The organism is Streptomyces sp. CNZ301 (assembly GCF_004217425.1).
Genome location: NZ_SHLG01000002.1, coordinates 570,887 through 801,572 on the forward strand (window position 1 = coordinate 570,887; position 230,686 = coordinate 801,572).

The 230,686-nt window shown below is 71.5% G+C and carries 196 protein-coding genes and 5 pseudogenes (2 of these 201 cut by a window edge); 98 read left to right on the forward strand and 103 right to left on the reverse strand.

Translation table 11 applies throughout. The annotated features are described in order from the left end of the window. The 3 genes from EV375_RS26695 to EV375_RS26705 all read left to right on the forward strand — a co-directional run. Positions 1-1,574 carry the 3' portion of a molybdopterin-dependent oxidoreductase gene (locus EV375_RS26695; protein WP_130302490.1) on the forward strand. 22 nt of this gene lie to the left of the window's left edge, so 1,574 of the gene's 1,596 nt are visible here — the last part of the coding sequence; its start codon lies off the left edge, out of view; it ends in the stop codon at positions 1,572-1,574. A 64-nt stretch (positions 1,575-1,638) separates the two neighbouring features. Continuing rightward, the gene (locus tag EV375_RS26700; protein ID WP_130302491.1) at positions 1,639-2,280 is read left to right on the forward strand and encodes a fasciclin domain-containing protein; all 642 of its coding nucleotides are present in this window, start codon (positions 1,639-1,641) and stop codon (positions 2,278-2,280) included. A 230-nt stretch (positions 2,281-2,510) separates the two neighbouring features. Further along, positions 2,511-3,704: a trypsin-like serine protease gene (locus EV375_RS26705; RefSeq protein ID WP_130302492.1), complete on the forward strand. Its 1,194-nt coding sequence runs from the start codon at positions 2,511-2,513 to the stop codon at positions 3,702-3,704. Between the two features lie 66 nt (positions 3,705-3,770). On the opposite strand, the gene EV375_RS26710 is transcribed toward EV375_RS26705, so the two are convergent. After that, entirely contained in the window at positions 3,771-4,076 is a 306-nt protein-coding gene (locus EV375_RS26710; RefSeq protein WP_130302493.1) for a 4a-hydroxytetrahydrobiopterin dehydratase, read from the reverse strand. Between the two features lie 141 nt (positions 4,077-4,217). On the opposite strand from EV375_RS26710, the gene EV375_RS26715 reads away from it, so the two are divergent. Beyond that, complete coding sequence (locus EV375_RS26715) at positions 4,218-5,012, forward strand: helix-turn-helix transcriptional regulator (RefSeq protein WP_130302494.1); 795 nt, start codon at positions 4,218-4,220, stop codon at positions 5,010-5,012. On the opposite strand, the gene EV375_RS26720 is transcribed toward EV375_RS26715, so the two are convergent. Beyond that, positions 5,002-5,397, reverse strand: coding sequence for a nuclear transport factor 2 family protein (locus tag EV375_RS26720; RefSeq protein ID WP_130302495.1), 396 nt, complete (start codon positions 5,395-5,397; stop codon positions 5,002-5,004). The two genes, EV375_RS26715 and EV375_RS26720, sit on opposite strands and share 11 nt — an antisense overlap. Before the next feature lie 247 nt (positions 5,398-5,644). Between EV375_RS26720 and EV375_RS26725 the strand changes: the two genes are divergently transcribed. The 5 genes from EV375_RS26725 (at position 5,645) to EV375_RS26745 (ending at position 10,673) form a co-directional block, all read left to right on the forward strand. Beyond that, positions 5,645-6,748 carry a LacI family DNA-binding transcriptional regulator gene (locus EV375_RS26725; RefSeq protein WP_130302496.1) on the forward strand — a complete coding sequence of 368 codons (1,104 nt, stop codon included), beginning with the start codon at positions 5,645-5,647 and terminating at the stop codon, positions 6,746-6,748. Between the two features lie 76 nt (positions 6,749-6,824). After that, complete coding sequence (locus EV375_RS26730) at positions 6,825-7,844, forward strand: glycoside hydrolase family 130 protein (RefSeq protein ID WP_130302902.1); 1,020 nt, start codon at positions 6,825-6,827, stop codon at positions 7,842-7,844. 188 nt (positions 7,845-8,032) lie between these two features. Next, complete coding sequence (locus EV375_RS26735) at positions 8,033-9,076, forward strand: PHP domain-containing protein (protein WP_130302497.1); 1,044 nt, start codon at positions 8,033-8,035, stop codon at positions 9,074-9,076. A gap of 96 nt (positions 9,077-9,172) precedes the next feature. Beyond that, positions 9,173-9,415, forward strand: a complete 243-nt coding sequence (locus EV375_RS26740; protein ID WP_486588824.1) for a YrhK family protein — start codon at positions 9,173-9,175, stop codon at positions 9,413-9,415. A 160-nt stretch (positions 9,416-9,575) separates the two neighbouring features. Next, positions 9,576-10,673: an acyl-CoA desaturase gene (locus EV375_RS26745; RefSeq protein ID WP_130302498.1), complete on the forward strand. Its 1,098-nt coding sequence runs from the start codon at positions 9,576-9,578 to the stop codon at positions 10,671-10,673. Positions 10,674-10,711: 38 nt separating this feature from the next. Here EV375_RS26745 and EV375_RS26750 read toward each other — a convergent pair whose 3' ends face one another. Next, a complete protein-coding gene (locus EV375_RS26750) occupies positions 10,712-12,877 on the reverse strand; it encodes a phage holin family protein (protein ID WP_130302904.1) in 2,166 nt (721 codons plus the stop codon). A 178-nt stretch (positions 12,878-13,055) separates the two neighbouring features. Here EV375_RS26750 and EV375_RS26755 point away from each other — a divergent pair, with 178 nt between their 5' ends. After that, positions 13,056-13,829 (forward strand): MBL fold metallo-hydrolase, encoded by a 774-nt coding sequence (locus EV375_RS26755; protein WP_130302499.1) that lies wholly within the window; start codon positions 13,056-13,058, stop codon positions 13,827-13,829. A 104-nt stretch (positions 13,830-13,933) separates the two neighbouring features. Next, positions 13,934-14,470: a DedA family protein gene (locus EV375_RS26760; RefSeq protein ID WP_486588825.1), complete on the forward strand. Its 537-nt coding sequence runs from the start codon at positions 13,934-13,936 to the stop codon at positions 14,468-14,470. A 117-nt stretch (positions 14,471-14,587) separates the two neighbouring features. Here EV375_RS26760 and EV375_RS26765 read toward each other — a convergent pair whose 3' ends face one another. From EV375_RS26765 to EV375_RS26780, 4 genes are all read right to left on the reverse strand, one after another. Then, a complete protein-coding gene (locus EV375_RS26765) occupies positions 14,588-15,679 on the reverse strand; it encodes an MBL fold metallo-hydrolase (protein ID WP_486588875.1) in 1,092 nt (363 codons plus the stop codon). Between the two features lie 20 nt (positions 15,680-15,699). Further along, entirely contained in the window at positions 15,700-16,812 is a 1,113-nt protein-coding gene (locus EV375_RS26770) for an aminotransferase class I/II-fold pyridoxal phosphate-dependent enzyme (protein ID WP_130302500.1), read from the reverse strand. Positions 16,813-16,961: 149 nt separating this feature from the next. Next, a complete protein-coding gene (locus tag EV375_RS26775; protein WP_165434857.1) occupies positions 16,962-17,543 on the reverse strand; it encodes a GAF domain-containing protein in 582 nt (193 codons plus the stop codon). A gap of 283 nt (positions 17,544-17,826) precedes the next feature. Continuing rightward, on the reverse strand, positions 17,827-18,675 hold the full coding sequence (locus EV375_RS26780; protein ID WP_486588826.1) for a sigma-70 family RNA polymerase sigma factor: 849 nt from the start codon (positions 18,673-18,675) through the stop codon (positions 17,827-17,829). Positions 18,676-19,286: 611 nt separating this feature from the next. Between EV375_RS26780 and EV375_RS26785 the strand changes: the two genes are divergently transcribed. Further along, entirely contained in the window at positions 19,287-21,299 is a 2,013-nt protein-coding gene (locus EV375_RS26785; protein ID WP_486588827.1) for a pyruvate oxidase, read from the forward strand. A 143-nt stretch (positions 21,300-21,442) separates the two neighbouring features. Here the strand turns inward: EV375_RS26785 and EV375_RS26790 are convergent, their stop codons facing one another. Then, a complete protein-coding gene (locus tag EV375_RS26790) occupies positions 21,443-21,676 on the reverse strand; it encodes a DUF6158 family protein (protein WP_055487091.1) in 234 nt (77 codons plus the stop codon). Positions 21,677-21,830: 154 nt separating this feature from the next. On the opposite strand from EV375_RS26790, the gene EV375_RS26795 reads away from it, so the two are divergent. The 10 genes from EV375_RS26795 (at position 21,831) to EV375_RS26840 (ending at position 33,824) form a co-directional block, all read left to right on the forward strand. Then, the gene (locus EV375_RS26795; RefSeq protein ID WP_130302502.1) at positions 21,831-23,057 is read left to right on the forward strand and encodes a baeRF2 domain-containing protein; all 1,227 of its coding nucleotides are present in this window, start codon (positions 21,831-21,833) and stop codon (positions 23,055-23,057) included. Further along, positions 23,044-23,445 carry a DUF2795 domain-containing protein gene (locus tag EV375_RS26800; RefSeq protein WP_130302503.1) on the forward strand — a complete coding sequence of 134 codons (402 nt, stop codon included), beginning with the start codon at positions 23,044-23,046 and terminating at the stop codon, positions 23,443-23,445. The genes EV375_RS26795 and EV375_RS26800 overlap by 14 nt, the downstream gene beginning before the upstream one ends. A 328-nt stretch (positions 23,446-23,773) precedes the next feature. Further along, positions 23,774-25,645, forward strand: a complete 1,872-nt coding sequence (locus EV375_RS26805) for a bifunctional phosphatase PAP2/diacylglycerol kinase family protein (protein ID WP_130302504.1) — start codon at positions 23,774-23,776, stop codon at positions 25,643-25,645. Positions 25,646-25,714: 69 nt separating this feature from the next. Next, positions 25,715-26,554 (forward strand): class I SAM-dependent methyltransferase, encoded by an 840-nt coding sequence (locus tag EV375_RS26810; RefSeq protein ID WP_130302505.1) that lies wholly within the window; start codon positions 25,715-25,717, stop codon positions 26,552-26,554. A gap of 33 nt (positions 26,555-26,587) precedes the next feature. After that, positions 26,588-26,944, forward strand: coding sequence for a VOC family protein (locus EV375_RS26815; protein ID WP_130302506.1), 357 nt, complete (start codon positions 26,588-26,590; stop codon positions 26,942-26,944). A 470-nt stretch (positions 26,945-27,414) separates the two neighbouring features. Beyond that, positions 27,415-28,473, forward strand: a complete 1,059-nt coding sequence (locus EV375_RS26820) for a LacI family DNA-binding transcriptional regulator (RefSeq protein WP_130302507.1) — start codon at positions 27,415-27,417, stop codon at positions 28,471-28,473. A gap of 467 nt (positions 28,474-28,940) precedes the next feature. Then, positions 28,941-30,473: a glycoside hydrolase family 32 protein gene (locus EV375_RS26825; RefSeq protein WP_130302508.1), complete on the forward strand. Its 1,533-nt coding sequence runs from the start codon at positions 28,941-28,943 to the stop codon at positions 30,471-30,473. Positions 30,474-30,579: 106 nt separating this feature from the next. Beyond that, on the forward strand, positions 30,580-31,926 hold the full coding sequence (locus EV375_RS26830) for an ABC transporter substrate-binding protein (protein WP_130302509.1): 1,347 nt from the start codon (positions 30,580-30,582) through the stop codon (positions 31,924-31,926). 69 nt (positions 31,927-31,995) lie between these two features. Further along, positions 31,996-32,985, forward strand: coding sequence for a carbohydrate ABC transporter permease (locus tag EV375_RS26835; RefSeq protein WP_130302510.1), 990 nt, complete (start codon positions 31,996-31,998; stop codon positions 32,983-32,985). 2 nt (positions 32,986-32,987) lie between these two features. After that, a complete protein-coding gene (locus EV375_RS26840; protein ID WP_130302511.1) occupies positions 32,988-33,824 on the forward strand; it encodes a carbohydrate ABC transporter permease in 837 nt (278 codons plus the stop codon). Between the two features lie 180 nt (positions 33,825-34,004). Here the strand turns inward: EV375_RS26840 and EV375_RS26845 are convergent, their stop codons facing one another. From EV375_RS26845 to EV375_RS26875, 7 genes are all read right to left on the reverse strand, one after another. Further along, complete coding sequence (locus EV375_RS26845) at positions 34,005-34,994, reverse strand: zinc-dependent alcohol dehydrogenase family protein (RefSeq protein ID WP_130302512.1); 990 nt, start codon at positions 34,992-34,994, stop codon at positions 34,005-34,007. Then, positions 34,991-35,872 (reverse strand): carbohydrate ABC transporter permease, encoded by an 882-nt coding sequence (locus tag EV375_RS26850; RefSeq protein ID WP_130302513.1) that lies wholly within the window; start codon positions 35,870-35,872, stop codon positions 34,991-34,993. The genes EV375_RS26845 and EV375_RS26850 overlap by 4 nt, the downstream gene beginning before the upstream one ends. Then, positions 35,869-36,837 carry a carbohydrate ABC transporter permease gene (locus EV375_RS26855; protein ID WP_130302907.1) on the reverse strand — a complete coding sequence of 323 codons (969 nt, stop codon included), beginning with the start codon at positions 36,835-36,837 and terminating at the stop codon, positions 35,869-35,871. The genes EV375_RS26850 and EV375_RS26855 overlap by 4 nt, the downstream gene beginning before the upstream one ends. 5 nt (positions 36,838-36,842) lie before the next feature. Beyond that, entirely contained in the window at positions 36,843-38,204 is a 1,362-nt protein-coding gene (locus tag EV375_RS26860; RefSeq protein ID WP_130302514.1) for an ABC transporter substrate-binding protein, read from the reverse strand. A gap of 94 nt (positions 38,205-38,298) precedes the next feature. Continuing rightward, positions 38,299-39,060, reverse strand: coding sequence for a DeoR/GlpR family DNA-binding transcription regulator (locus tag EV375_RS26865; protein WP_130302515.1), 762 nt, complete (start codon positions 39,058-39,060; stop codon positions 38,299-38,301). A 232-nt stretch (positions 39,061-39,292) separates the two neighbouring features. Further along, positions 39,293-41,314 (reverse strand): DUF5107 domain-containing protein, encoded by a 2,022-nt coding sequence (locus EV375_RS26870; RefSeq protein ID WP_130302516.1) that lies wholly within the window; start codon positions 41,312-41,314, stop codon positions 39,293-39,295. Between the two features lie 140 nt (positions 41,315-41,454). Next, positions 41,455-42,114 carry a 4'-phosphopantetheinyl transferase superfamily protein gene (locus EV375_RS26875; protein WP_130302517.1) on the reverse strand — a complete coding sequence of 220 codons (660 nt, stop codon included), beginning with the start codon at positions 42,112-42,114 and terminating at the stop codon, positions 41,455-41,457. A 14-nt stretch (positions 42,115-42,128) separates the two neighbouring features. Between EV375_RS26875 and EV375_RS26880 the strand changes: the two genes are divergently transcribed. Further along, positions 42,129-43,136 (forward strand): aminoglycoside phosphotransferase family protein, encoded by a 1,008-nt coding sequence (locus EV375_RS26880; protein ID WP_130302518.1) that lies wholly within the window; start codon positions 42,129-42,131, stop codon positions 43,134-43,136. A 164-nt stretch (positions 43,137-43,300) separates the two neighbouring features. Continuing rightward, the gene (locus tag EV375_RS26885) at positions 43,301-44,218 is read left to right on the forward strand and encodes a haloalkane dehalogenase (RefSeq protein WP_130302519.1); all 918 of its coding nucleotides are present in this window, start codon (positions 43,301-43,303) and stop codon (positions 44,216-44,218) included. A gap of 29 nt (positions 44,219-44,247) precedes the next feature. On the opposite strand, the gene EV375_RS26890 is transcribed toward EV375_RS26885, so the two are convergent. The 7 genes from EV375_RS26890 to EV375_RS26920 form a co-directional block, all read right to left on the reverse strand. Then, on the reverse strand, positions 44,248-44,787 hold the full coding sequence (locus EV375_RS26890) for a DinB family protein (RefSeq protein WP_486588828.1): 540 nt from the start codon (positions 44,785-44,787) through the stop codon (positions 44,248-44,250). Further along, entirely contained in the window at positions 44,784-45,740 is a 957-nt protein-coding gene (locus EV375_RS26895) for an LD-carboxypeptidase (RefSeq protein WP_130302520.1), read from the reverse strand. Before EV375_RS26895 ends, EV375_RS26890 begins: the two co-directional genes overlap by 4 nt. After that, positions 45,737-47,761, reverse strand: coding sequence for a S9 family peptidase (locus EV375_RS26900; protein WP_486588829.1), 2,025 nt, complete (start codon positions 47,759-47,761; stop codon positions 45,737-45,739). Before EV375_RS26900 ends, EV375_RS26895 begins: the two co-directional genes overlap by 4 nt. 28 nt (positions 47,762-47,789) lie before the next feature. Beyond that, a complete protein-coding gene (locus tag EV375_RS26905; RefSeq protein WP_130302521.1) occupies positions 47,790-49,118 on the reverse strand; it encodes a M20/M25/M40 family metallo-hydrolase in 1,329 nt (442 codons plus the stop codon). Beyond that, positions 49,111-49,944 (reverse strand): M55 family metallopeptidase, encoded by an 834-nt coding sequence (locus tag EV375_RS26910; RefSeq protein ID WP_130302522.1) that lies wholly within the window; start codon positions 49,942-49,944, stop codon positions 49,111-49,113. Before EV375_RS26910 ends, EV375_RS26905 begins: the two co-directional genes overlap by 8 nt. A gap of 195 nt (positions 49,945-50,139) precedes the next feature. Beyond that, positions 50,140-52,656 (reverse strand): MFS transporter, encoded by a 2,517-nt coding sequence (locus EV375_RS26915; protein ID WP_130302523.1) that lies wholly within the window; start codon positions 52,654-52,656, stop codon positions 50,140-50,142. Between the two features lie 268 nt (positions 52,657-52,924). Next, positions 52,925-53,371: an SRPBCC family protein gene (locus EV375_RS26920; protein ID WP_130302524.1), complete on the reverse strand. Its 447-nt coding sequence runs from the start codon at positions 53,369-53,371 to the stop codon at positions 52,925-52,927. A 152-nt stretch (positions 53,372-53,523) separates the two neighbouring features. Between EV375_RS26920 and EV375_RS26925 the strand changes: the two genes are divergently transcribed. The 8 genes from EV375_RS26925 (at position 53,524) to EV375_RS26960 (ending at position 61,975) form a co-directional block, all read left to right on the forward strand. After that, positions 53,524-54,564 carry an Rv2578c family radical SAM protein gene (locus tag EV375_RS26925; protein WP_130302525.1) on the forward strand — a complete coding sequence of 347 codons (1,041 nt, stop codon included), beginning with the start codon at positions 53,524-53,526 and terminating at the stop codon, positions 54,562-54,564. 82 nt (positions 54,565-54,646) lie between these two features. After that, a complete protein-coding gene (locus EV375_RS26930) occupies positions 54,647-55,042 on the forward strand; it encodes a RidA family protein (protein ID WP_130302526.1) in 396 nt (131 codons plus the stop codon). Positions 55,043-55,538: 496 nt separating this feature from the next. Next, the gene (locus EV375_RS26935) at positions 55,539-56,621 is read left to right on the forward strand and encodes a LacI family DNA-binding transcriptional regulator (protein ID WP_130302527.1); all 1,083 of its coding nucleotides are present in this window, start codon (positions 55,539-55,541) and stop codon (positions 56,619-56,621) included. After that, the gene (locus EV375_RS26940) at positions 56,618-57,901 is read left to right on the forward strand and encodes an extracellular solute-binding protein (protein WP_130302528.1); all 1,284 of its coding nucleotides are present in this window, start codon (positions 56,618-56,620) and stop codon (positions 57,899-57,901) included. Before EV375_RS26935 ends, EV375_RS26940 begins: the two co-directional genes overlap by 4 nt. 22 nt (positions 57,902-57,923) lie before the next feature. Next, positions 57,924-58,838 (forward strand): carbohydrate ABC transporter permease, encoded by a 915-nt coding sequence (locus tag EV375_RS26945; RefSeq protein WP_130302529.1) that lies wholly within the window; start codon positions 57,924-57,926, stop codon positions 58,836-58,838. A gap of 6 nt (positions 58,839-58,844) precedes the next feature. Continuing rightward, on the forward strand, positions 58,845-59,684 hold the full coding sequence (locus EV375_RS26950) for a carbohydrate ABC transporter permease (protein WP_207228478.1): 840 nt from the start codon (positions 58,845-58,847) through the stop codon (positions 59,682-59,684). A 66-nt stretch (positions 59,685-59,750) separates the two neighbouring features. After that, on the forward strand, positions 59,751-60,767 hold the full coding sequence (locus EV375_RS26955) for a glycoside hydrolase family 130 protein (RefSeq protein WP_130302911.1): 1,017 nt from the start codon (positions 59,751-59,753) through the stop codon (positions 60,765-60,767). Beyond that, on the forward strand, positions 60,764-61,975 hold the full coding sequence (locus tag EV375_RS26960; RefSeq protein WP_130302530.1) for a Gfo/Idh/MocA family protein: 1,212 nt from the start codon (positions 60,764-60,766) through the stop codon (positions 61,973-61,975). The genes EV375_RS26955 and EV375_RS26960 overlap by 4 nt, the downstream gene beginning before the upstream one ends. Here the strand turns inward: EV375_RS26960 and EV375_RS26965 are convergent. Both EV375_RS26965 and EV375_RS26970 read right to left on the reverse strand, forming a co-directional pair. Continuing rightward, on the reverse strand, positions 61,960-62,469 hold the full coding sequence (locus EV375_RS26965; protein ID WP_130302531.1) for a pyridoxamine 5'-phosphate oxidase family protein: 510 nt from the start codon (positions 62,467-62,469) through the stop codon (positions 61,960-61,962). The two genes, EV375_RS26960 and EV375_RS26965, sit on opposite strands and share 16 nt — an antisense overlap. An 86-nt stretch (positions 62,470-62,555) precedes the next feature. Further along, entirely contained in the window at positions 62,556-63,188 is a 633-nt protein-coding gene (locus EV375_RS26970) for a HEAT repeat domain-containing protein (protein ID WP_130302532.1), read from the reverse strand. Positions 63,189-63,555: 367 nt separating this feature from the next. Between EV375_RS26970 and EV375_RS26975 the strand changes: the two genes are divergently transcribed. From EV375_RS26975 to EV375_RS26985, 3 genes are all read left to right on the forward strand, one after another. Continuing rightward, positions 63,556-65,340 carry a 3-hydroxyacyl-CoA dehydrogenase family protein gene (locus EV375_RS26975; protein WP_130302533.1) on the forward strand — a complete coding sequence of 595 codons (1,785 nt, stop codon included), beginning with the start codon at positions 63,556-63,558 and terminating at the stop codon, positions 65,338-65,340. A 97-nt stretch (positions 65,341-65,437) separates the two neighbouring features. Then, the gene (locus EV375_RS26980) at positions 65,438-66,226 is read left to right on the forward strand and encodes a TetR family transcriptional regulator (RefSeq protein WP_207228480.1); all 789 of its coding nucleotides are present in this window, start codon (positions 65,438-65,440) and stop codon (positions 66,224-66,226) included. Positions 66,227-66,278: 52 nt separating this feature from the next. After that, entirely contained in the window at positions 66,279-66,944 is a 666-nt protein-coding gene (locus EV375_RS26985) for a class I SAM-dependent methyltransferase (protein ID WP_130302535.1), read from the forward strand. Positions 66,945-67,023: 79 nt separating this feature from the next. On the opposite strand, the gene EV375_RS26990 is transcribed toward EV375_RS26985, so the two are convergent. Beyond that, complete coding sequence (locus EV375_RS26990) at positions 67,024-67,770, reverse strand: hypothetical protein (RefSeq protein ID WP_130302536.1); 747 nt, start codon at positions 67,768-67,770, stop codon at positions 67,024-67,026. A gap of 254 nt (positions 67,771-68,024) precedes the next feature. Between EV375_RS26990 and EV375_RS26995 the strand changes: the two genes are divergently transcribed. The 8 genes and pseudogenes from EV375_RS26995 (at position 68,025) to pssA (ending at position 78,087) form a co-directional block, all read left to right on the forward strand. After that, positions 68,025-69,515: a class I adenylate-forming enzyme family protein gene (locus tag EV375_RS26995; RefSeq protein WP_130302537.1), complete on the forward strand. Its 1,491-nt coding sequence runs from the start codon at positions 68,025-68,027 to the stop codon at positions 69,513-69,515. Positions 69,516-70,046: 531 nt separating this feature from the next. After that, a pseudogene (ccrA, locus tag EV375_RS27005) lies at positions 70,047-71,378 on the forward strand (crotonyl-CoA carboxylase/reductase); the annotation flags it as partial. Positions 71,379-71,580: 202 nt separating this feature from the next. After that, positions 71,581-73,665: a protein meaA gene (locus EV375_RS27010; RefSeq protein WP_130302538.1), complete on the forward strand. Its 2,085-nt coding sequence runs from the start codon at positions 71,581-71,583 to the stop codon at positions 73,663-73,665. Continuing rightward, positions 73,662-74,648 (forward strand): HpcH/HpaI aldolase/citrate lyase family protein, encoded by a 987-nt coding sequence (locus EV375_RS27015; RefSeq protein WP_130302539.1) that lies wholly within the window; start codon positions 73,662-73,664, stop codon positions 74,646-74,648. Before EV375_RS27010 ends, EV375_RS27015 begins: the two co-directional genes overlap by 4 nt. A 5-nt stretch (positions 74,649-74,653) precedes the next feature. After that, positions 74,654-75,208 carry a MaoC family dehydratase gene (locus EV375_RS27020; RefSeq protein WP_130302540.1) on the forward strand — a complete coding sequence of 185 codons (555 nt, stop codon included), beginning with the start codon at positions 74,654-74,656 and terminating at the stop codon, positions 75,206-75,208. A gap of 1 nt (position 75,209) precedes the next feature. Continuing rightward, the gene (locus EV375_RS27025) at positions 75,210-76,433 is read left to right on the forward strand and encodes an acyl-CoA dehydrogenase family protein (protein WP_130302541.1); all 1,224 of its coding nucleotides are present in this window, start codon (positions 75,210-75,212) and stop codon (positions 76,431-76,433) included. A gap of 168 nt (positions 76,434-76,601) precedes the next feature. Then, positions 76,602-77,249, forward strand: coding sequence for a phosphatidylserine decarboxylase (locus EV375_RS27030; RefSeq protein ID WP_130302542.1), 648 nt, complete (start codon positions 76,602-76,604; stop codon positions 77,247-77,249). Continuing rightward, entirely contained in the window at positions 77,236-78,087 is an 852-nt protein-coding gene (pssA, locus tag EV375_RS27035) for a CDP-diacylglycerol--serine O-phosphatidyltransferase (RefSeq protein WP_055487131.1), read from the forward strand. The genes EV375_RS27030 and pssA overlap by 14 nt, the downstream gene beginning before the upstream one ends. 166 nt (positions 78,088-78,253) lie before the next feature. On the opposite strand, the gene EV375_RS27040 is transcribed toward pssA, so the two are convergent. The 12 genes from EV375_RS27040 to EV375_RS27095 form a co-directional block, all read right to left on the reverse strand. After that, entirely contained in the window at positions 78,254-79,018 is a 765-nt protein-coding gene (locus EV375_RS27040; RefSeq protein ID WP_130302543.1) for an ABC transporter permease, read from the reverse strand. Then, positions 79,015-79,752 carry an ABC transporter ATP-binding protein gene (locus EV375_RS27045; protein ID WP_130302544.1) on the reverse strand — a complete coding sequence of 246 codons (738 nt, stop codon included), beginning with the start codon at positions 79,750-79,752 and terminating at the stop codon, positions 79,015-79,017. Before EV375_RS27045 ends, EV375_RS27040 begins: the two co-directional genes overlap by 4 nt. Beyond that, the gene (locus EV375_RS27050) at positions 79,745-80,299 is read right to left on the reverse strand and encodes a TetR/AcrR family transcriptional regulator (protein ID WP_130302545.1); all 555 of its coding nucleotides are present in this window, start codon (positions 80,297-80,299) and stop codon (positions 79,745-79,747) included. Before EV375_RS27050 ends, EV375_RS27045 begins: the two co-directional genes overlap by 8 nt. A 236-nt stretch (positions 80,300-80,535) precedes the next feature. Further along, on the reverse strand, positions 80,536-81,672 hold the full coding sequence (locus tag EV375_RS27055; protein ID WP_130302546.1) for a glycerate kinase family protein: 1,137 nt from the start codon (positions 81,670-81,672) through the stop codon (positions 80,536-80,538). A gap of 189 nt (positions 81,673-81,861) precedes the next feature. Continuing rightward, entirely contained in the window at positions 81,862-83,289 is a 1,428-nt protein-coding gene (locus EV375_RS27060; protein ID WP_130302547.1) for a phytoene desaturase family protein, read from the reverse strand. A 42-nt stretch (positions 83,290-83,331) separates the two neighbouring features. Then, positions 83,332-84,150 carry an inositol monophosphatase family protein gene (locus EV375_RS27065; protein WP_130302548.1) on the reverse strand — a complete coding sequence of 273 codons (819 nt, stop codon included), beginning with the start codon at positions 84,148-84,150 and terminating at the stop codon, positions 83,332-83,334. A gap of 65 nt (positions 84,151-84,215) precedes the next feature. Next, the gene (locus EV375_RS27070) at positions 84,216-86,066 is read right to left on the reverse strand and encodes a gamma-glutamyltransferase (RefSeq protein WP_165434858.1); all 1,851 of its coding nucleotides are present in this window, start codon (positions 86,064-86,066) and stop codon (positions 84,216-84,218) included. A gap of 174 nt (positions 86,067-86,240) precedes the next feature. After that, the gene (locus tag EV375_RS27075; protein ID WP_130302549.1) at positions 86,241-87,341 is read right to left on the reverse strand and encodes an ABC transporter ATP-binding protein; all 1,101 of its coding nucleotides are present in this window, start codon (positions 87,339-87,341) and stop codon (positions 86,241-86,243) included. After that, complete coding sequence (locus EV375_RS27080; RefSeq protein WP_486588830.1) at positions 87,338-88,486, reverse strand: ABC transporter ATP-binding protein; 1,149 nt, start codon at positions 88,484-88,486, stop codon at positions 87,338-87,340. The genes EV375_RS27075 and EV375_RS27080 overlap by 4 nt, the downstream gene beginning before the upstream one ends. Beyond that, complete coding sequence (locus EV375_RS27085; RefSeq protein ID WP_486588876.1) at positions 88,483-89,307, reverse strand: ABC transporter permease; 825 nt, start codon at positions 89,305-89,307, stop codon at positions 88,483-88,485. The genes EV375_RS27080 and EV375_RS27085 overlap by 4 nt, the downstream gene beginning before the upstream one ends. Before the next feature lie 92 nt (positions 89,308-89,399). Further along, positions 89,400-90,353, reverse strand: coding sequence for an ABC transporter permease (locus EV375_RS27090; protein ID WP_130302551.1), 954 nt, complete (start codon positions 90,351-90,353; stop codon positions 89,400-89,402). Next, positions 90,350-92,068, reverse strand: coding sequence for an ABC transporter substrate-binding protein (locus tag EV375_RS27095; protein ID WP_130302552.1), 1,719 nt, complete (start codon positions 92,066-92,068; stop codon positions 90,350-90,352). Before EV375_RS27095 ends, EV375_RS27090 begins: the two co-directional genes overlap by 4 nt. A 354-nt stretch (positions 92,069-92,422) precedes the next feature. On the opposite strand from EV375_RS27095, the gene EV375_RS27100 reads away from it, so the two are divergent. From EV375_RS27100 to EV375_RS27115, 4 genes are all read left to right on the forward strand, one after another. Then, positions 92,423-93,220: an SIR2 family NAD-dependent protein deacylase gene (locus EV375_RS27100; protein WP_130302553.1), complete on the forward strand. Its 798-nt coding sequence runs from the start codon at positions 92,423-92,425 to the stop codon at positions 93,218-93,220. 201 nt (positions 93,221-93,421) lie between these two features. After that, positions 93,422-94,372 carry a hypothetical protein gene (locus tag EV375_RS27105; protein WP_486588831.1) on the forward strand — a complete coding sequence of 317 codons (951 nt, stop codon included), beginning with the start codon at positions 93,422-93,424 and terminating at the stop codon, positions 94,370-94,372. Positions 94,373-94,385: 13 nt separating this feature from the next. Next, positions 94,386-95,087, forward strand: coding sequence for a hypothetical protein (locus EV375_RS27110; RefSeq protein WP_130302554.1), 702 nt, complete (start codon positions 94,386-94,388; stop codon positions 95,085-95,087). Next, complete coding sequence (locus EV375_RS27115; protein WP_130302555.1) at positions 95,068-95,961, forward strand: inositol monophosphatase family protein; 894 nt, start codon at positions 95,068-95,070, stop codon at positions 95,959-95,961. The genes EV375_RS27110 and EV375_RS27115 overlap by 20 nt, the downstream gene beginning before the upstream one ends. Positions 95,962-96,036: 75 nt before the next feature. Here the strand turns inward: EV375_RS27115 and EV375_RS27120 are convergent, their stop codons facing one another. Next, positions 96,037-97,224, reverse strand: coding sequence for an SLC13 family permease (locus tag EV375_RS27120; RefSeq protein ID WP_130302556.1), 1,188 nt, complete (start codon positions 97,222-97,224; stop codon positions 96,037-96,039). Between the two features lie 93 nt (positions 97,225-97,317). Here EV375_RS27120 and EV375_RS27125 point away from each other — a divergent pair, with 93 nt between their 5' ends. Continuing rightward, complete coding sequence (locus EV375_RS27125) at positions 97,318-103,233, forward strand: WD40 domain-containing protein (protein WP_130302557.1); 5,916 nt, start codon at positions 97,318-97,320, stop codon at positions 103,231-103,233. A 54-nt stretch (positions 103,234-103,287) separates the two neighbouring features. Here EV375_RS27125 and EV375_RS27130 read toward each other — a convergent pair whose 3' ends face one another. Further along, on the reverse strand, positions 103,288-104,043 hold the full coding sequence (locus tag EV375_RS27130) for an AraC family transcriptional regulator (protein WP_130302558.1): 756 nt from the start codon (positions 104,041-104,043) through the stop codon (positions 103,288-103,290). Between the two features lie 54 nt (positions 104,044-104,097). Between EV375_RS27130 and EV375_RS27135 the strand changes: the two genes are divergently transcribed. Then, positions 104,098-105,342, forward strand: coding sequence for an MFS transporter (locus tag EV375_RS27135; RefSeq protein WP_130302559.1), 1,245 nt, complete (start codon positions 104,098-104,100; stop codon positions 105,340-105,342). Between the two features lie 39 nt (positions 105,343-105,381). Here EV375_RS27135 and EV375_RS27140 read toward each other — a convergent pair whose 3' ends face one another. The 7 genes from EV375_RS27140 to ggt all read right to left on the reverse strand — a co-directional run bounded on the left by EV375_RS27140 (position 105,382) and on the right by ggt (position 115,312). Next, a complete protein-coding gene (locus EV375_RS27140) occupies positions 105,382-106,950 on the reverse strand; it encodes an NCS1 family nucleobase:cation symporter-1 (protein WP_130302560.1) in 1,569 nt (522 codons plus the stop codon). Positions 106,951-107,128: 178 nt separating this feature from the next. Further along, entirely contained in the window at positions 107,129-108,130 is a 1,002-nt protein-coding gene (locus tag EV375_RS27145; RefSeq protein ID WP_130302561.1) for a TIGR03842 family LLM class F420-dependent oxidoreductase, read from the reverse strand. Positions 108,131-108,157: 27 nt separating this feature from the next. Next, a complete protein-coding gene (gene hydA / locus EV375_RS27150) occupies positions 108,158-109,564 on the reverse strand; it encodes a dihydropyrimidinase (RefSeq protein ID WP_130302562.1) in 1,407 nt (468 codons plus the stop codon). Beyond that, the gene (locus tag EV375_RS27155) at positions 109,561-110,904 is read right to left on the reverse strand and encodes a class-III pyridoxal-phosphate-dependent aminotransferase (RefSeq protein ID WP_130302563.1); all 1,344 of its coding nucleotides are present in this window, start codon (positions 110,902-110,904) and stop codon (positions 109,561-109,563) included. Before EV375_RS27155 ends, hydA begins: the two co-directional genes overlap by 4 nt. Then, positions 110,904-111,746, reverse strand: coding sequence for a nitrilase-related carbon-nitrogen hydrolase (locus EV375_RS27160; protein ID WP_130302564.1), 843 nt, complete (start codon positions 111,744-111,746; stop codon positions 110,904-110,906). The genes EV375_RS27155 and EV375_RS27160 overlap by 1 nt, the downstream gene beginning before the upstream one ends. A 227-nt stretch (positions 111,747-111,973) precedes the next feature. Beyond that, positions 111,974-113,347 carry a hypothetical protein gene (locus tag EV375_RS27165; RefSeq protein WP_130302565.1) on the reverse strand — a complete coding sequence of 458 codons (1,374 nt, stop codon included), beginning with the start codon at positions 113,345-113,347 and terminating at the stop codon, positions 111,974-111,976. Positions 113,348-113,494: 147 nt separating this feature from the next. Next, positions 113,495-115,312 (reverse strand): gamma-glutamyltransferase, encoded by a 1,818-nt coding sequence (gene ggt, locus EV375_RS27170; protein ID WP_130302915.1) that lies wholly within the window; start codon positions 115,310-115,312, stop codon positions 113,495-113,497. Positions 115,313-115,470: 158 nt separating this feature from the next. Here ggt and EV375_RS27175 point away from each other — a divergent pair, with 158 nt between their 5' ends. Further along, complete coding sequence (locus EV375_RS27175) at positions 115,471-116,253, forward strand: hypothetical protein (protein ID WP_130302566.1); 783 nt, start codon at positions 115,471-115,473, stop codon at positions 116,251-116,253. A gap of 84 nt (positions 116,254-116,337) precedes the next feature. On the opposite strand, the gene EV375_RS27180 is transcribed toward EV375_RS27175, so the two are convergent. Then, complete coding sequence (locus tag EV375_RS27180) at positions 116,338-116,781, reverse strand: DUF6278 family protein (protein ID WP_130302567.1); 444 nt, start codon at positions 116,779-116,781, stop codon at positions 116,338-116,340. Between the two features lie 197 nt (positions 116,782-116,978). On the opposite strand from EV375_RS27180, the gene EV375_RS27185 reads away from it, so the two are divergent. After that, complete coding sequence (locus EV375_RS27185) at positions 116,979-118,790, forward strand: SGNH/GDSL hydrolase family protein (protein ID WP_130302568.1); 1,812 nt, start codon at positions 116,979-116,981, stop codon at positions 118,788-118,790. Positions 118,791-118,886: 96 nt separating this feature from the next. Here the strand turns inward: EV375_RS27185 and EV375_RS27190 are convergent, their stop codons facing one another. From EV375_RS27190 to EV375_RS27235, 10 genes are all read right to left on the reverse strand, one after another. Beyond that, positions 118,887-119,666: an exodeoxyribonuclease III gene (locus EV375_RS27190; RefSeq protein ID WP_130302569.1), complete on the reverse strand. Its 780-nt coding sequence runs from the start codon at positions 119,664-119,666 to the stop codon at positions 118,887-118,889. A gap of 10 nt (positions 119,667-119,676) precedes the next feature. Beyond that, a complete protein-coding gene (locus EV375_RS27195) occupies positions 119,677-120,315 on the reverse strand; it encodes an MBL fold metallo-hydrolase (protein WP_130302570.1) in 639 nt (212 codons plus the stop codon). 75 nt (positions 120,316-120,390) lie between these two features. Continuing rightward, complete coding sequence (pcaDC, locus tag EV375_RS27200) at positions 120,391-121,638, reverse strand: bifunctional 3-oxoadipate enol-lactonase/4-carboxymuconolactone decarboxylase PcaDC (RefSeq protein ID WP_130302916.1); 1,248 nt, start codon at positions 121,636-121,638, stop codon at positions 120,391-120,393. Positions 121,639-121,719: 81 nt separating this feature from the next. Further along, positions 121,720-122,283, reverse strand: a complete 564-nt coding sequence (locus tag EV375_RS27205) for a hypothetical protein (protein ID WP_486588832.1) — start codon at positions 122,281-122,283, stop codon at positions 121,720-121,722. Then, positions 122,280-123,434: an ROK family glucokinase gene (locus EV375_RS27210; RefSeq protein WP_055487159.1), complete on the reverse strand. Its 1,155-nt coding sequence runs from the start codon at positions 123,432-123,434 to the stop codon at positions 122,280-122,282. Before EV375_RS27210 ends, EV375_RS27205 begins: the two co-directional genes overlap by 4 nt. Positions 123,435-123,637: 203 nt before the next feature. Further along, complete coding sequence (locus tag EV375_RS27215) at positions 123,638-124,558, reverse strand: ATP-binding cassette domain-containing protein (protein ID WP_130302918.1); 921 nt, start codon at positions 124,556-124,558, stop codon at positions 123,638-123,640. Positions 124,559-124,578: 20 nt separating this feature from the next. Beyond that, the gene (locus tag EV375_RS27220) at positions 124,579-125,718 is read right to left on the reverse strand and encodes an ABC transporter permease (protein WP_130302571.1); all 1,140 of its coding nucleotides are present in this window, start codon (positions 125,716-125,718) and stop codon (positions 124,579-124,581) included. Then, positions 125,715-126,659 carry a sugar ABC transporter substrate-binding protein gene (locus EV375_RS27225; RefSeq protein WP_486588877.1) on the reverse strand — a complete coding sequence of 315 codons (945 nt, stop codon included), beginning with the start codon at positions 126,657-126,659 and terminating at the stop codon, positions 125,715-125,717. The genes EV375_RS27220 and EV375_RS27225 overlap by 4 nt, the downstream gene beginning before the upstream one ends. Before the next feature lie 217 nt (positions 126,660-126,876). After that, positions 126,877-127,887 (reverse strand): sugar ABC transporter substrate-binding protein, encoded by a 1,011-nt coding sequence (locus EV375_RS27230; RefSeq protein WP_130302572.1) that lies wholly within the window; start codon positions 127,885-127,887, stop codon positions 126,877-126,879. 162 nt (positions 127,888-128,049) lie between these two features. Next, complete coding sequence (locus tag EV375_RS27235; RefSeq protein WP_130302920.1) at positions 128,050-128,772, reverse strand: GntR family transcriptional regulator; 723 nt, start codon at positions 128,770-128,772, stop codon at positions 128,050-128,052. A gap of 190 nt (positions 128,773-128,962) precedes the next feature. On the opposite strand from EV375_RS27235, the gene EV375_RS27240 reads away from it, so the two are divergent. Continuing rightward, positions 128,963-129,961, forward strand: a complete 999-nt coding sequence (locus tag EV375_RS27240) for a Gfo/Idh/MocA family protein (RefSeq protein WP_130302573.1) — start codon at positions 128,963-128,965, stop codon at positions 129,959-129,961. A 63-nt stretch (positions 129,962-130,024) separates the two neighbouring features. Here the strand turns inward: EV375_RS27240 and EV375_RS27245 are convergent, their stop codons facing one another. The 5 genes from EV375_RS27245 to EV375_RS27265 form a co-directional block, all read right to left on the reverse strand. Beyond that, positions 130,025-130,372 (reverse strand): VOC family protein, encoded by a 348-nt coding sequence (locus EV375_RS27245; RefSeq protein ID WP_130302574.1) that lies wholly within the window; start codon positions 130,370-130,372, stop codon positions 130,025-130,027. 272 nt (positions 130,373-130,644) lie between these two features. Further along, positions 130,645-131,211 (reverse strand): GNAT family N-acetyltransferase, encoded by a 567-nt coding sequence (locus tag EV375_RS27250; protein WP_130302575.1) that lies wholly within the window; start codon positions 131,209-131,211, stop codon positions 130,645-130,647. Positions 131,212-131,378: 167 nt separating this feature from the next. After that, positions 131,379-132,029: a bifunctional 4-hydroxy-2-oxoglutarate aldolase/2-dehydro-3-deoxy-phosphogluconate aldolase gene (locus EV375_RS27255; protein ID WP_130302576.1), complete on the reverse strand. Its 651-nt coding sequence runs from the start codon at positions 132,027-132,029 to the stop codon at positions 131,379-131,381. A gap of 168 nt (positions 132,030-132,197) precedes the next feature. Then, positions 132,198-133,127: a sugar kinase gene (locus EV375_RS27260; protein WP_130302921.1), complete on the reverse strand. Its 930-nt coding sequence runs from the start codon at positions 133,125-133,127 to the stop codon at positions 132,198-132,200. A 95-nt stretch (positions 133,128-133,222) separates the two neighbouring features. Continuing rightward, on the reverse strand, positions 133,223-134,497 hold the full coding sequence (locus tag EV375_RS27265; RefSeq protein ID WP_130302577.1) for an ROK family transcriptional regulator: 1,275 nt from the start codon (positions 134,495-134,497) through the stop codon (positions 133,223-133,225). Positions 134,498-134,635: 138 nt separating this feature from the next. Between EV375_RS27265 and EV375_RS27270 the strand changes: the two genes are divergently transcribed. The 5 genes and pseudogenes from EV375_RS27270 to EV375_RS30000 all read left to right on the forward strand — a co-directional run. Further along, a complete protein-coding gene (locus tag EV375_RS27270) occupies positions 134,636-135,955 on the forward strand; it encodes an ABC transporter substrate-binding protein (protein WP_130302578.1) in 1,320 nt (439 codons plus the stop codon). A 9-nt stretch (positions 135,956-135,964) separates the two neighbouring features. Further along, the gene (locus EV375_RS27275; RefSeq protein ID WP_130302579.1) at positions 135,965-136,960 is read left to right on the forward strand and encodes a carbohydrate ABC transporter permease; all 996 of its coding nucleotides are present in this window, start codon (positions 135,965-135,967) and stop codon (positions 136,958-136,960) included. Beyond that, positions 136,953-137,942: a carbohydrate ABC transporter permease gene (locus EV375_RS27280; RefSeq protein WP_130302580.1), complete on the forward strand. Its 990-nt coding sequence runs from the start codon at positions 136,953-136,955 to the stop codon at positions 137,940-137,942. Before EV375_RS27275 ends, EV375_RS27280 begins: the two co-directional genes overlap by 8 nt. A gap of 177 nt (positions 137,943-138,119) precedes the next feature. Further along, complete coding sequence (locus tag EV375_RS27285; RefSeq protein ID WP_486588833.1) at positions 138,120-139,508, forward strand: beta-glucosidase; 1,389 nt, start codon at positions 138,120-138,122, stop codon at positions 139,506-139,508. Between the two features lie 43 nt (positions 139,509-139,551). Then, positions 139,552-139,740, forward strand: a pseudogene (locus EV375_RS30000) (glycoside hydrolase family 30 beta sandwich domain-containing protein); the annotation flags it as partial. Positions 139,741-139,769: 29 nt separating this feature from the next. On the opposite strand, the gene EV375_RS27295 reads toward EV375_RS30000, so the two are convergent. The 3 genes from EV375_RS27295 to allB all read right to left on the reverse strand — a co-directional run bounded on the left by EV375_RS27295 (position 139,770) and on the right by allB (position 142,914). Beyond that, positions 139,770-140,198 carry a ribonuclease domain-containing protein gene (locus EV375_RS27295; protein ID WP_130302582.1) on the reverse strand — a complete coding sequence of 143 codons (429 nt, stop codon included), beginning with the start codon at positions 140,196-140,198 and terminating at the stop codon, positions 139,770-139,772. Between the two features lie 62 nt (positions 140,199-140,260). Beyond that, complete coding sequence (alc, locus tag EV375_RS27300; RefSeq protein WP_130302583.1) at positions 140,261-141,481, reverse strand: allantoicase; 1,221 nt, start codon at positions 141,479-141,481, stop codon at positions 140,261-140,263. Continuing rightward, a complete protein-coding gene (allB, locus tag EV375_RS27305; RefSeq protein WP_486588834.1) occupies positions 141,478-142,914 on the reverse strand; it encodes an allantoinase in 1,437 nt (478 codons plus the stop codon). Before allB ends, alc begins: the two co-directional genes overlap by 4 nt. Before the next feature lie 222 nt (positions 142,915-143,136). Between allB and EV375_RS27310 the strand changes: the two genes are divergently transcribed. Both EV375_RS27310 and EV375_RS27315 read left to right on the forward strand, forming a co-directional pair. Continuing rightward, complete coding sequence (locus EV375_RS27310; RefSeq protein WP_486588835.1) at positions 143,137-143,955, forward strand: IclR family transcriptional regulator; 819 nt, start codon at positions 143,137-143,139, stop codon at positions 143,953-143,955. Positions 143,956-144,509: 554 nt separating this feature from the next. After that, positions 144,510-144,830, forward strand: a complete 321-nt coding sequence (locus tag EV375_RS27315) for a hypothetical protein (protein WP_130302586.1) — start codon at positions 144,510-144,512, stop codon at positions 144,828-144,830. Between the two features lie 77 nt (positions 144,831-144,907). Here EV375_RS27315 and EV375_RS27320 read toward each other — a convergent pair whose 3' ends face one another. Further along, entirely contained in the window at positions 144,908-145,207 is a 300-nt protein-coding gene (locus EV375_RS27320) for a DUF5955 family protein (RefSeq protein WP_207228482.1), read from the reverse strand. Between the two features lie 379 nt (positions 145,208-145,586). Between EV375_RS27320 and EV375_RS27325 the strand changes: the two genes are divergently transcribed. The 3 genes from EV375_RS27325 to EV375_RS27335 all read left to right on the forward strand — a co-directional run bounded on the left by EV375_RS27325 (position 145,587) and on the right by EV375_RS27335 (position 149,812). Then, the gene (locus EV375_RS27325; protein WP_130302588.1) at positions 145,587-146,222 is read left to right on the forward strand and encodes a nucleotidyltransferase family protein; all 636 of its coding nucleotides are present in this window, start codon (positions 145,587-145,589) and stop codon (positions 146,220-146,222) included. A gap of 482 nt (positions 146,223-146,704) precedes the next feature. Further along, the gene (aceB, locus tag EV375_RS27330; protein ID WP_130302589.1) at positions 146,705-148,333 is read left to right on the forward strand and encodes a malate synthase A; all 1,629 of its coding nucleotides are present in this window, start codon (positions 146,705-146,707) and stop codon (positions 148,331-148,333) included. A gap of 234 nt (positions 148,334-148,567) precedes the next feature. After that, positions 148,568-149,812, forward strand: a complete 1,245-nt coding sequence (locus tag EV375_RS27335) for a BtrH N-terminal domain-containing protein (RefSeq protein WP_130302590.1) — start codon at positions 148,568-148,570, stop codon at positions 149,810-149,812. A 72-nt stretch (positions 149,813-149,884) separates the two neighbouring features. On the opposite strand, the gene EV375_RS27340 is transcribed toward EV375_RS27335, so the two are convergent. Continuing rightward, complete coding sequence (locus tag EV375_RS27340) at positions 149,885-150,331, reverse strand: ATP-binding protein (protein WP_130302591.1); 447 nt, start codon at positions 150,329-150,331, stop codon at positions 149,885-149,887. Between the two features lie 155 nt (positions 150,332-150,486). Here EV375_RS27340 and EV375_RS27345 point away from each other — a divergent pair, with 155 nt between their 5' ends. Both EV375_RS27345 and EV375_RS27350 read left to right on the forward strand, forming a co-directional pair. Next, positions 150,487-151,323: a Scr1 family TA system antitoxin-like transcriptional regulator gene (locus EV375_RS27345; protein ID WP_130302592.1), complete on the forward strand. Its 837-nt coding sequence runs from the start codon at positions 150,487-150,489 to the stop codon at positions 151,321-151,323. Next, positions 151,320-151,508, forward strand: a complete 189-nt coding sequence (locus EV375_RS27350) for a DUF397 domain-containing protein (protein WP_130302593.1) — start codon at positions 151,320-151,322, stop codon at positions 151,506-151,508. The genes EV375_RS27345 and EV375_RS27350 overlap by 4 nt, the downstream gene beginning before the upstream one ends. A 100-nt stretch (positions 151,509-151,608) precedes the next feature. On the opposite strand, the gene EV375_RS27355 is transcribed toward EV375_RS27350, so the two are convergent. From EV375_RS27355 to EV375_RS27380, 6 genes are all read right to left on the reverse strand, one after another. Then, positions 151,609-151,893 carry a DUF1540 domain-containing protein gene (locus tag EV375_RS27355; RefSeq protein ID WP_130302594.1) on the reverse strand — a complete coding sequence of 95 codons (285 nt, stop codon included), beginning with the start codon at positions 151,891-151,893 and terminating at the stop codon, positions 151,609-151,611. A gap of 440 nt (positions 151,894-152,333) precedes the next feature. Further along, positions 152,334-153,248, reverse strand: coding sequence for a MerR family transcriptional regulator (locus EV375_RS27360; protein WP_130302595.1), 915 nt, complete (start codon positions 153,246-153,248; stop codon positions 152,334-152,336). 185 nt (positions 153,249-153,433) lie between these two features. Beyond that, the gene (locus EV375_RS27365; protein WP_130302596.1) at positions 153,434-154,015 is read right to left on the reverse strand and encodes a putative glycolipid-binding domain-containing protein; all 582 of its coding nucleotides are present in this window, start codon (positions 154,013-154,015) and stop codon (positions 153,434-153,436) included. A gap of 175 nt (positions 154,016-154,190) precedes the next feature. Further along, the gene (locus EV375_RS27370; RefSeq protein WP_130302597.1) at positions 154,191-155,057 is read right to left on the reverse strand and encodes a hypothetical protein; all 867 of its coding nucleotides are present in this window, start codon (positions 155,055-155,057) and stop codon (positions 154,191-154,193) included. Positions 155,058-155,445: 388 nt separating this feature from the next. Further along, complete coding sequence (locus EV375_RS27375) at positions 155,446-156,096, reverse strand: MOSC domain-containing protein (protein WP_130302598.1); 651 nt, start codon at positions 156,094-156,096, stop codon at positions 155,446-155,448. A gap of 100 nt (positions 156,097-156,196) precedes the next feature. Then, positions 156,197-156,700 (reverse strand): metallophosphoesterase family protein, encoded by a 504-nt coding sequence (locus EV375_RS27380; protein ID WP_130302599.1) that lies wholly within the window; start codon positions 156,698-156,700, stop codon positions 156,197-156,199. Between the two features lie 124 nt (positions 156,701-156,824). On the opposite strand from EV375_RS27380, the gene EV375_RS27385 reads away from it, so the two are divergent. Beyond that, complete coding sequence (locus EV375_RS27385; RefSeq protein ID WP_130302600.1) at positions 156,825-157,268, forward strand: DUF6174 domain-containing protein; 444 nt, start codon at positions 156,825-156,827, stop codon at positions 157,266-157,268. A 122-nt stretch (positions 157,269-157,390) separates the two neighbouring features. Here EV375_RS27385 and EV375_RS27390 read toward each other — a convergent pair whose 3' ends face one another. The 5 genes from EV375_RS27390 to uraD all read right to left on the reverse strand — a co-directional run bounded on the left by EV375_RS27390 (position 157,391) and on the right by uraD (position 162,531). Further along, positions 157,391-158,884 (reverse strand): nucleobase:cation symporter-2 family protein, encoded by a 1,494-nt coding sequence (locus tag EV375_RS27390; protein WP_130302601.1) that lies wholly within the window; start codon positions 158,882-158,884, stop codon positions 157,391-157,393. Positions 158,885-159,079: 195 nt separating this feature from the next. Beyond that, on the reverse strand, positions 159,080-160,474 hold the full coding sequence (locus EV375_RS27395) for an 8-oxoguanine deaminase (RefSeq protein ID WP_130302602.1): 1,395 nt from the start codon (positions 160,472-160,474) through the stop codon (positions 159,080-159,082). Positions 160,475-160,627: 153 nt separating this feature from the next. Further along, positions 160,628-161,548 carry a factor-independent urate hydroxylase gene (gene pucL, locus EV375_RS27400; RefSeq protein ID WP_130302603.1) on the reverse strand — a complete coding sequence of 307 codons (921 nt, stop codon included), beginning with the start codon at positions 161,546-161,548 and terminating at the stop codon, positions 160,628-160,630. Positions 161,549-161,554: 6 nt separating this feature from the next. After that, positions 161,555-161,956, reverse strand: a complete 402-nt coding sequence (gene uraH / locus EV375_RS27405) for a hydroxyisourate hydrolase (protein WP_130302604.1) — start codon at positions 161,954-161,956, stop codon at positions 161,555-161,557. Further along, positions 161,953-162,531 carry a 2-oxo-4-hydroxy-4-carboxy-5-ureidoimidazoline decarboxylase gene (gene uraD / locus EV375_RS27410; RefSeq protein ID WP_130302605.1) on the reverse strand — a complete coding sequence of 193 codons (579 nt, stop codon included), beginning with the start codon at positions 162,529-162,531 and terminating at the stop codon, positions 161,953-161,955. Before uraD ends, uraH begins: the two co-directional genes overlap by 4 nt. A 263-nt stretch (positions 162,532-162,794) precedes the next feature. On the opposite strand from uraD, the gene EV375_RS27415 reads away from it, so the two are divergent. Both EV375_RS27415 and EV375_RS27420 read left to right on the forward strand, forming a co-directional pair. Then, positions 162,795-163,181 carry a hypothetical protein gene (locus EV375_RS27415; RefSeq protein WP_130302606.1) on the forward strand — a complete coding sequence of 129 codons (387 nt, stop codon included), beginning with the start codon at positions 162,795-162,797 and terminating at the stop codon, positions 163,179-163,181. Continuing rightward, complete coding sequence (locus EV375_RS27420) at positions 163,178-163,660, forward strand: MarR family winged helix-turn-helix transcriptional regulator (protein WP_130302607.1); 483 nt, start codon at positions 163,178-163,180, stop codon at positions 163,658-163,660. The genes EV375_RS27415 and EV375_RS27420 overlap by 4 nt, the downstream gene beginning before the upstream one ends. A gap of 9 nt (positions 163,661-163,669) precedes the next feature. On the opposite strand, the gene EV375_RS27425 is transcribed toward EV375_RS27420, so the two are convergent. Continuing rightward, the gene (locus EV375_RS27425) at positions 163,670-164,089 is read right to left on the reverse strand and encodes a helix-turn-helix domain-containing protein (RefSeq protein ID WP_130302608.1); all 420 of its coding nucleotides are present in this window, start codon (positions 164,087-164,089) and stop codon (positions 163,670-163,672) included. Beyond that, positions 164,086-164,376, reverse strand: coding sequence for a thiamine-binding protein (locus tag EV375_RS27430; RefSeq protein ID WP_130302609.1), 291 nt, complete (start codon positions 164,374-164,376; stop codon positions 164,086-164,088). Before EV375_RS27430 ends, EV375_RS27425 begins: the two co-directional genes overlap by 4 nt. 222 nt (positions 164,377-164,598) lie before the next feature. Between EV375_RS27430 and EV375_RS27435 the strand changes: the two genes are divergently transcribed. The 3 genes from EV375_RS27435 to gcl all read left to right on the forward strand — a co-directional run bounded on the left by EV375_RS27435 (position 164,599) and on the right by gcl (position 168,211). Beyond that, positions 164,599-165,435 (forward strand): TIM barrel protein, encoded by an 837-nt coding sequence (locus EV375_RS27435; protein WP_130302923.1) that lies wholly within the window; start codon positions 164,599-164,601, stop codon positions 165,433-165,435. Between the two features lie 148 nt (positions 165,436-165,583). Further along, the gene (locus EV375_RS27440; RefSeq protein WP_130302610.1) at positions 165,584-166,489 is read left to right on the forward strand and encodes a 2-hydroxy-3-oxopropionate reductase; all 906 of its coding nucleotides are present in this window, start codon (positions 165,584-165,586) and stop codon (positions 166,487-166,489) included. Between the two features lie 18 nt (positions 166,490-166,507). After that, positions 166,508-168,211 (forward strand): glyoxylate carboligase, encoded by a 1,704-nt coding sequence (gcl, locus tag EV375_RS27445; protein ID WP_130302924.1) that lies wholly within the window; start codon positions 166,508-166,510, stop codon positions 168,209-168,211. Between the two features lie 193 nt (positions 168,212-168,404). Here the strand turns inward: gcl and EV375_RS27450 are convergent, their stop codons facing one another. Next, positions 168,405-170,612 (reverse strand): NACHT domain-containing protein, encoded by a 2,208-nt coding sequence (locus EV375_RS27450; RefSeq protein WP_130302611.1) that lies wholly within the window; start codon positions 170,610-170,612, stop codon positions 168,405-168,407. Then, positions 170,609-172,402: a BCCT family transporter gene (locus EV375_RS27455; RefSeq protein WP_130302612.1), complete on the reverse strand. Its 1,794-nt coding sequence runs from the start codon at positions 172,400-172,402 to the stop codon at positions 170,609-170,611. Before EV375_RS27455 ends, EV375_RS27450 begins: the two co-directional genes overlap by 4 nt. Before the next feature lie 296 nt (positions 172,403-172,698). Here EV375_RS27455 and EV375_RS27460 point away from each other — a divergent pair, with 296 nt between their 5' ends. Beyond that, complete coding sequence (locus EV375_RS27460) at positions 172,699-173,574, forward strand: hypothetical protein (RefSeq protein WP_130302613.1); 876 nt, start codon at positions 172,699-172,701, stop codon at positions 173,572-173,574. 85 nt (positions 173,575-173,659) lie between these two features. Here EV375_RS27460 and EV375_RS27465 read toward each other — a convergent pair whose 3' ends face one another. Continuing rightward, on the reverse strand, positions 173,660-175,348 hold the full coding sequence (locus tag EV375_RS27465) for an AMP-binding protein (protein WP_130302614.1): 1,689 nt from the start codon (positions 175,346-175,348) through the stop codon (positions 173,660-173,662). Between the two features lie 189 nt (positions 175,349-175,537). On the opposite strand from EV375_RS27465, the gene EV375_RS27470 reads away from it, so the two are divergent. The 3 genes from EV375_RS27470 to EV375_RS27480 all read left to right on the forward strand — a co-directional run bounded on the left by EV375_RS27470 (position 175,538) and on the right by EV375_RS27480 (position 178,917). Next, positions 175,538-176,974 carry an MFS transporter gene (locus EV375_RS27470; protein ID WP_130302615.1) on the forward strand — a complete coding sequence of 479 codons (1,437 nt, stop codon included), beginning with the start codon at positions 175,538-175,540 and terminating at the stop codon, positions 176,972-176,974. Positions 176,975-177,346: 372 nt separating this feature from the next. After that, positions 177,347-178,282 (forward strand): endonuclease/exonuclease/phosphatase family protein, encoded by a 936-nt coding sequence (locus EV375_RS27475; protein WP_130302616.1) that lies wholly within the window; start codon positions 177,347-177,349, stop codon positions 178,280-178,282. A 194-nt stretch (positions 178,283-178,476) separates the two neighbouring features. Then, a complete protein-coding gene (locus tag EV375_RS27480; protein WP_130302617.1) occupies positions 178,477-178,917 on the forward strand; it encodes a nuclear transport factor 2 family protein in 441 nt (146 codons plus the stop codon). Between the two features lie 85 nt (positions 178,918-179,002). Here the strand turns inward: EV375_RS27480 and EV375_RS27485 are convergent, their stop codons facing one another. The 5 genes from EV375_RS27485 to EV375_RS27505 all read right to left on the reverse strand — a co-directional run bounded on the left by EV375_RS27485 (position 179,003) and on the right by EV375_RS27505 (position 185,996). Continuing rightward, positions 179,003-180,223: an XdhC/CoxI family protein gene (locus EV375_RS27485; RefSeq protein WP_130302618.1), complete on the reverse strand. Its 1,221-nt coding sequence runs from the start codon at positions 180,221-180,223 to the stop codon at positions 179,003-179,005. A 131-nt stretch (positions 180,224-180,354) separates the two neighbouring features. After that, positions 180,355-181,845: an NCS2 family permease gene (locus EV375_RS27490; RefSeq protein WP_130302619.1), complete on the reverse strand. Its 1,491-nt coding sequence runs from the start codon at positions 181,843-181,845 to the stop codon at positions 180,355-180,357. Between the two features lie 160 nt (positions 181,846-182,005). After that, positions 182,006-184,420: a xanthine dehydrogenase subunit D gene (pucD, locus tag EV375_RS27495; protein ID WP_130302620.1), complete on the reverse strand. Its 2,415-nt coding sequence runs from the start codon at positions 184,418-184,420 to the stop codon at positions 182,006-182,008. 2 nt (positions 184,421-184,422) lie between these two features. Then, complete coding sequence (locus EV375_RS27500) at positions 184,423-185,094, reverse strand: (2Fe-2S)-binding protein (protein ID WP_130302621.1); 672 nt, start codon at positions 185,092-185,094, stop codon at positions 184,423-184,425. Beyond that, entirely contained in the window at positions 185,085-185,996 is a 912-nt protein-coding gene (locus EV375_RS27505; protein ID WP_130302622.1) for an FAD binding domain-containing protein, read from the reverse strand. The genes EV375_RS27500 and EV375_RS27505 overlap by 10 nt, the downstream gene beginning before the upstream one ends. 353 nt (positions 185,997-186,349) lie before the next feature. Between EV375_RS27505 and EV375_RS27510 the strand changes: the two genes are divergently transcribed. Then, complete coding sequence (locus tag EV375_RS27510; RefSeq protein WP_130302623.1) at positions 186,350-188,128, forward strand: PucR family transcriptional regulator; 1,779 nt, start codon at positions 186,350-186,352, stop codon at positions 188,126-188,128. Positions 188,129-188,324: 196 nt separating this feature from the next. Here the strand turns inward: EV375_RS27510 and EV375_RS27515 are convergent, their stop codons facing one another. Further along, positions 188,325-189,566, reverse strand: coding sequence for a 4-hydroxybenzoate 3-monooxygenase (locus EV375_RS27515; protein WP_130302624.1), 1,242 nt, complete (start codon positions 189,564-189,566; stop codon positions 188,325-188,327). Between the two features lie 144 nt (positions 189,567-189,710). Continuing rightward, positions 189,711-189,890, reverse strand: a complete 180-nt coding sequence (locus EV375_RS29290; protein ID WP_165434860.1) for a hypothetical protein — start codon at positions 189,888-189,890, stop codon at positions 189,711-189,713. Positions 189,891-190,030: 140 nt separating this feature from the next. Here EV375_RS29290 and EV375_RS27520 point away from each other — a divergent pair, with 140 nt between their 5' ends. Both EV375_RS27520 and EV375_RS27525 read left to right on the forward strand, forming a co-directional pair. Then, complete coding sequence (locus EV375_RS27520) at positions 190,031-190,609, forward strand: HhH-GPD-type base excision DNA repair protein (protein ID WP_130302625.1); 579 nt, start codon at positions 190,031-190,033, stop codon at positions 190,607-190,609. A 156-nt stretch (positions 190,610-190,765) separates the two neighbouring features. Next, a complete protein-coding gene (locus EV375_RS27525) occupies positions 190,766-191,641 on the forward strand; it encodes a hypothetical protein (protein WP_486588836.1) in 876 nt (291 codons plus the stop codon). Positions 191,642-191,785: 144 nt separating this feature from the next. On the opposite strand, the gene EV375_RS27530 is transcribed toward EV375_RS27525, so the two are convergent. Then, entirely contained in the window at positions 191,786-192,682 is an 897-nt protein-coding gene (locus EV375_RS27530; RefSeq protein WP_130302626.1) for a GntR family transcriptional regulator, read from the reverse strand. Positions 192,683-192,796: 114 nt separating this feature from the next. On the opposite strand from EV375_RS27530, the gene EV375_RS27535 reads away from it, so the two are divergent. Beyond that, complete coding sequence (locus EV375_RS27535; RefSeq protein ID WP_130302627.1) at positions 192,797-193,657, forward strand: (2Fe-2S)-binding protein; 861 nt, start codon at positions 192,797-192,799, stop codon at positions 193,655-193,657. A gap of 161 nt (positions 193,658-193,818) precedes the next feature. Further along, on the forward strand, positions 193,819-194,847 hold the full coding sequence (locus EV375_RS27540; RefSeq protein WP_130302628.1) for a DUF2637 domain-containing protein: 1,029 nt from the start codon (positions 193,819-193,821) through the stop codon (positions 194,845-194,847). Positions 194,848-194,996: 149 nt separating this feature from the next. Here the strand turns inward: EV375_RS27540 and EV375_RS27545 are convergent, their stop codons facing one another. Further along, positions 194,997-196,700: a protein phosphatase 2C domain-containing protein gene (locus EV375_RS27545; protein ID WP_130302629.1), complete on the reverse strand. Its 1,704-nt coding sequence runs from the start codon at positions 196,698-196,700 to the stop codon at positions 194,997-194,999. A gap of 147 nt (positions 196,701-196,847) precedes the next feature. On the opposite strand from EV375_RS27545, the gene EV375_RS27550 reads away from it, so the two are divergent. Then, the gene (locus EV375_RS27550) at positions 196,848-197,237 is read left to right on the forward strand and encodes a PPOX class F420-dependent oxidoreductase (protein WP_130302630.1); all 390 of its coding nucleotides are present in this window, start codon (positions 196,848-196,850) and stop codon (positions 197,235-197,237) included. 156 nt (positions 197,238-197,393) lie between these two features. Here the strand turns inward: EV375_RS27550 and EV375_RS27555 are convergent, their stop codons facing one another. The 5 genes from EV375_RS27555 to EV375_RS27575 all read right to left on the reverse strand — a co-directional run bounded on the left by EV375_RS27555 (position 197,394) and on the right by EV375_RS27575 (position 204,277). Then, positions 197,394-198,941: an AlkA N-terminal domain-containing protein gene (locus EV375_RS27555; protein WP_130302631.1), complete on the reverse strand. Its 1,548-nt coding sequence runs from the start codon at positions 198,939-198,941 to the stop codon at positions 197,394-197,396. 91 nt (positions 198,942-199,032) lie between these two features. After that, positions 199,033-200,421, reverse strand: a complete 1,389-nt coding sequence (locus EV375_RS27560) for an MFS transporter (RefSeq protein ID WP_130302632.1) — start codon at positions 200,419-200,421, stop codon at positions 199,033-199,035. A gap of 253 nt (positions 200,422-200,674) precedes the next feature. After that, positions 200,675-201,307 carry a hypothetical protein gene (locus EV375_RS27565; protein WP_130302926.1) on the reverse strand — a complete coding sequence of 211 codons (633 nt, stop codon included), beginning with the start codon at positions 201,305-201,307 and terminating at the stop codon, positions 200,675-200,677. 145 nt (positions 201,308-201,452) lie between these two features. Next, positions 201,453-202,565: a ribosome small subunit-dependent GTPase A gene (gene rsgA / locus EV375_RS27570; protein WP_130302927.1), complete on the reverse strand. Its 1,113-nt coding sequence runs from the start codon at positions 202,563-202,565 to the stop codon at positions 201,453-201,455. A 584-nt stretch (positions 202,566-203,149) separates the two neighbouring features. Then, positions 203,150-204,277: a YihY/virulence factor BrkB family protein gene (locus EV375_RS27575; RefSeq protein WP_130302633.1), complete on the reverse strand. Its 1,128-nt coding sequence runs from the start codon at positions 204,275-204,277 to the stop codon at positions 203,150-203,152. A gap of 18 nt (positions 204,278-204,295) precedes the next feature. Between EV375_RS27575 and EV375_RS27580 the strand changes: the two genes are divergently transcribed. Continuing rightward, positions 204,296-205,996: an acyl-CoA dehydrogenase family protein gene (locus EV375_RS27580; protein ID WP_130302634.1), complete on the forward strand. Its 1,701-nt coding sequence runs from the start codon at positions 204,296-204,298 to the stop codon at positions 205,994-205,996. A gap of 81 nt (positions 205,997-206,077) precedes the next feature. Here the strand turns inward: EV375_RS27580 and EV375_RS27585 are convergent, their stop codons facing one another. After that, positions 206,078-206,752, reverse strand: a complete 675-nt coding sequence (locus EV375_RS27585) for a helix-turn-helix domain-containing protein (protein ID WP_486588837.1) — start codon at positions 206,750-206,752, stop codon at positions 206,078-206,080. Between the two features lie 260 nt (positions 206,753-207,012). Between EV375_RS27585 and EV375_RS27590 the strand changes: the two genes are divergently transcribed. The 4 genes from EV375_RS27590 (at position 207,013) to EV375_RS27605 (ending at position 210,080) form a co-directional block, all read left to right on the forward strand. Then, positions 207,013-208,458: an NCS2 family permease gene (locus EV375_RS27590; RefSeq protein ID WP_130302635.1), complete on the forward strand. Its 1,446-nt coding sequence runs from the start codon at positions 207,013-207,015 to the stop codon at positions 208,456-208,458. A gap of 231 nt (positions 208,459-208,689) precedes the next feature. Continuing rightward, entirely contained in the window at positions 208,690-209,280 is a 591-nt protein-coding gene (locus EV375_RS27595; RefSeq protein ID WP_130302636.1) for a Uma2 family endonuclease, read from the forward strand. Positions 209,281-209,463: 183 nt separating this feature from the next. After that, positions 209,464-209,706 carry a type II toxin-antitoxin system Phd/YefM family antitoxin gene (locus EV375_RS27600; RefSeq protein ID WP_130302637.1) on the forward strand — a complete coding sequence of 81 codons (243 nt, stop codon included), beginning with the start codon at positions 209,464-209,466 and terminating at the stop codon, positions 209,704-209,706. Continuing rightward, on the forward strand, positions 209,706-210,080 hold the full coding sequence (locus tag EV375_RS27605) for a type II toxin-antitoxin system VapC family toxin (protein ID WP_130302638.1): 375 nt from the start codon (positions 209,706-209,708) through the stop codon (positions 210,078-210,080). Before EV375_RS27600 ends, EV375_RS27605 begins: the two co-directional genes overlap by 1 nt. Positions 210,081-210,113: 33 nt before the next feature. On the opposite strand, the gene EV375_RS27610 is transcribed toward EV375_RS27605, so the two are convergent. Next, the gene (locus EV375_RS27610; protein WP_130302639.1) at positions 210,114-211,088 is read right to left on the reverse strand and encodes a carbohydrate kinase family protein; all 975 of its coding nucleotides are present in this window, start codon (positions 211,086-211,088) and stop codon (positions 210,114-210,116) included. 347 nt (positions 211,089-211,435) lie between these two features. Here EV375_RS27610 and EV375_RS27620 point away from each other — a divergent pair, with 347 nt between their 5' ends. The 12 genes and pseudogenes from EV375_RS27620 to EV375_RS27675 all read left to right on the forward strand — a co-directional run bounded on the left by EV375_RS27620 (position 211,436) and on the right by EV375_RS27675 (position 224,376). After that, entirely contained in the window at positions 211,436-213,325 is a 1,890-nt protein-coding gene (locus tag EV375_RS27620) for an ABC-ATPase domain-containing protein (protein ID WP_130302640.1), read from the forward strand. 19 nt (positions 213,326-213,344) lie between these two features. Continuing rightward, complete coding sequence (locus tag EV375_RS27625; protein ID WP_130302641.1) at positions 213,345-213,983, forward strand: GNAT family N-acetyltransferase; 639 nt, start codon at positions 213,345-213,347, stop codon at positions 213,981-213,983. A 511-nt stretch (positions 213,984-214,494) separates the two neighbouring features. Further along, entirely contained in the window at positions 214,495-216,192 is a 1,698-nt protein-coding gene (locus tag EV375_RS27630; RefSeq protein WP_130302642.1) for a nitrite/sulfite reductase, read from the forward strand. Positions 216,193-216,444: 252 nt separating this feature from the next. Beyond that, positions 216,445-216,633: pseudogene (locus tag EV375_RS27635) on the forward strand (hypothetical protein); the annotation flags it as partial. 86 nt (positions 216,634-216,719) lie between these two features. After that, positions 216,720-217,430, forward strand: a complete 711-nt coding sequence (locus EV375_RS27640) for a phosphoadenylyl-sulfate reductase (protein ID WP_130302643.1) — start codon at positions 216,720-216,722, stop codon at positions 217,428-217,430. A 28-nt stretch (positions 217,431-217,458) separates the two neighbouring features. Next, entirely contained in the window at positions 217,459-218,016 is a 558-nt protein-coding gene (gene cysC, locus EV375_RS27645) for an adenylyl-sulfate kinase (RefSeq protein ID WP_130302644.1), read from the forward strand. Next, entirely contained in the window at positions 218,013-218,948 is a 936-nt protein-coding gene (gene cysD / locus EV375_RS27650; protein WP_130302645.1) for a sulfate adenylyltransferase subunit CysD, read from the forward strand. The genes cysC and cysD overlap by 4 nt, the downstream gene beginning before the upstream one ends. 2 nt (positions 218,949-218,950) lie before the next feature. Further along, entirely contained in the window at positions 218,951-220,351 is a 1,401-nt protein-coding gene (locus tag EV375_RS27655; RefSeq protein ID WP_130302646.1) for a GTP-binding protein, read from the forward strand. Positions 220,352-220,446: 95 nt separating this feature from the next. Beyond that, positions 220,447-221,559 (forward strand): aliphatic sulfonate ABC transporter substrate-binding protein, encoded by a 1,113-nt coding sequence (locus EV375_RS27660; RefSeq protein WP_130302647.1) that lies wholly within the window; start codon positions 220,447-220,449, stop codon positions 221,557-221,559. A 53-nt stretch (positions 221,560-221,612) separates the two neighbouring features. Next, positions 221,613-222,455: an ABC transporter ATP-binding protein gene (locus tag EV375_RS27665; protein WP_130302648.1), complete on the forward strand. Its 843-nt coding sequence runs from the start codon at positions 221,613-221,615 to the stop codon at positions 222,453-222,455. Continuing rightward, positions 222,442-223,440: an ABC transporter permease gene (locus EV375_RS27670; RefSeq protein ID WP_130302649.1), complete on the forward strand. Its 999-nt coding sequence runs from the start codon at positions 222,442-222,444 to the stop codon at positions 223,438-223,440. The genes EV375_RS27665 and EV375_RS27670 overlap by 14 nt, the downstream gene beginning before the upstream one ends. 171 nt (positions 223,441-223,611) lie before the next feature. After that, on the forward strand, positions 223,612-224,376 hold the full coding sequence (locus EV375_RS27675) for a sirohydrochlorin chelatase (protein ID WP_130302650.1): 765 nt from the start codon (positions 223,612-223,614) through the stop codon (positions 224,374-224,376). Positions 224,377-224,519: 143 nt separating this feature from the next. Here the strand turns inward: EV375_RS27675 and EV375_RS30005 are convergent. The 4 genes and pseudogenes from EV375_RS30005 to EV375_RS27695 form a co-directional block, all read right to left on the reverse strand. Next, positions 224,520-224,796 (reverse strand): annotated as a pseudogene (locus tag EV375_RS30005) (winged helix-turn-helix domain-containing protein); the annotation flags it as partial. Between the two features lie 404 nt (positions 224,797-225,200). Then, complete coding sequence (locus EV375_RS27685; protein WP_130302651.1) at positions 225,201-226,436, reverse strand: S8 family peptidase; 1,236 nt, start codon at positions 226,434-226,436, stop codon at positions 225,201-225,203. 366 nt (positions 226,437-226,802) lie between these two features. Beyond that, positions 226,803-227,330, reverse strand: a complete 528-nt coding sequence (locus EV375_RS27690; RefSeq protein ID WP_130302652.1) for a DUF1697 domain-containing protein — start codon at positions 227,328-227,330, stop codon at positions 226,803-226,805. Between the two features lie 72 nt (positions 227,331-227,402). Then, a pseudogene (locus EV375_RS27695) lies at positions 227,403-228,664 on the reverse strand (SAV2148 family HEPN domain-containing protein). Between the two features lie 211 nt (positions 228,665-228,875). On the opposite strand from EV375_RS27695, the gene glgX reads away from it, so the two are divergent. Continuing rightward, a protein-coding gene (glgX, locus tag EV375_RS27700; RefSeq protein WP_130302653.1) for a glycogen debranching protein GlgX crosses the window boundary here: on the forward strand, positions 228,876-230,686 show its 5' portion. The gene runs 436 nt beyond the window's last position; the window shows 1,811 of its 2,247 coding nt (coding positions 1-1,811); it begins with the start codon at positions 228,876-228,878; the stop codon falls past the right edge of the window.

Below are 230,686 nucleotides of genomic sequence, written 5' to 3' on the forward strand. Positions count from 1 at the left end.
GGGTCGCGGCGCTCGCGCTCGCCGAACCGGTGTCGGTGGCGGTGCGGCCCGAGGCGAGCCCGGTCAAGGCCGTCGGAGGCGCGGTGATCGACCGGACCCCGGCGGAGGTGAAGGATTTCGCCATCCGCGCCTTCGGCAGCCAGGACAAGCTCGCCCTCCAACTGGGCATCGGGGCGCTGCTGGTGCTCTTCGCCCTCGCGCTCGGGCTGCTCGCCCTGCGCCGGCGGCGTACGGGCTCGGCCGGGGTTCTCGCGCTCGGCCTCGTCGGAGCGTCAGCAGCGGTGGAGCGTCCCGGCGGGGGCCCGCTGGACGCGATCCCCTCCGTCGTGGGCGCCCTCGCCGGGGCCGCCGTGCTGTACCTGCTGGCGGGCCGGCTCGCTCAACTGCCGCCGCACGCACGGCGGAACGCGGCAGCGGCCGATGCGGAGACACCCATCGGAGCAGCCGCGCGGCCCGCCGCGCCGGACGGCTTGGGCACGCGCGGCTTCGACCGGCGCGGCTTCACCCTGGCGGCGAGTGCCGTCGCCGTGGGCTCGGCCGGTGCGGGACTGCTCGGCCGCCGGCTGGGCGCCTCACGCGGCGCACGGGCCGCCGCCTCCCGCGCCGCCGTCTCCTTGCCCGCTCCCCGTTCCCGGGCCGCGCCCGTTCCCCGGGGTGCCGACCTCGGGATCGACGGGGTGCCCCCGTTCCTGACGCCCAGCAAGGACTTCTACCGCGTGGACACCGCGCTGACGGTCCCCCGCGTCGACGTGGGCGGCTGGACGCTGCGCATCCACGGCAAGGGCGTACGGCAGCCGTTGACGCTCGGCTTCGCGGACCTGCTGGAGCGCGACCTCATCGAGCGGCACATCACGCTCACCTACGTCTCGAACCAGGTCGGCGGTTCCTACACGGGAAACGCGTCCTGGCTCGGCGTGCCGCTGGCGGCGCTGCTGCGCGAAGCCGGCGTGCGGCCGCCGTCGCAGGGCGGCGCGGCCGACCAGCTCGTGGCCCGTTCCGTGGACGGCATGACGCTGGGCAGCCCGGTGGAGACGGTCATGGACGGGCGGGACGCCATGCTCGCCGTCGGCATGAACGGTGAACCCCTTCCCTTCGCCCACGGCTTCCCGGTCCGCATGGTCGTTCCCGGTCTCTACGGCTACGTGTCGGCGTGCAAGTGGCTGCGGGAGCTGGAGCTGACCACCTTCGACGACTACGACGTCTACTGGGTCCGGCGGGACTGGGCGCGCGAGGCACCGGTCAAGACCCAGTCCCGCATCGACACTCCCCGGCCGCTCTCCTCCGTCAAGGCGGGCACGGTACGCGTCGCCGGGGTGGCCTGGGCTCAGCACCGGGGCATCGGCCGCGTCGAGGTACGGGTCGACGACGGCCCCTGGAAGCGGGCGCGGCTGGCCGAGGAGGACAGCCACGACACCTGGCGCCAGTGGGTGTGGCAGTGGCCCGCCGAACCCGGCAGCCACCGGCTGCAGGTGCGGGCCACCGGCAAGGACCGGCGGACGCAGACCGCCGAGCGCGCCGGGACAGTGCCCGACGGCGCCACGGGACGGCATTCGGTGGTGGTCGACGTGACGTGACGCGATCCCGACTCCCGCACCCCCGGCCGGACTTCAGGCCCCCGAACACAGAAGAGAGACAACGATGAACACCTCACGCATCCGCAGGACCGCCGTCGCCGTCACCGCAGTGGCACTGCTGCCGCTGGGCCTCACCGCCTGCTCCGACGACAGCGGCGGCGGCAGCAGCTCGGACAGCAAGCCCTCCGAGTCCCGGAAGAAGGAGAAGCAGGACAAGGCCGAGGCGGCGAGCGGCGAGTTCGGACCGGCCTGCAAGGCCGTGCCCGAGACCGGCAAGGGCAGCTTCAAGGGCATGGCGCAGGACCCGGTCGCCACGGCAGCCGGCAACAACCCCGAACTGTCCACGCTGGTCGGCGCCGTGAAGAAGGCCGGCCTGGTCGACACCCTCAACAGCTCGAAGGACATTACGGTGTTCGCCCCGACCAACGAGGCGTTCGAGAAGATCCCGAAGGCCGACCTGGAGAAGGTCATGAGCGACAAGAAGATGCTCACCAAGGTCCTCACCTACCACGTGGTGGGCGAGAAGCTGCCGAAGGAGAAGCTGGCCGACGGCACCTACCCGACCCTGGCGAAGGAAGACCTCACCACAGCGGGCTCGGGTGACTCCTACAAGGTCAACGACGAGGCCGCGGTGGGCTGCGGCAACGTCAGGACGTCCAATGCCACGGTGCACATCGTCGACTCGGTCCTGATGCCGCCGAAGTAGGGGCACGGCAGGCGCCGGGCGGCGCCGGAGAGACAGGCCCGTGCCGCGCGGATTCACGGGGTCCGCGCGGTACCGGCCGCCGGGTGACGCATCCGCGGACCCGAGGTGGCGGACCCTGCGGGACAGTACGTCCATCTGGTCGCACCACGGGTGGTGCGCCCCCGGCGGTGGCCGGACGCTGAGGCATGGCCCGAGTACGCCTGTGCACCAGCGACACGAGGAGAGCGCCAATGCCCCGAAAGCTCCCGGTCCTCGCCGCCACGGTCATGGCCGTCGGTGCCCTCGGCATCGCCGTGATGCCCGCGACCGCGGACGAGCCCTCCCCTCCCGGCCGCGCCGGCGCCGGCCCCACTGCCACCGGCGACGCGACGCCCGCCCCGGAGATCGCGCCGGGGATGCTCAAGAGCATCAGCAAGGACCTCGGCATCACCACCGCCGACGCCGTCAAGAGGATCGCGAACGAGCAGCGGGCCGTCGCCGTCGAACAGCAGATGCGCAAGAAGCTGGGGCAGCGCTATGGGGGCACCTGGGTCACGGGAGCGACCTCGAAGCTCGTCGTGGCGACCACGGACCGGGAGGACACCGCCGACATCAAGGCGGCCGGCGCCGAGCCGAAGGTGGTCGAGCACAGCCTCGCCGCCCTGGAGACGGCGAAGACCGCCCTCGACACCTCGGCGCTCAGGCGCGCGCCGCGCGGCACCTCGGTGTGGGCGGTGGACGTCCCGAGCAACAGCGTCGTCGTACGCGCGAACGAACCAGCGGGCGCGAAGGACTTCCTCACCCGCAGCGGTGCATCCGCCTCACTGGTCCGGGTGACGCAGTCCACCGAGAAACCCCGCCCCTACGCGGAGGATCTGCGCGGTGGCGACGCCTACTACACCAACGGCTCCACCCGCTGCTCCATCGGCTTCTCCGTCACCAAGGGCAGCACCGACGGGTTCCTCACCGCCGGGCACTGCGGGAAGGCGGGGGCGAAGACGACGGGCCACAACAGGGCCGCGCAGGGCACCGTCCAGGCCCGGTCCTTCCCGGGTCACGACTACGGCTGGGTCGCGGTGAACAGCGACTGGCGGGCGAAGCCGTACGTGAAGGGCCCCGGCGCGGTGAATCTGTCGGTCGCCGGGGCCAAGCGGGTGCCGTCCGGTTCCTCGGTCTGCCGCTCCGGGTCGACCAGCGGCTGGCGCTGCGGCACCATCGAGCAGCACAACGCCACCGTCGCCTACGAGCAGGGCACGGTGCGGGGGCTGGCCCGCACGTCCGTGTGCGCCGAACCGGGCGACTCGGGCGGGCCGTTCGTCTCCGGCGACCAGGCGCAGGGAACGACGTCGGGCGGCTCCGGCGACTGCTCGACGGGCGGCACGACCTACTACCAGCCGGTCGCCGCACCGCTCTCCGCGTACGGGCTGAAACTGAGCACCAGCTAGGTCACCCGCCCCGCGCTGTCGTGCACTGAAGGAGCCGGAACCCAGGGCCTGTCCGCCGGACAGCCCCTAGCTCGCGCCGTGTCCCGCCGCGATCTCCTCGACGCGGCGGGCCAGTTCGATGTCCTTCGCGGTGACCTGCCCGCCGACGCTGTGGGTGTTCACCGTGACCGACAGCGTGCTGTAGCCCAGCGTCATCTCCGAGTGGTGGTTCAACTCCTCCTGGATGGCGGCGACATGGACCACCATCGCGGCCGCCGGGAGGTGCTTGGCGAAGGAATAGGTGCGAGTGATGCTGTCGCCGTCGGTGCTCCAGCCGGGAAGCGCGGCGAGTGCTTCGTCGGTCTGCTGCCGGGTCAGGGGTTCGGGAGCCATGAGGGGGTCTCTCGCTTTCTGTTGCGGCGTCCTTGACGGCGTCCCACCAGCCTAGGGCGCAGCCCCGCGCCGCGGACGGACCCCCGGCGCCCTCCCCCTGAGGCGGGCTGCCGGTCCCGGCGAGCGGCCTACTCTTGGCCCATGACCACCTCGGCGGCCGGCAACACGGCCGGGCCCATGCTGCGGAGCTGGCGCGAGCGTGCGGGGCTGAGCCAGCTCGATCTCGCCCTGCGGGCCGGCTCCTCGTCACGGCACATCAGCTTCATCGAGACGGGCCGCTCCAGGCCCAGCCGGGAGATGGTACTGAAGCTGGCGGAACAACTGGAGGTGCCCGTGCGGGAGCGCAACGCCCTGCTGGTGTCCGCCGGTTACGCGCCGCACTATCCGGAGACGCCGCTCGACTCCCCCGCCCTGGAGTCCCTGCGCGCGGACCTGGAGCGCATGGTCACCGCGTACGAGCCTTATCCGGCTCTCGTGGTGGACGGCACCTATCAGGTGCTCGCCGCCAACCGCGGCATCGCGATGCTGCTCGACGGTGTCGCGCCCCGGCTGCTGGAGCCGCCACTGAACGCCATGCGCATCACGCTGCACCCGGACGGGCTCGCCCGGCGGATCGTCAACTTCCGCGAGTGGCGCGGCCATCTGCTGCACCAGATGGAGCGGCAGCTGGCGCTGCTGCGGTCCGAGCCGCTGCGTGCCCTGTACGAGGAGGTGTCGGCCTACCCGCTTCCGGCGGGCGGCGAGGAGACGGCCGGCGGGGCCAGCCCGTTCGCGCTTCCGATGGTCATCGAGCACGCGGGGCGCAGGCTCGCCTTCCTCTCGGCCGTCACGACGTTCAACACACCGGTGGACGTGACGGTCTCCGAGCTGGCGGTGGAGACGTTCCTGCCCGCCGGCCCGGAGACGGCAAAGGACCTTCAGCTGCTCATGCCGTAGCCGCGGCCTCGGGCACCCGGTCGAGGAAGCCGAGCACTGTGCGGATGCGGCCGTCCTCGGCGAGCGTGATCACGTCGGACCCGGCGACGGGTGCGGCGGCCTCCTGGCCGGGCTGCGCCTCGTCGGCCCGCAGTTCCCAGCTGAAGCGGGCGGTGTCGTGGTGGCCGTCGACGGTGCCGGTCTGCACGAAGCTGAATCCGGGGAACTGCTCCCGTACGGCGGCGATCACGCCGGCGAGCTCGTCATGTCCCCGTGCGTCGGCGAGGGGGTCGGTGTAGGAGCCGTCGGCGGTCCACGCGGCGGCGACGGCGCTCTTCCGGCTGTCGGCCTCGCCGGCGTTCCAGGCGTCGAAGTAGCGGTTCACGGCGGTCTCGTAGCGGTTCATGCGATGTCCTCCCAGGACGGTTTTCCTCGGTGGGACCACCTTCGGCTGCTGCGGCGCGGCGGTCGATTACCTCCCGGGTAAGGCCGCAGGCCCCGGGCGGGATTCTCCACCGGCGCACTTGTTGACACCCGGCGCCGGGTTCCGGTTGAGTGCTGGCATCGCGCCGTTGTTAAAGCGGTTCAAACGCCCGATGCCGTCGCATTCACCGGCGAAACCCAACACACCGCTCACCGAACAGGGTTGACGCATGGCAGCAGAACGGGAGAGACGTCCCACCATCGCGGACGTGGCGAAGCTCGCCGGGGTCTCCCCCAGCGCCGTCTCCTTCGCACTCAACGGCCGCCCCGGGCTGGCCAAGGCGACCAAGTCGCGCATCCTGGCGGCCGCCGCCGAACTGGGCTGGCGCCCCAGCCGCCCCGCGCAGGCCCTCTCGAAGGGCAGGGCCGGCGCGCTGGGCCTCGTACTGACGCGGGAGACCGACGCGATCGGCGCCGACCCCTTCTTCCCCGCCTTCATCGCGGGAGTCGAGTCGGTGCTCTCACCCCGCGGCGACTCCCTCGTACTGCACGTGACGAGCCCCGGCGACGAGGCAGCCGCGTACCACCGCCTCTCGGCGGACCGCCGCGTCGACGGCGTACTGCTGACGGACATGCGCGTCGACGACACCCGCCCCGCCCTGACCACCGGACTCAACCTTCCCGCCGTGGTGGTGGGCGACCCCGACTGCGCACAGGGGCTGTGCTCGGTGAGCCTCGACGACAGGCCCGCGTTCGCCGCGGCCGTCGAGCGCCTGGCCGAGCTGGGGCACCGCCGCATCGCACACGTGGCGGGCCCGGAGGAGTTCAGGCACGCGCGGCGCCGCCGGGAGTCGTGGGAGCAGGCCGTACGGGCGGCAGGGCTCACCCCGGGGCCCGTCCTGCCCGGCGGGTTCACCGCCGACGGCGGGGCGGCGGCGACCCGCGAACTGATGGCTCTCGGCGAGGGCGAGCGGCCCACGGCGATCGTCTACGCGAACGATCTGTCGGCGACCGCCGGGCTCGCCGTCGCGCACCAACTGGGCCTGGCCGTACCGGAGGACCTCTCCGTCGTCGGCTACGACGACACGCCTCTCGCCGCCTACACCCACCCCCCGCTGGCCTCCGCACGCGCCGACGCTCTGGGCTGGGGCGCCGCGGCGGCCCGCGCGCTCGACGAGGTCATCGCGGCGGGCCGCGCCGACGACGTCGAGCTGGCACCGGCGGAGTTGCTGCCGCGTGCCTCGATGGGGCCGGCCGTCGGTGCGGCCGCGCCTCCGGCCGGGACCGCCGGCCGGCGCGACAGCGCACACATCCACTCCGCGACAAAGGGCTGATCCCACCGTGCTCGACCGCTCGACCGCCGCCCCCTCCTCCCACGTCCCCTACCGCCTCGTGCGCGAAGGCGTTGTGATGTCGCCGTCCCCCGGCGACCCGATGGAGGCCGAGGGTGTGCTCAACCCCGCGTCCGGACGAACCGAGGACGGCACCCTGCATCTGCTCCCCCGGCTCGTCGCCGAGGGCAACGTCTCCCGCGTCGGGCTGGCCGAGGTGACACTGACGGACGGCGTGCCCACCGGTGTCGTCCGCCGCGGCGTCGTGCTGTCCCCCGACGAGGGCTGGGAGCGGGGCAAGAACAACGCGGGCGTGGAGGACCCCCGTGTGACGTGGATAGCGAGCCTCGGGCACTACGTGATGTCGTACGTCGCCTACGGCCCGCTCGGCCCGAGGGCGGCCCTCGCGGTCTCCGCGGACCTGCGGGAATGGCGCCGCATCGGCCCGCTCCGGTTCGAGTACCAGCCCGGCCTCGACACCGACCTCAACCTCTTCCCCAACAAGGACGTCGTCCACTTCCCCGAGCCCGTCCCCGGCCCGGACGGCGAGCCCGCGTACGCGATGCTGCACCGCCCCATGTGGGACCTCGGCTGGTTCCGTCCCGGCGAAGGCACCCACCTCCCCGCCGGCGTCACCGACGAGCGCCCCGGCATCTGGATCTCCTACGTGCCCGCTGCGGAGGCCGAGGCGGACATCACCGCACTGACCAGGCCGCGCGACCACCGGCTCGTCGCCCTGTCCGAACACCCCTGGGAAGCGCTGAAGATCGGCGCCGGCCCCGCCCCGGTCCGCGTCGAAGAGGGCTGGCTGCTCCTCCACCACGGGGTCTCCGGGAAGTTGGACAAGGCCTTCATGGACCAGCAGCAGCACGTCAGTTACGCGGCCGGGGCGATGATCCTCGACCCCGCCGATCCGTCGAAGGTGCTGGCCCGCTCGGCGGAGCCGCTGATGGCGCCGGAGACCGAGGAGGAGCGTTCGGGCACCGTCCCCAACGTCGTCTTCCCCACGGCGGTCGAGGAGATCGAGGGCGTCCGTTACGTCTTCTACGGCATGGCCGACGCGCACATCGGCGTCGCCCGGCTGGAGCGGACACACTGACCCTGCGGCCGGTCCGGGTCCGCTCCCGGGCCCCGGTCCGGCTTCGTCCCCGTCCGGGCGCGCGCCCCTGCCCGCCGAAGTGCGCCACCGTGGAAGATGAGGACGGCGACGCGGGGCCCCGGCCCCGCGAGCACACGCCGACAGCACGGACAGGACCCGGCAAGAGAACACGGGCAGGAGGGCACCCGGTGGACCCGATCACGGCACTGGACCGGATCGCTTTCCTGCTGGAACGCGCACTGGCCCCCACCTACCGGGTGCGGGCCTTCCGCAACGCGTCCGAGGTGCTGGCCGGCCTGGGACCGCAGGAGGTGGAGCGGCGAGCGGCCGCGGGGCAGCTCGAGTCCCTCAAAGGGGTGGGGCCCAAGACCGCGCAGGTCGTCAGGGAGGCGCTGGGCGGCGAGGTCCCGGGCTATCTGGCGAAGCTGGAGAGCGAGGAGGAGGCCCGGCCGGAGGCGACGACCGTGGACGACGCCCCGGTCACCGACGAGGCCCGAACACTGCGTTCGGCTCTGCGGGGCGACTGCCACATGCACTCCGACTGGTCCGACGGCGGCAGCCCCATCGCGACGATGGCCCGTACCGCCGCCGGACTCGGCCACGAATGGGCGGCGCTGACGGACCATTCGCCCCGTCTGACGGTGGCGCGGGGCCTGTCCGCCGACCGGCTCCGGGAGCAGCTGGACGTGGTTGCGGAAGTCAACGAGCAGATCGCCCCGTTCAGGCTGCTGACCGGCATCGAGTGCGACATCCTCCTGGACGGGTCGCTCGACCAGGACGAGGAGCTGCTGGCCCGGCTCGATGTGGTCGTGGCGTCCGTGCATTCGAAACTGCGGATGCCTGCGGCGGAGATGACGCGCCGCATGGTCGCCGCCGTGCGCCATCCGCTCGTGGACGTGCTGGGCCACTGCACGGGACGGCTGCGTTCCAGCCGCCCGGAGTCCCAGTTCGACGCGGAGGCGGTCTTCGCGGCGTGCGCCGAGTCGGGCACCGCCGTCGAGATCAACTGCCGTCCGGAACGGCTCGATCCGCCGCGCCGTCTGCTACGTCATGCCGTCGACGCGGGAGTCCACTTCTCCATCGACACCGACGCCCACGCGCCCGGCCAGCTCGACTGGCAGATCAACGGGTGCGTCCGTGCGGCGGAGTGCGGCGTGCCCGCGGAGCGCGTCATCAACACCTGGACCGCCACAGAACTGCTGAGCTGGACGCACGGTTCCCGGGAAGCGTGACGTGACAGGAGGACCAGGGTGTCCGATCCGAGCCCTCGACGGTCTCATCGCGGCGAGCGCAGAGAGCCACTGACGATCCGCCTGAAAGGCGCGGAAGTGGTTCTGCGGCAGCGGTACGAAGTGGCGAGCATCGTCAACGACATCTTCATCGCGGTGTGGTTCCTCGTCGGCAGCTTCATGTTCTTCTCCGAGCGCTGGGAGAGGACGGGCACCTGGTGTTTCGTATTCGGCAGCGTGGAGCTGCTGGTGAGGCCGGTCATCCGGCTGATCCGCCACTTCCACCTGCGGTGGATTCGCGGCGGGACCTACGCCGCGCACGAGTCCTCCCAGGACTTCTGAGACCGCCGCGGCGTCACGGCCCCCTCCGGCGGCATCACGGGCGCCCGCCCCCGCGCCGGGGGTGCACCTGGCGACACCCCGCTGCTGCGGCGGACACCCCTGGTGAGAGGCGGGCTGCGCGGCTGTCGGCACCCACCCCCGTGCCGGGAGGCTTCAGTGCATGACGACACCGGCAGCATCCACGACGGCGACCACGACGGACACCCCGGCACGCACGACGACGGGGACGGCAGCCCCGCGGCACGGGCACGAGGACGGACCACAGGCGCGCGGCAGTGACTTCGCGCGGCTGTACGCGCGGATCGACGAGGCGGGACTGATGCGGCGCCGCCCCGGCTACTACACGCTCCGGCTGACACTGGTCGGCCTGGCGGCCGCGGGCGGCTGGGCCGCGTTCTTCGCGCTGGGCGAGAGCTGGTGGCAGCTCGCGGTGGCCGGCTTCCTCGGGCTGGTCTTCGGTCAGCTCGCCCTGGCCGCACACGACCTCGCACACCGTCAGGTCTTCAGCCGGCGCAGACCGAGCGAGATCGGCGGCCGCATCGTCGGCAACCTCGGCATCGGCATGTCCTACGGCTGGTGGATGAACAAGCACACGCGCCACCACGCCAACCCCAACCACGAGGAGCTCGACCCGGACGTCCGTCCGGACATCCTCGTGTGGTCCCGGCGCCAGGCACGCACCGCCGAGGGACTGCCCCGCCTCGTCGGGCGCCACCAGGCGTGGCTGTTCTTCCCGCTGCTCACCCTCGAAGGGTTCAACCTGCACGTCGCCGGCGTCCGTGCGCTGCGCGAGAAGCACATGAAGCGGCGCGTGCTGGAGGGCGCGCTGCTCTTCGCGCACTTCGGGGCGTACCTCGCGGCGCTCTTCCTCGTCCTGCCGCCCGGCACGGCGTTCGCCTTCCTCTTCCTCCACCAGGCCGTCTTCGGCGTCTACCTCGGCTCGATATTCGCCCCGAACCACAAGGGCATGCCGATGCTCACCGGGGCGGACCGGCCGGACTTCCTGCGGCGGCAGGTCCTCACCTCGCGCAACGTGCGAGGCGGCCCGCTGACCGACCTGATGCTGGGCGGGCTCAACCACCAGATCGAGCACCACCTCTTCCCGAGCATGCCCTCACCGCATCTGCGCCGTGCCCGCGTCATCGTCCGCGGCCACTGCGCCGAACTGGGCATCGACTACCACGAGACGGGCCTGATCGACTCGTGGCGCGAGGCGTTGAGGCATCTGCACGACGTGGGCACGCCGCTCCGCGGCTGAAGTGCCGCTCCCCTGCCCGGCCGTGGACCTGCTCGCGGTCAGGCGGGGCGGGCCGCCGGCGGGCGGGACGGCGGGAGTTCCCGGTCCGTCTTCTCGATCGCGCCCCCCGCGCGCGTCGCCGGCACCGGGGGGCCCGCGGCCTCGTTCAGCCAGCGGCGCAGGACGAGGTGGACCCGTTCCGCCCCGACCAGCTCCGCTCCGTCCGCCGGGGCGGACAGCTCGCGCGGCCAGAGCAGGAACGCCTCGTTCTGTTCCCCTCCGAGGCCGCCGTGCGAGCCGATCTGCTGCTCGAAGGCGTGGACGGCGCCGGTGCCCGGGTCGACCACCGAATTGATCACGATGTCGGGCACGTTGCGGAACCCTGCGCTGCGCCGCACGGCCTCCACGGCGCCCGGCCCGAACGGAGCCAGCGGGTCCGCGCCGCCGGTGATCTCACCTGTCTCCAGGCGGTGTTCGGCTCCGCCGCCGCCGAGCACGACCGGGCCGTGCCGGTCGCTGTGCACCAGCAGGAAGCCGATACCGGGATGGTCGGCGAGCGTACGCAGCAGCGTCGGGTGCCGCTTGTCCACCTGCTCCCTCGACATCCGTCCGGGCACGTCGGGGAAGGAGACGAGCCCCAGGTTGCCGGAGGCCAGCACCACCGGGCCCTCGCTCCTGGACGGTTTGCGCTCCTCGCTCTGCGGCCCGTCCTCCGGTCTGTGCAGCGCGGCGCGCGCGGCGGCGCGCGCCTCCGCCCCGCTGGGTGTGCGCCCCACGCGGCGGGAGACGGGCAGCCCGCAGCCCGCCCGCACGAGGTCCTCCAGTGTCAGCCCGTAGGACGCGCGGAAGGTCTCCCCGGCGCTCTGCCCGTGGTCGGAGAGCAGCACGATGCGGTACGGGCGCGGCGCGCGCCGCGCCGCCTTGGCGATCAGTGCCACGGACCTGTCCAGCCTGCGCAGCACCTGCCGGGCGTCGCCGCCGCGCGGCCCGGAGTGGTGGGCCACCTCGTCGTAGCCCACCAGATCGGCGAAGACGGCGGTGCGTCCGCTGAAGACGTCACCGAGCACGGCGGCGACCACCACGTCGCGCTGGACGACCGTGGCGAACGCCCGGATGAGCGGGTACAGGCCGCCCCGCGGCACCCGCGGCCGGTCGCCGCGCAGCCGCGACCGCGTCGCCTGGACGAGCTCCCGCACCGCCTCGGCGACGAAGGACACGGCGGTACGGGTGGCGTTGGCCGGGTCGGAGAAGTACGCGAAGTAGCCCGCGCGGGACCGGTTCTCACGGCCGCGGCGAGCGGCCACGGAGACCACCAGGGCGACCTGGCCGGCCCCGCCGCTGAAGAGGTTGCCGCGGCTGGCGCCGTCGAGGGCGAGCAGCCCACGGTCGCCGGTCTCCTCGACGGCGCGGCGCTGGAGTTCGGCGGCGCCGGAGGGGCGGTTGCTGATCAGCACCTCCCCGGACTCCTTCTCGTACCAGCGGAATGCGGGCACGTCCTTGTTGCTGCCGTGGAGGATGCCGAGCTGGCTGGCCCCGGTCTGGGACGGCCAGTCGGTGCGCCAGCGCGTCAGCCGGTGCGTGCTTGCGTACATCTCGGCGACGGCCGGCATCAGCGGGGGCCCGCTCTCCGATCCGCTCACGGCTTCGCGCAGCAAGTCGTGTCCGACGCCGTCGAGTTGCAGGAAGACGGTGCCGGGTGTGCGCGGCGCCGGGCCCAGGCCCTCCCGGCGGCGCCTGCGTCCGGCGAGGCGGGCCAGACGGCGGCGGTAGGCACCGTCGTCGCGCACGGCCAGGGCCGTGCTGGTGGCCGAGGAGGCGGCGGACATCACCGCGGCCACGACCACCGCGGTGCCCGGCTCGGCCGAGCCGCGTCCGTACGGAACGAGGGAGAGCGCGAGCCACAGCAGGGAGCCGTTGAGGAAGAAGACGAGCGTGCCCAGGACGAGGGCCGGCACCAGCAGCAGGGCCCGCACCAGCACCGGCCACACCACCACGGAGAGCAGGCCGAAGACCCCGGCTCCTATGGCGGCGGTCGTGGCGATGAACGTGGCGCTGTCACCGTCAGGTGACTGCAGCCGGAAATCGGGAAGGATGCCGGCGAGCGCCAGCAGCGTGAGAGTGCTCACCATCCACACGGCCAGCACCCGCAGCACGGCGGCCCCGAAGGACCGCCAGCGCCAGGGGGTTCCCCCCAGCAGGGCGGGCGGAAAGATCCGCACCCGCATGCCGCCTCCCAACTCTCCCGGCTCCGCTCGCACACCCTCAGACACGAGAACCCACCCGATGCGCGGGATTTTCTCCGATTCTCCACGTTGCGCCCGGGTCGTGACACAGCGCCCGACCCGTCCCCGTGCGCCGGCGCTTAGGCTCGGAGCACGCGGCCAGCAACGAGGAGGAACACAGGTGCCGGTGGAAGTCACATGGTGGGGGCACGCCACCGCCACGGTGCGGGACTCCGGGGTGACGGTTCTCACCGATCCGCTGCTGGTGCGGCGCATGGCCCACCTGCGCAGACGGCGCGGCAGTCTGCCGCCGCCGTCCGCCGCCCACGCCGACGTGGTGCTCGTCTCACACCTCCACGCAGACCATCTGCACCTCGGCTCACTGGCGCTGCTGGCGCCCGGCACACGCGTCGTCGTGCCCCGCGGAGCCCTTCGCGCCGTACCGCGGCTGCGGCGGCTGGCGTCCGTGCTGCGCCTCGAGGAGGTGGGGCCCGGGGAGAGCGTCGCCGAGCGGGACGTGACGGTGCGCGCGGTCCCGGCGGCACACGACGGGCGCCGCCTGCCGTACGGGCCGCACCGCGCGCCCGCACTCGGATACGTGGTGGAGGGAGCCGCCCGCACGTACTTCGCCGGTGACACCGGCCTCTTCGACGGCATGGCCCGGTCGGTCGGCACCGTCGACGTGGCGCTGCTGCCCGTCGGCGGCTGGGGCCCCTGGCTGGGCCCGGAGCATCTGGACGCCGGACGCGCCGCGGAGGCCCTGGTACGTCTGCGCCCGCGCACAGCGGTGCCGGTGCACTACGGCACGTTCTGGCCGATCGGCATGGACGCGGTGCGGCCGCACGAATTCCACGCGCCCGGCGACGAGTTCGTACGCAAGGCGGGCATGCTGGCACCCGGGGTCACGGTCCACCGGCTCGGGCACGGTGAGAGCCTGACGCTGGAGTCGGCCTGATGTCCTTTCAGCACCTGCTCGCGGGGGCGGGTTCCGGAGCGGGCACCGTCATACCCGGGGAGTCCGCGCAGCAGGCCGTCACCTAACCTGCTCTGTTCCTGCTGGTGCTGCTCGGCTCGCTGGTGCCGGTGGTGCCGACGGGCTCGCTCGTCAGCCTCGCCGCGGTCCTGGCCCTCCATCAGAGCGTGCCGGTTCTCGGCCTCGCCCTGGTGTTCGTGACGGGTGCGGCCGCCGCGTTCCTCGGGGACCTCACCCTCTACTCGCTCGGACGGCGCGGCGTGGACTCGCAGAGCGGATCGCGCCGGCTGGAGCGGCTGCGGCAGCACGCGCCTCCGGAACGGCTCGGCCAGGCCCAGGACAAGCTCCGCGAACACGAGGTACCCGTGCTGATCGTCTCCCGGCTGATACCCGCGGGACGCATACCCGTCATGGTGGCCTGCCTGCTCGCGCGGATGCCCACGCGCGAATTCGTGCACGGCAACTTCCCCGCATGCCTCGCCTGGACCGTGGTCTACCAGCTCATCGGGCTCCTCAGCGGCTCCGTCTTCCCCGAACCGTGGGAGGGGATCGCGGCGGCGGTCGCCCTCACAGCGATCATCAGCGTCGCGCCGACGGTGTGGCGTCGGTTCCGCGCGAGTTGAGCACCGTCCGCGAAGGGCCGGCAGGGCGCACCTGACCGAGGCTCCCGTGACCGGCACGACGATGACCGCCACGACGGCGACGCACGCGGCGGCCGGCCCCGCCTCCGCCGTGGACGTCTACTCCTCCTGCTCCTCCAGGGCGCGCGACGCCCCGACGGGAAGGTCCCACAGATCGCTGCGCGCCCGTCCCGCCGCGGCCCACGCCGCACGCACGCGCTCCAGCGGCTGAAGCGGCGGCTCCGCCGAGAGCAGGAACGCGCCGTAATGCATCGGCGCCATCGCCCGCGCCCCCACGTCCGCGCAGGCCCGCACCGCTTCCTCCGGCGAGGTGTGCACCGGCCGGAGCATCCACCGCGGTTCGTACGCACCGACGGGGAGCAGCGCCAGGTCGATGCCGGGGCAGCGGCGGCCGATCTGCGTGAACCAGCGGCCGTAGCCGGTGTCCCCGGCGAAGTAGACGCGCCTGCCCATGCGCTCCCCCCGCCCGGCGCCGAGACGTGTGAGCACCCAGCCGCCCCAGAGGGAACGGCAGGTGTCCGTCAGCGTCCTGCGTGACCAGTGGTGTGCGGGGACGAACTCGAAGCGGACCCTGCCGCCGTCGCTCGCGGGCAGCTCCGCCGCCTCCCACCAGTCCAGCTCCGTCACGCTGGTGAAGCCCCTTCTGCGGCACCAGCGGCCCAGCCCGGCGGGGACGAACAGGTGGGTGCGGCGCGGGAGCCGGCGGAGTGTGGGGGCGTCGAGGTGGTCGTAGTGGTTGTGCGAGATGACCACGGCGTCGACGTGCGGCAGGTCCGCCCAGCGCAGGCCGGGAGGCGTGACCCTGGCGGGCGTGCCGAGGATGCGGTGGGACCACACCGGGTCGGTCAGCACCGTCAGACCGCCGATGCGGACGACCCAGCTCGCGTGCCCCACCCACGTCACGGCGAGGGTCCTGGGCCGTGCCGCGGGCAGCGGGCCCGGTTCGTACGGAAGCCGCGCGACGTCGCCGAGGGTCTCGGGCGCCGGACGCATCGACCTCTCACGTGCGACGCGGAGCAGCGCCTGCACACCGGGAAGCGGCGCGGTCAGCCGGTGCGCGAAGGTCCGCGGCCAGAGCCTCCTGGCTCCGACGGGAACCAGCGCCGGCGGCTTCGCGGGTGCCGGCGGGGCGGGCGCGGCCGGCGCATGCGGGGGCGCCTTCGTGGCTGTCTCCGTCTCCTGTTCGGTCAGCGTCCGGTCCGCTTCCACAGTCACCCCCGGAGGTCCGTCAGTTCGGTAAGGGCCGATTTCACGGAATCGAGTGCCCGGCCGGACCCGGGCGACGCCGGGGGCCCTGGCAGGTCCGGATCTGCGACGAGTCCGCCGGCCAGCCGCACCCGCAGCGCTTTCGGATCGTCGCCGAAGCGGTGCCCGCCGCACGCGAACGGCCCGAACATCCGCACCAGTTGCGCCTCCAGGCCGGGCGAGTCCCGGACGCCGTGAGCTTCGAGACGGGCCCGCACCGGCTCGAAGTCCGCATAGAGGTGGCGCCCCACGCGCGGCGGGCGGCACAGCGCTCCGGCCCCGGTGACGACGCGGTGCAGTCCGGCGAGGACCGATCCGTAGGCGCGCGCGGTGCTCACCCGGCGGGCCCGGAGCGGCTCGGGTTCGGTGAGGGCGTCGGCGACGGCGGAGTCGTCCGGGCCGGTCAGCCCCGTCAGCAGCGACGTCAGCACCCCTCGTACGGACTCGGCGAGGCCGTGCCCGCTTCCGCTGTCCGGGAAGCGGGCGATGCCGGCGGCCGGGCCGTGGGGCAGCAGCGTCTCCCCCAGTTCCGCGAGCACGACGACCTCGTCGGTCTCCCGGCCGCCCTGGACCATTTCGGCGGGGCTGACGACGACCGTGCTGTGCGGCGCGTGCGCCGTCTCGCGCCACGTCTCGTCGCTGACGACCAGCAGCCGCTCGTCACCCGCGGCTTCGACCACCTCGTGCAGCAGTTCGGGGGGCGCCGCGGTGCCGGTGCAGTCGTCCGCCACGGACAGCACCAGCACGCGGGGCGGTTCGGGTCCCTCGATCCGCACACGGCGGACCGTCTCCCGCAGGGCCACCGGATCGGGCACTCCCCCGCACTCGGCCGGCACGGGCACGGTGCGCACGGGACGGCCCAGCAGCCGGGCGGGCTGCGCGTACCAGTTCTCGCAGGGCCTCGGCGTCAGGACGGTGCCAGGGCCCGTGACGGCCAGCACCGCGAAGAGCAGAAGGTCGGCCCCGGGGGCGGCGACGACCTGGTCGGGACGGGTGTCCATGCCACGGCGGTGCCAGTAGCCGCAGGCGGCGACGGCTGCGGCGGACCGTGTACGCCGGTAGCCGTCGCTGCCCTCCATCGCTCACGCCTCCGCCGTCGCGCCGCCGCTGTCACCCTCAGAGAATCAAATAGGACAAATACACAGTGCGTCCACCTTCGCAGAGTTCCGAGGGCGGCGTGCGACGACACGTAGGCGCTCGATGCAGGGGTGCGGCCGCCCGGCTGTGGCTACGCGCCGTGCCCGCGGCTGCGTACGACCTGTTCGGCCAGGCCGGCGAGCTCCGCCCGCTTCTCCTCGACGACCCCGGTCAGCCCGTCAGGGTGGAAGGCGTAGACGGACACGGTCAGCACGGCGCCCTCGTGACGGAAGGGAAGCGTCGCGCACGCGCGCAGACCCCGCTGCAGCGCCATGGCCCGGTAGCGGGGCCACCGCGTCTCGTGCCGCACGTCGCTGACGAGCACGGGCTGGCCGCTCTCCAGCGCTGCGGGCACCGGTCCCTCCTCGGACTCCCACTGGACGGCGACCAGTTCGGAGACCTCGGGGTGCGTCACGGCGGAGGCCCGCCCCTCGGGGGCCTCGGCCAGAGGGCCGCCCGCGGGGTCGGTCAGCGTGACGGCGGCCGCGCAACTGCCGGAGGTGGAGACGGCGGCGTGCTGCGCGAGTTCGGTGAACCCGCGGCAGAAGGATGCCTCTGCCGCCTCTGCCGTCCCCCGCTCGTCCGGCTGCGTGAGCGGCGTCACGGAGCGGAGGGCCTTGTTCTGGGGGTTCAGGGGGCCGTCGAGAGCGCCGAGCGGTTGCTGGTCTTTCACATGCGGTCGGCTGCCCGGGCGGGCAGAACGAAAACGGCCGCATGTGTGCAGTTCCGGAGGGTTTCGTGAACATCAGGAGGTCTCGGCGGTGGCGGCCCGGAGATCTGGCCGGGCCTCGTGAGGCGCATGCGGGCTGTCGGGGCGTCAGCGACCGCCTCTCCCGATGTACACGACCGCTGCTCCCGATGCACAGGGGCGTTGTCCCGCATGCGTGCGGCCCGCCACATCACGCCGCAACCGGGGACGTGACGGCCGCCGGGGCCCGACTGCGCCGCTGTCGGGGTCAGGCGGCGGTGAGTTCGGCCCGGTGTCCGTCGGGCTCGCCTTCGCGGTCCGTGCCGGCGTCGACCTCCTGCTGGATCCGCTCACACGTCCGGCTGATCAGACGCGAGACATGCATCTGCGAGATACCCAACTGATCGGCGATCTTCGTCTGCGTCATGTCGCAGAAGAACCGCATGTACAGAATGCGGCGCTCCCGCTCCGGCAACCGCTCCAACCGCGGCTTGACCGACTCCCGATAGATCACATGCTCGAACCCCGGCTCACTGCGGCCCAGCGTGTCCGCCAGCGAATACCCGTCATCCGCACCCGACAACTCGGCATCCAGCGACAACGTGCTGAAACTCTCCAGAGCCTCCAGCCCCACCAGCACATCCTCCTGCGACATCCGCGCATGCTCGGCGATCTGCGCCACCGACGGAGCACGCTCCCCCATCGACAAACCCAGCTCCCGACGGCTGGCACGCACCCGGTTACGCAACTCCTGCACCCGGCGCGGCACATGCAGACCCCACATGTGGTCACGGAAATGCCGCTTGACCTCACCCACAATGGTGGGAACAGCGAAACTCTCGAACGCGCTGCCGCGGTCCGGATCGTAGCGGCGCACCGCCTTCACCAGACCCAGCGACGCCACCTGCCGCAAGTCCTCCAGCGACTCCCCACGATTGCGGAACCGCTGCGCCAGACGCTCCGCCATCGGCATCCACGCCCGCACGACCTCCTGCCGAAGCTCTTCCTTCTCCACCCCCTCGGGCAGAGAGACGATCCGGCGGAAATCCGCCGCGGTATCAGGAGCGTCATCATGCGGATGGCGGGCACGCGTCGTACGCATCGGCGCAGAAGTCATGTGCTTGGCCTACTTCCCTGGGTGTACTGCATCTGCGGACACCGCGGGAGACAAGACACAAGCGGGACGGACCGAACCTACGGCCACAAGCAGAGACCGAGCTCTCGAATGAGCCCTACTCCCGCGGATGTGCCTTCTTGCCGAAGCACTCACCTCCGCGTGCCCCCCACCCCAGGCAGCAAACGTCAACGCCGGCTCCGCGGTTGTGGCTTAACCCACCGTCCCGGCACGGCCCGCGCACCCCGAAGCAGGACAGGTGTTTCCTGCCCTTCGGCCCGGTAACCCGGGGCCGCATGCCTTCCGACTGCGATCACGTGCGGACACCTGCCGGCCTGCGGGGCTCGGACGGCGCCGTCGGCGCAGAGGGCTTCGGGACCGGTGCCGTCCACGCCCGCCGGGCCCGTGCCGGACCTCGACGGCGCGGTCCCCGGGAGCTCCGCGTACGCGACCGCATCAGGCGGTCGGCACCACGGGAGAGCTGACACCGGCTGTCGCGCTCCCGGGGCGCCTCCGGACCGGCCGGACGGCCCGACGGGCCCGGAAGGCAATCAGCGGGGGAACGAACCCGAACCTGCCGGCGCCGCCGGTATCGCGGGAGAGGAGCACGACCCATGTCCGAGAAGGTTTCCGACTACATCCTGCGCAGGCTGCGCGAGTGGGACGTCGAGCACGTCTTCGGCTACCCCGGCGACGGCATCAACGGCCTGCTCGCCGCCTGGGAACGGGCCAAGAACGAACCGCGCTTCGTCCAGGCGCGGCACGAGGAGATGGCCGCGTTCGAGGCCGTCGGGTACGCCAAGTTCCGCGGCACGCTCGGCGTTTGCACCGCGACCTCGGGCCCGGGCGCAATCCACCTGCTCAACGGGCTCTATGACGCCAAGCTCGACCACGTGCCCGTCGTGGCCATCGTGGGGCAGACGGCACGCTCCGCGATGGGCGGTTCGTACCAGCAGGAAGTCGACCTGCACTCCCTCTTCAAGGACGTCGCTTCGGACTTCCTGGAGACGGTCACCGTCCCCGAGCAGCTGCCCAACGTCCTCGACCGCGCCATCCGCACCGCCTACGCGCGCCGGGCGCCGACGGCCGTCATCGTCCACTCCGACGTGCAGGAGCTCGAATACCGGCCGCCGGGCCACGAGTTCAAGATGGTGCCCTCCAGCCTCGGCAGCAGCGGCTGGCGCACCGAACCCGCCGAGGCGGCACTCGACCACGCCGCCGAAGTGCTCAACTCCGGCAAGAAGGTGGCCATTCTGGCGGGCCAGGGCGCACGCGGCGCTCAGGCCGAGGTGCAGCAGGTCGCCGGCATGCTGCAGGCAGGCGTGGCGAAGGCGCTGCTCGGGATGGACGTGCTGCCGGACACCCTGCCGTACGTCACGGGCCCCATCGGACTGCTGGGAAGCCGCCCCAGCTACGAGATGATGCGGGACTGCGACACCTTCCTCACCATCGGATCGAGCCTGCCCTACAGCCAGTTCCTGCCACCCTTCGGCAAGGCCCGCGCCGTCCAGATCGACATCGATCCGCACATGGCCGGGATGCGCTACCCGTACGAGGTGAACCTGATCGGCGACGCCAGGTCCACGCTGCGGCGGCTGCTGCCCAAGCTCCGGCAGAAGAAGGAAGGGCGCGAGTGGCAGGAGGAGTTGATGGCCTCCGTCGACCGCTGGAAGGACGTGATGCGGCGCCGCGCCGAGGTGAGCGCGGACCCGGTCAACCCCGAATACGTCGCCCACTGCCTCGATCCGCTGCTTCCCGACGACGCGGTCATCACCGCCGACTCCGGCTCCACGACCAACTGGTACGCCCGGCACCTGACCATGCGTGGCACGATGCGCGGCTCCCTGTCGGGCACGCTGGCGACGATGGGCTGCGCGGTCCCGTACGCGATCGGCGCGAAGTTCGCCCACCCCGACCGTCCCGTCGTCGCGCTCGTGGGGGACGGCGCGATGCAGATGAACGGACTGGCCGAACTCATCACGCTCGCCAAGTACCGCATGTCCTGGACCGATCCGCGGTTCGTGATCGGCGTGTGGAACAACCGCGACCTGAACCAGGTGACGTGGGAGATGCGGGCCATGAGCGGCTCGCCGCAGTTCGTTCCGTCCCAGGCCCTGCCCGATGTCTCCTACGCGGCCTTCGCCCGCACCCTCGGCATGACCGGCATCAGGGCCGAGAAGCCGGAGGACGTGGAGGACGCCTGGCGGCAGGCGCTCGACGCGGACGGCCCGGCCGTCGTCGAGTTCATGACCGACCCCGCGGTCCCGCCGATCCCGCCGCACGCCGACTGGGACCAGATCGAGGCAACGGTGGCATCGATCGTCAAGGGCGACTCCGACCGCAAGGCCATGGTCAAGCAGGGCTTCAAGGCGAAGCTCCAGGAGTTCCTGCCCGGCGGCAGGCCCCATCCGTCGGACGGTGACGAGGAACCGCACCAGGAGCCGGGCACTGCCGCCGGCGCCCACGGGACGGACGGGCGCGGGAGCAGGACCAAGGGCAAGGAAGCCAAGAGCGACCGGGAGTCCGCCGCCGGACAGCACGGCGGGGAGAAGGCCGGCAGGAAGTCGAGGAAACGCAAGGCTGAAGCGGGACGCGAGGGCCGGGCGGCCAAGGGCCCGGACGCATGAAGCCCGCTCGCATCGGCCGGTGGACCGGAGCCCGCTGCGGGCTCCGGTCCGAGCACCGCCCAACGCCCGCGCCGCGGGCGCGGGACGCCGTGCCGCGACGGCCCGGTCATGCCCCCGCTGACGTCTCACGGGCGCGTGGCCGGTCATGCCCCCGCTGACGTCTCACGGGCGCGGGCACCCTCCCTTGTGCGGCCCGGCGTGACCGGACGGTCCGGGTGACGGCGCAGGTACTCGGACTCCAGCTCCGCCATCCGCACGCTGTGCGCGGACAGCGCGTCCTTCGGCGCGTGCAGCAGGGTGTCGTGCCGGGTGCGGTGAATGGTCTCGAGCTCCCTCAGAAGGTCCGCGTCGGACAGCTCGCGGGGATCGATTCCCATGGGGCTCCCTCTCTCGGTTCGGTCTCGTCTCGCTGATTGCTGTGCTGCGTCCGCGCCGGTCGGCCGCCGACCAGCCATTGCGCCCGTGCGAGCACCGCTCGTGTGGTTCGCGGCCGTACGGGTACCCGTGCTCGGCGATCCAAGGAGGAAATCAATGGAACTCGGATTCCTCGGTCCGCTCTTCGAGCGCAAGGGCCCTTGGGCGTCTGTCTACTTCGACACCCGCACGGCCTCCGAGGACGCCGCCACCCGCCACGAGCTCAACGCGAAATCGGCACGTGACCGGCTCAGGGACCAGGGAGCCGACGACGCCACGTGCCGAGCTGTGTACGACAGGCTCCTGGCGCTGTCCCGAGGCCCGGAGCCCCCCGCTCACGCGGTCTTCGCCACCGGGGGCGAGGTCGTCCTGGACACGGAGCTGACGGTGCAGCCCCCCGGCGGCGGCCCGATCGCCGTCTGGCAGGCGCTCCCGCACACGGGGCCGCTCGTCGAACTCGTCGACAGCGATCCCCCGGTGCTCGTGGCCTACATCGACCGCAAGGGCGCCGAATTCGAGCTGACCGGCCCGTTCGGTGCGCAGCCGGCAGGCGGCGTCACCGGCAGTGACTGGCCCGTGCACCGCACGCCCTCGGCCGACTGGTCGGAGCGGCACTTCCAGACCCGGGTCGAGAACACCTGGGAGCACAACGCCGCCGAGATCGCCGACGAGCTGCGCATCCGCTGGGAGAAGAGCGGCGCGGAAGTCCTCGTACTGGCGGGCGACGCGCGCGAACGCAGCTCCGTGCACGACCGTCTGCCGCCCGACCTGCGTGAACGTACGGTTCAGGCGGAGCACGGCGTCCGCGCCGACAGCCACGCCGAAGGGCCCGCCTCGAACACCGCGGGCGGCCGCAGGCTGCTCGCGGACGAGGTCGCCGGAGCGCGGGCGGAGTACGCGCGGCAGCGTGCCGCCGAAGTCATGGAACGCTTCCAGGCCGGGCGCTCGCCGGGCGGCGACGGCCGGATCGACGCCGCAGAGGGCGTGCCGGCGCTGGTCGAGGCCGCACGCGAGCACCGCATCGGCGTGCTGCTCGTACGGCCCGACGGCCCCGACGCGCACCGCGAGGTCTGGGTGGGCGACGAGCCGGGCCAGATCGCGCTGCGCCGCAGCGAGACCCAGTACCTGGGCGCCACGGAACCCTCCCCGGCACGCGCCGACGACGCGTTGCTGCGTTCCGCGGCGGCGACGGGCGCCGATGTGCTGTGCGTACGGGACTCCGACGTACCCGAAGGTGTGCCGCGTGACCTGCCGGACGGCGGTCTCGGGGCCCTGCTGCGCTGGCCGCACGAAGGAGCACCGCAAGGAGGTGGAGCCGGTGGAGGACAACATGCAACGCGGTAGTGACCCTCTGAATGTTCACCGGGACGACGAGGCCAAGCGGGAGATGCAGGGCTGGATCCGGTCCGGGCACCCCACGAGGGCCGAGGAGTGGGACGACCCCGAGCCCGGCGCCGACGACGACCCGGAGATCACGGAGCACCCGGTCCAGCAGGGGCTGCGCGCCCCGGACCGGGAGGAAGCGGAGGACGAGGCTCTGCGGTCCGAACTGGCGCGGCATCTCGGCCGTCGCGCCTTCCCGGCCGACCGCGAGGGCCTCAAGCGCACGCTCCTGGACCAGTACGCGCCGGAACCCCTGGTGGAGACGGTGCGTGAGCTGCCCAAGGACGGCGACACGTACGGGAACGTGCAGGAGGTGATGGCCGCTCTGGGGCGGAAGCCTCAGGCGTGAACGGCCGAACCGGAAGGAAGACCGCGGGCGCGGCCATGGGTGTGCCCGCGCGCGTCGGGCGCGGCGCGGGCCCTGCGGCGCATCGACCCCGAGCGAGTGCCGCGCGGACGCGAGCGGGCTGACTCCGGCTCCCGCCGTGTGAGCAGAGCGGAAGCGGTTCCTGTCCCCGGGACGACGGGAACCGCTTCGCTGCGCCCGTACGCACGGCGGCGGCCCCGCTTCGCGGCGGGACATGACAGGGCGGGACATGACAGGGATGGAGTGGGGGCGGGCGCGGTCACGGGCTGCGAAGGTTTACAGGCGACCAGGTCAGAGAAGGCGCAGCTTCATGGCAGCATTCACCGACCGCGTCGGCCGGAGCCTGCGCGGCTTCCGCCGTCGGCACGTCCAGAACCGGGTCGGGGCGTCGAAGCCGGGCACGGGGACGCTCTCGTCACCGTTCGCCCGCCGGAACACGGACGCGGCGTCGGACGAAAGGTCCGCCTGGCGCAACTGGCCCGCGTCGCGGGCCTGGTCGGCCACCGACCGCCGGCTGTTCGAGCTGGTGGCCAACCGCGACTGGCCCGGCCCGGAGCGAGTGCTGCCCCGGCTGAGCCGGAGCGCCAACAACGGACGGCTGTGGTGCGCGGTGGCCGGTGCGATGGCGCTGGCCGACACTCCGCGCTCCCGCAGGGCCGCGGCGCGGGGCCTGGCCTCCCTGGCCGTGGCGTCGGCGACGGTCAACACCCTGGGCAAGCAGGCGGTGCGGCGGGAGCGTCCGCTGCTGGAGGGCGTGCCGCTGATCCGGCAGTTGCACCGCCAGCCGGTGACCACGTCCTTCCCGTCGGGTCATGCGGCGTCCGCTGCGGCCTTCGTGACGGGAGTGGCCCTGGAGTCTCCCCGCTGGGGCGCCGCGGTCGCCCCCCTCGCGGCGGCCGTGGCCTTCTCCCGCGTCTACACCGGCGTCCACTACCCCAGCGACGTGCTGGTGGGTGCGGCCCTCGGCGTGGGTTCGGCGTTCGCCGTGCGCGGCATCGCCCCCACCCGTTCTCAACTTCCCTCCCCCGGACGCCCGTTGGCCGACGCCCCGGCGATGCCGGAGGGCTCGGGGCTGGTACTGGTCGCCAACTCCACCTCCGGTTCCCGGCTCGAGGAGTCCGACCTCTTCCCCGGGACGGGCCTGCTGGAGGGAAACCGCAGCGAGCAGAGCGCGGCGGCCGAGCAGGAGGAGCCCGCGGAGGCCGTCGAACCCCCGGCGCTGGGCGTCGTGCGGAGCATGCTGCCGAAGGCCGAGATCATCACCTGTGACCCGAGGTCCGGCGACATCGTCGGGCCCCTCGAGGAGGCGGCCCAGCGGGCAGCGGAGCTGGGCGGCGCGCTCGGCGTCTGCGGCGGCGACGGCACGGTGAACGCCGCCGCGGTCTGCGCGAAGCGTGCCGGTGTTCCGCTGGCCGTGCTGCCGGGCGGCACGCACAATCACTTCGCCTTCGACCTCGGAATCGAGGAGTTCGCCGACACCTGCCGGGCCGTGCAGTCGGGCGACGCCGTCGCCGTGGACCTGGGACGCTTCACGCCCCAGCCGGGGGCGGCGCCGGGGGCCGAGGAGGTCGTGCGCGCGGCTGAAGCGGACGACGTGAGCGGCCCGGAGGCCGATGGCGCCCTGCGGTCACCGGTTCCGGCGGAGCCCGGGCCGCGCGCCGCGGCGCCCTTGCTCCGGGCCGGGGAGCCGGGCTACTTCCTCAACACCTTCAGCCTGGGCGCGTATCCGGAGCTGGTCCGCATCCGCGAGCGGTGGGCCCACCGCATCGGCCCGTGGCCCGCCGGGGTGCTCGCCGCGCTGCGCGTTCTGCAGACGAGCGGGCCGGTCGAGGCCGGCCTGGGCGGCAAGGAGCGTGCCCTGTGGCTGCTCTTCGCCGGCAACTGCGCCTACAAGGTGGGGATGGCGCCCGTGCGGCGGCACGACCTCGCCGACGGCATGCTCGACGTCCGCCTCGTCAAGGCGGGGCGCTGGGCCCGTACGCGGCTGTTCATAGCGGCCCTCACCAGCGCCGTCGACCGCTCGCCGCTGCACAGCACGACGCGGCTGCGCCGCCTGATGATCACGGACATCCCGCCGGGCACCCACCTCAGCTATGACGGTGAAGTGGCAAGGGCCCCGGGGCGGTTGCTGCTCGACAAGGAGCACGAGGCCCTGCGCGTCTACCGGCCCCTGAACGTGTGAGCGCGGCCCCCGGTCCGCATGGCGGTCGCCCGTGGCCTCCCCGGCCCGGCGCGCAATAGCCTGCGCACCATGGCGTCGAGGGACAGAGCACAGGCGGCCGGGAACGCGGAGACGGCCGTCTACACACACGGCCACCACGAAGCGGTATTGCGTTCGCACACGTGGCGTACGGCGGTGAACTCGGCGGGGTACCTGCTGGGCGAACTGGAGCCGCACATGCGGGTGCTGGACATCGGGTGCGGGCCCGGCACCATCACCGCGGACCTCGCGGCGCTGGTGCCGGGAGGGCACGTCACCGGACTCGACTCGGCGCCGGGCGTGCTGGAGCGGGCACGCGGGACGGCGGCCGGCCGCGGGCTGGACAACGTGACGTTCGAGGTGGGCGACGTGCACGCGCTGGAGCACTCCGACGGCGCCTTCGACGTGGTGCACGCCCATCAGGTGCTTCAGCACGTGGGCGATCCTGTCCGGGCGCTGCGGGAGATGCGCCGGGTGTGCGCTCCGGGCGGAGTGGTGGCCGCCCGGGACTCCGACTACGGCGCGATGTTCTGGTATCCGCTCGTCGAGGGGCTGACCGGCTGGCAGGACCTGTACCGGCGGGTGGCCCGCGCCAACGGAGGCGAGCCCGACGCGGGGCGGCGGCTGCACGCGTGGGCGCGTGAGGCGGGGTTCCGCAACGTCACGGCCTCGTCGTCCACTTGGTGTTTCGCCACCGGCGAGGAGCGCGCGTGGTGGAGCGAGCTGTGGGCGGAGCGCACGCTGGCCTCGTCCTTCGCGGCATCGGCGGTGGAAGGCGGTCACGCGACGCGGGAGCAGCTGCGGGAGGCCGCGGACGCGTGGCTCGAGTGGGGCGCGCGGGAGGACGGCTGGTTCGCGGTGCCCCACGGGGAGATCCTGTGCGGGGCCTGACGTGCGCCGAGTCGCCCAACTAGGGTGCGGGCCATGGACATTCTGGGGACTTCACTGCGCGTCTGCGTCGACGATCTGGACGCTGCAGTTCCGGCGTACGAGCGGCTTGCGAGCACCGAGGCGGTGCGTTTCACCCAAGGACCGGTCTCGGTCGCGGCGGTGGGGCCCTTCTTCTTGATGAGCGGCCCGTCGGAGCACCTGGAGATCCTCCGGAAGATCGCGGCGACGCTCGCCGTGAAGGACGTCCGCGAGGCCGTCGCGGACCTGGAGGCCGTCGGCGCGCAGATCGTGGCCGGCCCCAAGGAGACGCCCATCGGGCGCAGCGTGATCGCACGCCACCCTGACGGCAGCGTGTTCGAGTACGTCGACCGCCAGGAGGCGGACGGGTAACCGAGCCCGGCGGACACCCCCGCCGTGCGGTCGGCCTCCCCCTGGCTTCGCCGGAGGGGAGGCCGACCCATGCCGGAGGCTCTGGTGGGGGGCGTCCCGGGCCGGCTCTGTACGACGTTCGGCTCTGGCGCACTTTCGGTGGTGTCGATGCCTGATCGGACTCGCTCGGTAGCACATGCGGAGTCTCAACGAGCTTGTGGGCATGGTGTTTTCGGGCTTGCCGCCGCCGGCGGTCGACGAGCGGTCGACGAGGGCGAGCTGATCCGGGTGCGGGCGCGGGCGCCCGCGGGCCGGCCCGGACACTTCGGCGCGTGGGGCGGGCGCCGGTGTCGGAGCAACGACGGAGGACACACGGCGGCAAGGAATTTGAAACGAACCATTGACAGGGGCTCCGGCCATGGGCACTCTCATGTGCACGCGATGGGCTAAACGATTTACCAAGGCGATATCCACTACTTTGGGCAGGGGTAATGACACGCCGGATCGGGATCAAGGATGTGGCTGCGGCGGCAGGTGTGTCGACCGCGACCGTGTCGCACATCCTGAACGGCGTCGAGGGCAAGCGGGCCAGCACGGAGACCCGGCAGCGCGTCCTGCAGGTCGCCGAGGAGCTCGGGTACGCGCCGAACGGCCTCGCCCGGGGGCTGAGGCTGAAGCGGTCGCACACCATCGGCTTCGTCAGCGACGAGATCGCCACCACCCCCCACGCCGGCCGGATGATCCTGGGTGCCCAGGAGGCCGCCGCGGCGGAGGGCCTGGTGCTGCTGCTGGTCAACACGAGCGGCGACGCCGAACTGGAGCGCACGAGCATCGAGATGCTGCTCCAGCGGCAGGTGGACGGCGTGCTGTACGCGGCGATGTACCACAGGATCGTGCGGATGCCGAAGATCATGGGCTCGACGCCCACCGTGCTGCTCGACGCGCGCTCCGACGACCCCGCCGCCCCCTTCGTGGTGCCCGATGAGGTTCAGGGCGGGTACACGGCGGTGCGTGAGCTGACCGACCATGGGCACCGCAGGGTCGGCGTGATCGTGCAGACCCTCGACATCCCCGCCCGGCAGGGCCGCTTGGAGGGATACCACAAGGCGCTCTCCGAGGTCGGTGTGTCCTACGACCCGTCTCTCGTCGCCGCCGAGACCGCAGTGCCCTACGGGTCGACAACCGGCGACGTGGACGCGGGCCACCGGGCCGCACGGCGTCTGCTGACGGCGGAGCAGCGCCCGACCGCGTTGTTCTGCTTCAACGACCGGATGGCCGCCGGTGCTTACCGGGCTGCCGCCGAGTTGGGGCTGTCCATCCCCGGCGACCTGTCGGTCATGGGGTTCGACAACCAGGAGCTGGTCTGCGAGACCGTCCACCCCGCACTGAGCACGGTTCAACTGCCGCACTACGAGATGGGGGCACGGGCCGTGGCCCAGTTGCTCGCGCTCACCGGAACACCGGGCCGGCCACCGGGCCCGGACACCCAGGAGATGCTGCCTTGCCCGCTGGTGGCGCGGGCATCGGTCGCTTCGCCGCCCCGACTCTGACACCGGGACGGCGAAGCATTTCGCACCATGACAGGCGACCGTCGCAACCGGTCGTCATCCCTGTCAGCACTCGAACACCGTGAGGGTACACATATGTCCCCTGAGACTTTCAATGAGCCATCGAACCGGCGCTGCCGTCCGATGTCCGACACCGTCGCCGATCTGTCCGCAGGCGTGGGCGAGTTGGTCTGCGTGACCTCGTCTCATTCCTCCGGCGCCCCGGCCCCTCGGGCGCGAGAGTACTGAGCCTCGCGCTTCTCGCCGACCCGGCGTCAGCGCTTCAGCAAGCTTTCCCGCACCTCGCCGCCGGCACCCCGCCGGACCGGCTTCGGCCGCCATGCGACCAGGGGCTGCCGCGAGTTCCGGTGGAAGCCACCTTCATCGAGTTCCCCAAGGGGATCGAGGCAGACCAGGTCCGGTGACCCTCCCTCCCCGCATGCTCCTTGCACATAACGAAAGGCACGTGCGTGTCTACTGCACCCTCTGATCCGTACCGGCCCGTCGCGCATCTGCGTCCGCCCCGGAACTCGATGAGCGACCCCAACGGGCTGGTCTTCCATGACGGCCAGTACCACGTCTGCTACCAGTACAACCCCTACGGCGCGACCCACGCGAACATGCACTGGGGGCACTTCCGCAGCCCCGACCTGCTGAGTTGGGAGCCTCTGCCGATCGCTCTGGCCCCGACCCCGGACGGTGAGGACGCCGACGGTTGTTTCTCCGGCAACGCCGTCTCCGACGGCGACCGGCTGGTCGCCTTCTACTCCGCGCACCGCGAGAACCGCTCGCCCCAGCATCAGCCGGTCACCAGCGCCACTTCCCGCGACAGCGGCCTGACCTTCAGCCCGCGGGGCGAACTCGTCATCCCCTCATGGCCCGACGGCTGCACCATGTACCGGGACCCGTACGTCTGGCGGGACGGCGACGGCTGGCGGATGCTCGTCGGCTCCGCCCTCGCGGACGGCCGCGGCGCGGCCCTGCTGTACGAGTCGTCCGACCTGGAGGACTGGACCTACCTGGGGCCCTTCGCCGCCCGCGAGCAGGAGCCGGCCGGCTGCACCGGCCTGAACACCGGCGAGGGCTGGGAGTGTCCCCAGTACCTGCCGGCGCAGTCCGGACGGCCCGGTGCCCTCATCTTCAGCGCGTGGAACCATCACGGCGGCGCGCGGTGCGTCACGGCCCTGGTCGGCGAGGAACGCGGCAACGTCTTCGAGGCCGGCCCGCCAGTCCTCGTGGACCACGGACCGGACTGCTACGCACCCGCGTTGCTGCGTGCGCCCGGGGGTGCTCCCCCAAGCGTTGCTGAAGAGACCCACCCCCACGCCGAAGGCAGCGGGGGAGGCCGATGGCTGCTGTGGGGCTGGTCCTGGGAAGCCCGCGAAGAAGGCTGGTCGGTCGCGGGCGGATGGGCCGGCGTGCTGACCGTTCCCCGGGAGATCTCGGTGAGCGACGACGGCACGCTGAGGCAGCAACCCGCTCCCGAGCTGCTCGCCCTGCGCGGCGGGCGCGCTGTCCGTGCCGAGGGCACGGCCCAGGGCACGGAGGCGGTCGAACTCGGCAGTGTGGGGCGCGCGTTCGACCTGACCGCCCGTCTGGAGACGACCGGGGCGGCGGGCCTGCGGCTGCTCACCACCCGGGACGGATCCGAGTACCTCGACATCCGCCTCGATGCCGCTGCGGGTGAACTGGTCGTCGACCGCGACCACGCCTCGCTGGACGCCCGCGCCCACGGTGGTTCCGCCCTGATGCCCTGCCCCACCGGCGAGCCGGTCGATCTGCGCCTGGTCGTCGACCACTCCATCGCCGAAGTCTTCCTGACCACCACCGGCCAGGTGCTCACCATGCGCTTCTACCCCACGGGGGACGACCCGTGGCGCCTGCAGGCCCACACCGCTCCCGACGCTCGCCTGAGCTACGCGGTCGACGCCTGGGAGCTGCTGCCCCTCGTGATCAGGGAGCAGAGCGCCGACACCCAACTGCCGCAAGGGCGGCCCACATGACGGATCCATCGCGCACGTGGCCGTGAGGCCGGTGCCGATCCCGAGTCCCCACAACGCACCCCACACCATCCACCCATACCCGCACCTCACACCGGAGGCACCCACCATGAACGTCGGCAACAGCAGATCCCGCCGGACAGCCTGTACGGCTCTGGCTCTCGTCCTTCCCCTGGCCGCACTCGCCGCCTGCGGCGGAGGCGGCGGCACAGGCAGCACCTCCGCCGAGAAGGGAAGCGGCACGGGCACCATCAAGGTCTGGGCCCACCAGGGTCAGGCCAGCGAGGCCGCCGCCCTGCAGAACGCGGTGAAGACCTTCAACTCCTCGCAGAAGAAGATCAAAGTCAAGCTGACGCTGATCCCCGACAACGACTACACCAAGACCGTCACCGCCACCGATCCCTCCAAGCTGCCGGACGTGATGGAGTTCGACGGCCCGACCATGGCGAACTTCGTCTACAACAGGAAGCTCGCCCCGATCGACGGCCACGTCTCCGCCAAGACCCTGGCCAACGCTACGGACGCCATCAAGGCGCAGGGCCAGTTCAACGGCAAGCAGTACGGACTCGGCATGTTCGACTCCGGGCTCGGCATATACGGCAACAAGAAGCTGCTGGACGAGGCCGGGGTGAAGTACCCGACGAGTCCGTCCGATGCCTGGACGGCGGACGAGTTCACCGACGCCGTGAAGAAGCTGGCAGCCGAGGACACCGACGGCAAGAGCCTGGACATCCAGGAAGGCAACGGCCTCGCCACCGAGTGGGGCACCTACGGCTTCGCCCCGGCCATCTGGTCCGCCGGCGGCTCCCTGCTGAAGAACGGCAAGGCCGAAGGCGCCGTGGACACACCGGCCGCGGTGTCCGCGCTGAAGACCTTCCAGTCCTGGAAGACCTACATCGACCCCAACACCAGCGGCAACGCCTTCGCCAAGAGCCAGGTCGCGCTGAGCTGGGTCGGCCACTGGATGTACCCCGACTACAGCAAGGCCCTCGGGAAGGATCTCGTCGTGCTGCCGCTGCCCGACTTCGGCAACGGCCCCAAGACCGGCCAGGGTTCCTGGGCCTGGGGCATCGGCGCCGACACCAAGAACGGCAAGGCCGCCGGCGCCTTCCTCGACGCCCTCCTGAACGACACCAACGTCACCGCGATGACCAAGGCCAACGGTGCCCCTCCCGGCACCGAGTCCGCGCTCGCCAAGAGTGAGCTGTACAAGAAGGGCGGCCCGCTGCAGCTCTTCGCCGACCAGCTCGCCAAGCCCTGCGGTGACACCGACATCGACAAGTCCTGCGTCGCCGTGACCCGTCCGGTCACCGGCGGATACCCCACGGTGACCGCCAAGTTCAGTCAGGCGCTGAGCGACGTCTACGGCGGCGCCGACCCGAAGAAGGCTCTGGCCAAGGCCGCCCGCGCCATCGACCAGGACTTCTCGGACAACGACGGTTACAAGCTGCCGTAGCCGCATCCATCGGCCGGGAGGGACGGACGCCGACGGCGCCCCCTCCCGGCCGGGAACAGGACTCCCATCGTGACCACCGTGAACCCCGCACCCGCCGTGCCTGACGGGCGGAAGCCGAGCCCACCACCGAGATCCGTCAAGTCCGTACGGTCCGGGCGCCCCCACCGCGACTGGGTGCACGGGCTGCTGATGTCCGCACCCGCACTCGGCGGACTGATCGCCTTCGTCGGCGTGCCGTTCGTCTACGCCGTCGTCCTGTCCTTCCACAACGTGCTGCTCGGCTCACCGCTCCCGCCCCGCTTCTCCGGCCTGGAGCAGTACCGGCGGATCTTCACCGACCCCGACCTGTCCGGCCCCTTCCTGCGGGCCCTGCTCAACAACCTGACCTTCGCCGTGGCCGTCGTCCCCCTGCAGACCGCCCTCGCCCTCGGCCTGGCCATCCTGCTGAACCGCAAGCTCAAGGCCATCGGCCTCTTCAGGTCCCTGTTCTTCATGCCGGTCGTCTTCCCCATGGCCCTGGTCGCGGTCATCTGGCGGCTCATCCTCGCCCGCAGCGACCAGGGCATGCTCAACTCCGCACTGGATGCGGTGAGTTTCGGCAACTGGGGCGCCTTCGACTGGCTCGGCAGCGCCGCCACCGCTATGGCCTCGATCATCGTGCTGTCCATCTGGCAGGGCGTCGGCTTCCAGATGGTCATCCTGCTCGCCGGCCTCCAGCAGATCCCGGGCGAACTCTACGAGGCCGCCCAACTCGACCGGGCCTCCCGGTGGCAGCAGTTCCGCCACGTCACCCTGCCCGGCATCCGCGGCACTCTCGTCTTCGTCGCCATGCTCACCTCGGTGCTGGCCTTCCGCGTCTTCGACCAGGTCTACGTCCTCGTCAAGGGCGGCGGACTCGACGAGGACGCCACCCGCACCGTGATGTACCAGGCAGTCACCACTGCCTTCGACCAGAACAACATCGGCCAGGCATCCGCGATCACCATCGTCTTCTTCCTGATCGTCGTCGTCCTGACTCTCGTCCAGCGCCGCGTCGTCCGCCCCGGCAACGAGGACTGATCATGATCCGCACACCACTTCGCCGCTTCCTCGACTACACCGTCCTGAGCGTGCTGGCCTTCATCTTCATCCTGCCCGCCCTCTATCTGATACTCGGCAGCTTCAAGCCCTCCGACGAGGTGCTCAACGGCCTGACCGGCTTCCTGCCCACCCACCTGTCCCTCGACAACTACGCCGCCGTTCTGAACAACTTCGACTCGGACGCCACCGGCTACTTCTGGCGCTTCATGGGCATCTCACTGCTCCTGGCCACCGTCGTGGTCCTCGGCGGCCTGATCGTCAACTCCATGGCCGCCTACGGGCTCACCCGGCTGCGCTGGCGAGGCCAGCGCGCCGTCTTCACGCTCGTCCTGCTACTGATGCTGGTGCCGTTCGAGGCGGTCGCGGTCCCGCTGTTCTACCTGTTCAACGGGCAGCGCAACACCATCTTCATCCAGGCCATCCCCTTCATCGCCTACGCATTCTCCGTCTACCAGTTCGCCACCTTCTTCCGCGGTATCCCGCGCAGCATCGAGGAAGCCGCCCGCATCGACGGCGCCGGCCCCTGGCGCACCTTCTTCGCGATCATCGTCCCCATGAGCAAGCCGGTGTTCGCGTCGGTCGCGATCCTGACGTTCCTCATCCAGTGGGGGTCCTTCCTGTGGCCCGTCCTGATGGTCTCCGACCCCTCGGTGCGCCCGCTGCCCCTGGCGATAAGCGTCTTCCAGGGCCAGCAGCCGGTGGACTGGGGCCAGATCCTCGCCTTCGGCGTGCTACTGGTCCTCCCCGTCCTGATCGTCTTCGCGTTCTTCCAGCGATGGTTCGTCCAGGGAGTCGCCGGCTCCGCCGTCAAGGGCTGAGCGTTCCGCACGCAGAAGGGCGGCCGGCCGCTGTGCACTCCCACCCGGCCGGCCCGGGGAGCAGCCTGCCGCTTGGGCGCGCTGATCCGGCGCTTTGATCCGGCGGACGCCCCGGGCCGCTGCGGCCCGCCCGCGAACTCCTCGCGGGCGGGCGGGACTTCAGGGCGGGACTTCACCTGCTCACGGCACCACGACGATCTTCCGTCCCTTGCCCGCCGCGAAGCGGTCGAGGGCGTCCGGGTACTCGTCCAGGGGAAGGCGGTCGGAGATGAAGATCTCCGGGTCCAGCACGCCGCCCGCGAAGAGTTCGGCGGCACGCTCGTAGCTGTGCAGGACGGCCATCGAGCCGGTGATGGTGATCTCCTGGTTGTAGATCTTGTACGGCTCGATGGTGGCGGTCGTCGCATAGTCGGAGACGCCGAACTGGAGGAACGTTCCGGCCTTGGCGACGCGGCCGAGCCCGTCCTGGATGGCGGCGGCGTTCCCCGTCGCGTCGACGACGAGGTCCCAGCCCTGCGGACGGTCCAGTTCGTCGGCGGTCGCGGCCGCGGAGGAGCAGCCCAGCCGCCGGGCGGTTGCCAGCCGCTCCTCGTTCAGGTCGAGCACGTCGACGGCGGCGGCACCGGTCCGCTTGGCCAGTTCCAGCATCATCAGGCCCATGGTTCCCGAGCCGTAGATCAGTACGTGCGCGCCGAGTTGGCTCTTGAGGACGTCGTAACCGCGTACGGCGCAGGACAGCGGCTCTATGAGCGCGGCGTCCTGTGTGCGCACGTGCTCGGGCAGCTTCACGCAGTTGGCGACGGGCGCGACGGCGTACTCGGCGGCGCCGCCGGCCGTGGTGACGCCGATCGCGGCCCAGCGTTCGCACAGGTTGTTGTGCCCGGTCCGGCAGTAGCGGCACTCGTAGCAGTACAGAGACGGGTCGACGGCCACCCGGTCGCCGGTGGACAGCTCCGTCACCTCGCTGCCGACGCCCACGACTTCGCCGGCGAACTCGTGGCCGGGGACGAGAGGCAGTGACGGTGCGAACTCGCCCTGGCGGATGTGCAGATCGGTGCCGCACAGCCCGCAGGCAGCCACCTGGACGACGACCTGACGGGGGCCGGGTGTCGGGTCGGGCACGGTGGTGAGGCCGACCTTGCCCACGGACTCGACGAGAGCTGCCTTCATTTCACGGCTCCTAGAGACAGGCCCTGGACCAGCTTGTCCTGGGCGGCGAACCCCGCCGCGAGCACCGGCAGGGAGATCACGAGCGACGCGGCGCACACCTTCGCCAGGAACAGGCCCTGGCTGGTGATGAATCCGGTCAGGAAGACGGGTGCCGTCTGCGCGATCACACCCGTCAGGACCCGGGCGAAGAGCATCTCGTTCCAGCTGAAGATGAAGCAGATCAGGGAGGTCGCGGCGATGCCGGGCATGGCGATGGGCGCGACGACGCGGGTGAGGATCACCGGCAGCCGGGCCCCGTCGATCTGTGCCGCCTCGATCAGGGCGCTGGGGATCTCCGAGAGGAAGGACTGCATCATCCACACCGCGATCGGCAGGTTCATGGAGGTGTAGAGGACGACGAGCAGCCAGATGTTGTCCAGCGTCCCGGTGTTCTTGGCGAACAGGTAGATCGGCAGCAGCCCCGCGACGACCGGGAGCATCTTGGTGGAGAGGAAGAAGAACAGGACGTCGGTCCACTTCTGCACACGCCGGATGGACAGCGCGTACGCGGCGGGCAGCGCCAGCAGCAACACGAACGCGGTCGAGACGACGGACGCCGTCAGGGAGTTGGCGAGGGAGAACCAGGGGCTCGGTCCTCCCCCGGCGCCGAAGAACTCGCGGTAGCCGTCGAGTGTGAGGGGCGCTGCCAGCGACGGCGGGTTCGTGGCGGCGTCGGCCTCGGAGTGCAGCGAGGTCAGGGCCATCCACAGCACCGGCAGCACGAAGGCGAGCCCGACGAGCCAGGCGACGAGGCCCAGCGCGGCGTTCGCCCTGCGCACCTTCCTGGGCGCGGTCTCCACGGCGGGCGGTGCGGAATTCACGTTCGTCGCGGCGCTCATGATGCGGCCTCCTCGCGGAAGAGGGACGAGACCACCCGCAGCGCGAGGGTGGCGATGATGATGGAGCCGATCACGACGAGCACGCCGGCGGCGGAGGCCGTGCCGTACTCGTGGCCCTGGTAGAAGGTCTGGTAGATCGTGTACGGCAGGTTCGCGGTGCCGAGACCGCCCGAGGTGATGGTGAAGACGGCGTCGAAGTTCTGCACGATGTAGACGGTGCCGAGCAGCGCGGCCAGCTCCAGGTAGCGCCGCAGATGCGGCAGCGTGATGTAGCGGAAGACCTGCCACGCGCCCGCGCCGTCGATACGGGCGGCCTCGACGGCTTCCGTGGGGCGGCTCTGCAGCCCGGCGAGCAGGATCAGCATCATGAACGGCGTCCACTGCCACACCAGCGACGCCTCGACGGCGCCGAGCGGCATCTCGGGAACCCATTCGGGCTGGGGGGCGCCGTCGCCGAACAGCCAGTGCAGTACGCCGTTGAAGAGCCCGTACTCGGGGTTGTAGAGAACGTGCTTCCACAGGAGCGCGGCGGCCACGGGCACCAGCAGGAACGGCGCGATGAGCATCGTGCGGACGGCCGCGCGGCCCCTGAAGCGGCGGTCGAGGAGCAGGGCGAGGAGCATGCCCAGCACGAGGCTGACGAGCACGACGGTGACCGTGAGGAGGATCGTGGTGAACACCGACTTGCGCAGTTCCGGATCGCCCAGCACCTCGCCGTAGTTGGCCAGTCCGGCGAAGGAACGGGCCTCCGGGTACAGGGCGTTCCAGTCGAAGACGGAGATCACCAGCGTGGCCACCATCGGCAGCTGCGTGACGACGATCAGGAAGATCAGCGCGGGCATCAGCGGCGCGCGGGTGACCCAGGCGCGCAGCCCGGCAGGTGGTTTCGCCGGCGGCGCGGACGGTGCGGTGCCGTGCGCGGACGCGCCGGGTGATGCGGTCGTGGTGGTCGTCGTGTCGGTCATGTCTGTCACTGCCCTCGCCCCTCGTACTCCTCGGAGATCTCTGCGGCCAGCTGCTGCGACTTCTTCAGGGCCGTCTCGACGGACTGGCGTCCGGCGATGGCCGCGCTGATCTCCTGGGAGACCTTGGTGCCCAGGTCCGAGAACTCGGGAATGTCCACGAACTGGATGCCGATGGTGGGGCGTTCCTGCACGCCCGGGTTGCGCGGGTCGGCTTCGGTGATGGCCTTGCGCGTGGTCTCGCCGAAGGCGCCGGCGGTCTTCTTGTACTCGGGTATGCGGTAGGTGGAAGTGCGTTTGCCCGCCGGGACGTTGGCCCAGCCGAACTCCTTGCCGACCAGCCGCTCGTACTCCTTGCTGGAGGCCCAGGAGATGAACTTCCACGCCTTGTCCTGGTTGCGGGAGGCCTTCTGCAGGCCCCATGCCCAGCTGTAGAGCCAGCCGGAGGACTTCGTCTTCACGGTCGGTGCCGGCGCGTAGCCGATCTTGCCCTTGACGGGGGACTTGGCCGCTTCGAGCGAGCCGGCGCCGGAGGTGGCGTCGTACCACATGGCGGACTTGCCCTGCGTCATGTTGTTGAGGCACTCGGCGAAGCCGGACTGGGTGGCGCCGGACTCGCCGTGCTTGCGGACCAGGTCGACGTAGAACTTGGTGGCCTTGACGAACGCGGGGTCGGTCAGCCTGGCCTTGTAGTCCTTGTCGAACCAGGTGCCGCCGAAGGTGTTGACGACGGTCGTGAGCGGAGCGATCACCTCGCCCCAGCCGGGCAGTCCGCGAAGGCAGATGCCGCTCATGCCCTTCTCCGCCCCGTCGGCCTTCGCGGCGAGGTCGGCGACCTGCGGCCAGGTCGGCTTGTCGGGCATCTTCAGGTTCTTCTTCTCGAAGACGTCCTTGCGGTACATCAGGAAGGAGGACTCCCCGTAGAAGGGCTCGGCGTAGGTCTTGCCGTCCTCGCCCTTCAGGGACTCGCGGATCGGGGGGAGGATGTCCTTCTGGTCGAAGGCCCGGTCCTTCTTCAGGTAGCCGTCGAGGGGTTTGAGCCATTCGTTCTTGGCGTAGATCGGCGCCTCGTAGTTGCTGATCGTGGCGACGTCGTACTGGCCGGCCTGGTTGGCGAAGTCCTGTCCGATCTTGTCCCGGACGTCGTTCTCCGGGAGCGTCGTGAAGCTGACCTTCATGCCGGTCTTCTTGGTGAAGTGCTTCGCGGTGAGCTTCTGCAGCTCGACCATCTGCGGGTTGTTCACCATCAGGACGTTGATGGTGTCGCCGCCGGTGGCGAGGCTCCCGGCGCCGGCGCAGGCGGCCAGCAGCACGTTGGCCGTGGCGACGCCTATGACTGCGCGTGTCCTGTGGCGACTGCGGGTGCGCATGTGCGGTCTCCTGGTCATAAGGGGGCGAAACGGGCGGTTGATGCGCGGAGCGGACCGTCGGCCGGGCAGCAGAGCGCAGGTCCTGTAGGGGCCTTCAGGCCCTGATCACTTGAGGTCCGCGCAGCGAGTACCGATGGGCCTCGGAGGCGGGCAGTCCCGTGGAGGTGACGATCGTCTGGAAGTCGCCGACCTCCGCGAAGCGGCAGAAGCTGACCGCGCCGAACTTCGTGTGCATTCCCGCGAAGATGCGGCGCCGCGAGGCCCGCAGCGCCTGCGCCTTGACCTCGCTCACGGCCGGATCCGGTGTGGTGAGGCCGTGTTCGCGGGAGATGCCGTTCGCTCCGACGAAGGCCAGATCGATGACGAAGCCGGAGAGCATCTTCGTCGTCCAGTGATCGACGGTGGCGAGTGTGCCGCCCCGCACGCGCCCTCCGAGGAGCAGCACGGTGATCTCCTCGGCCGCCGCGAGCGCGCCCGCCGCGGCGAGCGAGGCGGTCACGACGGTCAGCGGACGGTCGCGCGGCAGGGCCTCGGCGATGAGCTGCGGCGTGAAGCCCTCGTCGATGAAGACCGTCTCCGCCTCACCGAGGTGTTCGACGGCGGCGGCCGCGATGCGGCGTTTCTCCGGCACGTGCATGGTGGTGCGGAAGGCGAGCGTGGTCTCGAAACCGGCGCTCTCCACCGGGTACGCGCCTCCGTGCGTGCGGCGCAGCAGCCCGTGGGACTCCAGTACGCGCAGATCCCGGCGGACCGTCTCCTTCGCGACGCCCAGTTCCGCTGCGAGCTCGGCGACGTCGACGGAGCCTCCTCGCCGGGCGGCCCCGACGATCTCCCGTTGACGTTCCTCCGCGCTCATGGACGACGCCCCCTTCCCTCTCCGTACGGTCACGGATCTGCCCGTTCGGGCCCGTGTGCAGAGTTGTACAGCCCCTCGAACACGGGGACCAGGCCAAGTACCGGCGGGATCGTGACCGTATCCGCCCGTTTCCCCTCGTCCACGGGGCCGTGTGCCCTGGGGCGGCGCGGCCCGCGCGGTGCACGGGGGTGCCTGTTTCGGGGGCCGTGATGCCCGTTCCCGGCCCGGCTCGTCAGGCCGGACGCATCCGGAAGTCGTACCGAGCGGGCAGCGGGTCCGAGCTGATCGCCGCCCAGGTCTCGGCCAGCACCTCGTCGCCCTCCCGCAGATCGTCGACTTCGAACCCCTCGTCGAAGATGGCCCGTGCCGCCTCCTTCTCGCCGTTCGCGAGCAGCACCTGGGCACGCAGAAGCTGGAAGCGGCCGCGCCGCCGGTACGCGGGCGGCAGCAGCTCCAGCGCGTCGGAGGCGGCCGCCGTGCGGCCCGCCGCGAGCAGGACGGGCACTGCCTCCCGTACGAACGCGGCGAGGGTGGGCGCACCGGTGGCCGTCGCCAGGTCCAGGGCGGCCAGGTAGCGGTCGGCGGCACGCTCGGGGTGCACTCCGGCGGCGTCGGCGTAGGCGTCGGCGAATCCGAGGCAGCGCAGTGACCAGGGCGTGGGCGCCGCTGCGGCGGAACGTTCCCAGCTGCGTACGGCCTGCGCGCGGTCGCCGGCGTGCCACTGCGCGACGCCCAGGTGGTAGTCGGTCAGCGGCCCCGAGGGCGCGCACTCCAACTGGTCGCGCCAGGCGTCGGAGACGAGCGAAGGGCCGGGGTCGGAGGCGGTCAGAGCGGCGTGACCGCCTGCGGTGTCGTCGAGGAAACGACCGTTCGTCAGCAGCTGCGTCCAGGGCCGCTGCTGCTCGCCCAGCGTCTCCCGGGGGAAGGGCGTGCCGGGCAACTCGTAGCCGCCGCGGGCCACTTCGAGCGCTCCCCATCCGGAGCCGGTGGCGAGCCGGCGGCCGTCCTCCCCGGCTTCCGGCTCGGTGTCGGCGTGCGGGCGCCAGGCCGCGAACGCCGCGTCCACGTCGGCGCGGGGCAGGGCCTCCTCCAGACGGGCGGCGGTGTGTCCGCGTGCGGCGGCCCAGTCGGAGCCGTGCACGGTGGCCGGGTCGGCGGCGAGCGGCCCGTAGGCCTCCAGCCAAGCGAACTCCCGCCCCGCCTCCAGCGGAACGTGTTCGAGCTGGGTGCGTGCGAGGCCCGCCTGGATCTCCGCGTAACCACCGGTGCCGGGCTCGGTCAGCCACTGCTGCCAGCGGCGCCCTCCGGGTCCGTGGCCCCACACGAACAGCTTCCGGCCCCTCAGCAGGTCCGTCGACGTCTGGACGAGGCCTGAGCCCTGCTCGTCGAGGGAGGCGATCCACTTCCGCTCCTGGCGGGGGATCTCGTAGAAGTAGTCGGCCGGGAACTCGCTCCGCAGCGCGTACGAGCGGTCCGCCCCGTCCCACTCGGGCACGGGGATGCGGCGCAGGCGCCGCTCGTAGGCGAAGTACCAGGTCTCGTCCGCCGGTACGAGGACGCGGGTGCGCTCGTCCTCCGGCACCGCGATGTTGGACCACCAGTAGACGGGCACGGTGTGGTCGTGCGGATTGCGGATGCGGGCGCCCACGTAGAGGAAGTCGGACCCTTCCGGGAGCCACAGGTCCACCTGGAACGGGGTGTCGCGCAGCCGCTCCCACTCCCACAGCCGCAGCATCTCTCCACCGTCGGGGGCCGGTACGCGGGCAGCGTGCAGGGGCGCGACGGAGAGCGTGGTGTGACCGGTCGCGCCGATGTTCCACTCGATGCCGCCGGAGAACCACGCGCCGTTCAGGGCGAAGTCCGCGGGCTGCACCACGGGGTTGGTGTAGAGCAGTTCGCGGCCCGTGGGTTTGTGGTGCAGGGAGTGGACGCGGCCGCCGAGTCCCGGGAGCACGGTCGCGCGCAGCCTGTCGTTCTCCAGGACCAGAGCGTCCAGGGGCGCCGGTGTGCGCTCGCGTGTGTAGCCGTCGAGGATGCGGGCGGGCAGTACGGACCGCAGCGGCGCGTAGCCCGTCTGACGCGCCATGTCGGGCGGCAGCGCGGCGCGTTCGTCCTCGCCGATGGTGTGCATCTCGTCGAGCGGCGCCAGCGCGGGCAGCGGATTCTCCGGGCCGACGCTCCCCCAGGTACCGGCCCGGGTGGGGCCCCCGGCGACGGGCAGGGTCAGGGTGGTGCGGCGCAGTGTCGTCGGCACGGCTACCTCGATCCTCCGTGGGTGGCCGCCGCCTTCCCGGGGCCCCTGATGACCATGGAACACGGTGGACGTCACCTTGAACAGGCCGCCGTGAACAGGCCGCAGTGGCAGTCCGCCGTCGTCTCATCCGCGGTGAGGGGTCAGACGCGCAGGGCCCACGCGGCGGCGTAGCCGGCGGGCACGGCGATGTCGCCGACGCGCCAGCCCGGCGGTGAGGCGGGCCGCTGCGAGGTGCCGACGTATGTCACCGACGGCTCCTCCGCGAGGCCGCTGCCGGTGCCCTTCAGATAGGCCTCCTTGCGGGTCCAGCAACGTGCGAACGCCGCGGGCCTGTGCGGCGCCGGCAGCGCGGCGAGCTCGTCCCGCTCCCAGGGGTGGAGGGATCGTGAGACCTCTTCGGCGACGGACGGGCCCGGCAGCGACTCGACGTCGACTCCCACGGGTGCGCCGGCGAACGCGAGGAGCACCAGATCGCCCGCGTGCGAGAGCGAGAAGTGCAAGGAGCCGTCTGCGAGTCGGGGTTTGCCGTGCGGGCCGCCGCACACGGGGCAGTCGGCCCGGACAAGCGGAAGCTCCGACGGCGCCGCGCCGGTTCGGCGGGCGAGCTCGCGGCGAAGCGCGGTGTGTGCGACGTGGTAGCGGTCCCGGTCCTCCTGACGCCTGAACGCCCCGGCCCGTGCCCGTTCCTCCTCCGAGAGCCACTGCAGTTCGCGGGCGGCACGGGCGGCGTTCTCGGACACCCGCACGATGAGGGTCTCCGGGGCGGCGGAAGCCGAGGAAGGGGTGGGGCCGGCGGTCATGGTACGAACGTACCGTGACCCACCCCCGGCTCTTCCCGGCGTCGCTGCCGGTGCTCAACGACATGCGGCGCACCGCGAGCGGACGCGAGTGGCTCAAGCAACTGCCCGCCCAGGTCGAGGAGTTCCGCGACCGCTGGCAGCTTCGGCTCGGCACCCCGTACCACGGCGGCAGCTGCTCCTGGGTGGCTCCGGCGAGGCGGGCCGACGGCACCGCCGCCGTGCTGAAGCTGACGTGGCCGCACCTGGAGGCACGGCCCGAGGGCGAGGTGCTGAAGCTGTGGGCGGGCCGCGGTTCGGTACTCGTGTACGAGCACGACCCGGAGCGGTACGCCCTGCTGCTGGAGCGCTGCGAACCGGGCAGGGAGCTGCGCGCGGCGACCGGCCTGCCCGCGGAGGATCGGCTCCTGCTGGGCGCCGGGGTGCTGCGGCGGCTGTGGGAAGCGGGCCAGGAGTCGGGCGCCGGGGACACAGGTGGAGGCGCTGACACCGGCACGGGTACGGACGGCGGAAACCGAGTGCCGTCCGTGGACCGGCTGTCGGCGGTGGCTGCGGGCTGGGCCGATCTCGCCGAGGAACGCGTCGAGCGGTACGACTGGCCCGCCGGTGTCGATACCGGTCTCTTCCTGCTCGGCGCCGGGCTGCTTCGCGAACTCCCATGCGCCGGCGGACGGGAAACCGTCGTTCACGGTGACTTCAACCCGGGCAACCTCCTGACCGCTCAACGCGAGCCGTGGCTGGCGATCGACACCAAGCCGATGTACGGGGACCCGGCGTTCGACCCGTGGCCGCTGATCCAGCAGACCGACGATCCCTTCGGACATCCCGACCCGCAGCGGGTGCTCGCCCGGCGTACCGCGCTCGTGGCCGACGCGACCGGTACGGACGTGGCACGCGTACGCGCCTGGGCAGTGGCACGCCTCGTCGACTTCCTGCTGTACCACCTCGACGGCGACGGCGATCTGTCGGACACCGTGCGGATGTCGGAGCAGGTACGGGCCCTGGCGGAGCTCGCCGAGCTCTGAACAAGCCCCGGTCGCGGTTCATTTCACCCCCCGTCGACCACCCGAGGTCGGTTCGGGAACCGGCTCTCGGCCTGCTGCCGAAGGTTGAGGTCGAGGAACGCCCGCAGCCCTACCCGACCGAACTGCTTTTCGAAGGTCGTCGGTCGCGGCTAGGGTCGACGGCCATGCAGATCCTGCGCACCCCCGCTGAGCGATTCGCCGGTCTCCCCGACTTCGCCTATGAGCCCCGGTACGCCCACGTGTCCGACGACGAAGGCGGCGAACTGCGGATGGCGTGGGTGGAAGACGGGCCCGCCGACGCCGATCCGGTACTGATGCTGCACGGCGAGCCGTCATGGTCGTTTCTGTACCGGCGGATGATGCCGATACTGGCCGCGGCAGGCCATCGCGTCATCTGCCCGGACCTGGTGGGTTTCGGCCGCTCCGACAAGCCGACCGGCGTGTTCGACCACACCTACGCCCGGCACGTGGAATGGGTACGAGCCCTGGTGTTCGATCAACTCGACCTCACCGGCGCGACGCTGGTCGGACAGGACTGGGGCGGCCTGATCGGGTTGCGTCTGGCCGCCGAGCATCCTGAGCGTTTCGCGGGTCTGGTGGTGGCCAACACCGGCCTGCCCACCGGCGACTTCACGATGCCCGACATCTGGTGGAAATTCCGCGATGCCATCCAAGGCCAGCCCACCCTCGACATCGGCCGGTTCGTGCAGTCCGGATGTCAGCGCCGGATGAGCGACGCGGTACGCGCAGCCTACGACGCGCCGTTCCCCGACGATTCCTACTGCGCCGGTCCGCGAGCGATGCCCGCACTGGTGCCCACCTCACCGGATGACCCCGCCGCTCCGGCCAACCGGGCCGCCTGGGTCGCCTTGCGCGACAGCCCGACTCCGATGTCGGTGGCTTTCAGCGACGGCGACCCCATCACCGGGGGTATGGCCCCGATCTTCCAGCGCGAGATGCGAGGCGCTCACGGACACGATCATCCGGTCATTCGTGGTGCCGGGCACTTCCTCCAGGAGGATGCAGGTGAGGAGCTGGCCCGTCACATTGTTGAGTTCCTCGAACAACACACGAGTTCATGATTGGGCCGTTGGGCGCGATAGGTACCGGCTCACTCCCCCGTCGCTCCGTCCGCCATTTCCCTCGCCACGTCGAGCTGCCCCACGTGCCGGGCGTACTCCTGGAGCAGGTGGAAGAGGATCCAGGCCAGCGACGGCGCCTCGTCCTCGGTGGGGAAGCGCCCGCCGAGCCGCGCGCGGGCGTCCGGGCGGGCCTCGCGGACGATCTCGCGGGAGCGGTCGCACTGCGCGCGGAAGGCGTCGATGATGTCCGCCGTCGTGGCTCCGTCGGGGACGCGCCACCTGTCGTCGCCGCCTCGGTCGCCCCACGGGTCGGGGACCCGCTCGGCCTCGAACCCCCATGCCAGCCAGCGGCGTTCGACGTATGTCAGGTGCCGCACCAGCTCCAGCGGCGACCAGCCGGACGGCACGCGGCTGCCCCGCAGGTCGGCCTCCGAGAGCCCGTCGAGCTTCCGCAGCAGGGTGTCGCGGTAGTAGTCGAGATAGCCGCGCAGCAGCGCGTGCGGGTCGGCGACGGACGGATCGGGCTCGCCCGGCGGCAGCGGTGGGATGGAGGCTTCGATTGCGGTCACAGGAGTCCCGGTTCGTCATAGGTGAGGGTGCGGGCGTCGGCGTCCAGTACGGCCCGGACGCCGAGTGGAAGGGTGGGCGTGGACGGGCCGTGGCCGAAGCCGAGCTCCTCCACGACGGGAACGCCCAGCGGTTCGAGCCGGTCACGCAGCACGGCGCCGATCTCCTCCGGTTCGCCGCACGCCGTCCAGGAGCCCAGGGCGATGCCGGCGACGCCGGTGAACCAGCCCGAGCGCAGCAGCTGCGTCAGCATCCGGTCGATGCTGTACGGCGGTTGGTCTATGTCCTCCAGCAGCACGATGGCGCCGTCGGCGGAGGGACGGGCGTGCGGGGTGCCTCGCTCGGCGGCGAGGAGGGAGAGGTTCCCGCCGAGGGTGATGCCGCGGGCGCGGCCCGGGACGAGTGTCCTGCTCCCGGCCGCGGGCCCGATCGTCAGGACCGACTCGGGGTCGAGGAGCGAGCGCCGCAAGTGGTCGCGGGTCGCCTCGTCCTCGAGGAACGCGGCGGTGGTCGGCATCGGCCCGTGGAGGGTGGCGAGGCCGAGGCGCTGGGAGACGGCCTCGTGCAGGACGGTCAGGTCGCTGTAGCCGACGAAGAGCTTCGGGCCGGCCTCGCGCAGCCGGTCCCAGTCGAGCAGGTCGAGGACACGCTGGGTGCCGTAGCCGCCCCGCGCCGAGATGACCGCCGCGAACGACGGGTCGCACCAGGCTTCTTGGAGGTCCCGGGCCCGGTGCTCGTCGGTACTCGCGAGATGTGCCAGGGACGGGTGCGGGTCGAGCACGTGCCGGCCGACGTACGGCTCCAGGCCCCACTCGCGAAGCGCGGCGAGACCGGCCTTCAGCCTCTCCTCCGGGACGGGGCCGCTCGGGGCGACGATCGCGACACGGTCGCCGCGACGGAGCCGGGACGGCCTGGTCAGTGCCGTGGCTGTGGCTGTGGTCGTGCTGCTGCTCATCGGTTCAGCTCCAGTACTGGTACGTCGTCGCGTTCGATGCCGAAGGCCTGTGCGTACAGGGAGAGTTCGGCCTCCACGGCTCGGATGATCGTCTCCGCACGGCGGAACCCGTGGCCCTCCCCTTCGAAGGTGAGGTAGGCGTACGGGACGCCGCTGCCGTCGACTTCGGCCACGAAACGTTCGCACTGGACGGGCGGGCAGATCACGTCGTCGAGCCCCTGCAGCAGCAGGAAGGGCACGCCGACCCGGTCGGCGTGGTGCAGGGGGGAACGGTCGTGGTAGCGCTCGGGGACGCGTTCGCGCGGCCCGACGAGGGATTCCAGGTACTGCGATTCGAAGTCGTGCGTCTCGTCGGTGGCCCAGCCGGCGAGATCGAGAATCGGGTAGCTGATCGTCCCGCAGGCGTAGAGACCTTCGGCGGCCGGGGAGGTGAGGGAGGCGGCGCTGGTCCAGCCGCCGGCGCTGCCGCCGCGCACGGCGAGCCGCGCCGGGTCGGCTTCGCCCTCCGCCGCCAGCCGGCGTGCGACGGCGGCGCAGTCCTCGACGTCGACGATGCCCCACTGCTCGCGCAGCCGGTTGCGGTAGGCGCGCCCGTAGCCCGTCGATCCCCCGTAGTTGACCTCCACGACGCCTATGCCACGTGAGGTGAAGTAGGCGATCTCCAGGTCGAGCACGAGCGGCGCGCGGCTCGTCGGACCGCCGTGCGCCCACACCACGTACGGCGGCAACTCCCCTTCGGGTGCCTCGTATCCGGGGTGGCGCGGGGGGTAGACCTGGGCGTGGATGTCGCGGCCGTCGGGGCCGGTGAAGGTGCGCTCACGCGGCTGGGGGTAGTGAGCCGGGTCGACCGGGTCCTTGTGGTGTGCCGCGACGACCCTGCTGTGTCCGGTGCGTGTGTCGAGTTCCACGACCTCGTACGAACTCTGCGGTCCCGCGGCGACGCCGAAGACCCGGTCGCCCGCGGCCGCGACCGCCGCCCATTCCGTCCAGGGGCCGGTGGCGTCGGCGAGTTCGCCGCTCTGCGGGTCGAGCACACCCAGCCGCAGGCCGCCCCGCCCGTGCAGCGCCGCGATCAGGCCGCCCTCGAGCGGCTCGAACCACTTCTGTCCGATGCGCCAGAGCCCCGCCGCGAACTCCTCCTCGCGGGGGCACAGATCCCGCCTGCCGCCGGGGTCCGTGGCGGACGCACCGAGGTCGAGACGCTGCAGATTCCACCAGCCGGACTCGTCGGAGGACATCAGCAGCGCCCCGTCGGCCGCCCATTCGACCTGCGCCACGGACTCCTCCGGGCCGCCCGCGACGGTCCGCACGTCCTCGAACCCGCCGGCGGCGGTCACCCGAGCGGTCCTCACCTGCGTGCCGTCCCAGGGCATGGCGGGGTGGTCCCAGGCGAGCCACGCGGCACGGCCGCCGTCCGGGGAGAGCCGCGGTCCCGTCACGAACCTGCTCGCGTCGTCGGTCAGCTCCCGCACGCGGCCGCGGCCGTCGGCCGCCGAGCCGTCCAGCGGCACGGCCGCGATCACTCGCCGCAGATCGGTCGGCCCCTCGCCGGTGAACTCCTCGAGCACGCACCAGACTTCGGGCCCCGCGGGGCCCTCGGGCACGAGCAGCGGGTCGCACCAGCGCAGCCCGCCGGGGATGACTTCCGCGACGGGTGTGAGGGGGCGCGGCGCCGGGTCGGGCACGTCGGGCTCGTACGCGTAGAGCCGCTGGTCCGCGAAGTGGGTGAAGACGATCAGCGGCCCGCCCTCGTCGCGGGCGATGCCCGCCCACGGCACGCCGCCGTATTCGATGACGCGGTTGCGCACGTTCCACGGTGCCGGCAGCACCGACCGGGCCTCCCCGCCGTCCGCGGACAGCCGCATCAGGGCCCGGCGGCCGCCCTCGGCGGGGCGCGGCTCCGTCCACCACACCTCCTCGCCGACGGCGCCCAGGTAATCCGGCCGGCCGTCGTGCGACGCGACGAGGGCGGCGTCGATCGGGGAGGGCCAACTGCCGTACGGTGCCGTGGTCTTCACCATGTGTGACGAGCCTCCGTGGGGTCGGGGGTCAGAGAGCGAGCAGGGCCCGGTCGAGGACGCGGGTGCCGAAGTGCAGGGCGTCCACGGGGACGCGCTCGTCCACGCCGTGGAAGAGCGCCTGGTAGTCGAAGCCGTCGGGCAGCTTCAGCGGCGTGAAGCCGTAGCCGGCGATGCCGAGCCGGGAGAACTGCTTGGCGTCGGTACCGCCGGACATGCAGAACGGGACGACGTGAGCACCGGGGTCGAAGTGCTCCAGGGCTTCTCGCAGCACCGCGTACGCGGGTGAGTCCACCGGGGCCTCAAGGGCGACCTCACGGTGGTGGAACTCCCAGTCCACATAGGGGCCGGTGAGCCCGTCGAGCGTGCGGTGGAACTCTTCCTCGCCGCCGGGCAGCATCCGCCCGTCGACGAAGGCGGTGGCGCTGCCGGGGATGACGTTGACCTTGTAACCGGCGCTCAGCATCGTCGGGTTGGCGCTGTTGCGCACGGTGGGCTCCACCAGGGCCGCGGCGGGACCGAGTTGGGCGAGGAGCTTGTCGGCGTCGAAGTCCGGGGCGTCGGTGTCCGGCTCGGGCAGGCCGTGCACCGCGGCCAGTTCCTTCAGGGCGGCCCGCACTGTCGGAGTCAGCCGCTGCGGCCATTCGTGCTCACCGATGCGGGCGACGGCGGCGGCGAGCCTGCTCACGGCGTTCGCACGGCTGACCTTCGAGCCGTGCCCGGCCTTGCCGCGAGCGGTGAGCTCGAGCCAGGCGGTGCCCCGCTCCCCCGCGGCGACGGGGTAGAGCCGCAACCCGTCGCCGGCGTGGAAGGTGAAGGCGCCCGACTCGCTGATGCCCTCGGTGCAGCCTTCGAAGAGGCCGGGGTGGTGGTCGGCGAGGTAGTCCGACCCGTATTCGGCGCTGTCCTCCTCGTCTGCGGTGAAGGCCAGCACGATGTCGCGGCGTGGCCGCACGCCCGCGCGCGCCCATGCCCGCGCCACGGCCAGGACCATCGCGTCGGCGTTCTTCATGTCGATGGCGCCGCGGCCCCAGACCACACCGTCGCGGATCTCGCCCGAGAAGGGGTGGACGCTCCAGTCGGCGGGCTCGGCGGGCACCACGTCGAGGTGGCCGTGCACGAGGAGGGCGTCGGCCCCCGGATCGGAACCGGGAATCCTCGCCACGACGTTCGTACGCCCCGGGGCCTTCTCCAGCAGCTGCGGCTCGATGCCCGCACCGGAGAGCCGCTCGGCGACGTATTCCGCGGCGGCACGCTCGGAGCCCTCGCCTCCGCCGCGGTTGGTGGTGTCGATGCGGATCAGCTCGGAGGTGAACGTCACCGCCTCGTCGAGCGCCGCCTGGTCGATGTGCTCAGCCATACTGCTCCTCCACCGCTGCCGAGACGACCGTCGTGACCGCCTTGAACGTGCGGATTCCCTCGTACATGCCCGGGGAGGTGTAGGCGACGCGGCGCTCCCCGGTGCGCTCGACGCCGGGCACGACAGTCGCGGCGCCCACGAGATGCTCCGCGTCGAACTCCAGCTCCACCGTGTGTTCCTGAGGCGGCGACGGACTCGCCCGCACGGCGAGGGCGGCGGCCCTGCCGGCGGCGGACCTGATGTCCGCGGCCGTCCGCCCCGGTGTGCGGCAGACCGCCGCGTAGCGCGATACGTAGTCCTTCACCGCGACTCCGTAGGCGTCCGGGGCGTACCCCTTGGCGTCCTCGATGGTGCGGTCGTCACCGGTCACGAGGACCACCGGCACCCCGTACTCCTCGACGACGAGGGCGTTGAGGAGCCCTTCGCTCGCGCGTGCCCCGTCGACCCAGACGCCCGTGATGGAGTTGGCCAAATAGGTGTGCGCCAGGACGCCTTCGGTGCCGGCGCCCGTGTGGTAGCCGACAAAGGCGATGCCGTCCACGTCGCCGTGCTGCACGCCTTCGACCATGCTGAGCGTCTTGTGCCGCCCGGTGATCATCTGTGCACGGTCGTCGAGCTGTTCGAGCAGAAGATTCCGCATCGTCCAGTGCGCCTCATTGATGAGCACCTCGTCCGCGCCGCCCTCGAAGAAGCCGATCACCGCGGCGTTCACGTCCGAGGTGAACATCGGGCGGCAGCGCTCCCATTGGGGGGTGCCCGGCAGGACATCCGCGGGCCATGTCACGCCGGTGGCGCCTTCCATGTCGGCGCTGATGAGGATCTTCATGCCGGGAACGTTACGCGGTACGCAAACCCGGTGACACCCTTGTGGATAACTCCTGTGGTCTCGACCACTGAAGCCCTCTCACTCTCCCCGCTGACCAGGCATTTCACCCGCAGACGAAGGTTCTCTGGCGCCTCGCGCGACACGCGCCACGTCAACGCCCGACCCGGAGCGGAGCCGCCACCGAAGGACCGGTGTTCAGTTCTCGTGCCCCAGCTGCAGATCGCGTTCCGTGCGCCCACCGCCTGCGACCTGCAACACCGTCGCCACCGGCGGATACCCGGCAGCGATGACGGTGTATTCACCGGCAGCCAGGTCGACGAAACGGAAGACGCCGTCGGCACGGGTGGTCGCGGTGTCCACGACGTTGCCCGCCGCGTCGAGCAGAGTGACGCGCGCATCCTCCACGGCCCGTCCGCCGGCCGCCCGCACGGTGCCGCGGAGCATCGCGCCGCCCGCGAGTTCGATGTCCTGCCGTGTCTCGCGCGCGGCCGGTACCGACACCGGCAGCGCCGCGGGACGGTGTGCGGGGGCGCTCGCGGCGAGCGTGTACTCGCCGGCCACCAGCTGGTCCAGGACGTAACTCCCCTCCACGCCGCTGCGGGTGGCGGCCACGACCTCGCCCCGTACATCGGTGAGGGTCACCGCTGCCTCCCGCACCGGCTGCCCGTCCGGGGTGAGCACGCAGCCCGCCAGGCGTCCGGCGCCGCCGAGCACGATGTCCAGTTCGACGGGGCGCTCCGCCACGGTGACGCCGACCGCCTGCGGCTGATGACCGCTCGCCGCGGCGATCAGGACGTAGGAGCCGGTGGCGGGCGTGCTCAGCGCATACCGCCCGTCCTCCCCCGTCGCGCTCCGCCCGACCTGCTTCCCCGACGTGTCGATGAGCGTGAGCGCCGCGCGCGGCACGCTGCTGCCGTCGTGATGGCGCACGCTTCCGCACACGGGGACGCCTCCGGTGTGCGGGGCGCTCGCCGTGGCCGCCGCTGCGGGGGTGTGCGCCGGGGTGCGGGCCTCGGGGACGGCCGCGTTCTCGTTCACGAGCGGTTTCTCCTTGAGGAAGCAGGCGAAGATCAGCCCGAGCACGAGGACCGGGACCAGATACAGGAAGATGCGCGGCATGGCGTCGGCGTAGGCCTGTACGTAGATCTCGCGGAGCGGGCCGGGCAGCTTGTGCACCGCCTGCGGGGTCAGCGACGAAGGGTCGGGAAGCCGGTGCGGCACGTCGTGCGGCAGCCGCACGGCCAGCGCGTCGGTGAGCCGCTGGACGAAGAGCGTGCCGAAGACCGCGGCGCCCACGCTGCCGCCGATCTGGCGGAAGTAGTTGTTGGCGCTGGTCGCCGCGCCGAGGTCCCGGACAGGAACGGAGTTCTGCACGGCCAGGATCAGTACGGGCAGCACGAGCCCGATGCCCAGGCCCAGCACGGCCATCCAGACGCTGTAGGCCTCACGCGAGGTGCCGGTCTCCAGCCGCGACAGCAGCCACATGCCGACGGCCGAGAGGGCGCAGCCCAGCACGGGATAGATCCTGTAGCGACCGGTACGGGAGATGAGCTGGCCCGAGACCGTGGAGGAGAGCACGACCCCGCCCATCATGGGCAGCATCAGCAGTCCCGACTCGGTCGCGCTCACGCCGTCGACCATCTGAAGGAAGCCCGGCAGGTAGCTCGCGGCGCCGAACAGCGCGATGCCCACGGCGACGCCGACGATGCCGGTGACGTTGAAGACCGAGTCGCGGAAGAGGCGCAACGGCAGGACGGGTTCGCTCGCGAGGCTTTCGACGGCGATGAACAGTACGGCGCTCAGCACGCCGCCCGCCGCCAGTCCGAGGATGACGGTGTCGTCCCAGTCGTACTCGGTGCCGCCCCAGCTCGTCAGCAGCACCAGGCACGTGGAGAACGCCCCCAGCAGGAGCGTCCCGAGCACGTCCAGCTTCGGACGTCCCGCCGGGCGCGGCAGCTTCAGCACCAGAGCGGTGACGACGAAGGTGATCAGGCCGAAGGGGACGTTGATGTAGAAGCACCAGCGCCAGGAGAGTTCGTCGGTGAACCAGCCGCCGAGCAGCGGTCCTGCCACGGAGGCGAGACCGAACGCGGCGCCGATCAGGCCCATGTAGCGGCCGCGGTCGCGGGGCGGGACGACGTCCGCGATGATCGCCTGCACGCCGATCATGAGGCCGCCGGCGCCGACGCCCTGGATCGCCCGGTAGGCGATCAGTTCCGTCATCGTGCGCGACCAGCCGGCGAGGGCCGATCCGGCGACGAAGACGACGATGGCGAAGAGGAAGATCCCTTTGCGCCCGAAGAGGTCGCCGAGTTTGCCGTAGACCGGCAGCCCGATCGTCGCGGCCAGGAGGTAGGAGGTGACGGCCCAGGACATCCGGTCCAGGCCGTGCAGTTCGCCGACGATCCTCGGCAACGCCGTGGCGACGATGGTCTGTTCGAGCGCCGCCAGCAGCAGAGCGAGCATCAGTCCGACGAAGACCAGCCGCACGCGGCGCCTGCTGAGCCCTGCTGGGCTGTCCTGCCGGGGCTCCGCGGGCGGCTGCCCCGGACCGGTTCCGTGCTCGGTTCCGTGCTCGGTTCCGTGCTCGGTTCCGTGCTCGGCTTCGCGACCGGAGCCCCCGGCCACGGGGCCCCGCGCGGGAATCTCCAGGCTCACCTCGACGACCGCGGGTGACCGCGCCTCCGGGGGTTCCAGAGCCGTACCGCTCATCGCACTCCCCTGGTCGCATCCGGCCGTCTTCGGGGAGCATTTCTCGCATTACGTGACAGGAGCGAGCAAGTCAGACACCACTGGGCTTCGAAGAGCCACGGAAACCTCAAGTCCGTTGCCCGGGGCGCCTGTCGGGCGCTCAACTGCGGCTTTCGGTGGCGGGCACCGACGGGAGGGCTCGGGCGCGCGCCGTCCACGTCCGCGCGAGAACCACTCGATCCGGTGAGCGGGTGTGCGGCCGCACACCCGCTCTCCCGCTACTTCCGCCTCACTTCTCCGTCTCCGAGGCGAGCTTGGCGAGCATCTCGTCGTAGATGCGGGCCATGCCCTTGGGCGCGAAGGTCCGCTCGAAGAAGCCGGCGACACCGCCCGCGCCCTTCCATGTGGTCTTCACCGTGACGCGGGTGGTGCCGTCCGAGGCCCCCGGCCCGACCTGCCAGGTCGTGACCATCGTGGAGTTGCGGTCGCTCTCGACCAGCTCCCCGCCGGCCGAGTCGCTGACGTCGACGAGGCAGTCGCGGACCCGCTTGCTGGTGGCCTGGATCTTCCAGTGCACGACGGTGCCCGCACCCTTGCCGCCCTCGCGCACCTCGTACTCGCTGAAGTGGCCGGGCAGCAGCTTCGGCCGGGTCCCGCCGTAGTCGGCGAGCGCGCTCCGCACCGCCTCCGGTTCCGCCGCGATCTCGCGATGGGTCGTCGACTCGACCTGCGCCATGTGCTCCTCCTGCTGTTCGCCGCGTCCGTTGCGTCCCGCTTGGCACCGGCAACCCAATCACCCCGCGAACGGGGGCCCAAATCGGCTTGACGAGCGAGTGGGAACAGATGTTCTATTCTCTGTACGAACGGCACGCTGCACGAGGAGGGTCCATGCGCTGGGAGAACCTGAGCGGCGACGGGTCGGCGGTGAACCCCGCCCTCTTCGGTACGGACGTGGTCACCCGCACCTTCAACACCCCTGAATTCGCCGGGATCACCTTCCACGAGGTGCGGGCGCGCTCCATCGTGAACCGCGTGCCGGGGGCCTCCCGCATGCCGTTCGAATGGACGGTCAATCCGTACCGCGGCTGCTCGCACGCCTGCGTGTACTGCTTCGCCCGCGGCACGCACCGCTATCTCGACCTCGACACAGGAGCCGGGTTCGACTCGCAGATCGTCGTCAAGGTCAACGCCCCCGAACTGCTCCGGCGTGAACTGGGGTCGAGCCGCTGGCGCGGAGAGCACATAGCGATGGGCACGAACGTCGACTGCTACCAGCGGGCCGAAGGACGCTACCGCCTGATGCCCGGCATCCTCACGGCGCTGCGCGACTACACCAACCCGTTCTCGATCCTCACCAAGGGGACGCTCATCCTGCGCGACCTCGACCTGCTGCGCTCGGCGGCGGCCGTCACCGACGTGGGCGTCTCCGTCTCCGTGGGGTTCACCGACGAGGAGCTGTGGCGCACCGTCGAACCGGGCACCCCGGCACCCGAGCGCCGCCTCGACGTGGTCCGCACCCTCAGCAGCCAGGGCATCCCGTGCGGGGTGCTGATGGCCCCGGTCATCCCGTTCCTCGGCGACTCCCCGGCCCAACTGCGCACGACGGTACGGGCGATCGCCGCCGCCGGAGCCACGTCCGTCACCCCTCTCGCGCTGCATCTGCGGCCAGGGGCACGCGAGTGGTACATGCAGTGGCTGGCGAAGCACCACCCCGGACTGGTGCGGCACTACGAAGGGCTGTACGCGGACGGCGCCTACGCCCCCAAGTGGTACCAGCGCCGCATCACCCGGCAGGTGCACGAACTGGCCGCCGAGTACGGCATCGGGCCTTCCTCACCCGGCACCCACCGCCGCATCGACGCCCACCCCGGGCGGAGCGCCGAGACGGAACCCGAGACCCCCGACTGCACGCAGCTGACCCTGCTGTAGGACCCGGCTGCACGCAGGTCACTGCCGAAGAAGCGGCGGATATCCGCTCGCGCGGCCGTGCCTCCGGCAGGATCATCGCCCCATGTCCGAAATCACTCACATCAGTGCCCCGCAGGGCGTCGCGCCGGGCAACGGCTACAGCCAAGTCGTATGGGGCGAGGGCCGGTTCGTCGCCGTCTCGGGGCAGATCGCTCTCGACGAGAACGGCGACGTCGTCGGCCGCGGAGACCCCGCCGCGCAGGCCCGGCAGGTCTTCGAGAATCTGCGCCGCTGTCTCGCCGCGGCCGGCGCCGGATTCGACGACGTCGTGAAGCTCACCTTCTTCACCACGGACGTCGGGATCCTGCCCGCGGTCCGCGAGGCACGCGATGCCTGCATCGACATCGCCCGGCCGCCGGCCAGCACGGCGGTCCAGGTCTCCTCGCTCGTCCACCCCGACCTGCTGCTGGAGGTCGAGGCGTACGCGGTCGTCCCCTGACCCGCAGTCGGTATCCGGCAGACAAGCGCACACGGCCCCACCGTCGGCGGGCCCGGCGGGAGAGCAGCCGCCACCCGACGGGGCGGAGGGCCGAGCACCTCAAGTGCGTCCGGCTCCCTGAACGGGCCCCTGCTCGATGCGGGGGCCCGCTGTCGGTCCCGTACCGGGAATCACGATCCCGCGCACCCATCCGCCGTCCTCGGGCTCCTGCGCCCGTACCTGCCGTCCAGCACCTGCCAACTGCCTGCCATCTCCGCACAGTTGGTTGCGCAACGTGAACCTTCACACGGACCCCGCCGTAGGCCGGCGGAACCGGCCGGATGGCGGCCCTCTCTCAAACCGGTTTGATAACTGGGGTCAGAACTCTTGACGGGGTGTGTTTCAAACCGGTTAAGTGCCTGCCCAGGCCGCACGGCGAGCGACTGCCCCGGCCGGGGCCGTGCCCGTGCTCGCACGCAGCCGCAGCCAGTACCACCCACACCGTCCGGGAGAGACCGTGCGCCGAAGCCCGACGATCGCCGACGTCGCCCGCGTCGCCGGCGTCTCCAAAGGCACGGTGTCCTTCGTGCTGAACAACCGCCCCGGCGTCGCGCCCGACACCAGGGAAAGGGTCCTCGCCGCGGCGGCGGAGCTCGGATTCCGGCCGAGCCACCGGGCGCGGGCGCTGTCCTACTCCCGGGCGTTCGCGCTCGGTCTGGTGATGGCCCGGCCCGCCGAACTGCTCGGAGCGGACCCCTTCTTCCCCGCCTTCATCGCGGGAGTGGAGACCGAGCTGGCCAAAGTGGGCCATGCCCTGGTCCTGCGGGTCGTCACCGGCGGCTGGGACGAGGAGGCCAACGGATACCGTCAACTCGCCGACGACGGGCGGGTGGACGGTGTCTTCCTCTCCGACCTGCGGGTGGGCGACGATCCCCGGCTGCCGCTCCTTCAGGAGCTGCGGCTGCCGGCCGTGACCTTGCAGACGCCGGACACTCCGCCCGCCTTCCCCGCCGTGAACCTCGACGAGCGGACCGGGATCCGCGCCGCCGTGGAGCACCTGGCCACGCTGGGGCACCGGCGCATCGCGCATGTGGCCGGGCCTCAGCAGTTCGTCCACGGCCGCCGGAGACGTGACGCCTGGGCGGACACGCTGCGCGACCTCGGCCTGCCTCCGGGGCCGGAGGCCGCAGGGGACTTCACCGCTGCCGGCGGTGCCGCGGCCACCCGGCGCCTGTTCCAGGACGGCGAGCCGCCCAGCGCCGTCGTCTATGCCAACGATCTGATGGCGATCGCGGGCGTCACTGTCGCCCACGAACTCGGCCTGAGCATTCCCGACGACCTCTCGGTCACCGGTTTCGACGACACCGAACTGGCCCGCCATGTGCACCCGTCGCTCACCACGGTGCGGATGGACGCCCTCGCCATGGGCCGCGCCGCCGCCCGCGCCCTGCTCCAACTCGTGGAGAAGGGCAGCGCGGAGAGTGTCGACCTGCCGCCGACCGAGCTGATTCTCCGACGATCCACCGCACCACCCGCACCGGGCGGTGTCCCCCGCCCCAGAGTCTCCCAAGCCGACGACGAACCACGGAGTTCCTCATGAAACGAGCACTTCCCCTCGCCATGGCCCTCCTCGTGCTGCCGCTCAGCGCCTGCGGCGGCAGCTCCGACGGCGGTGACGGAAAAGCCGCCTCCGCCAAGGGCCCGATCAAGATCTGGTACGCCAACAACCCCGACGAGATCGCCTGGGCCAAGAAGATGGTCGCGTCCTGGAACTCCGCGCACCCGGACGAGAAGATCCGCGCCCAGGAGATCCCGGCCGGAAAGAGCTCCGAGGAGGTCATCGGAGCGGCCATCACCGCCGGCAACGCCCCCTGTCTGGTCTTCAACACCTCCCCGGCGGCCGTGTCGCAGTTCCAGAAGCAGGGCGGCCTGGTGCCGCTCGACGACTTTCCCGGCGCCACGGAGCACATCCAGAAGCGCTCCGGAGACGCGGCCGAGCAGTACAAGTCGGAGGACGGCAAGTACTACCAGCTGCCCTGGAAGTCCAACCCGGTGATGATCTCCTACAACAAGGACGTCTTCGAAAAGGCCGGACTCGACCCCGACAAGCCCCGCCTGAAGACGTACAAGGACTTCCTGGCCACGTCCGAGAAGCTGGTCGACAAGGGCGGGGTGAAGGCCGCGGTCTGGCCCGCGCCGAGTTCGGAGTTCTTCCAGTCCTGGTTCGACTTCTACCCGCTGTTCGCGGCGGAGAGCGGCGGCAAGCAGCTGCTGGAGGACGGCAAGGCGCAGTTCACCGGCCCCGAGGGGCAGCGGGTGGCGGACTTCTGGCGGTCGATGTACGACAAGGGCCTGTCGCAGAAGGAGAAGTACAACGGGGACGCGTTCGCCGACGGCAAGGCCGCCATGACCATCGCCGGGCCGTGGGCCGTGAAGGTCTACGACAAGAAGGTCGACTACGGCGTGGTCCCTGTTCCCACGTCGAAGGGTCAACCGGCCGCGAAGACCCGTACCTTCAGCGACGCCAAGTCGGTGGGGATGTTCAACTCCTGCAAGAACCGCGGTACGGCCTGGGACGTACTGAAGTTCGCCAGCAGCAAGGAGCAGGACGGCAAGCTGCTGGAGACGACCGGCCAGATGCCGGTGCGCGAGGATCTGACGGGCACGTACGGGGATTTCTTCGCGAAGAACGCGAAGTACAAGACCTACGCCCAGGCTGCCGAGAACACCGTCGAGGTGCCCAACGTGCCCCAGTCGATCTCCGTCTGGCAGAAGTTCCGGGACGCCTACTCGCGCTCGGTCATCTTCGGCAAGGCAGACCCGCAGACCGCGCTGAAGAAGGCGGCGGCCGAGGTCGAGAAGCTCGCCGGCCAGAAGTGACCATCGCAGGGAGGTGCAGTTGATGTCCTCGCCCACGAGGGGCGGCACGCGCCCCAGGAGCACGCGGCGGTCATTCGGCCGCAATCTCCTGGGGCTCGGGTTCGTCTCGCCGTATCTGGCGTTCGTCGCCGTGGTCTTCGCCTACCCGTTCGGGTTCGCGGTGTGGATGTCGTTCCACGACTACTTCTTCGCCGCGCCGAACGCCGTCGTGGAGTACCCGTTCGTCGGTTTCGAGAACTACGCCGCCGTACTGAGCGACCCGGACGTCCGTCAGGCATTCGGCAACATCGCCGTCTTCCTTGTCTTCAACGTGCCGCTGACCGTGGGTCTTTCGCTCGTACTGGCCACCGCGCTCAACGCGAAGTTGCCGATGCGCTCGTTCTTCCGCGCGGCGTACTACCTGCCGTACATCACCGCGAGCGTGGCCATGGTCGGCATCTGGATGTGGCTCTTCAGCAGCGGCGGCCTGGTGAACGAGGTCCTGGGACGGCTGGCTCCGGAGCCGTCGTGGCTGGTCAACGAGACTCTGGCGATGCCGCTGATCGCGGTGTTCGTCGCGTGGAAGCAGCTCGGCTTCTTCATCATGCTGTACCTCGCGGCGCTGCAGAACGTGCCGAAGGAGCTGTACGAATCGGCGGACACCGACGGCGCGTCCACGGTGCGCAAGTTCCTCTCCATCACGGTGCCGGGCGTGCGCCCGGCGACGACACTCGTGGTGATCGTGGCCACGATCACCGGGGCGAACCTGTTCACCGAGCCGTACCTGCTCACCGGGGGCGGCGGTCCTGACGGAGCGTCCGCCTCCCCCGTCCTGCTCATGTATCAGCGGGGCATCGAGCAGGGAAGTCCGGATGTCGCCGCCGCGATCGGCGTGCTGCTGGTGCTGTTCGTGCTGGCCGTCTCACTGATCAACCGCAAGCTGACGGAAAGGGGCTGAGCCGTGATGCCCGCCGCCACCACACGCCGGATACCCCGGCTGCTCGTGCTGCTCGCCGGCGCGTGCGCGTTCCTCTTCCCCTTCTACTCCATGGTGCTCGGCTCGCTGCAGTCCGAGCCGAGCTCCGAACCGTCGGCCGTGCTGCCCGACCCGTCAGGCCTCACACTGGGCAATTACACGGCGATCAACGACCGGGTCCCGCTGCTGAGGGCCGTCGCCAATTCGGGGATCTTCACCGGGGGCGTCATCCTGTGCACCGTCGTGTTCGGCCTCATGGCGGGCTACGCACTGGCGCAGATGCACTTCCGCGGCAGAGGCGCGGTCTTCGGCACCGTGCTCCTGGTGCAGCTGGTTCCGTTCCAGCTGCTGATGATCCCGCTCTACGTGATGATCGTCCGCAGCTACGGGCTGGCCGACACCTACCTCGGCATCATCCTGCCGTTCGCGATCAACTCGACGGCCGTCTTCGTCTTCCGCCAGTTCTTCCTGCAGCTTCCCCGGGAGCTGTTCGAGTCCGCGCGGATCGACGGGGCGAGCGAGCTGGCGATCATGCTGCGGATCGCGACCCCGCTGTGCAAGCCGGCCCTGCTGACCACGGTGCTGCTGACCTTCATCGGCCCGTGGAACGAGTTCCTCTGGCCGTTCCTCGTGACCAAGGACTCCGACATGCAGCCGTTGGCCGTGGCACTGGCCAACTACATCTCCAACGTCGCCGGACGGGCCGCCAACCCGTACGGCGCGATACTCGCCGGGGCATGCGTGCTCGCCGCCCCGGCCGTGGCGCTGTTCCTCGCGTTCCAGCGCCGCTTCGTCTCCACCGACCTCGGATCCGGCATTAAGGGCTGACACTTGAGCACCGACACGACCCCCCGTACGAACATCCCCTACACCCTGCGCCGGCTGGGCGTGGTGATGTCGCCACTGCCCGGCGAGGCCGACGAGAGGGAGGGCGTCCTCAACCCCGCCTCCGGCCGCACCCCCGACGGCAAGCTGCACCTGCTGCCCCGCCTGGTGGCCGACGGCAACGTCTCCCGCGTCGGGCTGGCCGAGGTCACCTTCACCGACGGCATACCCTCCGGCGTCGAGCGCCGCGGCGTCGTGCTGTCCCCCGACGAGGGCTGGGAGCGCGGCAAGAACAACGCCGGCGTCGAGGACCCCCGCACCACCTGGGTCCCCTCCCTCGGCAAGCACGTCATGTCCTACGTCGCCTACGGCCCCCTCGGCCCCAAGCCGGCCCTCGCCGTCTCCGGGAACCTCACCGACTGGACCCGCCTCGGGCCGATCCAGTTCGAGTACCAGCCCGGCCTCGACACCGACCTCAACCTCTTCCCCAACAAGGACGTCGTCCACTTCCCCGAGCCCGTCCCCGGCCCGGACGGCGAACCGGCGTACGCGATGCTGCACCGCCCCATGTGGGACCTCGGCTGGTTCCGTCCCGGCGAAGGCACCCACCTCCCCGCCGGCGTCACCGACGAGCGCCCCGGCATCTGGATCTCCTACGTGCCCGCTGCGGAGGCCGAGCAGGACATCCGCGCCCTGGTACGCCCCCGCCAGCACCGCCTGGTCGCCCTGTCTGAACACCCCTGGGAAGCGCTGAAGATCGGCGCCGGCCCCGCCCCGGTCCGCGTCGACGAGGGCTGGCTGCTCCTCCACCACGGGGTCTCCGGCTCCATCGAGGACCCCTTCGAGCAGAACCAGCGGGTGTCGTACGCCGCCGGGGCGATGATCCTCGATCCGTCCGACCCGTCGAAGGTCATCGCCCGTTCCGATGAGCCGCTGATGGCCCCCGAGACGGAGGAGGAGCGCTCCGGCACCGTCCCCAACGTCGTCTTCCCCACGGCGATCGAGGAGGTCGACGGGAAGCTGTACGTCTTCTACGGCATGGCCGACGCCCACATCGGCGTCGCCCTCCTGGAACGCGCCACGTGACGGGGCCGCCCCTCGGCCTCGGGCTGGTCGGCTGCGGATCGTTCGGGGCGTACGTCCTGGATGCCGTGGCCGGCCTGCCCGGCCTGCGCATCGCCGCCGTCGCCGATCCCGACCCGTCGCGCGCGAAGCCGCTCGGCGCACGGCACGGCGCGGCCGTACGCGACGGCCTCGACTCGCTGCTCGCCACGGACGGCGTGGATCTCGTGGCCCTCGCCACCCCGCCCGCCACGCACGCCGGGATGGCGATCGCCGCTCTCCGCGCCGGCAAGCACGTCTTCTGCGAGAAGCCGCTGGCCACCACCACCGAGGACGCCGCCCGGGTCCGGGACGAGGTGGACCGTTCGCCCGGAACTCTCGCCGTCGACCATGTCCTTCGCTACAACCCGGTCCTCCGCGCCGTTCAGCGGCTGACCGCCGAGGGCGTCCTCGCCCCGCCCCGCCGTTTCCTCTTCGAGAACGACGCGGCCGACGAAGACCTCGGCGCCGACCACTGGTTCTGGGACCCCACGCACAGCGGGGGCATCTTCATCGAGCACGGTGTCCACTTCTTCGACGCGGCCCGCGCCCTGCTCGGCAGCGAACCCGAGTCGGTGAGCGCCACGGCCGTGCGGCGCCCGGGCGGCCCCGTCGACATGGTGATCGCGGACGCCGTGCACCCCGGCGGCGTCCTCGCCACCCACCTGCACTCCTTCACCCACGCCCACCGGTGCGAACGCCAGCTGATGCGCCTGGACCACGGTTTCGCCGAGTCGCGCATCACCGGATGGATCCCGACGTACGCCGCCATCACCGCGTGGACGGACGAGGAGGGTGCCGCCCGGTGGGAGGAACTCCCTTCGAGGACCGCCGAGTTGCTTGCCGTTCCGGGCTTCCGCCCGCACGGCGGCGAACGCGTAGCCGTCACAGTGCACCGGGACGCGGGCGAGGCCCGTCCCGCCCGCGGCAGAGGCGTCGCACGCAGCGTCCCGCACCGCGCGGAGGCCGTGATCGACCTCGGTGGCGAGGCCCGCAAGCCGCATGCGTACGCCGAGAGCGTGCGAGCCGCCGTCGCCGACCTGCTGCACTGCGCGGCGGGCGGTTCCACACCGGTCGCCGACGCCCACGCCGGCCTGACCGCGGTCGCCGTGGCCGAAGCGGCCACCCGTGCGGCCGGCAGCGGGGCCGGCCGGATCGTCGCCGTGCCCGCGGGGGCTCACACTTCTTCGTAGAGGGTGCTGTCCTCGTCGGCCCGTCGGATCGTGCGCAGGGCGTGGCCCGGGTGCCAGACCTGGAAGACGATGTGCGGGTCCTCGACCCTGATCCGTACGACCTCGGAGAGCTCCGCGCGGAAGAGATGGAAGCGGTCCGGCACTTCGCCCTCCGCCGCGCCGGCCGCGTACCGGGCGAACTCCTCCGGGTCCGTCACTTCGACCGCGCGCCCCGAGATGCGCACGTCGCCGCCTCCCATTCCGGTGCCCGTGCCGGGGTTGGCGTACATGGAGAAGCGGGGGTCGCGGCGCAGGTCGAGCGCCTTGCGCGACCCGATCATCATGCCCAGCCACAGCTCGTCCCCCCTGAAGTCACCCTCCAGGCCGGTCAGGCGGGGCGAGCCGTCGGGGCGGATGGTGGCGAGCACGTGGTGCTGGAACGCCTGGAAGCGGGCTCGCACGGTGTCGGCGAACTCGGGTTCGGCGGCGCGGAAGGCCGCCCAGCTCTCGGTCATGGGTCCATCCTGGCGCCGATACCCGACATCTACCGTCCGGATTGCGTCCGCTGCGTGAGCCGTACGGGCTCAGGCAGCCGTCCCGGTCACGGGCAGCTGTTGGGTCTGACCGCCCTTCTGCGGGGCCGCCCCTGCGCCGCCGGGATGCGCGCCAGCGCGGCCTTCGCGAACGGCGAGAGCCGGTGGTGCTCGGCCGCCGCCGCCAGCACCGCGATGGCGCGCCGGTCCCCCAGGGCGCCCAGGCCCTGCACGCACGCCTCGGCGATCGGCCAGTAGTGCACCGGCCCCATCAGCAGCCGTTGCAGGACGGAGATCAGCGTGGGCACGGACTCGGGCGCCCGTAACGCCGTGAGCAGCCGCACGGCGTGCAGCGCGTAGCCGGTGCGCAGTTCGTTGGTCGCCAGGGCGGCGGCGGCGCGCGCCGTACGGGGATCTCGCAGCCGTGCCAGGGCGTGGGCGGCGGTGGCGCAGCGCACGGGGTCGCGGTAGTTCAGCATGAAGATCAAGGTTTCGAAGCAGCGCCTGTCCCCCGCGCTGCCGAGCGCGAACGCCGCAACTTCCCGCGCCCACAACGGGCGTTGGCTCTCCGCCAGCACGGACGCCAGTTCGTCCCGTGCCGCGGGAGTCTCCTCCCTCGCGAGTGCGACCAGCCGCTCGTACTCGACCGGGTCCGCCTCCGCCCGGACGCGATCGATCAACGATCGGAATGCGTCGGCCACTTGCGCTCCCTCCCCCACGTGCTCCGTCCCACAGCCCTGGAAGAGCCATACCCCTGGCGCATTGGTTACCCACGAGTTAAGCTGCTCGTCAGAGCGGCACCCCCGCTCAGGCGGCCTGGTGACGCAGCCGCCCGAGAGTGAAGTCGGTTCGGCGGGGGTCCGGGCCGCGGCGAACCGCCGCGGCAGCGCCCGGGCTTGCACGCCTGTACGGAACGGCCCCTGGGACAGGGCCGGTTGACCCCGATTCCCGTCCGGCTTCCCGAATTCCCAGAGTTTCGAATCTGCTGCCTTGCAGCCGCGCCCCGCACCGTGCTGTGCGCGCGGCCGGCACACCCTCATCGTCAGTCGTCACACCTGGAGTCCCGTGATGGACCGTCCGCCTCTGCACACCATCGCCGTCATCGGTCTCGGCACCATGGGCACCGGCATCGCCGACGTCCTCGCCCGGGCCGGCCGTGAAGTCATCGGCATCGACATCAGTGACGCCGCCGCACGTCACGCCACCGAAGCCTTCGAAGCCTCCACCGCGCGCGCCGTCCAGCGCGAGCGGATGACGGAGGCCGAGCGGCAGGACGCCCTCGCCCGCTTCCGCACCTCCGGCGACCTGGACGCCGCCGCCGAGGCGGACCTCGTCATCGAGGTGGTGCCGGAGGACTACGACACCAAGTGCCAGGTCTTCGCGGCGCTCGACACCGTCGTCAAGCCGGACACGATCCTCGCGACGGGCACCAACGCGCTCTCCGTCACCCGGCTCGCGGCCGACTCGGACCGCCCCGAACGGGTGCTGGGCCTGCACTTCTTCCACCCCGCCCCGGCGATGAAGCTCGTCGAGGTCGTCTCCTCGGTGCTCACCTCGCCGGAGGCCGTCACCGCGGTGACGGAACTCGCGCGCGAGCTGGGCAAGGAGCCCGTCGCGGTCGGCGACCGGCCCGGATTCGTCGCGGACGGGCTGCTCTTCGGCTACCTCAACCAGGCCGCCGCGATGTACGAATCGCGCTACGCCAGCCGCGAGGACATCGACAATGCGATGCGCCTGGGATGCGGGCTGCCGATGGGGCCGCTGGCGCTGCTCGACCTCATCGGCATCGACACGGCACGCACCGTTCTGGACGCGATGTACGCCGACTCGCACGACCGGCTGCACGCGCCCGCACCGATCCTGCGGCAGCTGAGCGACGCCGGTCTGACGGGCCAGAAGGCGGGCCGGGGCTTCTACTCCTACGAGGCTCCCGGCTCGTCCGTCGTCGTCGCCGACTCCGAAACCCCGGACGGGGACGCCACCCGCACCGCCGGCCGTCCCGTCTCCTCCGTCGGCGTCGCCGGCTCGGGCACCATGGCGAGCGGCATCGCGGAGGTCTTCGCCAGGGCCGGATACGAGACGGTGCTCGCCGCACGCAGCGAGGAGAAGGCGCAGACGGCCAAGGACCGCATCGCCAAGTCCTTCGAGCGCGCGGTGAAGAAGGGCCGGATGACCGACGACGACCGGGTCGCCGCGCTCGGCCGCATCACCCCCGCCGGTTCGCTGGAGGCGCTGTCCGGCGTCGACCTGGCGGTCGAGGCCGTCGCGGAGGACCTGGAGGTCAAGCGGGAACTCTTCGCCAGGCTCGACGAGGTGTGCAGGCCCGGCGCGGTGCTCGCCACCACCACCAGCTCCCTCCCGGTGGTGGCCTGCGCCCGCGCCACGTCCCGTCCGCAGGACGTCATCGGCATGCACTTCTTCAACCCGGCGCCGGCGATGAAGCTCGTCGAGGTCGTGCGCACGGTTCTCACCGGTGACGAGGCTCATGCGACGGTCCGCGAAGTCTGCGGAGGCATCCGCAAGCACCCCGTGGACTGCGGCGACCGTGCGGGATTCATCGTCAACGCGCTGCTCTTCCCGTACCTGAACAACGCCGTGAAGATGGTCGAGCAGCACTACGCGTCGCTCGACGACATCGACGCGGCGATGAGGCTCGGCGGCGGCTACCCGATGGGGCCCTTCGAGCTGCTGGACGTCGTCGGGCTGGACGTCTCCCTCGCCATCGAGCAGGTGCTGCACAGGGAGTTCCGCGACCCGGGGCTGGCTCCCGCGCCGCTGCTGGAACACCTGGTCGCGGCGGGCTGCCTGGGCCGTAAGACGGGACGGGGATTCCGCGAGTACGCACGGCGGTGACGCGTCTGTGAAGCGGGACAACCGGTGGGGCGGGCTGCTTGAGCCTTCCGCAAGCGGCCCGCCCCCCGAGTACGTCACGGCATGTAACGTTCCCCACATGTCAGACACCGCGAAGCCGTCCCGTTCGCCTGCCGCGTCCTCCCAGCGCCTCAGGATGCGACGCGAGTTGGCGGCGGCGGCGATGGAGCTCTTCGCGACGAAGGGGTACGAGGCCACGACGGTCGACGAGATCGCCGCGACGGCGGGCGTCGCCCGGCGCACGTTCTTCCGGCACTTCCGCGCCAAGGAAGAGGCGATCTTCCCGGACCACGACGACACCCTTGTGCGGGCACAGGCCGTCCTGGAGGCCGCGCCCCCGCACGAGAACCCGCTCGACACGGTGTGCCGCGGCATCAAAGAGGTCATGCGGATGTACGCGGCGTCGCCCAAGGGCAGCGTCGAGCGCTACAAGCTGACACGGGAGGTGCCGGCGCTGCGCGAGCGCGAGATCGCCTCCGTCGCGCGCTACGAGCGGCTCTTCACCCGGTATCTGCTGGGCCACTTCGACGAGGCGGCCCACCGCGACGGCGACGACGATCCGCTCCTCGCGGAGGTCGCCGCCTCGGCCGTCGTCACGGCGCACAACCACGTACTGCGCCGGTGGCTGCGCGGCGGCGGAGTGGGCGACGTGGAAGCGCAGTTGGACCACGCGTTCGCGATCGTGCGCAGGACCTTCGGCACGGGTTTCGGGGCGAACCGCCTGGCGGTCCCGGAGCCCGCCGGCGCTGCGAACGGCACCGCCCGGGCCGCGACGACGCGGGAGGACGAGGTGCTGGTCACCGTCGCCCGCACGGACGCTCCGATCGGCGAGATCATGCGCACGATCGAGGAGGCGCTGCGGGACTGAACCCCCGCCCGGGGGTTGTGAACGCGCGCACCGCTTCGGCGAAGCTGGCTCCATGACCGACGACCGTGAAGTGGACGCGAACAGGCTGGCCTCCGAGTCGCTGGCCGAGGACGATCCGACGGGATGGTTCGAGCGGCTGTACGCCCTGGCCGCCGCCGGCGAGGCGACGGTGCCGTGGGACCGCGGCGAGCCGAACGCGCTGCTGGCCGGCTGGGCCGAGCGGCAGGGCCTGGACGGGGCGGGGAAGCGGGCGCTCGTCGTCGGCTGCGGGCTCGGGCGGGACGCCGAATACGTGGCGGGGCTCGGATTCCGCACGACCGCCTTCGACATCTCGCCGACCGCGGTCCGCGGGGCGCGTGAGCGCTTCCCCGGCTCGGCCGTCGACTACGTCGTGGCCGACCTTCTGGACCCGCCGGCCGAGTGGGCGGGTGCGTTCGACCTCGTCGTGGAGTCGGTCACTGTGCAGTCCTTGCCGCTCTCGGTCCGTGCGGAGGCGATCGTCAACGTGGTCCGCACGGTGGCGCACGGCGGGAGGCTGGTGGTCATCTCCGGCGTCCGCGGGGAGGGCGAGCAGGTGGACGGTCCGCCGTGGCCGCTCACCAGGTCTGAAGTGGACTCCTTCGCGGTGTGCGGGATGCGGGCCGCGGATGTCGAGCAGGTGCCCCACCCCGGCGACCCGCACGTTCTGCGGTGGAGGGCGGAGTTCCGGCGGGCGTGACCAAGCTGGCAGGGCCCGAACGGCGCGGGCCCGCGGGACGGAGTCGCCACCGCGGGCCCGCCGGGCTGCGCGCCCTGCGTCAGGAGCGCTTCGAGGACGAAGCCTGCGTGCCGGGAGTGGCGCACTCCGCGGGGAGCTTCACCTTCCCGGGCTTGTGCACGAAGCTGTCCATCTTCGCCCATTCGTCCAGTTCGGGGTCGTAGAGATTCTGGAGACCGAACTGCAGCAACTGCCAGAACGTTCCCCTGTCGCGCTGGTCGACGTAGACGTCGGCGAGCGCGATCGGGAACCGCAGGTGCAGCCCCGGAGGCCGCTCCGGCAGGACTACGCCGGCTCTCCAGTGATTCACGTGCCGGGGCTTGTTCAGCCGGAGGGTCTCCCGTCCGACGAACCGTGAATTGGCGAGGAACTGGTTCAGCGTCCGCAGATTGAAGCCGGGGATCTGCGAGCACGGATGCACGTTCAGGCCCGGCCACTTGAAGGTGATCGTGTAGAGCGTGTTGCGGTAGATCAGGTTCGTGAACCAGATCGGGTACTGCGGGCCTCCGGCGGTCATCTGGCTGTCGCCGTTCTTCCCCTCCCAGGTGAACGGGACCGTGATGCCCAGGTCACGGACGATCCACTTGCCCTTGCCGCGGAAGTTCCGCGGGAGCTTCGGCGGCGGCGGGGTCTTCGGCCCGGACTTCCCGGCCGCGGCGGCGACGGAGGACGGCGCCGGTCCGGTCCGCTTCTCGGCGCCGGCCGGCGAGAGAGCCGTCACCGGGACGGCGATCACTGTGGCGAGAGCGGCCGAGCAGGCCGCGCGACGTGTCCGTGTCCAACCCATGGTCTCCCCGGCTTCGACTCGTGCGCCGTCGTGGCGCAGTACCCGATCTCAACGAATGGATCCAGAGGTCCCCGGACGGCGGAGAAGCCAAAAGCAACGGACGGACCACGGCCTGTTCGGCCCAGCCCTCGCACGGACAGCGACCGCCTGCACCCTCTCGGACATCACGGATATCGCGAGTATTCCGGGCATATCCCGCTGGTCTCGGGAAGTCGGAAAGCACATGGACGGGACCGAGGGACCAGGAGGACGCCATGTCTGCCGAGAACGCTTCGCCGCAGCTCAGCCGCCTGCTCGAAGGCCACCCGCCCGAGCCGGTCGCCCTGGTGCACGAGGGACGGCACTGGACGTACGGCGACGTGGCCGCCGCGGCCGGAGCCCTGGCCGCGGAGATGGACCAACTGGCGGGCGAGCGGGTGGCGTTCATGCTGCCTACCTGCCCCGAGGCCGCTCTTGTGTACTTGGCCTGTTTCCGTTCGGGGGCCGTCGCCACGCCGGTGAACACGCGCTACGCGCCGCCCGAGCTGGAGCGGGCGCTCAGGCGCGCACGTCCGCGCTGGCTGATCGTCGACGAAAGCCGGACGGACCGGCTCGACGGCGTCGACCCGGCACTCCTGGCAGGCGTCCGGATCCTGGTCACCGGGCGCAGCGGGCGCTTCGAGCCGTTCGCTCCCCTGCTGACCTCCCGGCCCGGCAGCGACCCGATCCCGCCCGCCCCGGACCGCCCGGCCGCGCTGTTCTTCACTTCCGGCTCGTCCGGCGAACCCAAGGGGGTCGTGCACAGCCACGGCTCCGCCCTGGCCATGCTCACCAGCACCTCCGAGGCGATGGGCGGCATCCGCGCCGACGACGTGGTGCAGGTGTGCGATCCGCTGGTGCACGTCAGCGGGTTCATCGAGACGCTGAGCACCCTGCTGGCCGGCGGAAAGGCCGTCCTGTACGACGGGTTCGAACTGCAGACCTACGCCTCGGGGCTGCTCGCCCACCGGCCCACCCTGATCTGCACCCACGTCGACGTCCTGGCCCGGCTCGCCCGCGCACCGCAGGCGGAGCGCGCATGGTTCTCCTCACTGCGCGGCGTCTACACCGGGGGTGACACCGTGCCCGGCGCCCTGCAGCGCGACTTCAGAGCGCTGACCGGACTGCCCATCAGTGTCGGCTACGGCCTGACCGAGGCGATCTGGCTCACCGTCGAGCGCGACCCGGGGCCCCATGGCGACAACCGCATCGGCACGCCCGTGGGCGGCGCGCAGCTGCGCACGGACGAGGAGACCGGTGAACTGCTCGTGCGGGGGCCGATGGTGATGAGTCGTTACTGGGACGACAAGGAACTCACCCGGCGGTCGCGGTCGGACGGATGGCTGCGGACCGGTGACATGGGTTCACGGGGCGCAGACGGGGCCTGGTGGCTCCGTGGCCGCATCAAGGACTTGATCGTGCGCCGCACCTCCAAGATCACCCCCGGCGAGGTCGAGTCGGCGATCGACGAGCACCCGGAGGTGGCCGACTCGGCGGTCGTCGCAGCGCCGGACTCCGAGCAGGGCCAGGTGCCGGTGGCCTTCGTGGTCCTCCGGCGAGGGAGCGAGATCACGGCCGAGGGGCTGATGGCGTTCCTGAAGAAGCGGATCGCCGCGTACAAGCTGCCCAGCCGCATCCACTTCCTCGACGCGCTGCCGCTCACGGCCAGCGGCAAGATCTCCCACCGCGACCTGCAGGAGACGGGGGCGCAGCGGCAACGGTCATAACAGCGAACGCGTGGAGCGCCCGCTGGGCCCGCACGCCGTACGGCGCGCGGGCCGCCGTCGCGGCGGGGGCCGTAGCACCGGCAGCCGCGCGGCGCGGCCGGCTTGCCCCCATCCCGGCAGGCGGACCGGCCCTCGCCCCGCCCGGCACAGGCACCGGCGGCTCCGGCACATGCAAAGGCACATGCACAGGCACAGGCACAGGCACAGGCACAGGCTCCGGCTCCGGCTCCGGCAGCGGCAGCGGCAGCGGCAGCGGCAGCGGAGCGCTCATGCGTGCGCGCCCTCACATCAAGTGAGAGAAATTGCTGGCACGCAGTGTCTTGTGCACTGGCACTGGGTGTCATACCTTGATGCATGTCCGGGCGCTGTCCCGACGGCACCACACCCGTACGTGCCCGGACGCCTGCGTCACAGGCAACCCGCGCTCACCAGCGCCGCCAAACAGCATCACCCGCCGAACCGACGGCTCTGCCTCACACCCGACGACCCTCAAAGCGTCTCCCTCAACAGCGCTTCGCCGGAGGCATTACCGTGAACAAGATCCTCGACGCGATCCTCGCGTCCGACACGACCGCCGAAGACTTCGCGAACCTTCCCCTCCCGGAGTCCTACAGGGCGGTGACCGTCCACCGGGACGAGGCCGGAATGTTCGACGGTCTCCCCTCCCGGGAGAAGGACCCCCGCAAGTCCCTCCATCTGGACGAGGTGCCCGTGCCCGAACTGGGGCCGGGTGAGGCGCTGGTGGCCGTGATGGCCTCCTCCGTCAACTACAACTCCGTGTGGACCTCGCTCTTCGAGCCCATGTCCACCTTCGCGTTCCTGGAGCGCTACGGACGCCTGTCGCCGCTGGCCAAGCGGCACGACCTCCCGTACCACATCATCGGCTCCGACCTCGCCGGCGTCGTGCTGCGCACGGGCGCGGGCGTCAACGCCTGGAAGCCGGGCGACGAAGTCGTCGCGCACTGCCTGTCCGTGGAGCTGGAGTCGGCCGACGGCCACGACGACACGATGCTCGACCCGGAACAGCGCATCTGGGGCTTCGAGACGAACTTCGGCGGCCTCGCGGAGATCGCGCTGGTCAAGTCGAACCAGCTGATGCCGAAGCCGGACCACCTCAGCTGGGAGGAGGCCGCCGCTCCCGGCCTGGTCAACTCGACCGCCTACCGGCAGCTGGTCTCCCGCAACGGGGCCGGGATGAAGCAGGGCGACAACGTCCTCATCTGGGGCGCCAGCGGCGGACTCGGCTCGTACGCCACGCAGTTCGCGCTGGCCGGCGGCGCCAACCCGATCTGTGTCGTCTCCAGCGAGCAGAAGGCGGAGATCTGCCGCCGCATGGGCGCCGAGGCGATCATCGACCGCAGCGCCGAGGGCTACAAGTTCTGGAAGGACGAGCACAACCAGGACCCGAAGGAGTGGAAGCGCTTCGGCAAGCGCATCCGCGAACTGACCGGCGGCGAGGACGTCGACATCGTCTTCGAACACCCCGGACGGGAGACCTTCGGGGCGAGCGTGTACGTCACCCGCAAGGGCGGCACCATCGTCACCTGCGCCTCCACCTCGGGCTACGAGCACACCTACGACAACCGCTACCTGTGGATGTCGCTCAAGCGCATCGTCGGCTCGCACTTCGCCAACTACCGCGAGGCGTGGGAGGCCAACCGCCTCATCTCCAAGGGCAAGATCCACCCGACGCTCTCGCGCACCTACAACCTGGAGGAGACCGGCCAGGCCGCCCACGACGTGCACCGCAACGTCCACCAGGGCAAGGTCGGCGTCCTCGCGCTGGCTCCCGAGGAGGGGCTGGGCGTCCGCGACACGGAGAAGCGCGCGAAGCACGTGGACGCGATCAACCTGTTCCGCGACACCGAAGGCGAGCGGACCGACAAGTACAGCCGCGACACCGAAGGCGAGCGGACCGACAAGCACAGCCGCGACACCGAAGGCGAGCGGACCGACAAGCACAGCCGCGACACCGAAGGCGAGCGGACCGACAAGCACAGCCGCGACACCGAAGGCGAGCGGACCGACAAGCACAGCAGGGACGCCGATGGCCGGAACGGCAAGCATGCCTGAGCGAGCCAAGGACCGGCCGTGGCTGATGCGCACGTACGCGGGTCACTCCACGGCCGAAGCGTCCAACGAGCTGTACCGGCGCAACCTCGACAAGGGCCAGACCGGGCTCTCGGTCGCCTTCGACCTGCCGACGCAGACCGGCTACGACCCCGACCACGTCCTCGCGCGTGGCGAGGTCGGCCGCGTCGGGGTTCCGGTCTCCCATGTGGCTGACATGCGGCGGCTGTTCGAGGGGATCCCCCTTGAACAGATGAACACGTCGATGACGATCAACGCCACGGCCATGTGGCTGCTGGCGCTGTACCAGGTCGTCGCGGAGGAGCACGGCGCCGACATCTCCAAGCTCCAGGGGACGACGCAGAACGACATCGTCAAGGAGTACCTCTCGCGGGGCACGCACGTCTTCCCGCCGGGTCCCTCGCTGCGTCTGACGACGGACATGATCGCCTACACCGTCGGCAACATCCCCAAGTGGAATCCGATCAACATCTGCAGCTACCACCTCCAGGAGGCCGGTGCCACACCGGTCCAGGAGATCGCGTACGCGATGAGCACGGCCATCGCCGTACTCGACGCCGTGCGCGACTCGGGGCAGGTGCCGCAGGAGCGGATGGGCGATGTCGTGGCCCGGATCTCCTTCTTCGTCAACGCGGGCGTCCGCTTCGTCGAGGAGATGTGCAAGATGCGGGCCTTCACCCGCATCTGGGACCGCATCACGCGCGAGCGGTACGGCATCGAGAACGCGAAACAGCGCCGCTTCCGCTACGGCGTGCAGGTCAACTCGCTCGGGCTGACCGAGGCGCAGCCGGAGAACAACATCCAGCGCATCGTGCTGGAGATGCTGGCTGTCACCCTCTCCAAGGACGCTCGCGCCCGCGCCGTCCAACTGCCCGCCTGGAACGAGGCCCTGGGCCTGCCGCGGCCCTGGGACCAGCAGTGGTCGCTGCGCATCCAGCAGGTCCTCGCGATGGAGAGCGACCTGCTGGAGTACGACGACATCTTCGCCGGATCGCACGTGATCGAGGCGAAGGTGAGCGAACTCGTGGACGCCTCCTTCGCCGAGATCGAGCACATCGAGAAGCTCGGCGGGGCGATGGCAGCCGTCGAATCGGGCTACCTGAAGTCGCAGTTGGTCTCCTCGCACGCCGAGCGCCGCGGCCGTATCGAGTCCGGTGAGGAGAAGATCGTCGGCGTCAACTGCTACGAGTCGACGGAACCGAACCCGCTCACCGCGGACTTGGAGACGGCCATCCACACCGTCGATCCGGCGACCGAGGCCCAGGTCGCGGAGGCCGTCCGGCGCTGGCGTGCCACCCGTGACGAGTCGCCGGACGACGGCGCGTCCCGCGCGCTCCAGCGGCTCAAGGACACCGCCGCCACCGACGCCAACCTCATGGAGGCGACGCTGGAGTGCGCCCGCGCGGGCGTGACCACCGGCGAGTGGGCCGGCGCCCTGCGTGAGGTCTTCGGCGAGTTCCGCGCGCCGACCGGCGTCAGCAGCGCCCCCGTCGCGGTGCCCGCCGAGGAGGGTTCCGCGCTCGCCGATGTGCGGCGCCGCGTGGAGCTGACGGCCGCGGAACTCGGCGTCGGCAGGCTCCGGCTGCTCGTGGGCAAGCCCGGCCTGGACGGGCACAGCAACGGAGCCGAACAGATCGCCGTACGGGCCCGCGACGCGGGCTTCGAAGTGATCTACCAGGGCATCCGGCTCACGCCGGAGCAGATCGCCTCGGCCGCGGTCGCCGAGGACGTGCACTGCGTCGGCCTGTCCATCCTCTCCGGCTCGCACGCGGAGCTCGTGCCGGACGTGCTGGAGAGGCTGCGGCGTTCGGGCGCGGCGACTTCCCCCGGGCCCGGGGACCCCACCCGGGCCGAAGGCCCACAGGGAGGCCCGGGCGATCCCCCTATTCCGGTCATCGTCGGCGGCATCATCCCCTCGGCCGACGCCGCGGCCTTGCGAGAGGCCGGAGTCGCCGCCGTCTTCACCCCGAAGGACTTCGGCATCACCGAGATCATCGGCCGTATCGTCAACGAAATCCGCACAGCGAACAAGCTCGACCCCCTGGAGGTCCCCGCATGACAGCCCCGTCGCCGGACACCGGCCAGGCATCCCGCACGCTGCGCCCGCGGCGCTCCTGCATGGCCGTGCCCGGAAGCAACCCGCGCTTCCTGGAGAAGGCGCAGGGCCTCCCCGCCGACCAGGTCTTCCTCGACCTGGAGGACGCCTGTGCGCCGCTGGCCAAACCGGACGCCCGGCACACGATCGTCAAGTTCCTCAACGAGGGCGACTGGAGCGGCAAGACGCGCGTCGTGCGCGTCAACGACTGGACGACGCACTGGACCTACCGCGACGTGATCACCGTCGTGGAGGGCGCCGGGCAGAACCTCGACTGCATCATGCTGCCGAAGGTCCAGGACGCCCAGCAGGTCCAGGCCCTGGACATGCTGCTGACGCAGATCGAGACGACGATGGGCTTCGAGGTCGGCCGCATCGGCATCGAGGCCCAGATCGAGAACGCCAAGGGCCTGGTGAACGTCGACGAGATCGCCGCGTCCTCGCCCCGCATGGAGACGATCGTCTTCGGGCCGGCCGACTTCATGGCGTCCATCAACATGAAGTCGCTCGTCGTCGGCGAGCAGCCGCCCGGCTACCCGGCGGACGCCTACCACTACATCCTGATGCGCATCCTGATGGCCGCCCGCACGCACGACCTCCAGGCGATCGACGGCCCGTATTTGCAGATCAAGGACGTCGACGGCTTCCGCGAGGTGGCCCAGCGTGCCGCCGCGCTCGGCTACGACGGCAAGTGGGTGCTGCACCCGGGCCAGGTCGACGCCGCGAACGAGGTCTTCTCCCCCTCCCAGGAGGACTACGACCACGCGGAGATGATCCTCGACGCGTACGAGTACTTCACGTCCGAGAAGGGCGGCAAGAAGGGCTCGGCGATGCTCGGCGACGAGATGATCGACGAGGCGAGCCGCAAGATGGCCCTGGTCGTGGCCGGCAAGGGCCGTGCCGCCGGGATGTCCCGCACGACGTCCTTCGAAGCTCCGGAGGCCTGATCGGCATGCAATTCGGTCGCACATACGAAGAGTTCACCGTCGGGGACGTCTACAAGCACTGGCCCGGCAAGACCGTCACCGAGTACGACGACCACCTGTTCTGCCTGCTCACGATGAACCACCACCCGCTCCACATGGACACCAACTACGCGGAGAGCACAACCGACTTCGGCAAGAACGTGGTGGTGGGCAACTACATCTACTCACTGCTGCTGGGCATGTCCGTGCCGGACGTCTCGGGCAAGGCCATCGCCAATCTGGAGATCGAGTCGCTCAAGCACGTGGCGCCGACCTTCCACGGCGACACGATCTACGGGCAGACCACCGTCCTCGACAAGATCCCCTCAAAGTCGAAGAGCGACCGCGGGATCGTGCACGTCGAGACGAAGGGCTACAACCAGGACGGCACGCTCGTCTGCGTCTTCCGCCGGAAAGTGATGGTGCCCACCGAGGCATACATCAAGGAGCGCGGAGGGGAGCAGCCGGGACGCCCCGAGCTGCGCGAGTCCGCCCCCGGCAAGGACGCCCCCGGCAAGGACACAGCGAAGGGAGGGAAGTGAGATGGGACGGCTCGCACAGACGGAAGGTCTCACGGAGATCCAGCAGGAGATCCTCTCCACGGTCCGCAGCTTTGTCGACAAGGAGATCCTCCCGGTAGCGACGGAGCTGGAGCACCGCGACGAGTACCCGACCGAGATAGTCGAAGGCCTCAAGGAACTCGGCCTGTTCGGCCTGATGATTCCCGAGGAGTACGGCGGCCTCGGCGAGTCCCTGCTCACCTACGCGCTGTGCGTGGAGGAGATCGCGCGGGGCTGGATGAGCGTCTCCGGGATCATCAACACCCATTTCATCGTGGCGTACATGCTCAAGCAGCACGGCACCCAGGAGCAGAAGGACCACTTCCTGCCGAAGATGGCCACGGGCGAGGTGCGCGGCGCCTTCTCCATGTCGGAACCGGGCCTGGGCTCGGACGTTTCGGCCATCTCGTCCAAGGGCGTCCGCGACGGCGGTGACGACGACCCCGACGCGGATTTCATTCTCAACGGACAGAAGATGTGGCTGACCAACGGCGGTTCCTCGACGCTGGTCGCGGTGCTGTGCCGCACGGACGAGGGGCACCCCGAGGGGACGGCACCGCACAAGTCGATGACGACGTTCCTGGTGGAGAAGGAGCCGGGCTTCGGCGAGGTGCGGCCCGGGCTCACCATCCCCGGCAAGATCGACAAGATGGGCTACAAGGGCGTCGACACCACGGAACTCATCATGCAGGACCTGCGGGTTCCCGCGGACCGGGTGCTCGGCGGGGAGACCGGCCGGGGTTTCTACCAGATGATGGACGGCGTCGAGGTCGGCCGCGTCAATGTGGCCGCGCGTGGCTGCGGCGTCGCTCAGCGCGCCTTCGAGTTGGGCATCGGCTACGCACAGCAACGGCACACTTTCGGAAAGCCGATCGCGCAGCACCAGGCGATCCAGTTCAGGCTGGCCGAAATGGGCACGAAGGTGGAGGCGGCGCACGCGCTGATGGTCGGCGCAGCACGCAAGAAGGACGCCGGTCAGCGCAACGACCTTGAGGCCGGGATGGCCAAATACCTCGCCTCCGAGTACTGCAAGGAGGTCGTGGAGGACGCGTTTCGCATTCACGGCGGGTACGGTTTCTCCAAGGAGTACGAGATCGAGCGCCTCTACCGCGAGGCGCCGATGCTCTTGATCGGTGAAGGAACCGCCGAGATCCAGAAAATGATCGTAGGCCGCCGCCTGTTGGAGGAGTACCGCTTCCAGGGGTGATGTCCCTTTCGGGGTGTTTTCCCGCCGGCCGGGACGACATCCCGAATCGGGATTACGGTCACGGACTGCCGCACTGGCTTGGCCAGTTGCCATCCGTAACCGATACCATCCCGAAAAGCCGCCGTCCCCCAATCACCGCCGCGGCTCCCTCCGCTACGAAGGTCATACATGCCCCACAGCCCATCCTCCGCACCACGCGGACGAGTCCGCATCGCGCGCGGAGCGTCGCCGTGGCTTCTGCCGACCGTGGCCACCGCGGCCGTCGGCCTCGTCCGGGCCCGCCGCTCGAAGAAGGCGGCGGCGCTCGCGGTGCCGGCGACAGCTCTCGCCGCGGGCATGCTCTGGTTCTTCCGCGACCCGGAGCGTGAGATCTCCCAGGGCCGCGTCATCTCTCCGGCCGACGGAGTGGTGCAGAGCATCATGCCGTGGCCCGACGGACGCACCCGCGTCGCGATCTTCATGAGCCCGCTCAACGTCCACGTGAACCGCGCTCCGCTCGCGGGCACCGTGGCCTCCTTGGAGCACATCCCCGGCGGCTACGTCCCCGCGTTCAACAAGGAGAGCGAGAACAACGAGCGGGTCGTCTGGCACTTCGACACCGAGATCGGCGACGTGGAGATGATCCAGATCGCCGGCGCCGTGGCCCGGCGGATCGTCCCGTACGTGCCGCAGGGCTGCAAGGTCGAGCAGGGGGACCGCGTGGGGCTGATCCGTTTCGGCTCCCGCGTCGATGTCTACCTCCCCGAAGGGGTCCAGGCCGGCGTCGAGGTGGGACAGGCCACGACTGCAGGGGTGACTCGCCTTGACCGTGATTGATCCGGATACGCAGGCAGCCGCCTGGGTCGCCGAGGCCCAAGAGGACGACGACGAGATGCCGCTCTCGACGCGGCTCTCGATAGCCGACACCCTGACGCTGGGCAACGCCACCTGCGGCTTCATGGCGGTGTACTTCACCACCACCGGCGTCCTCATCCCGCACCTGACGGGCAGCGAGGACGGCGGCATGGCCCGGCACAGCGCCGCGACCGCCGTGATGCTGATGCTGCTGGCGTCCGTCTTCGACCTGTTCGACGGACTGGTGGCGCGGAAGCTGCGCAGCTCCGCGATGGGCGCGGAGCTGGACAACCTCTCCGACCTCATCAGCTTCGGCCTGGCCCCCGCCTACTTCGTCGCCACATGGGGCATGGTCGCCAACGACGCCAATCAGGAAGTGTCGGTGGTGGCCGCCGTCGTGGTGCTGCTGGCGGTGGTACTGCGGCTCGCCAGGTTCTCGTGCGTGCCCATGCGTGACGGCATGTTCCAGGGCATGCCCGGCCCGTTCGGGGCGCTTACCGTCGTGTCGATCGTGCTGCTGGAGCTGCCGTTCGTGCCGACGCTGCTGGCCATCATGGGCGTCGCCTGGCTGATGGTGAGCCGCGTCGAGTACCCGAAGCCGCGCGGCCGGCTGGCGGTGGCGATGCTCGGCTGGATCGTCGCGAGCATGGGACTTCTGGCGGCCTGGGCGTTCGACGCCCCGGGCGGCGTGCTGCTGCTCCAGACCGGCTGCGCGCTGCAGGTCGTGCTCGGCGCCGTGATCCCGCTCTTCGCGACGGCGCGCAGGGTTCACACCTTCCGCGACAACCGCCGCGAGGCGAGGACCGCCGCACAGGGCTAGCGCCGGTCGGCCGTCCGCCCCCGCCATGTACGTGTCACGGAATCGGGTCCGGGCCGCAGTCTGCGGCCCGGGCCCGGTTCCGTTGTGCGTGGTCGTTGTCGTTGTCACAGGTCACGAGCCGTGAGGCGGTGGCATCCATGGAGGTGCCTGCGGGCTCCCGCAGCCGTCAGCGGTCGAGCTGAAGGCGGGACCAGGACCGCATGGCGAGCAATCCCGATACGAGCGGGATCAGCAGCACGAGCGCCAGCTGGGCGGCGGAGACGTCCCCCGGCCGCATGGCCCACAACGAGGGTGCGGCGACGGGAAACCAGGCGCCGGTGCCCGAGACGACCATGACCTGAGCGACGACGACGGTGCCGATGGACGTCGCGATCCCCGGGAGCAGACCCCGGCCGAGCGTCGCCGCCCACGCCGCCGGAGCAGCGAGCAGCCCGGAGAAGGCGGCCAGCGCGAGCAGCCGCACGAGCCCGGCGAGCGCTTCGCCGTCCGGCGCCCCGTTGCCCGCGACGAGGCCGGTCACGGCGAGGACGGACACCAGCGCGACCGCGACACCGGCCGTCCAGGCAGCGAACGCGGTCAGCTTCGCCGCCATGACGGTGGCCCGCGACACCGGCAGTGCGAACAGACCGCTGACCGTGCCCTCGGCGAACTCCCGCCCCACCGCCCACGCCAGCACGACCCCGAACCCGAGCAGGCCGCCCGCACCGGTGATCTGTGCGGCCACACCGGTCAGCCGGTCCCAGCCCTCCGCGCCGGCGAACTCGCCCAGCTGCGCGAGGATTCTTTCGTTGCCCGCCTCCGCGGCCGCGGTCATCGAGCCCGTCAGCACCGCGATGCCCGCGACGATCAGCACGGTGGCCGTCCGTACGACCCGGGACGCGGCGAACTTGCGTACCTCGACGGTCAGCGCCGCCGCGAATGCCGTGTTCATCCTGTTCCTCCCTTCCTCCGCTCGTCATCGGCATGGACCAGGGCGAAGAAGGACCGTTCGATGTCCACGCCTGCCGGGTCCAGCGTGCCGATCGTGCGGCCACGGTTGACGACGGTGATGCGTTGCGCGGTCCGCGCCACCTCGTCGAGGTGGTGGCTGGAGACGAGCACCCCGGCCCCGGCGTCCGCTCTGCGCCGCAGAGCCTCCCGCACGAGGATGACTCCCGCCGGGTCGAGGGCGCTTGTCGGCTCGTCGAGCACGATCAGGTCCGGGTCGTGCTGGAGCGCACCGGCGACCCCGAGGCGCTGCAGGTTTCCGCTGGAGAGCACCCGCGCACGTACACGGGCGTACTGTTCGAGATCGAGTTCGGCCAGCGCACGGGTCACGGTGGCGGGTATGCGCGGTCGCGGGACGCCGCGCATCCGGGCAGCCATCGTGAGATTGGCTGCGACGTCGAGTTCGGGGTACGCGAGCGGGTGGCCGACGAGATGGCCGACCCCGGCCCACGTCTTCGCGGACGCTTCGCCGAGGCCGCAGCCGTTGAGGCGTACGGATCCGGAGTCGGGCCGCAGCATCCCCAGCAGGAGGCGCATCAGCGTCGTCTTTCCGGAACCGTTGAGGCCGACAAGAGCGTGGATCTGTCCGGCGGCGACGTCGAGGTCCATGTCGTGCACGCCGGCGCCGCCCGGGAATGCGCGCTCCAAGCCCCGTATCTGCAGGCGGAGTTCACTCATTCCGGCGGCCCTCCACCGTGTCCAGCGCGGTGAGCACCGCGTCGCCGAGGGGGGCGTCCTCGCTCACCGACCACTCGAGCAGCGCCGCAGTCACCGCGGCGAGTACGGCCGCGGCGGCCACCTTTGCGGACAGCGGCCGGGCTCCGTCCCGTACGAGCTGCTCTGCGACCAGCCGTTCCGTCTCGCTGTTGTTGCGCCACATCTCACCCCTCAGGGCGGGTGTGCCCGCCACGATCCGCACCCGCCTCCGTACGACGTCGCCGTCCGGTTCCGGTACACGCGACCACGCCTGCCGCAGACCGCGGGCCGCTCTGCGGAGGGGGTCCAGATCTTCCGGCTGGGCGGCGACGGCGTCGGCGATCAGGGCGTCGTAGGGATCTTCGAAGAGGACCTGGTGCTTTGCCGGGAAGTGCCGGAAGAACGTCATCTCGGTTACGCCCGCGGCGGCGGCGATCTGTGCCACCGTCGTCTGCTCGAACCCCTGGCGCTCGAAGAGGGTCAGGGCCGCGCCGGCTAGCCGCTCCCGCGTCCGCTCGCTCTTGCTCATGACTGCCCGCCCCGTTTCCGTGCTCCACCCACGCCGATGTTAGAGGCTAACATTTTTGGACGCAGCCGAAGCGGGCCGGTCCGCGCGGGGAGACAAAGGACGTTGCGGGGCCCGCCCGCGCGCAGGGGAGCTGAAGGGTCCGAGGCACGGACGGGCGCGACCGCGCCTCGCGCCCGGGTGGTGCGGGCGGACCCGATGCGCCGCGCTGCGGAGAAGAAGCGGTCCTGCGACCGGCGTCAGAGGCGCTCCGCCGCCAGGTGTTCGGCGAGCTGCTCCAGCAGGGGGCCTGCCTGCGACATGCAGCGGGCCGTGTCCCTCTCCAAGTCGGTGAGGGCGTAGGCACGTTCGATGCCGGCGCCCTTGAGGGCCTTGTCGTCGAGCGCCAGGCGTCCGCACACCGCGAGGACGGGCCTGCCGGCCTTGCGGGACGCGGCGGCGACACCAGCGGGCGCCTTGCCGTGCAGGGTCTGCTCGTCCAGCGAGCCCTCCCCCGTGATGACCACGTCGGCGCGCTCGAGTGCGCCGGCGAAGCCGAGCACCTCCAGCAGCACGTCGATACCGGGGCGGAACGTCGCGTTCAAGCCGACGAGCGCGCCGTAGCCGATGCCGCCGGCCGCGCCCGCTCCGGGCGCCTCGGCGGTCTCGGCCGCCCTCGGCCCGACGGAGTCGCCCATCACCTGCACGAAATGCGTCAGCGCCGCGTCGAGGACCTGCACGTCCTCCTCGCCCGCGCCCTTCTGCGGGCCGTAGACCGCGGCCGCTCCCTTCGGACCGGTGAGCGGGTTGTCGACGTCGCTGGCGAGTACGACATGGATGTCCTTGAGCCGTTCGTCGAGGCCGGAGAGGTCGGCGGAGACCATCTCCACCAGCGGGCCGCCGCCGTGCGGCACGGGATCGCCGTCCTCGTCGAGGAAGCGGGCGCCGAGCGCCTCGAGCATGCCGGCGCCGCCGTCCGTCGTCGCGGACCCGCCCACGCCGAGGACGACGGCACGGGCGCCCGCCTCGACGGCGGCGAGGAGCAGCTCGCCGGTGCCGCGTGTGGTTGCGGTCAGGGGGGCGAAGACGCCGGGCGGCATCAGTTCGAGGCCGGACGCCTCGGCCATCTCGACCACGGCTGTTCCGTCGCGCAGCGCGAAGGCCGCGGTGACGGGCGCGCCGAGCGGTCCGGTGACCTCCACCTCGTGGCGCTCGAAACCGGCGGCGACGGCTGCCGCCACGGTGCCGTCGCCGCCGTCGGCGACGGGAAGCGATTCCACACTCGCGTCGGGCCGCGCCCGCCTGATCCCTGCTGTGATCCGCTCGGCGACCTCCACGGCCGTCAGCGATCCCTTGAACTTGTCCGCGGCGATCAGTACGCGCGCCGTCGTCGTCATGGTTCTGCCCCTGGGTCTGTTTACGTTCGAACAGGCAGTCGCGCCGATGCGACCCTATCCGCCGCGAGGCCCCGGCCACCATGGGCTATACGACGGCTGCCTGCCACGTTCCCGTGCCGGAGGTGCCGGAACCCCGTGCCGGGGGTACCGGGCGGACGGAACGCCGGGACCGGGCGGCCCGTCGGCGCCTCAGGCGCGCCGGCGCAGCTCCCGCCAGACCGCACGGGCGGCATGGTGTCCGGACATTCCGTGCACTCCCGGCCCGGGCGGCGTCGACGAGGAGCACAGGAAGACCGCGGGGTGAGCGGTGCTGTAGGGAAGGGTCGTCAGCTTCGGACGGATCAGAAGCTGGAGTCCGTCGGCAGCTCCCGCGCAGAAGTCGCCGCCGACGTAATTGGCGTTGCGGGCGGCCAGTTGAGGGGGTCCGGCCGTGGCACGCGCCAGCACGAGGTCGCGGAACCCCGGTGCGAAACGCTCCAGTTGGGCCTCGACGTGCTCGGTGGCGTCGCCTTCCCAGCCCTTCGGGACGTGTCCGTACGCCCAGAAGACATGTTTGCCCGCCGGTGCGCGGCTCTCGTCGACGAGGCTCGGCTGGGCCGTGATCAGGAAGGGCCGCTCCGGGACCTGCCCGGAGACGGCCGCCTTCAGTGCCGTGCCGATGGCGCCCGCCGTCGGGCCGACGTGGACGGTGCCCGAGCGGCGTGCCGCGTCGGACGTCCACGGCACCGGCCCGTCCAGCGCATAGTCGATCTTGAAGACGCTCGCCCCGTAGCGGAAGCCCTCGTAGGCGTTGCCGAGCCCGGCGATGCGCGCGAGCGCACGGGGTGAGGTGTCGAAGACATAGGCGCGGGCCGGGGGCAGTTCGTCGAGGCGCTTGACCTCGGTGCCGGTGTGGATCTGCCCGCCGTTCGCCCGCAGATACGCGGCGAGTGCGTCCGAGATGGCCTGTGAGCCGCCGCGCGGCAGCGGCCAGCCGGCCTTGTGCGCGGCCAGGGCGAAGGTGAGGGCCGCTCCGCTCATGGCGGGAGTGGACAGCGGCGCGATGACGTGGCCGCCGAGGCCGGCCATCAGCGCGCGGGCCTTCTCGTCGCGGAAGCGGAGGTTGAGCAGGTTCACCGGTTGCAGCGCCGTCAGACCGAACCGGGCGAGGAGCAGCGGATCGTAGGGGAAGCGGCCGTTGAACCAGGAGCCCATGCCGAGGAAGTCGGCGGCGAGAGTCTCCCACTTGGCGAGGAACGGTTCGACCATGCGCCGGTAGGTGCCCGCGTCGCGCGGGCCGAGCGAGAGGGCCGTATCGCTCACGGAGCGGGAAAGGACGGCTGCCGTGCCGTCAGGAAAAGGGTTGGCCATGCACAGTTCGGGGTGCAGCCACTCCAGCCCGTACTGCTCCAGCGGCATGTTGTTGAAAGCCGGGGAGACCGCCGCCGTGGGATGGACCGCGGAGCACGGGTCGTGCCGGAATCCCGGCAGCGTCAGCTCCTCCGTGCGGGCTCCGCCACCCACGGTCTCCTTCGCCTCGAACAGTTCGACGGAGAAGCCGCGGCGGGCCAGTTCGACCGCCGCGGTCAGCCCGTTGGGTCCCGCTCCGACGACGACCGCGTCACGGATCGATGGCACTGTCGGCTCTCCCCTCGCCTGTGAGGTCGCGCGCCGCACCGGTCAGCGTCCGGCGCGCAGCAGCCCCACCATACGCCGGGCCGTTCCGGCGTCCCGCGCCGCGGTGAACGGCAGCGCGTTACCTCCGGCGAGGCGGAAGGGCTCGCCCGCGACGGTGCGGCTCTCGCCGCCCGCCTCGGCCACGAGGAGCAGCCCCGCGGCGTGGTCCCACGCGGCCTCCCAGCTGAAGGCGACGGCGTCGACGCGGCCGCGCGCCACGGACAGATACTCCAGTCCGGCGGAGCCGCAGGGGCGGGGTGCCACGCCCTCGGTGCGCAGCCCGAGCAGCGAGCTCTTCTGCTCGTCGGTGGTGAAGTCCGGGTGGGATGTGGCCACTTCGAGCACCTTCTCCTCCCCGGGGGAACCGGCGCACAGCACCTCCCCGTTGAGGAGCGCGCCACCGCGGTGCCGTGCGATGGCCATCTCGCCGGGAACGGGGGCGTAGGTCCAGGAGGCGAGGATCTCGCCGTAGCGGGCGAGGGCGACCAGCGTGCAGAAGCCCTCGTGTCCGCGGACGAACTGCCGTGTGCCGTCGATCGGATCGACGATCCACACGGGTGCGTCGCCGTGCAGGGCCTCGTACGTGGCGGGCTTGGCGTGCACCGCCTCCTCCCCGACGACGACGGAGCCGGGCAGCAGCCGGACCAGTTCCCTGGACAGCTGCTCCTCCGCTCGCTGGTCGGCGACGGTCACGAGGTCGTGGGGGCCGCTCTTCTGCACCACTTCGTGGTCGGAGAGCTGACGCCAACGAGGCGTCACCTCTTCCGCGACGGTCCTGCGCACGGCGCCTTCGACTGCTGCGACCAGCTCATCGTCGATCATGCGCCCATCAAAGCACGGGGTGCGCGCGGTCCGCCCTCCCCCTGCCCCCGGGGCCTCCGCCGGCGTCAACGGCCCACCGCGTAGCCCTGCATGCCGCGCGGGTTGGCGCCGGCGCTGAGCACGCCGGTCTCCGGGTCGCGTGCCACGGCGCACAGCCGCCCCTCCGACCAGGACGGGCCGACCTCGACGTCGTGACCGCGCCGCCGCAGCCCGTCGACGACGGCCTGCGGCGTCCGGGCCTCGACGGTGACGCTGCCGGGGCGCATGGCACGCGGGTAGAAGGAGCCGGGGAAGCTGTCGGTGTGCCAGTTGGGGGCGTCGATCGCGCCCTGGAGGTCGAGCCCGCCGCGTACGTGGGGGCGCAGCGCGGCGGCGAGGAAGAAGTGGAGCTGCCACTGGTCCTGCTGGTCGCCGCCGGGCGTGCCGAACGCGAGCACCGGCCGTCCGTCGCGCAGCGCCAGCGACGGGGTGAGGGTGGTGCGGGGACGGCGGCCGGGCGTCAGGGAGTTGGGCAGGCCGGGCTCCAGCCAGGTCATCTGGAGGCGTGTGCCGAGCGGGAAACCGAGTTCGGGCACGACGGGGTTGGAGTGGAGCCAGCCGCCGCTGGGGGTGGCGCTGATCATGTTGCCCCAGCGGTCGACGACGTCGATGTGGCAGGTGTCGCCGCGGGTGGCGCCGTCACGGGCGACGGTGGGCTCCCCCGCTCCGGCGGAGGCCCCCAGGAGGTCGAAGCCTGCCGCCTCGCCGGCGGCCACCGCGGTGGCGTGCGCGGAGAGGCGGGGTTCGCGGCCGCCGGGGCTTCCGGGACGCAGTTCGCGCGAGGCCTCCTCGCCGATGAGGGCGCGCCGCGCGGAGTTGTACCCGTCGGACAGCAGCGCTTCGACGGGGACGGCGGCGGCGCCGTCGGCGTCCCCGTACCACGCCTCGCGGTCGGCCATGGCGAGCTTGGTGCCCTCGATCAGGCGGTGGACGAAGGCCCCGTCCGCCGAAGCGGAGCCGGCCGGTTCGTCCCCGAAGTGCACGTCCGCGGCGGAGATCCGGTCGGGCAGGAGGGCGAGCTGCTGGAGCAGCGCCGGGCCCTGGGACCACGCGCCGGCCTTGCAGACCGTCCAGCCGTTCCAGTCGTAGGTGACGGGGTCCTCGTACGTGGCCTCCCAGCCCGCGAGGTCGTCGCCCGTGAGGGTGCCGGCGTGGCGCTCCCCCGAGGTGTCCATGGTGGGGCGGGCGGAGGCTGCGAGGAGGGCGTCGGCGACGAAGCCCTCGCGCCATGTCCGGCGCGCGGCTTCGATGACCTGTTCGCGGCCCGGTCCGGCCGCGGCGGCCTCCGACAGGAGCCGCTGCCAGGTCGCGGCCAGCGCCGGGTTCTTCAGCAGCGCGCCGGGGGCGGGCGGGCGCCCGTCCGCGAGGTAGAGGGCCGCGGAGGTGGTCCACTCCGTCTCGAAGAGCTCCCGTACGGTCTGCACCGTCTCGCCGACGCGTTCGACGGCGGGGTGGCCGCGTTCGGCGTAGCCGATGGCGTAGCCGAGGACGCGTTCCAGGGACTGGGTGCCGTGGTCGCGCAGCAGCGTCATCCAGGCGTCGAAGGCGCCCGGCACGGCGGCGGCCAGGGGCCCGGTGCCGGGGACGAGTTCCAGGCCGAGCGAGGTGTAGTGCTCCACGCTCGCGCCGCGCGGTGCGACGCCCTGGCCGCACAGGACCTGCACGGGGCCGTCGGCGGGGGCGACGAGGATGGGCACCTCGCCGGCGGGCCCGTTCAGGTGCGGTTCGACCACCTGCAGCACGAAGCCCGCGGCGACAGCGGCGTCGTAGGCGTTGCCGCCGTCCTCCAGTACGGCCATCGCGGTCTGCGAGGCGAGCCAGTGGGTGGAGGAGGCCATGCCGAAGGTGCCTTGGAGAGTGGGGCGGGTCGTGAACACGGGTGGTGCTGCTCCCTGCTTCGTGGGCTGCTTCGCCGATCGGGGTGGGGTGTGCGTCCGGTCCTGGGTCTCTGCCTCGGTGTCGTCCGGTCCTGGGCTTGCTGTCCGGCCCTGGGTTTGCTGTCCGGGCCTCTTGCCGGGTCTTCTGTTGTCGCGGCGCCTCCGCCGCCCCGTTCAGGCGCGGGCGTGTGCCGGCACGGCCGCGTCCGGCGCGGTGCCGTCGTCCGCCACGAGGTGGCAGGCGACCGTGCGGTCGCCGTCCGGTCCGGGCAGCGTGCGGTGTTCCGGTGCCTGTGTACGGCACCGCTCGACGGCGAGGGGACAGCGGGTGTGGAAGCGGCAGTGGTCCACAGTCTGCGCCGTGCCCGCGGCCTGGGGGAAGACGGGGCCGGTCGGATCGCCCTGCAGCACGATCCGCTGCCGTGCGCGCTGGACGGGCGGGTCGGGTACGGGCACGGCGGAGAGCAGCGCCTGCGTGTACGGGTGCTTGGGCGCGGCGAACAGGTCGGCGGCGGGCGCCACTTCGATGATCTCGCCGAGGTACATCACGGCGATGCGGTCGGCGAGGAACTCCACGGCGGCCAGGTCGTGCGTGATGAACAGGCAGCCGAAGCCGCGTTCGCGCTGAAGGTCCGCGAGGAGGTTGAGCACGGAGGCCTGCACGGAGACGTCGAGGGCGGAGGTCGGCTCGTCCGCGACGAGCAGCATCGGATCCACGGCGAGCGCCCGGGCGATGGAGACCCGCTGCCGCTGTCCGCCGGACAGCTCGTGCGGGCGGCGATCGGCCGTCCCGGGCGGCAGCCCGACCTGGCCCAGCAGGGTCTCAACCCTCCCCCTGACTTCGTCGGGGGGACCCCCACGCAGGCCGGTGCCCCTCGCCATCCGGTGCAGCGCGAGCGGTTCGCCGACGATGCGGGAGACGCGCATGCGCGGGTCCAGGGACGCGGAGGGGTCCTGGAAGACGATGTTGAAGTCCTTGCGCAGCGGGCGCAGTTTGCGCGCCGGCAGCCGCGTGATGTCGGTGCCGCCGATGCGGACAGTCCCGGCGGTGGGGGTGTCGAGCCGCACGACGCACCGGCCTACGGTCGACTTGCCGGAGCCGGACTCGCCGACGAGGCCCACGACTTCGCCGCGCTTCACCGTCAGGGAGACCCCGTCGACGGCACGTACCGTGCCCTTTCCCCGGGGGGCGGTGAAGTGCCGTACCAGATCGCGTACTTCGAGGGCGGGGGCGTCCGCCGCCGCGCCTGTGGCCGTCTCTGCGGGCGAGTTCACAGTGTTTTCTCCTCTGTCTCCTCTGTCTCCTCTGTCTCCTCTGTCTCCTCTGTCTCCCCTGTCTCCTCCGTGCAGCCGGTGAGTTCGCCGGTGCCGTTCAGCGGGTGCCGGCAGGCCACTGTGTGCCCGCGGCCGCCGTCGGTTTCCTCGGGAGCGGCGAGCACGGGCCGCGAGGCGGTGCACTCCTCGTCCGCGCGTGAGCAGCGCGGCGCGAACGTGCACTCGTCCGGCTGGCGGGAGAGCCCGGGGACGATGCCGGGGATCTCCCGCAGCCGCGCCCGCTCGCCCGCGGGGGCGGACGCCGTCGCGCCGGGGCGCGGCACCGCGTCGAGCAGGCCGCGGGTGTAGGGATGGCGGGGCTGTGCGAACAGGTCGTCGACGCGGGCGTGTTCGACGGCACGCCCTGCGTACATCACCAGCACGCGGTCGGCGGTGTGGGCGACGACGCCGAGGTCGTGGGTGATCAGCACGACGGCGGTGCCCAGCCGTTCCCGCAGTGACGTCAGCACGTCGAGGATGCCTGCCTGAACCGTGACGTCCAGCGCCGTGGTGGGCTCGTCCGCGATGAGCACCGCCGGGTCGCAGGCGACGGCGATTGCGATCATGACGCGCTGGCGCATGCCGCCGGAGAGCTGATGCGGGTACTCGTCGATGCGCCGCTCCGGCGCGGGAATGCCCACCAGCTCCAGCAGTTCGACGGCGCGCCGCTTCGCCGCCCGCCTGTCGAGGCCCTGGTGGCGGCGGAGCACCTCCCCGATCTGGCGTCCCACGCTCAGCACCGGGTTGAGAGACGTCATCGGCTCCTGGAAGATCATGGAAAGCTCGGTCCCGCGCACTCCGCGCAGCAACTTCTCCTCGGCGCCCACGAGTTCGCGTCCGCGGAGCGTCACGGAGCCGGTGACGTCCGCCGTCCCGGGCAGCAGGCCCATCACGGCGAGGGACGTGACGGACTTGCCGCAGCCCGACTCGCCCACCACGGCGAGCACTTCGCCGGGCTCGACTTCGAACCCGACGCCGTCGACGGCGTGCACGTCGCCCTCCTCGGCGTGGAAGGTGACGGCCAGGTCGCGTACGCGCAGCACCGGGCCCTTGTGACCGGTGGTGGGCTCGGCACCGGTGGAGGCCGCTGGGACCGGCTCGTTCACCGGGTCACCCCCCTGGGGTCGAGAACGTCGCGCAGCCCGTCACCGAAGAGGTTGAACGCCAGCGTCGCCGCGACGATGGCCAGTCCGGGGAAGACTGCCATCCACGGCGCCGCCGCGATGTAGGGCTGCGCGCTGGAGAGCATCACGCCGAGCGAGGGGTCGGGCGGCTGCACGCCGAGGCCGAGGAAGCTGAGCAGTGCCTCCCCGATGATGGCGGTGGGCACGCCGACGGTGGCCTGTACGAGCAACGCCGAGGCGGCGTTGGGCAGGACGTGCCGGGCAAGGACGGTTCCGTCACCTCCGCCGCAGGCGATCGCGGCCCCGATGTAGTCGAGGTGTTTCAGCCGCAGCGTCTCGGCGCGCATCACGCGTATCACCTGCGGGACGAGCGAGATGCCGATGGCGATCGTCGCGTTCAGCAGCGAGGGCCCCAGCACTGCGGCGAGCCCGACGGCCAGCACCAGGAACGGGAAGGCGAGCAGCGTGTCGGTGAGGCGGGAGACGAGCGAGTCGGCGAACCGTCCGTAGTAGCCGGCGATCAAGCCGAACGGCACGCCCACCGCGAACGCCAGCGCCACCGCCAGCACGCCCACCTGCATGGAGGCGCGGGCACCGTGGATCACCCGGGAGAGCTGGTCGCGGCCGAGGTCGTCGGTGCCGAGCCAGTGGTCCGGTCCCGGCGCGGCCAGTGCGGAGCCGAAGTCGGCGCGCGCCGGGTCGTAGGGAGCGATGAGCGGCGCGGCGAGCGCGACGAACACGAAGACCGCCGCGATGACACCGCCGGTGAACGCGAGCTTGTTGCGGCCCAGTTGACGCAGCACGCTCTTCGGTCGCGCCGCTGCGGCCGGGGGTTCCGCGACCGGGGCGCGCGTCCCGTCCGGCCCGGTGCCTCCGGCGGTTCCGGTGACCGTGCTCACTGTGCACCTCCCAGCCTGATGCGGGGGTCGATGACGGAGTAGAGGAGGTCCACGGCGAGGTTGACGAGGATGTAGCCGGCAGCGGTGAAGAGCACGACGCCCTGCACCATCGCGTAGTCGCGCGTGAACACCGCGTCGATCATCAGCTTGCCGAATCCGGGCAGAACGAAGATCTGCTCCGTGACGACCGCGCCGGAGATGAGGTGGCCCAGCTGGAGTCCCAGCACGGTCACCACGGTGACGAGGGAGTTGCGCAGCGCGTGCCCGCCGATGACCTGGTGCGGTGCGAGGCCCTTGGCGCGGGCAGTGCGCACGTAGTCGGCCGACAGCGACTCCAGCATCGCCGCTCTCGTCTGCCGCATCACCACGGCGGCGAGCCCGCTGCCCAGGACGACGACGGGCAGCACCATGCGCCGCAGGTTCTCCAGCGGGTCCGTACCGAAGGGCACGAAGCCCGAAGCGGCGAACACCGGCACGGCGATGGCGAATCCGAGGATGAGAACGATGCCCAGCCAGAAGTTCGGAACCGAAAGGCCCAGCAGGGCAACGGTGTTGGCCAGCCACTCGGCGGGCCTGCCGCGCCGCACGGCCGCGGCCACGCCCCCGCCGATACCGACGACGATCGCCAGCAGCAGGGACAGCAGGGCGAGTTCGAGAGTGACTGGCAGTGCTTCGAAGATGCCGTCGACGACGGGCAGGCCGGTGCGGGCCGAGGTGCCGAGGTCGCCGGTGACGGCGTTCTCGACGTAACGCCCGTACTGCACCGCGATGTTCTGGTCGAGGCCGTACTGGGCCCGGATCGCGGCCAGCGCCTCCGGGGTGGTCTCCTCGCCGGCGAGTGCGCGTGCGGTGTCGCCGGGCATGGCGCGCACACCGAGGAAGACGACGATGCTGACGAGGACCAGCGTCAGTGCCGACTGGCCCAGCCTGCGCAGCACATACCGGGTCATCGGCTCCCCTCCGTACCTTCCCCTGGGGCCTGTCCCCCTCGCTCCTCCCCCTGGCTTCGCCTGGGGGTGCCCCCAGGGGGGACCCCCAGGGCAGACCCCGGGCCGCGTGCGTAGCCGGCGTTCTCGACGCGTATGAGGCCGTCGCCGTAGACGCGCAGGCCCGCCACGTCCTTCGTGGCCACGACGTAATTGCGCTGCCGGTAGAGGTAGATGAGCGCGTGCTGGTCGTTGATGGCGCGAGTGACGTCGCGGTAGATGCCTCGGCGCTCTTCCGGGTCGGCGGTGCGGCGTCCCTCCTCGATGAGGGAGTCGATGTGCTTGTCGGAGATGCCCGAGCGGTTCTCCGAGCCGAGGGTGGCGGCGAAGGCGTCGATGTTGCCCGCCGGGTCGAGCCGGCCGGACCAGCCGACCGAGACCGCCTCGAAGTCGCCCTTGTCGGCGTGTTCGAGGAGCGTGGTGAACTCCGTGGGCCGCAACTTCACCTGGAATCCGGCGTCCTTGGCCATCGCCTGGATCACCTGCCCGAGCCGCATGTCCTCCACCGTGTTGGAGATGGTCAGTTCCACGGGCACCTGCCCCTTCGCACCTGTCTCGCGCAGGAGTTGGCGCGCCTTGCCGAGGTCACGGCCCGGGCATGTCGTCTTCGTGCCCAGTTCGCTGGAGGGGGCGACCGGTCCGCATGCGGTGTCGTACATGCCCTGGAAGACGATCTTGTTGATGAGGCGGCGGTCCAGGGAGAGTTCGAACGCCTCGCGGATGCGCTTGTCGCGGGCGAGGGAGCTGTTCACCTTGCCCGGCTTCTCGCCCAGGCCCCGGGCGTTGCCCACGTTGACGGTCAGGCCCTGGTAGCCGAGCGTCGGGGAGTTGAAGAGCTGGAGCTTGTCGTCGGTCAGCGCGCTCTGCACCTCCAGCGGCGCGGTCTGGTCGCTGATCTGCGCGTCGCCGGAACGGAGGTTGGCCAGCCGCACGTTGCCGTCGATGATCGTGCGGTAGACGATCCTCTTCAGGTGCACGCGGGAGGCCGCGTAGTAGTTGGGGTCCTTCTCCAGCACGATGCGGTCGCCCGTCACGCGCTCGTCGAAGCGGAACGGCCCCACGCACGAGGGGTGCGCGGCGAAGTCCTCGCCGTACTTCTTCAGGGCACGCGGGGACATCACCATGCCGGAGCGGTCGGCGAGCGCACCGAGCAGAGGCTCGTAGGGCTCCTTCAGCCGCAGTTCGACCTCGTGGTCACCGACGGCCTCGATGCTCTCGACGGGCTCGAGTTCGCTGGCTCGGGCCGAGGCCGGCAGATCGCGGTGCCGCTTCAGCGACGTCTCGACGGCCTTCGCGTCCAGTGTCGTCCCGTCGCTGAAGCGGGCGCCGCGGCGGATGCCGATGACGACCTTCCGGCCGCCGTCGCTCACCTTCGGCATGCCGGAGGCCAGTTGAGGCTTGATGCGGTTCTCCGCGTCGGTGTCGTAGAGCTTCTGGCACATCGCGGCGAAGACGCTGCGGCCGACGAGGGTGCTGCCCAGGCTCGGATCGAGCTTGTCCGGATCGGACTTGAACGCGACGGTGAGCGTGCCCCCGTCCTTGACGGGCCTGGTGTCGCTCATCCGCACGCCGCCGACTTCGGTGGCCGACGTCGTCAGGGAGGCGCAGCCCGTCACGGCGAGGGCCAGTGCGGCAGTCAGGGACGCGGCGCGCGAGGAAGCTGATACGCGAAGCCGCATGGGTGCCCACCTCTGAAGCGGACCGACAGGATCCGGGAGACTGTATGCCGTATACAGTCAGTCTGGCTAGCCCCCGGACAGGATCTCCGGCCAGGCGCCCCGGTCACCACATGCCGGCAAGGTGCGCGCCGGGCTTCTCGCGGCCACACTCTTCTGCGCCGATGGTCCAGCGCGGGCACCGGCCCCGCGCAGGCGTCGGGCGGCTACGAACGGGGGTGGTGGCTGCGGCAGCGCCGTGACTGTCCTGACCCGGGCAGCCCGGCGCAGCTCGACCTGCCGTGTTCACCACAGCGCACAACCCGGCCACCCTGCGCGACCGCTCGATCCTTCCCGGGGTGACTACTCTTGGCCCGCATGGCTGCATCCCCTGACACCCCCGGCCCCGCAACCCCCGCACACGACGGGCCGCCCGCCGCGAACTCCTTGCGCGGCCCGCTCGTCGCGATCCTCAGCGGCGCGGGGATCTCCACGGACTCCGGCATCCCCGACTACCGGGGCCCGCAAGGGCTTTGGCGCAGCGACCCGGAGGCGGAGAAGCTCGTCACGTACGACTACTACATGAACGACCCTGACATCCGGCGCAAGTCGTGGCAGATGCGCCGCACCAGCCCCACCTGGGACGCCCGTCCCAACGCGGCGCACGAGGCGATCGCGCAGCTGGAGAAGGCCGGCAAACCCGTGCGTGTGATCACGCAGAACGTGGACGGGCTGCACCAGCTCGCGGGGCTGCCGGACCGCAAGGTGCTGGAGCTGCACGGCAGTTCGCGCACGGTGATGTGCACGCAGTGCGAGGCCGGGAGCACGATGGCGCAGGCCCTGGAGAGGGTCGAGGCGGGCGAGGAGGACCCCGCGTGCGTGGAGTGCGGCGGCATCCTCAAGTCGGGCACGGTCATGTTCGGGCAGGCCCTCGACCCCGAGGTGCTCGGGCAGGCGGTGGGCGTGGCCAAGGCGTGCGACGTGTTCGTGGCGGTCGGCACGTCGCTCCAGGTGCAGCCCGCGGCGTCGCTGGCGGAGATCGCCGTCGACCATGGCGCCCGCCTCGTCATCGTCAACGCCGAGCCCACGCCGTACGACGGCCTGGCGGACGAGCTCGTGCGCGAACCCATCGGCGAGGCCCTGCCGGCGCTGCTGGAGCGGCTGCACGCGGAGTGATCCCCGCCCGGCCGAGGTTGCCGCGACCGGCAGGCCTTCCGGGACGGGCACCGGCACCGGGCGTGCGGGGGACGGTTGCGGCCAAGTCGCAGTAGTTCCCGGCCCGTTGACCCGCTCCGGTGCTCGCCGGCACCGGCCCCGCCTGGCGGGCCACCTCCCGTCCCTCCTACGATGCTGGTCATCACGGGGAGGGGTGGATACGTGGCGCAGCGTATGGGACGCGTGGAGCTGGGCGTCAGCTGGATCGTCCGGAACCTGGACGTCGTCATCGCGGTCGGGCTGGGTCTGACGATCGGGTTCCTGGACGTCTTCGGGGACGCCGTCAGCGACGACGTCTCCTCCGGTGCGACTCTCCTCGTTCTCGGTGCACTTGCCGTGGGGTCGATGACGGAGCGCGTGCGCCGCCGGTCCGACATCCAGGAGGTGTCCGCCGACACGCGCCGTGCGCTGGAGGACCTGGCGATGGTGCGCTCCCTGTCCGGCAGCGAGGTGGGGGAAGCGCTGAGCAAGGCCCGGGAGCAGACCAACCGCTGGTACTTCAAGGGCGGAACGGGCACCTATCTGCGAGCGGTGACACTGCCGCGCTGCGTGGAGGCGGCGACCCGGCAGCGCACACCCCTCAGCATCAAGATCGACATCATCAACCCCGGCAGCGAGAAGACCTGTTCGGACTATGCGCGCTTCCGGCAGACCTTCGCGCGGCAGCGGAACGTGGACGCGGCCAACGCCTGGACGGCGACGCGCACCCGCAAGGAGTCGTACGCGACCGTGCTTGCCGCCTGCTGGTACCGGCAGCGACTGGACACGCTGGAGATCAGCGTGCATCTCTCGGCGGGAGTGCCGACGCTCCGCTTCGACCTGTCCGAATCCTGCCTTGTCATCACGCAGGACGACCCCAACCGCGTCAACCTCCTCGTGGCACGCGACCAGCCGCTCTACGACTACTACGTCACTGAGCTGCACCAGAGCAGGGAGCAGGCCGAGCGGCTCGACCTGCATGCGCTGCCGCCGCTGAGCGACGAGCCGACCGTCGACGAAGTACGAGCGGTTTTCGACCATTTGAGGCTCCCGCTTCCCGCCGTCTTCACCGACACCGACGTCGGCGAGATCATCGACAAGGCACTTCACGCGGAGGACCCGTACCGGAGGTGACCTCTCGGGCGCCATGGACTACGACGAGCTCGAACATGCGCTGCGGAGCGGCTCCGCGGCACGCGCGCCGCGCGAGGCGGCGGTGGACGTCCTCGGTGAAATCGCATCGGGGACACGGGAGTTGAGAGCGGTACGGCATCCGCTGGGCTTTCTGTGCCTGCCCGTGGTGCGCGACGGGGAGCGGGGCGTGTGCGTCCATCTCTTCGGCGGCGAGGTCCCGGCCGGGGAGCCCGCGGCGGCCGGAGTGCACGCGCACAGCTGGGAGTTGGTCAGCCATGTGCTCTACGGCCATGTCTCCAACGTCCCCGTGCGGGTCACGGACCCGGCGGCACCCGCACCGGCGTCCGGCCGGGACGCCGGCCCCTCCCCCGGGCCGACCCACCGTGTCTTCGAGGTGCACAGCGCACCCGACGGCACGGACGAACTGCGGCCCACCGGGCGCCTCGTGCGCAGCGAGCCGGGCCCGGAACACACCAGTGCCGGCGGGGAGACCTACACGCTGGCGGCCGGCGAGTTCCACTCGACAGTCGTCAGGAACGGCGAGCCCGCGGCCACGCTCGTGCTGGGCAGGACGCTTCCGGGCCGCAGCGACCTCTTCCTCGGACCGCTGCACGGCCCGGGCCACCGCACTGTGCGCCGGCTGTGCGGGGAAGAAGACACCCGAAGGACCGTGCGGGCTGCGCTGAGGAGGGTCCATGCAGGGCATCGGGAGTGACGCGGCCGCGGCCGCATCCGGGAACGACCGGCCGGGCGTGCACACCGGCGCGTACACGTACGAGCAGAAGGTCGCGGTCGAAGCGGCCGAGGAGGCCGGTGCGTTACTGAAGGCACGCTTCGCCCAGGCGCACACGGTGGGCAGGAAGGGCGACGGCGGCGACGTCGTCACCGACCTGGATCTGGCGGCGGAGAAGGTCATCCTCGGCCGGCTGCGCACACACTTCCCGCACGAGCGGATCGTCTCCGAGGAGGCCGGGCTGCTGGATGCCTCCGGCAGCCGGACGTGGCTGGTGGACCCGCTCGACGGCAGCAACAACGTGGCGATAGGGCTCACCGCCTACGCGGTCGGGATCGCGTTGTGCGTGGACGGTTCGCCCGTCGTCGGCGTGGTGCACGAGCCGGTGACGGGGCGGACGTGGCACGCGGCGCTCGGCCGGGGCGCCTGGTGCGGCACCGCGCGGCTCGGCGGCCCGCGCGGCGAGCCGCCGCGCAGCGGCCCGGTTCTCGCGTGGACGCAGGGGCACGCGGTGGGCAGGAGCGACGTGCGCGCTCAGGCTCTGCGCAGGGCCCTGGAGCTGGACTCGCGGCGCGTACTGCAGCTGTGGGCACCGCTGTTGGGATGGACCATGCTGGCGAGCGGCACCATCGACGGGTACGTCGGCTACCGGGCGGAGGGCGTCGACTTCCCGGGCGGTGCGCTGCTGGCCGCCGAGGCCGGCGTGGAGTTCCGTTCCCTCTCGGGCGGCGCCTTCCGGGTGGGCTTCGAGGGACCGGACTCGGGCCGGAGCTTCGTCGCGGGCCGCGGTGAGATGCTCGGGCGTCTGGTGGACCTGGCGTCCGCGGCGTCCGGGAGCGCGCCCGCGGCGGAGTGACCGGCTCGTGAACGGAGTTCATGACCGGAGTTTCGTGACCGCGGCTGACTGACCGGGGCTCGTGACCGGAAGGGCTCAGACGAGCGCGAGCGCGGCGGTGGCCGACACGGTCCCCGTCACGGCGAGCACCAGCCCGGTGGCCATGAAGCGGCGCAGGGGGATCCGCGTGCCGTGCCAGCGGCACCGCTCGAACCACAGCAGCGTCGCCAAAGACGCCCAAGGAGTCACCAGAGGGCCGACGTTGGTGCCGATGAGCAGGGCCAGAAGCTGGTGGTGGTTCCCGATCGGGACCGCCGCCTCCCCCGCGAGGTAGGCCGGGAGGTTGTTGAGGACGTTGGACAGGCCGGCGCCCACGCCCGCCGAGCGGAGCATGCCCAGCGGCCCGCCGTCGGAGCCGATCGCCGCCGTGAGCAGATCGTGCAGCCCGTGGGCGCTGACGGTCTCCACCACGAGGAACATGCCCGGCACCAGCATCAGCAGCCGCCACGGGACGAGCGAGAGCCGCAGCTCCGCTCGGCGTCTGAGCGCGAACGCGGCGACGACCACGACAGCCGCCGTCAGCGATGCGGACCACAGCGGCACGTCGATCACGAGGATCGACAGCAGAAAGCCGGCGCAGGCGAGCGCGCACACGCGGAAGAGCACGGGGTCGGCGGGCCGCAGCGGCTGCGGCGGTATGTAACTCTCTGCGCCGCGCCGGCCGAGCCGCCAGTAGAAGGCCCACAGGCACGCCATGGTCACCAGGATCGAGACCAGTTGCGGCACGCCCATGGTCGTGGCCATCTCGACGGGCGTGAGCGCGACACGGTCGGCCGCGAGCAGGTTGGTGAGGTTGGAGACGGGCAGCAGCAGGCTCGCCGTGTTCGACAGCCAGACCGTCGTCATGGCCAGCGGCACGGCCGCGATGCCGACCCGTGTGGAGAGCGCGAGCATCACGGGCGTGAGCAGCACCGCCGTGGTGTCCAGGTTGAGCGTGATCGTGGTGACGGACGCGAAGAGCACGCACAGGCAGAACAGCAGCGGATAGCTGCCCTTCCCGGTGCGGGCGACCCACGAGGCGACGGCGTCGAAGACCTCCGCCCTGCCGGTCAGTTCGGCCAGGACGATCACCGTGGCGAGGAAGACCACGAGCGGCGCGATGCGGGTCATCGCCTGCCCGGCCGGGTCCGTCGGCAGGACCCCGGTGGCCACCAGGAGGATGCCGCAGACGAGGAGTCCGCCGGCGAACCAGTCAAGGGGATGCGCTCTCTTCAGGATTCGCACGCCAGACAGAATCCCACACGTGCCGTGAGGAGAATGTCGCAGCCTGTCGAACCCGAGGTGTCCGACCTGCCTCTCAGCTCCTACGATGCCCACATGACGGGCAACGGGGAACTTGTGGGCCACACGCGGGACTTGGACTTCTTCATCAGCTACTCCCCGGCCGACGAGCAATGGGCCTCGTGGATCGCCTGGACGCTGGAGGAGGCCGGCTACCGCACCGTGATCCAGGCGTGGGACTTCGTCCCGGGCACGAACTTCATCGACTTCATGGACCGCGGCGTCAGCGAGTCCGTCGCCGTCATCGCAGTCCTCTCCAGCCACTACGGGCGCTCCACGTACGGACGCATGGAGTGGCAGGCGGCGCTGCGTGCCGAGCCGGAGGCGCCCGAGCGCAAGCTGCTGACCGTGCGGGTGGAGGACATTCCCATCGAGGGCCTCCTCGCGACGATCACGTACGTCGACCTCGTGGGCGTCAGCGACACCGAGTCGGCGCGGGAGATGCTGCTCACGCGCGTCGGGCAGGCCGTCGAGGGGCACGCACGCCCGGGGCTTCGGCCCGGCTACCCGGGCAGCGCCGCCGGGGAGGTCCCCGGGCCGCGCGCCCCCGGCGGCCCGGCCGGCCCCGCCGAACAGGCCGAGCACCGGCGCGAGGACGGGCAGCGCCCCCTGGGCCGTACGGGCTGGTCCGGACGCCGGCGCCCCGCCAGGGCCCCGCAGTACCCGGCCGCCCCGGGCGGCGGCGCCGGGTCGCGGCAGGACGCCCTGTCCGTACTGCACGTGGCCGGCCCCAACTTCGGCCGCGGCCGCGAACCCGACGCGCTGCTGCGGGAGATGTGGAGCGACCTCGTCGAGCTGAAGGACGCCGGCGCCCCCGCCCCCGACCTCCTCGTCGTCTCCGGTGACCTGACGGCGTCCGGAAGCCCCCGCGAATGCGACCAGGCCCTCAACTTCCTTACGGGGCTGCGGTCCCAGCTGGACCTGCCGCCGCAGCGGATGGTGATCGTTCCTGGCACGCAGGACGTCAGCCAGGCCGCGTGCCTGGGCTACTTCCACACCTGCGAGGCCGACGAGGTGCCGCCGCAGCCGCCGTACTGGCCCAAGTGGCGCCACTACACCCGCCTCTTCCGCGGCCTCTACCACGGCATGGACACGGTTTTCGAGAGCGACCAGCCGTGGACGCTCTTCCCCGTGCCCGAACTGCACACCGTCGTCGCGGGGTTCAACTCCTCCATCGCCTTCAGCCACCGCAAGGACGACCAGTACGGCTTCCTGGGCCGCGACCAGGCCACCTGGTTCTCCGAGGCGCTGCGCACGTACGAGGAGGAGGGCTGGCTGCGCATCGGCGTGCTGCGGCACCCGCTGACGGAGGGGCGGCAGCGGCCCGACGACGCGCCGGGCGGCCCGGGGCCGCTGCGCGACGCCGACACCTTCGCGCGGCTGACCGCGCGCCGCCTGCACTTCGTGCTCCACGGCCCCACCGGCGGCCCCCGCACCGCCTCCTCCGAACCGTTCCACGCCCAACTGTCGACCCCGGCAGGCACATTGCCCCTGTTCGGCTCCGCCGCCCCGGCCCGCTGCGAACTGCTGCGCGTGGCCGCCGACGGCGTCACACGCTGGACGGACGAAGCCGGCAGCGAGCCCGCGGAGTTCCCCCTCGAATGGCGCGCCGCCCACCGGATCTTCGCCGTCCCCGACGAGCCGGCCGCCCCCCTGCCCGTCCCGGCCCCCGCCGCGCCCGAGGACGACAGGGACAACCGTCCCCTCGAAGAGCCCGCCGACTCGCTCGCCGAGCGCGTACGCGAGGTGTGCCGGGCCCGCCACGAGAGCGTGCGCCTGCGCGACGTCCCCCGCCGCGACCATCACGACATGGCCCAGATCATGGCCACTTGGCACGAGGAAGGCGTGGTGCGGCAGCAGCGCATCTCCGTCCATCCGGGCACACCGACGGACGAGGAGATCGACCGCTTCATCGCGCAGGCACACGCGACGGACACCGGCTCCGAGGCGGAGGTCGTCCACGAAGGCCCCGCGCCGGAGCGTTCACTGCGGGAGCGGGCGAGCCGGCGGGGCATCCGCGTCCGCAGCTTCCTCGAGTTCCAGGGGCTGCTCGACCTGCGCGGGTACGTCGACGCCCAGACGGCGGGCCTCAGCGCAGACGACCGCTATCCGCCGGGCCTCTACCTCCCCGGGCGCTACCGGGACGCGGAACGCCCGGACGGCGAGGAACGCGACGGCCTCGTCGAGAACATGCTCGACCTGCTGGCGGCCGACCACGGCCGCTTCGTCCTGCTCCTGGGGGACTTCGGGCACGGAAAGACCTTCGCCCTGCGGGAGTTGGCCCGCCGCATCCCCGAACAGCTGCCGCATCTCACGCCGTTGCTCATCCCGCTCAACACCCTCGACCGCGCGCACAGCCTCGAAGGTCTCGTCGCCGCGCACCTGGCCGGTCACGGCGTCGACACGATCGACCTGCGGGCGCTGCGCTACATGCTCGCGCAGGGGCGCGTCGTGCTGCTCTTCGACGGCTTCGACGAACTGGTCAACCGCGTCAGCTACGACCGGGCCGCCGACCACCTCCAGGTCCTGCTGGACGCGTCCGTCGACAACGCCAAGATCGTCGTCAGCAGCCGCACGCAGCACTTCAAGTCGCAGGCGCAGGTCCTCACCGCCCTGGGCGAGCGCGTCGGGATGCTCCCCCGGCGCCGCGTGCTCTCCCTCGAAGGCTTCGTCCCGGCGCAGATCCGCAGGTATCTCGTCAACCGCTACGGCGACGAGGCACTTGCCGACGAGCGCTTCCGCCTGCTGCAGAACATTCCCGACCTGCTGGAGCTGAGCCGCAACCCGCGGCTGCTCAGCTTCGTCGCCGACCTGGGGACCGAGCAGCTTCGCGCGGTGGCGGGGGCCGGCCGCGCGCTGAGCCCCGCGGGACTGTACGAGGACGTCTTCGCCGCCTGGCTCGCCTTCGAGGAGCGCCGCGGCCAGGGCGGCCCCGGCGCTGCCCCCGGCCTGAGCGTCGAGCAGCTGTGGGCCGCGGTCACCGCGCTGGCGCAGCGGCTGTGGGAGAGCGGCCGCAGCGCCCTCCGCCTCGACGAACTGACCGAGACCGTCGCGGAGACGCTAAGCGGACTGGTGGGAAGCGGCTCGATGTCCACCCAGGAGAGCGCGCAGGCCGTCGGTGCGGGCAGTCTTCTGGTGCGGACGGAGGAAGGGCTCTTCCACTTCATTCACGGCTCCGTCGTCGAATGGCTCATCGCACGCGAAGCGGCGGCCCAACTGGCCCTCGGTGACGACACGTTGCTCGCCGCGCGTCCCCTCACCCAGCTCGCCGTGGAGTTCTTCTGCGACCTGGCCGACCACGAGCTGTGCACCGAGTGGGTCCAGAACGTGCTCAACTCCCCCGGCCCTCGCACGAGCGAGGCCGCCCGCGCCAACGCGGTGCGCGTCATCGACCGGCTTCGGGTGCCGGCCGACGCCGATCTGCGCGGCGCCCGCCTCGTCGGCGAGGACCTCTCCGCCCGTGACTTCTCCGGCGTCGACCTGACCGGGGCCGACCTGACCGACGCCCGACTGCTGGGCACCAACCTCTCCGGCGCCGTGCTGCGCGGCGCCCGCCTCGTCGGTGCCCGCCTGGACCAGGCCGACCTCAGCGGTGCCGACCTCACCGGCGCGGACCTGCGCACGGCGAGGCTGACCAGGACCGACCTGCGCGGCACCATGCTGACGGACAGCCGGTGGAACAGGGCCGCGCTGATCGACCCCGTCACCGACGAACTGACCGAAGCGGCACCGGAGTTGGCCACGGCCGCCATCGCGCCGGGCATGCCGGTCGAGGCGGGGCTGCGCCCCTCGGGTGTCGGCGTCCCCTACGGCTTCGACATGCGCACGAGCCGGCTGCCGGAACCGGTCTCCTACAGTCCCGAGGGTGAACTCCTCGCCGTGGGCAGCGAGGACGGCGGCGTCCTGGTGTGCGCCGCGGACACCGGCCGGGCCGTGCGTACGCTGCACGGCCACGAAGGACGGGTCTACGCCGTCAAGTTCCGCGCGAACGTGCTCGCCACGGGCGCGGCCGACGGCGAGGTGCGGCTGTGGGACCCGGTCTCGGGCCGGTGCCGGCACCGTATCGAGGTCCACCCCGGCGGTGTCTGGCCCGTCTCGCTCGACGCCGGGGGCCGGCAGCTGGCCACCGGCGACGCCGAGGGCATGGTGACGCTGTGGGACGTGGCCACCGGCCGGCCCCTGCACCGGCTGCCGGGGCACGCTGTCCCCGTCTACACGGCCGTCTTCAGCCCCGACGGCACCACCCTCGTCACGGGAGACGCGGGCGCGGCCCTGCGGATCTGGGACACCCGCACCGGGCGGTGCGCCGCGGAGGTGGACGGTCACCAAGGGGCCCTCTACCGGGCCAGGTTCAGCCCCGACGGGACGCTCCTGGCGACGGGCGACCGCGGCGCGGACGGCCACGGCACCGTACGCGTATGGGACATGACGGGCTCCGGCGAAGGGTCGCAAGGGGAGGCGCCCCGCCTGCTCCACGAGTTCACGGGCCACACGGGCCACGTCTACTCGCTCGACTTCCACCCGTCGGGCGGGCTGCTCGTCAGCGGCGACACCGACGGCCAGGTACGCCTGTGGGATCCCCGCGTCGGGGCTCCGGCCGGCACCCTGGAACGCGGCACCGGCGCCGTCTACCAGGTGCTGTTCGGCGACGAGGGCCGGCTCCTCGCCGCCTGCGACAGCGACGGCGCGGTTCGGCTGTGGCGGGTCAACTCCCCCGGCAGCGGCGGGCGTTCGGTGGCTCTGCTTCCGCAGCAGCCCGTCGAGCACCGCGGCTCCGCCTGGGCGTGCGCCTTCCGTCCGCACGACCGTCAGCTGCTCACCGTCGGCAATGACGGCGGCGCGCAGATCTGGGACGCCGGAACAGGTCAGGGCAAGCGGATCCTGCGCGGCCACGGACGGCGCGTCAACACCCTCGCCTTCAGCTCCGACGGCGCCCTCCTCGCGACGGGAGGCAACGACGGGCTGGTGCGCATGTGGGACGCCCGCTCGGGGCGGCGAACCGCCGAACTCTCCGGCCGCGGCGACCGGTTGGTCTCCGCGGTCTTCAGCCCCGCCGGTCCCGTGCTCGGCACCGCGAGCAACGACGGCGACGTCTACCTGTGGAACGCCACGAACGGCGAGTACATGCGGGAGATCGACGTCGAGACCGACCACACCTGGGCGGAGGCCTTCAGCGGCGACGGTGAACTCCTGGCCACCGCGAACGACGACGACACCGTCCAGCTGTGGTGGCGGGCCACGGGTGCGCACGTGACGACGCTGTCGCTGCACCGCGGCCGGGTGCGCTCCATCGCGTTCCGCGAGGACGGCGCGCTGCTTGCCACCGGATGCGACGACAGCCACGTCAGGCTGTGGGAGCCCGCCACCGGACGCCTCGTCGCCGACCTCGAGGGGCACGCCGACCGCGTGTACGCCGTCACCTTCTGCTGCGGCAACAGCGCGCTGCTGAGCGCCTCCTGGGACGGAACGGCCGTCGTGTGGGAGGACGGCGAGCAGCGGCACGTGCTGCGCGGGCACCGCGGACGGCTGTGGACGGCGGCGGCACACCCGCGGCGTCCGCTGCTGGCGACCGCCGGGGACGACCGCGCCGTCTGCCTGTGGGACGCGGACAGCGGCGAGATGACGGCACGGCTGACGGGACACACCGGCCGCGTGCACACCCTCGCCTTCAGCCCGGACGGCACACAGCTGGCGAGCGGCGGCGAGGACGGCACGGTCCGCCTGTGGAACGTCCCCGAGGGTCCGGATCCGGCGGCCGGCCCCGGTCTGCGCGCCACCCTGATCGGCGTGCCCGGCGGCTGGGCGGCGCTGACGCCGAGCGGCGGGTACAAGTACGAGGGCGACGTGACGGGCGAGTTCTGGCACGTCGTCGGCATGACACGGTTCACCCCGGGAGAGCTCGACGCCTACCTCCCGGGCGTCCACCGCCTCGCCCTCGACGCGGAGCTGTGACGGGGGTGCGCGGGCCCAGATGGATGTGGCGTGCGGGTGCCCGCCCTCGCCCCTTCAGCCGGTTTCCGGCGGGGGTTCGTGGCTGCCCGGAGTGTGGCCGAAGGCACGGCGGAAGACGTCGATGAAGGCGCTGGCGGAGGACCAGCCGCAGCGGTGGGCGACGTTGGTCACCGGTACGTCGTCGGCCAGCAGGCACAGCGCGTGGAACAGGCGCAGCCGGGTGCGCCACTGGGGGAAGGTCATGCCCAGTTCGCGGCGGAAGAGCCTGCTGAGGGTGCGCTGGCCGGCTCCCGCCGCCCTCGCCAGGTCGGCCAGGCCGCGCGGGTCCGCCGGGTCGCGGTGCAGCACGTCGCACACGGCTGCGAGGCGCGGGTCGGACGGGGCGGGCAGCCGGAGGGGGTCCTGCGCCGAGACGCGGAGGCAGTCGAGGAGTACCGCGCGCAGCCGCTGCCGCTCGGGACTCCCGTCGTGCGGGTCCCGGGTGCAGGCGAGGATCAGTTCGCGCAGCAGGGGACTGACGGAAAGCACTGCGGGGGCGTCGAGCCCGAGGGGGTTGCTGTCCGGCGGGAGACCCAGCAGGTGCAGGGCGAGCTGTCCGTGGGCCCGGTGGGCGTGGACGCATCCCGCCGGAACCCAGATGGCACGGGCGCCGGGAGCGAACCAGGTGCCTGCCTCGGTGGTGACGGCCAGGACACCGGAACCCGCGTAGATGATCTGGTGGTTGTCGTGCCGGTGGGCATCGATGCGTTCGCCGGGCGCCAGCACCTGGGTCCGGGTGGGCGCTTCGGGTGTGTGGCGGATAACCGGCATCGATCGGCACCTTATCGGAAGCGCGCCAGACGGTCCCGTGGCGATGATGCCGGGGTGCCCACGGACAAGACCTCACGTACCGGACCCATCACGCTGCTGTCGTTCGGGCATGCCTGCGTGGACGTGTACCAGGGGGCTGTGGCAGCCCTCGTGCCGTACCTCGTCTCCGAGCGCGCCTATACCTACGCCGCGGCCTCCGGCATCGTCCTGGCCGCGTCGCTGCTGTCGTCGGTGATGCAGCCGCTCTTCGGAGCTCTCACCGACAATCGGGCCGTCCCGTGGCTGCTGCCGGTGAGCACCCTGGTCGGCGGGGCCGGAGTCGCGTTCGCCGGAGTCAGCGACTCGTACGCCGTCACCGTGGCTGCGGTCGCCGTGTCGGGCGCCGGCGTCGCCGCCTATCACCCGGAAGCCGCACGCGTGGCACGACGCGCCAGCCGCGGAAGCCACACGGCCATGGGCTGGTTCTCCCTCGGCGGCAACCTCGGATTCGCCGCCGCTCCTCTGCTGGTCTCCGGTGTCGTCGCCACGGCCGGCCTGCGGGCCTCGCCGTTGCTGGTCGTCCCCGCGCTCGCCGGAGCGGTGCTGTGCCTGGCGGCGCTGCGAGGCGTCGAAGACCCCGGGGAAGCGGCAGCCGCCGCACGCGCGACACATGCCGTCGACACGGACGACTGGGCCTCGTTCACGAGGCTGTCGGGGGCCGTCGTGTGCCGCTCGGTCGTCTTCGTGGGCCTCAGCGCGTTCATCTCGCTCTACGTGCGCCAGCGCGCCGGCGGAGGAGAAGTCGCCGGTACGGCCGCGCTGTTCGTGCTCTACCTCGGCGGCGCGGTCGGAACAGTGGTGGGCGGGAGGCTCGCAACCCGCCATGGACGTGTCCCGGTCGTGCAGTGGTCCTACGCTCTGACGGTCCTCGCCGTCGCCGGAGTGGTCTTCGTTCCCGGTCCGATGCTCTACGTCTGCGTCGCCCTCACCTCGGCCGGCCTGTATGTGCCCTTCTCCCTGCACATCACCCTCGGCCAGGACTACCTGCCGCAGCGCGTCGGAACGGCCGCCGGTGTCACCTTGGGACTGACCGTCAGCATCGGCGGCATCGCGAGCCCGCTCATCGGCGCCGTCGCCGACGCCGCCTCACTGCAGACCGCACTGGCGCCGCTCATCGCGCTGCCTGCCGTCGGCTGGCTGCTGCTGCGCACTCTGCACGAGCCCGGGACGGGCGAAGCACCTCCCGGACCACAACCGGGCACCGCGCCACCGGGCACCGCACAGCCTGAGGCCGTTGCCGATCCTCCGGCCGGCCCCTGAGCCCGGCGGCCGGCCGGAGCGCCGGGAGCAGCGGATGCGTCACCTCACCGCATCGGCCCCCTTCGGCGGGCTCACCCGCATCAGCGCCACGTACAGCAGCAGCGAACTCGTCACGCCGACCGCCCAGCCGTAGTCGGCCAGCGGCCGGAGGAAGGGGATGAGGCCGTCGGCGGGGAAGGGGCCCTTGCCCTTGGCGGAGTAGGAGCCGCCGACGGCGAGCACACCGCCCACCATGAACGCCACGACGGCCCGCCAGTTCCAGCCCGAGCCGTACCAGTAGGCGCCGCCCTCGCGGTAGAGGTCTGCCAGGTGCAGGCGGGTGCGGCGCACCAGCCAGTAGTCGGCGATGAGGATGCCTGCGACGGTACCGAGCAGGCCGCCGACCGTCCCGAGCCAGGTGTAGATGTACAGCTCGGGCGTCTCCGTCAGCTTCCACGGCATGATCACGACGCCGACGACGCCCGTGATGAGCGCGCCGGTACGGAAGTTGATGAACCTGGGCGCGAGGTTCGCCAGGTCGTAGGCCGGGGAGACGACGTTGGCCGCCAGGTTCACGGAGATCGTGGCGACCAGGACGGTCACGAGCGCGAAGAGCAGACCGAAGACGTTGTCGGTCTTGCCCGCGAGCTCCACCGGGTCCCAGATCGACGCCCCGTAGACCACCTGCGACCCGGAGGTGACGAAGACGGAGAGCAGGGCGAAGAGCGTCATCGTCGTGGGCAGGCCGAGGGACTGGCCCCACACCTGGGCGCGCTGCCCCGCCCCGAAGCGGGTGAAGTCGGGGATGTTGAGCGAGAGCGTCGACCAGAAGGCGATCATGCCCATGAGGGCGGGGAAGAACACCGGCCAGAACTCGGGGCCCCAGCCCAGCTTCGACGGCTCGTCCAGCAGCGGCCCGAAGCCCCCCGCCTTGACGGCCATCCACGCAAGCAGCACGAAGGCACCGACGATCACGAACGGCGCCGCCCAGTTCTCGAAGCGGCGCAGCGTCTCCATCCCCCGGTAGATGATGGCGAGTTCGAGCACCCAGAACAGCACGAAGCAGACCCACAGGGTCCACGGCTGGCCGGCGATCTTCGCTGCCTCCGTCCAGCCTCCGAAGATCTTGCCGAGCAGTACGAAGATGCCCTGGCCGCCGATCCACGTCTGGATGCCGAACCAGCAGCACGCCACCGCCGCGCGGATCAGCGCCGGGAGGTTCGCTCCGCGCAGCCCGAAGGAGGCCCGTGCGAAGACGGGGAAGGGAATGCCGTACTTGGGGCCGGCGTGACCCGTCAGCAGCATCGGCAGCAGCACGATCACGTTGGCCAGGGCGATGGTGAAGACGGCCTGCTTCCAGTCCATGCCGAGGGCGACGAGACCCGAAGCCAGCAGCCAGGACGGGATGTTGTGGGCCATGCCGATCCACACGGCCGCGAAGTTGTAGGTGGTCCAGTGCCGTTTGGCCATCGGCACCGGGTGGAGGTCGGCGTTGGCGAACCGGCTGCCTTCCGGTATCGCGCCCTCGACGAGCTCCACCCGGCCGTCGGGATGGGTCAGTTCTCCAGTGGTGCCTGGACCGGGCGCGTCCTGCGGGCCCGGTGCGGCGGTTGGAACGGTCCCGGTCATGGCACACACACCTCTTCTGCTGGGTGCTGGGTGATTCTTCGGTTGTCGTTGCGGAATCGTCGTTGTGGCATCGTCGGTGCGGGTGCCGCGTTACAAGTGCGGTGTCCCGGCACTGCGCTGTCCCGGCACAAGTGCGGTGTCACGGCGACCGGGACGAGCGCAGGCGGGCCGCCCCCGCTCAGTCGTTCAGGGCGGGGATGATGTCCCGTCCGTAGGCGTCGATGACCGACTCCGTGGCGTCGTGCATGGCGTACACGGCGAACTGGTCGACTCCGAGGTCCCGCAGGGTCCGCAGCTTCTCGATGTGCGCCTCGGCCGGGCCCAGCAGGCAGAAGCGGTCGACGACGTCGTCGGGCACGAACTCGGTGTCGGGGTTTCCGGCCCGCCCGTGGTGTGCGTAGTCGTAGCCCTGACGTGCCTTGATGTAACTGGTCAGCGCCGTGGGCACGACGTCGGAGTTCTCGCCGTAGCGCGTCACGAGGTCGGCGACGTGGTTGCCGACCATGCCGCCGAACCAGCGGCACTGATCCCGGGCGTGCTGGAGGTCGTCGCCGACGTAGGCCGGGGCGGCCACGCAGATGGTGACGTCGTCGGGGTCGCGGCCGGCCTGGGCGGCGGACACTCGCACCGCCTTGACCATCGACTCCGTCAGATACGGGTCGGCGAGCTGGAGGATGAAGCCGTCCGCCTCACGGCCCGCCATGGCCAGCGCCTTCGGCCCGTACGCGGCCATCCACACCGGCAGCTTCCCGTCCCGCACCCACGGCAGTTTCAGCGGTGTGCCGTCGATGACCGCTTCGCGTCCCTCCGCCAGGTCGCGGATGACGGACATCGCTTCGCTGACGCGGGCGAGGGTGTTGGGCTTGCGCCCGGCGACGCGCATCGCCGAGTCTCCCCGGCCGAGGCCGCACACGGTGCGGTTGCCGTACATCTCGTTCAGGGTGGCGAAGGTGGAGGCCGTGACCTCCCACGAGCGGGTGCCTGGGTTGGTGACCATCGGGCCGACGATCAGCCGCTCGGTGTTCTCCAGCACGCGGCTGTGAATGACGAAAGGCTCCTGCCACAGCACGGCGGAGTCGAAGGTCCACCCGTAGCGGAAGCCCTGCCGCTCGGCACGCCGCATGAGGCCGACGGTCCGCGAGCCGGGCGGGTCCGTCTGCAGTACGAGTCCGAAGTCCATGCCTGTCGTTCCTTTCAACCGCTGGTATCAGCCGAGGAGTTGGCACAGACCGCGGGGCGTGTACTGCCCGTGCCCCGCGCGTCCTGTGTAGGTGCGCCTGTCGATGACGGTCTCGCCGCGCGAGAGCACCGTCTCGACCTGACCGGTGATCTGCTTGCCCTCGTACGCCGAGTAGTCGACGTTCATGTGGTGCGTGTCGACGGAGAGCGTCTGCTGCGCCTGCGGGTCGTAGACGACGATGTCGGCGTCCGAACCGGGCTGCAGAGTGCCCTTCTTGGGGTACAGCCCGAACATCCGGGCCGGTGTGGCGCAGGCGATCTCGATCCAGCGGCGGCGCGAGATGTGGCCGTCGAGCACGGCCTGATGCAGCAGGTCCATCCGGTGCTCGACGCCCGGCATCCCGTTGGGGATCTTGGAGAAGTCGCCGCGGCCGAGTTCCTTCTGCCCGACGAAGCAGAACGGGCAGTGGTCGGTGGAGACGACCTGGAGATCGTCGGTGCGCAGCCCCCGCCACAGTGCGGCCTGGTGCTCACGCGGCCGCAGCGGCGTGGAGCACACGTACTTGGCTCCGCCGAAGTCCGGCTCGGCCAGGTTGTCCGTGGAGAGGAACAGGTACTGCGGGCAGGTCTCGCCGAACACCGGCAGGTCCTTGTCCCGGGCCGCGGCGAGTTCGGCGACGGCCTCCTCGGCGGAGACGTGCACGACGTACAGCGGTGCACCCGCCACCCGCGCCAGCTGGATCGCCCGGTGGGTGGCTTCCGCCTCCAGCAGGGCCTTGCGCACCTCGCCGTGGTGGCGCGGGTCGGTCCGGCCGGCGGCCAGCGCCTGTTCGACGAGGACGTCGATGGCGATGCCGTTCTCGGCGTGCATCATCGTCAGGCCGCCGTTGGAGGCGGTGCGCTGCATGGCGCGCAGGATCTGCCCGTCGTCGCTGTAGAAGACGCCCGGGTAGGCCATGAACATCTTGAAGGAGGTGATGCCCTCCTCCACCAGCATGTCCATCTCCTTCAGCGTCCCCTGGTTCACATCGGAGAGGATCATGTGGAACGCGTAGTCGACGGCGCACTTGGAGTCGGCCTTGGCGTGCCAGCGGTCCAGGCCCTCCCGAAGCGCGTGGCCCTTCGTCTGGATCGCGAAGTCGACGATGGTGGTCGTGCCGCCCCAGGCGGCGGCCCGGGTTCCGCTCTCGAAGTCGTCGGAGGAGAAGGTGCCGCCGAAGGGCATGTCCATGTGGGTGTGCGGGTCGACGCCGCCCGGGATGACGTACTTGCCGGTGGCGTCGATGGTGTGCTCCGCGCTCCAGCCCTCGGCGACGCTGCTTCCGGTGGCCGCGGTGGCGACGATCCGTCCGTCCTCGACGAGTACGTCCGCGTGCGTCTCGTCGGACGCGGTGATGACGAGCCCCCCGCGAACGACCGTACGTGAGTGCGTCATTGCGAACTCTTCCCTCCCAGCTCGTTGTTGGCCGTGCGCAGGGCGCGCTCCAGGATTCCGGCGCCCTCCTCCGCCTCTGCGACGGTGAGACTCAGCGGCGGTGCGATGCGCAGCACGCTGCTCGTGGAGTGGCCGCCGCCCTTGCCGATGAGCAGACCCCCCTCGCGCGCCGCCTCCAGCACCAGCGAGGCCGCCTTCGGCGACGGGTCGCCGGTGTCCGGATCGACCAGTTCCACGCCGGCCATCAGGCCCCTGCCGCGCACCTCCCGTACGACGCCCAGGCCGGCGGACGCGGCCCGCAGCCGCTCCAGGAGCAGGCCGCCGACGCGGCGCGCGTTGCCCTGAAGGTCGTGCTCCAGCACGTAGTTGAGGTTCGCGTTGCCGGCGGCCATCGTGACGGGGCTGCCGCCGAAGGTGGAGATGGAGTTGGCGGGAAGGCAGTTCATGATGTCGGCCCGTGCGACGACGCCGCCGATGGACATGCCGTTGCCGATGCCCTTGGCGAAGGTGAGCATGTCGGGCGGGCCGGCCCGGTCATGGGCCTGCCAGCCCCAGAAGTGCTCGCCGGTGCGGCCCCAGCCCGTCTGCACCTCGTCGCTGATCCACAGGATGCCGCGCTCGTCGAGGACTTCGCGGAACGCGGCGAACAGGCCGTCCGGAGGTGAGGTGAACCCGCCGACGCCCTGCACCGGTTCGGCGATCAGAGCGGCCACGTCACCGCCGGTCTGGCCGAGCATGTCCTCCAGGTCCGCCGTGCAGGCCTCGATGAACTCCGCGTCGTCCAGGGCCGCGTAGGGACCCCGGGTGCGGACGCCTCCGTGCACGTAGAGCGTCTGGAGGGGCGAGAGGCTCGTGGGCGACCAGGCGCGGTTGCCCGTGATGCCGATCGCCGAGAAGGAACGGCCGTGGTAGCTGTTGCGCAGCGCGAGGATCTGGTTGGAGCGGCGGTAGGTGGTGGCCAGCAGCAGCGCCGTGTCGTTGGCCTCGGTGCCGGAGGTGGTGAAGAAGACGCGGGCGTCTGGAATCCCGGACAGGGCGGCGATGCGCTCGGCCAGCTCCACCATGGGCCGGTCGAGGTAGAGGCTGGAGGTGTGCAGGATGCGCCCCGCCTGCTCACTGACGGCCTTGGTGACCTCCGGCAGCGCGTGGGCCGTCATCGTGGTGAGGATGCCGCCGAAGAAGTCGAGGTAGCGGTTGCCCTCGCCGTCCCAGACGTACCGCCCCTCGCCGTGGGTGATCTCCATCGGCTCGTCGTAGTACAGCGCGAGCCAGTCGGGCATGACGGCGCGGTGCCGGTGAAGGAGCGCCGCCGCCGGTCCGGCGGTGTGGTGGGTGCTCATCAGGGCTGCACCAGCCCGTCGTAGGCGTCGGGGCGGCGGTCCCGGTAGAAGGCCCACTGCCGGCGCACCTCTTCGATCATCCCGAAGTCGAGGTCGCGGACGAGGAGTTCCTCCTCCTTGTCGCTCGCGACGTCGCCGACGAACTGGCCGCGCGGGTCGACGAAGTAGCTCGTGCCGTAGAAGTCGTTGTCGCCGTACTCCTCGGTGCCGACCCGGTTGATGGCGGCGATGAAGTACTCGTTGGCGACGGCGGCGGCGGGCTGTTCCAGCTGCCACAGGTAGGAGGACAGGCCCCGGTGCGTGGCCGAGGGGTTGTAGACGAGCTGCGCGCCCTCGAGTCCGAGGGCGCGCCAGCCCTCGGGGAAGTGGCGGTCGTAGCAGATGTAGACGCCGACCTTGCCCACGGCCGTGTCGAAGACGGGCCAGCCCACGTTGCCCGGCTTGAAGTAGAACTTCTCCCAGAATCCCTTGACCTGGGGGATGTGGTGCTTGCGGTACTTGCCGAGGTAGGTGCCGTCGGCGTCGATGACCGCGGCGGTGTTGAAGTAGAAGCCCGACTGCTCCTTCTCGAAGACCGGGACGACGACGACCATTCCCGTCTCGCGTGCCAGCTCCTGCATCCGCCGCACCGTCGGGCCGTCCGGCACGGGCTCGGCCCACTTGTAGTGCTCGGCGTCCTGCACCTGGCAGAAGTACGGGGCGTTGAAGACCTCTTGGAATCCGATGACCTCGGCGCCCTGCCGGGCCGCCTCGCGTGCGTGCTGCTCATGCTTCTCGATCATCGATTCCGTGTCGCCTGTCCATGTCGCCTGCACGAGGGCGGCGCGCACAACATCGGGCATGAGCAGCTCCTTTGCCGGGAGGTCAAGGCCATTCGACACGCGTAGATCCACGTGAGAATGTGACGGTAGGTCGGGTCACGCACGGTGGCAAGGGCATCTGCGCCAGGTCGCCCGAACGATCGGGCTTTCCGCTGACGCGTGAAAGACCGGTCCTCGAAGCCCCGCACGCCCGGCCACCAGGCACAACCGCCGGCGACGAGCCGCGCGCGGTTCCCCGGGCCGCCCGGTCACACCGCTCCCGGCACGCCCGGAACTCCCGCGGCCCGGAATGCGTCGGCGACCCTGCGGCAGTGCTCCGGGGACAGCGTCCGTGCCGCGTCCAGGACGAGAGAGACGAGCACCGCCGCAGCGGCAGGCGCCACGGGGGCTTCGGTCAGCACCTCGGCGGCTCCCGACGGTGAGCGGGCACGGATGACGGCGGCCAGCAACTCCACGGCCCCGCTCTCCCGCCCTGCCCGGTGCAGGGCAAGTGCGGCCTCGGCGATCTGCTGCGGCGGCCGGTGCGCGCCCTGGCGCAGCAACCGTGCGCTGTCCTCCGCGCGGCCCAGGGAGGAGAGCGCACCGGCAGCGGCGGCGAAGGCGCCGGCGGGCAGCGCAGCGGCCTCCCACAGCAGAATCCCCGCGTCCGACGTCATGCCGCGGCGGTGCAACTCCTCGACCAGCACGGCGAACCGGAGCGGCTGCCGGCCCGCGGCCTCGCACAGCAGCGCGTGCGCCTCGCCGCCGCTTCCCGCACGCCGCAGGTGCGTCAGCCGTGCGGCGGTCTCCTCCTCGGCCGCCCGCGCCTCGGCGACCTCCTCGGGGGCGGGTACGGCCGCGGCGGGGCGCCGCACCGCCCCGGCGAACCGGGCGCCGCGCGGCGGCGGTTCACCTGCGGCGGCGGCACCGGCGTTCCCGGCGGCGGGCGGGACGAGGTCGGGCGACGGGGCGCCGGGCGGCACGATCGCGGCGGGCCCGGCGGCGTCCGGCGCTGTGAGGGGCGCCCCGGCGAAACGCGAACCGCCCGTACGAGCACGCCTGTTGGCGCGCGCGGGGGTGTCCGGAGACGGATCGGCAGCGGGCCCGTGGTGCTCGGGCGCGCCGGCCCGCTCGGCCGGCCCGCCCCGCGTGGGAGCGTCGAGAGCTGCGTGACGGGCGCGCAGCTCCGCACGGCGCGCCTCGGTCCGCGCGAGATGGTCCAGCGCCCACGCCAACTCGGTGCCGCCGTCCGGCTCCAGTGCCCGTACGCGCGCCGCCGCCTCGGCCGACTCCCCCTCCACCACGGCGAGCCGGCTCCGCAGCACCGGCCCGCCGCCGGCCCAGATGTCATACGCGGTGGTGGCCGCGGCGTGCAGCCGCAGCAGGCGTTCCTCCGCCCGCCGCGCCGGTCCGGTCCCGTACAGGTGCGTGAAGTCGTCCAGCAGCGAGGCCACGACGTCCCAGGGGGGAACCTCCCGGCCCGCCAGGCAGTCCCGCAGACCCTGCGGGTCGTGCGCGGCGAAGACGGCGTACCAGCCGGAAGCCGCGTCCAACTGCCCGGCCAGCGCGGCCAGTTCGGCGGCGTACACACGAACCGGTTCCAGGGGCGGCCGGGCGGTCGCCGCAGCGGGCACATCTGCCATGCCCGGCATTGCACACCCGCCGTGTTACAGCGGGTGTGTCCGGGATGCTACGGGCAGTTTTCGTCCCGCTCCCCGTCCGCTCCCGGCGACCGTCAGGAGCCGGCCGGGCCGGCCGGCTCCTGACGTCCCCCACGTCGAGGGGCGCAGCTACTTCGAGGGGCGTACCACCATCGCCGAGCCGCCTCCGCGCCGCTCCTCCTCCGCCGCGGCGAGCCACCGTCCGCCGGGCAGCTGCTGCACTGCGGTCGCCGCGCCGATCTCGTCGATCCTGGTGAAGGAGTGGCCGAGATCCTCCAGCCGGGGCCGCACGCCGCTGTTCCACAGCGCGGGCTCGATCTCGGTCTTCGCCGCGTTGCGCTGGCTGGCGCGGGGCGCGTTGAGCGCCTTGTCCAGCGGCATGCCCCGGTCCACGTGGTTGATCATGCTCTGGAGCACGGTGGTGATGATCGTGGCACCGCCGGGCGAGCCGAGCGCGAAGGCCGGTTTGCCGTCCTCCAGCACGATCGTCGGCGACATGGACGAACGCGGACGCTTGCCCGGGCCCGGCAGGTTCGGGTCGTGCACGTCCGGGTCGGCGGGCTCGAACGAGAAGTCCGTCAGCTCGTTGTTGAGCAGGAAGCCCCGCCCGGGGACGGTGATGCCGCTGCCGCCGGTCTGCTCGATCGTCAGCGTGTAGGAGACGACGTTGCCCCACTTGTCGGCGGTCGTCAGGTGCGTCGTGCTCTCGCCCTCGTACGTCGTCGGCGCGGCCTTGTCGCCGGAGCCGCACTCCTCCGGGTCGCGCGGATCTCCGGGCGCCACCGGGCTCTTGAGTACCTCGTCGTCCTTGATGAGGCAGGCACGTGAGTCGGCGAAGCGCTGCGAGAGCAGCTCCTTCGTGGGCACGTCCTCCGCCGACGGGTCGCCGACCCAGCGTCCGCGGTCGGCGAAGGCGACGCGGCTGGCCTCGATGTAGCGGTGCAGCAGCTTCTTCTCGCTGAGCTTGCTCAGATCGCCGCGCTCGAGGATGTTCAGGGCCTCGCCGACGGTGGTCCCGCCGGAGGAGGAGGGTGCCATGCCGAAGACGTCGAGACCGCGGTACTCGGTGTGCGACGGCGCCTGCTTCTTGACCTCGTACGCCTTGAGGTCCTCTCGTGTCAGGTCGCCCTTGCGGACCTTCTCCCCGCTGCCGGGGTCGACCGGCGGCCTGCGCACCGTTTCGACGATGTCGTCGGCGATCGCCCCGTCGTAGAGCTGCCCCGTGCCGTTGCGGGCAATCGCCTTGTAGGTGCGGGCGAGGTCCGGGTTGCGCAGGGTGCTGCCCGTCTTGGGCAGTTCGCCGCCGGGCATGAACAGCTCGACGGTGTCCGGGAACTTGCGGAAGCGCTCCTCGTTGTCGGCGGTCTGCTGACGGAAGGTCTTGTCGACGGTGAAGCCGTCGCGCGCCAGCTTCTCGGCGGGGGCGAGCACCTTGCCGAGGGGCTTCGTGCCCCACTTTCCGAGGGCCTTCTCCCATGTGGCGGGCGTGCCCGGGGTACCCACGCTCAGGCCGCTGGTGACGGCCTCGGCGAACGGTATGGCCTCGCCGTTCTCCTGGAAGAGCTTCTCGTCGGCGCTCTTCGGCGCGGTCTCGCGGCCGTCGAGAGTACGGATTCTCCCGTCCGCCGCGCTGTAGGAGACGAAGTACCCGCCTCCGCCGAGGCCTGCCGAGTACGGCTCGGTGACGCCGAGGGCGGCGGCCGTGGCCACCGCGGCGTCGACGGCGTTGCCGCCCTGCTTGAGCACCTTGATCCCCGCCGCGGACGCGTCCGCGTCCACGCTGGAGACGGCACCGCCGTAGCCGACGGCGACCGGCTTCTTCGACGGCTCGTGCCCGGCGTCCTGACCGCTTCCGGTGAGGGCGGGTGCTGCCGCGGCACCCACCGTGGCGACGGCCGCGGTGGCGGTGATCACGGCGATCAGTCTGACGGAACGGCGGTTGGTCATACGCCGCATGGGAGCCTCCTGACGGGACGGGTCAGCGAAGACTAGCCCGCCGCCGAAGTCGCGTCAGCACCGGTGCGGGGCTGATCCCGCCGCTCTCGCTGCGCAGATCCCGCCGACCCCGCTGCACCCCGTCCGTCTGCGCAGTACGCTCCGGCTTCATGACGCAGAACCTGCCTGCTCTTGTGCTGGGTGCCGTCGCGGTGGCCCTCGCCATCGCCCTGGGCTGGTTCGCGCGCACCTTTCTGTGGCGGCGCGGACTCGGCCGCAAGCAGCGGTTCTTCGGCCTGCCGCAGCACTCCGAGTGCCTCATGGTGGTCAACCGGGACGCCGCCACCGCCGAATGGTCCGTCATCCGCAACGACGTCTTCGCGCTGCTCGAGCTGTCCGCCGTCGTCAAGGAGTGCGGAGCGAACGCCGACGTCATATCCCACGACATGGCGCAGCAGGGCTTCGGCGAGCGCACCGAGTTCTGCATCGGCGGGCCCGTCTCGAACCGGCGCATGGCAGCTCATCTGCAATCCCTGCTGCCGGGCGTACGCATCGACACCGAGACCGGCAACAGCCCGGACAGGGGCGCCTTCACCATCGGCGGCGAGCGTCATCTCCTGGAGCCCGGCGTGCGCGAGCACGTTCTCCTCGCGCGGCTCACCGCCGGGCAGGGCGACACCGCCCGCCCCGTCTTCCTCATCTGCGGCCAGCGCTCCGTCACCCACCAGGCCGCGGCCCGTCATCTGGCCCGGCACCACGACCAGCTGACGCGCAGATACGGGGCCAACGGGAACTTCTGCGTGCTGCTGCGGGTCGTCAACTCCCAGGCATACGGGGCGGACGTCGTCGAGCTCGTCGCCGACGTCACCCGCGCCGCGACGGCGCCACCACCCGCATCGCCGGCCGACCCGGACGCGGGCGGACGCCGCGGCAGTCACCGGGCGAAGAGCTGAGCACACGGAGCGCCCTGCCTGCACACCCGCACGGCCCGCCCGTCCTTCGGCCGGCTCAGGCGACGCCCGGCCCGCGCTCCGGGCTCACGTCTCGGAGAACTCCGCGTACAGCTGCGACAGCTCCGGCGTGCCCGTCTCCGCCCACGAAGCCCCCTCCTCCAGGACGTCCAGCTCCCGGCCCGAGCCCAGCCGCACCACCGGCTGACCGTCCGGCCGCAGCCGCCACCGGGCGCCCGGCACGGTCCGTACGAGAACCGTCCCCAGGTACAGGCCGGCGTCGCTGCCGAGCCAGGGAGTGATCTCCGGGTCGTCCCGCCAGCGCGGCAGGAGCTGGTCCAGGGCGGCCAACGACTCGACCGAGTCGTCGAGTTCGACTCCCGCGTCCCCTGCCTGGTCCCGCAGCAGTTCGCATTCCGAGAGAAGCTGCGCGGCACCCTCCGGGTCCTCGCCGGACACCGCGTCCGCGATCGAGGCGTTCCGCGCGTCGCCGTGCCTCTTACGCCAGTTGTCCAGGAAGGGGATGTTCATGCGTTTCAGGGTGTCATTCCCCCATGGGCGAGCACCACAGGCACGCTGTGCATCGGCAGGCGTGCGGAAAAAACGGCCGGTGTCCCGACTGGACACCTTGACGCCGCTTTGCCGTCTCTCTACCTTCACCGGGCCTCGGTCGAATCGGGGCGCGCGGAAAGGGTGTTGGTGCCGGACGAAGAGAGAGGACCGTCGGCGTGCGCGGACGTCTGTGGAGTGTTCCCCTCGTGATCCTGCTGACCCTCGCGGGTGCCCCCGCGGCAGTGGCGGCGGAGGACCGCACGACAACGACCACCGAAGAGCCGCTCCCTCTGGAGCGGCTCTTCGACAACCGGGCGGTGAGCGACGACGCACGGCCGGGAGCCGCCGACTTCGACGGGGCGGGCAACTCCCTCTCCGCGCAGGACCTGAAGGCCGCCGGCTGGGAGCCGGGCCGCCTGCTCGGGCTCGACTCCGCCGCACTTCGCTGGCCGCACAAGCGTCCGGGACAGCCCGACAACGTACGCGCCGACGGGCAGCAGGTCCGGGTCAGCGGAACCGGCAACGCGGTGTCGTTGCTGGTCGCGGCCACCTCCCGAAGCGGAGGCCCGGGCGCGGGCGTCACCGGCACCGGCACCATCCGCTACTGGGACGGCTCCACGTCCCCCTACACGCTGACCGCTCCCGACTGGCGCGCCGGCCCGCTCGCGACGAAGGCCGTCGCGCTGCCGCACATCAACACCCGCTCAGGAACGCCACTCACGGAGAAGGCAAAGCTGTACGCCGTGACGGTTCCGGTCCGCAAGGGCCGCTCCGTCCGCTCGGTGACGCTGCCGCGCGACGCCGGTCCCGAAAGCGATCTGCACGTCTTCGCCGCGTCGGTGCGGCGTCAGGAGCCTGAGTGGACGGGGAGCTGGACGACGAGCACCGCCGGGTACACGACCGTCGGCCCCTGGGCGAACCAGACGCTCCGCCTCGTCGTGCACACCTCCGCCGGCGGCTCGCGCACGCGCATCCGGCTGGCGAACACCTTCGCCTCGGCGCCCGTCGAGATCGGGCGGGCCTCGGTCGTCGTCCAGCAGGAGGGCGCCACCGGCAGGGGGAGGCCGGTGAAGCTGCAGTTCGGCGGCCGCGACGGAGTGGTGATGCCCGCGGGCACGCACGCGGTGAGCGATCCCGTCGGCTTCCAAGTGCCCGCCGACAGCAATCTTCTGGTGAGCATCCATCTGCCCGGCCCGGTGGCGGCCGCTCCGGTGCACAGCGCGACGAGTCAGCGCAGCTACGTCAGCGCCGGCGGCAGCGGCGACCGCACGGGAGACCAGGAAGGCACGGCGTTCACCGGCTCGTTGGGGGTGTGGCCCTTCCTCACGGGTGTCGACGTGCGCGGCGGCCCGGGGTCCGTCGTCGCGTTCGGCGACTCCATCACGGACGGGGTGCGCTCCACGCCCGACACCAACCGGCGCTGGCCGGACGTGCTGGCCCGGCGGCTGCGCGCACAGCAGGAAGTGCCGCGCTACGGCGTGCTCAACCAGGGCATCTCCGCGAACCGTGTCGTCTCCGACCGCTATCCCGGCGACGGTGTCAGCGACGACACGGGCGGCGTCAGCGCCCTGCACCGTCTGGAGCGTGACGTGCTGGCGCACTCGAACGCGCACACCGTCGTCGTCCTCGAAGGCATCAACGACGTGCGGTGGGGCGCCTCGGCGGAGGAGGTCGTCGCGGGTCTGAAAGAGGTCGCCCGGCGCGCGCACGAGCGTGGACTGCGCGTCGTCGGGGCCACGCTGACGCCCTGTGAGGGCTACAAGGACTGCCTGCCGGAGGTCGAGGCCAAGCGCAGCGCAGTCAACGCCTTCGTCCGCGACAGCAAGGGAACCTTCGACGCGGTGCTCGACTTCGACGCGGTCGTACGGGATCCGGACCGCCCCCAGCGGATGCTGCCCGCGTACGACAGCGGCGACCATCTGCACCCGGGCGACGCGGGATACAAGGCGATGGCGGACTCGGTGGATCTGAGGAAGCTCGTGCCGTAGCCGCACCGCGCCCGGGACCGGGACGAAAAAGCACAGGCCGGGACGGGAAGGGCGTCGCGCGGAAACGCCGGCGGCGCCCTGCCCCTGCCGGGACGGTCAGAGTTCGAGGTCGACGACGACGGGGGCGTGGTCGGAGGCGCCCTTGCCCTTCCGCGCCTCCCGGTCGACGTAGGCGTCCTTCACGGCCGCCTCGAACGGAGCGTTGCCATAGACGAGGTCGATGCGCATGCCCCGGTTCTTCGGGAAGCACAGCTGCCGGTAGTCCCAGTACGTGTACGGGTGGTCGTACTTGAGGGGGCGCGGCATCACATCCGACAGGCCCTCCTGGCGCAGGGCCTTCAGGGCGGCACGCTCCGGCTCGGTGACGTGGGTGGAGCCCTCGAAGACGGCCCGGTCGTAGACGTCCTCGTCGGTGGGGGCGATGTTGTAGTCGCCCAGTATCGCGAAGGGGACGTCGCCGGAGACCTCGTGCCGGGCGGTCCGGCGGAGCGCCTCCAGCCACTGGAGCTTGTAGTCGTAGTGCGGGTGGCCCACTTCGCGGCCGTTGGGCACGTACACCGACCACACGCGCACACCGCCGCACGTCGCAGCCGCCGCGCGCGACTCCTGGCCGCCGTCGTAGGCCGGGCCCTCGGGCAGGCCGGTGACGGTGTCGGCCAGGCCGACGCGGGAGAGGACCGCGACCCCGTTCCACCGCCCGTCGCCGTTGACCAGCGACTCGTAACCCAGCGCCTTGACCTCGGCGGCGGGGAAGGCCTCGGCGGAGCACTTCAGCTCCTGCAGGCAGAGCACATCGGGAGCGGAGGACTCCAGCCACTCCAGCAGCCGCGGCAGACGGGCACCCACGGAATTGACGTTCCAGGTCGCGATACGCATGCCGTGAAATCTACCGCGCGACACCGACACTCTCGCCGGGGGCCAGACGCCCGTGCTCCACGCCTCCCAAGTCGCCGATGAGCCGGTCGTAGACCGGCCTCGCCTGGTCCGCGAGGAGTCCGTCGTGCACGTCGAAGGCGCGGCGCGGCGCGACTTCGCGCAGGTAGTCGATGACCTCGGAGACCTTGCTCCAGGGCGCGTGCACCGGCAGCAGCAGCGTGTCCACGGGGCGGCCCGGCACGGTCAGGGCGTCACCGGGGTGGAAGAGGGAACCGTCCACGAGGTATCCGCAGTTGGCGATCCGCGGGATGTCGGGGTGGATCACGGCGTGCAGCTGCCCGTGGACCTCGACCGGGAAACCCGCGGCGTCGACGGCGTCGCCCTCTCCGACGGTGTGCACCCGGCCGGGGAAGGTCGTGGAGATCCGCTCCGACACACTGCGCGGCGCCCAGATCTGCGCGGCCGGGTTGGCCTCCATGGCGGCGCGCAGCCGGCCCTCGTCGAAGTGGTCCGGGTGCTCGTGCGTGACCAGCACCGCGTCGGCTCCGACGGCGGCGTCGCCCTCGCTGAAGCCTCCGGGGTCGATGACGAGCGTGCGTCCGTCCCTCTCGACCCGTACGCAGGCGTGGCCCTTCTTGATCAGCTCCATGGGGGCCATTGTGCCTGCTGCTCCCGGCGGTTCGGCGCGACGTCCGCGTGGCCTGCGCGCGACCCGGGAGCGGGGCTACTCGTCCGGCGTGGTCTCCTCCCGGATCACGCCCTGGGCGACCGCGAACGCGGAGTTCGCGGCGGGAACGCCGGCGTAGACGGCGGTCTGGAGGAGGACCTCCTTGATCTCCTCCGGGGTGAGGCCGTTGCGCAGGGCCGCCCGGATGTGGAAGGTCAGTTCGTCGTAGTGGCCGCGGGCGACGAGCGCGGTGAGGGTGATCACGCTGCGGGTCCGCCGGTCGAGACCCTGACGGGTCCATACCTCGCCCCAGGCGTAGCGCGTGACGAAGTCCTGGAAGTCCTGCGTGAAGTCGTCCGCGTTCTCCTGCGCCCGGTCCACGTGCGCGTCTCCGAGAACCTCGCGGCGGACCTTCATGCCCGCGTCGTAGGTGTCGCTGCGGGCCGTGACGAGGTCCGCGGACTCCAGTTCCGCCACGGCGCCGGTGGGCCTGATCGGTGCGGGAGTGATCACGGGCGCCGGGGCGGGCGGACCCGCGGGCGACTCCTGCCAGCTTGTCGTGAAGTGCCTGATGATCAACTCGGTGACGGCGCCCGGCTGTTCGACGGGCGTCAGGTGCGACGCTCCGGGCACTATCGCGAGCCTCGCGTCCGGTATCCCGGCGACGAGGGCGCGGGCGTCGGCGGGCGGTGTCGCCTCGTCCTCGGCGCCGGCGACGACCAGCGTCGGCACGCCGATCCCGCCCAGTTCACTGCGCACGTCGAAGGCGGCCAGCACCTCGCAGGCCGCGATGTAGCAGCCGGGGTCGGTCGTGCGCACCATCTGCACGGCCCACTCGACGATCGCGGGCTGCGCTTCGACGAACCCCTCGGTGAACCACCGCTCGGGCGTGGAGCGGGCGATGGGGTCGAGCCCGTTGGTACGGACGACGACGCCGCGCTGCCGCCAGGCGTCGGCGGTCCCGAAGCGGGGCGAGGTGGAGATGAGCGCGAGCGAGGAGAGCCTTTCGCGGGCCAGGATGCCCAGCTGTATGCCGACGGCGCCGCCGATGGAGCACCCGGCGAAGCCGAAGCGCTGGATGCCGAGGGAGTCGAGCGTGGCCAGGACGCGCTCGGCCAGCGACGTGGCCGAGTCGGCGGGATACGCGGGGGCTCCCCCATGACCTGGCAGGTCGAATCGGAGAACGCGCCAGCTGCGGGTCAGTTCCGGTATCTGCCGGTCCCACATGTGCCACGTCGTACCGAGGGCCGGACCGAGCACAAGCACGGGGGCGTCGTCGGGGCCGTCCAGGCGGTGTTGCAACATCCGGTCACTCTGCTTCTCGCTCACGCGGCCACGCTACCCAGCACTCCGCGGGGCGCGACCACGGGGGCATTGCTCTGTACATCAGAACTTCACTGTGGACACGACATATACACGCGGCGTGCTCCGGTACGTGCGGTCGACGGTGATCGCCACGTCCGGGCGGCTGCCGCTCTGCCGGTACGTGGTACCCGCGTAGTCGTGCCCCTCCTTCTCCAGGTCCCAGCCGACCTTCTCGGCATGCCTGCCGCCGATGGTGACGTGTCCGGACCTCAGTTCGGAAGAGCTGGTACCGACGTCTTCGAGGAATTCTCCGAGCTTCTTCTGCGGGACGCGGAACTGCACGTAGAGCGTGCTGGTCTGCCAGGAGTTCGCCTCGTAGAAGGCATAGTGGCTGGACCGGGACGGCAGAGGCACATCGTAGACGTCACGCTGCACCTTGCTCGGCCAGCCGTAGGTGAGGTTGGTGGCCGCCGCGTTGCGCTGCTTGTCCTCGCCGCTCTCGCGGCTCTGGAAGGCGGACCTGACCAGGTAGCCGAGCGGCACCGCGATCAGCAGCACCACGATGAGCAGAGTGAGCAGGCGGTGGCGCGGGCGGTGCGGCGGCCGCCGCGACGGGCGCACTCCAGGGGGCGTGGTGGTGGTCACTGGCCCACCGCCCGGCGCAGGTTGTCGGCGGCGCGTTCGTAGCGCTCGTATCTCTCGAGCCGGCGCCGGTTGGCGCGCCGGAACCGGCGGGCCACGAGACGGGCGAGGTCGGCGGCACCGACCATGCCCGCTTCGGGGCCGAGCTGTGCCTTGGCGATGGTGGCCTCCGGCCGGTAACCGCGGCCCGTGAGATGACGCTTGAAGGCCTCACGTGCCGGGTCGATGAGCAGTTCGTCGGCGGCGCTGACACCCCCGCCGATCACGAAGCCGCCGGGGTCGAGGGCCGCGGCGAGGTTGGCGATGCCGACGCCCAGCCAGTGCCCGATGTCCTGGAGCAGTTCGGTGCACATCGCGTCGCCGTCGCGGGCCAGTTCGGTGATGAGCGGGCCGGTGATCTCCGAGATGTGGCCGCCGACGCGCTCGATGATCCCGTACGCGACGGGGGACTCGGCGACGGCGAGTTCACGGGCCTCGCGCACGAGGGCGTTCCCCGAGCTGTACTGCTCCCAGCAGCCGCGGTTGCCGCAGGGGCAGCGGTGGCCGCCGGGCACGACCTGCATGTGCCCGAACTCGCCCGCCACCCCGTACTTTCCGCGCTTGACGCGGCCCTCCTCCAGGATGGCGCCGCCGATGCCCGTGCCGAGGGTGATCATCACGAGATGGTCCTCGCCCCGTCCGGCTCCGAAGCGCCACTCGCCCCAGGCCGCGGTGTTGGCGTCGTTGTCGACCATGACCGGGACGGCGAGACGTGCGGTGAGAGCGTCCTTGAGGGGTTCGTCACGCCAGGCCAGATGCGGCGCGAACAGGACGCGGGAGCGGTCGGCGTCGACCCAGCCGGCGGCGCCGATGCCGACGGCGTGCACGTCATGGCGGTCGGAGAGGTCCAGGACCAGCTCGGCGATGGTGTCCTCGACGACCTTGGGGCTCTTGGACTTCTCGGGCGTCTCGGCGCGCACCTGTTCCAGGATCTGGCCGTCGGCGTCGACGACGCCCGCCATCACTTTCGTGCCGCCGATGTCGATGCCGACCGTGGGGACGCGGGGCGCGGACAGCGGCGAGCGGCGCTCCCGGGTGCTGACCGTCCGCAGGACGCTGGCGCTCGGCGCGGAGCGGCGATGGCGGCGGTCCCGGTCCGCGCGCTCTCGGTACATGCTCACTGCGCGGCCTTTCCTCGTGCGCGGCTGCCGGCCTCCGGGCCGGCGGGTCGATCGTTCCGTGGGCCGGACGGAACGGTGAGCCCGGTCCCGGCCCACAGGCCGATTCTGCCTTACCGCGCGAGGTCGCGGCGCCACACTCCTGTGACCAGCCAGGACGCGGAGGTGCCGGCCGGCGCTGGCGCCGGTGGCCCCCGCCGTCACTCCAGATGCTGCGGTACCGGCGCACGCTCCAGTTCGTGGCTGAGCTGTTCCAGCTCGCTGCCGCCGGACATCTGCCGTGTCAGCTCCTCGAGTTGCAGGCCGTCCTTGTGGTGGCTGCCGGCCATCGCTCCGCGCTTGAGCAGGACGAAGCGGTCCCCCACGAGGTAGGCGTGATGGGGGTTGTGCGTGATCAGCACCACTCCCAGCCCGGCGTCGCGGGCCGCGGCGACGTACTTCAGCACCACGCCGGACTGCTTGACGCCAAGCGCGGCCGTCGGCTCGTCCAGCACGAGCACCTTCGCTCCGAAGTACACGGCGCGGGCGATCGCCACGCACTGCCGTTCACCGCCGGAGAGGGTGCCGATGGGCTGGTCGACGTCGCGCAGGTCGATGCCCATGCGCAGCAGTTCGCTGTGCGTGGTGCGCCGCATGTGCTCCACGTCGAGCCGGGCGAAGGGTCCCTTGGAGAACCGGCCCTTGGCGGGTTCCGAGCCGAGGAAGAAGTTGCGCCAGACCGGCATCAGCGGGACGACGGCGAGGTCCTGGTAGACGGTGGCGATGCCGCGGTCGAGAGCCTCGCGCGGCGAGGAGAGCCGGGTCTCCTCGCCGTTGATGCGGAAGGTTCCCGCGTCGTGCTGGTGGAGCCCCGCGACGATCTTGATGAGCGTCGACTTGCCGGCGCCGTTGTCGCCGAGCACGCACGTGATCTCGCCCGCGTGGACCTGGAGGGAGACCTCCTCCAGCGCGCGGATGTTGCCGTAGAACTTGCTGACGTCCGTCAGCTCCACGAGCGGGGCCTTCGCCGTCGCGGCGTCCGGGGGTGCGCTGCCGGTGTCCACGGCCGCCCCGGCGCCGGTCTCCGTGTCCTTGTCCGTGTCCTTGTCCGTGTTCTTGTCCGTGTTCTTGTCCGTGCTCATGTCCGTGTTCTTCTCCGCCGTCATCGGCTCGCCTCCGCACGCTTGCGTATCCACGCGTTCAGCAGGACGGCGACCAGCAGCATCGCCCCGAGGAAGAACTTGAACCAGTCGGGCTCCCACTGCGCGTACACGATGCCCTTGCTCGTCATGCCGAAGATGAACGCGCCCACGGCGGCGCCCACCGCCGAACCGTAACCGCCGGTCAGCAGGCAGCCGCCGATGACGGCCGCGGCGATGTAGATCAGCTCGTTGCCGACGCCCTCGCCGGACTGGACCACGTCGTAGTTGAAGAGGAGGTGCTGGCCGGATATCCAGGCGCCGAGGGCCACCCCGAGATACAGGCCGATCTTGGTGCGGGCGACGGGGACGCCCACGGCGCGCGCGGTGTGCTCCCCGCCGCCGACAGCGAATATCCAGTTCCCGGCCTTCGTGCGCAGCAGCAGCCACGTGGCCAGGACGACCAGGGCCAGCCACCACACGACGGTGATCTGGATCTCGGCGGGCCCGATGGTCAGCTCGGAGGCGAAGAGCGCCCTGGCCGAGGCGAAGCCCTCCATGTCGGAGATCGTCTTGGTGGAGACGGTGCCGCTGATCAGCTTCGTCAGGCCGAGGTTGAGCCCCGTCAGCATCAGGAACGTGCCGAGCGTGATGATGAAGCTCGGCAGTTTCGTACGGACGAGCATGTAGCCGTTGAAGAAGCCGATGCCGAGCGTGACCAGCAGCGAGAAGCCGACGCCGACCCAGACGTTGGCCGTCATCTGGTAGCTGAACATCGACGAGACCAGCGAGGAACTGGTGACCATCACGCCGGTCGACAGGTCGAACTCGCCGCCGATCATCAGCAGCGCCACCGGCACCGCCATGATCCCGAGGGTGGAGGAGGCGTAGAGCACCGTGGAGAGGCTGGAGGCGCGCAGGAAGCTGTCGGCGACCACGGAGAAGACGGCGAAGACGGCGATCGCGCCGACGACGGCGCCGAGTTCGGGACGGCCCAGCAGCCGCTGAAGCAGCGGCCGGTGCACGAGGCGCTCGTCGCTCTTCCCCGCCGGGCCGGTGCCCGCGGAGCTTCCGCCTGCCCGCGCCTCCGTGGCGGTGCCGTCTTCCGCCGCCCCGGGGGCGCCCGGTGGTGTGGGTGGTGTGGGTGTGGGTGCAGCCGTCATCGCGTTCCCCGCTTCGTGTACTTCTGCAAGGTGGATGCGTCCTTCTTCGTGAGGATCTGCGGGCCGGTCAGCACGGGCTTGCCGCCGCCCAGCATGTTGGCGTTGTAGCGCTCCAGCCACAGCAGGTCCACGGCCTCGTAGCCCTGCATGTACGGCTGCTGGTCCACGGCGAATCCGATCGAGCCGTCCTCGAGCCCCTGCGCCGCCTGGTCGTTGAGGTCGAACGTGACGGTCTCCGCCTTGCTGCCCGCGCCCTCGGAGGCCTTGACGGCCGTGGGAGCGAAGGGCGCGCCGAGTGTCACGACGGTGTCGATCTTGCGGTCCGACTGGAGTTCGGCCTCGAGGGAGGACTCGACGGCGGGCATGTTCGTACCGTCGGCGTGGAGGTTGCGCACCTTGCCGTCGAAGGTCTTGCGCAGGCCCCGGCAGCGTTCCTCGTGGCCGACGTTGCCCTGCTCGTGCAGGAGGCACACGGCCTTCTTGCGTCCGCGCTCGTTCAGCTCCCGCCCGACGGCCTCGCCCGCGAGGACCTCGTCCTGGCCGATGTGGGCGAGTGCGCCGTACTCCTCGGACTTGTCCTGGCCGGAGTTGACGGTGACGACGGGTATGCCGGCCTTGACGGCCTTCCTCAGCGCGCCCTTCATCGCCTCCGGCTTGGCGAGGGAGACGATCAGGCCGTCCACCTCGTTGTCGACGGCGGCCTTCACGAGCTGCGCCTGGCGGCCCGCCTCCTTGTCGTGCGAGTAGTGGAAGTCGATGTTGTCCTTGGCGGCCGCCTGCTCGGCGCCGCTCTGTACGATGTCCCAGAAGGTGTCGCCCTCGCCGGAGTGGCTCACCATGGCGATCTTCCAGCGGGGAGTGTCCACGGCCGCGTCGCCCGAGACCGCCGCGTTGCGCTCCTCCTCCGCCCGTTTTCCGCCGGTGCTGCTGCACCCCGCCAGTCCGGCGGACGCGAGCCCGACGGAGACGAGGACGGCCGCTGCCGTCGCGGCCCGGGTCGCGCGGGCTCCCGCGCGGTTCCGGCGGAACCTTTCCAGCCTGGACACGTACTGCTGACCTCTCGGTGCGGGTGTTCCTGTTCGTCGCGGCGCCCGCGGCGGCACCCCGGACCGGCGCGGACGTCCGCGCCAGTATCGGGGGCCCGCCCGCGGGGGATGTTCACCGGGTTCCGCGCTTGGTGTATTTCTCCAGCCGCGGCACGTCCTTGTCCGTGACGATCTGCGGTCCGGTCAGGACGGGCTTGCCGCCGCCGAGCTCGTTGGCGTTGTAGGCGTGCAGCCACAGCGCGTCGACAGCCTCGTAGCCCTGGAGATAGGGCTGCTGGTCGACGGCGAAGCCGAAGCTCTTGTCCTTCAGCCCCTTCACGACCTGCGCGTTGAGGTCGAAGGTGTCGATCTCCGCCTTGCTGCCCGCCTTCTCCTTGGCCTTGGCGGACGTCGCGGCGAAGGGAGCGCCGAGGGTGAGCACGGTGTCGATGTCGCCGTCCGACTGGAGCTTGGCCTCGACGGAGGACTGCACGTCCGGCATGTTCGTGCCGTCCACGTTGAGTGTGCTCATCTCACCGTCGAAGGTCTTCTTCGCACCGGCGCAGCGCTCCTCCAGCGAGACGTTGCCCTGCTCGTGGATGACGCAGAGCGCCTTCTTGCGGTCGCGCTTGTTCAGCTCGTCGCCGACGGCCTCGCCCGCGATCGCCTCGTCCTGGCCGATGTGCGAGAGCGCACCGAGCTCGGAGGAGTACTGGCCGCCGGAGTTGATGGTGATGACCGGGATGCCGGCCTTCACCGCCTTCTTCAGCACGCCCTTCATCGCGTCGGGCTTCGCGAGAGTGACGATGAGGCCGTCCACCTTCTTGTCGATGGCGGACTTCACGAGCTGCGCCTGGCGGCCCGCCTCCTCGTCGTGCGAGTAGTCGAACTGGACGTTGTCCTTGCGGGCAGCGTCCTTGGCTCCGCTCTGCACGATGTCCCAGAAGGTGTCGCCGTCGCCGGAGTGGGAGACCATCGCGATCGTCATGCGCGGGGTGTCGACGCCCTTGCCGCCGCCCGCACCGTTGCTCTGCTCCTCGCCACTTTTGCCGCCGGAGCTGCTGCAGCCGGCGGCGAGTAGGGCCGCGCTCGTGAGGGCTGCGGCCACCGTTGTCGCTCTACGTGCTCTACGCCGAAGGACCATGAGCGGAGTTCTAGCCGCGCCCGGAGCGGGCCGTCAATACTTTGTCCGAACATTCTCCATGAGAGTTTGTCCGAACAAAGTGTCCGCCCTTCTCCGGCCTCCGGCCCTGCCTGCGAGGGCACGGCGCCGGGGGCGATGGAGACTCGGCGGCGGGTTCCCGGCTCAGGACCGCACGAGCAGCTGGAAGTCGAACGCGTAGCGCGAGGCCCGGTAGAGGTGCGAGGCGTACTCGACGGGACGGCCCGTGTCGTCGAAGGTCGTGCGCTCCATGGTCAGCAGCGGCGCCCCCGCGTCCTCCCCCAGCAGCTTCGCCTCCTCCGCGGTGGCGGCCCGGGCACCGACGGACTGGCGCGCGCTGTGCAGCGTGACACCGAGGCCCCTCATCAGCCGGTAGAGGCCCGTCGACTCCAGCTCCTCGCCGCTCTCCCCCTGGAGCAGGTCGCCGGGCAGGTGGTTGCGGAGGAAGGCCATGGGCTCGCCGTGAGTCAGGCGGAGCCGCTCCACGCGCCGCACCTGGGCGCCCTGGACGACGGAAAGCGCGGCGGCGACCTCGGCCGTGGCCTCCTCCTTCTCGTACATCAGCAGCTGCGTGGCCGGGCGCTGGCCCGCGGCCTCCAGATCGTCGTAGAGACTGCTCAGCTCCAGCGGACGCCGGACCTGGGAGTGCACGACCTGGGTGCCGATGCCGCGGCGGCGTACCAACAGGCCCTTGTCGACCAGCGACTGGATGGCCTGGCGCACCGTGGGGCGGGACAGACCGAGCCGCCCCGCGAGCTCGATCTCGTTTCCGAGCAGGCTGCCGGGGGAGAGTTTGCCGCGTTCGATGGCGGTCTCGAGCTGTTGGGCGAGCTGGAAGTACAGCGGGACGGGACTGCTGCGGTCCACGCTGAACTCGAGGTCCACGGGATCATTCTTGGCCACGAGGGGAGCGTAGTGCGCGGGGCGGTCCACCGGAAGGCGTAAGTTCGGTTGTCCGGACAAAGCGGACCGTGATCCGGTGATCCCTCCCCGTGGTTCGTCCAATTGTCCTGACAAAGTATTGACAGCTCTCGAAGCGGCACGCGAACGTACCCACATGCGCATCGGACTCATCGGCACCGGCCGGATCGGCACCTTCCACGCCCGCACTCTCGTCGCCGAACCCGAGGTGAGCGAACTGCTCGTCACCGACGTCGACGCCCCGCGCGCCGCCGAGGTGGCCGGGGACCTCGGAGCGACCCTCGCCCCCTCACCCGAAGAACTCCTCTCCCGCGACCTCGACGCCGTGGTGATCGCTTCGGCGACCGCCTCGCACGCGGGCCTGATCCAGGCGGCGGCCGGGCGCGGCCTGCCCGTCTTCTGCGAGAAGCCGATCGCTCTCGACCTGCCCGGCACGATGGCCGCCCTGCGCACCGTCGACGAGGCCGGAACCCTGCTGCAGATCGGCTTCATGCGCCGCTTCGACGCCGGGTACGCGGCGGCACGCGCCGCCGTGCGCTCCGGCTCGCTCGGCCGGCTGCACACCGTGCGTGCCGCCACCTCCGACCCGGCGCCGCCGCCGGCCGCCTACATCCCGCTCTCCGGCGGCCTCTACCGCGACTGCCTCGTCCACGACTTCGACGCCCTGCGCTGGGTGACGGGCCGCGAGGTGCTCTCGGTGTACGCGGCCGGCTCGGACGCGGGCCCGGAGATGTTCCGCGACGCCGGTGACGTCGACACGGCCGCCGTGCTGCTCACACTGGACGACGGCGTGCTGTGCACGGCGACGGCCACCCGCGTCAACGGCGCCGGGTACGACGTGCGCATGGAAGTCGCGGGCGAGAAGGACCAGATCGCCGTGGGCCTCGACGCCCGAACGCCGCTGACCTCCGTCGAGCCGGCGGCGACGCCGTCGAAGGGCACGCCCTGGCCCGGCTTCCTGGAGCGGTTCGCCCCGGCGTACGAGTCCGAACTCTCCGCGTTCGTGCGGGCGGTGCGGGGCGAGGCGCCCAACCCGTGCGACGGATACGAGGCGCTGGCCGCGCTGCGCATCGCCGAGGCGTGCGAGCTCTCTCGGCGCGAGAAGCGTCCGGTGGCGGTGGCCGAGCTGGCCTGAGGGCCGTGCCGGGCCGTGCTTCCGCCCGGCGCCCCCGCCGATGCCGGCGAGCCGACGCGTGCGTCAGCGATGGGTCAGCACGTTGACCACGCGCCCGTTCGGATCCCTGACGAAGAAGCGGCGCACGCCCCACTCCTCGTCCTGCAAGGGGTGCACGATCTGCGCGCCGGCCTCGACGACCGCCGCGTACACCGCGTCCACGTCCTCCACCTCGACGCTCATGTCGGGCTCGACGGGCGCGGTTTCGTCGCGGTTCATGACGATGACCTGCGCCGTGGGGTTGTCGGGAGAGGCGAGGGTCATCACCCAGCCCAGGTTCATGACCTCCTCCAGGCCGAGCAGCCCGTAGAAGTCGCGGCTGTCCTCCATGGCCTCGGTACGGATGTCTGGCACGACGCGGCGGACGGACATCGAAGCTCCCCTGGGTCGGCCGGCCCGGACGGCCGGAGATGTCCGGACACTAGCCGCCGGGCGAAGCCGCGGCCACCAGGCGTCCGGCGGCACGGCCGCAGCGCCCGCGCGCCCTTCTCACGCCGCCGCTTTTTCCCGCGCGCGGGCTCAGGGCGTGACGGCAGGCGGCCCGCCACGGGCGAGGAGCCGGAAGATCTTCGCCGTGTGCGGGCACGGAGGTCGATGGGTCATCGCCGGCTCCGGGACATGGACGGCCCGAACCGGCCCCGGGCTCAGGGCTGTTGGGCCGTGCCCGCCGGATCCGCCGGGTCCGTCGCGTCCGCCGGGTCCGTCGCGTCCGCCGGGTCCAGCAGCTTCACCATGAATGTGCAGCCGTCGGCGACACGGTGGGTGAGGCCGGCGCTGTCCTCGTAGGAGCCGCAGTCGAGATAGGGAGTCGAGTCGCGGTAGCCGAGCCGCTTGTAGAGGTCGTGCGTGCGCGGGTTGTTCTTCTCCACGCCCACGCCGACCTTGACGCGGCCCCGCGCGAGCACGAGCCGCTCGGCGGCCTGGATGAGGGCGGTGCCGACGCACTGCGTGCGCAGCGCCTCCGGCCAGAGGCCGAGACCGCTGATCTCGGAGCAGTCGGGGTGCACGGCCCTGACCTCCGGCGCCTGGCAGCCCTCCCAGAGGATGTCGCAGCTGCCGACGGGCAGTCCGTCGCGCCATGCGATGAGGAAGGTGGCTGCACCCTCGCGGTGCCGGCGGAAGCGGGAGGCGTGGTCGCAGGCAGCACCGGGCGAGGGCATGTGCTCTTCGAGCACTGCCACGTCGGTTTCCCGGCACTCCCTGATCTGCATTGGCACAGACTAGATTCTTCTTGTGCCGTTGAGGTGGGGGTTCGGGAGTCATGTGAGGCGGAACATGCGGCTCCGCCCGCAGCCGCTGCTCGCGGGCCGTCGCCGGCTGACCGCTGCGGCGCCCCCCTGGGGTGACGCCCGGTACGGCACCGGTTGCGGAAAGCGGGTCAGCGGCCGCGTCTGCGGGACGAGTCGGGGACGGCCTCCTCGAGCCGCTGCAGCAGATCCGTGACGCGCTTCGCGGTCGCCTCACGGTCCCCCTTGGTGAGCGCCGAGCCCATGCCGCAGGCGACGGCGCCGGCGGCGATCCACTCGGGGGCGTTCTCGACGGTGACACCGCCGGTGGGCAGGAGCGGTGCCTGCGGAAGCGCCGCCCGTACGTCCTTGAGCCAGGACGGGTCGTGGCCGGAGGCGGGGAAGAGCTTGAGCGCGTCGGCGCCCAGTTCCAACGCCCGCACCATCTCCGTGGGCGTGGCGACGCCGGGGAAGACGGGAACGCCGTATCGGTGGCCGGTGCGGATGACGTCCGCGTCCAGCGCGGGTGAGACGAGGAACAGCGCGCCTGCGTCGATCGCGGCGCGCGCGGAGGCCGCGTCGAGGACGGTGCCGGCGCCGATGACGCATTCCGGCCCGGTCTCGCGCCGCAGGGTGGACACGGCGTCCAGGGCGTACGGGGTGGTGAGCGAGATCTCCAGGCTGTTGACGCCCGCGCCGAGGAGCGTGTCCGCCGTCGACGTGACGCCCTCGTAGCCGTCACTGCGGATGATGGCGAACATGCGCTGCTCAAGGGCGGTTCGGGTGATCTCCCATCGGTACACGGCTGTGGCCGCCTCTCTTCTGGTCCGGCGGAGCGGCAGCGGTACGGCCGTTGTGACCCGTTCCCCCGCCACGCTCCGCCCCTCGCGGTGCGCTCGGTCTGCTGGTCGTTCAGTCTTTCGGTCTTCGCCTGGACTTCTTGTTGCCGCCAGGCGGCTCCGTACCCGTGGTCAGCGGTGCACGGAATCGGCGCCGCCGAGGAACCCCGCCAGGGCGCGGTCCCTCGCGTGGGCCGTGGGCAGCCCGTCGGTGTCGCCCGGCGCCTGCACGACCAGGGCGGCGACGCATGCCGCTTCGGCCAGGGCCTCTTCGGGCTTCCGCCCCCGCAGCCAGGCCGAGAGCCAGCCGGCGGCGAACGCGTCGCCCGCGCCCACCGGGTCGCACACCGGAACGTCGAAGGGCTCCTGTGTGCACTCCCCGTCCCTTCCGAGGGCGGCCGCCGAGTGGTCACGTCGCTTGACGACGACGGTGCGGGCGCGGCCCATCGTCAGCAGTGCCTTCGACGTCTCCTCCGCGCCCCCTCCCAGCAGCAGTTCCAGCTCGTCCTCCCCCGCGATGACGAGGTCGGCCTCGCGGAGCAGCGGGCCGACCGTGCGGATCCAGTCGTGCTCGGTGCCCAGCTTGCGCCGCACGTTCGGGTCGAAGGAGACGGCGGCGCCCGCCTGCCGGGCGCGCTCGACCAGCGCCCAAGTGGCCTGTGCCGCCGACTCCGAGAGCATGGGCGTGATGCCCGAGACGTGCACCACCCGGGCCCCCTCCAGCATCTCGGGGCGGATCTGGTCCGCCGAGAGGAGCGAAGCGGCGGAGCCGGCGCGGTAGTACTGCACATCGATCACGCGCTGCGGGTGGCTGTCGCGCAGCAGCAGACCGGTGGGTGCCTTCGGGTCCCTCTCGGCGCCGGAGACGTCGACTCCGTCCGCGCGCAGCTCGCGCAGCACGGCCTCCCCGGCGGGGTCGTCGCCGACGCGGCCGATCCAGCGGGCCCAGTGACCGAGGCGGGCGAGGCCCTGGGCGACGTTGGACTCGGCGCCCGCGACGGAACGGCGGAAGGAGGCCGCGCGGTCGAGCGGCATGCCGGGTTCGGCGAGCATCAACAGCATCGCCTCACCGCAGGTAATGGCCTCCGGTCCGTTTACCACCGGTTTCTCCCCACATCTGCCACCAAGGCATCACTCTCAGTGGAGACGTTACCCGTTCACACGGACAATGCCACCCCCGGAGGCGGACTTCCTCCCCCGTCGAGGAAGCGGCGCAGCGGCAGCGTTGCAGCGCCGACGGTCACGGCGTCCGGGCCGAGCCTGCACATCTCGACGGCCGTACGGGCCGCCGGGTACCGGAGAGCGTACGCGTCCGTCGCCTCCCGCACAGCAGGAAGCAGCTGTGGCCCCAGCAACAGTCCGGCCCAGCCTCCGATCACTATCCGTTCCGGGTTGAACAGGTTGACCAGGTCGGCGATGCCGGCGCCGAGGTACTCGGCGGTCTCCGCGAGCACGCCCGCGGCCACGCGTGCCTGCTCCCCCTCGCCCTGCCCGGCGGCCAGCAGTCCGGCGAGGGCCGACTCCTCGTCGTCGGTACCGGGTTCGCCGCCCGCCTCCCGCCAGCGGTCGATCACGGCGCGCGCCCCGACGTACGCCTCCAGACAGCCGCGCGCCCCGCACCGGCAGCGGCGGCCGCCCACGGTGAGCACGGTGTGGCCCCACTCGCCGGCCCCTCTGGAGGCACCGCTGTAGGGCTCACCGCCGGTGACCACGCACGCTCCGACCCCGGAGCCGATCAGCGCGATCACTGCGTCCCGCGCTCCGCGCCCCGCCCCGAACCACATCTCGGCCTGGCCGAGGGTCTTCGCCCCGTTGTCGATGTGGAGGGGGACCCGATGCCCTCTTTCCCGCGCTCCGCCTGCCGGGAGCCCGGCGGATTCGCGCAGCAGGGCCTCCAGCGGCACCGCGTCCCAGCCGATGGTCTGGCCGTGCACCACCGCTCCCACGTCGGAACGCCGCTCCACGATGCCGGGCACGCCGATTCCCACACCCAGCAACGGCCCGGTGGACGGCCCCACTTGGGCGAGCACCGCGGCGAGGCCCTTCTCGACGAGCTGAACGACGAGTGCCGCGTCGTGCCCGCCGTCGTCCAGCGGCTGTTCGCTGCGGGCGACTTCGTCGAGCTTCAGGTCGAACAGCTCGACCCGCACCCGCGTTTCACCGACGTCGACGCCGATGAGACAGGCGCTGCGCGGCGCGACGCGCAGCAGCGTCCGGGGGCGGCCGCCGTCGGAGCCGACGGACCCGGCCTCCTCCAGGACGCCCTCGGCGAGGAGTTCGGTGACGACATTGCTTATCGACCCGGAGCTGAGCCCCGTGGCCGGGCCCAACTCCTGCCTGCTGAGCGGCCCTTCGAAATAAAGATTGCGCAGCACGGACGCGCGGTTGCTGCGCCGCAGGTCGCGCACGGTTCGACTGTCTTTCCCGTCCATCAGCTGCCCTCCTCTGCCAATCTACCTCTGTCAGAGGTCTTGACGCCCCTTTCTTTCACTACTTAACTCACGGCGTGAAATTAGTGGTTCGGGTCATTCAGGATCCGAACACAGCCGCCTCGGGGAGGGGCCGCCGCCATGAGCAGAAGCCGGGCACGGACCGCAGTCACCGTCACACTCGCCGCCGCAATGACGGCCGTCACCGCCGCGTGCGGTGGCGGCAGTTCCACCGACGGCGAGGGCACCAACGACAATCCGAAGGAGCTCACCTACTGGGCCAGTAACCAGGGCACCAACATCGCCCACGACAAGCGCGTGCTCACGCCGGAGCTGAAGCGCTTCGAGAAGCAGACCGGGATCAAGGTCAAGCTCGAGGTCATCCCGTGGGACAGCCTCCTTGACCGCATCCTCGGCGCCACGTCCTCCGGCCAGGGCCCGGACGTGCTGAACATCGGCAACACGTGGTCCGCCTCCCTCCAGGCGACGGGAGCCCTGCTGCCCTGGGACAAGAAGAACATGGCCGAGGTCGGCGGAGCCAAGCGCTTCACGCCCTCGGCGCTGGCCGCCGCCGGCGCACCGGACAAGGACCCCGCGGCGCTGCCGATCTACTCCCTCGCCTACGGGCTCTACTACAACAAGAAGATGTTCAAGGACGCGGGCATCGACGAACCCCCCGCCACCTGGGACGAGTTGATCGAGGACGGCAAGAAGCTCACCGGTGACGGCAAGTACGGCATCGCCGTCGAGGGCGGCGACCCGGTGGAGAACTCCCACCACGCGTTCATCCTCGGCAAGCAGCACGGCGCCGACTTCTTCGACCCCTCCGGCAAGCCGACCTTCGACTCGCCCGGAGCCGTCAGGGCCGTCAAGCAGTACGTCGACCTGATCGCCGCCGAGAAGATCGCCCCGCCCGGGAACGCCGAGTACGCCAAGCGCGAGTCCGTACGCGACTTCGCGACGGGCAAGGCGGCCATGCTCATGTGGCAGGCGGCAGCGACGAGCCTGAAGTCCAACGGCATGAAGTCCTCCGAGTACGGCGTCGCACCGATACCCGTGCAGGCACGCGGTTCGGGCGAGAAGGGCACCAGGTCGATGGTCGCGGGCATCAACCTGGCGGTCTTCAAGAACACCGACAACATCGACGGTGCCCTGAAGTTCGCGAAGTTCATGACGTCCGACAAGGAGCAGCGCCACCTCAACGAGGCGTACGGATCGATCCCGCCGGTCAGGTCGGCGCAGTCCGACAAGGCCTTCGAGACGTCCGACCTGAAGGTCCTGCGCGATGTGCTCACGACCTCCTCCGCGCCTCTGCCCCAGGTGGAGGACGAGTCGAAGTTCGAGACGCTCGTCGGCAAGGCCACCAAGGACCTCTTCGCCGACGCCGCCGCCGGGCGCAAGGTCACGACCGATTCGGTGAAGAAGGAACTGTCCGCCGCGCAGCAGCAGATGCGCAAGTAAGCGGCGCCGATGACGACTCTCAGCCCCCCACCCGGCACGGCAACGGCACCGGCCGGCAACAGGCCCTCACTCCCCCGGCGCAGGCGCATCCTCCCCGACCGCCTGCGCCGGGCCGGACTGCCGTACCTTCTGCTGCTGCCCGCCCTCGTCCTGGAGATCCTCATCCACCTGGCGCCGATGGCCGTCGGCGTGGTGATGAGCTTCAAGGAACTGACACAGCAGTACATCCGGAACTGGGACGCGGCGCCGTGGATCGGCGCGGACAACTTCCGCGTCGCCGTGGACGTCAACGCCCCCGTCGGCGAAGCCCTGTTGCACTCGTTCCTCGTCACGTGCGCCTTCACGGTGCTGGCGGTCTCGCTCGCGTGGCTGCTGGGCGTGACGGCGGCGATCCTGATGCAGGAGTCCTTCCGCGGACGCGGATTGCTGCGGGCGCTGTTCCTCACGCCGTACGCGCTGCCCGTCTACACCGCCGTCATCACCTGGTCCTTCCTGCTCCAGCGCGACGGCGGCATGGTCAACCACGTCATACACGACCAGTTGGGGCTCACCGACTCCGAGCCGTTCTGGCTGATCGGCGACAACAGTTTCGCCGCGCTCGTCGTCGTCGCCGTGTGGCGCACCTGGCCGTTCGCCTTCCTCATCCTGATGGCCGCGCTCCAGAACATCCCGAAGGAGTTGTACGAGGCGGCCCAGGTCGACGGTGCCGGCATACGGCAGCAGATCCGCCGGATCACGCTGCCGTCGCTGCGCCCGGTCAACCAGGTGCTGGTGCTGGTGCTGTTCCTGTGGACGTTCAACGACTTCAACGTGCCGTACATCCTGTTCGGGAAGTCGGCGCCCGAGGCGGCGGACCTGATCTCGATCCACATCTACCAATCGTCCTTCGTCACCTGGGACTTCGGCTCCGGCTCGGCGATGTCCGTACTGCTGCTGCTCTTCCTGCTCCTGGTGACGGGCGGCTATCTGCTGGCGACCGGCGCGGGGAGGAAGCGCGATGTCTGAGACGACGACCGCCCCCGCGGGCGGGATCGGGAACGGCACGGCGGACGGCACCTCACGCGGGTCCGGCGGCACGGCCGTCGCAGCCGGCTCGGGTGCCGGATCCCGCAAGGGCCCGCGGGGCGGCTCCCGCGCCGTCTCCCCCACGGCGCCGCCGCCGTCCTTCGTGTGGACACGCCGCATCGTCCTGACCCTGCTGACACTCTTCGCGGCGACTCCGCTGCTGGTGATGGTGAGCAGTTCGCTCAAGCCGCTGCAGGACGTCTCCGACCGGTTCCGGTGGATTCCGAGCTCGTTGACGATCAGTCCGTATGTCGACATCTGGAGCACGGTGCCCCTGGCGGACTACTTCCTGAACTCGCTGATCGTGGCGGGTGCGGCGACCGGGTGCTCGGTGGTCATCGCCACGTTCGCGGCCTACGCCGTCAGCCGCTACCGCTTCCGCGGCAAGCGCCTGTTCACGGTCACGATCCTCTCGACGCAGATGTTCCCCGGCATCCTCTTCCTGCTGCCGCTCTTCCTCATCTTCGTCAACCTCGGAAACGCCACGGGCACAGCGCTCTACGGCTCGCGCGGGGCGCTGATCGTCACCTACCTCACCTTCACCCTGCCCTTCTCCATCTGGATGCTGATCGGCTACTTCGACTCCATTCCCCGCGACCTGGACGAGGCGGCCCTCACCGACGGCTGCGGGCCGCTCGGGGCGCTGATGCGCGTGGTGGTACCGGCGGCCGTGCCCGGCATCGTCGCCGTCGGCGTCTACTCCTTCATGACGGCTTGGGGCGAGGTCCTCTTCGCGTCCGTCATGACGAACGAGACCACGCGAACCCTCGCCATCGGGCTGCAGGGCTACGCCACGCAGACGCAGGTCTACTGGAACCAGGTCATGGCTGCCTCGCTCGTCGCGAGCGTGCCGATCGTCGCCGGGTTCCTGCTGCTGCAGCGCTATCTCGTCACCGGGCTCACGGCGGGCGCCGTGAAGTGAGCGTCAAGTGAGCGGGTGAGCAGGGCCGTTCGGCTGGGACTGGGCGGTGCCGTGCCGGGGTGCCCTCCGAGCAAGGCACCGCCCGGGCACCGCCCGTCCTCATCACCGGTATCCCGCCACCCAACACCTGCCACCTGCCTGCCCGGGCCCGATCCCGCCCCGTACGAAAGGAACGTTGTGTCCGAAGCGACCGAATCCTCCCATGCCCCCTCGACGTCGCCGTTCCCGCTGCCCGCCGACTTCCTGTGGGGCGTGGCCACCGCCTCGTACCAGATCGAGGGTGCCGCGGCCGAGGACGGCCGCGAGCCGTCCATCTGGGACACCTTCTCCCGCGTGCCCGGCGCGGTCGCGAACGGCGACAACGGCGACGTGGCCTGCGACCACTACCACCGGTGGCGCGAGGACATCGCCCTGATGAAGCAACTGGGCGTCGACGCCTACCGGTTCTCCGTCGCCTGGCCGCGCGTCGTGCCCGGCGGCAGCGGAAGGACCAACGAGGCCGGACTGGCCTTCTACGACCGGCTGACCGACGCGCTGCTGGAAGAGGGCATCACGCCCTTCCCGACGCTCTACCACTGGGACCTGCCGCAGGCGCTCCAGGACCGCGGCGGGTGGCCCGCACGGGAGACCGCCGAGCACTTCGCCGCGTACGCCGCGGCGGTCGCGGAGCGTCTCGGCGACCGCGTCACGCACTGGGCGACGCTCAACGAGCCTCTGTGCTCGGCGTGGATCGGCCACCTGGAAGGGGCGATGGCCCCGGGGCAGACCGACATCGAAGCGGCGGTCCGCGCCTCGTACCACCTGCACCTGGGGCACGGGCTGGCCGTTCAGGCCCTCCGCGCGGCGGTGCCGGACGCGCAGGTCGGCATCGTCAACAACCTCACCCACTGCGAACCGGCGTCCGAGAAGGAGGCCGACGTCGCCGCCGCGCGGCGCGCCGACGGGCACACCAACCGCTGGTGGATGGACCCGCTGCACGGCCGCGGCTACCCGCAGGACATGCTGGAGCTGTACGGGGTCGAACTGCCCGAGCGGCCCGGCGACTTGAGGACCATCGCCGAGCCGCTGGACTGGCTGGGACTGAACTACTACTTCCGCAACATCGTCGCCGACGACCCGGGCGGTCCCCTCCCCCGCGCCCGTCAGGTCGTACCGGCCGGGGCGCGGCGCACCCACATGGACTGGGAGGTGCACCCGCCCGGCCTGGCGAAGACGCTGCGGCGGATGACGGACGACTACGGCGCCCGCCGCATCTACATCACCGAGAACGGCTCCGCGTACCCGGACCTGGTGGGCCCGGACGGGGAGGTCCACGACCCGGAGCGGGTCCGCTACCTCGACGAGCACCTGGCCGCCTGCGTCGACGCCGTCGACCAAGGGGTGCCGCTGGCGGGCTACTTCGCGTGGTCGCTGATGGACAACTTCGAGTGGGCCTACGGCTACGACAAGCGCTTCGGGCTCGTCCACGTGGACTATCCGACGCAGCGGCGGACGATCAAGAGCAGCGGTCACCACTACGCGGACATCGTGCGCAGGCACCGGCGCCGCGCCCGCCGGGCCGCGTAGCCGGTCGCCGAACACCTGCCCCTGCGTCCCCCAGCCCGGCCCCACGGACCAGCCGGGCGGAGTCGAGGACGTGGTCTTCGAGAACCCGGACGGCTCCCGTGCGGCCGTCGTCCTCAACTCCGCCGATTCGGCACGGAAGTTCTCCGTCACCGAGGCCGGCCGATCGCTGGCGTACGAACTTCCGGCGGGTGCCGTGGCGACCTTCGCCTGGCCTGCGGCACCCGCCGGCTGACCGGCGGCTGACGGAGGGGGTGAACGTCGTCAGCAGCTGAAGTCGACCTTGTCGAACGACTCGTAGTGGTCCTCGGTGAAGTAGTCCTCCTGCTCCTCCTCACCGGTCACGATGCGCTTGGCTCCCCGGTCGGGGGAGCCGGGCGTCTCCACGGTGTACTCGTGGTAGTAGCCGGTGTCCTGGTCCGGGAGGATTCCTTCGCGGTTCTCGAAGACGGTCCCGTCCTGCGGATACGGGTAGGGACCGCCCTTGTCGATGAGGTCGAGGGTCTCGTGGGCCTCCTCCGGCAGCTTGGACTCGCAGATCTCTCCGACGTCCGCGGCGGCGACCGCCGCCGGAGCGGAGGCCTTCGGGGCGTCCGCGGTCGCTTGGGCGATCGCGGCGGGACCGCCGACGAGGAGGGAGAGGGACAGGGCACCGAGGGCGCTGAAGCGCGCGATTCGTGGGGGGAATCTCATGCACCCATGCTGACGCGCGTAGATGACATGTCAACGCCAAGTGAGGGATTTTTAGCGGGAGTTCACCCGTCCCCGGTCGCCCGTCGGTGGCGTTCTTCCAGGTCGCGGACGCCCTGTTCGGTGAGCGACCCGTGCAGACGCAACCGGGCGATGCCCCCGTCGGGGTGGATGTCGAGCCGCACATGCGTCACCGGCGGGGTGCCGGCGAGCAGGAAGCGGTGCACCGTGTCCGGCTGGAGCCGGGTGCGCGGCAGCATCTCGCGCCAGTCGCCCTGTTCGCCGTCCCTGCCCCAGAGCTCCGCCCAGCCCGCCGCGTTGCCCTTGAGGCAGCCCGTGTCGATCTCGACGGCGCGGACGGCGGCCTGGGCTGTCAGGGCATAGCGGATCCAGTCGTTGCCGGTGTCGCGGCGGCGGCGCGTCTCCCAGCCGTCGTCCATCTGCCGCGGACGGCCGGGCAGAATCGTGTTTCCGGGCGGCGAGTAGAACCGGTCGGAGGCGTCCTGGACGTGGCCGCCGTTCTCCAGGGCCACCAGGTCGAACGTGCCGAGGGCCGCCAACCACGCGGGATCGGGGGCGACTTCGCCGTACACGCGCAGCCGCGCGATCCCTCCGTCGGGGTGCTGGTTGACGCGCAGATGCGTGAAGCGGCGGCCGTCGTCGACGGTGAAGCCGTTGGCGGCGTGACCCCCGATGACGGTCTCCGGGACGAGGACGGCCCAGTCGGTTGCCTCGTCGAGCAGTTCCTCCGGCGAGGGCGCGCCGGGCACGCAGGCGGCCTCGACCGAGACGGCGCGCGGGTAGTTGCCGCGGAAGTGGGCGGTGTCGACGACGATCCCGCGCACGATGCCGGGAGCTCCCAGCCGCACGAGCGCCCAGTCGTGATCGTCCGCGGCGGGGTGCGGCGACGTGGCGCCGGCTCCGCGGCGGCGGCGGGTCTCCCAGCCGTCCATGATCTTGCCCTTGTGGCCGAAGCGTTCGGGGTCGAACTCGGCGCGGCCCGGCTTGAGCAGGTTCTCGCGTTCGGCGAAGAACTCGTCGTTGGCGGCGGTGACTCCGGCGCCGAGCCGGCGGTCGGCAAGGTCCGGGAGGTGGGCGAAGGGGAATTCGGCGGTGCGAAAGTCGGCGTACGGATCGCCGCCCCGGTACGGGTTCGCGTCGCCGGTGAAGCGCGGAAGTCCCTCGTCGGGGCCCGCGTCGTTGCCCGGATCGGGGCCCGCGTCGGGGCCCGTGGCCGGCGTGGAACCGGAAGCGGTGGCGGGGGCGGGGTGCCGCGTGTCTGTCATGCCGTGGGCCTCTCGATCCTCTCGGTCCTTCCGGGGCTCTCGGTTCCGGTGTCCGTGTTGCGCTCGGCCGCGCCGGGGTGCTCGCCCGCGGGACGCTCGGTCCGCTCGATCAGCCGTCCGCTCCGCCCCAGCGGGCGGCCGTCCTCGGCGATCCGCCGCCCGCGCAGCCATGTCGCCCGTACGACGCCGTCCAGAGTGCGGCCCGCGTAGGCGGTGACGGGGTTGCGGTGGTGCAGCCGCGCCGGGTCGACGGTGAAGTTCTCCTCGGGCGCGACGACGGCGAAGTCCGCGTCGTGGCCGGGTGCGACGGCGCCCTTGCGTCCGTCCAGTCCGGCGAGCCGCGCGGGCCCCGAGGACATCCAGCGCACGACGTCGTCGAGCGTGTGTCCCCTTCTGCGCGCCTCCGTCCACACGGCCGGGAGGCCGAGCTGGAGCGAGGAGATGCCGCCCCACGCCGTACCGAAGTCGCCGTCCTTGAGCTCGGCGGTGCAGGGCGAGTGGTCGGAGACCACGCAGTCGACGGTGCCGTCGGCCAGTCCCTGCCAGAGGGCGTCCTGGTTGGCCCGCTCCCGGATGGGCGGGCAGCACTTGAACTCGGTTGCGCCGTCCGGGACTTCCTCGGCGCTGAGGGTGAGGAAGTGGGGGCAGGTCTCGACGGTGAGCGCCACGCCGTCCCCGCGCGCCCGTGCGATGGCCGGCAGCGCGTCGCCGGAGGACAGGTGCAGCACGTGCACGCGTGCTTCCAGCTTCCGTGCCAGGCCGACGAGGAGGTCGACGGCGTCGTTCTCCGCGGCGCGCGGACGGGAGGCGAGGAAACCGGCGTAGGCGGGGCCGCCGCTCCGCGGCGCCGCGGCCAGCCGCGCGGGGTCCTCGGCGTGCACGATGAGCAGGCCGCCGAGGCCCGCGATCTCGGTGAGCGCCGACTCCAGTTCGTCCGGGCCGAGTTCGGGGAACTCCTCGACGCCGGAGGGCGAGAGGAAGCACTTGAATCCGAAGACGCCCGCCTCGTGGAGGGGGCGCAGGTCGGCCACGTTGCCGGGGATCGCGCCGCCCCAGAAGCCGGTGTCGACGTGGACCTGGGCGCGCGCGGTCTCCTGCTTCGTACGGAGGTGGGGGACGGTGGTGGTAGGCGGCAGGGAGTTGAGCGGCATGTCGAGGAGCGTGGTGATGCCGCCCGCCGCGGCGGCGCGGGTCGCGGTGGTGAAGCCCTCCCACTCGGTGCGCCCCGGGTCGTTGACGTGCACGTGGGTGTCGACGAGCCCGGGGAGCACCGCGTCGTCGCCCGTGTCCACCAGCTGCGCCCCGTCCGGCACCCGCGCGTCGTACGGTCCGACCTCGGTGATTCTGCCGTCCGCGACGCTCACCGTCGCCGCCCGCGTACCCTCGGGTGTGACGACGCGCGCCGAGCGCAGGACGAGTTGGACGCCGGGCACCTGACCACCCCTCTCTTCAACATTCTGTTGATGCCAGATCCTCTTGGCAGATCCCTGCCACGTCAAGACGCCGGCCATGGCGGATTCCGCTCAATGGAAGTACAATTCCGCATTGCAGAATCAATGTCGTCTCCGGTCCGGATATCCGCAGGGCCGGCGGTCACGGGGCCCGAGGATCGTGTGCCGGTAGCAGGCGCCCCACCCGCAGGAAAGGAACGCGACGTGCCGTCGTCCGACCGGCGAAACCCCGCCACCGCCCCCAGCACCTCTGCCTCCACGGGGCAGTCGGGCGGCGTCCAGTCCCTCGAGCGCGCCTTCGACCTTCTGGAGCGTATGGCGGACGCCGGCGGCGAGGTCGGGCTGAGCGAACTCTCCGGCACCAGCGGACTGCCCCTGCCCACCATCCACCGGCTGATGCGCACCCTCGTGGCCTGCGGCTACGTACGCCAGCAGCCCAACCGCCGCTACGCGCTCGGCCCCCGCCTCATCCGCCTCGGCGAAAGCTCCTCCCGGCTGCTGGGCACATGGGCGCGGCCGCACCTCGCGCGGCTCGTCGAGGAGACGGGCGAGACCGCCAACATGGCGCTGCTCGACGGCGACGAGGTGGTCTACGTGGCGCAGGTGCCCTCGCGGCACTCGATGCGGATGTTCACGGAGGTCGGACGGCGCGTGCTGCCGCACTCCACGGGCGTCGGCAAGGCGCTGCTGGCCGGCAGCTCGCCGGAAGAGGTGCGCGCGGTGCTCGCCCGCACGGGCATGCCCGCCGCGACCGAGCGGACCATCACCACGCCGGAGGGCTTCCTCGCGGCGCTGGAACACGTCCGAGAGGTGGGCTACGCGATGGACGACAACGAGCAGGAACTCGGGGTGCGCTGCATCGCCGTCTCGGTGCCCGACTCACCGACGGCGGCGGCGATTTCGATCTCCGGGCCGGCCGGCAGGGTCACGGAGGCGGCGACCGACAAGTTCGTGCCGCTGATGCACGAGGTGGCCGAACAGCTCTCGAAGGCCCTCGCGAGCAACGGCGCCACGGGGGCCTGAGCGGCGCCTGCCGCACGGCCTGCGGCGGCCGCGACCGTGGGGCCGACCTGCCGTCCCTGTGCCATTCCCGGGAGGGCCGAGCTGCCCCTGCTGTCCGTGCAACTGCCGTCCCTGACGGGGCGGTTGCGCACCGCGCTCAGCGGACTTGGCAGACCAGCTTCGCGTCGCTTGCCGGCTCTCCGCACCGCGCTCCGGGTCACCTTCCGCTGCGCGAGCCGCGGACGTTCGTGATCGTCCATGCCGGCAAGCCCTCCGACGCCGATCGGTGCGTTCGTGAAGCGCCGGCCTGTCCGGGTGTGGGCCCGGACAGGCTTCGGCTTCCCGGGCCGCCTCAAAGCTCGCCCCAACCGCCTCTCACCGGCCACCGGTTGGGCCCGCGCGTCATCGGCATGTAAGGACTCGGACGATTCCCTTATGGCAACCCGCGAGGCGCTGACGCCCCGCACCGTGCGGCCCGACGGGCGTGGGCCGCCGGTCCGTCCCAGGCTGTACGCTCCGATCACCTCGCCGGGCGGCAGCCCCGGCCGACCGGAAATTCAGCGTGAGGAGTCCTCATGAGCTACGGCCCGCCGCCCGAACCGAACGCGTCGGTCCCGCAGCCCGGCGGACCGGCTCCGGCGGACCGTCCCAAGGGGTTCGGGGCCGCGGTGGCCGCGGTCGTCCTCGGCCTTGCCGGATGCGTGCTGCCGCTCCTCCCGATGGACCTGACCGGCGTTCGGGCCTATGTCGGCCTGCCGTCCGGGGCGGGTGGGATCATCCTCGCGATCGTCGCCTACCGCGGGCACAGCCGCGGCAAGCCACTGGCCATGACCGGCGCGATCCTGTCCGCCCTCGCACTGGTCCTCTGGATGATCATGACCGCCGGTCAAGGCTGACGCGGGCTCGGGCCGCGTCGGTCCCCTCGCCGGCATCCTCGTCCGTACGGGCCTGGCGAACTCCCGGGAGACAGAACCTAGTTGACGCCCTGGAAGCCCAGCGGTTCGCCGAAGAGCTCCATGGCGTTGCGCAGGGCCGAGAGCGCGTCCGCGAGAGCGCTCACCGAGCCGATGGCGGCGAGGATCTGGAGCAGGGAGCTGCGCAGCTCGTCGGCCGTCGGAGCGCCCTCGGCGACCCGGGCGGCGAGGGCGGTGAGTTCGTCCTCGGCTGCATGCCTGTCGTACAACAGGGCCGGGTAGGCGTCCAGTTCGGCCCGCAGACGGGCAACGGCAGCCCTCAGCCCGGCGACGCGGGGATCGTCCCCAGTGTCGGCCACAGGTATCGCACGCTGCTCTACGGCATCGCTTCGCGCCACGATTCGCCCCCACAGTGATGATGCCGCGCACCCGCCCCCCAAAGGATCGAACGCGACCGGCCGTCCCCAAGTAAACGCCACTCTCCGCACATCGCGCCACACAGAGCGCGAAATTCGGGGCGTGAAGCACCAAGTTCGCCACGCCTTGCGCGACTCGTGCGCAATCGTGCCTTATGGAGGTACACCGGCCCCCGGGCGGTGACACGCCGCCTTCGGACGGAGGTGCACCGCCTCCGGGTGCGCGCAGGGCGGCGAGACTGCGGGAGACAGCCGGGCGGCCGACAGGCAGGGCCCGGCACAGGACCGGCCCGAGGACGGCACGGCAGGAGAAGAGGTCCGGATGACTGGCGAGCGGGACGAGGACGAGGGCCGGGCCGCCCCAGTGGTGGCCGGGCTGCTGCTCGCGGCGGGTGGGGGACGGCGCCTGGGCGGCCGCCCCAAGGCCCTGTTGCCGTTGCACGGGAGGCCGTTGGTCGAGCACGCGGTGCGGACTCTGCGCGCCGGCGGCTGCGACCGCGTGCACGTGGTGCTGGGCGCGGCCGCGGGACGGGTACGCGCCCGTGCCGAACTCTCCGGCTGCACGGTGCTCGACAACCCGCACTGGGAGTCGGGGATGGGCTCCTCGCTGCGGCTCGGTCTCGACTCCCTCACCGGTACGGGCACGGACGCGGCGGTTGTGCTGCTCGTCGACCAGCCGTGGATCGGTCCGGGCGCGGTCGCCCGCGTGCGCTCGGTCTGCCGCTCCCCCGCCACGCTGGCGGCCGCGTCGTACGGCGGGCGCCGCGGCCATCCGGTGCTGTTCGGGGCGGACCACTGGGCGGGGATCGCGACGAGCGCGGAGGGCGACCAGGGCGCGCGGGCGTATCTGCGCACGCGCTCGGACGAGGTCGAGCTGGTCGAGTGCGGCGACATCGCCGATCCGGCGGACATCGACACCCCCGTGGACCTGGAACGCCTGAAGGACGCCGGCTCGTGAGCGGGCGGAACGCGGGCCGGCCCGTATCCCGGGCTCGGCCCGCACCCCCGCTCGAATGCGGGGGCGTGGACTCGGGCACGGGCACAGGCACAGGCACGGGGCCACCGACCGGGTTCCGGCCGCGAGTCGGGGGCACAAGGCGAGTGCCGGGGCACCGGCCCGCCCGCGGGTTTCGCCGGGCAGGGCCGCGGAACCCATCCTCCGTCCGCGCCTCACCACCGGGGACGGCGCAGGCGCCGGCTCCGGAGGACTGGCACTCAGGGCCACGGGCCGGAGCGCGGAACGGGTGAGGGATGTCTCGACGTCAACAGACCCTTGATTATTCCACCATAAGGAAACTAGTCTCCACTGTTCAGAAAGCGTTTGGGCTCTCCCATCGAGACCCGGACCGCTTCCACGAGCGCCGCTCGGCCCGCGGCACTCCGTGCCGAACGCACGCGACCGGCGGCCGTGACAGCACGCCGCCCTAAGGAGTGACCACCATGCCCGCAGGAGCGTCCTCAGCCGTCGAGATCGTCGATGCGCCTCCCGTGGAGCGCCAGGAAGAGGTGCTGACCGGGCCCGCTCTGGAGTTCCTGGCCGCCCTGCACCGCCGGTTCACACCGAACCGCGACGAACTGATGACGCAGCGCGCGGAGCGCCGGGCGGAGATCGCCCGCACCTCCGCCCTCGACTTCCTCCCCAACACCGCCGACATCCGCGAGGGTGACTGGCAGGTGGCCGGATGCCCCGAAGCGCTTTTGGACCGCCGCGTCGAGATCACCGGTCCCACCGACCGCAAGATGACCATCAACGCGTGCAACTCCGGCGCGAAGGTGTGGCTCGCCGACTTCGAGGACGCCTCCGCCCCGACGTGGGAGAACGTCGTCGGCGGGCAGCTCAATCTGATCTCCGCCTACGAGCGCACCATCGACTTCACCGACGAGAACTCGGGCAAGTCCTACAAGCTCGGCCCGGCCGAGGACATGCCCGCCGTCGTGATGCGTCCCCGCGGATGGCACCTGAACGAGCGGCATCTGCGGGTGGACGGGGAGCAAGTGCCGGGCGCCCTCGTCGACTTCGGCCTCTACTTCTTCCACAACGCCCAGCGCCTCATCGACATGGGCAAGGGCCCCTACTTCTACCTGCCCAAGCTGGAGTCGCACCTCGAGGCGCGGCTGTGGAACGAGGTCTTCGTCTTCGCCCAGGACTACTGCGGCATCCCGCAGGGCACCGTCCGGGCCACCGTGCTGATCGAGACGATCACCGCGGCGTACGAGATGGACGAGATCCTCTACGAACTGCGCGACCACGCCTCGGGGCTGAACGCGGGCCGCTGGGACTACCTCTTCTCCATCGTGAAGAACTTCCGTGACGCGGGCGCCAAGTTCGTCCTGCCCGACCGCAACTCGGTGACGATGACGGCCCCGTTCATGCGGGCCTACACCGAACTCCTCGTGCGCACCTGCCACAAGCGCGGCGCCCACGCCATAGGGGGCATGGCCGCCCAGATCCCCAACCGGCGCGACCCGGAGGCCAACGAGAAGGCGTTCGCCAAGGTGCGGGCAGACAAGGACCGCGAGGCCGCCGACGGCTTCGACGGCTCCTGGGTGGCGCACCCCGACCTGGTGAGCGTCGCGCAGCAGTCGTTCGACGCGGTCCTCGGCGAGCGTCCGAACCAGAAGGACCGGCTGCGCGAGGACGTGGAGGTCACGGCCGCCGAGCTCCTCGCCGTCGACTCCACCGACGCGAAGCCGACGTACGCGGGGCTGCGCAACGCCGTCCAGGTCGGCACCCGCTACATCGAGGCCTGGCTGCGCGGCATGGGCGCCGTGGCCATCTTCGGCCTCATGGAGGACGCGGCCACCGCGGAGATCTCACGCTCGCAGATCTGGCAGTGGGTCAACGCAGGTGTGGTGCTGCCCGACACCCCCGAGGGCGAGCAGCGCGTCACTCCGGAGCTGGTGCGACAGGTCGCCGAGATGGATCTGGCCGAGCTGCGCCGCGAGTTGGGCGACGAGGCCTTCGAGTCGGGCGAGTGGCAGCGGGCCCACGACCTGCTGCTGCGGGTCGCGCTCGACGAGAAGTACGAGGAGTTCCTGACGCTCCCGGCGTACGAACTGCTGGGCTGAGCCCGTCAGCCCAGTGCCGGGTCAGGGGATGAAGGGCTAGAATGCGCCTCCGGCGCCGCCTGCGCGCCCGACCTCCTGACCCGGCCCTCACGCTGCCGGGCGGCGCGGAGGCAGAGGTGATCTTCTTGTCATCGCGGGCGTGTTCCTTTGTCTGCCTTGTCGGCCTGTCCTTTCGTGGCGACGGTGGCGGGCCCGCGTGAGGGGTTCGCATCGTGTGCCCTGAGAGGATCGACGGTGACGGAGCAGCGAGCGCTCAAGAAGCTGGTACGGCGACGGATGGCCCGTACCGGAGAGTCGTACACGACGGCCCGGCGGCACGTACTGGCTCAGGCGGCCCGCGCCGAGGCCCCGGCCCTCCCGACCGGCCTGGTCTACGGCGAGTTCGGGACCGACCAGCACCACGAGGCCTCCCTCGTCCGGCACGCGCTGGGCAGCGTCCACGACGAGGCGCTGATCGCCGGCCTGGCCGGCGGCATCGGCTTCATGTACTTCGTGTTCGAGTACAAGGACATGCCGCCGATGATGACGATCGTCGCGCAGCACCACCCGGAGCCGTGGGTGCCTGCGGCACTGGACCGGCTCGGCGTCCCCTGGACCGAGCAGCACAGCACCAGGCCCCGCTGGGAGCGCGTGCGTGCGGCCCTGGACGAGGGGCGTCCCGTCTTCTGCACCGTGGACAGGTCCCGGCTGCCGTGGCACGGGATGGTGCCCGGCTTCGGAAACGACCCGTACACCGTGACGATCGCCGGGTACGAGGGCGACACGTTGTACGTCGACGACGAGTCGGTGACCCCGCACGCCATCGGCACCGAGGAGTTCGGCGAGGCGTGGTCCTCGCACAAGAAGGGCCGCCACCAGATGATCGTGCCGTCCGGGCCGCCCACCGGCGCCCCGGACACGGCCGGAGCGATCGCGACCACCTGCGCCCATCTGACCGGTCCCGTCATGGGCGGCAACTGGGACGTGAACTTCGGCTTCTCCGGCATGGACAAGCTGGCCGCCCAACTGCGCGACACCAGAACGAAGTCGGGGTGGGAGCGGCGCTTCGGGGACCCGGTCGCGTTCTTCCACGGGGTGCGCCGCATCTACGAGTGCCTGGAGCTGGAGTACACCGCGCCCGGCGGTACCCGCCCTCTCTACGCGCGGTTCCTCGACCTGGCCGGCCGGACCAAAGCCGCGGAACTCTTCCGCGAGTCGGGACGCGGCTGGGAGAAGCTGGCCGGCCTGGCGCTGGAGACGGTCTCGGAACTGGGTGACTACACCGAGCTCTGCGAGCAGCGGATGCAGCTGATCATGTCGCAGGGAAGGGGGGCAGCCGCGGAGATCCGCGCCCTGGGAGAGCGGGCCGGCGCTCTCGCCCACGAGTACGGCGCTCCCGACGAGAGCACCCGGAGGCGGCTGTTCGACGAGATGGCGGACGTCGTCGACTCGTGTGCGGCGCTCGAACGCAGGGCGGTCGAGCTCCTCGTGAAGACGTAACGGTCGTACGGGCGCCGCGTGTCCGGCCGTCACCGTTGCCCGAGGGCAGCACGTCGCGGCCGGGCACGCGCCTCACCGCAGACCGATCTCGGCCCACACGGTCTTGCCGGGCGCGGGCGCGTTGTCGATGATCCCCCAGCGGGACGCGAGAGCGGAGACGAGCAGCAGCCCGCGCCCGGACTCCGACTCGTCCGCGGGCGGGACCAGTTGGCCCGGCGCGGTGGGGCGGCCCCCGGTCCTCGCGTCGGTGACCTCCACGCGGACGTGGTCGCCGCCGAAGCGCAGCATCAGGGCGAAGTCCCTTCCGGGCACCCGGCCGTGCAGGACGGCGTTCGAGGCGAGTTCGCCGACCACCGAGGCGATGTCGTCGGACGGTCCGCTGCCGTACGGCACGCCCCACGCGTCCAGTTGTCGCAGGGTCAGATACCGGGCGAGCCTTGCGCCGCGCCGGGTGGCGCTGAACCGCTGGGCGAACGCACGTACGGTAATGGATTCCGGAGCCGAGGCATGGGCTGACATGGCCCCAACCTGCCGCCTCTACAGAGCAGTTGACCAGCACCTCCGCCCGTACGCACCCGTGCGTACGGGCTTCCTCCGTGGACGGTACGCATCACCGACGGTAATCATGGACCAGCCGGATCGGCGGCGGATCGGAAGACCGGAGGTGGCCGGAGATGACGGGGTACGAGGGCGCACTCGGCGGCGAGCCCGAGGGCACCGACGGCCTGAAGGCGTTCGGAGCGGTGCTCAAGGCCTTCCGGAAACGCGCACGGCTCACCCAGGACGAACTGGCCGCGCGCGTACGGTACTCGGCGCAGACCATCGCCTCCGTCGAGCAGGGGCGGCGACTGCCGCCGGCCGACCTCGTCGAGCGGGCGGAAGAGGTGCTGGACGCCTTCGGCGCGCTCAGGGCCGCCGCCCGGCACGCCGTGCGCAGACCCGGGATCGCGTCCTGGTTCCGCGAGTGGGCGAAGCTGGAGGAGGAGGCGGTGAGCCTGTGCACCTACGAATGCCGGGTGATCCCGGGCCTGTTGCAGACGGAGGCGTACGCGCGGGCTGTGACGCTGAACGTGCCGCCGCCGCCCTCCGCCGAGGAAGTGCGGGAGCGTGTCACCACCCGCCTCGAACGCCAGCAACTCCTGCGCCGGGAGCGGCCCGTCGCCTTCAGCTTCATCATCGAGCAGGCCCTGCTGGAACGCCGTACGGGCGGCGTCGAGGTCACCGGAGAGCTCATCGGCCACCTGCTGGAGGTCGCGGAGCTCTGGAACGTGGAGTTGCAGCTCATGCCTCTCCAACAGCGGTGCCACGCGGGCCACGACGGGCCGATGCAGCTCCTGGAGACCCCGGACAACCAGTGGCTCGGATACACGGAGGGGCAGAAGACCGGCCAACTGCTGCTCGACCGCAGAGACGTGAGCGTGCTGCTCCAGCGGTATGCCAGGATGCGTTCACAGGCTCTCACCCCCGAGGACTCCGTGAGCCTGCTGAGGCGGATGCGAGGAGAGCTATGAGCAGCACGGATGAGCTGACCTGGTCCAAGAGCAGCTACAGCGGCTCAGAAGGTGACAGTTGCGTGGAAGTCGCGACGCTCCCTGACACCGTCCACGTCCGCGACTCCAAGGACACCACGCGCCCGCACCTGATCCTCTCCCCCACCACCTGGAACACCTTCGTCTCCCACGCCGCGGCCCGGTGAGCCCCGCCGGCTGAACCGGAATCGGCCCCCGCCCGGACTCGGGCGGGGGCCGGTTCCGGGACCCCGGAGGCCGGGATCGGTCTCTCGGCCGGAAGACCGCTCACGCAGGCTCGAACGTCATGCAGTCCACCTCGTCCTGCACATACCCGACGGTGATTCCGGGCGCCCGGCACTCGAACTGCGTGTTGTGCCGGCAGCTGGAGACCTTGCAGGCGCCGACCCTGCCCGTGGTGGCCGGGTCTCCGCCCTTGGACTGGGCGGTGAAGAAGGTGTCGCAGTGGGCGCGCTGCATGTCTCCGACCGTGATGGCCAGTGCGTGGCAGGAACGCTCCCTGTTGTAGGCGCAGGCATCCACGCTGCATTCCTGTACGACGGGCATTTCCATGGGCGATCTCCCTATCGACTCATCGACATGTCGCGGACGCGCCCCGGTCACGGCCGCTCGGTGGTGACGCCGGGAACGGGCCGGGCACGGGGCGGGGCCGGACGAGGTTCCGCGGGGACCATCGCACGCGGCCCCATCGGCTGCCCTTCACCAGGCCGGGGGGACCGCCGGGTGGCGTACACGAACCGCTCTGCCGGGCTCGTCGCTCAGGCTGTACCGCCGCCGAATGCGGAGGCGGGCACACGCACGGCACCGCGGCTTCTCCCTCCGGCTTCCGGGGCAGGGAGGAGGGCCAACGCGCGTGCCGCGACCGGACGTTGCCGAACCCTCGCGTCGGCAGGGCCGGCGCAGGTCAGGTCAGGTCAGGTCAGGTCAGGTCAGCGTCGCACCCGGAGCACGGGCGTTGCCGGCCGCGCATCCGGAGGCGCCACGGCGAGCGGTCACACCCCTGGGCCCCGCTGGAGCTCCGCCCGCAGCGCCTGCCGCAGCCAGGTGTACTCCTCGGCGCGTGAGGGCTGCGGGTCGTGGCCTCTGACGGTGCGCAGCAGTTCCCGGAAGCTCTCGGCTCCGGCGTCGAGGCCGACCTGCAGGGCTTCGAGGACCTCGGCCCGGTCCGCGTCGCCGAACAGTTCCGTCAACACCCCCGGAGCGTCCGCGCCTTCGGGGTCCACGCCGCTTTGCCGCGCCTCCCGCACCACCGCCACGACGTGCCCGGTGAACCAGATGTGCCCGCCGTGCCGCCGCTGGGCGGGCGCGCTCAGTTCCAGCATCCTGCGCATCCCGGCGCGGAAGTCCGGGTCCTGGATGAGTTCGGCGAGCCGGAGCCAGGCGTCGACCTGCTCGGGCGTCGGGCTGTCGGGAAGTTCGACGGGGGAACGCCTCAGCCGCTCCCCCATGTCGGGGGCTCCGTCGACACCGTCGGCCACCTCCTTCATGAAGTCCTCGATGATTTCCCTGCGTTCGTCCACTGATAGCCGTGCGAGCTTGTTCATCAGTGCTGTCTCCTCCGCTGTGGAACCGCGCTTCGCGACGGTGGACAGAACCGCCCGGCTCACCTTCAGTGCCCGAATGCGTGCGTCCAGGGCGGCGACATGGGTGGCGGCGACCTCGGCGACCGTGGTCTCACTGCGCACGATCCGGCTCACCTCATCCAGGCCGAGCCCCAACTCCCTGAGAGTCCGTACGAGTTCGAGACGGGCCACGGCCTCCGCGCCGTAGAGCCGGTAGCCGCCCGAGGACCGGCGCTCGGGCGTCAGCACGCCCACGTCGGACCAGTAGCGGATGGTGCGCACCGCGACACCGGCACGGTCGGCGAGCTGCCCGATGGTGAGAGATTCCGGGTGTTCGTCACTCATACCGGGAGTCTGGACCTTCCAGCGGCTGGAGACTCAAGTCCCCGCAAGCGCCGGGATACACGCCGCCGCGGCCAGGCCGCCGTAGCTCCCCGGGGAACCGTGGAGGTGCTCACCGAGCCTCCCTGGCCCGTGCGGAGCGGGAGTTCACCATCGGGGGGCGGTGGCCACGGGCGCGGTACCGTCCGTCAGGTGACGCGGATGGCGATGCCCGGGTAGTCGTGGAGGAGGCCCGAGCTGTCGTAGGCGAGACGGGCTTCGAAGCCGAAGGAGGGGGCGGAGTATTCGTAGCGCTGCCGGCCCGTCTTGTCGCGGACGAGTTCATAGCTCTGGTGGAGCCGGTCCACGGCGAGTTCCCCCGCACGCACATACACGGCGGGCGCCTCGGCGCGCTCCCCCTCTGCGAGAGACAGCCGGCGCACGGGCAGCGCGTTGGTCATGGCGGAGGATTCGAGGTCGATGTCGAGGCATCCGTCGAGTTCGGGCGCCACGACGCCGTCGACCTGCCAGTGTCCCTCGCCGTTGCTGATGATCGACCTCGTGACGCGGCCGGCGGCGGAGCGGCCCGAGATGTGCGCGGAGCGGGTGACCCAGGCGCTGTCGAGTTCGAGTTCGTAGTCGACGATCCAGGTGCTGCCGTCCTCAACGGCCGTCGTGCAGCCTTGGATACGCCAGCCTTCGCCGGTGGTCCGGAAGTACACGACCTCGAAGCCGGCTCTGGCCTTGATGTGCTGCCATGCTGCGGTCTTCGGCGGGTCACGGAAGTCCATTGCCGGCGCCCTCCTCCAGGGTCGGGGGCACCATCCTGACCCGCACCCGAGGGCACGCCGAGGCGGCTCGCCGGTCGCCGGGAGGGAGCGGTGGCACGGGCGTCCGGGTGCCGGGCGGGGGCTGCGACAGGAACTGGCCGAATCCGGGCGGCAGACCGGGAGGCGGCCGGGTGTGTCAGACGACGCGGCTGTCGAAACCGGCCCGCTTCGCCTGCGCGCGGCGTTCCTCCCCCGCCTCTTTTCGCCACTGCTCGAAGTCGTCCCAGTCCAGTGGCTGCATGCACATCAGCTCACCCGTTCCGGGGACGAGCAGCACGCCGCCGAAGACCTCGTCCCCGGCGAACCAGCCCCCGTCCGCGATCGCGTCGGGCCAGCGGGGATGACCCATCGGCTCGCGGGCGACCATGTCCGGCGACTTCAGGCCCTCGTAGCCCAGGACCACCACGCGCTTCCCGTGCCGCCACAGCTCCAACCCGTATACCGGGGCGCGGAATTCGAAGGAGTAGACGCTCAGGACGCGGGCGCACTGCCGCACCCAGCGCAGCTGGTCGAACCAGAAGACCGTCGCCAGCGCGATGCCGAGCAGCCCCACACCCATCAGCGGTATGAGGGAGGTGGCCCTGGTCACCAGCGGCACGGCCATGAGCACGAGACTGGAGACGACGAGCACGGCGTAGCGCTTCAGGAGGGCCGCGTACAGGAAGTTCACCGGGCCCCGGTGATCGCTGCCGTCCGTGGGGTACGGCGCCGGGGTGCCTCTCGACGGCCGGCGCAGCACGTACCGCACCGCCATGACCTCGAGGACGACGAGCCCCAGCATTCCGGGTATCGCGAGGAACACGAGACCGTCGCTGCCCAGGAAGAGCGTCATCCCGTAGGACGCGGCGGCCGCCACCGCCCAGAGCACCTCACGTCTGAGCGGGACGGCTCGCTCCGGAAGGCCCGCGGGGGCCGGCGGGCCCTCCGGGGGAGAGAGCGTGCGGGCCTCGGGCGGCACACCGGCCGCCTCGTCCTCGCCGCGTTCAAGTGAGGCCCCTGGCATGACATCTTCCTGTTGATGGTCCGCAGTCACCGAAACACCGTTCCTTCACTGCATCAGCCGCGGAGCCGGGATGCCGGCTCCATGTCTCCCCGGGATGTCGCTCCACGCGGGGCCGTCGGTGAGACGTCACCGTACTCGCCCGCGGCGGGCCGTACGGGAAGGATGAGCCATCAGCAAAAGACCTCGTCAGGACGGTTCCCCGGATTTCCGGCACTGCGGGACGATCAGCCGAATCCACCGAGATCGCACCAGAGGTCCAGCAATCGCTCACGGTGGGCCGGCCCGCTCGGCTCCCCGGCCCGGGGCGGAACCAGGGTGAGGGCGTCACCGGTGAGGAGCGGGGGACCGCGGTCACGCGAGCGCCGGCGCGGCTGCCGCCTCCCGCCTCCTACGACCCGGTTCGGCGGAGGACGTGTTCCTTGTCCTCCTGCGGCAGTGCGTCCGCAGCCAGAAGCTTCGGCAGCAGTCCCGGTTCACGTGTCAGCGCGCGGAAGGCCAGGGCCACGGTCACGTCGTGATCGGGGCGGTGCCGGATCTCGACACCGTCGCCTGCCCGGATCTCACCGGGCTCGATCACGCGCAGATACGCACCGGGAAGCGCGGCCAGCGTGAACTCCTTGATCCACCCGTCGCGTTGAAGCCAGCCCTGGAAGGTCCCGCACGGAATCCGCGGGCAGGACACTTCGAGGACGACGTCCGAGCCGATACGCCAACGCTCCCCGATCAGGGCCCCGTTGACGTCCAGGCCGAGGGTGGTGAGGTTCTCCCCGAACACGCCGTTCGGGAGTGTCCTGCCCAACTCGGCTTCCCAGCCGTCGAGATCCTCCCGGGCATAGGCGTACACGGCCTGGTCACGGCCCCCATGGTGTTTCACGTCGTAGGCCCTGTCACCGGCCAGGCCGACAGCGCCGTCCCCCTTGGGGCCGGGCGCGGTGACCAGCACGGGCCCGTCCACAGGCTGCTTGTCGATGCCCGTCGCGGCCTGCTGCTTCCAGGGGTTGGGACGAGGACGGCCGACGTTGACGGAAAGCAGTTCCATGCCGCACGACGCTACGGCCGCCGGCCGTCTTCCGCGAGCGCAATTCGGGGAGCGCTCCGCAGCGGCCGCCGACCCACCCCCATCCCGGAAGGACCGGTGGTCAGTTGCGGCGCGGCAGGCGGTGGAGTTGCACCTGTGACAGGCCCTCGTCCGTCACCTCGGCGGTCATGTAGGTGCAGTACGGCTGGCGTCTGCGGTCCGTCGGCGAGCCCGGGTTGAGCAACCGGAGCCGGCCCCGGGCCGTGCTGTCCCAGGGGATGTGGCTGTGGCCGAAGACCAGCACGTCCGCTTCCGGGAAGCGTTCGGCGCAGCGGCGCTCGCGGCCTTGCGCCCCGCCTGTCTCGTGCACCACGGCGAAGCGCACCCCGGCGAGTTCGGCGTGCGCCACCTCCGGCAGGCGTGCGCGCAGAGCGGGTCCGTCGTTGTTGCCGTGGACGCCGACGAGCCGCCGGGCGCGTGCCTCGAACAGGTCGAGCGTGCCGGTGTCGACCCAGTCCCCGGCGTGGAAGACGACGTCGGCGGCGTCCAGTTCGCCGAGCAGCGCCTCCGGGAGTCGCTTGGCGCGCTTGGGCAGGTGGGTGTCCGTGGTCAGCAGCAGTCGCACGCCGGTGACGATAACGCCCCGGGCGTCCTGCGAGCTGCGGTGGAGCCGCACGTCCGTGCCTCGTCGGGGCGTCGTCTCCAACCGCCCCGCGGAACCCGGAGGTCGGTGGCCGCGTCGCATTCGCATGAGCCATCCATGGGGGAACGCACGCACCGCGCTGGGAGCCGCCGTGGGCGTCACGTTGGCCGGGGCGCTGCTCAACGGCTGCGGCACCGGGAGCGACTACTCCGGCCGGACCGACTGGAACGCGCCTCGCAGCTACAGCTACACACTGGGGATAAGCACCATGGCCGTGACCGGGTCCTTCCGGGTCCGTGTCACGAACGGCGAGGTCGTGCGGGCACGGCTCCTCGACGGCAGCAGGATGCCTGCCGGGCGGCTCGAGGACCGGGTCCACTCCGTCGAGGAGTTGCTGAAGCGGGTCGAGGACGCGCGGGAAGAGGACGCGCACCGGGCCGATGTGGCGTACGACGGCGAGCACCGTCCCGCACGCGTCGAACTCGACCCGTACAAGGAGGCCTCCGACGACCAGGCCTCGTACAGGATGCGCGACTACCGGATCGGGTGACGGCGTCGAGTGACGACGAGGCCGCTCGCGACGGCGTCCTTCCACGGAAGCGAGGCGAGCCCGGTCCGGTCCGTCCCGGCCCGGGCCGGGCCGGGACGGGCCGGGACGGACCGCAGCGCCGGTCACGGCCGGCGCGCGGGCTGCTCGTCCGGCACGTCGCCGGCCCGCGGCTCCGGCACCGCTGCCTCGCCGGCGGCGCCGCGCCGCCGTCCCAGATGGTTGAAGAGCAGGTTGAGGACGACCGCCGTGACGCACCCCGTCGAGATGCCGGAGTCCAGGATGATCCGCGCGCCGGCCGGGAAGACGCCGTAGAACTCCGGGGCGGCGACGGGGATGAGACCGACCGCCAGCGACACCGCGACGATCACGATGTTGCGGTCGTCGGCCAGGTCGGCCCTCGCCAGGGTGCGGACGCCGCTGGCTGCGACGGAACCGAACAGGACGACGCCCGCCCCGCCCAGCACCGGCTGCGGCACGGTCGCGATCAGGGCCGCTGCCGCCGGGCACAGGCCCATCAGGATGAGGATGCCGCCGCCCGCGGCGACCACGTAGCGGCTGCGGATCCTCGTCATCGCCACGAGGCCGATGTTCTGCGCGAAGGCGGTGGCCAGGAAGCCGTTGAAGAACGGGCTGATGAAGGAGCCGAGTGTGTCGGCGCGCAGCCCCGCGGCGATGGTCTTCTCGTCGGCGGGCCGGTCCACGATCTCACCGAGCGCGAGCATGTCGGCCGTGGACTCCGTCATCGAGACGAGCATGACGATGCACATCGAGATCACGGCGGCGACGGCGAACTGCGGAGCACCGAAGTGGAAGGGCGCGGGGAAGCCGACGATCGCGGCGTCGCGCAGCGCGCCGAAGTCCGTGATGCCGACGGGCACGGCGATCAGCGTGCCCACGAAGAGTCCGAGCAGCACCGCGATCTGCTTGACGAAACCGCGGGTGAAGCGGCTCAGCAGCAGGACGACGACGAGGGTCACGCCGGCCATGGCGATGTTCTTCGTCGCACCGTATCCGGGTGCCTGCGGGTCGCCGCCCTGCGCCCAGTTGAAGGCGACGGGCATCAGCGAGACGCCGATGAGCGTGATGACACTGCCCGTGACCACGGGCGGGAAGAAGCGCACCAGCTTGCTGAAGTACGGCGCCAGGAGGAAGCCGAGAGCGGCCGCCACCATGCAGGCGCCGAATATGACGGGCAGCGCGTCTTCGCTCCCCTCCGACTTGTGTATCGCCAGCATCGGCGCGACGGAGGCGAAGGTGACGCCGTTGACGAAGGGCAGGCGTGCACCTATCCGCCACACGCCGAGGGTCTGGAGCAGCGTGGCGATGCCCGCGAGGAAGAGGCTGGCGCCGGTGAGGAACGTCAGTTCCGTGACGGACAGCCCGACGGCCGAGCCGATGATGAGAGGCGGGGCCACCACGCCCGCGTACATGGCCGCAACGTGCTGGAGACCGGTGGTGAGGAGCTTCAGGGGCGGGAGGGACTGGTCGACGGGGTGCTTGGCCGTCGGCGCCGGGTCCGGCCCGTGCTCCGGGTCCGGCCCGTGCTCCGGGTCCGGTGCGGGTTGCCGGTGGCTGCCGTCCTGCGGCTGGTCGTCGTGTGCGGGCGTCTCGGTCACGGCGGATCCTCCTGTCGCTCTTCACAGGTCAGGTTCGTTCAACGTCGTTTCTGTGCCGTTACGCCCGGTGGTGCCGGACCGTCCCGGGAGCGTGAGGGGTTGGGCCACGCCCCGGGAACGGCTGGTGTGATGTCCGGACCGGCCGGGAGCCGTCCCTCCCGGCCGGAGTCATGTGGGTGCCGCGGTCCGGGCTGCTCAGCCCTCGTCCGCGGCGATGCGTGCGAGTCTCCGGGCTTCGTCCCGCGTCTCGCGTGCGATCAACTCCTCGTCGGCGTTGGTGAGACGGCCGTCCTCGACGACGGCGCGGCCGTTCACGAGCGACAGCGTGATTGGTGCCGCGGCGCCGAGCACGAGCGCGGCGACCGGGTCGGCGATGGAGGAGTGCCCGATGCCGTCGATGCGCCACAGCACCAGGTCGGCGAGCTTGCCGGGCTCCAGCGACCCGATCTCCTCGGCCCTGCCGAGGACTTCGGCTCCGCCGTACGTCCCGAGGCGCAGCGCCTGGCGCGCGGTGAGGGCCTTCTCCTTGTGCGCGCCCAGACGGTTGATGAGCAGCGCGTTGCGCAACTCGGTGTGCAGTTCGCCGGATTCGTTGGACGCGGTTCCGTCGACGCCGAGGCCGACCGGGACGCCGGCGGCGAGCATGTCCGGCACCCGCGCGATGCCCGCGGCCAGGCGGGCGTTGGACGAGGGGCAGTGGGCAACGCCCGTGCGGGTGCGGGCGAAGGCCGCGATGTCGGAGTCGCTCATGTGGACGCAGTGCGCCATCCACACGTCGTCGCCGAGCCAGCCCACCGACTCCAGGTAGTCGGTGGGGCCCATGCCGAACCGCTCGTGGCAGAACTTCTCCTCCTCCACGGTCTCCGAGCCGTGCGTGTGCAGCCGTACGCCCTTGCGGCGGGCCAGTTCGCCTGCCTGGCGCAGCAGTTCGGTCGTCACGGAGAAGGGCGAGCACGGTGCGACGCCGACGCGCAGCATCGAACCGAACGACGGGTCGTGGTGGGTTTCGATGGCCTCTTCGGTGGCGGTCAGGGCGTCGTCGGTGGTCTCCACGGCGAAGTCCGGGGGCAGTCCGCCGTCGGAGGTGCCCAGATCCATCGAGCCGCGGGTGGGGTTGAAGCGCACGCCGATGTCGCGGGCGGCGCCGATCTCGGCGCCGAGAAGGTCGCCCGAGCCGCGGGGGAAGACGTAGTGGTGGTCCATCGCCGTGGTCACACCGCCGCGCACCATCATGCCGAGGGAGCCGCGGGCGGCGGCTCGCACCATGTCCTCGTCGATGCGTGCCCAGACGGGGTAGAGGGCGACGAGCCAGTCGAAGAGGTTGGCGTTCTGGGCGAGTCCGCGGGTGAGCCACTGGTAGAAGTGGTGGTGGGTGTTGACCAGTCCGGGCGTGACGAGGTGCCCCGTACCGTCCACGCGGCGCACGACGTGGCCGAGCCCCGCCGGCGCGGCGCCCTCCCCGACCGACTCGATCAGGTTGCCGGCGACGACGATGTGGCCGCGGGCGTGCTCGGTGCCGTGCGCGTCGACGGTGGCGACGGCGCAGTTCTCGATGACGATGCGCTCTGTGCGGTCTGCCGGATCAGTCATGGCTGGGGAGTCCTCGATGCCGGTGGGCCAGGTAGGGGTTCAGGTACGGGTACGGGAACGTGTGCGGGCCGGGCGGGGAATCGGGGACGGGCGCCCGGTTGCCGCGGCCCGCCGGTTCCGGGCCCGTTCTCACAGGTTGGTCCTGCGGGCTTCTCACAGGTTGGTCATGTCGACGGGTATGCGCGCCTCGGCGCCGTCGCGCAGCACCGTCGCCTCGATGAGCCCGTAGGGGCGGTCGGCGGCGATGTAGACGGCTCCGTCGGCGGCTTCGTTCTTGATGCCGAACGGCTCCAGATCCACCCTGAAGTGGTGCTTGTTGGGCATCGAGAAACGGATCTCCTCCAACTCGGGTCTGCCCGCGAGGACTTGGGAGCCCATCCGGTAGAGGGTCTGCTGGAGGGAGAGCGAGTAGGTCTCCGCGAAGGCCCGCAGCATCAGCGCCTTCGTCTCTTCGTAGGAGCTGTTCCAGTCGGGCACCGCAGTACCGTCGTCGCCGCTCCAGGAGTGCCGCCACACCGCGCTCACATCGGTGGCGAGGACGCGGTCGTAGTCCTCCTTCAGCGTCGTGTACTCGTCCTTGATGTATCCCCAGAACTCCGAGTCGGTGGAGTTGAGGACCGTGAGTCCCCTGAGTCCGCCGAGCACCTGGACGGTGGAGCCGTCGTATGTGACCTGCGCCGTACGGGTCTCCTGGCCGCGCCGCACGAAGGAGTGCGGTGCCTCGCCCTCGGATGTGGCGATGCGCTCCCACGCGTACTCCTCGACGCGGATGCGTGCGGTGCGGATCGGCTCGGTCGTGTCGACGAAGTGCCGGGCGAGTGCGAGGCCGAACTGCTCGGCGGATTCGACGCCTTGCTCCTTGGCGAAGGCGAAGACCGTGTTCTTGGTGGTGTCGGTGGGCAGGACGTTCGTGTTGGAGCCGGAGTAGTGGACCTCGTCGAGGTCGCCGCTGAGGGCGACGGAGACGTTGAGGTCCTTGATGTGGTGGGTCGCGCCGTCCCTGGTGATCTTGACGACGCGGTTCTCCGCCTTGCCGTACTGGTTCTGGCCGAGAATCGTGGTCGGCACCGTCATTCGCTGTCAGCTCCCTCGGTATACGGAATAGCCGAACGGGTTGAGCAGCAGCGGCACGTGATAGTGCTCGCCGGGGGCGACCGCGAAGACCACCGTCACCTCGGGGAAGAAGCTCCCCCGCTCCCCCGTCTCGTGCTCCCCGTGCTCCCCGTGCGTCCTGTTCGCGCTGAGATACGGCTCCACCCCGAAGGTGAGCCGGGCGTGTGCGGTGCCCTCCGGCAGCGCCGGAAGGTCTTTGCAGCGTCCGTCCGCGTCCGTCGCCGAGACGGAGTGCGCGGTCCATTCCGCGGCGCTGTCCGTGCGCACGGACAGCTCCACGCCGACACCCGCGGCGGGACGACCGACGCTGGTGTCGAGGATGTGCGTGGAGACCGATGCGGTCGCGCCGCCGGGGTTGTCACCGCTCATGCTCGCTCGCCTTCTCCTCCTGGGCCTGCCGGCCCCGATGGTGCTCCCGTCTCCGCCTGTCGTGCCGTCCGCGCCAGTGAGGTCAGCCGGATCCGGTTGATCTTCGTCAGTTCGGTGCGGACGATCTCCCGCTCTTCTTCTGGTGAGTTGCCGACGCGGCTGCGTGCGGCGTCCCTCATCTGCTCGCCGCTCAGGCCGGTCGCGCAGATCAGGAAGACGTGCCCGAACCGCTCCTGGTAGGCCAGGTTCAGCTCCAGCATCTCCGCCTTCAGGGCCTCGGAGGCCCCGGCCATGCCGCGCTGCTCGCGCGCGGAGGACGGATCGCCGGGGCGTGGACGCCCGATGGGCGGGTGACCCGCCATGGCCTCGTCGAGGTCAGCGGCGGTCAGCTCCGTCATCGCCGCGTCGTTCGCGGCGAGCAGCCGCTCCGTGGTGGCGTACGGCCGGCCGTCGAGCAGCGCACCCGCCCACGCCCGGGCGGCGCACACCCCGAGGAGCGCGGCGCGGGCGTCGCTCTCCTCGGCGGAGTTGAGCCAGGTCAGACCTGGCGTCGCGGGGGAAGGGGAAGGCGTCACGTATGCCTCCGGAAAGTGTTCGGACTGGGAACAGCTAAACCCCGCAGGAGAACAACGTCAACAGTTTGTTGAAATTCCGATCCGGTGGACGACTGCCCCCGGCGCGGGCGGCCCGAGTCTCGCCGCAGTCCGAACTCCCGGCCCGAAAGGCCCGGATGAGCGTCGTCGTCACCGGCGGAGCGGGCCGGGACCGCCGGAACTGCCGGGCCTGGACCGTCGCCGCCCCGCTCCCCAAATGCATGCGATTCGCATACAGTGCCCCCATGGAGCCCGACCCCGTACTGGAAGCAGCCGTCAGCCGCTGGCACACGACGGTCAACGACGGCGATCCGGGCGCGGCCGCGGACGCGGTCACCGATCCGGTCGTCGTGCTGGGCCCGAAGGGCGCCGGGTCGATCACCCCGGCCCAGTTCGCGGACTGGGTCCAGCGGTCCGGGATCAGGCTGGTCCCGCAGACCTGGCATCCGGTCGGTGAGCGGCTGGTGGTGGTCGAGGAGGACGCCACCTGGCCCGGGAGCAGCACCCCGGCCCGCGTGGCCACGGTCTTCCGGGTGACCGGCGAGCGGGTGTCCGCCTCACTGCGGCTGCCCGACCTCGAATCCGCACTCGAAGTGGCCCGCATCTGCCGCGAGATGGCTGCCACCGAGTGAGCGGGAACCGCGACGCCGGAGGGCAGGACGCGGAGCAGCCCGGCGCCGAGCGCGGCCCGGGCCAGGTGCTCTTCGAGTTCGTCCGCCACTGGTCGCGCCGCCCTCACGCGAGTGAGCCCCGAGCGGCGGAACAGGGGCGTCTCGTGCTCGTCACGGAGGCCGTCCACTCGCTGACGCGGCGGGGGCCCGCGACGGTCAACGCCGTGGCCCGCGAGATCGGCATCGACCAGAGCAATGCGTCCCGCCTGGTGAAGAGCGCGATCGCCGCCGGTCACCTGCGGATGCGGGCGGCCCACGCCGACGGACGGCGCCGCGAACTGTCGGTGACCCCGGCGGGCCTCGCCATGCTCGAGGAGGCACACCGGTGGCAGGAATCCGTCTTCGACCGGCTCACCGAGGGGTGGAGCGAGGAGCAGCGCGCCGGCTTCCGGCAGGCGATGCTGAGCCTGCTGGAACGGTCACACGCGGCCGGCTCGTGAGGCCCGCGTTCACGGCTGATCCGCGTCGGACCTCTTGCCCCGCTCCTTGGCCCGCTTCTCCTCCTGGGAGTTGATGTAGTTGTAGACCGTGAAGCGGCTGACGCCGAGCGCGCTCGCGACGGTCTCGACGCCGTGCCGCACGGAGAAGGCGCCACGGCTCTCCAGCACGCGCACGACCGACTGCTTCGTCCTGCGGTCCAGTTCGGCGAGCGGCATGCCGTGGCGGCGTTCCAGTTCGGCGAGGATGTGGTCGAGGGAGTCGGACAGGTGGGGCAGCCGTACAGCGATGACGTCCCGGCCCTCCCACGCGAGGACCACGTCGTCCCCCTGGGCCTCCTCGGGCGCGACCATCTCCGCGCCCATCGCGTCGACGAGCGGCTTGACCGCGTCGGCGAAGCGCCGGCCTCGGTCTCCGTCGGCAGCGGTCATGCCGCGCCCCCGGCGGTGCCCGGCTCCGCGTCCGCGTCCGCGTCCGCGTCCGTGAGGACGTTGAGCTGGAGCGAGATGCGGGTCGCGCCGGCGCCGAGCGAGTCGCGCAGCACGGCCTGTACGGCTTCCAGTACGTCCTCGGCCCGGCCCTCGACCGTGTTGCCGAAGGGACCCACGTCGACGGAGTCGAGCGGTGCGCTCTGCACGACGTCGCGGGCCACCAGGGCATGCCGCGGCGGCTCGTCCAGGTCGAAGGGCTCCGTCGTGAACTCGGCTCGCAATCGCACGTCGTCAACCTACGCGAACGCCACGGGGAGCGGCCATCGGAAGGGCGACGGGACGGCGGCCGGCGGCCGGGGTACGCGGTTCCGTGCTGCGGCAGACCCCTTGACAGCTTCCGGGATTCGAGAGCACTCTTCCATGAAGTAGAAACCAACTTTCACGATACGAAATACATTCCGACCGGAGGGAAGGCGATCCGCGTGGCGCCCCAGTCCGAGCTCGCCGGCATCGGCGGCACCGATCACCGCTACACCGTCAACCTGTCGATCCTCTTCACCGAGCTTCCGCTGCTGGAACGCCCCGCCGCGGCGGCCGCGGCGGGCTTCACCGCGGTCGAGCTGTGGTGGCCGTGGGTGGACGCGCCCGTACCGGAGCGGGCCGAACTGGACGCGCTGCGGCGGGCGTTGACCGACGCCGGTACCCGGCTGACGGGCCTGAACTTCTACGCCGGGCAGCTGCCCGGACCGGACCGGGGCGCGCTGTCGGTGCCGGGCGAGGAGTCGGAGAAGTTCCGCCGCAACATCGACGTCGTCGTGGACTTCGCGCAGTCGACCGGCTGCACCGCACTCAACGCCCTCTACGGCAACCGCGTGTCCGGGGCAACGCCGCAGGAGCAGGATCAACTGGCCCTGGAGAACCTGGTGTCGGCGGCACGCGCGGCCGACGGCATCGGCGCGGTGCTGCTCATCGAGGCCCTCAACGCCGTCGAGTCGCCGCACTGCCCGGTCGTCAGCGCCCCGAAGGCCGTCTCCGTCGCCGACAAGGTGAACGAGGCCACCGGACTGGACAACGCCAGGTTCCTGATGGACCTCTACCACCTGGCGATGAACGGCGAGGACCTGCACAAGGTCATCGACGAGCACACCGCCCGCACCGGACACGTCCAGATCGCCGACTGCCCGGGACGCGGTGCCCCCGGAACCGGCGAACTCGACTTCCCCGACCTGCTGGGACGCCTCTCCAAGGCGGGTTACGAGGGCCGCATCGGCCTGGAGTACAAGCCCGGCGACCAGCCGAGCGCCGAGAGCTTCGACTGGCTGCCCCGCTCGCTGCGCGGCGCCTGAGCACGAAGGCAGGGACCGGACCCGGCCGGGGCCGCGCGCCAGCCAAGGCCCTGACCCCGGCACCGCGCCGTCGGACACCGGCGCATCCGTGCCCGGCTCTCCGCCGAGTACGCCCGTACGCAACAGACTTCGAAAGGCATGACGCCCCATGAGCCACACCCCGGACAACACCAAGGTCGCCTTCATCGGCCTCGGCATCATGGGCGCGCCCATGGCGCGCAACCTCCTCCGAGCCGGTTACGACGTGACCGCCTTCAACCCCACCGCCTCCAAGGTCGAGGCCTTCGTCGAGGACGGCGGCAAGGGAGCCTCGTCCGTCGCCGAGGCCGTCCGCGGGGCCGACGTCGTCATCACCATGGTCCCGGCCTCACCGCAGGTCGAGCAGGTCGTGCTGCACGAGGGCGGCGTCCTGGAGAACCTCCGCCCGGGCGGCCTGCTCATCGACATGTCGTCCATCACTCCGCAGACCTCGGTGGACGTGGCAAGGGCCGCCGCCGCCAAGGGAGTCGACGTGCTCGACGCACCCGTCTCCGGAGGCGAGGCGGGAGCGGTGGAAGGCGCGCTGTCCATCATGGTCGGCGGCGAGCAGGAGACCTTCGACGCGGCACAGCCCCTCCTCGAGGTGCTCGGAAAGACGATCGTGCTGTGCGGCCCGCACGGCTCGGGCCAGACGGTGAAGGCGGCCAACCAGCTCATCGTCGCGGTCAACATCGAGGCCCTCGCGGAGGCCGTGGTCTTCCTGGAGAAGTCCGGCGTCGACCTCCCGGCGGCACTGGAGGTGCTCGGCGGCGGGCTCGCGGGCTCCACCGTGCTGAACCGCAAGAAGGAGAGCATCCTTGCGGGCGACTTCCGCCCCGGATTCAAGATCGACCTGCATCACAAGGACATGGGCATCGTCACGGACGCCGCTCGCAATGTCGGCGCGGCCGTCCCCGCGGGCGCGCTGGCGGCGCAGCTCGTCGCGGCGCTGCGGCAGCAGGGCGACGGCGGTCTCGACCACTCCGCGTTGGTGCGCGGCGTGAGGCGGCTGTCCGGCGAGAAGACGGAGGACTGACGCATGGCCCCGAAGAGGATGCCCGCAATGAACGCCGCCGTCTCCATCATGGTCGACGAGGGGGTGGACATCGCCTTCGGCTGCCCCGGTGCCGCGATCCTTCCCCTGTACAAGGCGATGGAGACGGACGGCCGCATCGAGCACCTGACGGTCCGCCACGAGGAGGGCGCGACCCACATGGCCGACGGGTGGGCCCGTACGAACGGCAAGGTGGGGGTCGCCATCGCCACCTCGGGTCCGGGCGCGACCAACCTGGTCACCGGCCTCTACACCGCCCAGGCCGACTCCATCCCGATGGTGTGCCTCACGGGCCAGGCGGTCTCGCCGAAGCTGCACCAGGAGGCCTTCCAGGCCGTCGACATCGTGGAGATCACCAAGCCCGTCACGAAGTGGGCCGTGCAGATCAAGGAGCCGGCACAGATCCCGTGGGCCTTCCGGGAGGCGTTCCGCATCGCCCGTACGGGCCGTCCCGGGCCGGTGCTGATCGATCTGCCGCTGGACCTGGCCAAGCGGGAGATCACCTACGACGCGGAGATCGACACGCGGCTGCCGGTGCCCGCCGTCGAACCTCATCTGCCGCGTGTGGAGAGGGCGCTGGAGATGCTGCTGGCCGCCGAGCGGCCGCTGATCCTGGCGGGCGGCGGCGTCATCCTCGCCGATGCCGGCGCCGAACTGCGGGAGCTCGTCGAGGAGTTGAGGGTCCCCTTCCAGGTCACCCTCATGGGCAAGGGCGTCATCGAGGACGATCACGAGCTGAATCTCGGCACGACCGGCATCCAGACCTCGCAGCGCTACGCCAACGCCTCCTTCCTGGAGTCCGACTTCGTGCTCGCCGTGGGCGCACGCTTCGGCGACCGGCACACCGGCGCGAACCTCGACATCTACCGCGGCGAGCGCACCTTCGTGCACGTCGACATCGAACCGGGCCAGATCGGCAGGGTCTTCGAACCGGACCTCGGCATCGTCTCCGACGCCGGCCTCTTCCTCGCGGCGCTGCTCGCGGCGGCGCGCAAGCGCAAGGCGCGTGCGGACGTGGGCAGTTGGGTCGAGCGCTGCAAGGAGCTGAAGCGGACCCTGGTGCGCAGGGAGGACTTCGACTCCACTCCGGTGAAGGCGCCCCGCGCCTACAAGGAGATCAACGAGGCATTCGACGAGGACACCTACTTCGTCACCGCGATCGGGCTCTACCAGATCTGGGGCGGCCAGCATCAGAAGGCGTACCTGCCTCGGCACTACCAGGTCTGCGGGCAGGCGGGTCCGCTCGGCTGGGAGGTCCCGGCCGCGATCGGTGTGAAGAAGGCGCTGGAGGGGATGGGGAAGCCGGACGCCGAGGTCGTGGGCATCGTCGGCGACTACGGCTTCCAGTACCTGGTGGAGGAGCTGGCGGTGGCCGCCCAGTACCACGTGCCGTACGTGCTCATCATGCTCAACAACGAGTATCTGGGCCTGATCCGTCAGGCCGAGATCGGTTACGGCATGAACTACCAGGTCGACATCCACTACGACGAGTTCGGCACGGACAACGTCAAGGTCATGGAGGCCTACGGCTGTTCGGGACGGCGCGTGCGGGAGCCGGAGGACATCGCCGGCGCGATCCAGTGGGCCCGCAAGGAGGCGGTGGCCACCTCACGTCCCGTCCTCGTGGAGATCATGATCGAACGCGAGGCGAACACGCCGCACGGGCCGGACATCGACGCCGTGCGGGAGTTCGAGGAGGCGTAGGCGCCGGCGAGCAGATCGATCCCGGGACGCGCCCGGTGCCGGTGCGGCGGTCCGAGGCGGGTCCGGCGTGCCGGGTGGGGCGGCGGCCATCAACGCCCCACCCGGCACGCCGGGTTGCTCACGGACCCCGGGTGGCGGTGGCGCCGGCAACTGTCATGTCGCGCCCTCCGGTGCCGCCGCCACCCGGCCCGCCTCAGCGCTGACTTGGCAGCTCAGGCCGGGACGCGAGCCGGACCTGGAGTTCGCGGTGCCGGAACTGCCACGCCGTCCCGGCCACACGCAGGATGCCCAACCGGTAGCAGTCGTCCAGAAAGCGGCCCAACCTCAACGGCAACCGCCCCCGGGTGCACAGCAGAAGCGCGAGATACCGGACCACCGCGTGACCACCCGTGCTCATGTCGCCGTTCACGGCCCCGTCGGTGAGTCCCAGCAGAATCCAGAAGACGACCGCAACCGCGGGCACGGTGACGAGCCCGATCTCAGGCCCGTGCAGAACCCCTACCACGAAGCCGACGACGAGCCCGGTCCCCACACCGCCCACGAGCCTGGCGATGAGATCACCGCGCAGCAGATCACGCGGATCGGTCACCGGCTCGTGCTTCCTGGGCGCGGTCGCCCCCTCGGAGAGCAGGACCGTGAACACGCTCCCCAGCACCAGCACGAAACCGAGCCCCGCCCCCAGACCTGTCCCCAGACCGCCGACGAGCACGGCTCCGAGCCCGCCGATGAGGACGCGCAGTCCGGCGTGGGCATGGAGCCGGCGCAGATCCATGCGCCGTGGCCGGGGCCACGCCCTGTCCCGTACCGCGAGGACCGCGAACGGAAGCAATCCCAGGGACAGGACCAGGTAGTTGCGGTCGAGCAGCGCCAGCGGAGCGAGGAACACGAAGACCAGCAGTACGGAAACGGCACCCTCCACCCACCGCACCCGGCCCGGGCCGCCGAGGGGCCACAGCTCGTGGAGGACCAGGTCGGTGCCGCTGAGGGTGCGCCCGGCGACGGTACGCGGCGGACGGGACGCGGTCCCCGCGTTGCCGTCGAGGTAGCGGGCGAGCGTGGCGAGCCGGGCCCGTACGAGATCGGCGTCGGGTTGGGGCCTGCGGCCCTTCCGGCCCGGGAGCGCGGAAGTCGAGTCATCGGCCCCGTGACGGGACGCGGAAACGGCGGCTCCGATGTAGCAGTCCAGGAGGTGGCCGTGCAGCCGGCCCCGCTCGGAGAGGGTGAGCAGGTCGGCGGGGTCACGCGTGTAGTTCCCGTCGGGCGTGCGCTCCTGGAAGACGGTGGCGGCCAGGGTCAGGCGCCAGGGCGTGTCCAGGGCGGCGGCCAAGGCCGTGGAGGTGGCGGCCGCGGTGCCGGAGGGTCCCGCTGACGCGGCGTCCTCCAGGGCGGTGAGCACCGGCTGCCAGCGCTCCCGGCCGACGTCGGTTGCGGCAACGCTCTGCGCCAGGTAGTCGCGGGCACGGGCCGCGTCGATGCGCGCCACAGCGAGGTCGACGACAGGATGTGGCCGGACGTCCGCGTCCATCAGGGCCTCGTAGTGGCCACGGCGGCAGGTGACGACCACCGGGCAGCGCGTGCCTCCGCGCTCGAAGCGCTCGACGGCGCGCAGCAGTTCGGCGGCACGCGAGGTGTAGCCGGGGGCGCTGTCCGCGTCCATCTCGTCCAGGCCGTCGACGACCGGCAGCACGAGCCCGGCGTCGAGGAGCAGTTCGGCGTCACGCGAGTTGAGCTGGTAGGCGCCGGTGAGATGGGCGTGCAGCCACTGGTGCATCGTGCCGCCGGGCCAGGAGGCCGCGGTCAGCCGTACCGGCACCGGCTCGCCCGCGGTGCGATCCCTGGCCAGACCCAGCAGCAGGGCCAGGGCGAGCACGGTCTTGCCGGTTCCGGCGTCGCTACCGGCCCGCGCCTCCGCACCGGGAGAGCCGGTGGCGGGAGAGGGGGGAGAAGGCGTGCCGGTGATGACCATCCGTTCCGGGCGCAGGCTCCGGTAGATCTCTGCCGCGTCTTCCAGCCTCCCCGGCTGCGCGTCCCCTCCGTTGCCGGGGACGTGCGGGACGTGCGCGGTGAAGGTCAGGTCGATCGGCTCCCGGGGAGCCGACGGCCCGTTGCCCAGCAGCTGCCGGTACTGCTCGCCCTCCGCCCACACCACTCTCTGCGCCAGCTCCGCTGCGACCACGTCCGCTGTGCGCTGCACACGCGTGCCGTGTACCGCTGCCCACAGGCCCCAGGCGCCGCAGACCGCGCCGACCAGACCCGGCCAGAAGGACAACACCCCCGCGGCGTCGCCCTCGTCCAGCTTTCCCCGCGCCAGCGCGAGCACCGTCCACAGCAGACCGCCCGCGCACACCACGCCGCTCAGCAGCACCGCCGCGACCCACGCGGCACGCCCCTGACGTCTCATACGCCACGATCCTTCCCGCCCTGCCCGGCGCTGCGCTCCCGTTCGGCCACGGGGCCGGGGCCGGCACCGGGTCCACGGCTTCGGGGCAGCCGGGCCGGTGCCTCAAGGTCGCTGTCCCGGTGGGGAGTCGAGGCGTCCGAGGGACGAATCCGGATCGCGAACCCACCGTCGTACTTCTCGTCGCCGGCGGCGACGGCGGCCTCCACCGCCTTCGCGCCCCGATCAGCGAGCAGGGTCAGTGGGTCGCGGCGCAGATCCCGCGTCAGGGCCACGCACATGCCGATCATGACGAGCACGAACGGCACGGCCATAAGGGTCCTCATGGTCCTCAATCCTGTGAACGCCGCGTCTCCGCCATCGCCGATCAGCAGCATGAGCATGGCGACGGCGCCTGTCATCACGCCCCATGTGACGACGACGTTGCGGCTCGGCTCCAGGGCGCCCTTCTGCGAGAGAGTGCCCATCACGCGAGAGGCGGCGTAGGCGCCGGAGACGAAAAGAGTGGTCATCAGAATCAACGCGATCAGCGCGGTCGTCCCGGCGAGAGGATGCTCGCGCAACACCGCGAAGAGCTGATTCTCGGCTGTCGACTCCTCGGTGATCTGCGCTCCGCCCCGCTCCAGGCTGATCGCTGTACCACCGAAGACCGCGAACCAGACGAGGCTCACGGCGCTCGGCACGAGGATCACGCCGCCGACGAACTGGCGGATCGTGCGGCCGCGGCTGATGCGGGCGATGAACATGCCCATCAAGGGAGCCCAGGAGAGCCACCACGCCCAGTAGAAGACCGTCCACGCGGAGAGCCAGTTCGCGACTCCTCTGCCTGCGGTCGAGTCGGTACGGGCCACCAGCTGCGGCAGATCCCCGATGAACGAACCCACGGACGTCGGCAGCAGGTTGAGCATCAGGACCGTGGGCCCCTCCACGAAGACGAAGACGACCAGCAACGTGGCAAGCACCATATTCATGTTGCTGAGCGACTGGAAGCCGCTCTGCGCGCCCGCAACGGCATAGGCGACGCAGGGAATGGCGAGCACGGCGGTGACAGCCACAACCGTCGCAAGGCGCACGCTGGTGGCCCAGCCGACTTCCGTGGCGCCGCTGCCGATCTGGAGGGCGCCGAGGCCCAGCGAGGCGGCGGAACCGAAGAGCGTGGCGGAGACCGCCAGAGTGTCGATGACCCGTCCGAACGCCCCGTTGGCGTTCTTCTCACCGACGAGCGGCGTGAAGACGGCGCTGATCGTCTGCCGTCGCCCGCGCCTGAAACAGCTGTAGGCGACGGCCAGACCGACGACCGCAAAGATCGCCCACGGGTACAGAGTCCAGTGGAAGAGCGTCGTCGCCATCGCCGTCTGCACCCGCTCCGCGGCGGAGCCGCCCGTACCGGGCGGCGGGTCCGCGAAGTGCGCGACCGGCTCGTTCACCCCGTAGAACATCAGGCCGATACCCAAGCCCGCGCTGAACATCATCGCGACCCAGGACACCGTACGGAACTCAGGCTGCTCGCCCTCCTTGCCGAGGGTGATCTTCCCGTAACGGCTGAAGGCCAGCCACAGGCAGAAGACCAGGCACCCCGGCACAACCAGCACGAAAGCCCAACCCCCGTTGTGCAAGGTGTTGTCGAGCATCACCGTGGAGACGTTCGCCAGCGACTCCGTTGCGACCGCACCCCACGCCACGAAGGCGAGCGTCAAAGAGACCGTGACGCCGAACACCACCCTGTCGGTGCGCCGCCCGGGCGCCCGTCCCCCGGCAGCCTGTTCAGGACCCCGCGCAACCCCTTCTTCCAAAGCCTCCCCCTCAACAACACGAACCGGAGGCCAACTTACGCAGCCTCACCTCGTCCCCGCAGCGGGGCACGCACGAACCCGCCACCGCACTCAAGGGAGTTGAGACGCCCGAGCGCTCGTCTTGTCCTTCGTCAAGGGGGCCACAGGCGGGAGGCGTCCCCCCTCACACCGCTTTCTGTTCCGTTCCTCTTCGGAAACCCCGTCCTTTCGGCGACGATATGAGCAGGGTCGCGACGTCCGTCGCCCCCGATCCCGCCGACCGTCCCCGTTCCGCTGATGCCGCTGGAGCCGAAGAGATGGCAGAAAGCGTGCCCGTGCGCTGCCCCGAGTGCCGCCGCGAGCACACCTACACGCCCCCGGTCTACCCGTGCGACTGCGGGGCGCCCGTAACGCTGCCCCTGCTGCGCGACAGCGCTCCCGCGCAGATCCGGCACCGCACATGGGCGGGGTCGTGGGTTGAGGTGCGCTGCCCGTCGTGCGGGACGGCGAGGGAGTGGCCGCAGCCCGAACTCGGCTGCCGGTGCGGCACGTTGCTGCGGATGCCCGTCGTGCCGCCGCAGCCCTCGCCTCCTTCCGCCGAGCCGCCCCGCACCGCCGCGGACCGGGCCCCCGGCACCGCCGCGGAGGCCGGCCGCCCGGCCGGTACCGACGGAGTCCCCGTCGCCGGCGACGCCGAGGGCACGGCGGCACCGTCCGCGCCCGCCGGCACACCCACGGGGAGCGCGGGCCACTTCACCGCTCCCGCACCGCTCAAGGCGCACGACGCGCAGAAGGAGCCGCGGCACGCGGCGCGCCCCGCCTTCCGTCCCGTCACGATCCGCACCGCCCAGGACGCCCGCACGGCCGCGGCCGAGTATCTGCGCTGGCTGGGATTCCCGGAGGTGCGTGTGACGGAGAGGCGCCCGGCCTCCGGCGTCGACGTGCGCGGCGCCGGCATCATCGCTCACGTCGACCCGACGACCGCCCCGACGACGCTGCGGGAGGTCGAGACGCTCTGGCTGAACGGCCTCAACGAAGAGGTGGGAACGGCCTGTTTCTCCCTGGCGGGGTATTCGCGTGAGGCCCGCACCCGCGCGGACTCGCTGTCCGTGCCGCTGTTCGTCCTCGATCTGACGGGCATGCCGCAGGCCGTGAACGACCCGGCCGACGACCTGGTCCGCTCCGTGCACTGACACAGGGCGGGTCTGCGTACCACCCCGGGCCGCTCCGCGTACCGGCACAGAGGCCCGCCCGCCGGGCACGGGCGGACCCGGTGCCTCAGCGCTCCTCCCGGAACTCCTCCCCCGCCTCCTGCGCCGCGTGCGCGCGCAGCTCGACGCGGCGGATCTTGCCGGAGATCGTCTTCGGCAGCTCGGCGAACTCGATGACGCGGACCCGCTTGTACGGCGCGAGCGTCTCCCGCGAGTGCGCGAAGATCACCTTCGCCGTCTCCGCTCCCGGCTGCCAGCCCTCCGCGAGCACCACGTACGCCTTCGGCACGGCCAGCCTCAGCTCGTCCGGCGAGGGCACCACCGCGGCCTCGGCGACGGCCTCGTGCTCCAGCAGCGCGCTCTCCAGCTCGAACGGCGAGATCTTGTAGTCGCTCGCCTTGAAGACGTCGTCGGAACGCCCGATGTAGGTGATGTAGCCGTCCTCGTCGCGCGAACCGATGTCGCCGGTGCGGTAGTAGCCGCCGGCCATGGCCTCCCCGGTGCGTTCGGCGTCGCCGTGGTAACCCGTCATCAGCCCGACGGGACGGGCGGACAGGTCGAGGCAGATCTCGCCCTCGTCGGCGCCCGCCTCTCCCGTCACCGGGTCGAGCAGCGTCACCTCGAACCCGGGCATGGCCCTTCCCATGGAGCCCGGCTTGAGCTGCTGGCCCGGCGAATTGGCGACCTGCACGGCCGTCTCGGTCTGGCCGAAGCCGTCGCGGATCGGCCTGTCCCAGGCGCGCCGCACATGCTCGATGACCTCGGGGTTGAGCGGCTCGCCCGCGGCGACGACCTCGCGCGGCACGGCCGTCAGCTTGCTCAGGTCGGCCTGGATGAGCATGCGCCACACCGTGGGCGGCGCGCAGAAGCTGGTGACGCCGGCCTTCTCGATCTCGGCGAGGAGCCGGTCCGCGTCGAAGCGCGTGTAGTTGTAGATGAAGATCGTCGCCTCGGCGTTCCAGGGCGCGAAGACGTTCGACCACGCGTGCTTGGCCCACCCGGGCGAGGAGATGTTGAGGTGCACGTCCCCCGGCTGCAGCCCGATCCAGTACATCGTCGCCAAGTGGCCGACGGGATAGGAGACATGGGTGTGCTCGACGAGCTTGGGCCGGGCCGTCGTGCCGGAGGTGAAGTAGAGCAGCAGCGTGTCCTGGGCACGGGTGGGACCGTCCGGTTCGAAGCTCTCGGAGGCGCCGTAGGCGTCCTCGTAGGCGAGCCAGCCCTCCCCCGGGTTCCCGCCGCCGCCCACGGCGATGCGGGTGTAGCCGCCCTCCACGGTCTCGAACTTGGCCGTGTCCTCGGCCCGTACGACGACGTGGCGGGCCTCGCCGCGGTCGATGCGGTCGGCGAGGTCGGCGGGGCCCAGCAGCGGCGTGGCCGGGATGACGACCGCGCGCAGCTTCATGCAGGCCAGCAGCGTCTCCCACAGCTCGACCTGGTTGCCGAGCATCACGATGACGCGGTCGCCGGGCCCGACGCCCTGAGCGCGGAGCCAATTGGCGGCCTGCGCCGACCGTGCGCGCATCCGGGCGAAGGAGTAGCGGGCGGCACTGCCGTCCTCCTCGACGATGTGCAGCGCGGTGCGGTCGTTGTCCTCGGCGACCGAATCGAACCAGTCCAGCGCCCAGTTGAAGTACTCGGGCCGGGGCCAGGAGAAGGCCGCGCGCGCCGCGTCGTAGTCGGTCCGGTGCCGCAGCAGGGTGTCCCGGGCGGCGCGGAAGGCGTCGGTCGGGCTGGTGGGCTCGGTCGCCGTCATCGTCAACTCCTCGGATGCCGCTCATTGTGCTGCCGGTGCGCCGCGGGGCCGCCGGTTCCCTCCGGGCAGGGCCCTTTGAGGGCTGCGCCGAGTCCGCCGCTGGTCACACTGCGGATCATCCTGGGTCACCGAACGCGCGGGCACCACCCCCGAGCGGCAGTTCGTCCGTGCGCCGTGGATGCTGGAGGGATGTCCCCCGCCCCCGAGGACGCGGCGAGCGCGAGCACTCCCCGGCGCATGCTGGTGCTGGCGATCTGCTGCATGAGCCTGCTGATCGTCAGCCTCGACAACACCGCGCTGAACGTCGCGCTGCCGTCCCTCCAGCGGGATCTGAACGCCTCCGTCTCCGGCCTGCAGTGGACGCTCGACGCCTACACCCTCGTCATCGCCTCCCTGCTGATGCTCGCCGGCTCGACGGCGGACAGGGTGGGGCGGCGCCGCGTCTTCCAGACGGGGCTCGTGCTCTTCACTGTCGGCTCGCTGCTGTGCGCCCTCGCGCCCGGCCTCGGCTGGCTCGTCGCGTTCCGGGCGCTCCAGGCGGTCGGCGGTTCGATGCTCAACCCGGTCGCGATGTCGATCATCACCAACACCTTCGTCGAACCGCGGGAGCGGGCACGGGCGATCGGCGTGTGGGGCGGCGTCGTCGGCATCTCCATGGCGGCCGGGCCGCTGCTGGGCGGTGTCCTCGTCACGGCGGTGAGCTGGCGTGCCATCTTCTGGCTGAACCTCCCCATCGGTCTCGCGGCGCTGCTGCTGACGGCCCTGTTCGTACCGGAGTCCCGGGCGCCGCACCCGCGCAGGCTGGACCCGGGAGGTCAGCTTCTGGTGATGGCGGCGCTCGGCACGCTCACCTTCGGCATCATCGAAGGCCGCAACGCCGGCTGGACCTCCCCGCTGATCCTCGGCTGCTTCCTCGTCAGCGCGTGCGCCGCGGCGGCCCTGCCGCTGTACGAGCGGCACCGCGCCGAACCGCTCGTCGAATTCCGCTTCTTCCGCAGCGTCCCCTTCTCCGGCGCCACGCTCACCGCGGTCACGTCGTTCGCCGCGCTGACGGGATTCCTCTTCCTCAGCACCCTGCATCTGCAGAACGACCGCGGCCTCTCGCCGTTCGAGGCCGGTCTGCATCTGCTGCCGATGGCCCTGATGACGGCCGTCTTCGCGCCTCTTTCCGGGCACCTGGTCGCCGTACGCGGCGCACGGCTGCCGCTGCTGTTCGCCGGTGTGTTCATGACGGCGAGCGGCCTGCTGTTCGCGCTGTTCGACGCGGAGCGGACCGACGCGCTGCTGTTCACCGCGTACGTCGTCTTCGGCATCGGCTTCGGCCTGGTCAACGCACCCATCACCAACGCCGCGGTCTCCGGGATGCCGCTCGCGCGCGCCGGAGTGGCAGCGAGCATCGCCTCCACGAGCCGTCAGATCGGCTCGGCGCTGGGCGTCGCCGTCATCGGCGCGGCGCTCGCGGCCGGTTCGGATGTGACGGGGTGGTGGATCTTCACCGGATGCGGCGCGGTCGTACTGCTGCTGGCCTTCCTCACCACCGGACCCCGGGCACGGGCCAGCGCGGAACGCGTCGCCTCCTGCCTGCCGCCGGAACCGGTGGACACCTCGAAGACGTCCCCCGGCTGACGGGCGTGGGCGGCCGGCCTCCGTCCCAGACCCCCGGTGCCGGAATTCGTCCTGACAGGACCTCCGCGGGGAAAAGCGCCCGCCTCACCGCACACGTGGGTGGAGAACTTTGACGGTTGCGCCACAGGACCGGCAGGTCTCGTAGGGAGTTGCGCGGACGAAGAAAAGATCGGAAGGACGTACGCCCCCCTGTGTGTGCGATGGTGCACCATCAAGAACGTGTTGACGGGGGACCGGAACCATCGCACCAAGCGGGACGGAAGCCGCGGCACGGTGACGGAGCATCAGCTCCGGAGCACCGCGCGGCCCGTCCGTCCCCGCCATGAGCGTGTACGGCGCGAACAGAGGCCGCGGCGGACGCGCCGCCGCCCCATGGCCTGGTTCGTCGTCCTGGCACTGGCCCTGCTGAGCGTGCCGCTCACCTTCCGCGGCATGAACGACGACGGGCCCACGCCCATCGCCCAACTCCTCGCCTTCCTCCCCTGGTTCCTCGTACCGGGATGGCTGGCGCTGCTGTACACGGTGCTGGCACGCCGGGTGCTGCTCGCGGCCTGGGCGCTCGCCGTGCTCGCCGCCACCGTCGGATACACCCTGCCCCAGGGGCCGGAGGCGCCGGCCGAGGCATCCGAACGCACCGGGAAGGCACGCTTCCGCGTCCTGACCGCCAATGTGCGCTACGGCACGGCGACGCGCGCGCTGGTGCAGACGCTGCGCCGCGAGCGCCCGCACCTCGTCGCCGTCCAGGAGTGCGACACCCGGTGCGTCGAAGCGCTGCGAAGCGCGCGGATGTACGAGACCTACCCCTACCGGCACATCATCGAGAGCGGCGGCGCGAACGGCTCGGCGCTGCTGAGCTCGTTCCCGCTGCGGAACAAGTCCTCCCTGCCGGGGCGGATGGCCATGCCGAACGCCGTCGCAGACATCTCCGGCACGAGCGTGAAGGTCCAGGTCGCCCATCCCATGCCGCCGGCCCCGGAATCGCTGGGCACTTGGCGCAAGGAGCTCAAGACGCTGCGCTCGTACGGCGCTTCACGAGGCGGGACACCGATGATCGTCGCGGGCGACTTCAACGCCTCCCAGGACCACGCCGCCTTCCGCTCCCTGCTGAAGACCGGGCTGAACGACGCCGCCCGCCTCACCGGCCAGTCCCGCACACCGACCTGGCCGAACAACACGCCGCTGCGTCCCATGGGCGCGCAGATCGACCACGTCCTGGTCAGCGACCCGCTGACAGCGATCGACGCCCGGTTCCTCGAACTCGGCGGCTCGGACCACCTGGCCGTACTGGCGGACCTCAAGCTGCTCTGAGCGCCGCGCGCCGGGCGCAGTCACCGAGCACGGCCGGCCGACGGGGCGGGGCCGGCCCCCGCACAGACAGGCTGACATCGTCGAGACCGCGCACCCGCATCCGCTCCTCCAGTTAATCAAGTTTGACTAATCGCCTCGCGGGAGGGAGACTCCGAAACCGAGTAGTCAAATTGGACCAATATCGAGGAGGCTTCGTGCCGGACACCACTTCCCGCACAGCGACGGATCAGGACCACCAGGACCTGGAGGCATGGTTCGCGCGCTACGACGCCCACGCCGCGAAGGCCGACGTCGAGGCCATGGCGTCGATGGCGCTGTTCCCGCTGAACCTGGTCACGGACGGCGCAGATCCCGGGTCCGGCGTGGCCAGGCAGTGGAGCCGCGAGGAATTCGTGCGCACGATGTCCGCGGTCATGGGTGACGGCGGCGAGGAGGTCCACTTCGACTCCCGGCGCTCACCGCACTTCCTCTCCCGGAGCCTCGCCGTGGTGTTCACCGAGTCGGTGATGACGGTAGGTTCGCAGAGCCAGTCGATGAACTACGCGGACATCCTCGTCAAACGGGACGGCGAGTGGTACTTCCAGACCATGATCCAGGGCGGCTGGGCGGCAGTGCTCACCGGTGGGGAGGCCTGAGTCGTCCCTTCTCCTCCCGCGGGGGCTCCAGCCCTCGGACCGGGAATCGACGCGCGTGACGGCTCGGAAAGCCGCGCACGGCGGCCTATGCCACCTCCCCGAACCCCGGTCCGGTGCGGGCGGCCGTTTCCGTACGGGCGCCCGTCCCCGGCTCGCGGTGGATCGGGGTGTGCGCGCCGGTGAGCGGAACGCCGGTCCCGCCGTGCCGTACCGCGACGATCTCGGCGGCGATGGACAGTGCCGTCTCCTCGGGGGTGCGGGCACCGAGGTCGAGGCCGATGGGCGAATGGAGCCGGGCGAGTTCGGCATCGCTCACACCCGCCTCGCGCAGCTGCTCCAGCCGCGCGAGGTGGGTGCGGCGCGAACCCATGGCACCCACGTACGCGATGGGCAGCCGCAACGCCCGCTCCAGCAGCGGCACATCGAACTTGGCGTCGTGGGTGAGGACGCACACGACCGTGCGGGCGTCCAGTTCCTGGGAGTCGAGGTAGCGGTGCGGCCACTCCACGACGACCTCGTCGGCGTCGGGGAAGCGGGCCCCGGTGGCGAATACGGGACGGGCGTCGCACACGGTGACCCGGTAGCCGAGGAAGGCGCCCGTGCGGGCCAGAGCGCTCGCGAAGTCGATGGCGCCGAAGACGAGCATCCGCGGCGGCGGCGCGCTCGACTCGACCAGCAGCGTCACCGCCGGCCCGCACAGCGGGTCGCCGTCGCCCGCGGCGCCGCGTCCGCCGGCACCGGGCGGGCCTCCCTCCGTACCGGTCTCGACGGTGGCGGTGCGGCCCGCGTCCAGCAGAGCGCGGGTCTGGGCGGCGGCGCCCTCGTCGAGCGATGCGGAGCCGCCGAGGGTGCCGGAGGACGGGCCGTCGGCAGGCACGAACATGGCACCGCCGAGCAGTTCCTCCGGTCCCTCGACGACGCGGGTGAGGGCGACGGCACGGCCGTCCGCGGCAGCGGCGGCCGCGCCCGCGTACATCGCGTAGGCGTCCGTGCCCGTACGGACGGGCGTGACGAGGATGTCGATGACGCCGCCGCAGGTCAGCCCGACGGCGAAGGCGTCCTCGTCGCTGTAGCCGAACTGCTGGACCACGCTGCGCCCGGATTCCATCGCCTCCTGGCACAGCTCGTAGACGGCGCCCTCGACGCATCCCCCGGAGACGCTGCCCACCGCCTCGCCGGCGGCGTCCACGGCGAGCGCGGCTCCCGGCTGGCGGGGTGCGCTGCCGCTGACGGCGACGACGGTCGCGACGGCGAAGTCGCGCTCCTCCTCGCACCAACGGTGCAGTTCGGCGGCGATGTCCAGCATCAATGGGCTCCTCACTCGCACTCACTCGCATGCACTGGGGTGCGGCCTGCGAGCTTACGCCCGGCGGCCTGGGCGGCCCGGCCTTCCCTCTTTCGTTCATGCCTCACGGCGCCGCGCCGCTCACCCCACGTTCACCTCACGCCGAGCCACCCCTCGAGCGGGCTGAGCGTGAAGTAGACCAGGAAGACGGCGGCCAGCCCCCACATCAACGCACCGACGTCGCGCCACCTTCCCTGGGCCGTCTTGATCACGACGTAGGAGATGCTGCCGGCGGCGATGCCCGCGGTGATGGAGTACGTGAACGGCATCAGCACCGTCGTGAGGAAGACGGGGACGGTGGTGGCGAGGTCGTTCCAGTCGATGTGCCGGGCGTTGGTCATCATCATCGCGCCGATGACGACGAGCGCAGCGGCGGCGACCTGCGTCGGGATGATCCGGGCCAGCGGTGTGAAGAACAGGCAGAGGGTGAAGCCGAGTCCGGTGACGACGCTGGCCAGACCCGTGCGGGCGCCGTCGCCGACGCCTGCGGTGGATTCCACGAAGACGGTCTGCCCGGACGCACCCGTGAGGCCGCCGGCGACGCCCCCCGCACCGTCGATGGCAAGGGCCTTGTTCAGGCCCGGCATCCGGCCCTCGTCGTCTGCGAGACCAGCTTGCTGGCCGATGCCGATGATGGTGCCGATCGCGTCGAAGAAGCCCGCGAGGACGAGGGTGAAGACGATGACGCCCACCGTCACGGCGCCGACGTCGGTGATGCCGTCGAAGGAGACCTTGCCGAACAGGCCGAAGTCCGGGGTACTCACGATGCTTCCGGTGATCTCCGGCGCGTTCCGCCCGCCCCAGTCCTTCTTGTCGAGCCCGGCGAAGTGGTGCACCAGGCCCGCCACGACCGTGCCGCCGACGATGCCGGTGAGGATCGCTCCGGGTACGCGCCGCACCTGGAGCACGAAGACGAGCAGCACGGTGACGGCGAAGCACAGCACGGGCCAGCCGGTGAGCATGTCGTGGGTGCCCAGTTGGAGCGGTTTGGCGCCGGCGACTCCGCCGGGGCCGGGCATGCCCGTCACGAAGCCCGCCTGGACGAGGCCGATGAGGGTGACGAACAGTCCGATGCCCATCGTGATGGCGTGCTTCATCGCGAGCGGAATGGCGTCCATGATCAGCCGCCGCAGTCCGGTGACGACGAGCAGGATGATCACCGCGCCGTAGATGACGCACATGCCGAAGGCGTTGGGCCAGGTCATCTCCGGCGCGACCTGGTAGGCGAGGACCGCGGAGACGCTGAGTCCCGCGGCGAGGGCCAGTGGCACGTTGCCGAGCACGCCCATCACCAGGGTGGTGGCCGCGGCGGCGAACGCGGTGGCCGTGGTCACCTGCCCCGCGTCGAGCGTGGCCTTCCCCGCGTCGGGCACGGAGAGGATGACCGGGTTGAGCAGGACGATGTAGGCCATCGCCATGAACGTCGTCGCGCCGCCGCGCACTTCGCGGGCGAGCGTGGAGTGGCGCTCGGATATCCGGAAGTACCGGTCGATCCGGGAGCGTCCCTTTGCCGGCTGTGGTTGCGGAGCGGCGGAGCCCGCGTCTCCCGCGGGGCCGTGGGTTGCGGTCTTGGACTGGGTCATGGTGTGCGTTCTCCCAAGTTTCGCTGGGGCACCCCGAAGCGCCGTGGCACTGCGAAGTGCCATGACGCTGCGGGGATTTGGGATGCACGACCCGGGGGACGGCCCGAGACGGTACGGAAGGTGCCTGCGGCCGGTGCGGGGATCCCGCACCGGCCCGGCGCTAGATCGCTTGCGTGTCTGTCAGATGCTCGGGACGCACCGGGACCCTGTTCAGGGCGAGACCGGTCGCGTCACGGATGGCGGCGACGACTGCCGGGGTGGAGGAGAGCGTCGGCGCCTCGCCGACACCGCGCAGCCCGTACGGGGCGTGCTGGTCGGCGAGTTCGAGGACATCCACGGGGATGGTGGGGGTGTCCAGAATCGTGGGGATCAGATAGTCGGTGAAGGAGGGGTTGCGCACCTTCCCGCCGGGGTCGACGAGGATCTCCTCCATGACGGCCAGGCCCAGGCCCTGCGTTGTGCCTCCCTGGATCTGGCCGACGGTCGAGAGCGGATTGATGGCCTTGCCGACGTCCTGCGCGCAGGCGAGTTCGACGACCTTGACCAGGCCCAGTTCGGTGTCGACCTCGACGACGGCGCGGTGCGCGGCGAAGGAGTACTGGACGTGGCCGAAGCCCTGCCCCGTCCTCAGGTCGAACGGCTCGGTGGGCCGGTGCCTGAACTCCAGTTCCTCCTCGACGACTTCGTCCCCGAGGACGTCGGCGAGCGCCGCGAGGACCTCGCCCGCTTCGGTGACGATCTTGCCGCCCTCGAGCAGGAGTTCACCGCCGGCCGCCCACGCGGGGTGCCCGTCGGCGAACTTCTCCCTGCCGAGCCGGAGAACCCGCTCACGAACGGCCTCGCACGCCTGCTTCACGGCGCCGCCCGTCATATAGGTCTGACGCGACGCGGACGTCGAACCGGCGGAGCCGACCTGTGTGTCGGCGGGCAGGATGCTCACGCCCGAGACGCCCAGTTCGGTGCGGGCGATCTGCGCGTGCACGGTGACGCCGCCCTGACCGACCTCGGCCATCGCGGTGTGCACGACGGCGACGGGCTCCCCGCCCACGACTTCGAGGCGGACGCGGGCCGTCGAGTAGTCGTCGAAACCTTCCGAGAAGCCCACGTTCTTGATGCCGACGGCGTAGCCGACGCCGCGCACCACACCCTCACCGTGCGTCGTGTTGGACAGGCCGCCCGGAAGCGCCCGGACGTCCACACCTGTGCCGCCTCCCGCCGCTCCGGAAGTCTCCCACTGGCGCTCCGGCGGCATCGGCATCGCCTTGACGCGGCGGAGGATCTCCGCGACCGGGGCTGGGGCATCGACCTGCTGTCCCGTCGGCAGCAGCGAACCCTGCGACATCGCGTTCCGCTGTCTCAACTCGACCGGGTCCATGCCGAGTTCGGCGGCGAGGCGGTCCATCTGCGCCTCGTAGGCGAAGCAGGCCTGCACGGCGCCGAAGCCGCGCATGGCGCCGCACGGCGGGTTGTTGGTGTAGAGAGCGAGCGCCTCGACGTCGACGTTGTCCACCTCGTACGGCCCGACGCCCAGCGACGCGGCGTTGCCGACGACGGCGGGCGAGGACGAGGCGTACGCGCCGCCGTCCAGCACGATGCGGCACTTCACGTAGAGGAGCCTGCCGTCGCTGTCGGCGCCGTGCTCGTAGGTGAGTTTGGCGGGGTGGCGGTGGACGTGTCCGAAGAACGACTCGTAGCGGTTGTAGACGATCTTGACGGGCCTGCCGGTGGCCATCGCCAGCAGGCACGCGTGCGCCTGCATCGACAGGTCCTCGCGCGCGCCGAACGCGCCGCCGACCCCGGAGAGCGTCAACCGCACCTTGTCGTGCGGGAGTCCGAGTACGGGCGCGAGCTGGTCGCGGTCCACGTGCAGCCACTGCGTCGCGATGTACAGGTCGACGCCGCCGTCCTCCGCGGGCACGGCGAGACCCGACTCGGGGCCGAGGAACGCCTGGTCCTGCATGCCGACTTCGTAGTCGCCGCGTACGACGACGTCCGCCTTCGCCTTCGCGGCCGCCACGTCGCCGCGCACGATCGGCTGCCGGTGGACGATGTTGGGGTGCTTCACGTGCGGCGCGTGGTGGTCGTCGCGTCCGGGATGCAGCACCGGGGCACCGGCGGCGGTGGCGCTCTCCTCGTCGTGCACGGGCGGCAGTTCGGCGTAGTCGACGCGGATCTTCGCCGCGGCGCGGCGGGCGGTCTCCGGATGGTCGGCGGCGACGATGGCGACGGCCTCGCCGTGGTAGCGCACGCGGTCCTTCGCCAGCACCGGCTGGTCCTTGACCTCCAGGCCGAAGTGCGTCTTGGCGGGCAGGTCGTCGTGCGTCATCACGCTGTGGACGCCGGGAAGCTTCAGCGCCTCGGAGACGTCGACGGAGCGGATCTCGGCGTGCGAGTACGGGCTGCGCAGTGTGCAGCCCCACAGCATGTCCTCGTGCCACAGGTCGGAGGAGTAGGCGAACTCGCCGGTGACCTTCAGCGTCCCGTCGGGCCGCAGCGTGGACTCGCCGATGCCGCCCCTGGTGGCGCTGCCCTGGGTGAGGGCGGTGGGGATGCGGGTGGGGTTCGCGCCGGCCATCGTCAGACCACCTCTCCCTGTGCGGGGCCCGCTCCGGGGCCCTGGGCGGCTCCTTCCGCGTGGTCAGTGCGCGCGGCCGCCAGTCGCACGGCGTCGAGGATCTTCTCGTAGCCGGTGCAGCGGCACAGGTTCCCCGACAGGGCCTCGCGGATGTCCGCGTCGGAGGGCCGCGCGTTGTGCTCGATCAGTTCGTCGGCGGCGACGAGCAGTCCGGGCGTGCAGAAGCCGCACTGGACGGCGCCCGCGTCGATGAACGCCTGCTGCACGGGCGAGAGGCGCACGCCGGCCTCCGACGGGGGCATGGCCTGCCAGCGCTGCTCGTCGGCGGCGGACGTGGATGCGGATGCCGACGTGGATGCGGAATCGGATGCGGAATCGGATGCGGAGTCGGCCCTGCCCTGCGTGGACGGGGCCTCGGTGCGCTGCCGCGCGTAGTCGGCGAGCCCTTCGACGGTCACGACGTCCCTGCCCTCGACCTGCCCCGCGGCCACCAGGCAGGCACACACGGACTCGCCGTCGAGCCGCACCGTGCAGGAACCGCATTCGCCCTGTTCGCAGGCGTTCTTGGAGCCGGGCAGGCCCATGCGTTCGCGCAGGACGTACAGCAGCGACTCGCCCTCCCACACGTCGTCGGCCTCGTGCCGCCGGCCGTTGACCGTGAATGTCACGCGCATCGGGCGCCTCCTTCGTCGGTTCCGGCGCCGCCCGCGCCGCTTCCCCGGTAGCTGTCCCAGACCCAGCCGAGCGTCCGGCGGGCCATCACGCCGACGGCGTGCCGGCGGTACGCGGCGCTGCCGCGCACGTCGTCGATGGGGTTGCACGCCCCGGAGCACAGCTCGGCGAACCGCCGCGTCACCGACGGCGGAAGAGCCTTGCCGCTCTCCCACAGCCCTTCCTCCGCCATCGCGGCGTTCAGGAAGTCCTCGGCCGCCGACGCCCGGAACGGGGTGGGCGCAGCGGAGCCGACCGCGGCCCGCACCGAGCGACGTTCGGGGTGCAGTGCGACGGAGAAGCCGCACACGGCGATGACCATGGCGTTGCGGGTCCCGATCTTTGAGAACTGCTGCGGTCCGCTCGCCTTCTTGATGTGCACCCGCTTGATCAGTTCGTCGTCGGCGAGCACGTTGCGCTTGACGCCGGTGAAGAACTCCTCGACGGGGATGCGCCGCGAACCGCGCACGGACTCGGCCTCGATCTCCGCTCCCGCCGTGAGCAGCGGGGGATGCGAGTCGCCCGCGGGGGACGCGGCGCCGAGGTTGCCGCCGACGCTGCCCCGGTTGCGGATCTGCGGGGAGCCGACCGTGTGCGCGGCCAGCGCCAGCCCCGGCAGCTCACGCCGGAGGTTCTCGATGATCCGCGCGTAGGGGACGCACGCGCCGAGGGCCACGTCCTCCTCCCCCGCCTCCCATTCGTGCAGCTCGGTGACGCGGTTCAGGTCCAGCAGCTGTGCGGGACGGCGCTGGTCGAAGTTGATCTCGACCATGACGTCGGTGCCGCCCGCGATGGGCACGGCGGTCGGGTGCTCGGCCTTCGCGGCGAGCGCCTCCTCCCACCGGGCGGGACGCAGGAAGTCCATGGGCTCTTCTCTATTCGCTGTTCGCTTCGGGTCGCTGACGTACGCGGGAGTTTCCGACGGGCTCGGCTCGCCGGCGTACGTGCCGTGCGGGCGATTCCGGTTCAGTACACCGATGCCTGCCCCGCTGCGGGCAGTCACGGAAACCATGAAGCTCCCGCCCGGTCGCGTCCGCCGTCTTGTAGATTCGTACGAACACCGTGGAGCACGCTGCTCGCGGCATCGCACGGACCGGACCGGCACCCAGCTCCCGCACCGCCCCGCACCGAATCTCTTTCGCTCCCGGGGCCGCGGCCGGAACGGACCGGTACCAGTGCGGAGCCAAGAACGACATCCACAGAACGGGGCGAACAACCATGCGCCTGCGCGCACTTCTGGACACTGGCTCTCTCGGCCTGCGCCTCCTCAACGGGGAGGATCAGCTGGACCGAACGGTGGGCGGCGTCATGACCACCGACCTGCGCGATCCCGGCCGCTACCTGTCGGGGGACGAGCTGGTCCTGACCGGCCTCGCCTGGTACCGGGCACCGCAGGACGCCGCGCCGTTCGTCCGCATCCTCGTCGCGGCCGGCGTCGCCGGGCTCGCGGCGGGTGAGGCCGAAATGGGCCACGTCCCGAAGGCGCTGGTGACAGCCTGCGCCGAGCAGGGGCTGCCCCTGTTCGCGGTGACGGAGGACGTGGCCTTCGCGACCGTCACCGAACACGTACTGCGGCAGGTCTCCACGGAACGGGCCGGTGACCTGGCCGCCGTGGTGGACCGCCACCGCCGGATGATGTCGTCCGGCCCGGCGGGAGGCGGCCCCGACGCCGTACTCGACCTGCTCGGCTCGGACCTGGACCTTCGAGCGTGGGTGCTGTCCGTGACGGGCCGTACGGTGGCGGGCCCGGGCGGAAGCGGCGCCGAGGGCGGCGGAACCGGAGGCGGCCCGCGCCGCCGCCCCCTGCCGGCGCAGGTCCGCTCCCGGCTGGCGGCCGCGCACCTGACCGCCGCGCGGGGGAGGCGGCCCGGCCTCCGCCCGCACCGTGTCAGCGCGGCCGGCACGACGTACTCGCTCTTCCCCGTCCAGGGCACCGGCCCGCCGCCACGTCCCGCCGGCGAGCCCGCTCCCCACGAACCCCTTGGCCTGGCCGACTGGTTCCTCGCCGTGGACGACGACGCGGCCGACTGGCCCGCCGAACGGCTCGACCTCCTGCACGGCGTGACGCAGCTGATCGCCGTCGAACGTGAACGCCGCGACGCGGCCCGTACGGTCCGCCGCCGCCTGGCCACCGAAGTGCTGGAGCTCCTGCACGCCGGAGCACCGCCCGCCGAGATCGCCGCACGCCTGCGCGTCGCCGCCCCGGTGCTGCTGCCCGGCCTGGGCAGTGCCCCGCACTGGCAGGTCGTCGTGGCGCGTCTGGAGGGCCCGCGCCACGGGGACAGCCGTACATGCCGCTCGCTCCTGGAGGAGATCCTTCTCGACCCACGTGCCACCGGTGCGGAGACGGCCGACCGCACCGCCGTCGCCCACACCGGCGGCGAGGCCGTCGCCCTGGTGCCGCTGCCCGCGCTCGCGCCCGCCCGCGACACGGCCGACGACGGTGAGGCCCCGCAGCCACGTACGCCGCAGAGCCCGGAACCGCCGCACTCCGCCGGGCAGGGCCTCGACGCCGAAACCCTGCTCGCCGCGGTCCGCGAACCCCTGGAACAGGGGCTGGCCGACGGCGAACGGCTCACCTTCGGCGTCAGCGCGACCGTGCACTCCGCCGACGGGCTGCACGGCGCGCTCGAAGAGGCCCGGCACGCACGGCGCGTCGCCGCCGCGCGCGAGGGACGGGTGTGCGCGGCCGGACACCAGGAGCTGGCGTCGCACGTGCTCCTCCTCCCCTTCGTCCCCGACGACGTGCGCCGCGCCTTCACGGCACGTCTCCTGGCACCGCTGCGTGACTACGACTCCCGCCACCGCGCCGAACTGCTCCCCACCCTCGCCGCGTTCCTCGACGCCGACGGCTCCTGGACGCGCTGCGCCGACGGGCTCCACCTGCACGTCAACACCCTCCGCTACCGCATGGGCCGAATAGAACAGCTCACCGGCCGCGACCTGTCCCGCCTGGAGGACCGGCTCGACTTCTTCCTTGCGCTGCGGCTGAGTTGAGGCTCGGGGAGGACGCGACGGCTTTACGCGGACGAGGCGAGCCGTCCATAACCTCCGAACCGTGCGTATCGTTGTACCGCGCGGCTGCGCGACCGGGCGCGGCGGGACGGAGCGTCACCGTGACCGTCATGACCGACAGGATCGAGATGACAGAGCCCGACGAGCTCACCTTGGACGAGCTGTTCGCGACGGTCCGTCAGTGGTCGGCGTCGCTGCCGATGTAGAGCCCGGCGACGGCGCGCCCTGCCTTCTCGGACCGCGTCATGCGCCGCAGCCGGGCCGCGGCCGTCCCGGCCTTGAACGGGTCGCCGGAGGACGGGCCGTGCACGATCTCCGAGACCCACCGGTTGAAGTCCTGGTACTGCCACACACGCCTAAGGCAGGCGTCGGAGTAGCCCTCGAGGCCGCTCTCGTCGCCCTCCCGGTAGAAGGCACGGAAGGCGTCGGCCAGCAGCAGCGCGTCGTTCAGCGCGAGATTCATGCCCTTCGCCGCCACGGGCGCCACGAGGTGCGCGGCGTCACCGGCGAGATGCAGCCGGCCGTAAGTCATGGGTTCCACGACGTAGTTGTGCATGTCGAGCACGCGGCGCTCGATCACCTCGCCCTCGTTGAGCGGAGGGGCCTCTCGTGCGCCGAGCCGCGTGCGCAGTTCGCTCCAGACGCGCTCGTGCGGCCAGTTGTCCGGGGAGTCCCCCGGCGGGCACTCCAGGTAGTAGCGGGTGACCTGCGGTCCGCGGGCCATGTGCGCCGCGAACCCCTTCGGGTGGAGCCCGAAGACGACCCTCTCCGCGGACGGCGGCGCCTCGGCCAGCAGCGCCAGCCAGCCCACCCCCAGATCGTGCCGGAAGATCTCGACGCCGCCCTCCGGTATCGCAGCCCGCGAGGAGCCTCGGGCGCCGTCGCAGCCGGCGACGAAGTCGCAGGAGACGATGTGCTGTTGCCCGGTCTCCGCATCGGTGTACGAGACGGAGGGACGGTCGGTGCGGATGCCGTGCACCGCGACGTCACCGGCACCGAACCGCACGTCGCCGCCGGCTTCGTCGGCGAAGGCACGCACCAGGTCGGTCACGAGGAACTGCTGCGGGTAGACGATGTGGCGGTTCCCCGAGAGCTCCCCGTAGCGGAAGACATGGCGCGTCCCGTCCATCCTGAACTCGCAGTCGCCCTGCGCCTCTGCCCCGAGCAGACCGGGCCCGGCCAGGCCTCGCCGCTCCAAGGCCCGTACGGCCCACTCCTCCAGGAAGCCCGCTCGCGGCAGCGCCTCGATGCGCTCCCGGCTCTCGGCCTCCAGCAGCACGCAGGGGACGCCCTCGGTGTGGAGGAGATTCGCGAGAGTGAGCCCCGCGGGCCCGGCGCCGACGATGACGACGGAAGTCCTCTCGCCGCCCGGCGAGGAGGTGGGCGTGGAGGCACCCGCGTCCTGCTGCTCCGGAACCACGCGAACCTCCCGAACGATGCGTCAACCACCGGGCAGGCGCCCAAGATTAGAGCAGCGTGATCTTGGTGTACAGCGGCACTGGGAAGGTGCGGCAGCACCGGGGAAGCGCCCTCGCGCCGCCGCGGCGGGGCCGCGCCCCCGCCCTTACGTCAGCAGCAGCCGCCAGGCTGCGGCCGCCGCCATCACGACGGTGAGCACGGTCAGTACGAGCATCCCCACTGCCACAGCCCTTCCACTGCCACTGCCACTGCCACTGCCACCGTTACTGCCTCGGCTGCCACCCTCCGGACCGCCGTCCCCGGGCATCCGGTGTTCACCGTCCACGGGCCTCCCCTCGGTATCGGCCTTCGGTACCCCGTGCACCCGTCCAAGGGTCTCCGCGCGGGGACCGGTACGTACAGGAGACTCTGGGCCAACCGGGCGAAGCACGTGCGATACGGCCACGGGGGCGCGATCATCGGGCCATGGAGATCTCCCTTCGCCTCGCGCAGCAGCCCGAAGCCGACGAGCTGCTCAGCCGCAGCCCCCTGGCGGTCATGACCGGCATGCTGCTCGACCAGCAGGTGCCGATGGAGTGGGCGTTCACGGGGCCGTACACCATCGCCCGGCGCATGGGCGGGGACGACCTGGACGCGCATGCGATCGCCGCGCACGACCCGGAGGAGTTCGCGGCGCTGCTGTCGCACAAGCCCGCCGTGCACCGTTACCCCGGCTCGATGGCCGGGCGCGTCCAGCAGCTGTGCCAGTACCTCGTCGACCACTACGACGGGGACGCGAGCGCGGTGTGGCGCGACGTCCCCACCGGCGCCGAAGTACTCAAGCGCCTCAACGCCCTGCCCGGTTACGGCAAGCAGAAGTCGCAGATCCTCCTCGCACTGCTGGGCAAGCAGATGGGCGTGACCCCGGAGGGATGGCGGGAGGCCGCCGGCCCGTACGGCGACGCGGACGCGCACCGCTCGGCCGCCGACATCACGGGACCGGAGACGCTGGATCAGGTCCGGGCGTTCAAGCAGGAGGCCAAGCGGGCCCGGAAGAAGACGTAAAGGGCGGGTTCCGGTGGCCCCCTGGTTGGCAATCAGGGGTACCGAGTAAAACTTTGTGAACTGATTCACAGTAAACCCTTGGCCGGGTCCCGCACTCCGTGCTGAGATGCGCTCACATCCGGCTCGAAGCTCAACGGTGCGCTTGGGAGGGCAACTGTGGCGGAAACCGCCATGTCACGTTCGGTACGGCTGGAGGCCGAGGGCGGCGAACCGTCTCCGGTGTTCGGTGCTGGCGCACCGCCGGAAGGGCCGGGCAGGGTCTCGCCGGTGGACGGGGCGGTGTGGCGGTTGCGCTCACGCGGCTGCTGGGAGGACGCGGCCGCGCTCCTGGAGCCGTACGCGGCGACGGACACGGCTGCCGCGCTGCGAAGGGCGGCGCTCCTGGTGGAAGCGTGCATGTTCACGAGCGTCGGCTGGGACGCGGCGGAGTCGGCGCTGCGGGCGGCAGAGGCGCTCGCCCAGGACGACGAGGAGCGCGGTGCCGCCGCGTGCGAACGGGGCCAACTCGCCTACACGGCAACGGTTCTGGGTGTCCGCGACCGCTCGGACGAAGCGCGCGCGGCGCTGGGCAGAGCCGCGGCTCTGCTGCCTCCGACCGCACGCGGACGGGCCATGCTGGACTACCGGCGCGGGCTGCTCGCCGAACACCTCAGTGACACACCGCAGTCGGCGCTGGCCGCGTACCGGCGTGCACACGCCGCAGCGGCCGCCCTCGACGACCTGCTGCTGTGCTCCTTCACCTGGCGGCATCTGGCCGGGCTCGCGCTGCGGGAGGGCGAAGTGGCCGAGGCGAGGCACGGTTTCACCGAATCGCTGCGGCTGCGCGAGGAGTTGGGTTTCCTGGTCGGCATGGCGCCGGCGCTCACGGCGCTGGCGGAGGTGGAGCCGGAACCGGAGGCGACGCGGCTGCGCGCGGAGGCCGGACGTCTCTTCCGGCTGCTCGGCGGCGTTCCGACATGGCTGGCCGGACAGCTTCCCCCGGTTCCCCCGGCTCCTCCGGTGCCTCCGGTGCCTCCGGTGCCTCCGGCCTGAACGAGGTTGCAGACGCCTGAGGTTGAACACGCCCAAGGGTGCACGCGCCCGAGGTCGAACACGTCCTCCCCGCACGGGCGCTGACACGAGGCGAAGTGGGCCGGTGCCGCCCTCGCGGGACCGGCCCGGCGGAACGCGGCAACGTCAGGCCGTCACGTGTGCGCGCATGAGATGTTCGACCGCGGCGAGGTCCCGGTCGCACAGCGCGTCCAGAAGGATCATGTGGTCGGAGGCGTCCCTGAGCAGTTCCTCGGTGCGCTGTGAACGGGCAGCGGGGGCCGGGCGGCGCTGGGCCCGGCGCTGTATGTCGGCCGCCACGGTGACGAGTTGGCGGTTGCCGGTCAGTTCCAGCAGCGCGCAGTGGAAGGCGCAGTCCGCATCGGCATAGGCGGCCCGGTCGCCGCGCCGGGCGACCGTCAGGGCCTCGTCGGCGTACGGGCGGAGGCTCTCCCAGCACTCGGGAGGCATCGCGCGGGCCGTCTCCAGGACCGAGGGGATCTCCAACAGGACTCGTATCTCGGCCAGTTCAGCCACGTCCCGGTCGCTGCACACCGCTATCCGGAAGCCGCGGTTGGGCACGGTCTCGACGGCTCCCTCGCACGCCAGGCGCTGCATCGCCTCCCGTACGGGCGTCGCCGAGACGCCGAGCCGTTCGGCGAGCCCCGGTGCCGAGTAGACCTCGCCGGGGGCGAGTTCCCCGGAGAGCAGGGCCTCGCGCAGGGCCTTGAGCACCTGCGTTCGCACGGAGTACCGCTCGGGCTGCTTCACGGGGCGGGCACGCCGGAAGCGCGAAGGACGCCCGCCGGGCAGCCGTGACTCCGGGACCTGCCCGGCCGCACCGGCCCCCTCCGGTTCACCGGGCGTGACGGCGCCCGTCGCCGGCGGCGCCGCCGGCTCGCTGTGCACATGCTCGCCCCGTGCCCCCTGGTCGCCGGCCCCCGCCGGGTGCTGCTGTCCGGCCGTGGCCGGACGAGAGGGGCTGTGGGGGTGGAGTGCGGCATCTCCCGCCGGTACGGGCGCATCCGCTGCGGTCTGCTCCATGTGCCCTCCAGGTCTCGCTGTGCACCATAGGCGGACCCGGCGCGAGATCAAACCTTCGCGGCATCGGCTAAGGTAAGGCTAACCTGCTGATGATCGTCGATCGGTGGTCCGCCCATGGCAATGCCCACGCTCGCCCCCGCCCCCGCAGAGCCCGCCCGCATCTCGCCGCTCACCGCGGCGTACACGCGACTGACCGAGGTGTTCCAGGGACTGCGCGTGCATGAGGCGGCGCCCGGCGGGGCTCTTCCCGCGGGACCCGACTGGCTCCTCGCCACCCGGCTGGCAGAAGGCGGGCCGGTTCTCGACGACTTCATCGCCCAGGACGCCGAGCAGGCCCTGCGCGACTACGGTCGCCGGCCCCGCCCCGACGTCGCCGCGACCTTCGGTCTGCACCGGTACGCGTGGCCGCTGTGTCTGCTCGTCACCATCCCGTGGTTCCTGCACCGGCGGGTCCCCCGGGTGCCGGTCGAGGCGGTGGCGTGCCGCCGCACGTTCGGCGAACTGGCGGTGCGTGTCGAGGAGTTCGCGTGCCTCCCGGACGACGCGGCCGCGTCGTCTCCGGGCGCACGCGTCGTCCCGGACGAGGAGGCGCTGCGCGCCGAGGTCCGGGCCGCGCTCGCGGAACATCTCACGCCGGTGCTCGACGCCTTCCGTCCCCGTATACGGCGGGGCCCGAGAGCCCTGTGGGGTCTGGCCACGGACGAGATCACCGAGGGCCTCTGGTATCTCGGGCACCTTCTCGGGGAGGAGAAGCGGGCCGTGCACGAGGCGGGCCTGCTGCTGCCGGGCGGCGTCCTTCCGTACGCCCTGCCCGCGGGATTCCGCCAACTGAGCGGCAAGGACGGCGAGTTGCTGTCAACCCGAGACAGGGCGAGCTGCTGCCTCTACTACACGCTGCGCCCCGAGGACACCTGCGTGACGTGCCCCCGCACGTGCGACGCCGAGCGCATCGCGCGGCTGTCCGCGACTCGCTGAGCAGTTCGACCGCAAACGCCCAACTCGGCACCCGCTGACCCCCGTTGGCGTTCAGTTGTGCCGAATTCCCCTTGATGCGCGGCCCGCTGCACCAGGATGCCTCGCGTCAGAGCGGACCAGGCCGGCGCAACGGGCGGCCGACGGGCGGCGAGGGGCATCGGATGACAATGACGGATCTACCGCTGAGCGGGGTGGTGGCGGGCGGAGTGCTGCTCGCCGGGGCCCTGGCGGCGGTCGTGCTGATGACACGGGGAAGACGGGCGGACAGGAACGACAGCGGCGACGGTGCGTACGCCGACTCCTGGGAGCAGATGGAACAGCGCCGCCGCCGCAAGGAGACCGTCTACGCGACGGCCGCCTATCTGCTGCTGTTCTGCTGCGCCGCGGTGGCCGCGGCGCTCTCCTTCCACGGCCTCGTCGGCTTCGGGCGGCAGAACCTGCGGTTGTCCGGCGGCTGGGAGTACCTCGTCCCGTTCGGGCTGGACGGGGCGGCGATGTTCTCCGCCGTCATCGCCGTACGGGAGGCGAGCCACGGCGACGCGTCGCTCGGATCGCGGCTGCTGGTATGGGCGTTCGCGGGTGCGGCCGCATGGTTCAACTGGGTGCACGCACCGCGCGGCGCCGGCCATGCAGGCGCTCCCCAGTTCTTCGCCGGGATGTCGCTCTCCGCCGCGATCCTCTTCGACCGTGCGCTCAAGCAGACGCGCCGCGCGGCGCTGCGCGAACAGGGCCTCGTTCCGCGGCCGTTGCCGCAGATCCGGGTCGTGCGGTGGCTGCGCGCTCCCCGCGAGACCTTCCGCGCCTGGTCGCTGATGCTGCTCGAAGGTGTACGGACGCTGGACCAGGCGGTGGAGGAGGTGCGGGAGGAACGCCGACGGCACGAGCAGGAACGTCTCCGCCGCAAGGAGCGCCAGCGACTCGACCGGGCCAAGGTGAAGGCCCTGGGCAGGCAGCACCGGGGACACGGCCGGCGCGAACACCGCAAGCCGGACAGCACGGGTGCGGCGTTCCCGGCCGCGGTCACCGCGTCCCAGGTCACCGGGCCGGGTGCGGACCCGTCCGCGGCGGTGCCGTCGCTGCCCGCACAGGGCACGGGCGGACGGGGAGACGACGCCGCGGCCGGTACCGCAGGGCCTCGGCTGGACTCGCTGGAGGAGAAACTCGCCGAGATCGAGCGGCAGTTCGGCTGACCTTCCGTAGCGGCCCGGCCCGCCGTCCGCGGCAGCCGGGCCGGGCCGGGCCGACCCAGCCGGTTCGGTCCGCGCCGGTCGGTCCGCGCCGGTCGGTCCGCGCCGGTTCGGTCGGGCGGGGCCTCTCGCCGCTCCCCGCCTGTGGCGGGTCACGCCTCCCAGACGGCGACGGCCGTGCGGTCGTCCGCGTAGCCGCGTACGCGGAGCTGGACGTCGGCGAGGAAAGCGGCCAGGCCCGGGGGTTCGTCCCGCTCGTGCCACGACCGGGCCAGGCGCCGCGCGAACGGGGGCTCCGAGCGCAGCGGTTCGGCGAGCCCCGGGCTGCACAGCAGCAGCGTGTCCCCGCGCCGGGCCCTGGTCGCACAGAAGCGGAACGGTTCGGGATCGGGACGGGCCGGGTGCGGGAGGTTCGGCCGTGCCCGCGCCGCGGCCGCCGCCGCGGCCAGGTCCATGGTCGGCGGGTCCGACTCGCTTCGGCCGGCCGGGCCGAAACCGTCCGCCGTCCCCTGCTGCCGGTCGCCTCCCGGCGGGCCCACGGGGACGCTCAGCGCCGCGGGGTCGCCCAGCTCGGAGGGGTCGAGCGCGTCCAGCGCGGTATCCGTGCCGGGGTCCGCTTCCCGGCGGGGGCCGCCGCCGTCCCGTGGGCGCGCACCCGGCTCGATCTCGCGCCACGCACCGGCGCGCAGCAGGAACAGGCCGCCCGCGCCGGCGCCGAAGAACACTCGCGTACGGCACCGGGGGTCCGCGGAGAGCAGCAGACAGCGCAGATCCGCCGTGTACTCCTCGGGCTGCATCTCCCAGGCGGCGGCCTGGGCGCGCAGCTTGCCGTAGCAACGGTCCGTCAGACGCTGAAGGCCGGACTTGAGCTCGGCACGGCGGTCCGCGCGTATGTCCTCGGCGAGACGTGCGTGGCTCCGGCCGACGACGCCGCCTATGGAGTGGCAGATCTCGCGGGCCGCCCGGTGCCCGCCGGTGGCGGCCCGGCCCCCGGCCGCGACGGCGACGAGCAGCAGTGCGGACTCGCCGGAGCCGAACCGGGCCGTCAGCAGGGCGTCGCGGCGCAGGGCGCCCCGGTGGCGCGCGGAGTCGCCACGTATCGAGGCGGCACGGAGGGTGAGCCCGCCGTAGTGGGCCCCGTCGAGGACTGTGTCGGGGACGAGTTCGGCCAGTGACGAGGGGTCGGCGGCGGGGAAGGTGGCCGGTTCGGCCTCGTAGGTCGGCGGGCGGTCACCGACGTGGTCCGGACGGAAGGCGGCTCCGGGCTCCCCCGGGCTGCCGCCCTCATCGACGGCCGGGGCGTCGAACTGCCCGGCCGCGGCGGCGGGTGCCGCCGGGCCGGCGGCCGTGGGCGGCGCGGGCGGCACGTCAGCGGTCACCGGCGGCGGGCCCGCGGGTGGCGGCGGCGGGCCGGCGGGGCGGAGGGCGGGCGGTTGCTCCTCGGCCGGCGGCCCGCCCTCCTGAAGTCCGCGTTCACCGCCGGGTTCCCCCGCGCTTACGGCGGTCGGTCCGGGGTCCGTTTCCCGGTCGGGCCCGGGGCCGGTCTCCTCCGGCTTGTCCTCCCCCTCCGGCTTGTCAGCCTCCTCCGGCTTGTCTTCCCCCTCCGGCCTGTCAGCCTTTTCCGGCCTGCCCGCCTCCTCCGCGTCGCGCTCGTCCCGCCGCGAGGAACGCCCCGCGCCCGTCCCACCGGGAGCTGTTGCGGGGCCCACCGTGCGGCGCACGGACGCGTACCGGTCGTCGAGGGTGTCCCCGGAGCCTCCGCGGCCCGTGTCGGGTGATCCCGGGTCGTACAACTGGCTCCACCAGTCGTCCTGTTGGCCGGGATTCGGGCCACGCGACCACCCCTGCTGACTCATGCCCATATTGTTGCCCCGCCTCCGGCCCCTGCATGACCGCTTCCCGCTCCCGGGCCGCCCCGCGTCCGGCGGTGCAGGCCGGAGGCCCCACCCCTGATCGGACCGGCGCCCGATGCGCGGCGGCCCGGCCCGTGTGAGCCTTCCGGCATGAGCGCTACCACCCGCCAACGTGGCCTCAACAAGGCCGAACGCGCCTATCTCGCGAGCCAGCGGCTGTGCCGGATGGCCACTGTCGATCCCTCGGGCCAGCCGCAGGTCAACCCGGTCGGCTTCTACCTCCAGGACGACGGCACGATCCTCTCCGGCGGCCTCGCACTCGCCGAGACCAAGCGCTGGCGCAACCTCCACTCCAACCCGCGCCTGGCACTGGTCGTGGACGACCTGGTGAGCGTCGACCCGTGGACGGTGCGGGGCGTGGAGATCCGCGGTGAGGCGGAGCTGCTCGTCGGCCCGCACGACCTGGCGCCGGGCATGAGCAACGAGTTGATCCGTGTGCATCCGCACTGGGTGCACAGCTGGGGCATCATCGGCGTCTGACGGACGGGCACTCACCGGACTTCCCGGTGACGACGGGACCACGAGTGCCCTTCAGCCCGTTCGGCCGCATCGCGCCGTTCGCGCCGTTCGCGCCGTTCGCGCCGTTCGCGCCGTCCGGGCCCTCCGCTACGCCTCCCGTCCCTCGCGCCCGTCCTGTCAGTCCGCTCCTTCCCGTCCGTCCGGTCCGCCGTCCGAGGCGACCCGCCACAGATGGTGCAGCGCGTACGAGCGCCAAGGGCGCCACGACTCCGACCGCCCCGCGTCGGTGCCGCTGCGGGCCAGGCCGTGCCGCACGCCCACATCCGCGCCGAGGAAGACGTCCGGGTCCCCGAGTGCGCGCATGCGCACATAGCCCGCTGTCCACGGACCGACACCACGCAGGGCGAGAAGCGCATGCTCCGCCTCGTCGCGGTCCGCTCCCGGGCCGAGGGCGACGGTCCCGTCGGCGACCGCCTCCGCCACGGCCCGCAGCGTGGCCCGCCGGCTCTCCGGCATACCGAGCTCGCCGAGGGGTGCCGAGGCGAGCGCGCCGGCCTCGGGGAAGAGGTGTGTGAGGCCGCCGTCGGGCACCGCGAGGGGCTTGCCGTACGCGGCGACGAGACGCCCTGCGAGCGTGCGTGCCGCGGCGACGGTGATCTGCTGCCCGAGCACCGCCCGTACCGCGAGTTCGTGCGGGTCGGCGGCCCCGGGAGAGCGCAGCCCGGGTTCGGCCTCGACGATCGGGCGCAACGCCCCGTCCGCGGCGAGCCGTTCGGAGACGGCGTACGGGTCGGCGTCGAGGTCGAACAGCTGCCGGACGCGCTGCACGGCGGTCGTCAGGTCCCGCAGGTCCGTGAGATGGAGGCGGCAGTCGAGCCAGCCGCCGGACCGGTCCGTGCCGCCGGACCGGTTCGTGCTGCCCCCTCCCGCGGGCAGCTCGTCGACCTCCGCGATTCCGCTTCCGTACGGCAGCCGCAGCGTGCGCCGGTAGGTGCGCGCGCCGGGCTCGCCCGTCACCTCCTCCATGCCGGGGATCGCGCGGCGCTGGAGGAAGCCGAAGACCTGCCCGTACGCGTAAGGCCCGCGGTGCGCGAGGCGCAGCGGCACGCCGCCGGGTCCGGGCCCGCCTGCCCCTCGGGCGTGCCGGGTGAGCCGGCCGTGACCACCGCGCGCCGCCGCCTCGCGCAGTGCGCTGGGGGTGCGGGCGTAGATCTCGCGCATCGTCTCGTTGAACTGCCGCACGCTCGCGAACCCCGCAGCGAAGGCGACCTCTGTCACGGGCAGCAGCGTCGTCTGCAGCAACACGCGTGCGCTGTGCGCGCGTTGCGCCCGTGCGAGCGCGACCGGCCCGGCGCCGAGTTCGGCGGTGAGCTGACGCTGCACCTGCCTGGCGCTGTACCCGAGGCGGGCGGCGAGGCCCGCCACGCCCTCCCGGTCGACGACACCGTCGGCGATCATGCGCATCGCACGCCCGACAAGGTCCGCCCGCATGTTCCACTCGGCCGAACCCGGAACGGCGTCCGGCCGGCAGCGGCGGCAGGCGCGGAAGCCCGAGCGTTGAGCCGCCGCCGCGGACGGGTAGTAGCGGACGTTCTCCCGCTTCGGCGTCACCGCGGGGCAGCTCGGACGGCAGTAGATGCCGGTGGTGCGAACTCCGAGGAAGAACACCCCGTCGAAGCGTGCGTCCCGGCTGCGTACCGCTTCGTACCTGCTCTCATCCGTCATCACGGTCCCAGTGTGCGCCTGCCCCGAAGAGTTCACTCGCGGAAATCGGACACGACGGCCGGAGCCTGGAGCCCTGCCCCTGCGCGCCTCGTCACCGCTCCGTTCCCGCACCACGCTCCCGTCCACGCCTGCGCCCGCTTCCGCGTCCGCGCCCGTTCCACAGCAGAACGAGCGCGATCAACAGGTACGGCACGGCCGCGAGGACGAAGAGCGTACTGTGCGCCCACAGCTGCGAGCCGAGTGCGTAACCCGCGCACAGCAGCACCGAGACGACCTCCGCGCCGAAGCCGGCGACGGAACTGACCGTGGCACGGGCCCGGTCGGAGAGACGGTCCTGGAGCATCGCGTCGCACGTGACCATCGCCCACTGGAAGACGCCGAAGGCGAGCGCGAGCAGCACCGCACCCGCGGGACCGGTCAGCGCACCCGCCGCCAGCGCGAGGGCGCCCACCGCCAGCGCCGGACCGAGCAGGCGGGCACCTCTCCCGGCGCACCAGCCGCCCACGGCCACGCCCACCGTCACCAGCAGCATCAGCAGCGGCACGGTCGAGACGCCGACGTCCATGGAGCCCATCAGCAGCGGCACGTACTCGTCGATCATCAGCGCACCGGTCACCGCCGAGGTCAGCAGCACGGCGTCACGGGCGGGCCGTGACCCCCGCAGCTCCCCGAGTCCCGCGCGGAGCACCGTGAGGAAGCCGGGCTCGTCGGGCTCGTCGCACCCCTCGGGGCCGGTGGACCCGGTGGACCCGTCGGGGCCGGTGGGCCCGGTGGGCCCGTCGGGGCCGTGCGCCGCGAAGTCCTCCTGTGCTGCGGTGCACTTCGCCGCGGGTGTTGCCTGCGGCGCATCGGCGGCCCCGGCCGGGAAGCCGGCCCGGCAAGCGTCTCGGGGCACAGCACCGTCCGGCGTCCGCGCCTGGTCGCGCCCGGCACGTGACTCGGGGAAGGACCGGCCGACGAGAGCACCCAGCACGCAGACCGCGACGCTCGCCGCTCCCACCGCCGCGTAGCCGCCCAGATGCAGCACGGGCCCTGCCAGCGCGGTCGCGGCCATCACCGCCGTGGTGCCCAGTGCCTGGGAGCGGCCCATGAGCCGGGCGTACGAGCCCGCCCTCCCCCAGCGCTCCAACTCCTCGTACACCAGGGCCTGAAGGGTCCCGGAGCACAGCGAACTGCCCACGCCCCACAGCACGAATCCCGCCGCGAACGCCGGATAGGAGGGCAGCCACGTCCACAGCGCGTAGCCCGCTCCCGTGACGAGCGGGGCGAGGGTCAGCAGCAGGCGGCGGGAGAAGAGGTCGGCCCACAGGCCGGAGGGGATCTCCACGACGAACGTGACGCACGACCAGACGATGAACAGCGTGGAGATCTCGGCGGCGGACAGCCCGTGCCCGGCGAACAGCAGCGCATAGACCGGGTAGAGCAGGATCAGGTCTTCGAGGAACGCATAGGCACAGAGCCGCCGGGCAAGCCCGGTCACTGCGGCGGCAGGTGCTGCCTTCGCCGCAGTCGTCGCGGAGACTCCGGATGAGGCTCAATGTCGCCAGGTCATGCGTTCAGCCTAAGCCCTCGCGGACCGTCACGGCACGCTGTTTTCCCAGGGCCGGACGACCGGGCCCACTCGCCGGAGCGGACCGGCCTTCCCGCCGGTACAGGAGACGGGCCTTCTCACCGGACCGCGGCCCGTGCGGCGAGCCGTGCGGCGGTCCGTGCGACCATCCGGTCCCCGGGCTTCACCGCTGCTCCGGCGGCTCCGTCCGCTCCATCCGCGGCAGCCGCTGGAGCAGCCCCCACGAGAACTCCGCGATCACGTCGTACCTCTCCCCCGCCGCGTCCGGCGCGGCGAAGCCGAGCCGGACGCGCGTCGGCGCCGACCCCTCCAGCGGCTGCGCCGGCGCGAACGCGCGCGCGACCTCCTCGACGGTGCAGGACCAGGGACGCAGATCCTCGACCGTGCGGAGAGCCGGAGCCGCCGCCCCGGCGGCGCGCACCAGCCACTCCGTGACGACGCCACCGCCCGGCACCGTCAGCACTTCGAAGCGCAGGTCCGGCCAGAGCGGCACCGGCCAGGTCAGCACCTCGCAGTCGAGGTCGCCGAGCGCGCGGCGCTCGGCTCGTTCGGGCGGGCCCAGCACGGAGCGGTAGCGGCCGACCGCGCTGCGCCGCCCGCGCTGTGCGTGCAGCATCGCCTGCCAGCGCCGGTTGGCCTCCCTCATCTCGGCCCGCCCGGAGCCCATTCGGGACAGGGCCTCCAGAACGAGGTCCTGCTGGAAGTCGGCCATGCGGCGCAGCAGTACGAGCTGGAACTCGTGGGGTCCGAACGCGCTCACGGCAGCCCTTCGTCGGTGTCCCGCCGGTGAAGGCATCGGCGGGGGCGGGCGGAGCACCGGCGAACGCCAGTGCTGTGACCGGTAGGGTTCACCGGCTCGCGACGCCCGGGAAACCTTCCCGGCCACAGCACCAGCAACCTCCCGGCCCCCGCCCTGCCCGCTTGTCCTGGCCCGCGCTACGTCAGGGTTTCCGCCGCGGTCCGCGTTTGCGTTCCGCGTTGTGCCGTCCGATCGCCGACATCTCCTTGAACCGCCGCTTCTGCTCGGCTCGCAGTCGCGCATCCGTGCGGGCGGCGAGGCGGGCGTTCTCGCGAAGCAGCTGGCGGTAGCTCTCCAGCCGGCGCTGCGGCAGCGTGCCGTCGTCGACGGCGGCGAGGACCGCGCATCCGGGCTCGGACTCGTGCCCGCAGTCGTGGAAGCGGCACTCCTCGGCGAGCCCTTCGATCTCGGAGAAGGTGCTGCCGACGCCGGCCTCCGCGTCCCACAGGCCGACGCCGCGCAGCCCCGGTGTGTCGATGAGCACGCCGCCGGCGGGCCCGGGCAGCGGCAGCAGATCGCGGGCCGTCGTGGTGTGCCGGCCCTTGCCGTCGCTGCCGCGGATCGCCCGTACGTCCTGCACCTCCTCCCCCAGCAGCGCGTTGGCCAGTGTGGACTTGCCCGCACCGGACCGGCCCAGCAGCACGCACGTGCCGCCGCCGAGGACCGCGGCCAGCGCATCGAGCCCGTCGCCGTCGGCGGCGCTCACGCACAGCACCTCGACGCCGGGCGCCGACGCCTCGACGTCCGCAGCGAGTTGGGCGAGCGTGTCCCGGCCGCCGACGAGGTCGGCCTTGGTGAGGACGACCAGCGGCCGGGCGCCGCTCGTCCAGGCGAGGGCGACGAACCGCTCGACGCGCGCGAGTTCGAGTTCCTCCGCGAGCGACACCGCGATGAGGGCGACATCGACGTTGGCGGCGAGGACCTGGCCCTCGGAGCGATTGGTGGCCGTCGAGCGTACGAAGGCGGTGCGTCGCGGCAGCAGCGCCCGCACCTCCGGCATGGCGCCCGCTCCTGCCGCGGAGCGGGACGCATCCGGGACGGCGGCCGGGCTCAGCGCGGCCCAGTCGCCGGTGCACACGGCGCGGGTCGGATCGCCGGTCGCGACGGGGCCTGTCCAGGCGCGCACGATGCCTTCGGCGGTGACGACGTCGCACCGGCCGCGGTCGACGCGGACGACGCGCGCGGGAAGCAGGCCTTCGTCCTCGTACGGGGTGAAGGCGTCGGCGACGCGGCTGTCCCAGCCGTAGCGCCGCAGCGGGTGCGGGGGCGGGGCCGAACCGGAAGGTGAGGATGCCTCGGAGCCGGACGGGCCGAGTGAGCCGCGGGAATCCGGCGAGCTCTGTGACCCCGACGGCGAGTCCGGGGAGTTGAGGGAGCCATGGAGATCTGAACTGTTGAGGGAGTTCACGGGAGTGACCCTTCGCGAAGGGTGGCTCCGGCTGTGCGCGCTTCCGCCACGGACCCGATGCGGCTCGGGCCGGTGCCCGGACGGCGGCGGCCGAGTGTCAGCCGGCGACCACGGAGGTGGAGTCAACGGACTTCGGGATGCGGGCAGCGCCCGCCACGACGACGGCCATCGGTCCTCACCTCCTGCTCACTCGCGGCTCCACGAACGGCCCGTCTCGCACGGACCGTTCGTCACTCGCAGGTGAGCCTAGCCAGGGGTGCGCCGCGCCGCGAACGGTTTTCTCCGCGGCCTCGACGTCCTCGAACGGGCCCCGCGGCTCCGGGTCTGCGCCCTCTCGGCAAGTCCTCCGCGGCGACGCCCGCACACCGGTCGGGCACCCGTGCCCGGCGGGAGAGCGGCGCCCGGCGGGGAGCGGCGCCCGCTGGCGGGGTTCAGCGGCGGCGGCGCGAGCGCAGCCGGGCCCGGAAGTCGGCGTGCGGGAGGAACTTCGTCCAGCGCTCGGGGAATTCCGCGGGCGCGTTCATCTCGTCGTCGCCGCCGGTGCTCTCCGCGCTGCGCATCGCGCGCCGCGCGGCCGCCGCCGCGACGACCTCCGCGGCGGCCTCCTCACGTGCCCGCTCGTTCATGCGCCGGGCCGTGGCGGTCGCCACCGACGGCCACACGTGGTCGATCGCGGCGTTGACGGCCGCGCCCACCAGAACGGCGAACGCGGAGACACCGATCCACAGCAGCACGGCGACGGGAGCCGCCAGCGACCCGTAGATCGTGGGCCCTTCGACGGTGTTGGTGATGTAGAGACGCAGCAGAAAACTGCCGAGCACCCACATCGCCAGCGCCACGAACGCGCCGGGAATGTCCTCCCGCCACGGCGAACGCACCGGCACGGACACGTGGTAGAGCGTCGTGAGGAAGGCCACGGAAAGCAGCAGCACCGTCGGCCAGTAGAAGACGGACACCGCCCACTGCGCCTGCGGCACGAGCCGCAGCACCGCGTCCGGCCCCGCCACCATCAGGGGCAGCACCACCGCGCCCACGAGCAGGGCCACGAGGTAGAGCAGGAAGGCCAGCAGCCGCGTCTTGACGATGCCGCGCTGCCCGTCCAGCCCGTACATCACGGTGATGGTGTCGATGAAGACGTTCACGGCACGCGACCCGGACCACAGCGCCAGCGCGAACCCCAGAGAGATCACGTCGGGCCGCCCGCCGCGGATGACGTCGTCGATGAGCGGGCGGGCCAGCTCCCGCACTCCCCGGTCGGAGAGCACCGCGGCGGAGGCGTCCAGGAAGTTCTGCCTGATGGACGCGATGGTGTCGGTGCCGATCCAGGAGTCCAGATAGCCCAGCATGCCGATGAGGCCCAGCATGAGGGGCGGGATGGAGATCAGCGTGAAGAACGCCGCCTCCGCGGCGAGACCGAGCACCCGGTACTCGATGCAAGAGTTCACGGTGTCCTTGAGCAGCAGCCACGTCACGTTGCGCTTGGGAACGTTCCGGTAGATGACGCGCGCCCTGCGGAAGCGTCCGCCCTGGCGCGGTGGGGTTTCGTCGGCTGGCTGCACCTCCTTAACGTATCTGCCATGCCAGCCTCGACTCACACCGTGACCAATCAGCCGCCGCCCCTTGTCGACTACGACATCTTCGCGGCGGACCCCGCCCTCACCGAGGCGGTCGACCGGCACGTATCGCCGGAGCATTCCGAAGCGGTGCGTGCCGAACTGAGCGAGCTGGGCCTCGGCGCCGGTTCCGCGGAGGCCCAGGAGTGGGGCAGGCAGGCCAACGAGGTGCCGCCGGTGCTGCGTACGCACGACCGTTACGGCAACCGCATCGACGAGGTGGACTTCCATCCCGCCTGGCACCGGCTGATGAACCGCGCCGTCGGTGCGGGACTCACCGACGCCTGGTCCCGGCCGGACGGTCAACTGCGCCGCACCGCGGGCTTCTTCGTGTGGAGCCAGGTCGAGGCGGGCCACGGCTGCCCGGTCTCGATGACGCACGCGGCGGTGCCGGCGCTGCGCAGGGAGCCCGACGTGGCGGCCGAGTGGGAGCCGCTGCTCGCCTCGCACGTCTACGAGCCGGGGCTGGACCGCCCGGCGCGGGCGAAGGCCGGCGCCATCGCCGGGATGGGCATGACCGAGAAGCAGGGCGGCAGCGACGTACGGGCGAACACGACGGTCGCCGTGCCGCTGACCGGTGAGGGCGCCGGCAGCGGCGAGTACACGCTCAGGGGCCACAAGTGGTTCTGCTCGGCGCCGATGTCGGACGTCTTCCTGGTGCTGGCGCAGGTCACGGGTGAGGGCGGCGCAGGCGACGGGGAGGAGGGGCTGACGTGCTTCCTGGTTCCGCGCGTGCTGCCCGACGGCTCCCGCAACACCTTCCGCATCCAGCGTCTGAAGGACAAGCTCGGCAACCGCTCCAACGCCTCCAGCGAGGTCGAGTTCGACGGGACGACGTGGGCGCGGCGCGTGGGCGAAGTGGGCCGTGGCGTGGCCACGATCATCGAGATGGTCGCCGCGACCCGACTGGACTGTGTGACGGGCTCGGCCTCGCTGATGCGTCAGGCCGTCGCGCAGGCCTCCCACCATGCCGCGCACCGCAGCGCGTTCGGCGGCCTGCTGTCGGAGAAGCCGCTGATGCAGAACGTGCTGGCGGACCTGGCGCTGGAGTCGGAGGCGGCGACGGCGCTCACGATGCGTCTCGCGTCGGCGTTCGACGCCGCGCACGGCGGCGGAGAGAACGCCGAGCAGGAGCGTCAACTGCTGCGGCTGGCCCTTCCGGCGGCGAAGTACTGGGTGACCAAGCGGGCGACGCCCCTGGCGGGCGAGGCGCTGGAGTGCCTCGGCGGCAACGGCTACGTGGAGGAGTCCGGGATGCCCAGGCTCCTGCGTGAGGCGCCGCTCAACTCGATCTGGGAAGGCTCGGGCAACGTGCAGGCGCTGGATCTGCTGCGTGCTCTGCAGCGCTCGCCGGAGGCGCTGAACGCCTTCCTCGTCGAGACCGGACACGCACGCGGCGCGGACCACCGGCTGGACGCCGCGATGAAGGACCTGCTGACCGAACTGTCGGACCTGGAAGGCATCGAGGCCCGCGCCCGTCGCCTGGTGGAGCGCATGGCGCAGGTCCTTCAGGGCTCGCTGCTGGTGCGGTACGCGCCCGCGCCGGTCGCCGACGCGTTCTGCGCCTCGCGTCTGGGCGGCGACTGGGGAGCGGCCTTCGGCACGCTGCCGCGCGCCCTGGACCTGGCCGCGATCGCCGACCGGGCGCGGCCGACGGTCCCGTAGGCCTGTCCGGCCGGTGCTGCCCTCCCGTCGACGGGCAGCTACAGCACCGCGCGGTGAACCGGCAGCCTCAGGGCGGCGCTGTCAGTACCCGGGCAGGCGCTCCCAGAAGTGCTCGACGATCTGCTCGAGATAGCGCCGTCCCTCCTCACCGGTGGCGTTGGTGCTGGCCCAGCCGAGGGTTGCCGCCATGAGCGCCTGGTACTCCTGCTGCATGTCCCGCAGGGGGCCTTGCAGCTCGCGGCGGTCGATGGCGACCAGCTTGGCGATGGCACGGACGTGGGCCTGCCAGCGGGTCGAGACGGCTTCGGTGAGGAGGCGTGCGAGTTCTTCCTCATGGCCGGTGACCGCGATGAAGTCGCGTGGCGGGAGTTTGAGGACGCTGCCGAGGTTGGCGGTCTGCCGCTTGTCGCCCGTCCATCGGCCCGTTTCTTCCATGCGCCGGTAGTCGTCGAGGTCCAGGCCTATGAGGCGCGCGACGTCGTCGGCGGACATGCCGCGGGCGAGCCGGTGCTCGAGCAACGTACGGGGGCGGCCCATCAGTTCACCGGGGTGGCACCACAAGGCGCCCGCCAGGGCCGTCACCTCGTTCGCGGTGGGCAGGGCGTCGCCGCGTTCCCATGCGGTGACGTGGTCGGGGCTGACGTGACTCATGCCGTACGAGGCGCGCATGCCGTAAGCGACGTGGCCAGGGGCCATCCCCAGTCTCTCGCGCATGGTTCGGGCGGCGCGCGCGTTGAAGGAGATCGGTGGATGCACGGGGAGAGAGTAGGGGGTTACACACCGCGACTCCATGGGCCGCAGTCCCTGCATCCCTTTTTGGGAGATAGTTCCGGGGTGATTCTGTAGGAACCCACGAGAGCTGTTCGCTGCTTTAAACCTCAGGTGCGGCACAACAATTGTGAAATTCTCCCCGCCGCGTATGATCCGCTCGGCAAGGCACCGCACGGGGGTGGGGCAACTGACCGTCGCACGCTCCCGGCTCCCCCTCATACCTGTTTGGTCCAGGAGACGCAGACATGCAGACGAGCACGACAAGAACGCCCGCTGCGCCGCAGTCCACAGCCGGCGGCCCCATCGACCGGTTCTTCCGCATCAGCGAACGCGGCTCGACGTTCGCACGGGAGATACGCGGCGGTTTCGCCACGTTTTTCACGATGGCCTACATCCTCGTGCTCAACCCGATCATCCTCGGCAGCGCCGAGGACAAGTTCGGCCAGCAGCTGGACGGCGCCCAACTGGCCACGGCCACGGCCCTGGTGGCCGCTGTGATGACCCTGATCATGGGTGTGGGGGGTAATCTGCCGCTCGCCCTGGCCACCGGCCTGGGCCTCAACGTCATCGTCGCCCACCAGATCGCTCCCCTCATGCGCTGGGAAGACGCGATGGGCCTCATCGTGATCGAGGGCCTGCTGATCTGCGTGCTGGTGGTGACAGGGCTGCGCGAGGCCGTCATGCACGCCATCCCGCAGCCTCTCAAGCAGGCCATCAGCGTCGGCATCGGCCTGTTCATCGCCTTCATCGGCTTCGTGGACGCCGGTTTCGTCACCCGCATCCCGGACTCGGCGAAGACCACCGTTCCCGTGCAGCTCGGCAGCGGCACCCTCACCGGCTGGCCCATGCTCGTCTTCTGCCTCGGCGTGCTCGTGACGATCGTTCTCGTCTCCCGCAAGGTCAAGGGCGCGATCCTCATCAGCATCCTCCTGATGACGGCCGCCGCCATCGCCATCAACGAGTTCGCCGACGTGAAGAACTGGGGCGTGACCTCTCCTTCGCTTCCCGGCAACCCCGTCGCCCTCCCCGACTTCGGGCTCATCGGCGCCTTCGACGTCGTCGGCGCTTTCGGTCAGGTCGGCATCCTGACCGTCGTTCTGCTGGTCTTCGCCCTGATCCTGACCGACTTCTTCGACACGATGGGCACCGTCGTCGGCGTCACCGCCGAAGCGGGGCTCCTCGACGAGCGCGGCCAGGTCCCCGGTGTGGGCCGTGTGCTGCTCATCGACAGTGCGGCCGCAGTCGCCGGCGGTGCGTCGTCGGCCTCGTCCGCCACCACCTACATCGAATCCGCGGCCGGCGTCGGGGAAGGCGCCCGAACCGGCTTCGCCAGCGTCGTCACCGGCGGCCTGTTCGGTCTCGCCCTCTTCCTCACCCCGGTCCTGACCCTCGTGCCCCTCCAGGCAGCGGCCCCGGCGCTCGTCGTGGTCGGGTTCCTGATGATGACGCAGGTCAAGCACATCGACTGGGACCGCTACGAGCTCGCCATCCCCGCCTTCCTGACCATCGCGGTCATGCCGTTCACGTACTCCATCACCAACGGCATCGGCGCCGGCTTCATCGCGTACGTCGTCATCAAGGCGTGCACGGGCAAGGCCCGCGAGGTCCACTGGCTGCTGTGGGGCAGCGCGGCGCTGTTCACGGTCTACTTCGCCATCGAGCCGGTTAAGTCGCTCCTCGGAGCCCAGTAACCGCACGGAGCCCCACGGACGGGGTGGCCCCGGCATCGCGCCGGGGCCACCCCGTCCGCGCGGTACGGGCCGCGTCCGCTGCCGCGCACCCCGTGTACGAGTGGAGAAGGGCTTCGCCCGGACTGCTTCCGACCTGCGGTGATCGCCACCTGCGCAGGGGCAGCTCGCCCGCTAGCATGGATTTTGTTCTCCGGCCACGCGGCAGAGCCGCGTCAGAGAGGAGCGAACGCCGTGACGATCGCCCCACACAGCGCAGGGCACGAGACCTTCCAGTACCAAGCGATGCGCGAAATCGTCGAGCGCATACACGACGGAGTGCCCGGCAAGCTGGAGATCACCAAGGAAGGGATCGTTCACGACATGATGTCGCCGGGGGGACCTCATGAGCTGACCGCTGCACGCGTCAGCCGCCGTCTGGAGAAGGTGATGCCGGACGAACTCCTGGCTCACACCGGCACACCCGACGTGGAAGACGTTCAGGAGGGCGTGCTGCGCCATCCGGACATCATGGTGATCGCAGAGGCCGACATGGAGGTCGAGTCGGCCTTCGACCCGCGCTCGGTCCTGGCGGTCGTCGAGGTCGTGTCGCGCTCGAACCCGGACAACGACTGGACGGGCAAGATGCGCGACTACCCGCTGCTGGGCATCCCCGTCTATGCCGTCTTCGACCCACGTGGCGGAGAGGGCGCCGTATTCTCGGACATTCACCCCACCGCTCACGGACCTCGTTACGCGACGAGGAAGGACTTCGTGTACGGCGAGGACGTCACGATCGCCGACTGGACGATCTCGACCCGGGACCTGCCCCGCTACCCGGACTGACCCAGCCGGCTCACCGCAACTCCCCCGCCCGGAGCGGGTTCGTCCGCCGGACCGCGCAGACCCGCGCAGCAATGCAGGAGACAGAGGCAAGACGGGTGGGGGACGTCCCAGGGCATCGGCGCTGAACCGAGGTATGCTTAGTCCAGCACTTAGTCCACCCTGGAGATCACTGGCGAGGCAGCCATGGAAGCAGCTCATCAGTACAACGTGCATGACGCGAAGACGCACTTCTCCAGGATCCTGGAACAGGTCGCCACCGGTGAAGAGGTCGTGATCAACAAGGCTGGTGAGCCGGTTGCCAAAGTGGTGCCACTGCATCCCAAGGTGCAACGGACAGGCCGCGGTTCCCTGCGGGGACGCATCCGCATTGCAGATGATTTCGACGAACTGCCCGACGATCTCGCCGAAGCCTTCGGGACGAAGTGATGCGACTCCTGCTCGATACACACGCGGTGCTGTGGTGGCTCGAGGACTCCTCTGAGCTGTCGGACGAGATCAAAAGTCTGCTCGACACAGAGCCGGCGGTATATATGAGTGCCGTCTCGCCCTGGGAGGTCGCCATCAAACAGTCCCTCGGGAAGCTTCAGGCACCCGAGGATCTGCCGGAGCGCATGCGCGACAGCCAGTTCACGAGCCTGCCCATCACTGCCGGACACGGCGTGCGGGCCGGGCGGTTGCCGGGCCATCACAGGGATCCTTTCGACCGGGTGCTGGTCGCGCAGGCCCAGATCGAAGGGATGACCCTGGTGACCAGGGACAAATGGATCCCGAGTTATGACGTGCAGGTCCTCGCGATCTGACGCTGCACCGCTCCAGGGCTCCCTGCGGCACCCTTACACCTCCCCCGCCCAGGGCGGATTCGCCCCCCGCACCGCACACACCGCCGCGGCCACGCGGGTGCCGAAGTCCAGGGCGGCGGCGAGGTGTTCGGTCGTGAGGGTGTCCAGGCGGCCGCCCAGGGCGCCGGCTCCGTGCAGGGAGTGGAGGAAGCCCGCCATGAAGGAGTCGCCCGCGCCGACCGAGTCGACGACGTCCACCGACGGCGCGGGCACGTGCAGCCGCTCGCCGTCGAGGGAGGCGAAGGCGCCGTCGGCGCCGAGCGTGACGACGACGAGACGGGCGCCGTTCGCATGGAAGGTGTCGGCGGCCCGTTCCGGGGTGGTGCCCTCGGGTGCGAGATGCGCGAGGTCGTCGTCGGAGAGGCGGAGGATGTCGGTGGCGGCGCACCAGCGCGGGAGAGCGCCGCGGTAGGCGCACGGATCGACCAGCAGCGGGCGGACGTTGGGGTCGACCGACACCGTCGCCCGCTCCCGGACGTCCGCCAGCAGGTCCTCGATGGCCTCGCCGCCGGGCGGCCGGACGAGCGCCAGCGAACCGGTGTGCAGGCAGGAGAGGGGACCGTCGGACGCGGCGGTGAGTTCTCGCGGCGTCCACTGGAAGTCGGCGGTGTTCTCCGCGTGGAAGGAGTAGTCGGCGCGGCCCTCCTCGTCGACGTCGGCGACGGCGAGGGTGCTGGGTTCGCGCGCGGTGAGGGTGCGGCTCAGGTCGACGCCGGAGCGGCCCAGATGATCGCGGAAGAGCCGCCCGAAGACGTCCCCGGAGATGCGGCCGAGGAAGCGGGTGGGGGTGCCGAGGCGCGCCAGTGCGACGGCGGTGTTGGCGGGGCCGCCGCCGGGGAGCACGTCCAGTCCGACGGCAGGGGTCTCCGTATCCGTGGCCGGGGGCCGGACGAACGCGTCGGCGACGCATTCGCCGAGCACGGCGATCGGGGCGGCGTCAGCGTCGGCGGCGGGAACTGGCGCGGTCATGCGGACCTCACGGCTTCGGGTTCGGGTGCGGGTTCCGGTTCGGGTGCGGGTTCCGGTTCGGGTGCGGGTTCCGGTTCGGGTGCGGGTTCCGGTTCGGTTACAGGACGCCGCATCCGGGGCCACCGCCCCGGCGCACGGCTCGCGCTGGAGTCCAGCAGCAGCCCGTGACCCTGTCAACGCGGCATTCGCGCACACGGGCGGGAGGCGGGCAGCGGCGGGGACGTGCCGGACGCGGTGCGTGCCGGGTGTCCGCCCGGCCGGGGTGGGCCGGTCCCGGCGCCGGTGCCGGCCGCGTCCGGTATGTATCGTCCGGACGCAGGCAGTCTCCGGCGGAAAGGGAGGACGCAGTGCCACGTGAGCAGGGCCGCGGCCCCGGCGGCCACCGGGCGCACCGCGGAGCACGGAGCGGCCGCGGCGGACCGTACGCACGGCGCGACGGGCACGGACCGCACGCGCGGCGCGATCGCGGCGACGGAGGTACCGGCGGCGGGGAACCGCGCGAGGACGCACCGCCGCACGCACACGGCGCTCCGCGCGGCGGCCTGGAGCAGCAACTCGCGGGCCTGGAGGGCGCTTCGTACGGCCGGTACAAGGGTCTGGTCGGAACGTGGAAGATGCCGGGCGCGGAGGCGACCGGGGAGACGCTGCGGCTCGTGCGCGGCCAGTCCGATCCGTTCGCTCCGCCTGCGCGTGTGGCCGTGCGGGTGCCCGCGGAGCGTGCCGGGTTTCCGTCCGCGCTGTGGGGCACGCCGGTCCGCCGCCGCGCCCTCGCGTCCTTCATCGCCCGCCGTGCGGCCCAAGTCGCGGGTGGGGAGCGTGCGTTGCGGATCGACGCGGGCGGCCAGGAGGTGCTCGACCGGGGTTCGTGCCAGGTCTCGGCGGACGACGGCGCGGTCACGCTCCGGTTCGGTCTCGCCCTGCCCGGCAAGGGCCGGCGCATCGATGCCCGTACCGCGCAGCGTCTGCTGTGCCGGGCCGTGCCCGACATCGCCGAACGCGCGCTGCGTTACGCGTCGCTGGACGCGGAGGCGGTGGACGGGTTCGTGGCGACGGTCGAGGACTCCGACGCCCTGCGCGAGGCGCTGCCCGGACTCGGGCTGGTCGCGTTCGTCGCGGACGGGGCGGTGCTGCCGCGGGGCAGCGGCGTGGACGACCGTCCGGCCGTCGGCGAGGGCGTCGTGCCGTTCTCCTCGCCGGAGGGGATGCGGGTGACGGTCGGTCTGCCGAACGCGGGCGAGGTCACGGGCATGGGTCTGCGCGAGGGCGTGAGCCTGATCGTCGGCGGCGGCTTCCACGGCAAGTCGACGCTGCTGCGCGCTCTGGAGACGGGCATCTGGGATCACGTGCCGGGCGACGGGCGTGAACTCGTCGTCTCACGCCCTGAGACGGTGAAGTTGCGTGCGGAGGACGGCCGCCGAGTGGAGAGGGTGGACGTGCACGCGTTTGTCGGCCATCTTCCGGACGGCTCCGACACCACCGACTTCTCGACGGACAACGCCTCCGGCTCCACCTCACAGGCCGCGTCCCTGTGCGAGGCAGTCGAGACGGGGGCGCGGGTGCTGCTCATCGACGAGGACACAGCGGCGACCAACCTGATGATCCGTGACGCCCGCATGCAGGCACTCGTGGCCAAGGAGCGGGAGCCGCTGACGCCGCTGGTGGATTCCGTGCGCTCCCTCCACCGCGACCACGGCGTCTCGACGGTGCTGGTCATGGGCGGTTCCGGCGACTATCTGGAAGTCGCCGACCTGGTGCTGATGATGGACGCCTACCGCCCCTCCGACGTGACGGAACGGGCGCGCGAGGTCGCGTCCGTTCCGACGGGACGGCACGCCGAGGCCGAGAGTTTCCCGGCCGTGGTGCACCGCAGCCCCGACCCGGCGTCGCTGGAGTCGGAGGCGCGGGGGCGCAGGCGCGTGCGCTCGCGCGGCGAGGACGCGCTGACGTTCGGGGAGTACGAGGTCGATCTGCGCTCGGTGGAGCAGATCGCGGACGCCCGTCAGGTGGCGGGAATCGGTCTCGCACTCGACCTGATGGTGCGCCGCGGGCACGTGGACGGCACCCGTACACTCGCGGAGGCCCTGGACCTGCTCGACGCCGAACTGGCGGCCGGGGGTGCGGACGCGCTGCTGGCCGTGCGCGACGAGGACTTCGCCGTGCCGCGCCGTTTCGAGACGGCGGCGGCACTCAACCGTGTGCGCGGTCTGCGCGTCCGCAGAGCGGCAAGCACGCCTTGAGCGAGTACGGAGAGAACCGTTGAGCGAGAACGCGACGCGGAGTGTCACCACGTGGTTCCTGGAGCAGACGGCTCCCGGGGATCTGACGGGCGAGCCCCCCGTGGAGGAGGCGTCCGGTCTGCGCATCGTGCGGGCCGAGGTGGTCTCCGCCGCCTTCAGCAGGTTCCTCTACGGCGAGGTCGGCGCGGATGTGGAGTGGATCGACCGGCTGCCGTGGACACGGGAGCAGTGGCACCGGTGGCTGGACCGTCCGGGCGTGGAGACCTGGGTGGCCTGGGAACGGGGCACTCCCGCCGGGTACATCGAGCTGGACGGCGCGACCGAGGACACCTCGGGACGCGCCACCCGCCCCGGCACCACGGTGGAGATCAGCTACTTCGGCCTCCTTCCCGACTTCCGGGGGCGGGGCATCGGCGGGCGGCTGCTCGCGTTCGGCACCCGCCGCGCCTGGGACATGCGGGACCGGTGGGAGGGCCGGCCGCCGACGTCCCGCGTGTGGTTGCACACATGCAGCAAGGACGGGCCGCACGCGCTGCGCAACTACCAGCGGCGCGGCTTCGGCGTCTACGCGAAGGACGTGACCCTGGAGACGCCCGGGGAGAAGGGGGACGCGGCTGCCGTCCCCGGGCCGCCGGCGCAGCGTCCGGCTCCGGAGTGAGGGCCTCGTCCCCCTGACTGTCAAGAGGGCATCGTCCCGCCATTCGGGACAGGACTGTCCACATCCTGGATATTGGTGGACTGCCCGTTCGGCGCCGTGCGACGCTTCCGTCATGTCTCGCGCTGGAATTGCCTTGGTGAGTCGACGCCACGTCGACTTCGGCCGCATGTCCAGCGCCATCTGTCGCGCGGGCTGACAGTCCCAGCACCACCCATCACGAGCCGCCCTCACAGTCACGTGGGGGCACCCCCGGCGAAATCCCCCTGGGCCCGGCGGCCCTGGAGGTTCCCCAGGGGAAGTGCGCTCCCTCCCGGCTGAAGCGTCGCCGCGGTCCTCCCCTGCCTTCCGCACGTGCGCAACCTGCCGCACGCACGGACCTCACCAGGTGTGACGCGCGCGCACTCACCCGCTGACCTGTACCCGTCATCGACGGCCGGCCGTCTCCGGCTGCCCGGCCGCCTGCCCGGGGCTCCGCCCGAAGGACACCTGAAGGACCCGAAGGACAACTGCCATGGCCGAGACCTCCAAGCGTCCCGCTTCCGCACCGAGCCGCCGCAAGACCGGACGCCACCGCGGCGAAGGGCAGTGGGCCGCCGGTCACTTCACTCCCCTCAACGGCAACGAGCAGACGAAGAAGGACGACGACGGTCTCAATGTGCGGACACGCATTGAGACGATCTACGCGCACCGCGGGTTCGACTCGATCGACGGCGCCGACCTGCGCGGCCGCATGCGCTGGTGGGGCCTGTACACCCAGCGCAGGCCCGGGATCAGCGGCGGCAAGACCGCCGTGCTGGAGCCGGAGGAGCTGGACGACGAGTACTTCATGCTCCGCGTCCGCATCGACGGAGGGCAGTTGACCACCCGGCAGCTGCGCACCATCGGCGAGATCTCGCAGGACTTCGCACGCGGCACCGCCGACATCACCGACCGGCAGAACATCCAGTTCCACTGGATCCGCATCGAGGACATGCCCGAGATCTGGCGACGCCTGGAGAGCGTCGGCCTCTCCACCACCGAGGCCTGCGGCGACACTCCGCGCGTCATCATGGGTTCGCCCGTCGCCGGCATCGCCGCCGACGAGATCATCGACGGCACCCCCGCCATCGACGAGATCCACCGCCGGGTCGTCGGCAACCCCGCGTATTCGAACCTGCCGCGGAAGTTCAAGACCGCGGTGTCCGGATCTCCGCTGCTCGACGTCGCGCACGAGATCAACGACGTCGCGTTCGTCGGCGTCGAACACCCCGAACTCGGGCCCGGCTTCGACGTGTGGGTCGGCGGCGGCCTGTCGACCAATCCCAAGCTGGGCGTGAGGCTCGGCGCCTGGGTGCCGGTCGAGGACGTCGCGGACGTGCACGAGGGCGTCGTCTCGGTCTTCCGCGACTACGGATACCGGCGGCTGCGCACCCGCGCCCGCATCAAGTTCCTCGTCGCCGACTGGGGCGCGGAGAAGTTCCGTCAGGTGCTGGAGGACGAGTACCTGCTGCGCAAGATGGCGGACGGGCCCGCACCCGAGGCGCCCGTCCAGCAGTGGCGCGACCACATCGGCGTGCACGAGCAGCGCGACGGCAACTACTACGTGGGCTTCGCGCCGCGCGTGGGGCGCGTCGACGGCGGCACGCTCGCCAAGATCGCGGACCTCGCCGAGTCGCACGGTTCGGGCCGCGTCCGCACCACCGCCGAGCAGAAGATGATCGTCCTCGACGTGGCCGGGGACCGGGTTGAGTCCCTGACGGAGGCGCTGGAGGCACTCGACCTCACGGCCCGCCCGTCGGTCTTCCGCCGCGGCACCATGGCCTGCACCGGCATCGAGTTCTGCAAGCTGGCCATCGTCGAGACGAAGGCACGCGGCTCGTCGCTCATCGACGAACTGGAGCGCCGCCTCCCCGAGTTCGACGAGCCGGTCACCATCAACGTCAACGGCTGCCCCAACTCCTGCGCCCGCATCCAGGTTGCCGACATCGGGCTGAAGGGCCAGCTCGTCACGGACGCCGACGGCGAGCAGGTCGAGGGATACCAGGTCCACCTGGGCGGCTCCCTCGGCATGGAGCCCGGCTTCGGCCGGAAGGTCCGCGGCCTGAAGGTCACCGCCACGGAACTGCCCGACTACATCGAGCGCGTGCTGCTCAACTTCCAGGAGCAGCGCGAGGACGGCGAGCGCTTCGCCCAGTGGGCGGCGCGCGCGGAAGAGGGTGCGCTGAAGTGAGCGAGCCTCGGCGCGCGGCGACGGCTGGACCGAGAAGCCGCGCAGCGACGAAGGAGCAAGCAGCGACGAGGGAAGCCGACGCGTCACAGCACGCCGAAGCTGAGCGGGGGACACAGTGAGCGAGCCTCGGCGCGCGGCGACGGCTGGACCGAGAAGCCGCGCAGCGACGAAGGAGCGAGCAGCGACGAAGGAGCGAGCAGCGACGAGGGAAGCCGACGCGTCACAGCACGCCGAAGCTGAGCGGGGGACACAGTGAGCGAGCGGGCCGCGCCGTTCTACTGCCCGTACTGCGGTGACGAGGACCTTCGCCCCTCCGAGGAGACGGGCGGGGCGGCCGCCGCGGGCAAGGGGGCGGCCTGGGAGTGCGGCGCGTGCAACCGGGCGTTCAAGCTCGCGTTCCTCGGGCTGCTGGCCAGGGGCCTGCAGCGCGGAGGCGGCGACCCGCACGGCACGGGCGCGGGCACGGACAGCGAAGCCGGCCGGGAGGCCGGCCGGGAAGGCAGCACCGAGGAAGGACGGCGCACGCCATGACCACAGCCGCGCAACGGCACTCATCGGCAGAGCTGCGGCGGCTCGCGGAAGACGCGGGCCGAAAGCTGGAGGACGCACCGGCGCTGGAGGTGCTGCGCTGGGCCACGGACACGTTCGGCGACCGCTTCTGCGTCACCTCCTCCATGGAGGACGCGGTGGTGGCGCATCTCGCCTCCCGCGTCGCACCGGGCGTCCGCGTCGTCTTCCTCGACACCGGCTACCACTTCCCCGAGACGCTCGGCACGCGTGACGCCGTGGCCGCCGTCATGGACGTCGAGGTGATCACGCTGACGCCGCGGCGGACCGTCGCCGAACAGGACGCGGAGCACGGCCCGGAGCTGCACGACCGGAACCCCGATCTGTGCTGCGCCATGCGGAAGGTGGCACCCCTCGAGGAGGGCCTGCGCCACTACGACGCGTGGGCGACGGGCCTGCGCCGGGACGAGTCGCCCACCCGGGCGGGCACTCCCGTCGTCGGCTGGGACGAGCGCCGGCAGAAGGTCAAGATCTCGCCGATCGCCCGCTGGAATCAGGCCGATGTCGACGCCTACATCGCGGAACACGGCGTGCTCACCAACCCGCTGCTCTCCGACGGTTACGCCTCGGTGGGCTGCGCCCCGTGCACCCGGCGCGTTCTTGAGGGCGAGGACGCCCGCGCCGGACGCTGGTCGGGTCAGGGCAAGACCGAGTGCGGGATCCACCTGTGAGCGTGAACTCCGTGACAGGGAGCGGGAGATGACGACAGCGACAATGCGGCAGGAGAGCGGGGCCACCGTCTGGCTCACGGGCCTGCCGAGCGCGGGCAAGACGACGATCGCGACCGCGCTTGCGGAACAACTCGCCGCGAGGGGCCACCGCGTGGAGGTGCTGGACGGGGACGAGATCCGTACCTTCCTCTCCGCCGGGCTCGGCTTCTCCCGCGAGGACCGGGACCTGAACGTGCAGCGCATCGGCTTCGTCGCGGAGTTGCTCGCCTCGCACGGCGTGACCGTCCTCGTGCCGGTCATCGCCCCGTACGCGGACAGCCGGGAGGCGGTGCGCAAGCGTCACCAGGCCGCCGGCACCGGGTACTTGGAGGTGCACGTCGCCACCCCGGTCGAGGTGTGCTCGCAGCGCGACGTGAAGGGACTGTACGCGCGTCAGGCCTCGGGGGAGATCTCCGGGCTGACGGGCGTGGACGACCCGTACGAGGCCCCCGAGGAGCCGGATCTGCGGATCGAGGCACACCGGCAGGGCGTGGAGGAATCCGCTGCGGCGCTGCGCGCGCTGCTGAGTGAGAGGGGACTGCTGTGAGGACGGCCGTCACGACGCTGGAAGAGCGGGAGAACCCGTACGCGCTCTCGCACCTGGACGCGCTGGAGTCGGAGGGTGTGCACATCTTCCGTGAGGTCGCGGGCGAGTTCGAGCGCCCGGTGATCCTCTTCTCCGGCGGCAAGGACTCCATCGTCATGCTGCATCTGGCGCTGAAGGCGTTCCGGCCGGCGCCGGTGCCGTTCACGCTGCTGCACGTGGACACGGGGCACAACTTCCCGGAGGTGCTGGAGTACCGCGACCGTGTGGTGGCGCGGCACGGGCTGCGGCTGCACGTGGCCCGGGTGCAGGAGTTCATCGACCGCGGCGAGTTGAAGGAGCGCCCGGACGGCACCCGCAACCCGCTGCAGACCGTTCCCCTGCTGAAGGCCATCGAGAGCAACCGCTTCGACGCGGTCTTCGGCGGCGGGCGGCGCGACGAGGAGAAGGCGCGGGCGAAGGAGCGCGTGTTCTCCCTGCGCGACGAGTTCGGCGGCTGGGACCCGCGGCGTCAGCGCCCGGAGCTGTGGCAGCTCTACAACGGACGTCACGCACCGGGTGAGCACGTGCGCGTCTTCCCGCTGTCGAACTGGACCGAGCTGGACGTGTGGCAGTACATCGCCCGCGAGAACATCGAACTCCCCGAGATCTACTACGCACATGAGCGCACGGTCTTCTCCCGCGCCGGGATGTGGCTGGCCCCCGGCGAGTGGGGCGGCCCCGGCGAGGACGAGCGGGTGGAGCGGCGCAAGGTGCGCTACCGCACGGTGGGCGACATGTCCTGCACGGGTGCCGTCGACTCCGACGCCGACTCCATCGAGAAGGTCATCGCCGAGATCGCCGCGTCCCGGCTTACGGAGCGGGGCGCGACACGGGCCGACGACAAGCTCTCGGAGGCCGCCATGGAGGACCGCAAGCGCGAGGGGTACTTCTGATCATGACCACCCCCTTCTCCGGCCAGGACCCGCTGGAAGCCGCGGCCGACGCGGCGCTGTCGGCGACCTCGCTGCTGCGCTTCGCGACCGCCGGCTCCGTCGACGACGGCAAGTCGACGCTGGTGGGCCGGCTGCTGCACGATTCGAAGTCCGTGCTGGCCGACCAGCTGGAGGCGGTGGAGTCCGCCTCGCGCAACCGCGGCCAGGACACTCCCGACCTGGCGCTGCTGACCGACGGTCTGCGCGCCGAGCGGGAGCAGGGCATCACCATCGACGTCGCCTATCGCTACTTCGCCACGCCGCGGCGGCGGTTCATCCTCGCCGACACCCCGGGCCACGTGCAGTACACGAGGAACATGGTCACCGGCGCCTCGACGGCCGAGCTGGCCGTCGTCCTCGTCGACGCCCGCAACGGCGTCGTCGAGCAGACCCGCCGGCACGCCGCAGTCGCCGCGCTGCTGCGCGTCCCGCACGTCGTCCTCGCGGTCAACAAGATGGACCTCGTCGGGTACGACGAGGACGTGTTCGCGGGCATCGCCGGGGAGTTCACCCGCTACGCGGCCTCCCTCGGGGTTCCGGAGATCACCGCGATCCCGGTCTCCGCCCTCGTCGGCGACAACGTCGTGACCCCCTCCGCCCACATGGACTGGTACGGCGGCCCGACGGTGCTGGAGCACTTGGAGACCGTGGCCGTCACCGACGATCCCGGCGACGACCCGGCCCGCTTCCCCGTCCAGTACGTCATCCGCCCGCAGACCGCCGACCATCCCGACTACCGCGGCTACGCGGGCCAGATCGCCTCCGGTCTGCTGCGCGTCGGTCAGCGCGTGACGGTGTATCCGTCGGGGCTCAGCAGCACCATCGAGGCCCTGGACGTGCTGGGCCGGTCCGTGGACGTCGCCTGGGCGCCGCAGTCGGTGACGGTGCTGCTCGCCGACGATCTCGACATCTCCCGCGGCGACATGATCGTGCCGTCCGACGCGTCCGTCACTCCCAGCCAGGACCTGACGGCGACCGTCTGCCACCTTCATGACACGCCGCTGACGCCCGGCGCCCGTGTGCTGCTGAAGCACACCACGCGCACCGTCAAGGCGATCGTGAAGGAGATCCCCTCGCGGCTGGCACTGACGGATTTCGACGAGAAGCAGGGCCTCTCCCAGCAGCCCGACCCGGGGCGGCTCGTCGCCAACGAAATCGGGCGCGTGGTGCTGCGCACGTCCGAACCGCTGCCCGTCGACGACTACACCGACTCGCGCCGCACCGGCTCGTTCGTCCTGATCGACCCCGCGGACGGCTCGACCCTCACCGCGGGCATGGCCGGCCACGCCTTCGCCGACGCCGTACGCGAGACCGCTCAGGCCGAGGCCGGAGAGGCACCGGAGGACGACGGCTGGGACTTCTAGACGACGGCCACCGCCCGCGCCCCGAGTACCGAACCGCCCTGTCCGCACCCACCAATCCCTCCCACGCCCGACACCCTTACGAGAGGACCCGTCCCATGTCCGTCCGCAGACCGGCACAGCTGCGAACGCTCCGCGCGCTCGCCGTGCTGGTCGCTCTGCCCCTGCTGGCGACGGCGTGCGGCTACGGCTCCAAGGCGCCCGAGGACAAGGGCGGACCGGCGGCCGCGGGCGGCAAGAAGGTCGACGGCCTCGACGAGGTCAAGGTCGGCTACTTCGGCAACGTCACCCACGCGACCGCGCTGGTGGGGCTGCGGGACGGCGGTGAGATCCCGCGCGAGCTGGGCGGCACGAAGGCCTCGACGCAGGTCTTCAACGCGGGGCCGGCGGCCATCGAGGCGCTCAACGCCAAGGCCGTCGACATGACTTGGGTCGGCCCCTCCCCCTCCGTCAACGGGTTCACCAAGTCCGGCGGCAAGAACCTCCGTATCGTCGCGGGCGCCACGTCGGGCGGGGCGTCGCTCGTCGTGAACCCGGAGAAGGTCCCCTCGCTCGGCGACCTGAAGGGCAAGCGGATCGCCACCCCGCAGCTGGGCAACACGCAGGACGTCGCGCTCCTCGACTTCCTCGCGGGGAAGGGCCTGCGGGTCAGCCCGGACACCGGCAAGGGCGACGTCTCCGTTCTGCGGCAGGACAACAAGGAGATCCCGACGACCTTCCGGCAGGGCGGCATCGACGGGGCATGGGTGCCCGAGCCCACGGCGTCCAGCATCGTCGCCGGCGGCGGGAAGGTCCTGCTGAACGAGAAGAAGCTGTGGAAGCACGGCGAGTTCGTCACCACGAACCTGGTGGTGCGGCAGGAGTTCCTGGAGAAGCACCCGGAGGCGGTCGAGGCCGTCGTACGCGGCTCGGTGCGCGCCAACGCCTGGATCCGCGAGCACCCGGACCAGGCGAAGAGGCACATCAACACCGCTCTGGAGCGGGACTCCGGCAAGCCGCTGCCCAAGGACGTACTCGACTCCTCCTTCGACGACATCGACGTCACCGACGACCCGCTGGCCGCCACGCTGGCCGAGGAGGCCGAACACGGCGTCGAGGCGGGCCTGATGAAGAAGGCCGACCTGCGGGGCATCTACGACCTCTCGATCCTCAACCGGGTGCTGAAGGGCGAGGGCCGACCCGCCGTCGACGACGCGGGGCTCGGCAGCTGACGCCCGCCGGCACATTCCACGACCACGCACCACACCCAACGGAGGTGAGCGCGATGACCACGACACTGACCGCCGGGCCCGCGCCCGGCACGGGGTACGCGGCGACGGGCACGGGCGTCGCCGACGCGCGCCCCGCCATGGACGAGGCGGGCTACGCCGTCCGCCTCGACCACGTCTCCAAGACCTTCGGACGCGCGGGCGCGGAGCAGCTCGTGCTGGACGACATCGCACTCGACGTCGGCCCCGGCGAGTTCGTCACGCTGCTCGGCGCGAGCGGATGCGGCAAGTCGACGCTGCTGAATCTCGTCGCGGCGCTGGACAAGCCGTCCGCCGGCACCATCGACGTGCCCGGCGGCCGCCCCTCGCTGATGTTCCAGGAGCACGCGCTCTTCCCGTGGCTCACCGCCGGCCGGAACATCGAACTGGCCCTGAAACTGCGGGGCGTGCCCAAGCCGGAGCGGCGGCCCGAGGCGGAGCGTCTGCTGGAGCTCGTACGGCTCACGGGCGCGCACCGCAAGCGAGTGCACGAGCTGTCGGGCGGTATGCGTCAACGCGTCGCGCTTGCCAGGGCGCTCGCCCAGGACAGCGGACTGCTGCTGATGGACGAGCCGTTCGCCGCGCTCGACGCGATCACGCGTGACGTGCTGCACGAGGAGCTCACGCGGATCTGGTCGGAGACCGGCGTCTCCGTCCTGTTCGTGACGCACAACGTGCGGGAGGCCGTGCGCCTCGCGCAGCGCGTGGTGCTCCTCTCCTCCCGGCCGGGCCGTGTCGCCCGCGAGTGGACGGTGGACATCCCGCACCCGCGGCGCATCGAGGACACCGACGTGGCGAACCTCTCCGCCGAGATCACCGAAGAGCTGAGGGGAGAGATCCGCCGCCATGGCCAGCACTGACTCCCGGCCAGTCGAGGCGGACGGCTCCCGGTCCGCGGAGCGCGCGACGCGGGACGGCTCCCGGTCCGCTGAGCGCGCGACGCGGGACGGCTCCCGGTCCGCTGAGCGCGCGACGCGGGACGACGCCGGGGACCTGGCGGGCCTGGAGGCGGGTCTCGACGCGCTCGACACGCGAACCGCCACGCGGCTGCCGCTGGCGCAGGTGCTGCGGCGCAAGGCGCTGCCGCCCGCGGTCGCGGTCGTGCTCGTACTGGCGCTGTGGCAGCTGGCGTTCGCGCTGCGCATCAAGGAGCCGTACCAGCTGCCGGGCCCGTTGATGGTGTGGGACGCCCTGGCCGAGGAGTGGTACAAGGGCACCATCCTGTCGATCGTCTGGCAGAGCGTCTCGCGGGGCGCGCTGGGCTTCGCCGTCGCGCTGGTCCTGGGCACGCTGCTCGGGCTGCTGGTCGCGCAGGTCAAGCCGGTGCGTGCGGCGATCGGGCCGATCCTCTCCGGTCTGCAGTCGCTGCCGTCGGTGGCGTGGGTGCCCGCCGCGATCATCTGGTTCGGGCTGACGGACGCCACGATCTACGCGGTGGTGCTGCTCGGCGCGGTGCCGTCCATCGCGAACGGGCTGGTCGCGGGGGTCGACCGAATCCAGCCGCTGCATCTGCGCGCCGGTCACGTCATCGGCGCGACGGGGTTCCGCGGGGTGCGGCATGTGCTGCTGCCGGGCGCGCTGCCCGGCTACATCGCGGGGCTCAAGCAGGGCTGGGCCTTCTCGTGGCGCTCGCTGATGGCCGCCGAGCTGATCGCCACTTCGCCCGAACTCGGCGCGGGGCTGGGGCAGTTGCTGGAGACCGGACGCGCCTATCAGGACATGCCGCTGGTGCTGGGGGCGATCCTCCTCATCCTCCTCGTCGGCATCGGCATCGAACTGCTCATCTTCGCGCCGCTGGAGCGGAGGGTGCTGCGCCATCGCGGCCTCCTCGCGACGGCTCACTGAACGCCCTCAGCCGCACGCGGCCCGACGGGAACGAACGACAACCGACAGAGCGGAGCCGGAAGCCGGAAGCCGATCCGGATTCGAAGCCGGAACCGGAACGGAACCGGCACCGCAACCGCAACCGCAACCGCAACCGCAACCGACAAGCAGGACAAGGAACGGACGACCGCCATGCACGATGCGACACGACCCGTTCTCGTGGTCATCGCACACGGCAGCCGCGACCCGCGGCACGCCGCGACCGTCGCGGCGCTCTGTGCGCGCGTGAGGGCGCTGCGCCCCGCGCTGCGTGTGGAGGCGGCACATCTGGACTTCAACGCCCCCTCGGTGCCGCATCTCCTGGAGAGGCTGCACGCGGAGGGCGTCCGCGACGTCGTCGCCCTGCCGCTGCTGCTCAGCCGCGCCTTCCACGCCAAGTCCGACATCCCCTCCGTGCTGCACGACGCGACGTCCCGGCTGCCGCGGCTGCGGGTGCGGCAGGCGGACGTGCTGGGCCCGCACCCGCTGCTCGTCGAGGCGCTGGAGCGGCGCCTGCGAGAGGCCGGGCTGCGGCCGGCGACGAACCGCTCGACCGGGGTCGTGCTGGCCTCGGCGGGCTCCTCGGACGCGGAGGCGATCGCAGTGATCGCACAGACCGCGCGGGAGTGGCGGCGCACCGGTCGCTGGTGTGCCGTGCGTCCTGCGTTCGCCTCCGCCTCTCTTCCCCGCACGGAGGACGCCGTGCGGGGGTTGCGTGCCGACGGCGTCCGGCATGTGGCGGTGGCCCCGTACGTCATCGCGCCCGGCCGACTCCCCGACCGCATCCGCAGCGGCGCGTTCGAGGCTGGGGCCGACGTGCTCGCGCCGGTGCTGGGCGCGGCGCCGGAACTGGCGGAGCTGCTGGCGCTTCGCTACGACGAGGCGGCCGCGCACGGGCCGCTGGCGCTGAGCGCCTGACGGACCGGGCGCCGTGCGCCTGACGGCCGGCGGCGGCCCCGCCCGGCGCCTGACCTGCCGGTCAGGCGCCGGGCGGGGCCGTGCAACAGACGCGCGCCCGGCGCCCCTTGCGGTGCGCCTTTCGGCGGGCGCCGTGACGGCCCTCAACGCGCCCTGTCCGGCGCGTACTTGTAGCCGACGCGGCGGACGGTGACGATCGTGTCCCGGAAGCGGCCCAGCTTGCGCCGCAGACGGGCCACGTGCACGTCGACGGTACGGCCGTCCCCCCACGTCGCTGTAGCCCCACAGCGCGGACACGAGGTGGCCGCGGCCGTGCACCCGGTGCGGGTTCGTGACGAGGTGGGCCGGCAGCTCGAACTCCAGGTATGCCAGGCCCAGTTGCTCTCCGTCGGCCCGCGCGGTGTGCCGTTCGGGATCGACGTAAGAGGCGTCGAAGAGCTGAGGGACTGCGGCCGCAGCGCGGGACCTGGCAGGACGGCGGCGAGGGGCAGGGCGGAAGGAGAAGAGCAGGAAGGCGGAAGGAGACGAGGATCGGCGCACGAAGGCCCCCGGAGACGCGCAGGGACGGACCCTGCGCCCTGGGCCGGGCCCCGGGCCAGGGCATCGGGCATCGGGCATCGGGCATCGGGCGCCGTGCGCCGTGCGCCGTGCGCCGTGCGCCGTGCGCCGTGCGCCGTGCGCCGTGCGCCACCAGCATGGTCCGGCACGGCCACCACACCAACGCGGCCGCCCGCCGCGCCCCTTGTGGAGCGCGACGGGCGGCCCGTTGTGCTGATGGAGCCCTGGGTGCCGCCCGTCCTGTGCTCAGCGGGCGGCCCCGCCGGTCACTTGCCGACGTTCAGGAGCTCGTTCTTCGTGCCCTCGCTCGGGTTGGATATCGCGTCCTTCGTGGCCTGCTCGCTCAGGCCCTTGGCGACGTCCGCCGGCTTGGCGTCGTTGTTCTCGCCGAGGAAGAGGGCCGCGGCGCCCGCGACGTGCGGGGCGGCCATGGAGGTGCCCGACAGCGTCTCCGTGGCGTCGTCGCCGGTGTTGGTCGCGGAGACGATGTCCACGCCAGGCGCGTAGATGTCGACGATCTTGCCGAAGTTGGAGAAGTCGGCCTGCTTGTCGGCGTCGTCGCTGGCGGCGACGGTCAGGGCGTCCTGCACGCGGGCCGGCGAGCTGTTGTCGGCGTCCTGGCCCTCGTTGCCCGCGGCGACGGCGAAGGTGATGCCGGCGTCGATGGCCTTCTGCACCGCGGCGTCCAGCGCCTCGTCCTGCGGGCCGCCGAGGGACATGTTGGCGACGGAGGGGCCCTTGGCGTTCTTGGTCACCCAGTCGATGCCCTTGACGACCTGCTCGGTGGTGCCGGAGCCCTGGTCGTCCAGCACACGCACTGCGACGATCTTGGCCTTCTTGGCGACGCCGTGGTCGCTGCCGGCGATGGTGCCCGCGACGTGCGTGCCGTGGCCCTGGCCGTCGTCGGCGTCGTCGTCGCCGTCGACCGCGTCGAAGCCGGACTCGGCGCGCTTGCCGAAGTCCTTGTGCGTGATGCGGACACCGGTGTCGATGACGAACGCCGTCACGCCCTCACCGGCGCTGTCCGGGAAGGTGTACTTCTTGTCGCCCTCGGTGTCCTTCTGGTCGATGCGGTCCAGGCCCCACGACGGCGGGTTGGACTGCGTCTCGTTCACCGTGAAGGTGTGGTTCTGAACGACCTTCTCGACCTGGGAGTTGCCGGCCAGCTGGCGGGCCTCCTTGGCGCTGAGCCCCTTCGCGGAGAAGCCGTTGATCGCGGAAGTGTAGGTGTTCTTGACCTTGCCGCCGTACTGCTCGGCCAGGTCGGTCCCCGTCGCCTTCACGGAGTTGGCACCCTTGCCGTCCTTCAGCATGACGATGTAGCTGCCGTCGACCGCGCCCTTGGCCTTCGTGCCGTACACGTGGCCCTCGGCCGGTGCGGCACCTGCGGGCAGCGTCAGCAGCGTGGCCGCCCCGATCACCGCCGCGGTGACACCGGTGGCGATGGTGACGCGACGGCGCTTCGCGGACTTCTGGGGGCTTCTCGGCGTGTTGGTTGCCATGACGAGGGTCCTCCTCGTGAGGTGTGGGGGGTTGTATGTCTGTTTTCGCCCCCGGTTCGCAGGGCAGCGTCGATCCGCTACCGGGGGACTCGAAACACTGTCTGATTGATCCGCTCACCTCAACCCGTATGAGCGGGTGTGACATACACAACTCTCGGATCGCCACGGCAAAGCGGCCCGTATCGCCTCAAGTCGTCACGGCGGGGCGCCGGTTCGGTCGGCGATCCGACCGAACTGACTCACCAATGTTCAACTCTTGAGCGGACTGCGTTTCTTGAGGAAAAGCCGCGCCGGCTCGCGGACTGCTTGAGGGCGGGTTCGGGACAGGTCGTGGGCGGGGTCCGGACGGGTCAGGGGGCGGCGGATTCAGCTCGCGAGTTCGATGAGCCGCTGGACCGTGCGCCAATTGCGGCCGGTCATCGCCACCTTGGGGGAAACGGACTCGAGAGCGGACGGGAGCCTGCTCCGGCCCATTCCGTCCGGGAAGTAGCAGTACACGGCACTGCCCACGTGCTCGAAGGTGTCGGGGGCGAACTTCGCCCCGTCCAGTGAGCCGAAGTGGCCCTTCCGGGGAGCCTCTTCGAGGAAGAGGACCACCAGTTTGGCCGGGTCCAGCTCCGCGGCCGGATAGGGGCACGCGTCGGCCACGGCGCGCAGCTCGGCGGCCGTGCGGACCAGACAGCGGACCTCGAAGCCGAAGCGGTCCGCGACGGCGCGCTCCAGGCGGTCGCCGGGGTCGGCGTCGCCGGTGGTGAAGACCGCGTTGCCGCTTTGCAGATAGGTGCGGACGTCGCTCCACCCCAGGCCGGCCATGAGGTCCCTCAGCTCCGCCATGGGCACCTTCTTGTGTCCGCCCACATTGATCCCCCGCAGTAGCGCCGCATAGGTCGTCATGTGCGGCAGCTTAGAAGAGGTGCGTGTGGGCGGTCCGGAGGCTGTGCGCACCGGACACCGGCGGCACCGAGTTCACGACACCGGGCGCGAGTCCGTCCAGGCGGACTCGAATTCCTCGCGGTAGGTCTGGAACAGCCCGTGCACACCCTCGTCCTGAGGTTTGCCGTACTCCCCGCTCCGCTGCACCAGTTCCCTCCCCCGCCGCGCAGGACCAGCACCGGCGCCTCCATCCCGCGGACCCGCCGCAGATACGGCTGTACGACGGCCAGGCCGTCCGCCCCGTCCCCGTCGACCATGTACGCGGAGAAGCGCGGCGTCTCGTCGAAGACATGGATCTCGAACGCGCCGGTGTCGCGCAGCCGCGCCCGCACGCGGCGCATGTGGAGGATGTTCATCTCCACGGTGCGGCTCAACTCACCCTTCTTTATGCCCAGTTCGCGCTCCCGTCGGCGTACGGCGCTGCTGGCGGGGTTGAGGAAGAGCAGCCGCAGCCGGCACCCGGAGGCGGCCAGCCGCACGAGGCGGCGGCCCGAGTAGTTCTGCACCAGGAGATTGAGACCTATGCCCATCGCGTCCAGGCGCCGGGCACCGCCGAAGAGGTCCTCGGCGGGAAGGCGCCGCTGGAGGCGGACGCGGTCGGAGTGGACTCCCACCACGTCGGCGAAACGGTCACCCACGAGGTCCTCCACCGCGTCGACGGGCAGCCGGTGCGCGGAGGGCGGGTCGTCCCCGGAGGCACCCAGCATCTCCAGAAGCCGGGCGCACATCCGCTCCGCCTGTGCGAGCACCGTCTCGGACAGCGCGCGGTTGCGGGCGACGGCGCTGCGCGCCACCTCCAGCTCGTCCAGGGCGAGTTCGACTTCGCGACGGTCGTCGAAGTACGGCTCGAAGCACGGCCAGTGCTGCACCATCAGCTCACGCAGCTGCGGCAGCGTCAGGAAGCAGAGAACGTTGTCGTCGGCGGGGTCGAGCAGATAGCCCTTGCGGCGGCTCACCTCCCGTACCGCCACGGCCCGTTGGACCCACTCCTGCCCGGCGGGACCGGCCGCGGCGACGACCCACTCGTCGCCGTGCACCGGTTCGTAGATGGGCCGCAGCACGGCGGAGACGACGGCCCGCAGCCGCTGCTCGACGAGATTCAGCCAGATGTACGCGCGCCCCGCCCGCCTGGCCCGGGTGCGCACCTCGGCCCACGCGTCCGCGTCCCAGTCGAGGTCCGCGCCGATCTCCATGGGACGTGCCAGTGACACCGCACCGGCCGGTGCGCCGGCGGCCTCCCCGTCACCGTCGTCGCCGCCTTCACCTGGGGGGAGCTCAAGCCCTCCCGCACCCACCCGCGCACCGCCTTCCTGACCCTGTTGAGCGATCAAGGAAGACTACTGCGGCCCTGGAAGAGCCGCACCCTGAACCCCCATCAACTTGCCCTGCCCGTACGCCCGTACGGGGGATTGCAGCCCGACGCACCGTCCCTTTCGCGTGACCTGGGCAAGGATGCCCCGGTGCGGCGGCAGCAGCCGGACGGCAACTGCGGAAGGAGAGCATCGCATGCAGGTCTGGCCGGGACAGGCGTACCCCCTCGGCGCCACCTACGACGGCGCCGGAACCAACTTCGCGGTCTTCTCCGAGGCGGCCCGCCGCATCCAGCTGTGCCTGCTGGACGACGAGGGGCGGGAGACGGCGGTGGAGCTGCGCGAGTCCGACGGCTACGTGCGGCACGCCTACCTGCCGGGTGTGATGCCGGGGCAGCGCTACGGATTCCGCGTGGAGGGCCCGTACGACCCGGGACGCGGGCTGCGCTGCAACAGCGCGAAGCTGCTGCTCGACCCGTACGCCAAGGCGATGAGCGGCCGCATCGACTGGGACGAGGCGGTCTACGGCTACCGCTTCGGCGCCCCGCACCGGCGCAACGACCTGGACTCGGCGCCGCACACGATGGCGTCGGTCGTGGTCAACCCGTACTTCGACTGGGGCGACGACCGGCCGCCCCGCACCGGTTACGACCGCACCGTCGTCTACGAGGCGCACGTGAAGGGCCTCACGATGCTCCATCCCGGGCTGCCGCCCGAGCTGCGCGGCACCTACGCGGCGCTGGCGCACCCCGCCGTCATCGACCATCTGACGCAACTCGGCGTCACCGCAGTGGAGTTGATGCCGGTGCACCAGTACGTCACCGACCACAGGCTGGCCGACGCGGGGATGGCGAACTACTGGGGCTACAACACCGTGGGGTTCTTCGCCCCCCACAACGCCTACGCCTCGTGGGGCGACCGCGGCCAGCAGGTGCTGGAGTTCAAGCAGGCGGTGCGCGCCCTGCACGCGGCGGGCATCGAGGTCCTCCTCGACGTCGTCTACAACCACACCGCCGAAGGCAATCACCTGGGTCCCACGCTCTCCTTCCGGGGGCTCGACAATCCCTCGTACTACCGGCTGAGCGAGGACCCGCGCTACTACACCGATACAACGGGCACGGGTAATTCACTGTTGATGCGCAGCCCCCACGTCCTGCAGCTCATCATGGACTCGCTGCGCTACTGGGTGACCGAGATGCACGTGGACGGCTTCCGCTTCGACCTGGCCGCGACGCTGGCCCGGCAGTTCCACGAGGTGGACCGGCTCTCGTCCTTCTTCGACCTGGTGCAGCAGGACCCGGTCGTCAGCCGCGTCAAGCTGATCGCCGAACCGTGGGACGTGGGTGAAGGCGGCTACCAGGTCGGCAACTTCCCGCCATTGTGGACGGAGTGGAACGGCCGTTACCGCGACACGGTGCGGGACCTGTGGCGCGGGGAGCCGGGCACGCTCGCGGAGTTCGCCTGCCGGCTGACGGGGTCCTCGGACCTCTACCGGGACGGCAGACGTCCGCTGGCCTCCATCAACTTCGTGACGTGCCACGACGGTTTCACCCTGCACGACCTCGTCAGTTACGACGGCAAGCACAACGAGGCCAACGGCGAGGGCAACCGTGACGGGGAGGACCACAACCGTTCGTGGAACTGCGGCACCGAGGGCCCCACGGACGTCCCGGACGTGCTGCGGCTGCGGCGGCGGCAGATGCGCAACTTCCTCGCGACGCTGATGCTTTCGCAGGGCGTGCCGATGATCTCGCACGGCGACGAGTTCGCACGCACGCAGCACGGCAACAACAACGCCTACTGCCAGGACGGCGAACTGGCCTGGGTGCACTGGCCGGACGGTGCGGGCGGGGCAACCGCTGCGGAGGGTCCGGGCGGCGCAACGGCGGCGACAGGCGTGCAGGAACTCGGTCCGGAGACTGAACTGTGCGCGTTCATCGCCGAGTTGACCGCGCTGCGCCGCGAACACCCCGTCCTGCGGAGGCGGCGCTTCTTCCGGGGGCCCGC

Excerpts from the sequence above, each read along its gene's own strand:
- EV375_RS27155 (WP_130302563.1), bottom strand. The coding sequence starts at position 110,904 with ATGAGCACCCACCACACCGCCGGACCGGCGGCGGCGCTCCTTCACCGG.
- EV375_RS26985 (WP_130302535.1), top strand. The coding sequence starts at position 66,279 with ATGACCGACGACCGTGAAGTGGACGCGAACAGGCTGGCCTCCGAGTCG.
- EV375_RS27020 (WP_130302540.1), top strand. The coding sequence starts at position 74,654 with ATGCAATTCGGTCGCACATACGAAGAGTTCACCGTCGGGGACGTCTAC.
- EV375_RS26920 (WP_130302524.1), bottom strand. The coding sequence starts at position 53,371 with ATGGCGCAGGTCGAGTCGACGACCCATCGCGAGATCGCGGCGGAACCG.
- EV375_RS26955 (WP_130302911.1), top strand. The coding sequence starts at position 59,751 with ATGTCGCCACTGCCCGGCGAGGCCGACGAGAGGGAGGGCGTCCTCAAC.
- EV375_RS27315 (WP_130302586.1), top strand. The coding sequence starts at position 144,510 with ATGAGCTACGGCCCGCCGCCCGAACCGAACGCGTCGGTCCCGCAGCCC.
- EV375_RS27550 (WP_130302630.1), top strand. The coding sequence starts at position 196,848 with ATGAGCGCTACCACCCGCCAACGTGGCCTCAACAAGGCCGAACGCGCC.
- EV375_RS27125 (WP_130302557.1), top strand. The coding sequence starts at position 97,318 with ATGACGGGCAACGGGGAACTTGTGGGCCACACGCGGGACTTGGACTTC.
- EV375_RS26860 (WP_130302514.1), bottom strand. The coding sequence starts at position 38,204 with ATGCGCACCCGCAGTCGCCACAGGACACGCGCAGTCATAGGCGTCGCC.
- EV375_RS26965 (WP_130302531.1), bottom strand. The coding sequence starts at position 62,469 with ATGACCGAGAGCTGGGCGGCCTTCCGCGCCGCCGAACCCGAGTTCGCC.
- EV375_RS27590 (WP_130302635.1), top strand. The coding sequence starts at position 207,013 with ATGCAGACGAGCACGACAAGAACGCCCGCTGCGCCGCAGTCCACAGCC.
- EV375_RS27425 (WP_130302608.1), bottom strand. The coding sequence starts at position 164,089 with ATGACCGCTGCCGACGGAGACCGAGGCCGGCGCTTCGCCGACGCGGTC.
- EV375_RS27385 (WP_130302600.1), top strand. The coding sequence starts at position 156,825 with ATGAGCCATCCATGGGGGAACGCACGCACCGCGCTGGGAGCCGCCGTG.
- EV375_RS27450 (WP_130302611.1), bottom strand. The coding sequence starts at position 170,612 with ATGAGACGTCAGGGGCGTGCCGCGTGGGTCGCGGCGGTGCTGCTGAGC.
- EV375_RS27530 (WP_130302626.1), bottom strand. The coding sequence starts at position 192,682 with ATGGAGCAGACCGCAGCGGATGCGCCCGTACCGGCGGGAGATGCCGCA.
- EV375_RS27345 (WP_130302592.1), top strand. The coding sequence starts at position 150,487 with ATGACGGGGTACGAGGGCGCACTCGGCGGCGAGCCCGAGGGCACCGAC.
- EV375_RS26725 (WP_130302496.1), top strand. The coding sequence starts at position 5,645 with ATGGCAGCAGAACGGGAGAGACGTCCCACCATCGCGGACGTGGCGAAG.
- EV375_RS27415 (WP_130302606.1), top strand. The coding sequence starts at position 162,795 with ATGGAGCCCGACCCCGTACTGGAAGCAGCCGTCAGCCGCTGGCACACG.
- EV375_RS26770 (WP_130302500.1), bottom strand. The coding sequence starts at position 16,812 with ATGGAGGGCAGCGACGGCTACCGGCGTACACGGTCCGCCGCAGCCGTC.
- EV375_RS26865 (WP_130302515.1), bottom strand. The coding sequence starts at position 39,060 with ATGAGCGCGGAGGAACGTCAACGGGAGATCGTCGGGGCCGCCCGGCGA.
- cysC (WP_130302644.1), top strand. The coding sequence starts at position 217,459 with ATGACGACAGCGACAATGCGGCAGGAGAGCGGGGCCACCGTCTGGCTC.
- EV375_RS27260 (WP_130302921.1), bottom strand. The coding sequence starts at position 133,127 with ATGCTGTTGATGCTCGCCGAACCCGGCATGCCGCTCGACCGCGCGGCC.
- EV375_RS27490 (WP_130302619.1), bottom strand. The coding sequence starts at position 181,845 with ATGACCCAGTCCAAGACCGCAACCCACGGCCCCGCGGGAGACGCGGGC.
- EV375_RS27280 (WP_130302580.1), top strand. The coding sequence starts at position 136,953 with ATGTCTGAGACGACGACCGCCCCCGCGGGCGGGATCGGGAACGGCACG.
- EV375_RS27195 (WP_130302570.1), bottom strand. The coding sequence starts at position 120,315 with ATGGAGCTGATCAAGAAGGGCCACGCCTGCGTACGGGTCGAGAGGGAC.
- EV375_RS27325 (WP_130302588.1), top strand. The coding sequence starts at position 145,587 with ATGACTGGCGAGCGGGACGAGGACGAGGGCCGGGCCGCCCCAGTGGTG.
- EV375_RS27600 (WP_130302637.1), top strand. The coding sequence starts at position 209,464 with ATGGAAGCAGCTCATCAGTACAACGTGCATGACGCGAAGACGCACTTC.
- EV375_RS26900 (WP_486588829.1), bottom strand. The coding sequence starts at position 47,761 with ATGGTGAAGACCACGGCACCGTACGGCAGTTGGCCCTCCCCGATCGAC.
- EV375_RS26710 (WP_130302493.1), bottom strand. The coding sequence starts at position 4,076 with ATGGCTCCCGAACCCCTGACCCGGCAGCAGACCGACGAAGCACTCGCC.
- EV375_RS26840 (WP_130302511.1), top strand. The coding sequence starts at position 32,988 with ATGATCCGCACACCACTTCGCCGCTTCCTCGACTACACCGTCCTGAGC.
- pucL (WP_130302603.1), bottom strand. The coding sequence starts at position 161,548 with ATGACGGTGCCGACCACGATTCTCGGCCAGAACCAGTACGGCAAGGCG.
- EV375_RS27610 (WP_130302639.1), bottom strand. The coding sequence starts at position 211,088 with ATGACCGCGCCAGTTCCCGCCGCCGACGCTGACGCCGCCCCGATCGCC.
- EV375_RS27440 (WP_130302610.1), top strand. The coding sequence starts at position 165,584 with ATGAGCCACACCCCGGACAACACCAAGGTCGCCTTCATCGGCCTCGGC.
- EV375_RS27520 (WP_130302625.1), top strand. The coding sequence starts at position 190,031 with ATGGAGATCTCCCTTCGCCTCGCGCAGCAGCCCGAAGCCGACGAGCTG.
- EV375_RS27095 (WP_130302552.1), bottom strand. The coding sequence starts at position 92,068 with ATGCGGCTTCGCGTATCAGCTTCCTCGCGCGCCGCGTCCCTGACTGCC.
- EV375_RS27025 (WP_130302541.1), top strand. The coding sequence starts at position 75,210 with ATGGGACGGCTCGCACAGACGGAAGGTCTCACGGAGATCCAGCAGGAG.
- EV375_RS27250 (WP_130302575.1), bottom strand. The coding sequence starts at position 131,211 with ATGCAGATCAGGGAGTGCCGGGAAACCGACGTGGCAGTGCTCGAAGAG.
- EV375_RS27065 (WP_130302548.1), bottom strand. The coding sequence starts at position 84,150 with ATGATCGACGATGAGCTGGTCGCAGCAGTCGAAGGCGCCGTGCGCAGG.
- EV375_RS26750 (WP_130302904.1), bottom strand. The coding sequence starts at position 12,877 with ATGCGGGTGCGGATCTTTCCGCCCGCCCTGCTGGGGGGAACCCCCTGG.
- EV375_RS26995 (WP_130302537.1), top strand. The coding sequence starts at position 68,025 with ATGTCTGCCGAGAACGCTTCGCCGCAGCTCAGCCGCCTGCTCGAAGGC.
- EV375_RS26930 (WP_130302526.1), top strand. The coding sequence starts at position 54,647 with ATGTCCGAAATCACTCACATCAGTGCCCCGCAGGGCGTCGCGCCGGGC.
- EV375_RS27030 (WP_130302542.1), top strand. The coding sequence starts at position 76,602 with ATGCCCCACAGCCCATCCTCCGCACCACGCGGACGAGTCCGCATCGCG.
- EV375_RS27165 (WP_130302565.1), bottom strand. The coding sequence starts at position 113,347 with ATGGCAGATGTGCCCGCTGCGGCGACCGCCCGGCCGCCCCTGGAACCG.
- EV375_RS26780 (WP_486588826.1), bottom strand. The coding sequence starts at position 18,675 with ATGACTTCTGCGCCGATGCGTACGACGCGTGCCCGCCATCCGCATGAT.
- aceB (WP_130302589.1), top strand. The coding sequence starts at position 146,705 with ATGCCCGCAGGAGCGTCCTCAGCCGTCGAGATCGTCGATGCGCCTCCC.
- EV375_RS27015 (WP_130302539.1), top strand. The coding sequence starts at position 73,662 with ATGACAGCCCCGTCGCCGGACACCGGCCAGGCATCCCGCACGCTGCGC.
- EV375_RS27055 (WP_130302546.1), bottom strand. The coding sequence starts at position 81,672 with ATGACGACGACGGCGCGCGTACTGATCGCCGCGGACAAGTTCAAGGGA.
- EV375_RS27190 (WP_130302569.1), bottom strand. The coding sequence starts at position 119,666 with ATGCGTATCGCGACCTGGAACGTCAATTCCGTGGGTGCCCGTCTGCCG.
- EV375_RS27245 (WP_130302574.1), bottom strand. The coding sequence starts at position 130,372 with ATGTCCGTCCGCCGCGTCGTGCCAGACATCCGTACCGAGGCCATGGAG.
- EV375_RS27050 (WP_130302545.1), bottom strand. The coding sequence starts at position 80,299 with ATGAGCAAGAGCGAGCGGACGCGGGAGCGGCTAGCCGGCGCGGCCCTG.
- EV375_RS27460 (WP_130302613.1), top strand. The coding sequence starts at position 172,699 with ATGGCAGAAAGCGTGCCCGTGCGCTGCCCCGAGTGCCGCCGCGAGCAC.
- EV375_RS26820 (WP_130302507.1), top strand. The coding sequence starts at position 27,415 with ATGACACGCCGGATCGGGATCAAGGATGTGGCTGCGGCGGCAGGTGTG.
- EV375_RS27160 (WP_130302564.1), bottom strand. The coding sequence starts at position 111,746 with ATGCCCGATGTTGTGCGCGCCGCCCTCGTGCAGGCGACATGGACAGGC.
- EV375_RS27355 (WP_130302594.1), bottom strand. The coding sequence starts at position 151,893 with ATGGAAATGCCCGTCGTACAGGAATGCAGCGTGGATGCCTGCGCCTAC.
- EV375_RS27090 (WP_130302551.1), bottom strand. The coding sequence starts at position 90,353 with ATGACCCGGTATGTGCTGCGCAGGCTGGGCCAGTCGGCACTGACGCTG.
- alc (WP_130302583.1), bottom strand. The coding sequence starts at position 141,481 with ATGACAGACACGCGGCACCCCGCCCCCGCCACCGCTTCCGGTTCCACG.
- EV375_RS27565 (WP_130302926.1), bottom strand. The coding sequence starts at position 201,307 with ATGCCTTCACCGGCGGGACACCGACGAAGGGCTGCCGTGAGCGCGTTC.
- EV375_RS27505 (WP_130302622.1), bottom strand. The coding sequence starts at position 185,996 with ATGGACTTCCTGCGTCCCGCCCGGTGGGAGGAGGCGCTCGCCGCGAAG.
- EV375_RS26805 (WP_130302504.1), top strand. The coding sequence starts at position 23,774 with ATGGCAGCATTCACCGACCGCGTCGGCCGGAGCCTGCGCGGCTTCCGC.
- EV375_RS27555 (WP_130302631.1), bottom strand. The coding sequence starts at position 198,941 with ATGACGGATGAGAGCAGGTACGAAGCGGTACGCAGCCGGGACGCACGC.
- uraH (WP_130302604.1), bottom strand. The coding sequence starts at position 161,956 with ATGAGCGGTGACAACCCCGGCGGCGCGACCGCATCGGTCTCCACGCAC.
- pcaDC (WP_130302916.1), bottom strand. The coding sequence starts at position 121,638 with ATGTTGCAACACCGCCTGGACGGCCCCGACGACGCCCCCGTGCTTGTG.
- EV375_RS27045 (WP_130302544.1), bottom strand. The coding sequence starts at position 79,752 with ATGAGTGAACTCCGCCTGCAGATACGGGGCTTGGAGCGCGCATTCCCG.
- EV375_RS27360 (WP_130302595.1), bottom strand. The coding sequence starts at position 153,248 with ATGAGTGACGAACACCCGGAATCTCTCACCATCGGGCAGCTCGCCGAC.
- EV375_RS26830 (WP_130302509.1), top strand. The coding sequence starts at position 30,580 with ATGAACGTCGGCAACAGCAGATCCCGCCGGACAGCCTGTACGGCTCTG.
- EV375_RS26790 (WP_055487091.1), bottom strand. The coding sequence starts at position 21,676 with ATGGGAATCGATCCCCGCGAGCTGTCCGACGCGGACCTTCTGAGGGAG.
- EV375_RS26905 (WP_130302521.1), bottom strand. The coding sequence starts at position 49,118 with ATGGCTGAGCACATCGACCAGGCGGCGCTCGACGAGGCGGTGACGTTC.
- EV375_RS27395 (WP_130302602.1), bottom strand. The coding sequence starts at position 160,474 with ATGACTGATCCGGCAGACCGCACAGAGCGCATCGTCATCGAGAACTGC.
- EV375_RS27295 (WP_130302582.1), bottom strand. The coding sequence starts at position 140,198 with ATGAGATTCCCCCCACGAATCGCGCGCTTCAGCGCCCTCGGTGCCCTG.
- EV375_RS27265 (WP_130302577.1), bottom strand. The coding sequence starts at position 134,497 with ATGGACGGGAAAGACAGTCGAACCGTGCGCGACCTGCGGCGCAGCAAC.
- EV375_RS27580 (WP_130302634.1), top strand. The coding sequence starts at position 204,296 with ATGCCAGCCTCGACTCACACCGTGACCAATCAGCCGCCGCCCCTTGTC.
- EV375_RS27180 (WP_130302567.1), bottom strand. The coding sequence starts at position 116,781 with ATGAACATCCCCTTCCTGGACAACTGGCGTAAGAGGCACGGCGACGCG.
- EV375_RS26795 (WP_130302502.1), top strand. The coding sequence starts at position 21,831 with ATGGAACTCGGATTCCTCGGTCCGCTCTTCGAGCGCAAGGGCCCTTGG.
- EV375_RS27685 (WP_130302651.1), bottom strand. The coding sequence starts at position 226,436 with ATGGCAACCAACACGCCGAGAAGCCCCCAGAAGTCCGCGAAGCGCCGT.
- EV375_RS26745 (WP_130302498.1), top strand. The coding sequence starts at position 9,576 with ATGACGACACCGGCAGCATCCACGACGGCGACCACGACGGACACCCCG.
- EV375_RS27010 (WP_130302538.1), top strand. The coding sequence starts at position 71,581 with ATGCCTGAGCGAGCCAAGGACCGGCCGTGGCTGATGCGCACGTACGCG.
- EV375_RS27485 (WP_130302618.1), bottom strand. The coding sequence starts at position 180,223 with ATGCTGGACATCGCCGCCGAACTGCACCGTTGGTGCGAGGAGGAGCGC.
- EV375_RS26975 (WP_130302533.1), top strand. The coding sequence starts at position 63,556 with ATGGACCGTCCGCCTCTGCACACCATCGCCGTCATCGGTCTCGGCACC.
- EV375_RS27535 (WP_130302627.1), top strand. The coding sequence starts at position 192,797 with ATGGCAATGCCCACGCTCGCCCCCGCCCCCGCAGAGCCCGCCCGCATC.
- EV375_RS27220 (WP_130302571.1), bottom strand. The coding sequence starts at position 125,718 with ATGACGGCTGCACCCACACCCACACCACCCACACCACCGGGCGCCCCC.
- EV375_RS26915 (WP_130302523.1), bottom strand. The coding sequence starts at position 52,656 with ATGAGCGGTACGGCTCTGGAACCCCCGGAGGCGCGGTCACCCGCGGTC.
- EV375_RS27470 (WP_130302615.1), top strand. The coding sequence starts at position 175,538 with ATGTCCCCCGCCCCCGAGGACGCGGCGAGCGCGAGCACTCCCCGGCGC.
- EV375_RS27275 (WP_130302579.1), top strand. The coding sequence starts at position 135,965 with ATGACGACTCTCAGCCCCCCACCCGGCACGGCAACGGCACCGGCCGGC.
- EV375_RS27145 (WP_130302561.1), bottom strand. The coding sequence starts at position 108,130 with ATGGACTTCGGACTCGTACTGCAGACGGACCCGCCCGGCTCGCGGACC.
- EV375_RS26875 (WP_130302517.1), bottom strand. The coding sequence starts at position 42,114 with ATGACCGCCGGCCCCACCCCTTCCTCGGCTTCCGCCGCCCCGGAGACC.
- EV375_RS26815 (WP_130302506.1), top strand. The coding sequence starts at position 26,588 with ATGGACATTCTGGGGACTTCACTGCGCGTCTGCGTCGACGATCTGGAC.
- EV375_RS26850 (WP_130302513.1), bottom strand. The coding sequence starts at position 35,872 with ATGAGCGCCGCGACGAACGTGAATTCCGCACCGCCCGCCGTGGAGACC.
- EV375_RS27660 (WP_130302647.1), top strand. The coding sequence starts at position 220,447 with ATGTCCGTCCGCAGACCGGCACAGCTGCGAACGCTCCGCGCGCTCGCC.
- EV375_RS27465 (WP_130302614.1), bottom strand. The coding sequence starts at position 175,348 with ATGACGGCGACCGAGCCCACCAGCCCGACCGACGCCTTCCGCGCCGCC.
- EV375_RS27365 (WP_130302596.1), bottom strand. The coding sequence starts at position 154,015 with ATGGACTTCCGTGACCCGCCGAAGACCGCAGCATGGCAGCACATCAAG.
- EV375_RS27240 (WP_130302573.1), top strand. The coding sequence starts at position 128,963 with ATGCGCATCGGACTCATCGGCACCGGCCGGATCGGCACCTTCCACGCC.
- hydA (WP_130302562.1), bottom strand. The coding sequence starts at position 109,564 with ATGACGCACTCACGTACGGTCGTTCGCGGGGGGCTCGTCATCACCGCG.
- EV375_RS27675 (WP_130302650.1), top strand. The coding sequence starts at position 223,612 with ATGCACGATGCGACACGACCCGTTCTCGTGGTCATCGCACACGGCAGC.
- EV375_RS26950 (WP_207228478.1), top strand. The coding sequence starts at position 58,845 with ATGCCCGCCGCCACCACACGCCGGATACCCCGGCTGCTCGTGCTGCTC.
- EV375_RS27350 (WP_130302593.1), top strand. The coding sequence starts at position 151,320 with ATGAGCAGCACGGATGAGCTGACCTGGTCCAAGAGCAGCTACAGCGGC.
- EV375_RS26925 (WP_130302525.1), top strand. The coding sequence starts at position 53,524 with ATGCGCTGGGAGAACCTGAGCGGCGACGGGTCGGCGGTGAACCCCGCC.
- EV375_RS26720 (WP_130302495.1), bottom strand. The coding sequence starts at position 5,397 with ATGAACCGCTACGAGACCGCCGTGAACCGCTACTTCGACGCCTGGAAC.
- EV375_RS26990 (WP_130302536.1), bottom strand. The coding sequence starts at position 67,770 with ATGGGTTGGACACGGACACGTCGCGCGGCCTGCTCGGCCGCTCTCGCC.
- ggt (WP_130302915.1), bottom strand. The coding sequence starts at position 115,312 with ATGACCAACCGCCGTTCCGTCAGACTGATCGCCGTGATCACCGCCACC.
- EV375_RS27500 (WP_130302621.1), bottom strand. The coding sequence starts at position 185,094 with ATGCGCGTGACATTCACGGTCAACGGCCGGCGGCACGAGGCCGACGAC.
- EV375_RS27375 (WP_130302598.1), bottom strand. The coding sequence starts at position 156,096 with ATGGAACTGCTTTCCGTCAACGTCGGCCGTCCTCGTCCCAACCCCTGG.
- EV375_RS26800 (WP_130302503.1), top strand. The coding sequence starts at position 23,044 with ATGCAACGCGGTAGTGACCCTCTGAATGTTCACCGGGACGACGAGGCC.
- EV375_RS27540 (WP_130302628.1), top strand. The coding sequence starts at position 193,819 with ATGACAATGACGGATCTACCGCTGAGCGGGGTGGTGGCGGGCGGAGTG.
- EV375_RS26730 (WP_130302902.1), top strand. The coding sequence starts at position 6,825 with ATGTCGCCGTCCCCCGGCGACCCGATGGAGGCCGAGGGTGTGCTCAAC.
- EV375_RS26810 (WP_130302505.1), top strand. The coding sequence starts at position 25,715 with ATGGCGTCGAGGGACAGAGCACAGGCGGCCGGGAACGCGGAGACGGCC.
- EV375_RS27640 (WP_130302643.1), top strand. The coding sequence starts at position 216,720 with ATGACCACAGCCGCGCAACGGCACTCATCGGCAGAGCTGCGGCGGCTC.
- EV375_RS27510 (WP_130302623.1), top strand. The coding sequence starts at position 186,350 with ATGCGCCTGCGCGCACTTCTGGACACTGGCTCTCTCGGCCTGCGCCTC.
- EV375_RS26855 (WP_130302907.1), bottom strand. The coding sequence starts at position 36,837 with ATGACCGACACGACGACCACCACGACCGCATCACCCGGCGCGTCCGCG.
- EV375_RS27605 (WP_130302638.1), top strand. The coding sequence starts at position 209,706 with ATGCGACTCCTGCTCGATACACACGCGGTGCTGTGGTGGCTCGAGGAC.
- EV375_RS27040 (WP_130302543.1), bottom strand. The coding sequence starts at position 79,018 with ATGAACACGGCATTCGCGGCGGCGCTGACCGTCGAGGTACGCAAGTTC.
- EV375_RS27670 (WP_130302649.1), top strand. The coding sequence starts at position 222,442 with ATGGCCAGCACTGACTCCCGGCCAGTCGAGGCGGACGGCTCCCGGTCC.
- EV375_RS26910 (WP_130302522.1), bottom strand. The coding sequence starts at position 49,944 with ATGAAGATCCTCATCAGCGCCGACATGGAAGGCGCCACCGGCGTGACA.
- EV375_RS27230 (WP_130302572.1), bottom strand. The coding sequence starts at position 127,887 with ATGGTCCTTCGGCGTAGAGCACGTAGAGCGACAACGGTGGCCGCAGCC.
- EV375_RS26885 (WP_130302519.1), top strand. The coding sequence starts at position 43,301 with ATGCAGATCCTGCGCACCCCCGCTGAGCGATTCGCCGGTCTCCCCGAC.
- EV375_RS27545 (WP_130302629.1), bottom strand. The coding sequence starts at position 196,700 with ATGAGTCAGCAGGGGTGGTCGCGTGGCCCGAATCCCGGCCAACAGGAC.
- EV375_RS26715 (WP_130302494.1), top strand. The coding sequence starts at position 4,218 with ATGACCACCTCGGCGGCCGGCAACACGGCCGGGCCCATGCTGCGGAGC.
- EV375_RS26845 (WP_130302512.1), bottom strand. The coding sequence starts at position 34,994 with ATGAAGGCAGCTCTCGTCGAGTCCGTGGGCAAGGTCGGCCTCACCACC.
- EV375_RS26940 (WP_130302528.1), top strand. The coding sequence starts at position 56,618 with ATGAAACGAGCACTTCCCCTCGCCATGGCCCTCCTCGTGCTGCCGCTC.
- EV375_RS27690 (WP_130302652.1), bottom strand. The coding sequence starts at position 227,330 with ATGACGACCTATGCGGCGCTACTGCGGGGGATCAATGTGGGCGGACAC.
- EV375_RS27655 (WP_130302646.1), top strand. The coding sequence starts at position 218,951 with ATGACCACCCCCTTCTCCGGCCAGGACCCGCTGGAAGCCGCGGCCGAC.
- EV375_RS26700 (WP_130302491.1), top strand. The coding sequence starts at position 1,639 with ATGAACACCTCACGCATCCGCAGGACCGCCGTCGCCGTCACCGCAGTG.
- EV375_RS27340 (WP_130302591.1), bottom strand. The coding sequence starts at position 150,331 with ATGTCAGCCCATGCCTCGGCTCCGGAATCCATTACCGTACGTGCGTTC.
- EV375_RS27475 (WP_130302616.1), top strand. The coding sequence starts at position 177,347 with ATGGCCTGGTTCGTCGTCCTGGCACTGGCCCTGCTGAGCGTGCCGCTC.
- gcl (WP_130302924.1), top strand. The coding sequence starts at position 166,508 with ATGCCCGCAATGAACGCCGCCGTCTCCATCATGGTCGACGAGGGGGTG.
- EV375_RS27115 (WP_130302555.1), top strand. The coding sequence starts at position 95,068 with ATGCAGGGCATCGGGAGTGACGCGGCCGCGGCCGCATCCGGGAACGAC.
- EV375_RS26980 (WP_207228480.1), top strand. The coding sequence starts at position 65,438 with ATGTCAGACACCGCGAAGCCGTCCCGTTCGCCTGCCGCGTCCTCCCAG.
- EV375_RS27175 (WP_130302566.1), top strand. The coding sequence starts at position 115,471 with ATGACGCAGAACCTGCCTGCTCTTGTGCTGGGTGCCGTCGCGGTGGCC.
- EV375_RS27140 (WP_130302560.1), bottom strand. The coding sequence starts at position 106,950 with ATGACCGGGACCGTTCCAACCGCCGCACCGGGCCCGCAGGACGCGCCC.
- EV375_RS26785 (WP_486588827.1), top strand. The coding sequence starts at position 19,287 with ATGTCCGAGAAGGTTTCCGACTACATCCTGCGCAGGCTGCGCGAGTGG.
- EV375_RS27130 (WP_130302558.1), bottom strand. The coding sequence starts at position 104,043 with ATGCCGGTTATCCGCCACACACCCGAAGCGCCCACCCGGACCCAGGTG.
- pucD (WP_130302620.1), bottom strand. The coding sequence starts at position 184,420 with ATGGCCGGCGCGAACCCCACCCGCATCCCCACCGCCCTCACCCAGGGC.
- EV375_RS27210 (WP_055487159.1), bottom strand. The coding sequence starts at position 123,434 with ATGTACCGAGAGCGCGCGGACCGGGACCGCCGCCATCGCCGCTCCGCG.
- EV375_RS27370 (WP_130302597.1), bottom strand. The coding sequence starts at position 155,057 with ATGCCAGGGGCCTCACTTGAACGCGGCGAGGACGAGGCGGCCGGTGTG.
- EV375_RS27100 (WP_130302553.1), top strand. The coding sequence starts at position 92,423 with ATGGCTGCATCCCCTGACACCCCCGGCCCCGCAACCCCCGCACACGAC.
- EV375_RS27270 (WP_130302578.1), top strand. The coding sequence starts at position 134,636 with ATGAGCAGAAGCCGGGCACGGACCGCAGTCACCGTCACACTCGCCGCC.
- EV375_RS27630 (WP_130302642.1), top strand. The coding sequence starts at position 214,495 with ATGGCCGAGACCTCCAAGCGTCCCGCTTCCGCACCGAGCCGCCGCAAG.
- EV375_RS26705 (WP_130302492.1), top strand. The coding sequence starts at position 2,511 with ATGCCCCGAAAGCTCCCGGTCCTCGCCGCCACGGTCATGGCCGTCGGT.
- EV375_RS26895 (WP_130302520.1), bottom strand. The coding sequence starts at position 45,740 with ATGAGCAGCAGCACGACCACAGCCACAGCCACGGCACTGACCAGGCCG.
- EV375_RS26945 (WP_130302529.1), top strand. The coding sequence starts at position 57,924 with ATGTCCTCGCCCACGAGGGGCGGCACGCGCCCCAGGAGCACGCGGCGG.
- EV375_RS27110 (WP_130302554.1), top strand. The coding sequence starts at position 94,386 with ATGGACTACGACGAGCTCGAACATGCGCTGCGGAGCGGCTCCGCGGCA.
- EV375_RS27665 (WP_130302648.1), top strand. The coding sequence starts at position 221,613 with ATGACCACGACACTGACCGCCGGGCCCGCGCCCGGCACGGGGTACGCG.
- EV375_RS27215 (WP_130302918.1), bottom strand. The coding sequence starts at position 124,558 with ATGAGCACGGACAAGAACACGGACAAGAACACGGACAAGGACACGGAC.